A 230686-nucleotide genomic window follows, 5' to 3' on the forward strand; every position below is an offset into this window, starting at 1 on the left:
AAGTCCATCAAGATATTCCTGTGAAACTTTCGCACGGAACTCAGTAGTGTGTGGTGATTTGGACATAAAAATACCTCCTAAGTAGATTTTGGTTATTTCCCTTGTCTACTTAAGAGGTATCTTATCACCTAAGGATGTGCTGTTTTTGATTGACATAGCAAGGAGACCAAGTAGAAAACTACATATAAAACTAAGTAAAAATGCGGGTATTGCAACAGCTACAAACCGAAGTAGAGATATAGGAGTAAGAAATGTAGGGAATATAATCAGGCTATAGATCACCATTCCCGGTAACAAGTCCATCATCATAGCTATCACCCTGGAGGAAAAACAAAAAGCAAGCTCACTCTTAAAAATTGAGATAGGTCGAAGCAAATCTCCAGTTAAATCCCCGGTAATAATCTTTCTTGACATATCTTGTACGGTTGAATTCCAAACAAAACAATTTATGATCATTATCCCGGTAAAAAACCATACCATCTGTGGAAGCTCATAACCCTTTATGGTCGAAGTTTCGTTATATGCATAGATACTTTTAAACAAGGTATAGTTAATTAACACTAAAATAGGCTGCGACAATAGTGTAATCGCAAATGTCCATTTATATTGAATAAGTACTTTAAAAGATGTCTTTACTATTTCCCAAAAGACTTTCATGCTACCTCCTGATCCACCTGGCATAAGACTGCTAAAAGTTATTAACAAGCAACTCCCATGTAAATATAAGGTTATGTTTACTTAAATATTGTAAATATTAACATATATTTCTGCTCATTACAACATGATTATGACTTATTGCAAAAGCTTATCAAAATATATGTAAATATATTACCTCTAATTGCTCTAATCATAGATAGCCTGCCACACACGTGACAGGCTATTACTTTAATTTATAGTAACATGACTATTTGCTATGTACCGGCTTACTAATCTCCTTGCACCTTTTAGATCTTAAAAAGTACAGGTACCATACAATACTAAATACCAGAACATAAGAAAGCGGTATTATCAGTTCTCCCATCAGCATTTCGCCGTTGGTTTGATACTGATCAACGCCCCCGCCGATTAAGTTTTCATTGTTAATCCTGTGTATATATATTATCAATACGCTGATTGTTGAAAAAACCGCCCGAACGATTAGATAGTTCTTAGAGATGATAACCATATTCCTTCTTAACATAAAACAGGTCGCCGCAGTAAATACAGTAAAAAGAATGAATAGGATACCCATTACCATAAAACCAATAGCGAGGACAGGGACACTCTTAAAAATTTCGTAAATTTGCGAATTAAAGGATAGGATCTGTAAAATATCAATTAATAAAATCATGATAACAAATAATAGAATAAATCCTCTTTTTTCTTCGTTATATTCATATGGCTTTCTAAATTCCTCATCCATAAAAAAGTTCCCCCTTATGTAATAAACATAATTATAGACTATGCTAGTTTTTCTTATCGCCAACATAATATGCGAATGTATCATTTGAGCTATATTATATAACATCATCCATTTAATGGCAATTAATCTTTCGTAATAAATTCATAGATAGATTATTAATCTTTTCAGGATTACCTTATTTGGGATTTAAATTTAATAAAATATTAAACAGTAGATAAAAATAGGTCTGTTGAATCATAGATATGACGGCATACTCCCGTAATATTTGTTTCAACAGACCCTATTTTTATCGATAATTGAATTATATTTTCTTATCCTTAGCCCAGACTCCCTCTGATACTACCCATCTCTTTCAACCAGTGTTGGAGTAGTTCAATCTCATGAGGGCGGGAGATATCAGCTGCTTTTTCCAGATGACTGAATATTCCAAGGGAGGAATCCATCAGAATATGATAAATATCGGTATGCTTCTCTTTCTCAGAAAGAAGTGAAAGTCCAAAAATATCACAACAATAATAGATATCTTCCTCGATTAACCTAACAGCCTCATCATCAAATACTCTTCTAATATTATTTAGATTGATAAATCTGATATCATATTCAAGGTCTGCTTTTAAGGTCGGACAATTTTTTAAGAAATCATCCAGTGCCTTCTGTCCCCACAATCGGCGGATACGATTTAATCCCCTTCCTGTTCCAATAAAGGATGGTGGCAAACCTACCGAATATAAAGTTGCCGTAAAGGTGATTGCTCTGGGTAGAGCGATTTGTACATCTGTATCATACTTATAAAGCTCTTCTCGTATTTTATCTTCGCTAACAAACTCTGCTATTTCTCTTGGCTTAGCTACATCTCTTGCATAACCCACACCGCTGTTACGGGATAAGCGATCTCTTTGTTTTGGCATATAATCCGAAAACTTAGCAACTAATGGCATTATCTTTAAAAACACATCTAAATAAGTACAAGTGAAGATACCGATACAGTTATATAAATTCTTTAACTCTTCTTCTGCATATATATGGGGCATACTCTTAGGTAGTTCTTCCCTAAGAATTTCAGAGAGTTTTTGTGTTTTATCCCGAGATTGATCGTACCTGATACCTGATTGTATCGTAATTGTTCTTAACCCCGGATATGTTTTTAACACATTATGAATATTATCAAGAGTAATGTGTCCCCGAAACGGAAGTGCTCCACCTCCAAAAATCGGGTAAACATCAATACCCAGGCTATTTCCCGCTTCATAAGCTTTTGATATAGCAATCCGATTGGCTAACATAGCACTTACATTACCATAGGAAAGTGCGGAATCGGATCTACCTAACATGAACCGTAAATATTCAGTTTTGTTGCTTTCGCTATTTAAATTAGTAACAAAATCCTTAATAATTTGATCTATCTTTAGTAATTCCGGGACTTCTTCAAACAAAGGTATGATCTGAAGTGTATCTATCTTTCCTTGCGTAATAAATTCCTGATGAGTCAATGCTATGACAGACTCAATTCGTTTCTTGACTTCAATTAATTCCTTTGAAGAGCTGGCCATTGGCAGAATTATTTCAATTACAGCTTGTATATTGGATAATTCTTTTGAGCTTACGATTGTCTCCATAATTGATAAGAAGGCCATAATTTGTCTAAATGCTGTTTCTTTTCTCGCGTTGGCTACCCTAGGAGTAACATATACATCTTTTCCCGGAATGATATTTCTTTGCAACAGCTCCATTACTACTTGTGCTGTTTGATGGTACGGAGTTAGCTTCCCTTCAAAATCAATCATAACCTCTTCAAGTCCAAGACCTTCCGGTACTGCCCTCAAAGCATCCAAAGCTTCCGCCGGCTCTTCTTGTACGGATATATATCTGGTGGCAGAGTCCGGATGCTGTGTCATCATAGTTGTAGGTATTCTTCTTTTCATGTTATTATCCTTTCTATATCATAAAATCTACTTTTTTCTTTAATATGCCATTTTACTACTATTATTAATCGCTTCGTCTTAGCGTAAATAAAAAAGCCAATACCTTATACGCATTAACTGCATACAGGGTATTGACTTACTTTAGACTGATAATTAATATCTTTCTTCCGTCTGTCATTTATTAATATTAGATCTGGTTTTAAATAAATTACTTTCACTTTAACAAGTTATGTTGAGTATTATATACTGTTAGCTAACAATATGCAATATTTTTTACTAATAACGTGAAACCTACTATTCTCTACGAATAATGGAAAACCTTATTCGTAGAGAGTGATTTTGAATGCTACCACGGATATTCATTTCCTTCATAATCAATAAAAATAGGTTGATCATGGTCATTTCTGTCCTTAAATAACTCAATCAATCTGCACGCTGTCTCATATGGATCGAACCGTGCATTACTACCTCCCATATCCGTTCTCATCCATCCCGGATGAACAGCCAGAACAATAATGTTATCTTTTTTAAGATAATTTGCCAGAATTTTTGTCCCCATATTAAGTGCAGCTTTTGACATGCAGTAATCATATTCTTTCTCTCTTTTACATTCTGTTATACTTCCGCTCTCAGAAGAAATATTGATAATTTTAGCAGAAATACTTTTCCTAATAAAGTGTATGAATGCCTTTACCACTCTGATTGCTCCCAGACAATTTACATTATATACGTCCATACAATCATCTATATCTGCCTTTTCAAGTATTTCAAAAGATGAGCTATTATGAATTGCAGCATTGTTGATTAATATATCCAACTTATCGGTATAGTTAGATATCGAATTTACTGCCCGATTAACTGAATTCGTTTCTGACACATCCAACTCTACTGGTATCAAGGTATCCGGATATTCTTTTTTGAGTTTAATTATGTTAGGATCTGTCATATCTCTTACCCCTGCGAACACAACATCTCCATCTTTCAAATATTTATTTGTCAAGCAATAACCCAGGCCTCTGGATGCTCCTGTAATCAATATAGTGTTTTTCATTTTTATCTCCTTACTTTATATTTTTATTATCCACTCATAAGTTAACAGTATTATATAAGAATTCATATATAATTAAAACATAAATGCATGTTATACCAATGATTACCTTATATGTAAAAAACTTATATTGCATAATTTAACGAAATATGAATTAAAACCAGATTAGCTTAAAGCCATACCTCATCTAATCTATATCTTTCATCAAGTTACAATATCCGCAATGCGGGTTTTCATTACTCACGTTTTACTTCGCGCAATTTAAATGGGGTTGTTCACCAAAATAAAATTCTTCTGCCGGTATTCATTCTAACGCTAATGAGTCAGGAGGAGAATCTACCTGATTATAATTTAGTTCTTTATGACCATTTATCGCCTCCGCACTATAGCCAGACAAAAGGATAATGACTCCAAGGATAAAAGTAACTGTTTTTTTTATATTTATTCATATATACTACTACCATTTTCATCTTTATTGTTTCGTAAATATTATAGTCGTATCATACTATATGAAATATAATATAACAATAGGAACATACAATTATTACCTGATGTTATAAGCCTGTCTCTGATCCAGTTCAAAATGTTTTAAAGTCCAAACTAATTTCGTAATCAAGTTTTGTACATTGTTTTATGATAGGTTTCATATTATAATACCTTTATCCATATTTTTCTTTTATTAATGGGACAAATATGATCAATTCTAAGGAGCATACTGCCATGAGAAAAATGAAGATATTCTTTCTATTAATGACCCTCATTATAGTCCTAACTTCCTGTGCAAAGACAGGCACCACTATAACCAATACAAAAGATGTTGACTCCGGGGCATTGACAGTTCCTACCTCGAATAAACCAAGTGAGCATACTATGTCTGAAGAAGTTATTAACCCTTCCGATGAATACAATATTCTTGGTAATAAAAACACATCGAAGGAGGATCAATTCACAGTCTTAATTAATGAGGTCTGTTCTAAAAATTCCGGCAGTATCGCTGCCAAAGATGGTGAATATTATGATTGGGTTGAATTATATAATCCTACTGACAAAGCAATAAATCTTGAGGGTTACGGTCTATCCGATAAGGCTTCACAGCTTTTTCGTTATACCTTTCCAAAGGTAACAATTCCTGCCGGTGGCTATCTTCTTGTTTATGCTAACGGTAGTGCAGACCCAAACAATAATAATGATAGAAATATAGAACTACTCACCGACTTTGGCATATCAGCAGAGGGAGAGACCCTTATGCTCAGCACTTCAGATGGTACTCTAATGGACACAGTAACTGTTCCTGCAATTACCGAAGGTTCTACTTACGGCAGACAGCCGGATGGCAGCCAGAATTACATAAGCCTTAAACCAACTCCAAATACATCGAATCATGAAGCCTCTACCCTATCATCTCATAAGGAGCCCTTTTTTTCTGTTGAAAGTGGTTTTTATAAGGAGCCCTTTGAATTAACCATAACAGCCGCGGAAGATCAGCGTATTTACTATACCACTGACGGAACAATTCCTACCAATAAGTCAGACGAATTACAAGCAAGCAATTCATTAACGGTTTCTGACCGGTCTAAGAATGAGAATCTATATGCTTCACTAAGTGGGACAACAACCGGTAAGTTTTTTGCACCGTCTATTCTAATCAATAAAGCAACGATTATCCGGGCAGTAGCTTATGATGAAGAAGGAAATAGCAGTAAAGTAATAACAAAAACTTATTTCGTAGGTTTTGAGGATAAAGCTGATTATTATAAGGAGGTAGCAATTATATCCCTGGTAACAGAACCGGAACATTTATTTGATTATAATACCGGTATATATGTAACCGGTGCCGTTCATGATAGCTGGCTGAACGGCCCTGAATATAATGCTAACACCAGATACTGGCACCAGCCTGCGAATTATAAACAAAGCGGTAGAGAATGGGAACGACCTGCCCATATGGAGTATTTTGACGATTACGGGCAGATGAAAATATCACAGGAAGTTGGCATTCGCATGCGTGGAGGGGCCTCCAGGGCTTTCCTACAAAAAAGCTTTAATATCTATGCAAGAAGTGAGTATGGAAATAATCGCTTTACTTATGAATTATTTCCCGGACTTTCTTCTGAATACGATGGCAGTGTAATAAATACCTTTAAATCTATCATGCTTCGTAATGGCGGTAATGATACGGAACTAACAAAAATTAGGGAAGTAATGATCCATCGTCTTTCTTCAGAGCTTAAATTTAGTACGCAGGCATCGAAACCAGCAATTGTGTTTTTAAACGGTGAGTTCTGGGGACTATATAACTTACAGGAAAGATACAGTGAAGAATATATAGAAAGTCACTACGGAGTGGATAAGGATAATGTTATTATTGTTAAAAAGGATAAAATTGATGAGGGTGAAGAGGCAGATATTGAACTATATCAAGCCATGCTGCAATATCTAGCTTCTAATGACCTAACAATTTCTAAGAATTATGAAACATTTAGCACAATGATGGACATAGAAAGCTTTATCGATTATATCAGCGTAGAGATTTTGGTAGCCAATAAGGACTGGGGTAGCAATAATGTTATGTTATGGCGTTCGAGAACAGTGGAGGAAAACAATCCCTACGGAGACGGCAGATGGCGGTGGATGCTTTATGATACGGAATACTCAACCGGATTAACCTATGAAAATTCTCTGGCCTATGATGCTAAATATAATCCTTCCTCCTATCGTGATAATACGTTTCATACCGTATTTAACCCCTCCTGTACCATAGGATATATATTTACGAATCTAATAAAAAACAACACCTTTGAACAACAGTTTAAGGCCAGATTTTTGGAAATAGCTGAGAAAGACTTTAAACAGGATACCGTCCTGAAACTATTGGATGCATATAAGGAAGCATACCGCCCGATGATGGTGGATACTACAATTCGTTACAGTCCCCTATCAGAAGAGGAAGCAATCAAGCAATTTGATTATGAGGTGAGCAAAATAAGCTACTTCTTTGAAAAACGCTACAATTATATAATAGGGATACTTGGTAATATTTTTCACTAGTGTTTATCACCTTTAGCATCATATTTATTAGAGAAGCTTTTATTATTATAAAAACAGAAGGAACACTCGTTTATCGATTGTTCCTTCTGTTTAACCTTTATTTTTTCCATCTGTTACAGGAAGTTTATGACACTACAGATAGTACTGGACTTTTTATTATAATCAGTATTTATTTTTCATAAATGATATCACCCTCACAGTGAACGTCGCCTTTAATTTCTTTACAACGTATCGTACCTTTACATTCTACGCCGCTTTCAATAATTCCGCAAAGGATGTCGCCGGTGCAATTAACATTGCCGCTAATTTCTCCACAATTAATGTTTCCTTCGCATTTAACACTACCTTCAATATCTCCACAATTTATTTTATCGGAGCAGGTCGCATTACCGCCGATGTTACCGCTATTAATTCCCTCGTTGCATTCTGCATTACCGCCGATATTGCCACAATTTATTTTCTCTTGGCATATAGCATTGCCGCCAATATTACCGCAGTTTATTTTACCACCGCAATTAACGTTGCCGCTAATATTACCTTCGATATTTGCATTGCCCCAGATCTCTGTATGTAATTCAATTTTGGATTCACCATTGATGATATCCTCCGGTATTTTTAAACTTATGTTCTTATCCTTTTCCCAGGTTTCCGCTCCAAGCATCTTTTTGCCTCTAAACTGTACAATCCTTAAGGTGTCATCATCCGGAAGTTCTCCATAGATTACAACCTCTTCCTTACCTTCATTATAAAACAGATAATCAATGGTAACGCCAAAGAATTTAGCTATTCTGGGAATTTGCATAATATCAGGTAGCGATGAGCCGGTCTCCCATTTTGAAACTGCTTGTATACTGATATCAAGCGCAGCAGCCAGAACATCCTGTGTAACATTTCTTTCTTTACGTAATCTTTGTATATTATTTTTTATATTTTCGTTCAAATCCATAAATCCTCCTATCCTACGGTTTCCTAAGATCGTATTTCTATATTCTAATTTATATAGTATTATCGAAGCTTCTGCTGTCAGTATAACTTCTTCCATAAAATGTTACAATAACTTGTTGGTTTAACAATTCAACTAACGGTTGATTATTAGCTACGGGTGGCACTACTGATTACTTATTTCTATGCTACCAGATATGAAACTTGCTTTTTAGCTAAGGATTCTTTATAATGTGAATAAATAGAGTATTGATTGATTATTATTTTAGAAGAAAGGATAATCTTATGAATAAAGTAAAGCGTATCGCCGCTATCGTTGGTATCGTTTTAATTCTAACCTTAATCATAGTGACCTTTATATCCGCATTTATTGCTCCTGAGCTCTTCCTAGCCGGTATATTCAGTATCATTGTAGTCCCTATGATGATATATGCATTTATTGCAGTGTATCGCTATGTTCATCGAAATGATGAACCAATGAATAACGATATCGCCGACAATGAGGAAGACAACCTGGAAATAAAAGATGAAGATGTAAGTGAAGAAGAAGGTACAAAATAGTAAACACCATATCAATGAGGTTGTCGCATATATATAACTGTTAAAATTAAAGTGGGCTATGGAACTTCCCTTCATGCACTATTTGGAGAATAGCTTTGATGTTTGTTTGTACTCCAACTAGTGTAGGGGAACTCCATAACCCGTTTTGTTTTTCTTCTCTTCTCGTGTGACAGCTCTATGCTTTACACAGTACCTTTTCTTCTATTTTTCTCATTTCATATCTTTCCCTTTAATTTTCTTAAAATATTCCTGGATTTCCACCTCATATCCGTTATCGGAAGGTACATAAAAAACCCTGTCTTTTAATTCATCGGGAAGATACTGCTGCTCTACATAGTGATTTTCATAGTCATGGGCGTATTTGTAACCGATTCCATGACCTAATTTTGAAGCACTTTTATAATGGGCATCCATAAGATAAGATGGAATTGTAGCTGTCTTCTCATTCTCTACTACTTTCATGGCCGCTCCGATAGCACTAACCGCAGAGTTACTTTTCGGCGCACAGGCTATATAAGCTGCTGCCTGGGCAAGTACAATCTGAGCCTCCGGCATTCCAAGCCTCTCAGCTGCTAAAGCTGCAGACGTTGCTACTACCAGTGCATTAGGATCTGCATTGGATACATCCTCAGAAGCACAGATCATAATTCGTCTGGCTATGAAGGCTACCTCCTCACCCGCATAAAGCATCCGAGCAAGATAATAGATAGCAGCATCCGGATCCGATCCTCTCATACTTTTGATGAACGCTGAGATCGTATCATAATGGTTGTCCCCATTTTTATCATACTTTAATACTCTCTTCTGTATACACTCGGAAGCTACTGACAACGTAATATGGATGAAACCGTCCTCCGAGCGTTCTGTCGTGAGGACCCCCAACTCAATGGCATTCAAAGCAGCTCTGGCATCTCCGTTGGAAATGTCAGCTAAAAACTCAAGAGCATCTTCGTGAAGGATAGCTTTATAAACACCAAGTCCCCTCTCCTCATCTTTAACAGCCCTCATAAGCAATGTCTTAATATCTTCCTTATCTAAAGGCTTTAATTCAAATATAATAGACCTCGAAATCAAAGCGGAATTCACTTCAAAGTACGGATTCTCTGTTGTTGCACCGATTAACACCACAGTTCCATCTTCAACAAAGGGAAGTAGATAATCCTGCTGCCCTTTATTAAAACGATGAATCTCATCAATGAATAAGATGGTTTTCTTACCATACATGCCGAGATTATTCTTCGCTTCTTCAATGACAGCCTCCATATCCTTCTTGCCGGAGGACGTTGCATTAATCTGGGTAAACAAAGAACTGGTTGTATTGGCTATCACTTTAGCCAACGTCGTCTTTCCGGTTCCCGGAGGACCATAAAAAAGAATTGAGCTTATCTTATCCGCCTTGATTGCCCGGTACAAAAGCTTATCCTTACCAATGATATGACTTTGACCCACCACCTCATCCAGAGTTTTAGGACGAAGCCTGGAGGCCAGAGGCGCTTCTTTTTTCATTGTATCTTTTCTCATATAATCAAATAAATCCATGACAACCACCTTTCCGGACGCCATATTCTATGTATAATGACATATTTTTCTCATCATAAATAATATATTTTTTTATTCTTTCTATCGAATGTTACATCAGTGATTTAGTATTCATCACATTTATAATTATTCTATTACTATAAAAAAGTTGTTTGATTAACTCCTACCTATCTAAACATAAAGTTTTATAAATTAAACTCTTTATAGAATTAGCTATTATCTATTACTGATTAAACCATCTATAACCCTCTCTCAGGACTATTGCTTTAAAAATAACTCTTGAATTTTATAAAAAGTCATGCATAATAAAGGTTATACTACATTTTAAAGGAGTCCCGTTTATGACTTTACCAAAAGATCCAATTATATTATTAAGCTATATTAATACAAAGTTGCGGGATGAATTTTCCTCTTTAGATGAGCTTTGTAAAAGTCTTGATATTGATCGCTCTAAGCTGGAGAAAATTCTATCCTCTATTCATTACACCTATAACGAAAAACGTAACCAATTTAATCCTCAGATATAATAACCCGCCTACGTTTTCTATGGATATAACATAATGTAACAATATAATATAGGCAAGCTCCAACCGTTGCTCCCGCAGTATCTATAATTACATCACTGATTTCACCACTCCTTCCGGGAACAAAAAGCTGATGTATTTCATCAGAAGCAGCATACATAGCTGTGAAAAATATAGTAAAAAGAATGAGCCGATAACCTCTATTTTTTCTTTTCCATAATGGAAAGGCAATGGTGATTGCAAGAAGCATATACTCCGTAAAATGTGCTCCCTTCCTTATGAAATGTTCAATTGTTCCCAACTTTTCAAGTCTTATATCCCCTTCCAGCGGCTTCTCTACTATTGTTTCATATACATTTAAAATACTGTTGGCAATGTTCATACTGTCCTCAGATGAAACCTGTGCCGGTTTCGATGAGAAATAAAATATTATGCCCATTAGAATAATAGCAGGTAGCCATGTTATTAAACCTGACTTCATATCTTCCTCCATTCAACAGAATCCATGCCGAATTAATGCTGTCTTACTAATATTATACAACGCATATCTCGCTTATGCAAACAAATGTTTGTACAAGTTCTTTTTAAAGTTCTTATATCTCTACGTTTATTCTATTCATAATATCATATTATGTTTATCAATTACAACCAAAGAAACAGTTCACTCGTAAAGTAAAATAATTGAATGCTAACTCACCTGTTGCAGACTGTTAATAAGCTTGCTATAATTTAATAAACACAATCAGCAGAGGTGAAGTTATGATAACGGATGTTAGTAAGTATAAAACCATATATGAGGGTGGAATCGGAGAATTTATCATGAAAAAGTCCCGATTTATAGCTACGGTACATCCAGTTGAAGCAGAAGAAGCAGCAATTGAATTCATTGACGAAATGAACAAGAAATATTGGGATGCATCACATAATTGTTATGCTTACGTGATTGGTACGATTAATCCTATCATGCGCTGCTCGGATGATGGGGAGCCAAGTCAAACAGCGGGTAAACCTATGCTTGATGTCTTATTATCCCATGAATTAACCAATCTTTTGGTTGTGGTAACCCGCTATTTTGGTGGAACACTTCTTGGTACCGGTGGATTAGTAAAGGCATATCAGTCTGCCGTTATTGAAGGACTTAACAACAGCCGAATTATCACAAAAGAACTGGGAATACGCTTACAGATGCTTACAGATTACAGCCATATTGGGAAAATACAATATTATATCGGGCAGGAAACATTGCCTGTACTATCATCAGAATATACGGATAGTGTAAAGCTTGAACTAATGATTCCTTTTAATCAATATAACAGCTTCGTAAAAAAAATCACAGACCTCACCAGTGGTTCGGTAAATCTGCAAAAAAAAGAACAGGCATACTTCACAATGATTGATGATGAAGTATACCTCTTTTAAAATATGTATCAGCTATATTGCGTTACCAAATCATCCAGAATTTCAACCATTGAAATTGGAGTCACTTCATGTTGGAATAACTTCTTTAACATGGATAGGACTGTATCCTTCGAATATGATATTCCACATACCTCTTCTGTTTCTACTTGATTATCCATATGTTTTGTAATACGGATTCCATAATATGATGTTGTTGGATTGCTCTCTAATTCCTTCTCCGTGAGACAATAATCAAGTTTCATGCTTCTTTTGTCCTCCAAAACCACCTCATTACTAAACACTACCTGCGCTTTTATCATAATAACACCCCCATAATAAGAAATAATAACAGAAAATAACTGACGAAATCTATTATACACAGAAAATATCTTTTTTAAAAGCAAAAAGCAACGCACTATTTTATCGTATTCGTTATGTTTCGACATATTCACATGTTTCGTGTATATAACTATATCGTTCTGTCATGTCGATTGTGTTTTCATGTATTTTTATGAAGTAAATTCTCCTATTATTTTCTTGTATTTTTCTTTTTCTGTATATAAATACCATTTTCTGGTTATTACTTAGCTGTAATACATATTTAACTTTATTTCATCGCTTGAATTTGCTATAATATATAAGCATGAAATATGCGAACGGAGGTAATTATGGATTATAGTAAAAAAGGCATTCAAAATAAACAACAGTATATAAAATCTACTTCCAGGCGTTTAGTATCTAAAACCAGAATTACATTATTTCGTTTCTGTATTGTATTCTTTGTGTTTCTTGTTATCGTAGGTGCATATGCCGGTTTTGGCTTTATCAAAGGCTTGGCGGACAGCGCTCCTGATATGTCACAAATCGATGTGGTACCAAGGGGCTTTACGACAAAAGTTTTCGATAAAGAAGGAAATCAAATAGAAAATTTAGTAGGCGCTCAATCTAACCGTGATTATGTTAGTATTGATGAAATTCCTTATGTTATAGAAAAAGCTTTTATTGCAATTGAAGATGAACGATTTTATGAACACGACGGTATTGATGTGCAAGGTCTCTTTCGGGTTTTCTTTCAAGCACTAACCGGCGGAGATTTTGTAGGCGCTAGTACAATTACACAGCAGCTTCTTAAAAATCAGGTATTTGAAGGCGGACGGGAACCTGAGTTTATCGGGAAGGTAGAAAGAAAAATACAGGAACAATATCTGGCTATACAATTGGAAAATATATATGAAAAGGATAAAATACTGGAGTATTATCTTAATACCATCAATTTAGGTTCCGGAACCTATGGTGTTCAGACCGCTTCCAAACGATATTTTAATAAGGATGTACAAGATATTACTCTGTCGGAGGCCGCAGTTATTGCTGCAATCACTCAGCTTCCCGTATATTTAAATCCAATCACATATCCGGAAAACAATGCCCAGCGTCGAGCTGCAATTCTAGGAAATATGCTGGAGCAGGGCTATTGTACACAGGAAGAATATGATGAGGCAATGGCAGATGACGTATATGCCCGTATTCAATCTGTAAATGAAGAATTAGATTCGAAATCATTTTATAGCTATTTCACCGATGAATTAATTGAACAGGTTATGGAAGATTTACAATCCGAACTTGGTTATACCCAGACACAGGCATCTAATTTATTATATAGTGGTGGTTTATCCATCTATACAACACAAGACCCGGTAATACAGCAAATTGCTGATGAGATCTATGCGGATGAAGAAAATTTCCCGGAAATGGGTGTGTCCTTTTGGGAACTTACTTATGCCCTTTCAATCCAAAAAAATGACGATGAAAAAACGCCAATACATTATCACAGTGAGGATTTGTTAGAATTTTACAAAGATTATGATGATCCTGATAAATTATATGTTGATGATGGGAACAGTAAATTCTCCTTATTATTTCTAGATAAAGAAGATATGCAGGAAAAAATTAATGCATTTAAAGATGCAATGCTTGAGGATGGAGATACGGTTTTAGGTGAAAAAATTACCATGACAATTCAACCTCAATCTTCCTTTGTTGTAATGGATCAATATACCGGACATGTGGTTGCCATCATCGGTGGCCGTGGTGAAAAAACCGGTAACCGAACCTTAAATAGAGCGACCAATACAACAAGGCAACCCGGTTCTACTTTTAAGGTACTTTCCACATATCTTCCTGCACTGGATACAGCAGGTTTAACCCTAGCCAGCGTTCAGGATGATGCAGGACCTTATTATTATCCAGGTACAGAGAAAGAAGTTAGTAACTGGACAGAAAAGAAGGAATATGAAGGCCTAAGCACCTTAAGAAGAGGTATTTATCACTCCATGAATATTGTTACAGTAAAAACACTGGAGCAGGTTACGCCTCAAGTTGGATATGATTATCTTCTCGATTTAGGTTTCACAACTTTGGTCGATACGCGAAAAGAACCGGATGGGCGAGTGGTATCCGACATTCATTATCCTATGGCACTGGGAGGATTAACAGACGGTGTTACCAATCTTGAACTGACTGCCGCTTACGGCGCCATTGCCAATGGCGGAGTTTATATTGAACCTATTCTATATACAAAGATACTTGATCATAACGGTAAAGTACTTTTAGAAAAGACCCCTGAAAGAAATCAGGTTATGAAGGAATCCACCGCGTGGCTTCTTACCAATGCAATGGAGGACGTAGTTACAGTAGGTACCGGTAAAACTTTAAAGCTGAAAGAGGTCAACATGCCGGTGGCAGGTAAAACTGGATCTACCTCTGACTATAATGATTTATGGTTCTCCGGATATTCACCCTATTATACCGCTACGGTATGGTCCGGCTTTGACCATAACCGTCCACAGACAGATAAGAGCTACCAAAGACATATCTGGCGTAAAATTATGGAACAGATCCATATAAGGCTTGGATTAGAGACAAAAACATTCACCATGCCGGGGTCTATCGTTACTGCTAAAGTATGTACCAAATCTGGTAAGCTGGCAGTGGAAGGATTATGCGATCAGTATGAAGGCGGAGACAGTACACGAATTGAGTATTTTGCCAAAGGTACTGAGCCTACTGAAAAGTGCGATATTCATATAAAAGCTAAGATATGTACCGAATCCAATTCTCTGGCAACGGATAATTGTCCATTAAGCGATATAAGAGAAACCGTATTATTAAAGAAAGCTGAAACAGCAGTTACTTATGATACTCCTTATGTATTACCAACAAAGAACTGTAATGTTCATACCGGTTTCTATTATGAAGATGAAGAACCCTTCGAACCGGAATATGAAGATGAATTTTTAAATAATATCTTCTTTTATAATAGAAACAGATCAGATAATGAAGAAGAATAAAACTAAAACGAAATAAATAAAGATAAACGGGATATAGGATTTGCCTTATTTCACCCCTGGAGAACATCTTCATTGAAATCCAAACAAGTGTTATAGGTTATCCTATATCCCGTCTTATTCTATATGAGTGAAAATAATTGATTATTTTATATCATACAGGTATCTGAAAAGAAAGAAATCCAGACAGTTTCTTATTTTCATTTCACGTACGTTTCATAGTTTAAAGAATGATAGAAATCAGAAAGTATACTCACACTTTAGGATTTCATCTTAGGATTAAAGAACCATGATGCTATATAAGCAAAGATTAAGGCTGCTGAAATACCCACAGCCGAAGAGGTGAAGCCTCCTTTAAAGATCCCAATGAACCCTTCTTTATCAACCGCATCCTTAACACCCTTAAATAAGACGCTTCCAAAACCTGTTAAAGGTACTCCGGCTCCGGCTCCAGCCCATTTTGCAAAAGGCTCATAAATTCCTACTGCTCCTAACAAAGCCCCAAGGCAAACCAGTATTACCATAACTCTTCCGGGCATCAGTTTCGTGTTGTCCAGTAAAATCTGGGTAGCTGCACATATTGCGCCTCCTACCAAAAATGCTTTCAAATAATCCATACAATTCATCTCCTTTAAGTATTCATCCATAACAGCCACATCCCGATTCTCTTATACGAGCTAAACAGCTTCTACGATCACTGCATGGGCGATACCGGGAACTGTATTTCCTTCATTAAAGCTCACCTGCGACAGTAAGGCTCCGGTAGGAACAAACAATACTCTGGTCCAATTTCTTTCTCTTAACTGTTTCATAATATAACAAGTAAAGGTTAACGCTGAGCATCCACATCCACTGCCTCCTGCGTGGGTGTCCTGTGAATCCTTATCATATATCTCAATTCCACAATCCATATGATTACTGCTAATGTCGTATCCTTTTTCCTTTAATAAGTCGATTAATATGTTTTTCCCTATATATCCCAAGTCACCGGTAATAATCTTATCGTAATAATCCGGTTTTACATCCAAATCCTCAAAGTTTTGCTTAATGGTATCAAAAGCTGCAGGAGCCATGGCTGCACCCATATTCATGGAATCTTTAATACCGTAATCTACAATTTTACCGGTTGTAAGCCCTGCTATTACAATGTCCGCTTCATTGTTTCCTGCCTTTTTATGATTATCTTTTGCAATAATGACTGCTCCGCTTCCTGTAACAGTCCAGGTTGCTGAATAGGGTCTTTGATTACCATAATCAAGAGGCATGCGAAATTGTTTTTCTGCCCCTGCAAAATGACTTGAGGTTAAAGACATTACCTTCTCCGCATAACCTCCATCAACGAGCATAGCTCCAAGGGACATGGCCTCACCCATAGTTGAGCAGGCTCCGTAGATTCCAAACATTGGTATATTAAGCTCTGCTATACCAAAAGAGGTTGCTATCAGCTGTCCTAATAAGTCTCCACCAACCAGATAACGAATACTATCACTTTTCATCCCTGCTTTCTTAAGCACCTCTTGTGCAGCTTCTTTCATTAATTCACTTTCAGCATCTTCCCAGTTTTTCTTTCCGAACATGGGGTCCTCTTTGACTATATCAAAAAGAGAACCTAAAGGTCCTTCACCCTCTTTTTTACCGGCAACCCCGGCACCCGCAATGATATATGGTGGGTTCGTAAATAATACACTTTGCTTTCCTGCAATCTTGGATTTTCTTTTTGCCTTTTCAGTCATTCATACAACTCCTTATCTATGTCGGTTAATTGAGTACTGTACATTAAACAATCCCCACTTGCTTTAAAATATAATAGAATAAGCCTAGTACCCAGGTAGAAAAAATACCATATAAGATAACCGGACCGGCAACTGTAAATATTTTGGCACCTACACCAAATACTTGTCCTTCTTTTTTATATTCCACTGCCGGTGCTGCAACTGAATTAGCAAACCCGGTAATTGGCACCAAAGTTCCCGCTCCGCCAAACTTAGCCAGTTTCTGATAGAGTCCCAAGCCAGTCAGTAAGATAGCTAAGAACACCAATGTAATCGTATTATAAGATTTCGCCAGTTCCTTATCAGCCCCTAAGGATTCATAATATTTAATAAAGCCCTGACCGATTACACATATAATACCTCCTATTACAAAGGCTTTGACACAATTTTTAAAACAACTGAATTTTGGTGTGACCTGTTTTACATACTGATTGTAATTCTCATTTCTGGTCGTTTTATTTTTTTCTTTTACAACACCCGAAACAGAAGGTTTATTTTGCTTTGCCATAGTTACACTCCTTTTTTATTAAATACGCTGTATGAAATTGTTAGCATTAACCAAAGTACCGTCAAACTCATTGGGAGAACGTCCGGTAAAATAACTTACACATAAAACAACTGCTACTGCAGCAATAATAAGAAAGGTAGCAATCAACAATAACCTCTTTTTATTTATCATCCTTATAACCTCCAAATAAAATCTTTATCCTACAGTTATCATAAAAAGCTTCTTACTCCTCGTGAATGAAATTACTCTCGATATTCACATATCAGTTTTATCATACTTATATTATGTCACACTAATTTATTGTTAAAATAATATAAGTCAGAAAAAAGCATCAGTATTTTCTACTGATGCTTATGATACACTATAAATATTGATATTATTATATGATTTACAGACTTTACTATACTGGAAATTAATAGGTAATTAGGCTCCAAGCCTTTCTCTCATAATCTTAAGTATTCTTTTTTCCATCCTGGAAACCTGAACCTGTGAAATTCCCAGTTCTTTTGCAATATCTGTCTGTGTTCTATCTTTAAAGTATCTAAGCTTGATTATCTCCTGTTCTTTTTCGTCTAATGAAGCAATGATTTCCCTTAATGCAAGCTTATCAATCAAATTTTCACTCTCATCCTTTGTTTCTGCTAATTTATCAATCAGATAGATAGGGCTTCCGTCCCCTTGGTAAATAGTTTTATAAAGTGATTCAACTTCGGCACCGGTTTCCAATGCCATAACGATTTCATCTCTTGCTATATTCAAATCTTCCTCTATTTCTTCAATCGTAGGTTCTCTTCCATATAAATTCCCGTATTTTTCTCTTACCGATCTTATTTTGGTTGCTGTTTCTTTCAAAGAACGGCTTACTTTTATCATACCGTCGTCTCTTAAAAATCTTTTTATTTCTCCTGTTATCATAGGTACTGCATAGGTTGAAAATTTCACCTCATAGGAGGAATCAAATTTATCAATTGCCTTTATCAGACCAATACTGCCGATTTGAAACAAATCTTCCATTTCATGTCCCCTGTTGGCAAATCTACGGACAATGCTCCATACCAAGCCTACATTTTCAGAAACAACCCGATCTCTGGCTTCTTTATCGCCTTCCTTAGATAATTTGATCAGCTCAAGCGTATCCACATTAAACCTCTCTCCCTTCTTCCATATACTTCGAGATTACACAATTTTTTGTTTGGCTTCCTGCGCATACCCTTTTATTCTTTCTGCCTTCCCCACTTTCTTTTTCATCCTCACTATTGTTCCTCTTCCAACAACAGATTCAACCTCTAGTTCATCCATAAATGCTTCCATAAAAGAAAATCCCATACCGGACCGTTCCAGTTCCGGCCTTGTGGTATATAACGGTTCCATTGCCTTACTAATGTTCTCTATACCAACTCCGTCATCTTCTATCTCTACGGTTAGCTCATTGCCTCTTATGGAGCATTTCATACGTATTGTTCCAACACAATTTCCATATCCATGAATGATTGAATTCGTTACGGCCTCGGAAACAGCCGTTTTTATATCTGCCAATTCCTCTATCGTCGGATCAAGCCCGGCAGCAAAAGCTGCAACAACAGTACGTGCAAAACTTTCATTTTGAGATCTACTTTCAAACTCCAATAACATTTCGTTCGTATCGTTCATAATGTTTTCTTATCCCCTTTCCTCTTCATAAATCGGTATAACCGATTACTTCTAAACATTTTGAAGTCTGTTTAATGCGGCTTCTACTGTATCATACTTATCAATGATTTTATATAGACCCGATAGCCGGAATACTCTGTCGACGGTTGAATTAACACTTGCTACAGCTGTTTTTCCTCCGATAAATATTACTTTTTTATATCTACCCATGATTACGCCTATTCCGGCACTATCCATGAACCCTGCACCGGAAAAATCGAAAATAATATGTTTTATATGATTTCGCTCTATCAGCTTATCTGCTTTTTCCCGTATACGAATCGCATTATGATGATCCAAATCTTCCATTAATCGGATCACAAGGCATCTTTGATATATGTCATATATGGTACCCTCCTCTCTAGCCTTTTGGCGATTACTACCTTGCTTTTTCAAGTCGTGCATGTGATGGTCTCCCTCCTTACATAAGAATTTTACTGCAAATTAATTGTTAGCTTATATTGCATATGAAAAAAAAGACCTTTAATGGGATGATTTAAATCATCCTGCATGAAATGTCTTTTTCTTCATATCTTTATCATTTGAAATTTATAGTTTTTATCCGGTTATGGTTGTACGTCCTCTAAAAAGTCTTTTGCATTTTTATATCGATTGGAATCAGGAAAATCCTTTACTACAATGTCATAGTAGATCGCCGCATTTTCATAATCTTCAAGTCGATGATAAGCTCTTGCGGTAAAATAAATTGCGTCTACATGGGCTGGATTTAAGGTTACTGATTTATTTAATTCTACGATAGCCTCCTCATATTTACGATCACCATATAAATCATGTCCGATATCATAGTAGATATCAGCTACCGTCGGATATAGTTCATTTTTTAATCGATTTAGCAAACCTACAGCTGCCTCAGATTCATACTGCGCTTCGTCAATTGTAACCAGAGCATCTGCAATTGCAGTTAAATCTCTATCATCCTCCGGCTTGTTTAATTCATTCATATATAATTGAAACGCTTGAAACAACGGGTCATAAAGCTTCGGATTATCCTCAGGAATAACGAAACTTTCTATCTGATCTTTAAGTTGTTCATTTTCCTGTTCTAAATCTGCCAGTTCCTGCTGTAATGCAAGAATGGTTTCTTCCTGTTCCTGCTGCCTCTCAATCCCTGCACTAAAATCAATATAATCCTCATTCTCTGCTGTCGTCTGATTTTTTTTAATGGTAGGTATCATAAGGAAAGCCATCAATGCGATACCAAGAACAACACCTATCACTAAATTAACAAATGCCATAATATTGGGCTTGTCCTCTCTATAGGTTGAAACAGGCATAATTGTATTCGTTAGGCTTGTTGTGCCATCGCTGTTTCCCTCATTATCCTTAGATAAAGGATTAATCGGTTCCAACTCTCTCATATAACGTAAAGTCGTAGTATTCGAAACATCGATTTTACCGGCTTTAATCAAGTATTTCTTTGCTCTTTCTGTGTCACCATTCTTCATATACAGTAAAGCCAGCAGATGATACGCTCTTATAAAATGTGGATTTAAGGCCGTTACCTTCTTTAGCTGTATAATTGCAAGATCGTCACTCCCCTGTTTCGCAAAGGATAATGCATTGTTATATCTCTTAATAGCCTGATTAAAATTATCCAATTTGGTGGGATTTGATTGAACAGAATTAATGTAATCATCGGCATCATTGTCCTCCGGCTTAAAGTGCTTACTGATTACCCATTCGCTCAAAGCAGCTACTGTTTCACCCATTTCAAAATAGATAAGTCCCAATAAATTTCTGGCATTTATATTCGTTTTATTCAGTTCAAGGCTATTCTTTAAAGCAATAATTGCTCCTGATAAATCCCTGACTCTGGCTCTTGATAATCCGTTATTATAATATAAATTGGAAGCCCTAAGTATCTTTTTATATAATGTTAAGTCTTCACCGCAACGTTCACAGCGCTTCCTTTTCTCTGACATATTACTTCCACAATTCGGGCAAATCATATCATCCCCACCTAACTGTTTTAATCTGATGCTTAATTCTCTTTATTCCCCTTTAGTAGTTCTTTTAAAATATCAGTTATATCGGTCAAGTCATTATTATATATGACATCTTCTGCTTGTTCGATTTCTAAGCTTGGTTGGAATTTCTCAATCTCTTCATCAAAATTGATCATATTCTTTTCTCCTATTCTTATTTTAGAGGTTATCCTCCCTATCTATTTAGGAGCATTTTCCTCCTAATCAATAAATTAACAAAATCTACATTCACTTATCATCATAACCATAAAACCAATAAAAATCAAGTATCTATCCACTAAAATATGTTGTAAAGTGATACATTTATTATAACTTAATTACCATATTTTATCAATTGCTACTTAACCTTTACATTCGACACATATTTCAGCAAAATAATATTCGTTAAATCTTATTTTTCGGCAGTATTATACTTATAAATAATGTTTCTTTTAACATCTGCTTTCGTTTTTTAACTTGACTATCATAATCAATACGGTACAATAAAAGTACTTATAGATAGATTCATAATTTTCGGAGGCACTATTATGAAGATAAAACACCTAGTAAATAAGATACAAATAATTTCACTGATTTTAATGCTATCTTTGTTCGGAGGCTGCAGCAAAGGAGAGAATGAAATTATTATTTCTTTAGATAATATTAATCTCACCCTGGATGATTTCAGATATGATATTTATCTTATTGAAACAGAAGGTAATTCCTATGACGAATATTATCGTAATCAGATGGACATTAGTTACTGGGATTACCAATATAATGGTGTCACCATGCGAGAAACAGCGAAAAACTCCATTATAACCCGGGTGGTTATGTATGAGATCTTAGCCGATCAGGCGAAGAAAGCCGGTATTATCTTAACTAATCAGGAAAAAAATGATGATGAAAAAGCAGTCAATGATTTACTTAATTCTTTATCTGAGACAGAGCGAAATAGTACCGGTTTAAATAAGGATATCTTAACGAAAACTTTTCACAAATTATCTCTCGGTGATAAATATTATATGGAGTTGTCCAAACGCTTTGTCATCGATGAAACTTCTATTCGAAATAGTATTTCTATTGATGAATATCGAGAATATATAACAGAATGTATTTATACTGCTACCGTTTCCTCTAAAAACAAGGAGATAAAACCACTTGATGAGGCTAAGCAAAAAAAAGCCTATGAAAGGATTTCGACAGCGTTAAAACAAATTCATAGCGGAACTGATTTTCAGACTATAATCAAGCAGGATGACACTATATCTTACTATACCCGTAGTTTTATATATCGTGACAGTACACCGGAACAGATCTATCGTGATAAAGCTATTCTACTTAGTAACGGTGAATACAGCGATATCGTGACAACAGAATTTGGTCATTATATCATTCATATGGTGAACAACAACTCCTCTGCCCGTTACGAAGAAGCGGTAAAAGAAGCGGTGAAAGCCGAGGAAAACAGACAGTTTGAGATGATTTATAATCAAATAAAAGCAGAATATAGTATTGTTTTAAATGACGAATATTGGGATTCAATTGTAATTGGAGATAAAATAGACAATGAATAAATCACATCTTAGCATAAAATTCACATGGATAGTCTAAAATTGCCTCACATATAATATAATGAAGAGCAGCTTACTATTCAAAGAAATCTTATATTTTGTCGACTAGTCTTCCTTAGTACTTTATTTGACGCAAATTTCTATTTATGAAATAATGTAAGTATTACAATACATTTTTAGTTAGGGGCAACGATATGATAAAATCAACATTAAAACTTATCGGCTTATTAGGAAGAAAAATTAGAGACGATCATGTGGCTGCATTTTCAGCTCAGGCGGCTTTCTTTATCATTATTTCTTTTTTTCCTTTTATTATGTTGCTACTGAGTATCGTAAGGTACTTTCCTTTCGAAGAAAGCACTATGCTAAAGGTTTTTACACAGGTATTTCCAACAGCAATTAACTCTCTTATTGTATCGGTAATTTCAGAGATATATGATACAACTTCGTCAGGAACATTAATTTCTGTCACTGCTATCACAGCCCTATGGTCTGCCGGTAAAGGTTTTTTAGCTATTCTAAAGGGTCTAAATTCCGTATATGAGATTAAAGAAACCAGAAAATATATTTTACTTAGAATATCCTCTGCAGTCTATACTTTGGTTTTTGCTGTTATGTTGATTGCCAGTATGGTACTCTTTGTCTTTGGTAACCGTTTGTATCTTTGGATTGAGCAAAAGTTTCCAGTATTAAGGGATTTAGCGTTGCTAATTATCAGCCTTAGAACAATCGTAGGTTTGGTCACTCTATTGATTTTTTTCCTAATCATCTATATTGCTATTCCCAATAGGAAAACTAAATTTATGAATGAACTACCTGGGGCCATGGTCTGTGCTGCAGGATGGATGGGCTTTTCTTATGCATATTCCTTCTATATCGATAATTTTGCAAATTATGCATCTATGTACGGAAGCCTAACGGCTATTGTACTTTTTATGCTCTGGATGTATTTTTGTATGTATATCCTCTTTATTGGGGCTGAAATAAATCTATTATTTGAAAACAAAGCGTTAATGCAAAAAATAAAACAACTATATAAAAAGCCTTCCGAAGCATCCATTATCCGTAGAGACTAATCCTGTAAAATATAATCGGGGCTGTTAAAAAATAATTAAACAAGGAATATGATTTTACCGTAATGCACTGTTTGACGGACATGTTGCTGATTTTGTATGCCAAGTACGAACAGAAGTGTTCGAACCAGGCATACAAAATCGAAAATATGTCCTTCAATCTATGTGTGAGGTAAATTATATTCCCATTGTTTATTTTACAACAGCCCTTAATCTTGTAATGTATATGAGTTTACACCCCTTAATCGAATTTAATTCATCTAATACATCCTATTCTATCATTCATAGATAAAGCCCATCTCAGTACCTTCATAAAAATAGGTTAAGATCTCATCGTATTTTCTTCCTGCATCCGACAATGCCTTTACTCCGTTCTGGCTCATTCCTACTCCATGGCCATAACCGCCACCGGTAATCGTAACATTTTCAAGTCTGTTATCCTCTTGGGTTTTATCTATTATAAAAAATGCACTGGGTAGCAGATTGAGATTATCTACCCCACTCTCATCCAAACGATAGACCGTATCATTAACAGGAGAAATCAGAGCTCTGATGTTATACTCCGTACGAACCTTTATCGTGTTTTTCGTTCCGGTGATTAAAAGTTCATGAACAATACCACCGGTTTTTCTTGATAATACAGATATATCCACAATATCTCCTAAGGTATCCACCGGAAGACTCTCGAACACAGCATTACCTTCTTCTACGGAACCGCTTACTAAGGTCTGTATTAATCTGGGATTAGCATTATACCTAGCAGCAAGTTTTTTATCAATGGTGCTTTTAATATCTTCCACATCTATGGTTACATGCCATCGATACCAGTTAAACCCACTGTCAAAGGTAGTAAAGTTCTTATCTGCAATAAAGCTTCTGAAGTTATCTTCTTTGGATAAATCCTGATATATTTTTTCTTCCTCTGCCAGGGATATCACCCCTTCACTGTCCTCTTCCACCGCCATTAATCTTCCACGTAAATAAGGAGTTTCTACACCATCTGCCCATACATATTCGATACCGGTAGTGTGACCGCAGGAGGTTGAAAAATAATACGCTGTGATAATATCCCCCTTATATTCAATTACCTTTCCATAGGTATCTTTCACGGCTAAGATAGAATCTTCATTTTCAGCTATATTATTATATACTTGAAAATCAACACTATCATCTGCATGAGCACCATAACTGCTTAAGCTATTGGCCAGCAGATGTTTATACGCATAGCTTCTGGCGCACACGGCCTGAACCTTTAATGGCTCCAGCCCATAATAAGTAGGCATCTCACTGGGAACAACCGCATACAGATATTCCTCAAGCGGTAATTCATTGACGACTAATAAGCCGTTATCCCCTTTGGCAATCTCAATTCTACCCCGATATTTTGGTATCCCAGAAGACCGTTCGATGGACAGTATCTGAATTTTTCCGCTCTCTAAAGTCGGCTCTATCATAATTCTTCCATCCGCCAACAACTCATTATCCGGTTCAATTTTTACTGTTTCTCCAGCCTCATATATCTTTTCTTCTTCATTGTTGCTAACTTGAAATTCCGTATTTGATGTAAATTCCACGCTCTCATGATAGATATCGTTAAAACCGGTTGTATGTAGAAGTATCCTGATGTTTTCCGCCTTGATACTTTCTCTGATTAATGCTGCACTGATTTTTCCTCCTGAAACAACAAAATCAGTCGTTTCATAACCTACCAGTATGCTACTGGTCGGCTCCATGGAAAGCTCACCGTATAACTTATATATTCTAAAATGCTCATCCAGAGGAACCCTTCCGTAACCCTCCACTTCAATAAAGTCATCCTCTGTCATTAAAACCTTACCCTTTATAAGATCCGGTTTGACGCTAATTTGAACAATCTTCTTATTTTCTATTGTGATATCTCCCACTGTCTTTTCAATATCGGTAGACAAACGGGATTTTGCTTCAAAACTTTTATCAAATCCATGAATGTAAGTTTCAACATTTTTATCTTTGCCTTGTTTAATCCATACATTATGTATTACATGTTTTTCCATAGAAACTGCACTGATATATACGATTTCCGGTCCACAAGTTAATACATGAATTCCTTTATCAATATATTCATTTAAATGATCCGATACCTGCTTTACCAGCAATTTATCCGAAACCCTAGGGGTTATACTGGCTTCTTGGTTAACAGAATTCTCATCATTTGTATTCATTTGATTCATCTGTGTAAAAAACACTTCATAATCCTTTGAATTCTGATAAAAATACAAGCCCAGGTCTGTTACAATCCGATCCCTATTATCATCTGAAATGTCTCTACCGAGAACAAAAAGAAGCTCTTCTTCCACAAGCTTTTTTTCAGGAGCAGTTGCAAGGAGGATTGCCTGATATAATTCTAAGAATTCCGGAATTCGCATCTCCTCCTCTGCTTGCATAAAATCAAAGGATAAGCCGGTATAGATGTTTTGATAGGAGGGATTTTTCATAATCAGTCCATCTACCAACGCCTTACATGCCCCGTAAGTCAAAGCCTCCTTCGGTGTAATAGTTATATTACCCTCAATGAGGCCCATCTTCCATACTGCATTCACATAGGTATCATACCAGCCGGACATATGCTTATCCGCATAAGAGATTCCAAGGGATAAGGTTTCTCTGTCTGACCTATCATATTCTAGATAACTGAGCAAACGATACGCCTCTGCCCGGGATATGACATTCTCCTTTACAACAATGTCTTCCACATCCTGTTCACTTTTTAACCTGCGAAAAACATTGGCCGTAAATACCAGTATGATGATTGCAATACAAACTCCGATTAATATAAGCTTTCTTTTTATACTCATAGTCACTCCTACTCTGGGAACCCAAAAGTTCCCTTAGCAAGCGCCCTTCTAACATCAAATGGCTACATAATACGTGTTATATTTGATTTCTGTCCTAAAGCTTTCATGACAAGCCGGCAAAATTACCTTACTGTAGACTCTTCCATTGAAAGCAATGATGTATCGATGCAATTAGCTATGTATTATGTGGTTTTTATGCGTTATCAGGTACTAGCTTGATTATCCCATATGCTAATATATTATGTCAATGTCATTAATATTCGTACAAGTTTATAAGAAATTTACTATAGCATTATTAGCTCTCATAATCAAAGATAGCAGGCTTGTTGTAATATGGATATAGGCATGTGTTTTTGAAGCTTTCAAAACCGCTTAATACTTTACGTTAAACGAAAAACATTGCCAATACCCATACTCCATTGTAAATCACTTATAATAAATATCTCTTTATATCTCTCATACCCTTCATTATAACAGGTTGATATGTCCGATACTATGACCACAATTATGCTTTTTTGGATAAACTAACCTATAAAGAAAGCTGTGCCAAGTTGTCTGGATGAAACATAATAAGATGTAATATATTATGCATGTATAAAGAAGGGTATCAAATAAGAAGACAAATAATAGGCTGATGCAAAAAGGAATACAGGGGCAAACCCCTTAATATCCTTTTGTATCAGCCTGTTCCATAACACTAAACTTCTTAAAATTTTAGATTCTATTAACTATTATCCGCAGATTTTTATACATATCACAGTATCCAATATTTATCACTTACTTAATGAGCTAAGCTAAAACATTACCTAATACTTAATTTTCAATGGCTTTAAATTCCTTAATCGCGTTAGCGATTTTATCAATCTTTCGTTTATCTGCAAAGAAATGAAGGATACTATCTTCCTCCCCTTTACGAATTAAGTAAAAGCTGTCATCATAAGGCAGATAGGAAGCAGTAAGTACTTTAGCTTCTCCGTTATTTCCTACTATATGATAACTGATGGTAAGGAACGGTTTTATACCTTCGGCATTAATCTCTTCTTTCATCTCAGCATCATATGCCGCAGCAATCATAACCTGATAAACATCCTTGAAGATGTCTTCCTCTACTTCCCTGCCATTATAATAGTAGATGGATTTTGTCTCCTCTTCACCATCCTCATTCTTCTCCTTGATCCGTTCGATTTCCATAGTATATGGTATTCCATCGATTTCAATGTCTATCCTGTTAACAGTTTCAATATTAGGTAATATGATGAAGGAGCTCATGATGGAAAAAGCATCCACATGAAGCATCTTATCCACTTCAGTTGCCTTCATGGTATAAACAGCGTTAGATCCTTCTTTTCTCACGTAGTAATTGCCGTTTCCATCGGAATTACCAACATATATTTTATATTCCTTTGTATCATAATAGGTCTTTTCTGTAATTTCTTCACCTGTTTTTTCATCTGTCTCCGGCTTATCCAGGGTCTGGGTATAATATTCATAATACCCAACATATAAGGAGGCCACAGGATCTTCCAGTCCATATTTACCTAATTCTTCACTTTGATAGTCCACGCAGGTATTGTATTGAAAGCTTCCATAGTTACCTAATAATTCTGATACCTTAGAACCATCTGCCAGATATCCTTCCTCATAAGGCTTTAGTATAACCCAGGAGAACATATCGGATGGGGTATAATCTAATTTATTCTCAGGGTCATAAAGCAGCTCAAAATCATTACCATCACGATTTTCAATTACGATATGGTGGATATGTTCTGTATTAATGGTAGGTCCTGGTTCTACTGCTGTCATTTCTATATCACTATAATTAAAACCTACTCCATAGGATGTATTAAGTAAATATACTTTATTATCCTGATTTACAAGTGCATAATATCCTTTTCCACCGATTGCTTCTATACCGAATTGCAGGGTTAGACTTTTACCGTCTGCTTGTTCGGCACTAACATAGATGTCTGGATCTTTTAATCCATACTCCTCTAAGTTTTCCACACTTTCATTAATGATACGCTCAGCCTTTATTTCGTCGATTAGGTTTATCATATTGTTTACATAAGTCTGATTAATTGGTCGGTTAGGATCCGTTTCCGATTTCCAGGTATCACCGTCTTTTACTAATTGTAAATCCGCCTCTGCATTTACCATATGCAGGGAGGTCAGTTTATCCGGATCCATGGTAGTTAAAACAAGTTCCTTCTCCTCTTGCTCAGTTTCTTTCGCATTCTTTGTATGATCCGATGCCTTGTCTTTGTTAACATACCATAGATAAAAGCCAATTAGTACGACTAATGTCAGCAAAAGGGAGATTAAGGTTATAGCATTTTTCCTTTTCCTTTTTGACATTACCTCCTCCTCCTTTTAATACTGATAAAAACACCTACACCTAAAATCAGTAAAGGAATAACTATTACGGTTATTGCACCCCAGAAAAGTGCCTCACTCTGGGTAAGATGTAAAAATTCCCGCAATACGCTTCTATGCTTAATCGAGATAGAGCTCACTTTTCCGGACAGAGAACTAACTGTCCCGAGCAATAAATCCTCATTTCCAAACATCTGTAAAGCAGTTTCATCAAATATTATCGGTGATGTATAAACTACTAATTTTGAGTTTGTATTTTCATAGGTATCGGTTGAAATGAGTCCTAAGTAAAACGGTCCGTCAATATCTCCCTGCTCTTTTTCAAGCGTCGTTGCATGCATATCTACTTTGGAATATGCTGCATCCGATGTAACAAGCAGTGGTTCAACAGTAAGAGATTTTCTCTTCGTATCATTCTCTGCAAGTCCGATTGAAAAAGGAGATATAATCGGTTTTTTGCTGTTTATGGCGGTGTTTGTAATTGCATGATTTAAAATCTGGGGTATTAGATAGTGAGCACCGTTTGTAGCATGCATATTAGGATTACCTTCCACTACGAAGCCCTTTACGATTGAGATCCCGTAATGATCCAATAGGGACGCAATATTAACCGCTCCTTCTGCCTCATAATTTAAAACAAGGTTAACGTTACCACCTGCTGCCATATATTCTTTTATCATAGCAACTTCATCTTCCGTGAAATCCGTCTTCGGAGCATTGATAAACAGGATATCACAATCTTCAGGGATACGATCCACTGTTAAGGTTGAAAGTTCATTCACTGTAACGTTCTGCTTATTGAGTAATGAGTGAAATAACTCCCCTTCTTCCCATTCCCCATGTCCGGTTGTCATATATATTACCGGTAAATCCGGATCTGTAACATATTGAATTGCTGAGGTGATTTTACCCTCTACATCAATACCTTCTGTGGGAAAGTCCATAATTTCATAGTTAAATTCTTTCCCTTTGACAATCATTTCTTCGCTATCGATGTATTTTGCCCGATTAGTTTTATTATTTACCACAAGAAAGCTGTTGGGATTGACTTGAACATCCTCACCTACATATTGGTATGCAAACCTTGGATAGAGAACAGGATCTTTTTGTACCAGTTCAATCTTATCGGACATATTATCATATTTTTCTGCTAATTTTTGAAAAAACGGAGTTTCCTTTCCCGCTTCTATTAAATAATATATGGTAACATCGTCTTCCAGATCATTTACTAATTCTTTCGTCTTATCCGTTAATGTAAAAAACTCCTGGGTCGATAGGTCAACCTTTAAGTCAAATTCTGATATGATAAAATTCACAACCATGATCAGTACTACCACTATGGTTGATATCAGAGAAACATATGCCCCGCTTCGAAACTTTCTTCCTGAAAAGGATTCTTTCAATTTTCCGGCCAAGCTTTCTGTTTTCTTATCGTCCATTTTATTAAAATCGTCCACCGTAAAATCCTCCTTTCCCTAACTCCATCTCTTCTTCTTTAAAACTTGTATTGTCAAAAACAGAAATAAAACGATTATACTGATATAATATACGATGGATGAAAGATCCAGTATTGAATATTGGAAGGAATCGAATCTGGAGATAACGGATATCCAGTTGAATACCTTTATAATCAATCCATCAAACAGAGTTGGCTTCACATAATAAATCACTGCCAATCCAATTTCCCCTATTAATCCAATCGTTACAGAGATAATCAGATTATGCATCATAAAATATAAAATCAAACAAATAATAATTAGTATAACCGAGAAAAATATAAAGGCAGTTTTGTTGTTAGACGGTATTACATTCGCGATACCATCCATAAAAGCAGTAAACAGAAAAGTAAAGAAGGTTATGACTGCCGCTACCATCTGACTCTCTGTCAAAGAAGAAATAAAAAGCCCAATTGCCAGATAAGCACCTCCCAGCATGGAAAAGCCTAAAAGGCTTGCATAAGCTCCCGGCATCGGAACATTACCAAACTGCTTTAAAATAAGCGGATAGGTTAAGGTTACGGCTACCACTAGAAAAAATATTGTGAATACAGCTAAAAACTTACCGACCACAATAGCTCCTGCTGATAAGGGAGACGTAAGTAATAACTGGTCTGTCTTTTGTTTATTCTCTTCTGCCATAAGTCTCATGGTTAAAATCGGTACCAGCAATACAAAGATAAATGTAACATTCGTAATCGTATATTCAAAGTTAGCATATCCATTAACAAGGTTCTCGTAAAAGAAATTAATGCCTATGATGATTAAAAAGAAGGCGATGAAAACATACCCTAGCATGGATGTAAAATAAGATCGTAATTCTTTTTTATAAATCGCCAGCATTCGAATTATCCTCCTCTTCTACAAGATTTTCTTCCGATTTGTTCTGTACATCCTCCGCATGATTTTCATCGATTGCTTCCGAAACTTCTTTCTTATCCTGAAAACCATCCAGGTTTAAATCTCCAATTCCATCTCCGGCAGTTACTTTTAGGAAGATATCCTCCAAGCTTAGATGAATGGATTGCATCTCTAAAATAGGTGCCTTTGCATCACACATAGCATAGAAAACTTCTTCGCGGATATCTTCGTTTTCGTCGCAGTTCACTGTCAAGTTCATAATCCCCTCTGTAGTCGGTTCATGCTCTACGATATTGGTGATCCTCTCAATTCGTTCTAATGCATCCAATATAATGTTCCTGTCACCTTTGACACACAGCTTCATTCCTCCGGTGTTACCAAGATTCGTACTTAAATCAATCGGTCTTTCATTGAGGACCAGCTTACCCTTATCGATAATCATAACCGTATCACATACCGCACTTACTTCTTGCATAATATGTGAACTTAGGATAACGGTATGATTTTTACTTAGCTCTTTGATCAACTCTCTAATTTCTATAATCTGCTTTGGATCGAGTCCAACCGTTGGCTCATCCAGAATAATAAGTTCCGGATATCCCATAATTGCCTGTGCCAGCCCAACTCTTTGCTTATAGCCCTTGGAAAGGTGCTTAATCAAGCGATTTGATACCGGTGTAATCCTGGTGGATTCCATGATGTCTGCTATCATTTGCTTCTTCCCGGCTTTATTAACCTTTTTAATATCAGCCACAAAATTTAGATACTCTGTTACCGTCATATCCGGATATAAGGGAGGAAATTCCGGAAGGTAACCTATCATCTTTTTCACTTCCTCCGGTTCCTCATATACATCCACACCATTTACCGTAACGGTCCCCCCTGTTGCGGAAATATAACCGGTTATGATATTCATGGTCGTAGACTTACCTGCACCGTTGGGTCCCAAAAATCCCAGAACCTGACCTTTGTCAACGGTAAAAGATAGATTATCCACTGCGGTATGGTTACCATAACGCTTCACTAAGTTTTTTACCTCAATCAAGATTGTCTCCTCCTTATAAATTTTCATATTCAGTCATGAACATACTTAAAGTACTTTATAGCATTTCGTTAAATATCTGTGACTATTCAATCACAACGGCTCTAGCGAGCTGCCTCGTAATTTAGTAAATTTCTCGAGGTAACTCAGTTACAAATATCTTACTATATGAATACGAAAATTTTGTGAACAAAAATAATATTTTCCATAACCCATAGTAAAAATTATATCAATTCTTAGGACGCTTGTACACAAATATTATATAGAAGAGCAAACTACGGTCTTCATTCAAGCGAGATTGTGTTGCGACATAAAAAAGTATCCGAATCAAAGCTATACTACTGAATTAGCACTGCCTGATCCGAATACCCAATAAAAGTCTTTTAACGATAGTTTATTTATGTTGCATTTTTTAGATGTTTTAATATGATAAAATGTCGGGACGTTTGCCTGTTACTTTAACCTATTACATCACTCATCTGATACATACCGGCCGTCTTACCCGGCAGGAATTTTGCAGCCTGTACAGCTCCTTTAGCAAATATAGCTTTTGAATATGCTGTATGCTTAATCTCTATTACTTCATCTGTACCTGCGAATATAACCTCATGTTCTCCGACAATCGTACCTCCACGAACAGCCGAAATTCCGATTTGCTTTTTTTCTCTTTCTTTTCTGTCTAAAGAGCGGTCGTATTTATAACCATACTCATTGTTTAAAACTTCATTCATCGCATCGGCTAAGGCAAGGGCTGTGCCGGAAGGTGCATCCAGTTTTTTATTGTGATGTTTCTCAACGATCTCGATGTCAAACCCTGCTTCTGAAAGAAGGATTGCTGCTTCCTGTACCAGCTTTAATATCAGGTTAATACCCATAGACATATTAGCGGATCTTAAGATAGGAATAACAGTTGATGCTCTGTCAATCATCTCCAGATCTTCCTTGGAAAAGCCTGTTGTACATAACACGATGCCAATCCTCTTCTGCATAGCAAATTCAAGCATCTCACCGATATTTTTCGGTGAAGAAAAATCAATAATTACATCCGCCTTAACATTACATTGAAAAAAACTATGATAGACAGGATACTTATTCATCCTGTTAGCTGATAAATCTATGCCTGCAACTATGACGGTGTTCTCATCCTCTTCCACCATCTGGGTAATTACCTGACCCATTTTACCGTTACACCCTCTTAAAATGATATTCGTCATATGCTTCCTCCTATTAAAAAGAGATTTTACTTTTGTTACATCTTAATCCAGATTTTATCCTGTATCAAACTTCTTCTGTATATATTATATGTTAATCTAATGTATTACATATAATACAATTTTTTTATTCATATCTATTATTCCACTACCTTGATCCCTAACTCTTTTAATGCCTGTACTAACGCGGCCGAGTTCGCCGGTTCCATTTCGGTAAGGGGAAGCCTTAGAGGACCTACTTCAAATCCCATTAAATTCATTGCTTTCTTGATCGGAATCGGGTTGACCTCACAGAACAATGCTTTAATTAACGGGAAGTATTTTAATTGAAGCTCCAGGCTGCCCCCTATATCTCCCTCCAGGAATTTTGCTGCTATTTCATGGGTATCCTTTGGCACTATATTAGATAAAACCGATATTACACCACAGCCTCCCAAGGACATCACCGGTACGATCATATCATCATTACCGGAGTACAAATCGATATTTCCTTCGCATAATTGCATCAGTTCTGCTACCTGTGCAATATTTCCACTGGCTTCCTTCATTCCTACGATATTATCCACAGTCTTTACTAGGGTTGCTGCTGTCTGAGGAAGGATATTTAAGCCGGTCCTGCCCGGAACATTGTACATAATAATGGGTATTTTTACGGAATTAGCAACTTCAGTAAAATGTTCGATTAAGCCCTTTTGTGTTGCTTTATTATAGTATGGCGTTACCACAAGCAATGCATCTGCGCCGAATTTTTCTGCCTCCTGAGACAGATAAATTGCTTCCAGCGTACTGTTAGATCCCGTACCTGCGATTACCGGTACTCTCTTATTTACTTTTTCTACTGTATAACGGATACATTCCAGATGCTCTTCATGAGATAATGTAGATGCCTCACCGGTTGTGCCACAGATAATAATACTGTCCGTACCTTCTTTTATCTGATACTCGATAAGTTCTCCCAGCTTAACATAATCAACTTCATAGTTTTGTGTAAATGGTGTAACAATCGCTACTCCTGCACCTTTAAAAATTGCCATGCTTCATTCCTCCTGACTTTTGAAGTATTACCTTTTTCATAAAAGAATAATACTTTCCACTGATTTATTAATAAGTTACCTCCGAATACCTTGTGGTTATCCATCAAACATGTTTTACAAAATTTTGTAACTGCTTTTGAAAACCTGCTGCCGCAGCCATTCGAAACTTCGTTTCTCAGGCTCGTACGCTCGCTCGCAGCCTTTCAAGCAAGCTTGTTGTTATATCCTATACCGGCTAATGAAAGTAAACTTTCTAAGCCGGTATAGGATATAACAATCTTTAAGTCTGCTCGCTTCGCTTTTACGCAAAAAAAAGTCGACCCCGGAGTCGACACTAAAGAATAACTGAATGGTTCATCAAGGTATACTCCTTCATGTTCCTACAGTATAAAATATTCTTTAGGCAGCGCTCCATCAATTTTGATGACAGTCATATGACTATTCGCCATATGCCCAGCAGTAACAAATCAGGTTATTACCACTTCGGCACCGTTTCCTTTCAACTGCGATCTTCTATGCCTGACATATCCTGCAGTTTACTTTTAAACAATGCACCTCTACCATAAGTAATATGTGTTTTTCACAATATTCGTATCTTCATATTAACATTGACGCAAACTAAAGTCAATGATTATTTCCAAATATTCGGTAGCAATACTGTGTATCAGCATAATTAATAGCGAAAATAAGAATAGACCGTCATATATTACCTACATGTATCATAGAACAAAGAATATTCTTTGGCAAACTCTCGCGTCTGGCGCAGTCGGTATACTATCAAAATTTATTATGCGCCAGTGTACATCCTGCCTGGAGGTCTTTTATGATATAGGAAATCGTAGAATTTTCTATATCATAAAAAGAAAGCCGACAATAAAGACGGCTTTCCATTATTATATAGAAAAGGGGTTCTCTTTCTTAATATTCTTCCAGATACTCCAGCTTGCTTACAGATACTTCATACGCAATTCGTTTCTCAAATTCGGTCTCGCTGATTTTCTTCTGATATTCACGACTTTGAATTCTTCCCCATATCTGTACATGGCCTCCTACAGTGAATGACTCTGCAAATCTGGCGTTTCTTCCCCAGCATATACATGGAATATAATCAGATTTCCCGTATGGTCGGTTTACTGCGAGTAATACATCCGCTATTTCCCTACCAAGCGGTGTCTTACGATAGATTGGTGGCTTACATACAAAACCATCCAGAAAAATATGATTCGGTTTTGCATTTTCTGATAATTCATCCATAATCTTAACCTCACGGGCAAATACGGATAATACTAACTTATTTTTATTTTCTTCATGACGATTATAAGATCTGAATTGACCTAAAACCTCTACATACTTACCCTTATAATCTTGTTTTACATCAATGAGCCGTTCGGAAACCATGATTGGAATCATATCATAGGAATTACTTAGCCTGCTTACAACTACCTCCAGGATATAAAATCCTTCTCCAAATACATCATGGCTAAACGTAAAGTCACTGACTACCTCTCCTGCAATACTTACTTGATTGTTATCAAATACTTTATCTGTCATATCGTACCTCTCCCTTCTCTCCTGGCGTACCTTTTTACGCCATTCTGCTCTAAAATGTGGGGTAAATTCCTCTGTTTAGTCAAAAACAGCTTTCATTCACCTATGATAATATATATGCGGATTTCCATATTTTAGAAGTAAAAAATGATATATATTATAAAAATAACCAATTTCTGTTATTTTATACAAATATAATGAAAAAAATTATTTATTTTTCATGAAAGGGACGTTGATTTTCTTTTCTTGCCTATGCTACAATGTAAAGGTTGTTAAGGTAGCAGTTATGCTAGTAGAAAGAAGGTAAATTTTTATGATAAGAGAGGATATTCGAAACATTGCTATCATTGCTCATGTTGACCACGGTAAAACAACCTTGGTAGATGAGTTATTAAAACAAAGCGGCGTGTTTCGATCCAACCAAACAGTAGCAGAAAGAGTCATGGACTCCAATGCATTGGAAAGAGAGCGAGGTATTACGATTCTATCGAAAAATACAGCTGTCTCTTATAACGGAGTCAAGATTAATATCATAGATACGCCCGGTCATGCCGACTTTGGTGGCGAGGTTGAACGTGTTCTTAAAATGGTAAATGGTGTTATACTGGTGGTAGATGCGTTTGAAGGTCCCATGCCACAAACAAAATTTGTACTAAAAAAAGCTTTAGAGCTTTCTTTACCGGTCATTGTATGCATTAATAAAATGGACCGTCCGGAAGCCAGACCGGTCGAAGTTGTTGATGAGGTTTTAGAATTGTTATTGGAACTGGATGCCGATGAAACCCAACTGGATTGTCCGTTTGTCTTTGCATCGGCAAAAGCAGGGGTTGCTTCCCTCTCTATAGAGGAAGAAGCCAATAATATGCATCCTCTGTTTGAAACTATTATTAATTATATTCCAGCCCCTGAAGGTGATCCGGACAAAAGCACTCAGGTTTTAATCAGTACTATTGATTATAATGAATATGTAGGTCGAATCGGTATCGGTAAGGTGGACAACGGTACTATAAAAGTAAATCAGGAAGCCGTTATGGTTAATGCCCATGATCCTAATAAATATATGAAAGTAAAAATCAGCAAACTCTATGAGTTTGACGGTTTAAAAAGAGTTGAGGTTTCAGAAGCTACGATTGGAGCAATTGTAGCCATTTCAGGAATAGCTGATATCCATATTGGTGATACCATCTGCTCTCCTGAAAACCCGAAACCTATTCCATTTCAGAAAATTTCAGAACCGACAATTGCTATGTACTTTAATGTAAATGACAGTCCCTTAGCGGGAACCGAAGGAAAGTTCGTAACCTCGAGACATTTAAGAGAGCGTCTGATGCGGGAATTAAATACCGATGTCAGCCTTCGGGTAGAAGAAACAGATACAACCGAAAGCTTTAAAGTATCCGGTAGAGGAGAACTTCACCTGTCTGTTTTAATTGAGAACATGAGACGAGAAGGCTATGAATTCTCTGTAAGTAAAGCTGAGGTATTATTTAAAACAGATGAGAACGGCAAAAAATTGGAACCAATGGAACATGCAATGATTGATGTCCCGGATGAATTTGCAGGATCTGTTATCGAAAAGATGGGCCAGCGAAAAGGAGAAATGATCAACATGCACACTTCCGGCAGCGGTCACACCCGTATCGAGTTCTCTGTTCCAGCTAGAGGACTGATAGGTTATCGTGGAGAATTCCTGACTGATACCAAGGGTAACGGAATCATCAATACCCTGTTTGATGGTTACGGTCCATATAAGGGTGATATACAATATCGCAAATCCGGAAGCCTAATTGCCTATGAAACCGGTGAAAGCATAACTTATGGACTTTATAATGCACAGGAGCGTGGTGTTTTGTTCATTGGACCAGGAGTCCGAGTTTACTCCGGTATGGTTGTAGGTCAAAACGCTAAAGCTGAGGATATTGAAGTAAATGTCTGCAAACGTAAGCAACTTACCAATACAAGGTCCTCCGGCGCTGACGATGCCCTAAAACTATCTCCTCCAAAAGTATTAAGTCTGGAACAAGCCTTGGAGTTTATCGAAACTGACGAGCTTTTAGAAGTAACTCCACTGAATCTACGTATTAGAAAGAAAACCCTTGATCCAACCATAAGGGCCAGAGAAAAGAGAAATAAACAAAGTAGCTAAATAAACACCTAGAAATTATGCAATATGATTTTTAAGGATAGAAGGAAAGGAACCTATACCGAGATGTGTTTTCGATACCACCAACATCTTCGGCATAGGTCCCTTTCCTTCTTCCCTTTCAACATTCGTATAAGACCTGGGTGGTAAGAATTATTTCATTCTTCTTGTTTCAAGTTCTTATGCAAAAAATTTATACACAACCTATTTTCTAGACTTTTCTTTACATATTTTTTTATTTGCGAAAAGCTTCGATGTTTCTTAACATATAAAAACCTACTTTACAGTAGGTTTTTGAAAGTTTGATATTAATTTAACATTTTGCTTCAAAAAAATTATACCATGTATTAGATATTTAATTCCCTAATATCCTGAACTCTTTTATCTGGATAATTACCTATCTCTTTTAAGGATGTAATGTGATACTGAGTAAGTATTTCTTTAAAGTAGGTTTTTAATGTATCCTTAGAAATGATTTTATTATTGTATTTATCCCTTGAAATCTTTATCATAGATTTTTCAAATGCCGATATAGCACGTAGTGCTTTCGGTCCATACCACGTAAAACTATCATATACAGCATCAATTAATTCTTTTTCCTCTTCTGTTAGAAATTCTTCATTTACTTCCAGTGTACGAATTCCATTCTTTTTCATAGCCTCATAAAGTTTATGATAAGGCATTTGATTACTACTGATGCCGCATTCCTCCTGAAACATCTCCTTATCCTTTATAGCCAGTGAAAATGCCTGAATATAATAAAGAAGATACTGGATATAACTTGCGCAAATTTCTGCACTACTCTTATTAACGATATAATAAGCGGCCGCATAGATTTTTGAAGCCATAATTTTTGACAGAACTGCTTTTTTACTTTTCTTATAAGCGACATTTGTTAAACACTCTTTCCGCTTATTTAAGAGATCATAATAAAATTCCGGATCGTTTAATATCGTTTTTAGCTTATTCGAATACTCGTTCGTTGGAATGTCCCCTTCCATATAACGAATTATCGTTGTTTCCCCCCATCCAAGTAGCTTAGCTAATGGTTTTTTACCGATACGATAACGTTCCAATATTAATCTGATCTCTTCAGCTGTTATAATAGCTTCATTGTCCATTTCAATTCTAATACTGTTCATATACTTACTCCTCAGCTTAAATACGAATCCTTTGTATAGTTACTTTTTTCCGATTATATAATACCACTGATTTATTCAGTTGTATATGGAACTTTAGGATTATTTTGTCACTGCTTTCTAAAACTTTCTAAACTCATTAATATCATGTGTGATTATCTTCAAACCCTTGATAAAACGGTCAAACACACCCACCCGGTAAAGGTTAACCAATACCATTCCTATGGGTATTCCAAGAATCATTCCAAGGACTCCATAAAACCGATATCCGGTAAACATAAAAAATAGAGTTGCTAAAGGGCTGATACCTACACTATCCCCTACCATTTTGGGCTGTAATACCTGCTTAATAACTTGGCAGATCAGATAAATTACTATCAGACCGATTGCCCTCATATAATTACCTGTTAACATATCAATAATTGCCCATGGCCATAAAACAGCCCCTGTTCCGAAAACTGGCAAAAAATCCAAGAACGCTATTCCTAAAGCAAGTAAAAACGAGTAACCAACCGTTAGAACTTCAAAACCCACAAACATAATCACAGTTATGATTAACATGATTTTAAATTGGGCTTTAAAATAGCCTCCTACAGCAGTCTTAAAGTTATCATTAATAATGTACCATCCATTGTTTATTGAGTTTGGCATTATTTTCTTTATGCCGTCTATCAGTTCGTCTCTTTTGGCAATAAAGAAATATGCAGATAATATGGATATAATAGTCATAAGAAATACTTCCGCTATGTTCTTAGCAAAAGTTCCCGCGGTATCTATGGTAACTTCTTTGGATAGATAATCACCCATATTCTTAAACATATCATCGATACCTGTACGAATACTCTTCGGTAAAGATCTAGAGGCCAGGCTTAACCGATTGGAAAGAGCCTCAAACTGTAAGCTGATACGGTCAATGATTTCCGGAAGATCATCGGTCAAAGAGCTTATCTCCTTTACCAAAAACGCAATCAGAAGATACAGTGTTCCGACAATGGCTGCAATGACAATAATGATAATCAATGCCGAACTATGTTTTCTTAATAGTTTCACTCTCTTCTCTAAAAATTTAACTAACGGATTAGCGATCATTGACACAATCCACCCAATAACAAAAGGAATGAAAAATCCAATGATTTTAGGAAGAATAAAAATCAGAAATAAAACTGTCAAGATTAGTAATATAAAATTAATTACGATTTTGACATAGATTATGGGTTCTCTCATAGCATCCTCCGACCGTGTCACTTTCTTACCCAATTATAATACAAATTAAGGAAATATGTAAACCTGTTTATTCTATTTATCTATTATTTTTCCTTATGATACGTATTATTTTTTCTCATGTTAAGGTTTCATAAGTACTTATTTTATTGCTTATAAATTATGTTTGTGTATTGGTAATCTATATATATTTACTAGTTTTATTTTAAGTTTAATTTCCAGTAACATATAGTTTACGTTATGATTTTATTTACTTGTTACTGTTATTTTCAGGTTCTCTTTTTTACCAACCTGATATAAAGTGTCAAAAAGAAGATTACAGCAGATATGATAACAATTGTAGGGCCGGTGGCCGTGCCACTATAATAGGAGACAATTAATCCAAGAATGCCGGAGAACATTGAGATCATTACAGAAAACAGATGGTATTCTCTCATATTACCCGCAATATTACGACTGGCTGCTGCCGGTAATATTAATAAGGCATTAATAATTAGAATACCCACCCATTTAATCGAAAACATAACTATGACAGCAATTAATACACTGAATAGATCCTCCATAAGATTTGTATTAATTTTTTTACTTTTTGCTAAGGTTTCATTTACACCAACTGCATGTAACTTATTAAACCCTACAATCCAGAACACTATTGTTATAACAAAGATAATTAACAAAGATAACAATTCTCTATCGGTTATACTTAGGATATCGCCTACCAACAGACCTGAGTACCTGGCAAAATTACCGCCCTTTGACAATATTACAAGCCCGATTGACATACTAAGGGAAGCAAACACAGATATAACCGTATCCGTGGATACCGTCTTTCTTCGTTTGATCTTATTTAATAAAAGGGCAAACACAACTGCAAATACAGGCATAGTAATATTCGTGTTGGTAACTCCGAATACAGTTCCGATTGCTATACCGGTTAAGGCTGAGTGTCCTAATGCATCTGAAAAAAATGCCATGCGGTTATTAACAATCATCGTGCCTAATACACCAAATAAGGGTGTAATAATCAAAATAGCCAACAATGCATTTTTCATAAATAGATATTCCATCCATGAAAAGGGTAAAAGCATTTCCATTATCTTATATATTGTTTCCATATTAGTATGTGTATGATATTTTCGACAAACCCAATCATACTTATCCTTCCTAAATTACTAAGAACATTGATCTCACCCTGGTAAAACCAATTAACCATTCCATGTTATAGAGTATTTGCTTATTCATAGACATTTTATATGTCTGAAACTATTAGTTCTATGATATAGATTATAACTATTCAATGTTTTTCATTAAATCTATCATGCTACTAAAGAAAGCATTATCTGGCTTATGATAATCTCTGCAAGAAATACCTATAACGCTAAGTAAAATTGTTACTTTCACTGTAGAATTTTTATATCCACCACCAATGAAAGTGAATAGATTTATCTGAAAACGCTTTTAGATTGTTACTATCACCGAAAGAACTTTTACATCCATCAAGGAAGATGCATAGATTTATCTGAAAACTCTCTTAAATTCTTCACTTTCCAACACCTCTTGCGGTGTTCCTTCGACAAGAATTTTCCTGTCCATAAGTATTACGTAATCAGCATATTTTTGGACAAATTCAAAATCGTGGGCTACAATTATCATAGCTAAATCATAGTTTTTTCTTAGCATATCGATGTTTTTGTAAAATAACTGCATACCATTTTTATCAATTCCTGACACCGGTTCATCCAACAGCAACAGATTCGGAACCGGTGTTATTGCAATTGATAATAATACTCTTTGTAACTCTCCCCCGGATAAATCACAAGCCCGCTTATCAATCAAATCCTGTGCTTCGAAGATACTTAGTTGCTCTTTTACTTTGGCATATACCTTTGGATTTTTTCTTAAAAAAACCGGAGAATTACTAATATATCCTGCAAAAAGGTCATACACGCTCATCGGTGTATTTTTTTCCATATTAATATACTGTGGAACATATCCAACACTCAGATTTTCCATCATCTGATTTCTGAGATTTGTAAATTCTATTGTTCCTTCATGCTTTATCTCACCTAAAATTGCTTTAATCAACGTGCTTTTCCCGGCACCGTTTTTCCCTATAATTACCGTGATTTTACCGCAGTGGATATGAAGGTTAATGTTTTCTATAATCGTCAGATCTCCATCCCGAACACTAATCCCATTCATTTTAATGCAATGAAGACCACAGGCAGCTTCAGAAGCGCAATCTGTTACTTTATGCTTTTTTATTTTTACAGAATTATTTTTCATTGCTACTCCCTATCGAAAGGCTTCTTGCAGCGTATTCAGATTATTTTGCATTGCATTCAGATAAGAATCTTTCGTTCCGTCTCCGGTAACCCCTGAATCAATTACGTAAACATCTGCATCCGTTTCCTTCTCAATTTGCTGCGTAATATCTGTTCCGTATTGTTCCTCTGTAAACAGATAGGGTATACCCTCCTGTCTGATTAAATCTATAACCTCAGCTATTTCCCCGGCACTTAGAGCTGTATCCTCTTCTACTTCAACGGTATAAGCAACTTCTAGTCCTGCCCGTGCTGCTATATATTCAAAGGAATCATGGAATATAACAACCTTATTATTTTTAGGAGACTGAGACGCATTTTCCTGAACCCGTTTTAAGTTCTCTACATATTCAGAATCCAGATCCGTTACTTTTCGAATATATTCCCGTGCATTTGATTCGATTTTTTGCACTAATTCGTTTAATATTTCGTCACTGATTGTCTCATCTATGCTTGCCCGTTCTTGTATGTATGATACAAGTCCGTTTCTGGCATTTATGATTTGGGTAATATAAAGCTGTGGGTCCAACCATACGTGAGGATTTGGTCCATGCTCATGTTCCTCTTCTTCCTCTTCCTCCTCACCTTCCTCGTCATGTTCCTCTTCTTCACCGGATAACATAGGAATGCCTTTACTACTATTAATTAGACCTAAATCAGGATAATTATTTATAACATCCTCAATATATGTTTCCATTCCTCCACCATTCATGATTAAAACATCAGCCTCTGATAAAATTTTCATATCTTCTGTTGTAAGTTGATAATCATGTAGACATCCGGCGCTAAAATCCGTTAAGCTTCTAACTTCAATCTCGTCAATTTGATCAACTAAATTTAAAGTCATGATATAGGTTGGATAGAAGGATGTAGCAACTTGGATTTTTGCTTTCTCTCTTTCATTATTGTTATTCTGATTTATCATAATAAAAAGTATTGTACCTACTAAAAGTATTGCCATAATACTAATCAGCATAAATAATTTCTTTTTCATAACTTATATTCTCCTTTATCTAATTGCAACTCATTTGCATTTACATATTATATTATAAGTATTACCCTATGTCAACCTGTTTAGACTATTAGAGATAAATGCAAGGTAAAAGTTAAATGCTATCTTGTAATGTGATTTTTTTTATGATATGATTTCAGATAATAATTTTAGATTAAGATAGAAATAAGACATTATTTAAGGAGGCAAATTTTTATGAATTCCAGTAAAATCACCAAACTGGTTACAGCTGCTTTAATGGCTGCTTTAACCTGCGTTGCTACAGCTATTCTTCCCATAAAGGTTCCCTTTGTTGAGAGCGCTTATATTCACCCCGGAGATACCTTTGTTATTCTATCCGGTATTGTATTAGGTCCGGTATACGGAGGTTTAGCAGCCGGTATCGGCTCAATGTTTGCTGACTTGTATGTTAGTTACCCCTTTTTCTGGGTTACGCTAATTGTTAAAATGGTCGCGGCTATTGTCGGATATTTCGCTTATAAGTATATTAGACATTATTCCTTATTTTTTGCATGTCTTTTTGGTGGAGTAGCCGTTACACTGGGTTACTTTATCTTAGAGTCATATCTCTATGGAATTGCAAAAGGAATTATTGGTGCACCTTTTAATATCATTCAGACAATCTTTAGTATAATCTTAACCTCTTTGTTATTACCTTTATTACGAAAAGTACCACAAATCAGGGAATTAATAAGAAGATAATATTATAGCGATCAGTTATATTCTTACTATTATACTAACATCAATTATTACTTCTAATAATATATTACATTAGAATATATCAATGTCTTAACTATTGACGAACTAAGTTTTTTAGGCATATAATAAATATGATCGGAACTGGCGGATAAGTGGAAAACCACGGGGGACCGATCATTGAGCTTTTTTGTATTAACTGGAAGCTAAAAATAAATGTCGACCGCCTGGGCGAAAGCTCGGGCGGTTTTTTGATTCTTAACAAATTTAAATAGTCAATATATGCTTCTCTATGTTTTAAAGCAAAGGGTAGCAACCCTTAATCCCTTAATTAACTCGCAAAAATATAAGTGTATGTTACTACCTCTCTAACATAGATCTATCTTTAATTTTTTAACAAATTGATTTATATAATGAGTCACTTATCCCCCGGTTATTTATCACTGTTTTTCATTTTTATTATTATTGTTTTATCATAATTTGTTTTAGATTAGTTGGTTATGACCGTTTCGGCCAACTCGTGTCATAGCCTCTACCAAGATATCAGAAAACTGTTTCTAAGTTATTACGCGAAAATATCTGCAAAAAAATTGAACTGGTACTGGTTCAGATATAAACATCCATTAATTTTACTATAAATAACACTATATGGGAGATGGAAAAATGAATGCATGGTATGATTTTAAACCTGGTAAATGGCAAAATGAAATTAATGTAAGAGATTTTATCTTAACAAATTATAAGCCGTATGATGGCGATGATTCTTTTCTTACTACGGCTACAGATAAAACTCTGGAGCTGAATGAAAAATATCTAGAATTAGCAAAAATAGAGCACGAAAAAGGAGTCTATGCCATCAATACAGACCGTGTTTCCTCCCTTCTCACCTATGACCCAGCTTATTTAGACAAAGAGAATGAAATTATATTTGGATTTCAAACGGATTCTCCTTTAAAGCGGGGCGTTAATCCTTTTGGTGGAATCCGAATGGCAAGGCAATCCTGTGAAGCTTATGGATATTCTCTTTCAGAGGAGGTGGAAGCGCATTTTAGGTACCGTACAACACACAATGACGGCGTGTTTCGTGTCTATACACCGGAGATGAAAAAAGCCAGAAAAAGCGGGGTCATAACCGGTCTACCGGATGCCTACGGAAGAGGTCGAATTATCGGTGATTACCGTCGCGTACCATTATACGGAGTAGATTATCTGATAAAACAGAAGGAACAGGATAAGCTTTCGCTAGGGCATCGTCCAATGGATGAGGAAACAATCCGTACCTTGGAGGAATTATTCCGACAGATTGATTTTCTAAAACAATTAAAAGAAATGGCTGCCGGATATGGCTTTGATATATCGGTACCGGCTTCTACGGCTAAGGAAGCCGTACAATGGCTATACTTTGCATATTTGGGCGCTATTAAGGAACAGAATGGGGCTGCCATGTCCCTTGGTCGTACTTCAACCTTCCTTGATATCTATTTTGAACGGGATTTAAGAAGTGGTTTATTGAGTGAAACGCAGGCACAGGAGATAATAGATCAATTTGTCTTAAAGCTACGTATGGCAAGGCAGCTTCGTACACCAGAATACAATGAATTATTTGCCGGTGACCCTCTATGGATTACAGAAGCCATCGGAGGCATTACAGAAGAAGGGAATAGCCTAGTTACCAAAAACAGTTATCGTTTTCTTCATACCTTAAGCAATCTCTCACCTGCTCCCGAACCAAACTTAACCGTATTATGGTCGGAAAACCTGCCAAGCAACTTCAAAAACTATTGTGCCAAAATGTCAATCGAAACCGACTCTATCCAATATGAAAATGATGATTTAATGCGAGCCCGCTACGGTGATGATTATGGAATTGCTTGCTGCGTAAGCGCAATGAGAATCGGAAAACAGATGCAATACTTCGGTGCCCGCTGCAATTTAGCTAAAGTACTACTCATGAGCTTAAACGGAGGAAAAGATGAAATTAGCGGAGAACAGATTGGTCCGATAATGAACCCTTTTCCCGTTGGAAAAGTTCTTAACTACGATGAAGTTAGAGAAAGATTTTTATCTATGATGGATTGGCTGTGTGATCTTTATGTAAATACAATGAACATTATTCATTACATGCATGATAAATATGCATATGAGAAGCTTCAGATGGCCTTACATGATACAGCTGTGGAAAGATTCATGGCCTTTGGTATCGCTGGACTATCGGTTGTCACTGATTCCTTAAGTGCGATTAAATATGCAAAAGTCACGCCAAAAGTGGATGCTCGTGGAGTTATTACAGATTTTGAGATCGAGGGAACCTATCCTTCCTTTGGTAATAACGATGAAAGGGTCGATCTGATTGCTTCTAATCTGGTTGAAGAATTTATAAAGAGACTTCGTAAACATCCAACTTATCGAAATGCAATCCATACCCTGTCCATCTTAACTATAACCAGTAATGTTGTATATGGTAAGAAAACCGGATCAACACCTGATGGTAGAAAATATGGTGAGCCCTTTGCTCCCGGGGCTAATCCTATGCACGGAAGAGACCAAAAAGGAGCCTTAGCTTCTCTCTTATCCGTGTCTAAACTAGATTATGACGATTGTAGAGACGGTATCTCCTATACCTTTACCGTAACACCTGAAACTCTGGGTAAAAGTGAACCTGTTCGCATACAAAACCTGACGGCTTTATTGGATGGTTATTTTTCATCTGCAGGACACCACATAAACGTCAATGTACTAAACCGAGACTTGTTAATTGATGCTAAAAATCATCCTGAAAAATACCCCAATCTGACGATCCGGGTTTCAGGTTATGCGGTGAGATTTAACTCTTTGAATGAAAAACAAAAGGATGAGGTCATTGCAAGGACGTTTCATGAGAAATTATAAATAAACTTTAATATAAAATCCAAACTTGATCTCATAGATAAGAATTTTCAGGACTGTATACTTTTTATAGATAAGACTTTACATCAATATATGCATCCATATCCTATGGATATTAACAGCAAACAAGGCATTAAATACTAGGAGTTAATTTTTCAATAATATGCATTGATTTAGGCATTATATATAACATCCTTTTGTTGAACAAACCCTATTCCTGATGTATAATAAAAACAATGAAACGAAAAGGAGTATAATGTACTATGTCTAATAAAACATATAGGCGTGATCATAAAGATAAAAAACGACAAATGTATCAGAAGAAGTCTGGCAAAGTTGAAGTGGCTCAGGCCACAAATAAATGGTTGCTACTTCCCATAGTATTTATCATATCTATTCTTCCCTTTATTGTTAGAATGCACGAGTATGAAACTCGTCTTTCTGAATTTCCTTTTTTTACAGTAAATAATCAGTATGTTGATTTCTTCCTGTATTATAAACAATGGCTTTTTGTAAGTATTTCATTTATAATGCTTCTAGTCATTGTTATTAAAGCGTATGTAAGTAAAACAAGCTTAGCGTATTCACCTATTTTCATACCTCTATCTGTATATGCTGCTTTATCACTTTTATCCTCAGTTTTATCTAGATATAGAAGTTTCAGTTTCAGTGGTATTCATGAACACTTTGAATCAGTCTTGGTAATCCTTGGTTATTGCCTAACGGTTTACTATATCTACTTAATTATAGAAACTGAACAGGATGTTAAATTTATCATAAACTCTTTTATCATAAGTGTGATTATTATGAGTGTTCTAGGTCTTACACAGTATCTTGGACATGACTTCTTGGCTACAGAACTAGGTTTAAAATTAATGCTTCCAAGAGCATACTGGGGAGAGTTAGATCAAATCCAGTTTAACATTCAAGCAAATCGAGTCTACCTAACATTATACAATCCCAATTACGTAGGTATTTATGCCGGTTTGATTGCTCCGATACTTTTTATATTAGCACTGTTATCAAAAAAGATTATTATGATCCCTGTTTATTTACTTGCTTTAGTCGGCGTTCTTGTAAGCTTAATTGGTTCACAATCTAAGACAGGAATTATTGGACTAGCTGTAGCTGGAATATTTACATTTTTCGTTCTTTTAAAACATATAATAAAATATTTCTATATTACTATTCCGTTGGTGATATTAATAATAACAGTTGTAGGTATCTATAATGCAAAGAATAATAATATATTAGTTAATCAAATAAAAATAGCAGCTAAATTCACCAAGCAAGAACAACCTTTAACTGAAATTCAAACGAATCCTGATGAAGTTGTTATCACCTATAACAAAAATCAGATGCACATACGTTATAATATTGTAGATGGTTATGGTGATTTTATAATCCTGGATCAAAATTATAATGAAATAAAAACAACCTTTGATAATGAACAGTTATTTTTCACAGTTCAAGATGAACGTTTTCCGGGATTTCAGATTGGTCCGGCAAATTATAATAATGTACCTAGTTTTTTTGTCAATATAAGAGGATACAAATGGTTTTTTACAAACCAAACACAAGATGGCACCTACTATTATATTAATCGATATGGTAAACTTGATAAGATAATTAATGCACCTTCGGCTATCTTTACAGGTTATGAAAGATATGCATCAAGTCGAGGTTACATCTGGTCTAGAACCATACCATTATTAAAAGAACATATTTTGTTAGGTTCAGGAGCTGATACATTTGCAATTGCATTTCCTCAACAAGATTACGTAAACTTATATAATTATGGATTTTCACAACTCTTCCTTACAAAGCCCCATAATTTATATCTGCAAATAGGCGTACAAACAGGAGTATTATCTTTAATCGCTTTCCTAGCCTTCTATATCATGTATTTTCTATCTAGCGTTCGCCTATATATTAAAGGCTTCTATAAAAGCTACTATGCTCAGGTAGGTGTGGCTATTCTTATAGGAACGATTAGTTATATGGTTATTGGTTTTTCTAATGACTCAACTATTACAGTAGCGCCAATCTTCTGGGGATTAATAGGACTGGGTATTGCAGTTAACAGAAAAGCAAAGCCCCTTATAGAAGAAGAGGTTTTCTTAGCTAAAGCAAAGAAGATGGAAAAGAACAATAATAAAAATGACAGCAATATGGGCTCCTCTTAAGGGTTTAAGGTATGATTCGATTGAATGATATGCCCCTATCAATTAGACAGTTTAAGTATCTTAAACGAAGTGCAGAAGATCGACCACAACAAATTATGTGGTCGTTTTTTCTATGCACACCATTTCTCTTTATATTTCACAATCAGTTTGTTTTTTGGAATGGGATACTCTGTAGGATTAACGGCAGCTAATACTTCAGTTCGTACTTTTAAAGGTGTTTTACACTTGTATCTATCCTGTGAACGTACTTCGTTATAGAATCTTATATAATCTTAAATTGCATATTTTTATGATGCTTTATCTGTAATCTCATATAGTTGATACATTTCCGTTTTAATAATTCCCCAAAAACCTTCCGTGGGACCATTATCAATACAATGTCCAACTCTAGACATAGATTGTGCCATTTCCTGTTTCTTCAGTTTCTTTTGGAAAACTATATTTGTATATTGAAAACCTCTATCACTGTGAAAAATAGGCTTTTCATCCGGATTAGAGGTGATTGCTTTATCAAATGTTCTAATTACCAAATTATTATCATTTCTGCGACTAATCACAAATGAAACTGGGTATCTGTCATACAAATCCAAGATGGCGCTTAAATACAGTTTTTTCTTCTCACCCTGAACCTTAAATTCTGTAACATCCGTAGACCATTTCTGATTTGGCTTGGTTTCATAAAAATCTCTTCGTAACTTATTTTCAGTAGTCGTTTCAGGCGAGCTAGATTTATATTTCTTCTTTACTTTCGAATTACAGCACGAGTATTTAACTTCTTCATAATTCGTAAGCTCTTTTCTTGCTATAAGTTGTGTGATTGAAATGGTTAATCCACGTTGTCATTCTATGGTAACCTAACATACGACAAAAGATCTCATCATGCTCTTCAATTAGTTCCGCCAACTTAAGATGCTCTAATACCTGTTCCGGAATTTTACGGTGTAACCACTTATAATAAGCTATTCTGGAAATACCAAGTCTCTTACACATCCAATTTTTACATTCATATCCAGATTTTCTTGCATTCATCAGTGATTTTCCCCAAAAAGGTATTCCTAGTCAACTTTAATTAATATGTGTGTGAGTATTTAATTTTATACATGAAAATATCTCCTAAGTAGATTTTGGTTATTTACCTTGTCTACTTAGGAGAGGTATATCAGAATCTCACTCCAACTATTGACGTAAAACCAACACACAACATACTGTAGTCAAAAAGGGTATGGTCCATAAGAACCATACCCTTGAGTTTATTTAGTATTTAGCTTTAATATGAATTATTTCTTCTTCATGTTTAAGCCAACGTTTACCTTGTAATCAAGATATACATCCTGAGTATCATCGGCATTATCTTTGATTAACTTTCTAACAGTTACAGTCTTAACAGCGATCGCTTCAGGAGTACCTACAGCTTCTACTGCTACGATGTTAACGCTAGCTCCATCAACCTTGAACTTAAGACCATTGTTATCATCAACACCACCAACAGCGGTAATTAATGCTGCAGTACCATTATCGATATCAGCTTGACTCAGAGTAATAGTATAAGTCTGGCTCTTGATATCAGAAAGAACTGCTGGACTCTGTGTATCAACTGTTGAGAAGTATACAGTATCAACTGCTGTTGATCCGTTGTAAGCGGTAACCTTATAGGATCCTACAGGAGCCTTACGGATAACACTTCCGGTTACGCCTGCAACAGCAACTGTGTTAACTACTTCATAACCTGTTGCAGTAAGATTAGCGGTATCTAAGAATTTCTGTCCATCAGGGTTAACGCTATCCCAAGGAGCATCTACTTCAACACGGAATGCATCAGTTGTATTAGTTAAATCAACTTTAACTAATTTAACACCATTGGATGAATATCCGAATAAGTCAATGCTTACAGATTGAGGTAATGAAGTCCAAGAAGCAATCTTCATATCCTTGGATGTTGTACCTAAAGCAAGTCTATAGTAGGATACAGTGGAGTTATTAGCTTCCTGTACATTTACTGTTACAACTCTGGAGATATCCTTAGCTGTAATCTTGTATACATATACACCCTTGTCAATCGGATTAGCAGAGGCACCACTGTCACCGTTAAAGGTTATAGTGATCTCGCCGTCAGCGTTAGATGTTGTACTTGTATCAGTAACAGGTGTAATTACATTATCTGTTGTCATAGTAACACCATCACTTTGAAGAGGTGCAGATAATCTTTCAACCTTATAACCAGTGAATACAAACGGTCTACCTAACTGATCCTTCATAGTCATCTTAACATTCTTACTATCACCAAGACCTACAGTATTGGATAATGAGAACTCATAAGCGTCTAAAGTGAAGTTTGTTGCAGCTTTCTTAGCGCTTACAGTGATTGCTACAGTAGCAACAGGAACCTTAGTTCCGGATGTAGCATACTTAACAACTACTGTTGCAACACCTTCTTTAACAGGATATAAGCTACCATTGCTACCAACAATTAAGATAGACTCGTCTGAAGATGTAAAGTCAAAGTCTCCAGAATTAGCATCACTGTTAACAGAACCAGTGGTATTACCTGTCTTGTTGTTTAACTTAACGAATAATCTCTTACCATAATCATCTGCTGCAAGCATCTGCTTAACATCATTGAAATCAGGTCCGCTAGTAACGATAGTCCAAGCTGCTAATCCAGTGATATTAGTTGCATCAGCATCAACACCAGTGATAATGCCAGCTGCTGTTACATTTCCTTCTTCAGCACCTGTTGTTGAATTATACTTATAGGTGTGATAGGTTGCAGTAATTGTTGTGGTCTTACCTGTTTCGAAAATCAGGACTCTCTTGGTTGCTTCATTGAAGAAAGTACCTTGTTCGCCGGAAGACTTCATGGTTACTCTTGTTAACAGAGTATCAGTAGTAATATCAACGCCTTCTGCGTTAAATAATTTAACTTCAACAGCCTTCTCTACGTTTTTAACTGCAGTAGTTGTATGAACCTTCATGGAAGTTACATCTTCAGCATTAGTAGTAGCTGCCTTAAAGGATACTGCATCCATATTAGGATACTCGATTGAGAATGTTGATCCTTTAGCGAAAGGAATGTAAAGGGATACAGAAGCTACTTTCTTAGCATCATCCATCTCTACCTTAGAAATGATTTGTTTAACCTTTGTATCGCCTACTAACTGATAAACAGCAATGTTTTTGTCAACATCTGTCATAGCAGAGTCAAAAGTAACATTAACTGTATCTAAGTCAACCTGTTTAGCACTTACCATAGAAGGTGCTACAGTAAACTCATAGCTTGCAGTTGCAGTTACATCTTCATGAGTTAAGGACATATCAGTCTTTAACCAAGCAGTGTATCTCGGCTTAGATTGGAAAGATACAGCAGTGATTTTATAATCGCCAGCCTTAGTAGCTACGAATACACCCTTATCACTGATGGTTGCGCCGTCAGAAGGCTCAACAACCCATCTTGTGATTGCCTGAGAACCTTTAGTAAGGTTAGCGTTTGTTACATAGTCTCTGTTGAAATCATTTTCAACACCAACTGCTAACTTGTCGCCTTCAGGCTTGTTAGTAATTGTAAGTTCTTTGATGTTATCTCTAACAGTTACAGTAGCCTTTAATTCAGCTTGCTCTTCGCCGTCTTTATCAGTGATAACTACGGAAACTTTAGCTGTACCAGCGCCTGTAGCAGTGGTAACACCGTTCTTTTCGTTAACTACTACTACGTTCTCGTCAGAGGATTCCCAGAAATATTTCCAGCCTGACTTTTTGTTGCTAATGTTGAAGTTAAACTCGTCTTTACCGTCTACAGCAAGGTGTAAATACTTTCTTGTAGAGTTAAGCTTCGGTGCAGCAGCAGCGAAAGCTCCGGCAGCAGGAGCGACAACTGAAATGATCATCGCTAATGCAAGAACGAAGGACAACTTCTTAAAGAATTTCTTCTTCATATTCTTACTTCCTCCTTAAAATATATGGTTTGGTATTATACTTTGCGTTCTCTGGCTATTTTACATGGTTTCTTCCTGTAAAATGCACAAGCGAAAAACGCAGCAATATAATCGTTCCAACAACAAGATGATTATAACAATAAAGGAAAAAAAGGTCAAGTCTTTTTCTTACTCCATTTGGATTTTTTACCAGTTTGACTTACTTTCCTCACCATCGTAATTATCAGGGCCGGACTAGATTATATTTAGTCAAAAAAGCTTGTAGGGATAACCCCTTACTCCTCACATTCCTCAACCAATCTTTCACAGCTATAACAGATGTTGAATAGGATGTGACATCATCTGTTACTTCTGTATCTGTCGGTTGGCTCCTGTCTCATTGCTTTGACTATGGTTATATATTGCACCTTGTATGTGTCAAATTTATGTCATGCTTTTGTCATAGTTAGATTATTTTAAGATTGTTTTCTACCATTTCCTGCATTTTTCCGCTTTCACAGACAGAATTATGCAGTACCGGAGCCTCAAAAAGATCGTTGACCGCCCCAGGTATCTCTACCCCTGATACCTGGTTTAAAGCCTTGGCCTGATCATAATCCTCCTTAGGAATTGGTTTCACTCCCACTGCTTCCAATACATTTTCCGCAAATTTATAGGGACTGGCAGTTGACACAATAACTGTTTTTGTTCTATCCTCGGTCTGTTTTACATAGTTATCATAAACACTTGCAGCAACTGCGGTATGAGTATCCAGGACATATCCATGCTCAGAATATACTTTTTTAATCGAAGTCTTAGTCTCCTCTGTAGATGCCCAGCCTCCGATAAACCCTTCCAAATTTTTCTTCATACCTTCCGTGATTTCATAGGAACCTTTGGTAGATAGTGAATGCATGAGTTCCTCTGTCTTTTTTACATCACCATCGGCTATATGATAAATCAATCTCTCCAGATTACTGGAAACCAGAATATCCATGGACGGTGAAGTCGTTAATATGAACTCCCTATTTTTATCATAGATACCGGTTGCAAAGAAATCAAATAACACTTTATTCTCATTGGAAGCACAGATTAATTTATTAATCGGTACTCCCATGTGCTTTGCGTAATAAGCCGCTAGAATGTTGCCGAAATTTCCCGTCGGAACAACCACATTGATTTTTTCTCCCTGCTCTACCTGTTTCTTCCTATATAAATCAGCATAAGAGTAGACATAATATACAATTTGAGGTACCAGTCTACCGATATTAATGGAATTGGCAGAGGAAAAACGATATCCTGCTTTTTTCATTCTTTCTGCCAGCTCTTTATTATTAAAGATATTCTTTACACCGGTCTGGGCATCATCAAAGTTCCCTTTAATGCCAATTACCGATGTATTGTCCCCTTTTTGTGTTACCATCTGCTTCTCCTGAACAGAGCTAACGCCATCTTTCGGATAGAAAACAATAATTTTGGTACCTTCCACATCTGCAAAGCCTGCCAATGCAGCTTTACCGGTATCACCGGAGGTGGCCGTAAGGATTACGATTTCTTCCTTTACATTGTTTTTCTTAGCTGCCTTAGTGAGTAAATGCGGCAGAATGGATAATGCCATATCTTTAAATGCTATGGTAGCACCATGAAACAGTTCCAGATAGTATGCCTCTCCGACTTTTTTTAGTGGAGCAATCTCCGGTGTGTCGAATTTAGAATCATATGCTTTTTCAATACAATCCTTTAATTCCTCCTGTGTATAATCCGTCAGAAAATGCTTCATTACCTCATAGGCAACTTCCCGGTAATTCATTGACGATAGTTCTGCCATGGTTTTCGTTAAAACCGGTATTGTCTCCGGAACATATAATCCTCCATCCGGGGATAATCCCTGAAGGACAGCTTGAGATGCCGTTACTTTGTTATCCTGGTTTCTAGTACTCTGATACATCAGGTTCATATCACATCGTTTCCCTTCTTAAATATATTTTTATGCACCTGAATTTCAGGCCATTTTTAACTGACTAAACCATATTTTATTGTGATTAATTATAAGCGAATTATATTAAGACCGTCTGTACTTACAACTCCCGTACTGCTTGAGTAATAATATCTGCTACGTCTTTCTTTTATGATAGATTAAACGATGCTAAAAAGTGCCATACCTAAAACAAAATGCGTTTACGGTACGGCACCTTTATCACAGCACTTCGCTTATTGCGAATAAGTATACCACGCATATTCGGCGGTTACAATACTGTTTTACTATTATTTGTTCTTATAAAATTCATGACCGCCATGCTTAAACAGCCAATCTAGATTATTATCAAACCATCTTGCACTGCTCTTTCTGGTTCTCTTTCTGGCCATGAAATAAAGCGCTCCCTTGGAATAATCTTCTCCTTCCAATGCCCTCTGTACTGCTTCTTTCGTTTCGTCGGATATGCTTATATTCCAATACCTCTTATCTGATACAGGTGAGAATTGATATTCCCCACCCACTTTGTGGAATATGACGCCTTTGATGGTTTTAGGAAATTCCTCATCATGCAATCGGTTAAACACAACATTGGCAATCAATATTTTCCCAATCATATCTTCTCCGGTTGCTTCGGCTTCCACAATTCTCTCTAACATAGTTAGCTCTTCCTTTGTGACTGAGTATAAAGGCTGGGTTTTATTTTGTGTAGAGAAGCTTTCTATGGTCCCCTCGGCTGTATCTGTTTGCTTATGTTCAGTTTGTTCTGCTACTGAATCAGATATTTTATCCATTAACATATCGTACTCAACAGAATCCATTGCATAACCCAGAACCCAGTTTGTAGCATCTAAATCCTCCGACTGTTTTTGGATCGGAATTTGTGCCTTATAAATTTGATTATTCTTAACCTCTAACATCCCATTAGGGTTAATCGATTTTGACTGTAACAGGAGCGCTTGGGGTTCACTCTCTTTGTGTGTCGTAATATTTCCCGACAGCATTTTTGTTGCTTCATTCGTATTCATGCTTATTCCTTCTGCTCCGGTGTTGATGTTATACAAAGCATCTGAACCAAATACCAGTAGCAAAAAAGAAAGTACGTAAGCCAATATTACCATATGAAAACCATGGCGACTTTCGTGCATTTTCCTCTTCTGAAGAAACGAATTTATTATAACCATAACTATTTCCTCTTTTCTTAAAGCATAGTGCTTCATTTTGTGTGCTTCCAATTTATGGATTTTCTAGTAACACTATCATGCATTATAGGCATCCACCTTTTTTGTGTCAATAACAAAGCTTTAATTTCGTTATTTGCACCGATTTATAACTTACTATATTTTACATCAATGGTAATTTATAACAACCTAAACTCTATTACAGCTGAATAATTTATATATTATCAACAAGATATTTTTAACAAATTGTTAAGCATATATTAATTATTTTACTCGTGTTCTATTTTATTTATGCATTTTCTACTACAATAGTAAGCAATATAAGGAAATTAAGCCTCATACTACAGCAATATTATTTAATATTTTGTTAATATTTTATGTATTAGAGGGTTAATACGCAGTGAATAGAATCAGACAAACACATTTTTCTTCCATTTACTGGATTTCGTTTTAGTAAATAAAAGTATTATTACGGAATAATTGGCGAAAGTATCAGATGGCCAAAAGTTTTACTATATAGTTACCTAAAGATGTCAAAAGCACCTTTGGTTCTTTCCTGATGATATACATTGCTATGTAAGCAGTCTTACAAATAGCAATGTATATCATCAGGAAAAGTGCGTAGTACTTTTTGATACATTAATCATATTTGAACTTTAAACTTAGGAAGACTTATTTATACGTTTAATACTTTCATCACCCGAATCATGATTGCAGAGTCCATATGAATTTGATATAGTAAGTAGGAGGAGGTGTTTACGATTGTTACCCGGAGTTTATCTTGCACGTAAAAAAAGTGGGGAGATCTATTATAGAGCCTCCATTACTTATAAAGGAAAGCATATCAGTCTTGGAAGTTATCCAAAGGAAGAGGACGCTAACAAAGCCTATGATCTGGCCGGAGATATTCTTTTAGAATCTTCTCCTTACAGGATAGATAATTATCCCTCTGACTGCATTATTGAATTTCATAAATGGGTCGTATTAATCAATTTTAGAGATAACCATATCTATTTTAAAAATCCTATTTATATTAAGAAACGCTTTTTTCTATATTATATAGATATAAATACACCTCTTAAATTCGATGTGGACGATCTGTTTTATTATGCTCATCATAAGATACTAAAACGGGGTGGTCATCTATTCGTTAGTGATTACGGAATGCAGGTAAACATTCTGGCACGGTATGGTATTAAAAACTATGCAGTTCCCGGAAGGGACTATCTATTTATCAATGGGGATGATACCGATTACCGTTATGGTAATATTGAAATTATCAACCGATATCACGGTGTAACAAAAACCTTTCATAAAGGATTACCGGTTTATACGGCAAAAATACATATTAACGGAGATTTTTTAATTGGACGATATTCTACAGATAATGAGGCTGCAATCGCTTATAATAAAGCAGCACTTATTTTAAATGAGAAAGGATTAAATAAGAACTTTCCTCAGAATTATATAGAAGGAATGGATGAGATTACGTATGCTTCTACCTATCAGAAACTTCGGATATCTAAGAAACTCTTATCCTATGCAGATACACTCGATCAAAAAAATTATATTAATAGGAACTGATAATTCAAAAGCTTACATATGATCATATAAAACTTAGAGTAAGATCCTCAATATACGATCTAAAAATACAAAGTATAACTCGCGATTAGTATTTTAATGTATAAGTATTGAATATGTATTGCTTTATATATAGGTCTGTTTTAGAAATTACGATCTTAGTATTTACGGTCTTAGAAATTACGATTTGGAAATTATAGCTTTATAACAGATATTAGATAAATTAAAACAAATATTTTAATCAGGTAAAACTGTGTTTCATTTCATTTTTATGGAATAATCTTGTCAAATATATGTTTTGTGAAGTGTTATGAAGAATATAACAGATTATGAATAATTAGACAAATATGTTAACTTTGTTTTAAATTTTAAAAAAGGACTACCTTAATTTAAATTTTGTGTTATAATATGGTTATATATTTTTTCTTCTTCCGTTTTCATAGTTTCTCAAGTTGAAAGCCACAGAATAAATCTTACAAGTGTTACGGTACATTCGGATTGTACTGACTTGGTATGGTTATCCTGTGGCTCAATTTGTTTTTGGTTCATAATTTAATCTAACTGTAAATACAGTACCCTTGGAACCACTTTCTGCTTTTATATCACCACCATGCATCTTAATGATACTACGGGCAATCGCAAGACCCAGCCCACTTCCGCCGGTTTCACTGGATCTAGAGGATTCCACTCGGTAAAACCGCTGAAAAATCTGCTCTAAATCCTTCACAGGAATTATTTCGCCATAGTTGGTAATTGTTACAGTCACTCCCTCTTCTTCTTTACTCAGATTTAACAAAATGTTCTTACCATCCCTACCATATTTAATTGCATTACTGATTAGATTTGCAAAAGCTCTTGCTAGGAGATCACCATCGGCATGTATAACTAAGCTATTTTGAATTGTTTTAAATTCATACTCTAGCTCATTTTCTTTAAAACTAGGATAAAACTCATCCAGAAGCTGATCGATTAATTTCACCATATCCACTTCTGTATAATTCGCTTTTACTTCTCCAAAGTTAAATTTTGTATAGGTAAACAGATCTTCTATCAGCTTTTCCAATCGTTTTGATTTATTATATGCTATTTCTACATAATTCTTTTGGGTTTGAATTGAAAGTTTCTTAGATGATACCAGATCTAAATAACCGATAATCGAAGTCAATGGAGTACGAAGATCATGAGCCACACTGGTTATCAGTTCGTTTTTAGCGTATTCACTTCTTCGCTCGTTCTCCATGATTTTTTTGATATCATCGGCCATCTGGTTTAATTTATCAGCAATTAAAGCAAACTCATCTTCATTTTTAATAACAATACGATTGTCTAAATTACCAAGGGATATCTCGTTAATTCCATTCGCTATTACTTTAATATAATTAACAAATTTCTGTGTCAGTATTAAAAAATAAGTAATGAACAGTATAATCCCTACCGCTATCGTAAGAACGGACACCAGTACCGCCGGTGGCCCGGATAAATTCCAGGACCCCTCTTGAAACACCAGATAAATTCCAATATTAATGATCGCCAGTGTTAGCATTGTATACAATAAACTAAGTAAGCTATACAATACAATCTCGAATCGAAAACTTTTAAATATACTATTGTTCAATTTTGTAACCCACTCCCCAAACGGTTTTAATAATCTTAGAATTTTGTGAATCCATCTCTATCTTCTCTCTAATTCTGCGGATATGTACCATTACCGTATTATTCGCTTCATACATCTTCTCATTCCAAACTCTTTCAAAGATTTCATCGGTTGAAAATACCCTTCCGACATTACTTGCTAACAGATATAAAATATCGAATTCAATTGGCGTTAGCTTTACATCTTTGCCGTATGCATTTACTTTATGATTATCTTTGTTAATAATAAGATGATCCAGAACAATCTCTTTACCCTGTTTTTCATCGTGAGCACCGGGATTAAACTTTGTATATCTTCGTAATTGAGATTTCACACGGGCAGTTAGTTCTAAGGGATTAAATGGTTTTGTGACATAATCATCTGCACCGGTTCCCAGCCCGATAATTTTATCGAGATCCGTACTTCTGGCACTTAACATAATGATCGGTATGGTACTTGTTTCCCGTATCTCTTTACAAAAGGTCAGTCCATCCGTGCCGGGCATCATAATATCTAATATGACTAGTTTAATATCCTCGTTTTCCAGAAGTTGCTGCCCATCTTTTGCGCTATTTGCTTTCCAGACCTGATACCCCTCACTTACCAGATGTATTTCTACCAGATCAGCTATCTCTTTATCATCATCAATGACTAAAATACCCGTCTTTTTCATTCATGTTTTCCTCCATATAAAACCATAACATGCATTAACTCATGGTAATTACCATATTACCATAGAAATTCCCTTCAATCTTTAATTTTTTCTTAAAATTACACCTGTAGAATAGTCCTGAATCTCATTAATAAATCAATATGGTGTGATTTTAATAAAGATAAAACTCTGCTTTTACATTATTTGTTGTTTGATTGGTAATGGTTCCTCATTTACTTTTTGAACGGTACATGATAGAATACTTACTGTGAGTAGCACAGATGGTCGCGCCTTTTGTAAGGTGAGGAAAGTCCGGGCTTCATAGGGCAGGGTGCCGGATAACGTCCGGTGGAGGCGACTCCCAGGCTAGTGCAACAGAAATAAACCGCCTAACCGTTAGGTTAGGTAAGGATGGAAAGGTGGCTTAAGAGACCACCGCCCTTCTGGTAACAGAAGGGGCAGATGTAAACCCCACCCGAAGCAAGACCGAACATGAAGCGATACGGTTGCCCGCCGTGCTTCAGGGTAGGTCGCGTAGCATCGGCGAAAGCTGGTGCTTGAGCCGTATGGTAACATACGGTCAAGATAGATGACCATTCAAGACAGAACCCGGCTTATCGTGCTGCTCATACCTTAAAGCAACTTCCTCCGATAAATTCTTTTAATATCGAATTCTTTGGTACTGCCTCAGCAGGAGTTCCTATAAAGTAATCTAAAAATTTCAATAAGCGTTTCGCTTCTACATATTCTTCACAATTCCGATCAATTCCGAATAAAATTGGTTCAGCATACTGCTTTAAGATAGCCAGTTCATAAATCAAGGCTGAATTAAACATAACATCTGCATCTTCCTGAAAAGGGAATATATTTTCTTCTTCTCCCCTTCTTACGGAGGGCCACATCGCTATCGTAGTCTTAGCGGAAGCACCTCTGGTTCTGGCATCCCGCACCATTCTTCTTATTAATCTTCCGTCCGTAGTGGGTATTCTGTTATGCTCATCAATATTTAGCTGTGTCAAAGCACTAATATATATCTTATACTTACTTTCTCTTGGCAAGGAATAGGACAGCGCATCATTTAAACCATGAATTCCTTCGATCACCAATATATCCTCATCACCAAGGGTTGTATAGTTGCCCTTATATTCTCTTTGGCCGGTTATAAAATTAAAAACAGGTATATCAACTGTTTCTCCGTTCAATAAGTTCGTCATATCTTGGTTAAATTGTTCCAAATCAATTGCATATAGACTTTCAAAATTATAATTTCCCTTTTCATCTCTGGGCGTTTTTTCACGATCTACAAAGTAATTATCCACAGCAATTGGATGTGGCTTCATACCATGAGCCTTTAGTTGAATTGACAAACGATGGGAAAATGTGGTTTTACCGGAGGAGGAGGGACCTGCGATCATAATAAACTTTTTCCCTCCAGCTTTTTTAATTGCCTCAGCTATCTCACTGATCTTTTTCTCCTGAAGAGCTTCCTGCACCAATATTAGATCGCCAAATCTACCCTGCGAAATAATATCATTAAGCGCACCAACATTCTCAATATCCATCATTTTTGCCCATTGATTGGATTCCTTCATGGTATGAAACAACTTTACCTGGGGAACAAAAGGTTTCACTACAGTAGGATCCTTCTCGTTAGGCATTAATAATAAGAACCCTTCATCGTACTGGGTCAAGTCAAAATATTTTAACATTCCTGAACTTGGAGGCATGTACCCATAATAATAATCCTCAAATCCGTCAAGATTATAAATATTCGCTTTTGAAACTCGGCGATATCGGAATAGTTTTTCTTTGTCATGCATACGATAAAGACGAAAAAGTTCCATCGCATCATCCGTTCCGATGCTTCTTTTGATAAACGGTATATCCTTACTTATAATCTCTTCCATACGCTTCTTTACTGCCTGAATTCGTTCCTTTGTTAACGGAAGCTTTCCGGTGTAATGGCAATAAAGTCCGTTTCCGATAGAGTATTCCACTTCCACCTTGTCTACATTATCCGAACCAATCTCGGAATAAAATGCTTTCAGCATTACTAAAATCAAACCCCGCATATATGTTTTATGACCTGCGTCATCCCTGGTAGTAACAAAGCGAATCTCACAGTCTTTTGTTACAGTTTTAAATAACTCGCGGAGTTTATTATTCACATATGCCAAGATAATATCATCCTTATAATCCTTTTTATATTCTTTCGCAATTTCCAGTAAACTTGTATTAATGGGATATTCTTTTTCGATTCCGTTAATCTGAACTATTACATTCGTCTTCATATTAAAATTTCTCCTCTTTATGAATAATATTTCAAACCTTTATCAATAAGCTCAGTCATAGATAAGATTTCCTTCTGTCTGATTATTGATTTATCCGTAGGCCATTGTAATAACGCCTCATAAATTTCTTCATATTGATTTCGTTCCTTTAAAAGAAACTCCCTCAGCACAGGATTTTGATGTTCCAGTAATAGTCTCCCATAGTAATAATGTTCCTCTAAAGTAATCCTGTAAGGTTCTTTATTTTTTACATAAAACTCAGGTTCTGCTTTCATCATAACATAATATTGACCGTCTTCTTTTATCATATTCTCAGCCGTGATTAAAAATCCGATATTCATTAAATGCTCACGTACTTGATGAACCTCTGACTGTGGCTGTAATACCAATTCCCGTACCCTTCCTACCACATCCGGTCTTGCTGAGAGGATTTGATTCATTAAGTTGCCTCCCATACCGGCTATTAATATGCTATCCGCTTCCCCTTGTGAAAGTTGCTCTAATCCATCGGATTTTCGAACAATAATTTTACTTTCGTATCCGTATTTTTTAATATTTTCTAATGCCCTTTCCATCGGGCCTTGATTAACATCCATCGCTATAGCCTTCGGGGATATGTTATTTTCGATCAGATAGATAGAGGTATAGGCATGGTCACAGCCTATATCCGCTACACGATTACCTCTTGTTACCATACCTGCTACTGCCTGTAAACGTTTTGATATCTGCATAATCATCTCCATAATATATTCAAATAAACATTTTTATTATTTTACCATATTTTTATACATTTTACCACACTTAGTACTTATAAGTTTGGGTCAAGTACTTATTGGGAAAGTTCTATTCAACTTTTCTTCTAAGTTTTTTTGTACTACGGACGGATAAGAGGTCCATTTTCATAGGGGATGAGGTCAGCGCCTTAAAACAAACTCAATTTTCAGGTATTTCTGCATGCGTTTATTACGCTTTGCTCCTCCCTGATAGATGCGTCGGTCGCTCGAAAAACGAACTGACATGCAGAAATTCGCTCGAAAAATGCCTAATCATTTTCCGGCATCTGACCTCATCTCTCTATGTATGGGCGCACTTATCCTGTCTATGGCTGGCTAACCACAGAATGCTTTTCTGAATATCTTCCTTGCATTTGTCTGTAATGCATCAAATATCGGCATATGAATGTGGTACAAACTTCTGACTGTCGATTAAGACCTGACTTCACTTATCCATACGAAACAAAAAAGTGCCGATAAACGGCACTCATTTTATATGATTCTATATATCCGAGTTTTTTATACTTTATACATTTTCTAAATAATATCGTTTCCAAAACTAACGATACATGAAAGAACTAAATGTTAATCCGCAAATCACGATTTTTACTCTAAATAATCCTTTAACTTTCTGCTTCTGCTGGGATGTCTTAACTTACGCAGAGCCTTGGCTTCAATCTGGCGGATACGTTCTCTGGTAACGTTGAACTCTTTACCCACTTCTTCCAAAGTACGGGCTCGTCCATCATCCAAACCAAAACGTAGTCTTAATACCTTCTGTTCCCGCTCTGTTAGGGTACCAAGAACTTCAACCAGCTGTTCTTTTAATAAAGTAAATGCAGCTGCATCTGCAGGTACCGGCACGTTATCGTCTTGAATAAAGTCACCAAGGTGGCTATCTTCTTCTTCACCAATGGGCGTTTCTAATGAAACAGGCTCCTGAGATATCTTTTGGATTTCTCGTACCCTATCTACAGGCATATTCATCACTTCTGAGATTTCTTCCGGGGAAGGCTCCCGACCCAGTTCCTGTAAGAGCTGCCTTTGAACACGGGTTAATTTATTGATTGTTTCAACCATATGAACCGGAATACGTATTGTTCTAGCCTGGTCAGCAATCGCTCTTGTTATCGCCTGTCTAATCCACCAGGTAGCATAAGTACTAAACTTGTAGCCCTTACGATAATCAAACTTCTCAACAGCTTTAATAAGTCCAAGATTACCCTCCTGTATTAAATCCAGGAAAAGCATACCTCGTCCCACATAGCGCTTAGCAATACTAACGACCAGACGAAGATTTGCTTCTGCTAAACGTTTCTTCGCATAATCATCGCCCTCCTCCATTTTTCTTGCCAATTCAATTTCCTCATCAGCATTAAGGAGCGGAACCTTACCGATTTCCTTCAAATACATTCTGACGGGATCCTCAATGTTAATACCCTCCGGAATCGTTAAATCTATGGGCTCAATTTCTTCCTCATCATCAAGTATGATATCCTCTTCTTCGTCATCCTCTTCTGAAATACGCAACACATCAACATTATGCTTTTCAAGGTAATCATATATCTTCTCGATACGGGTAGGATCCAGTTCCATATCTGCAAAAAAATCATTTACTTCCTGAAATTCCAAGACATTTTTCTTCTTTTCGGCAAAAGCCAATAGCTCCTTTAGCCTTTCTGTAAATTTAACTATATTCTCGTCCATAGATAATCCTTCCTTCTTAAACTCTTTTTATATTCTAACCATCATTTGATTAAATATGCAATATTAAGTAACCGTAACCATAAGCCGGTCTCTACGGATTACATTAGTTATCGAATGATATGGTATGTTTCTTAAGTTCGGCCTTTTGTGCAATAATCTTTTGCAACAGCACGGTATCATTAACTTCAATTGCTTTTTGGCTTTGTTTATCCAAACTGCTTTCCTTTAAACGCATTATCGTATCGGATAGTGCTTTATTCCATGCAGATGGATTCATTTCACCCTGAATTCCTGCAGAAAATAAAGCTGCTACCTCTGTCTGTTCTTCTATACTTTCAAAACAATTAATAATCTTGGCCGGGACAACTGTCTTATCCTTTTCATATTGCTCGAATACCAATCTTGCTACTTTAGTATAAATCCCTTCGGTAAAATCCTCCGGGCCTAAAATTCCGTTGATTTTCTCAAATAATGTTGGATTCTCGATCAACCAAGTCAGCATAAGTTTTTGAGATTTTGATAAACCATCATCGGTTTTCTTCTTATACCGATTTAAATCATTCGGATAGTCTTTCGTATCGTTCACACCTACAACAATCTGAGAACCAAACCGGTTCACCAGTCTCTTTAATTGCTCCACATCGATACGATAGGCTTTCGCTACCGCATCCGTATAAAAATTCCTCTCCAGCTCTTCCGAAAAGTGTAATAATTTTTTAGCCGTCTCATGAAAGAACTTTGTCTTTTGCTCCGGGTCATTCAGATTATAATTCTTCTGAAGTACATCTATCTCAAAAAAGAAGCTATTCTTTGCCGAAGCGATTCTTTCTCTGAATTCATCTGCCCCAAGGGCCTTAATAAATTCATCCGGATCCTTATAGGGTTTCATATCAATGACTTTTACGGTTAATCCGGCTTCCTTTAATAAAGGAATCGCACGAAGGGCTGCCTGTATACCCGCTGTGTCACTATCAAAGGTTAAAAGCACTTCATTCGTATATCTTTTTAATAGATTTGCATGAAATACAGTAAATGCTGTTCCCAAAGAAGCAACCGCATTATTAAACCCTGCCTGATGTAGTGCTATGGTATCCATATAACCTTCACATATCAGAATATTCGTTAACCGTGAAGTCCTGGCAAAATTTAATCCATATAGATTTCTGCTTTTATCAAATATCTTCGTCTCCGGTGAGTTTAAATACTTTGGAACTTCATTACCGACCTTGCCCATCACTCTGCCGCCAAAGCCGATTACCCTATGGTTGGCATCCATGATCGGAAATATAACCCGATCCCAGAATTTATCATGTCCCCCTCTTTTTTCATCTATGGAGACCAAGCCGGACTGCTTTAAAAATTCATCCTCATAGCCTAAGCTTTTTAAATACTTATATAAATCATCACTGTAACGGTTCGCATAACCCAGCCCAAACTGTTTTATGGTGTCTTCGTTAAGTCCTCTGTCTAATAAATATTGATGCGCAGCTTGTCCTCTGTTAGATTTTAATTGAACATAAAAATATTTTGCTGCCTCCTTATTCACTTCCAATAGCCGGCTTTTTAAATCTGACAGTTTTTTTGCTTCTTCCGAATATTCCTGCTCCGGAAGCGCTATTCCCACCCTTTCTGCAAGGAACTTTAACGCTTCCACAAAGGTAAAGTTTTCATACTCCATAATAAAGGTAAATACATTTCCACCTACACCGCAGCCAAAACAGTGATACATCTGCTTTCCTGCACTTACGGAAAAAGAGGGTGTTTTCTCATTATGAAATGGGCACAGCCCCATATGATTACTTCCTTTTTTTTGCAGCCTTATGTAGGAGCTTATAACACTAACGATATCATTTTTGCTTCTGATTTCTTCCACTAGTTCATCCGGATAATACAACGTGCATTCCTCCCACAATTTCTATGTTTAAAAAACGCTCCACGCAGATGGAATCATCAACTCCTTAAACTTTGCTACTGCGTAACGATCCGTCATTCCTGCAATATAATCACTGACCGCAAGATAAGGAGGTTCTTCTTTTTCTTTTATACGAAGAAGATATTCCTCCGGAAGCCGCTCCAAGTGCTTTTCATAGTAATCAAATAATTGCTTTACCAGTTGTTCCGCCTGCTCTTCCTGACTCTTAGCCCTTTTATTCATATAGACACTGGAAAACATGTATTTACGTAATTGTTTCATTGCAATTTCAATATCCGGTGACATAATAATATCGTTTTTATTCTCACTGTTTGATACGATGTCATGAATTAAGGTATTTAGTCTTTCCTCCAGACTATGGCCTAAGATATCCGTGTATTCCTTCGGTATTTCATCTTCTGTGATTATTTTTCCCCGAATCGCGTCATCAATATCATGATTAATATAGGCAATTTTATCACACAGCCTAACAACCTTACCCTCTAGGGTAGAAGGCTTTCCTGCTGTCTGATGATTACGGATTCCGTCCCTCACTTCCTTTGTGAGATTAAGACCTCTACCATGCTTTTCTAACAGTTCAACCACCCGAATGCTTTGCAGATGATGTTCAAATCCACCTGGACATATGTCATTTAGAGCTCTCTCTCCTGCATGTCCAAAGGGAGTATGTCCCAGGTCATGCCCCAGAGCAATCGCTTCCGTTAGTTCTTCATTCAACCTGAGTGCTTTGGCTATTGTTCTGGCTATCTGCGATACCTCCAGGGTATGGGTAAGTCTTGTTCTGTAGTGGTCACCCTCTGGGGCAAGAAATACCTGTGTTTTATGCTTAAGTCTGCGAAATGCTTTACAATGAAGTATCCTGTCTCTATCTCTTTGATAAATTGGTCTAATGTCACAAGGATCTTCATAGAGATCCCTTCCTGAGGAACAGTCAGAAAAAGAAGCATATGGGCTTAAAATCTCATGCTCCCTTTGCTCTAACTTCTGTCTTATGTTAAATTTTTGTTCCATACCAATCCCTTCTTTCTACTGAGAAGTTTACGGAAACCTTACAATTATTCGTGATAAACACAATTATATGCAATCCTATAAGGGAAATATTCATCAGACGAATATACACCTATACTACTAATATTCTACAAGGTCTTCCTATTTCCTTTTTTATTTTTATAAGTTTTTATTTAAGTTTAAAAGTTCTTTAAATACGCATGCTTTGCTGCATCTTTCTTACGTATTAAAGAACTTTTTATGAAACATTAGATGAATTTGGTTTCTTCGTACTGTTTGTAAGTTTATGTGATTCATATTTATTGTAATAAGAATAACCCTATGATCCCTAATAAAATATATGAACCGGATAATATTTAATCTTAACTCAATGATTAAGGCTTTCTATTCTTATTTACATTCCCCTTTGGAGGAGCAGGATGAGCATCCCCCGCAACAGGATTTTCCTTCTTTCAAATCTTTCGTTTTTTTATAAATGATAAAACCGGTATAACTTAAAATGAGAGCTATCAAAATAATAGCCGGCATAAAACCACTCCTTTCTGCCTCCTAAGCTCAGGTCATTGAATACATGCTTAAGCAAGAAACAAGGACCCTATCTGATATACTAAGGTAGAAACCAGCCACGCAACACCCAACTGGAACAAAATGGTGAACACGGTCCATTTCGCAGATCGCATCTCCCTTTGTATTACACCGATGGTTGCCGCACAGGGAATATATAATAAACAAAATACCATTAAAGAATATGCATTCAAAGCACCAAAACCATAATCAGCCAGAACCTGTGTTAAACCGGCCATCCCCTCAACCGAGTTAATATTAGCAATTCCAAATAATACACTGAAGCTGGAAACCACAATTTCCTTTGCTGCAATACCGGATATTAATGCTACCACAACCTGCCACATACCAAGTCCTGCTGGAGCTAATAACGGTGATACCGTCTTACCTAGCATTGCACCGTAGCTTTGTGACATATCTGAAACCATTCCACCGGGCCCGAAGTTTAAGACAAACCAGATGAGAACCGATGCTGCAAAGATGGTAGTACCTGCTTTTGTAAGATATTCTTTAACTTTTTCCCATACATAGATAAGAATGGTTCTTAGGTTCGGCGCTTTATACTCGGGAAGTTCGATAAGCAAGGTGTTTTGTGTGCTTTTTTCACTATTCTTATTCATAACATAGGCAACGATAATCGCAACAGCTATTCCGATTAGATACATGGAATATGCTGCTAGCATCGCATTCTTTCCAAAAAACATCTGTGAAAATAAAACATAGATGGGGAGCCTTGCACTACAGGACATAAACGGAGTAACTAAAATCGTTTTTCTACGGTCCTGCATGTTTTCTAAGGATCTGGAAGCCATAATTGCCGGTACGGTACATCCAAAGCCAAGTAACATAGGAATAAAAGCTCTGCCGGAAAGTCCCAGTTTACCCATAATGCCATCCATAACATAGGCGACTCTTGACATATATCCGCTGTCTTCCAGATATGCAAGAGCGAGAAACAGTATAAAAATATTTGGTAAGAACGTCAGAATTCCTCCCACACCGGCTACAATACCATCCACTACTAAAGAGGTAACAAAATCTCCGGCACCGATCACAGTTAGCAGATTGAACACGGAATTGGAAAACGCATCCAGTCCGCCTTCAAATCCCCCTTTAATAAAATCACCTATCTGAAAGGTCAGGAAAAATACGAAAGCCATAATTCCAAGAAAAATCGGAAGTCCTAGGTAGCTATTCGTAAGTACCTTATCTACTTTATCTGTCACAGCAGCTTTTTTGGCTTTATTAACCAATACCTCTTCAATGATCTCCTCAATAAAGTCATATTTCTGATTGATGATTTCTTCCTCATAGCTATTATGTACGATTCCATTGGAATCAATTGGATATTTTGCCTGTGCCATCTCATCCATCTCGATATGCTTAATCGCATACCAACGTAGATTATCTATATTTCCATGATTTTCTCTGATTCGTTCACTTACTTCATCTATCTTGTCTTCCAACAGATCACTGTAAACCACAGGATACTCCTCATGATGTTCATGTCTATGCTTACTGTATTCCTTTGTGTATTTTCCATGATGATGCTCCAGATTCGGGTCAATATATTTATCCTTATGATGAGCTACCGTATGCATGAGGATGTCAAGTCCTGTCTTCTTTCTGGCAGATACCGGAATCACCGGAACTCCCAGCATCTCCGGCAATCTGTGAAGGTCAATTTCCATTCCTCGCTCTTCCACAATATCCATCATGTTAAGCGCTACAACAACTGGCTTTCCCATCTCGATTAATTGCAGAGTTAGATAAAGATTCCTCTCAAGACTAGAGGCATCAACGATATTTACAATAACATCGACATCAGAATTCATGATAAATTCTCTTGTAAGCCTCTCTTCCATTGTATAGGAGGTGAGACTGTAAATTCCCGGCAGATCCACCAGCTTAAATTTATAATCATGATATTTAAAGGCTCCTTCCTTCTTTTCAACCGTAACACCCGGCCAATTGGCTACCTTTAAATTAGCACCGGTATAAGCATTAAACAATGTGGTTTTACCACAGTTCGGATTTCCAACGAAGCCAACTTGTAATACTTTTTTCATATTAAGCCTCCCTCATTTGTATGGAATCCGCTATTTTTTTGCCCACAGCTAATCTGCTTCCCCGTACCATAAAAATAACAGAGCCGCCACGGTTTCGATTTAAAAGTTTTATTTTAGTACCTCTGGTTAAGCCCAGAGCTTCTAACCTTCGAACCGTAACCTTATCAAGCTCCAATGAATTTACCATATAGGTATAACCTATTGTTGCATTCAATAATGTCATCTAATATTCCTCACGTTCCATAAGTAGTTTTAATTCAACATTAGTTAATTGATAATAATTATCATTTGCTATACCATTATAATCATATTGATTTCTTTTGTCAACTATGCATTCTATTAAATATATATTAATCTTTTATTCCAATTACTTATAAAATGAAAACATTAGCCCTTCTCCTAAGAGTGTGCGAGAAGGGCCAATGTTTCTCTTTTCTAAAATCTTTATTTGTAAAACTCTATTTTTATTAATATATATCTCTTGATCTCTCTAATTTCATCATTCTAATTCGTTTCAGTTTCATCCTGCTTTTGCTGCCTTTGGGAATAGATACATCCGCAATAATCCTGCCGATAAAGGCCATAATCCTTGGATAGTTCAATCGACCGCTTATATCCATTCTTTTTCTTAAAATCAGAAGGAAGATATTCTACCCCATATTCTGCTGCAACCTTTTTACCAATCTCATTTAATTTTTCTGCATTTTTATGAGGGCTGATGGATAAGGTTGTAGTGAAATAATCATATCTACCTTCCTTAGCCATTTCACCGGCTTCCCTAAGTCTCATCTCATAACATAAAAAACAACGCTTTCCACCCTCCGGTTCTCTTTCATAGCCTTTGATGAATTGATAATACTCCTTAGGGTTATATACCCCTTGTTCAAATCTCACAGGATATTTATACTTCATCGCGTTAATCAGATTCTTCTGTTCTTCTACCCTTCTCGAATATTCTTTCTCCGGGTAGATATTAGGATTATAGTAAAAAACTGTGATTGCAAAATAATTAGAAAGGTACTCTAAAACATAGCTACTGCAGGGAGCGCAACAACTATGAATCAGAAGTTTTAAAGGACCCTTTGAAGGGTCCATATTTTCAATTATCTGATCCAATTCTTTTTGATAATTCATAGTAACTCTCCATGGCGTCGTTTTGGTTTTTTCATATCCATTAGAAACACAAATCATGAAAGATTTCCTTAGATTAATTCAAGCTTTCGTAGAACATTTTCAAATTTCTCTTGGTCAATAGGCTTTCCTGCATAAGCCGTACAGCCAAGTTCGAATGCCTTCGTTACATTACGGCCTTCATTCAGGGCAGTTGTCATAATGATTTTTGCTCTTCTATCCTCCGATATACCCTTAGAAAATTCGATTTCACGTATAGCTTTTAAGGCCTGATACCCATCCAAAACAGGCATCATAATATCCAAGCAAATCAGATCATATCCTTCATTGGCTTCCAAAGCCATAGTAAATGCCTCAACCGCTTCCGCCCCATCTACTGTAACGTCGCATTCTCCATGTTTTGACAAAAACCTCAACATGAATTTTCTGCTAGCAAAATCATCCTCAGCTATTAAAATTCTCATATCCAAGTGCCCTCCCAGCCTTTTATCAATTTCTGTCGTCAATTTAATAATAAAACAATTACTGCGCAATAGATAGGGGGAAATTTGTATCATTTACTACATAATGCAATAATTTGTCATTTTGCACTATCTATAAATAATTCTTTTAAGCATTCTATTAGTTGTTTCATTTCTTCATTCGTTCCGATGGATATTCGTAGATAATTATCAATTCTCGGAAGATTAAAATATCGAACATAGATATGCTTTTCCCTAAGGGCATTTAATATCTCCTTTGCAGGCATATTAGGATGGGATGCAAATATAAAATTCGCTCCTGACTTAGGAAAATGAAATCCCATGGATATTAAAGCCTCTTCGGTTTTTTCTCTGGTACTTATTATTTTTGTAATACACTCTCGAAAATATTCGTCGTCTTTCACAGCTTCCACTCCGGCGATAATGGATGTCGTGTTCATTGTATAGGAGTTAAATGAGTATTTCACATCATTTAATGCTTTTATCAGCTTTGGATTACCCATCGCATAACCAATACGCATTCCGGCCATTGATCGAGATTTGGAAAAGGTCTGCACCACAATAAGATTATCATAGTGATTAATTAATTCTAAGGCTGACCTTCCTGCAAAATCTATATAAGCTTCATCGATAATAACAATAACATCCTGGTTATGTCTTAGTATATCCTCAAGGGTAGTAAGATTCTCATAAATTCCGGTAGGTGCATTGGGATTCGCAATTATGATACCACCGTTTTCTTTATAGTAATCTTCCTTCTGAATGCGAAAATCATCGGTTAAGCCTATTGTTTCATAGGGTATATGAAACAGATCACACCATACAGGGTAGAAGGAATATGTGATATCCGGAAATAAAACTGGTTTTTTCGAATTAAAAAAGGCCATAAATGCCATAGCTAAAACATCGTCCGAGCCTACACCAACAAAAACCTGATCCTTCTCCAGCTGATAAAACCTTGCCAACTCCTCCACCAATAAGCCTATGGTAGGGTCAGGATAAAGTCTGAGTCTGTCAAAATCCAGGTTTTGAAGCGCCCTTTTAACTCCCGGTGCTGGTGGGTAGGGATTTTCATTTGTATTTAATTTGATCATATCTTTATGATTAGGTTGTTCACCCGGTACATAAGGAACAACTCTTTTGATATTCTTTTCCCAAGGTTTCATATTGATTTCTTATACAACGCTATAAGGTTATATATTCCTTTCTATATTATAATGGATATAATGCATAAAAAAACTTTAACCTCGTCACTGTACTTATTTTTAAGATAGTTTACTTCTACTTTAGTCTGTATAAACATATAAAAGCTTCACTTAAATATAGCGTCCTTACTAATATGCTTTTATATGTGCACTATGTATGATAGGAAAAACCAATCTTAATTAAAATATGTAGGAATGATACCGGTGATACACAACTATTTCATAATCCCATATTCCTGTGCCAGCTTCTTAAAGCCGGGAAGCGCCCGCTCGATCATGGAATAATCTACACAGTACGCAATTCTGCAATAACCGGGGCATCCAAAGGAGGAACCGGGTACAATTAATATATTATGCTTCTTTGCTGCCTGAGCAAATGCTTTTTCATCCTCTTCTAAGGCTTTTACAAAAAGATAGAAAGCCCCTTGAGGCTTAACACATTGATAGCCATAGGAAATCAGACTGTTATAAATCAGTTCTCGATTTCGATTGTAAATTTCTAAATCCACACTTGAATCCAGACATTTTGCCACTGCTCTTTGAATTAAAGATGGTGCGTTAACATATCCTAAGATACGATTTGCGACGTTGGCAGCACCTATTACATTCTCATAATCATCCACTTCATTCGGAATAACCAGATATCCAATGCGTTCTCCTGGTAGAGATAAGGATTTACTGAATGAATAACCTACAATTGTATTCCTGTAATATTTTGTCAGATAGGGAACATCGATTCCGTCATAAGCTAATTCACGGTAAGGTTCATCCGATATCAGATAAATTGAGATACCAAATTCTTTTTGCTTTTTATTTAAAATCTCGGCCAGTTTCAATATGGTTTGTTCTGAATAAACCACACCGGTCGGATTATTTGGTGAATTAATGATCACTGCCTTGGTTTTCTTTGATATCAGTTGTTCAAACTCATCCAAGTTCGGTTGAAAATCAACGGTGTTTGGAGGTACAACCGTCAATTTCCCGTCAAAATTACTTACATAATTACGATATTCTCCAAAAAACGGAGCAAATGTCAATACTTCTTCATTTGGATTTAATAGAGTTTTTAATATCACATTCAAACCACCGGCTGCACCAACCGTCATAATAATATTGTCTTTATTAAAATCAGTTTCAAATCTTTTATTAAGATTTTCTGATACTTTTTCTCTAACATCCTCATAACCGGAATTGTTCATGTATCCGTGGACCATACTGGGACTTTCTTCATTAAGCACCTGTAACAATGCTTCTTTAATCTCAACCGGCGGCTCAACACTTGGATTACCCAGACTAAAATCATATACATTCTCGGCACCATATATACCTGCCAGACGTTTTCCCTCTTCAAACATTGATCGAATAACTGAACTATTCTTAACCAAATCTACCATCTTTTCTGATATCATCGTATACCTCTTTCCCGGATATTCCCGTATCACCTAATTTTTGGAGTAAAGTATAGCATACAATTTTAGGGGAAGCAATAGGGAATGCGAAATTTTATGTAGTAACGTGACAAAGTGGCTAGGGGACGGAATCCAGGCAGCGGCTTCCTAGTTGAATTTACAATATCTCTTTTCTAGCAACACTATACTTCAATTTTTCACTCGGATCTGTCTGGCGCTGTGTATTGGCCTCCTTGCCAAACACACCTGAAATGTCCATCCATGGACATTTCCCAGACATGACCGTTCAAAATCTTAGTAAGTGTTACTATAAAAAGAATATATGAATTCAAATATGTAAGTCATACCCGGGTACCTGTCTTCAAAAATCTATCATTTATAAAAGTAATAAAAAGTTTTGTACTATATTTAGATTGATACTTTATTTATAAAATAAAAATCCTTACAACTAGGTATCCATTAATAATGTCTTTCCTCATCCATTACTATTATGCTACCTTGTGACGTAAAAAAGGCTGTCACAGGGTGTAGGTTAACGTTGATGTCGGCGGTATTGAGTTTATATACCGTTATCAGCGTGAACCGTACCTGTGGCAGCCCTATCTTTATACAGAATTATCGAAACCGAATATCCAGATAGGATTTTACAATTTCCACACACTTTTGAAAGCCCAGTTGGCTGCTGTTCAGACATAAATCATAATTTTTTGCATCCTCCCAGTTTCTTCCAGTGTAATATTTATAGTATTCTGCCCGATGCTTATCAATCGATGCAATTTGCTTTTCAATGTCCTTTTCTGGTTTTCCTGTCATTTCCTTCAAGGTCTTAATGCAATCCGTAAGAGGTGCATGAACAAATACCTTGATAACATTATCGTAATCCTTAAGAACAAAATCCGCACAACGACCAACAATAACACAGGACTCTGTCTCTGCCAGCTCCTTAATGATTTTTGCCTGATAATTAAATAAATTATCATTTGATACAAAATCATCACTGTCCGGAGGTATCAGTTCCCCTTTATAGACATTGCTTGCAATACGAAACAAAAGACTTTTCTTCAGCTTTTCATCTGCTTTCGCAAACAGCTGCTCATTGATACCACTGTCATCCGAAGCCAATCTAAGTAGTTCCCTATCATAATAGTGGACACCCAGTTCTTCCGAAAGCATCTTACCGATGGTCCTACCACCACTTCCATAGCCTCTTGCAATTGTAATAACATATTTTTTCATAAAAACCAACCTCCCTGATCTAATTCAAGAGTTTTAGTCTTAAACAAATGAAGCCAACTAACCTGTATGTCATATCTGCATTATTCGAAGGTTCTTATTCGATACAGTTTCCACTGCTCTATAAATCACTCACCTAAATATGCTTTCTTTACGGATTCATCATTCATAAGTTCTTTCGCATCACCCTCTAATACAATATTACCTGTTTCTAATACATATGCTCGGTTAGCAATCGATAATGCTTTTTTCGCATTCTGTTCCACTAATAATACAGTGGTGCCACTCTTGCTAATCTCTTTTATAATATCGAATATTTCCTCAACCAATATAGGGGAAAGTCCCATGGAAGGCTCATCCATCAGAATTATTCTCGGATGAGACATCAAAGCTCTTCCCATAGCCAGCATTTGTTGCTCTCCGCCGCTTAAGGTACCTGCCACTTGGTTTTTTCTCTCTTCCAGACGGGGAAAACGTTTATATACCTTTTTTAGGGTCTGTTCCATCTCTTCTTTATCATTTCTGGTATAGGCACCCATCTTCAGATTTTCCAGTACTGTTAATTGTGAAAATATTCTTCTTCCTTCCGGAACATGTGCCATCCCTAAAGATACAATCTTATGGGCAGGGGTTTTTCTTAAATTAACGGTTTCTGTTACAATATCTTTATCGTTCATACCAGTTTTCGGTACTTCAAATTCTATACTGCCGCTCTTTACCGGTACCAAACCGGTAATCGCATGAAGTATTGTTGTTTTACCGGCTCCGTTCGCTCCAATTAAAGCTATAACCTCACCAGCATTTACTTCAAAGCTGATTCCTTTAATGGCTTGAATAACTCCATAATAAACCTGTAAATCAGTTACCTTTAACAAAGCCATAATAATCCTCCTAACCTATTTACCTGTACTTTTGTCAGCCAGGCTTACTATCTTTGTGTTATTCGCCAAGATAAGCAGTGATTACCGCCGGGTCATTTAATACCTCTTCCGGGGTTCCATTCGCCAATTCCGTACCAAAGTTTAATACTAATATCTGTTCACATATCCCAGATACCAGCTTCATATCATGTTCAATCAAAAGAATTGTAATATCGAATTTATCACGAATTAATCGGATTGTATCCATCAGTTCTGCTGTTTCATTGGGGTTCATTCCTGCAGCCGGTTCATCCAATAATAACAGTTTAGGTCTTGTTGCAAGAGCCCTTGCTATCTCCAGCTTACGTTGCTTACCATAGGGTAAATTGGATGCCAGATAGTTTTCTTCTTTATCCAGATCAAACACCTTTAGTATTTCTCTAGCGGTTTTATTCATCTGCCTTTCTTTACTGTAGTATAACGGTAATCTCATAATTCCTGCTAATAAAGAATATTTTTCATGATTATGGAGTGCTGCTTTTACATTATCAAGCACACTCATGTTTTTAAACAATCGAATATTTTGAAATGTTCTTCCAATTCCGGCCATACTTATCTCAGCCGTACTTTTTCCAACGATACTTACACCATCCAGTAATATTGTTCCGTCCGTTGGCTGATATACGCCGGTCAGAAGATTAAATATGGTTGTTTTTCCTGCACCGTTAGGACCGATCAAGCCAAAGAGCTGGCCTTTTTTTATGCTTAAATTAACTTCATCAACAGCCCGTAATCCACCAAACGATATACCTAAATTTTTAACTTCCAACAAAGCCATAACCGATCCTCCTAGCTTTTTATGTGAAATCCATTTTCCTTTATTGATACTACTCACTTACTTGTTCTTTTTTAAATATCTTGGATAATAAATTATTCCCCTGTAAACGTGACTTCCATGTAGAATGATTAATTAACATAATTGCGATAAGTACTATTGCGTACATTAACATTCTGTAATTACGAATAGGACGTAAAACTTCAGGTAGTAATGTAAGAATGGTAGCGGCTATGATAGAACCTTTAATGCTTCCCATTCCTCCCAGTACAACAAAAACCAATATATTAATGGATCTGTTATAATCATAATCCACAGGCTTAATGCTGGATAAATTATGTCCGTTAATTACTCCGGCCACTCCGGCGAAAAATGCACCAATAACAAAGGCCATGGTTTTATATCTGCTCACCTTGATACCGATGGATTCTGCCGCAATATGATTATCACGGATGGAAGTTATAATTCTTCCTTGTCTGGAATTAACCAAATTCACAACAACTATAATTGAAATCACAGCTGCGATATAAATCCAGGTATAATTTGCATAGGTCTCAATTCCCGACAGACCCATGGCACCTTTTTTGACAATTAATTCTCCGGCTTTATCCTTACCGGCCGGCAGGGATAAGGTATTAATGATAGAACGGATAATTTCGGTAAAGGCCAAGGTAACGATAGCCAGATAATCTCCCCGCAACCGAAGTACCGGGATACCAATCAGAAAACCAAAAACTGCTGCCATAATACCACCAACAATAATAGCCAAGAAAAACTCGATATTCCCCGGCAAGTTCATATTTAAGGTGAAAATTGCTCCGGTAAATGCACCGATTGACATAAAGCCTGCATGACCCAAACTTAATTCACCAAGAAAGCCGACTACCAGATTAAGGGATACCGCTAGAATTATATTGGCTCCAATCGGTACGATCAGCGATTTAAACTGCCTGTTTAATCTATACTCTACCAAATAAGCCAGAAGGAAATAGCCTGCAATAATGCACAACAAAATAACTAAATTTTTTATGTTAAAGGCACTTTTTGCTTCGGCTTTCTTTTCCTTTTGGATTGCATTCAAATTAACTTTTTCATTTTTTACAGAAATATTATGATTTATTTTTTGATTTGTATTATTTTTCTTCATGGCACACCTACACTTTCTCAATCCGTTTCTTACCGAGCAAACCGGATGGTTTCAGTAAGAGCACCAAAATCAGCACACCAAAAACAATTGCATCTGAAACCTCTGTTGAGATATAGGCTTTCGCAGTGTTTTCGATAATTCCAAGTAACATTCCACCGAGCATGGCACCAGGTACATTACCGATCCCTCCAAGTACTGCAGCTACAAATGCCTTAATTCCTGGCAACGCACCCATAGTCGGTTTTAGGGACGGGTATTGGCTTAAGAATAAAATACCTGCAATTGCGGCTAAAGCAGATCCTATTGCAAAGGTTAAGGATATTGTTCTATTCACATTGATACCCATTAACTGAGCTGCACCTTTATCCTCTGATACAGCACGCATTGCACTTCCGGCTTTCGTTTTATTAATAAATAGGGTTAAAATCGCCATACAAATAAATGTAACCACTAACGTTACAATCGTCAAACCTGATATTGATATGTTTCCAATATTAACTGCATCTACTTTGATGATGGTTCCAAAGGGAATTGGATTTGCCTTAAAAATCAATAATGATGCATTCTGTAAGAAAAAGCTTACACCAATCGCTGTAATTAACACCGCAAGAGGCGGAGCCTTCCTAAGAGGCTTGTATGCAATTCGCTCAATCGTAATACCCAGTATTGCACAAAACCCGATGGTAAGTAAGATTGCCACTATAACCGGCATTTTCATAAGGACAATAAAAACATATAAAGCATAGGAACCTACCATGATAATATCACCATGAGCAAAATTTATCATTTTTGCAATACCATATACCATGGAATATCCCAATGCAATTAATGCATAAATACTACCTGCATTAAGTCCATTGATAAGTTGTCCAATAATATATTCCACAAGTTTCACCTCTTTTTCCTTCTGTCTGTAAAGCAAAATCCAACTTTTTTATATCTAATAAATTGATATCTCTATTATAAATTAATTTTTTGATTAATACAAAACATTTTCTTTGTTGTTAAAAATCCTATTTATATTCGTATTCTGCTCATAAATCAACTAAGTTATATGCGTATCATAATATATAATTTTATTATTTTAATATGCAATATATAAGAACGAAAAGGAGGCTTACGTCTCCCTTTCGTTCTTTTACTATATGAATAAATAATATTTCAATTTAACCTTCCAGACAGTAATTAATTCGCGGTATACTGACCATCCTTAATCACTACAAAGTTCGCACCCTTGTTCGGCTCACCATCAGCGTTAAATGTCATATTACCGGTTAAACCATCTACTTCGATTTGAGTCATCGCAGCAATCAAATCAGCGCTTTCAATACTTCCTGCCTTCTCCATCGCAGCAGCGATAACATAAATACTGTCATAACCGTCAGCTGCAAACTGATCGGGAGTAGCACCGAATTTATCTTCATACTTAGTTACAAAGGATTTAACTGCTTCTTTTTCATCTGTAGCAAGGAAAGGTGTTAAGAAGATGGCTCCTTCTAATACAGCCGGATCAACAGTTTGAGCGATAACACCATCCCAACCATCTCCGCCAAGGAACGGAAGTTCCATACCAAGTGCTGCGGCTTGGGTTGTAATATATGCTGCATCATTATAATATGCAGGAACAAAGATTGCTTGTGCATCCGTTGCTTTGATAGATGTTAACTGCGTATTAAAGTCTACATCGTTGGTAACAAAGGATTCGCTGGCAACGATTTCGCCGCCATTGGATTTCACCTGCTCAACAAATGCTTCCATCATACCGGTACTATATTCATCGGAGTTATTATAAATAACCGCAAGTTTCGTATAGCCCTGATCTTTAGCAAAATTAGCCATAGTGATACCCTGAAGAGGATCAGTAAAGCATAAACGGAATGCGTTGTCAGGCTCAGTTAAGCCGGCAGCTGAACCGGAAGGAGTTAACATTAGAATTCCTTCTTCTTTCACTAAGTCTAAGATACCTAAACCTGCACCGGAGGTTACAGTTCCCATAAGAGCATTCATTCCATCATCCATAAGTGCATTGAAGGCTGTAACAGCTTTCTCTGCTGCTGCTTCATCATCCATAAAATTAAGTACTAATTCATATTTCTTATCACCAACGGTTACACCGCCTGCTGCATTAATTTCTTCCACAGCAATTTCAGCACCCTGCTTAACGGAAACGCCGTAAGAAGCAGCTGCTCCGGTAAGAGGACCAATACCGCCAATAATAAATTGTTCCATATCTCCGGTTTCACTGTTGTCACCTGTTTGGTTATCTTCTGTCTTATCGCTCTGATTATCTTCCTTCGCATCCTCTTTTGTTCCACAAGCTGCTAAAGATACTACGATAAGTGAAAGAGCCAAGAATAAACCTAATAATTTCTTTAAATTTTTCATAAAAATTCCTCCCTTAAATCTAAGCTTTTGAATAATATATCGCTTTAACGTATTAATTCATTGGCTTGTTAATGTTACAAATAAGACGTTCCAGATACAACAGAACTTTTCATCTGTCAGCATTTCGAACGCCTTTATTCTGCATTTATAATAACCTTGAATAAATAGTTTGTCAATATAATTATTTAGTCAAATACTACAGCTCCCCTCCGCATTTGTCACAAAATTCCAAGCCCTCGAGTGTAATTCCTCCACAATCCGGGCAGATGATCTTAGCCGGAAGTATCTCCCTTTCCACAATTTCATACTCTCGATCATCCTCGATGTCCATATTGTCCTCTTTAAGTACAGAAGCTTTCCCTCGATTCTCAAGGCTTTCATCCTCCTCCAGAGAGAATTCGTCATCCGTTTCTAAAAAATTGGAGGATGTCTTTTCATCTATATACGAAACCTTTTTCTTCCTATTAAATATATGTCTAATTATTAACATATTCTTCACCCCTTGTTTGGACCTTTCGCCAGTTCCAAAAATTACACCTTATAATTTCTTAAAGCCATACACATCCTTGGGCTTATGTAGAACGTTCTTCCCAAACAATATGTTTTATGTTGTTAATTATTGGCGGCAATTACCTTATGCTTACCTATTCCTCTCATTTCAATCACAGGGCCTCCTTTACCCTCAATATAATCCCTTGTGATAATTACTCTTCCGATGTTATCATCTTTCGGAATTTCATACATGATGTCCAGCATGATATCCTCTAAGATGGCACGAAGAGCCCTTGCGCCGGTCTTTTTCTCCAATGCTTTTTCCGCAATTGCTTCCAACGCCTCCGGATCAAAAACCAGTTCCACTTCATCCATAGCAAGTAAGCTCTGATATTGTTTTAAGATTGCATTCTTAGGTTCCATAAGAACCTTAACTAACATCTCCTTCGTGAGCATCTCCAAGGAATATAGAATCGGTAATCTTCCTAAAAATTCAGGTATCATACCATACTCTCTTAAGTCATCCACAGTAACCTTCTGTAGTAAATTCATATCTTCATCATATTTATCCTTTAGGTCTGCCTTAAAACCAATGGAAGATTGCTTGTTCAATCTGGATTTTATAATCTTATCCAAATCCGGAAATGCTCCTCCGCAGATAAACAATATGTTTTTTGTATTCACTGTAGTCATAGGTACCATTGCATTCTTAGAAGATGCCCCAACCGGTACCTCAACATCGCTTCCTTCCAGAAGCTGAAGCAATCCCTGTTGAACGGATTCTCCGCTTACATCCCTGCTGTTGGTATTGCGTTTTTTTGCAATCTTATCTATTTCATCGATAAATACTATCCCTCTCTCTGCTTTTTTTACATCATTACCGGCCGCTTGTAAAAGTTTTGAAATCACACTTTCCACATCATCACCGATATAACCTGCTTCTGTGAGGGAGGTTGCATCTGTTATGGCTAAAGGTACGTTTAGAAGCCTCGCCAATGTTTTTACCAGATAGGTTTTACCGCTTCCGGTCGGTCCAATCATAAGCATATTGGATTTTTCTATCTCTACATCCTTAACCGGATCTGCACCAATTCTCTTGTAATGATTATAAACCGCTACGGAGATTACTTTTTTCGCATGTTCCTGCCCAATAATAAATTCATCCAGACTTGCTTTTATAATATGAGGCGAGGGTAATTTTTTTCTGTCAAACTCCTCCTTCTCCTCCGTCACTTTCTCCTCACTTTTTTTCTTTACCTTCTGCATACCCGGTATTTCGTTGGATAAATGAAACATATTCGGCGGAAACCCCATCATCTTCATATACGGATTATCACCTTTATTAATAGTATCAAATGTTTTCTGCATACAATCGGAGCAAATCGTAATATTGTTTGGTATGTGTATCATTTTTCCAACCTTACTTTCCGATCTTCTGCAAAGATAACATACTTCTTCAAAATCATCCTGTGAATTTTTGTTCTCCTTATGATTCTTGTATTCTTTATCATCAAAATCATCTATATTCATATCATCAAAATTATCATCTTTTTTACTCAAATTTTTTCCTCCTTAAATGTAATACTCATATATCAATTATTGTATCATTATATCTTATCTGACCGTATCATACAATAGCCCAAAATTAAGCTTTTGAGAAAGAAAATACTTTCCGAAAAAGAGACATTGTGTTATCTGTCTGTTTCCGGAAAGTATTTATTTTTATTATCTATTTATTAATGTAATTGAAGAAAGTTACTTAAGCTCCATAAAAAGATAAGTCATCGTAAAAGATAGTTAAATTTCTATCAAACACCTTACAATATTACCTGATTTCAACCGGTCTGGCTCCAAGTTTTACTGTAACGGTGTGTTCCTTGTAAGTACCGTTCTCACTTCGCATAAAGGTAACTTCTATTTCTGTGCCGGCCCTGATACTTGATACCTTCTCTCTAAGCTGTACGCCCGATGTGATCTCAATATCATTAATTGATGTTATGATATCTCCCTGCAATAGTCCTGCCTTCTGTGCAGCACTGTCCTTCATCACATCGGATAGATATACACCAATCGGCATATTCCAAGTTTCCGATATCTCCTCCGTTACATCCGTTGGAGTAACACCTAAAAAACCCTGTTCTTCTGTTTTTAATATCTCCCGATTCATTAATTCATTAATAATTGGCATCGCTTTCGAGATTGGAATTGCATAACCCATTCCTTCCACATCATGGGAGGCATATTTTATAGTATTAATTCCAATCACCTCTCCGTCAACATTCATCAAAGCTCCACCACTGTTGCCAGGATTGATGGCCGCATCCGTCTGTAACAAAATCATTTTTTTATAGCTATAATTATCGGATACTTCTACTTCCCTGTCCTTTGCACTGACATATCCAACGGTAACCGATTGACCATAGCCTAACGCATTCCCAATAGCAACCGCCATTTCACCGACCTTAACTTTATCCGAGTCTCCCAATTGAGCAACTTCGATAATCTCACGGGTATCCTCTTCTATATTATTAATATCTACCGTAATAACTGCAAGGTCAGCACTAGCATCCGTACCCTTGATAACAGCTTCTGCCTGATTTCCGTCGATAAAAGTTACTGTGATTTTATTGGTACCGGCAACCACATGGTTATTGGTAGCGATTAAAAGCTCTTCCTCATTCTTTCCTACAATAATACCTGAACCGCTGCCTTCCACATCATATTCCTGACCAAACCAAATATTTGACTGCGTTGATACGCTACTGATTGATACAATAGAGGGCATTGTCATATCAATCATATCACTGATCGCTGATTTGGAAGTCAGATTAACAGAACCAGATTCTGTAACTCCTACCTTCAATTTTGTCTTAACTGTCTGATTCGTATCCGAAGCTCCTAAGATATAACTACTTTCCTCCCTTGTTGTATCAGGAAACACTCTATCATAAATACTTTGGACTCCAAAGAAGCCTGCCCCTGCCAGAATTCCAAAGCATGCTGCTTTCAAGATAAATTTCACTACCCGATGCTTCTTTTTCACTTCATTACTGTTATCTATGTTATGTTGTTCTTTGTCTTGAATTACATAGTTATACTGCCATGAAGGATTACTATCGTTTTGCTTAGGTTCAGTCGTCATTTGTTCTGCCCAGAAGCTATATTCCGGTATCCTTCTTTTCTGCTCTTGACTATTCTCGATACCATTATCCCGGCTATCCTGATTCATGTCTTTGTTATAGTCATCCATATGAAATCTCCTTTCTGTTAAAATTTTATTGTTCCATGTTATATTAAGAGTGTAACAATAGTTTGTGTATGAATTGTGAAAAAAAATTAAAAAATGTATGGTTTTGTGTAAGAAAACTTTAATAATAAATTTGTTGTTGAAAATGATATAATCATGTATTATAGTAGAGAAGTTTCTTATAATTAAGATGAACCGTTCACCGCAATGAATTTTATTAATTTATTGCACTAACACATATCAAAGTAGGGGTCAATATGATTAAAGATAATCAAAAAATGTTAAATAGAATCCATGTTTTATTGGATGTATGTGTCATCGTTATTGCCTTTTTATTAACGTATTATTTAAGATTTTACTCTCCATTGGCAAACTTACCATTATTAAAAGCTGAAAAAGGTACGTTCTATGCCCTTGATGTATATGTTAGACGTTCCATTATATTAATACCTCTTTTCTTATTTATGTATTACTATGCCAAACTATATACTCCAAAGAGGGGAAAACGTAAATGGCTTGAGATATTTCACATTATATTAGCCAATACCATCGTAATTGCATTCTTCTCCGCAACCCTGTATATTCAAAAGGAATTTCATATTTCCCGTGGTTTCCTTGGTGTTTTTTATATAACAAATATAATTTTATGTACTACAGCTCGAATGACAGTTACTTATATATTACGAGCCGCCCGTAAAAGGGGATACAATCTTAAGCATGTACTCATGGTTGGCTATAGCCGTGCTGCCGAGGCTTATATTGATCGTATCTTTGCAAATCCTCAATGGGGTTATTATATTCATGGAATTCTAGATGATTCTATGGAGGTAGGCACCATATATAAGAAAGTACCTGTAATCGGAACCATATCAGGATTGGATGCATTCCTTTCCAAGATGACATTGGATGAAATCACAATAACAATCAGTATTAACGAATACGAGAAGCTGGAGAACATTGTCGCCATCTGTGAAAAATCCGGTGTGCATACAAAATTTATTCCGGACTATCATAATTTTATTCCTACCAAACCCTATACAGAGGATATCTATGGGCTTCCTGTAATCAACATCAGAAATGTTCCGTTAAGCAACACCTATAACCGGTTACTAAAGCGTTCTGTAGACATATTCGGAGCCTTATTCGCTTTAGTTTTATTCTCGGTTCCGATGCTTCTGGTGGCATTTTTAATAAAGCTAACCTCAAAAGGGCCTATTATTTTTTCTCAGATTCGTATCGGGAAAAATAACAAGGAATTTAAAATGTATAAGTTTAGATCCATGGAATTGCAGCCGGAAAATGATGAGAAAAAGGCTTGGACAACCAGCGGTGATCCCCGGGTAACCGGTATCGGTAAATTCATTCGAAAGACAAGCATTGACGAACTTCCTCAATTGTTTAATGTATTAAAAGGGGATATGAGCCTTGTGGGTCCCAGACCGGAAAGACCATTTTTTGTTGAAAAATTTAAAGAAGAAATCCCAAGGTATATGATTAAGCATCAGGTTTCTCCGGGGCTTACCGGATGGGCACAGATTAACGGATATCGTGGTGATACCTCCATTCGCAAAAGAATTGATCATGACATTTATTATATAGAGAATTGGACACTGAGCCTAGATATTAAAATATTGTTTTTAACTATTTTTAAAGGATTTATTAATAAGAACGCATATTAGGCATACACTAAAACTTAAGGAAAGAAATTGATTTACAGAAAGGTTAGGTTCTAAAAGTACCATGGCATCAAAAAAGGTGAAAAGACGTAAAAACCTGACAAAAATAATCCTCATAGAAGCTTGTATTGCAATCTTATTATTAATTGCAGTTATGATTTATAATAACATCAATAAGACTCTCGATAAAATTCCCCGAGAGAACAGCGAAGATAAATATATAGAGCAAAACGAAGGGATCGGTATTGACGGTTTTCGCAATATCGTCATCTTCGGAGTTGATACAAGAGATAATTCATTGAAAAAAGGTAATACCGATACCATAATGGTTGTAAGTATTAACAAAAAAAACAAAAATGTTAAATTAGTTTCTATTTATCGTGACACTTTTTCTCATATTAGGAATATAGGTTATAGTAAAATTAATGCTGCCTATGCCAAGGGTGGCTATTCCACTGCAATTAATACCATTAACCTTAATTATGATCTGGATATCAAGGAATATGTTACAGTGAATTTTAAAGCCTTGGTCGATATCATCGATCTTCTAGGAGGTATCACTCTTGATATAGAAAAAGAAGAATTAAAATATCTGAACGGATATGTAAGGGAATTAAACAAGATCAACGGCACCGATGTGGCAGGTTTAGAAACAGCCGGAACCCAGACAGTGAACGGAACGCAAGCTACCGCTTATGCGAGAATAAGGTACACCACAGGCGGAGATTTTAAACGTACAGAGCGTCAACGAATTGTACTATCTCAAATTTTTGATAAAGTGAAATCATCCGATTTATCAACAATTAACAATTTGATTGATAAGGTATTTCCACAAATTTATACCAACCTAAGTAATAGCGAGATCTTAAGCCTGGCAAAGGATATTATATCTTATGATATTGTAGACCAAACCGGTTTTCCCTTTGAAAAGGATGCCCATACCTATAAAGAAGTTTCCTATGTCTTTCCGATTGATTTAGAGGATAATGTAGTCCGACTGCATCAGTATCTGTTCGAAAAAGAGGGTTATGTACCAAGCAAAACCGTACAGGAATATTCGGCTTATATAGAGAATGTACGGGTACAGTAAGGATGGTTGCGTAAAATGTTGTTCTAGAAACGGTACCCTTGGTAAGTATTATATTTATATTCCGAATATCATTTTATAGTTGTACTTAAAACTTCGATTTTTCACTAAGAAATGTCTGACGGCGCGTATCGACTTCCTTGTCGAACGCGCCTTAAATGTCCCTCCATGGGACATTTACAGACATATCCGTTCAAAATCTCAGTTAATACAACTTTATAAAATAATATAGTCATATAAATATAACACCTACTAGGGGTACCTGTGTTTAATAAATATTAATTTAATGGTTTAATATCTGTTGATATTATTATATATTCTGTTCGCAGAGAATGAAAAAGAATAATAAGATTAATCCCATTCATTCTTATCTCATATTATCTTCTTCTATCAACTCCAGCAAGCGTTCGGTTGCTTTTCCGTCCAGATAAGGGAAGTTTTTTTGTTTGAATGATTTAATACGTTCGATATCAAATTGATTGCTTCGAATAATCTCGCCTACTTCGTTCGCCGTATAGACAACCGGACCGGGCACATAGCTTTCATATTCATAGTAAAAGCCCCTTCCATTATCTGAAAACTCCTTTAGGTCATAGGCGTAGAATAGGATCGGACGTTCCATCAGACAATATTCGAATATGACAGAGGAATAATCCGTTATGAGTATATCTGCTGCCAACAAAAGTGCCGACATATCCTCTTCAAAGGAAAGCTGGCATATCCTTTCTTCTATCTGACTATCCGTAAAAAACATCGTTTCTGCAGCTTTAGCAATGAACGGATGCAGCCTTATACCAAGATGATAATCTGAAGGAAGAGTTTTTATCAGCTCTTCCAGTTTATGTAATGACGAGGGTTTATTCGCTTCGTCATCACGAAATGTAGGGGCATATAAAATTAATTTCCTATCCGACGGTATTGCATATTTATTATAAATATATGCTTTGTCCCTATTAAAGTGTTGTTGTATATAGTTTAATTGTAGGTTACGAAGTAACTCATCGGTTTTGGGCAGTCCAATTGGATAAATCTTATCTTCCTTTATTCCAAATGCCCCTGCATAAAGCTTCTTCATCTCATAGGAGTTAACGATCAGATGTGTAATCCGTTGATTCGCTCTTTTCTCTAATTCTTTTAAAGTACCGGTATTTACATCCTGACCAAACTTTTTTATGGTACCGGTTCCATGCCATAACTGAATTACCTTGACTCCCTTTTTAAGATGCAGATAAGCAAATGGCAAAAATATATTGTCCTGTAAGATTATTCTGGCTCTGGCTAATTGATATGGCTTTATAACGAAAAAGGATAATAAAGATCTAATATCCTTAAAACCCTTTACCGCCAGTGTATCGCTTTTTCGAATGTAGGAAAATGTATATCCGGTGTTTTTTTCCATCAAGGCTTGCTCTACTATACTGACATTACTACCCTTTCCTTCTTCATGGGTCTTTATACAAAGAACCCTCTTATCTCCAGCGGGAAACAGTCTGCATATGTAGTATATCAAAGCAAACATACGATATCCGATTATTTTCAACATAGATTTTTCCCTGCCCTTCCATGAAGGCTTTATAAATATATCATGCATCTACTTCTATCAAACTTAACCCATTTCATAACTTCTATTACAAAGGAAAAGAATAAGTAAGTAAATCTACCCTGATAGTATCTTCTGTCAATGGGTCGTTATATTATTTATCAGTTCAACCACTCTTTCCGAGGAATGTCCATCATCTAAGTGATTATATTTCGCATTAAATGCCTCATACTTATCCTTATATTGTGTACCATCATATTCTTTCAGAGCAATAACAAGCTCTTCGGTTGTTTTTAGAACCGGTCCCGGTGCTTCTTCAAGGAAGTCAAAATAGAATCCCCTCAAGGTGTCCTTATACTCCTCCAAGTCATAGCAGAAGAATAACATCGGTCTCTTTAATATACTATAATCAAACATGACAGAAGAATAATCCGTAATTAACATATCAGACACCAAATATAACAATGATATATCATAATTTAACTCAAACGCATAGATAAAGTCCTTATATGGACTCCAATCGATCTGGTCCATAATAAGATAATGATACTTCACTATCATGATTGTATCTTCACCCAGTTCCTTCTGTAAAAGGGAAAAGTCCATTGCTGACTTAAACTTATATTTTCCCTTACCATAAAACTCGTTATCCCGCCAGGTTGGTGCATACAATACAATCTTTTTATCTTTGGGAAGTCCCAGCTCTTCCTTGATTTTATTAATAGCATCTGTCTGATTACATTTTAACAATACATCGTTTCTTGGATATCCGATTTCTAGCATCTCTTTATCAAAGGCAAAGGCTCTTCGAAATATTTCTGAAGAAAAATGATTCTGTGCGATTAGATAGTCCCATGTTTTCGCACTATTATAAAAATTCTTTTTATAATTATCAATCCCTTTTTCTCCTGCCATAAACACATTATCCATATCGAGAGCCAGTTTCTTAAGCGGAGTTCCATGCCAAGTCTGTATAAAGGTACAATCCGGTCTCTTAAGGATATACTTCGGTAATCTGGAATCACAAACCCAGACTCCTGCTACCGCGAACAGATAAAAGTAGCGCAATCTGGTTCTTTTTATTTTCTTAGCCAATCCGGGAATTGGTGTATTAACATTCTCCAGAATAAAATAGCATCTGTATTTTTGGTCAAGCCCTTGTTTTACCATCTCTTCATAGATTGCTCTAGGGTTACCGGTATAATTTCTTCCAAGATTACTTTCAAACAATATAATCTGTTTGTTCACCGGCAGTATGATTGTGCAGAGCTTATAGACCCTTAATACTTGCTTTTTAATGAATTTTCTAAATTTCTTTTTTGCTTTCTTAATCAGATTTCCCATGGTTCCTCGCTTTTGGATATCACATAAATTTGATATTTCAGAATAATATTTCTCTGCTTAATTTATATTGTCAATCTTGTATTCTCTTTTTACTTCTTTTTTTATTTTCATTATTTTACTTATTCTTATTTATATATTGCTTATTTGCATATTTTTCTATTTACTTATTATCTTTCCCAAGATTTAAGTCATTCTTTATCTTAGATGTAGATATTCCTTCTGTTCTGGGAAGATAGACAACTTCACAATAATCCTGTAAAAAGTCAAACTGCCCTTTCCAATCATCTCCCATTACAAATACATCTATGTTATTATCCACTACATCTTTAATCTTCTGTTCCCAAGTATATTCTGGAATTACCTCATCTACATATTTAATAGATTCTAATATAATCTTTCTATCTTCATAACAATGATATGCGGTCTTATGCTTGATCGCATTAAACTCATCGGAGGATAATACTACAACTAAATAATCGCCCAGTTCTTTTGCTCTTCTGAGCAAATTAATATGTCCTACATGTAATAAATCATAAGTACCATAAGTAATAACCTTTTTCATTTTCTTGGCCTCCTTATACTATTATCTTCCGGAAAGTATAACAAACTCCTTCATCCCAGATAATCCCTTTAAGACGTTAAAATTATTTTTAATAAAACTATGTTATCTTTCACTTGATATTATATTACAACAATCTTAATTAACTTAGTTGCTGTCTCCATCAGTAATCCTTGTTTCATATATCTCACTTATCTCATCAACACCACCTTGAGCGATCAGTTGGCCTTTATCAAGTAAAATAGCACGGTTACAAATCCGTTTTACCTGATCAATGGAATGAGAAACAAACAATACCGTTACACCACTATCAAACATGGATTTAATCTTTTTCTCGCTTTTTTTTCGAAACTTGGCATCCCCCACAGCCAGTACCTCATCTAATATAAGGATTTCCGGCTCCACTATGGTAGCAATGGAAAAACCAAGCCTAGCTTTCATACCGGATGAATAATTCTTCACCGGTACATTGATAAACTCACCTAATTCTGAAAATTCTATAATCTCATCATATTTTTCTTTTATAAAGTCCTTGGGATAACCTAATACTGCTCCATAGAGAAAAATATTCTCAGCACCTGTATACTGAGCATCAAAGCCGGCACCCAGTTCCAATAAGGGTACAATCTTACCCTTGGTTGTAACGGACCCTTGCGTTGCCTTTAAAACACCGGCTATGATTTTTAACAAGGTACTTTTACCCGCACCGTTTAAACCAAGAATTCCTAGTCGATCCCCCTTATTTAAGGTAAAGGATACGTCCTTAAGTGCCCAGAACTCCTGATATCTTATCTCATTCTTGATAAATTTAATTACATATTCTTTTAAATTATCTACTTTCTTTTCCATAAGGTTGAATTTCATACTAACCTGGTCAACCTTCAATACTTCATTATCCACAAAATCCTCCTATTAGTCCGATGTAATGTATCAATATATATCGATCAATAATCCTCCCCGGATACATTATCACACATATGTTACATGCAGCTATCATTGGTGTATCTACACTATATGTTTAGAATAAATTTATCCTGTTTCTTATAGAACAGGAAGATACCGAATAACAAAGATCCAAAACTATAAACGATGGAAAGTAACAGCGCCTCCATATCCATTGCATTACCAAAAACGGCATTTCTAAAATTAACAATAACTACATAAAGAGGATTTAAATTAAAAATCCAAATTTTATCACCCAGTTTTAGTGTCTCCGGTATATAGAAGATTGCAGAAGTATACATAACAATCATTAGTACAACTCCCCAGAGATACTCCAAATCCCGAAAAAACACCGCCATTGTGGATAATATCATGCCAACCCCCAATGAGAGCACTAATAAAAGAGCCAAGGGTATCACTGCTTCGAAAAGATGCAGGGTCGGTGTTACCCTAAATACGACCATGGCAACAACCAAAATAATCAGAGATATCATAAAAATCAAATAGCTTGATAATACGGAGGAAAAAGGATATATATATTTAGGTACATATACCTTTTTAATCATTGCACTGTTGCTGCGAATTGCCTTCATGGCAGTTTTTGTGGAATTCGAGAAAAAGGTATATAAAAGTCGACCGGTCAAAATATACACCGGAAAGGTATTATCACCTCTTCCCAACAAGTTTGAAAATACTACCGTCAGTACAATCGTAGTCAATAAGGGCTCTAAAAGTGTCCATAAAATACCCAGATAGGAACGACGGTATTTTAGCTTAATCTCTTTTTTTACCAGCTCTGCTAATAAAAAACGATATTTCTTAAAATTATTATATACTCTGCTCACACTTATCTCCATTCTAATTTAAATATGCCTCGGCATACTTTTACCCTAATTTCACTTCATACAAAGCGCGTTTAATAGTACTCCGAAATCTGATCAACCTCCACCCGTGGTTTCCATCCGGAGGTTTTTTGTTTAACCGTAGACAAACCACCTTAATATGGCAAAAATTCTATATTAACTCTCTTTACTTACCAAAAACTGATTTTACCACTTTTTCAGATGCATGTCCATCCTCCCATGCACAAAATCTCTGGTAAAACTTCTCATATCTATCATGATATCTATCCTGTATTTCATCGATATGATGAATAGCATTTATAACATCCTCGGATGTAAAGAGTAAGGGGCCTGGAACCTCTCTCTCGATATCAATATAAAAGCCTCTTAAAACATCCCTATATTTATCAAGATCATAGGTAAAGAAAAGCATTGGTCTTTTTAATCCTGCATAGTCAAAGAATACAGAGGAATAGTCCGTAATCAAGATATCCGAAATCAAGTATAGCTCTGATATATCATCATATTTACTTACATTATAAGCAAATCCTTTCAAGGCACTGACATCCAAGGAATCTGCAATGAAATAATGCGTCCGGATTAATATTACATAGTCCTCTCCCAGCTCTTGCTTTAGCAGATCCAGATTTAAATGTAGCTCAAATTTATACTTACCTTTTGCATAAAACTCATCGTCTCTCCAGGTTGGAGCATACAAAATTACTTTTTTACCCTTTGGAATGCTCAGTTTCTTTCTTATCTTTCCGGCTAATAGATTCTTATCGGGGGAATGCAAAATATCATTTCTGGGATAACCGGTCTCTAACATCTTTTTTTCAAACATAAAGCATCTACGGAAGGTTTCACTACAAAAGGCATTAGGAGCTATCAGATAGTCCCAGGCTCTGGATTGCTTATAAACCTGCTGTTTATACTTTGGAGTTGCACTGCTTACATCTTCAATATCAAATACCAACTTTTTAAGGGGTGTTCCATGCCAGGTTTGAAGGAATACACTCCCTGGACGTTTTTTTACCCATTCCGGCTGTCTGCCATTGAATACAAAATACTTACATCTGGCTAGGTAATAAGAATATCTTATACCGAAACGCTTGATTTTCTTATGTTTATAGGGTATTTTTGTGTTTCTTTTATTGATTACCCAGATAAATTTATACTGACCCGGATAATTTTTTGCCAGATACTCATACACATACTTTGGACTGTCAGAATAACTCTTACCAAAGAAGCTCTCGAATATAACCCAGTTATCCTTTAAAGGTTTCTTAATAAAATAATGAACATAGAGAAACTTAGCGAATGCTTTCTTATTTTTCAGTATCCGTTTTATTTTCTTTCTGGCTAGATTCATTTTAACTATTTTGATAGACTTATTCACATCTTTTTTAATCAAAGCTTTAATGAGACGTTTTTTATATCCTTTTAAACTATTAATTACTTCAGGATTCATTCCTTTCATGATATCACTCATGAGAACAAAATTATCCGTACGCCATGCATCGTTTTTACTTCGCTTCAATCTTGGTGCATAATTTTTGGCATAGTAGGAGATATATTTTCTATCCAGTCTGTTCCGTAAATCCGAATCTCTTGGTATCCTCTTAATGGCTTCGTAGTATGCATCCAAGAATTCATAGAATCGGTTGGGGTCTTTTATTTGTGACAGAGAAGGATTATTAATCGTATCATTATGCTTTCTTTTAATATACTTAGCCGATAATCGCTTTTTAAAACGATCGGTATTTGCTAATGCTTCTATTAAGAATGGCATATCCGAAAAATAAACTAGGTGTTCCGGAAAACGAAGTTTATTATCTTCAATAAAGCTTCGTTTAAATAATATATTTAAAACAGATATATTTCTGACACCTTTTCTTTTAGATACCAAAATCCGATACGCCTGTCTTGTGCGCTTTTCTCTTAAAAGCTGTAATTCGTTCTCGGACAAAATGATATCTTTCTCATCCTCGTCGTCTTCTGATCTTGAATCGTTCTTTTGACCTTTACTTTCATCTTTGTATTGTTTGTCATCATTATCATCAGAATCGTCGCTATCATCCTTGTAATCATTATCGTCCTGATCATCCTCCGGATCATCCTCATCTGTTGAATCCTTGTATGAGCCTTTCCCGTCTTCACCATTTTCCATATTTAACTCTGCTGAATTAAAAGAGCTGTCATCATCCTCTTCTTCAATATCCTCTGAATCATTTTCCTGATTCATCGCCAGATAAACACTTCTCTGAAACCAGGTAGGTTTTTTCTTACCATATATAATATCATCATCTCTATCCTGTGCTGCAACCACCAGATTCTCGAGAGTATCTCCATAAAGATAATCATCGCTATCCATAAAATACACATATTCTCCGTTTGCCATATCTAGTCCTAAATTTCTTGCAGCAGCAACGCCTTTTTTGTCCTTCAGATGATGAACCTTAATATCGAGTTTTGCCTGATAATCTGATAGTACGGTCAGAGCATTCTCTCTTACACGATCACAAATAAGTAAAATCTCTATATCACGATAAGATTGCTCTACCAAACTATCAAGGCAATCCCTCAAATACGCTTCTTCTTCATGGTAAGGAACAATTACACTTACTTTCATTTTTAGCCCTCCATGTGAGTCTTAGAATTTGTTTTTATGTTTTCTACAGCAATGGAATTATAGCATTTTTAGGAAATTTAGTCAAGGACAGCCCCTTTGTACTGCAATACCAAAACTATTGTTCATCATTAGTTTTACCAGTTTCCATATGTTCTATCATTGAATTGTATCTATTGTATTTTCGGTATTTCATAGCGATCATTTTCATAAGAATTGTGCATAATATAAGTATTGCCCAATTATAGGAACATAGATTAGTAAACTTTAAGAATTGAGTGCTTTTATATAAACCACGAAGCGTCACGCTTCGCGAGACTGCTCGGGTTCGCGGGCGTGTTCAAGTGTTTCTAAGCAAGCTTAGAGCACTCTCACTTTGCCTTCACATAAATATAACTGCCTGCCAACTATGGATCTGAACTTTCCTAGCCGGCCGGCAGTTATCTATGTTTCACTAAGTATATTTCAATTTATTCAATAAACAATTTGTTTGTTAATTATGATATCTTAATTCATATATAGACGGTTTAGGGCGCTGAACATAGCCCGTATGGAAGCCCTTGTAATGTTCGAGCTTACTCCAACTCCAAACGTGGTTTTACCCGTCTCTATATCCAATAATTGAATATATGCTGCCGCTTGTGCATTACCGCCGCCACTAAGGGCATGCTCTGAATAATCCAGTACCTTAAAACTGATACCAAGTTGTTTTTGTAGTCCCTTTTGTACGGCATCAATGGGTCCATTTCCTGTAGCATCAAAAACTTTCGTTACACCATGATCTGTATACTCAACAGCTGCTCGGGTATATCCGGCTTCATCACCATCCGTCATATCTTCGAATTTACATTTTCTAAAATGCAATGGCTCTTTTTTATCTAAATAGCTTACTTTAAATTCATTCATTATTTGATCAGGCGCAACTTCACCTTGTTTCTCAGAAAGATCTTGAATCACCTGTGCAAATTCCTTATGCATTCCCTTAGGAAGCTTGAATCCAAAATAGGTTTCCATGATAAAGGCAACTCCGCCTTTACCGGACTGACTGTTTATTCTAACGATCGGCTCATATTGACGTCCGATATCAGAAGGGTCAATCGGGAGATAGGGTACAGCCCAGATGGTACTGTTCCGTTCCTTCATGGCTTTAATACCCTTATTAATCGCATCTTGATGCGATCCTGAGAAAGCTGTAAATACCAGTTTACCTGCATAGGGATGTCTTTCATGTACCTTCATTTTACATAAGCGCTCATATGCTTCTATAATTTCATTAATATTCGTTATATTTAATTCCGGATTGATCCCCTGTGAGAACATATTATAAGCCAGAGTGAGAATATCCACATTACCGGTTCTTTCACCATTACCGAACAAGGTGCCTTCCACTCTATCAGCTCCTGCCATCAATGCCAATTCAGCAATCGCCACTCCGGTTCCACGGTCATTATGGGGATGAACGCTTAATATGATCGAATCCCGATTGTTTAAATTACGGCTCATCCATTCAATCTGATCCGCATACACATTGGGTGTATTCATCTCAACGGTTGCAGGCAGATTCATTATCATCTTCTTATTTGGCGTTGGTTCCCATACATCCCCAACTGCATTGCATACTTCCAGAGCATACTCCACTTCGGTTCCCGTAAAACTCTCCGGTGAATATTCCAGGATAATTTCACCTGAAAAATCCTTTGCATATTCTTTCACCAGTTTTGTTCCTTCAATTGCAATCTGTTTGATTTCTTCTTTGCTTTTATGAAATACCACGTCCCTTTGCAATGTTGAGGTTGAGTTATAGATGTGGACAATTGCCCTTTTCACTCCCTCCAGGGATTCAAAGGTCCTTTTCAGAAGATGTTCTCTACACTGAACCAGTACCTGAATGGTTACATCCTCCGGAATCAACTTACGCTCGACCAGCTGTCTGAGAAAGTCAAATTCGATCTGAGAAGCAGAAGGAAATCCAACTTCGATTTCTTTGAAGCCAAGATTAACTAAAAGTTGAAAAAACTCAACCTTCTCTTCCACAACCATAGGCTCAATCAAAGCCTGGTTACCGTCTCTTAAGTCCACACTGCACCAAATTGGCGCCTTCTCTATCTCTTTGTTTGGCCACCTTCGATCAGGCAGATTAATAATAGGACTTCTTTGATACCTTTTATAATTTAACATAATACTTACCTCCAATTAATATGATTTACTTTTTGTTTTCAACAGAAAAACTTTACATTCTTGCTTCATTATCATCACATTAACTATGGAGTCGATAAATCACACTGTATTTCTTAATAATGAATAATTTTGCATTGTCTACTCGAGTCCCAATCAAATCATATCCTTTCATTTTATAATTTATTATGATTAGGGCGTCAAAAGCCCAGAAATAAAATATCATACGTAAATTCGCACCAACGACTTCATACTGTTGCTCACTAAACTATGTTTGCATCACTCTGAATAAAGAAAGTGTATGTGCAAATTGACGAGTTCGAGTTTGAAGAGAGGCTTATGACACCCTGATCTTTATTATTTAAAAACCTCTTCTTCATTTTATATATTTACGATAGTAACCGAAAAGCCCTTTCGGGCTTTATAACAATTTCGTTTACCATGATCTTAAGTTATTATTCCATATTATGTTGCTGTTCTTTAAAGTATGTTATGATTTGAATCTGTCATATTATATGTCTTTGTATAACAGTAAGAATACTGTTAACATATACATCTATATGCATAAATATATGTATACATAGCAAAGCGTTTCTTATTATGAATACAATTTCTATCTATATTCTTGGTATAGGAAATTCATAGAGATTTCAAATATTATAAAAAAGGCCACTACCAAATATAGTGACCTAAATTATAACATCATGCCTTTTCTTTGGCAACTATTTTTTTATGAATTCATCCCCCAGACCTTTTTGTATCATATCGCTTAAAACCTCTAGTGCTTCTTCCTCATCAGGACCTTCACAGATGAGTTCTATTTCATCCTCATACTTAACACAAGCAGATAATACGCCTAGAACACTTTTAGCATTTACTGTCTTTTCCTCAAGCTTTATCGATATATTTGATTTGTAATCGATGGCTCTGTTGCATAAAACACTAATTGGCCTAAGATGAAGTCCTGCCGGTATCCTTATGACTATTTTTTTACTTACCAATCGCCAACCTCCTATCTGCTACCAGGTCAATTACCGTTCCACATTTACTCTGACCTTAGGCGTATCATATATAACACTATTGGGTAGGTCTGTTTTAATTTCCATGGTATATGTACCGGAAGAATATCCAGCCATATTAATATAAGGATTTAAATTTTGTCTCGTCAATTCTGTTATTAAATCCTTAGGTCCCATTACTTTTACCCTTATGGGACCGGTAGTAATAAAGTCTAAGTCTAATGAACTTGACAGGTTCTTAATATCAATATCCCTTGGCCATATGGAAACTTCCGTAGATTCCATCTTTTCTATTGTAATGCTGATTGCCACTGTCTTATCCTCATCAACGATAATTATATTTTCACCCTCCGGTAAGGCATCTAATAGATTTATTTGCTTTTCGATACTACTTGATGCACCGGTGATATCCTCTGTAATGGGTAGATATTTTATATCTGCAAGGATACTTTCCTCTGCCGCTATGGTGATAACCTCCGGTTCATACTTCTGCTCTGTTTGCACATAACCTTCGGCTGGTTCTCCTGTAATGTTTAATAAAACATTAATCATTTTCTTTCTGTATAAATCAATGCTTACAAAGAGATTCTTTTCACTATAATCCAGTTTTGATTCAATCGGGTTACCTTCTTCATCCAAAGCTATGGGTTCTGATATCCTGGTAAATGTTCGGGATGCACCTGTTACATCTGCTTCAGCAACCACTTTTGATATTCGGTCTACTCTTGCTTTCGGTCCGGTTACAGTGATAAAAATTGGACTTACGCTTGTCTCACCAACAACATAGCCTTCTGCCGGCTCACCCTTTGCTATTACATCGACTTTCACTGTTTTATCTACTAATTCCTCACGGCTGATTTTCATATGCTTAGGCAAGCCTTCCGTAATCTCCACTTCACCCTTATATTTCGGACAGGTAATACTAATGGGAACCGAATCAACAACCGATAAATTTTCAAAATCAGCTGTTACCACAAAATCATCTTCTGTCAATTCATCCCGTATGGAGCGCCTTGCCCTTACAGTAAAGTCAATTGTATCGCCTTCAATAACTTCATATTCCTCGTTAAGTGCATGTATCGCATCTTCATTTATAATTTCAACCTCAACATTACGAAACTCTTTGGGAACCACAGGATCATCCACATTCGTAATAACTAACCATAAGACGGAGGCAAGAAGGATGGATAGGATTTTTAAACCAATATTCCTAGTCAACTTGTCTTTCATTCTTGATTCTTCCCTTCCATAATTTTATTTTCTTAGCCTCAGTGGTTTTCTTCTGTGCATCGGTTAGCTTCGATCTTAGATAATCTCCGTCTATGTTCCGAATTAATTTCCCTCCCTTGGCAAGTGATACTTTTCCGGTTTCTTCTGATATAATAATTGTCAAACTGTCTGAAACCTCACTAATACCTATGCCGGCCCGATGCCTTGTTCCCAAGTCTTTACTCAGTTGCATATTATCTGATAAGGGTAAATAACAGGTAGCTGCAACAATCCGATTGCCCCTAAGAATAACTGCACCGTCATGAAGCGGGGTGTTATGTTCAAATATATTAATCAATAACTCACTACTGGTTATACTGTCCAGATAAATTCCTGTGCTCTCAAAATCATTGAGAGGTGTATCTTCCTCAATCACAATTAAAGCACCTGTTTTTGTCCTTGCCAGCTCAAAGGTAGCTCTTACAATTTCATTCAAGGTATGGTCTGAAAATTTCTCATTTTTTTCCTTGGTGTCGTCAAAGGTAATAATGGATCTTACGATATTTCGCTGTCCCAACTGTTCCAATGCTTTTCTAAATTCTGGCTGAAATACAACGATGAGCGCTATAATTCCGACACTTATGGTATTCGTAATGATCCATATAACTACATTCAATTCAAATATCACTGCGATTAACCAGAACGCCATTACAACAACCAAGCCCTTTACCAGAGACCATGCTCTGGTCGTCTTAACCCATTTTACCAAATGGTAAATCAGAAAAGCTAAGATCATTATTTCTATTACATCTGTTACAGTAATATCAGGAATCGATAGCCATATCAAATAGTTGTAGATAAAATTGCTGATTGAATCCATACCTTCTCACTCCCACCTTTTTACTTTGCTACTCTACTCTATCCGTTCCTGTTATATCATATTATTTATAATCCTGCGATTTATCCACAGTAATATCATCATCCTCGTCATAATCCTCTTCCATATCAAGCTCCTGTCTCCTAACAGTGCCTTTGGAGCCTCTGTCTGCAGTCTTAACATTGATATGTTTCACATTCACCTGGGGTGTTGTTACGGTAATCTTAGGAACAGCTTTTACATAATAATAATATACATCATCCTCAAATTGTGCATGTTCAACGCCTGAATAATCCAAGGTTAATTTGAAGAAATGAATACCATAAACAATTACTGCAGAAACTATCGTACCCAAAATCATACTTAATATCTGATTCGAATTGTCCATAATCAGATCACTTACTAAAAACCCCAGAATACTGGTTAATGCACCTGCTACAATCGAGATTTCAAATGCATAATCAAACTTCATCTTTCGAACAAAGTAGGTTACCATCAATATGAGTGCAAAAACAACCATTGTCATAATCATCATTCGGTTTTTAATCAGGCTGTCAATTACATATTTATAAAGCTGCATAATTTCTTCTGCTGTTATATTCACCTGCATCGTTACAGCAGATTTTATTATTTGAAATAAAAAATAAATAATCACACCACAGCTGGTAGGGATAATGGCAACCGGAGTTGAAATAAGTCCCAATAAAATCGGTATCATATATGGTATCTTAAGAAAATATAGAATCGGTACTGCCAACATAACATATCCAAACCTAGGTGTATATCGAGCAAACAAGAAATATAGGATTAACAATATCAATACGATAATAATTGATAGAATAGGTGAAATAGAGTATACATGTAAAGTTGATAATAAAGCTGCCAGGAGTACCATAATAGCAGAGGGAGTAAACGCGCTTAATAGGGAAAGCAAAAGTACTACCGGCAAAGCTTGCAATCTCGCATCATACCCGATTTCATTATTAATGGTTCGAAATGCGATAAATGCAAATAAAAACTTAACAGCCGGTGTTATATATATATCATATCTTTGATAAAAATTTTTTACACGTTCTCTAAAAACAAGTAATGGCATCATTATGATTCATCCTCCCAAAATTAAGACTCCGGAGTCTCTTCGTTATATAGCTTATTTAAGCGTTTTAACAATTTATAGTATTTTGCTAACTTTTTTCTTGAAGCATCATATTTCATAGAATAGCCTATGGCGGAACCCAATCCATATACTGCTACAAATATAATATAAATACCAAGAATATACGTTCCCAGTGTTTTATAATCCAAATCAACTGCATGACGTATCAGATATTCCATTTCATAAAGAAAAATCATAAACAGGATAAGCGCATAGCCTATCGTTGCACTGATAATGGATTTTAGTATCTGATATCTAACATAATCTGTTTTATAATACTTACTTAAACGGATATCTTCTTTACCTTCTTTATTTTCATATACAGCTAATTTCGTCATTAATCTGATTTTTTTATTATTTAACATGTTCTCCTCCTGAACCGTGAACTCCTATTTCAAGCTTTCACAGGATTTTCCAGAAATATACATGGCAATGAATCTATATGCAAATCCATACTCTAGTATATCATATATAAAATTGAATTTCGAGACATTTTTTTATTTTCGTTGTTGCTTCCCTTAGATGATTGAAAGGATACAATTTTCTATACAAGAGCAAAAATTTTCTTGGCAACTCTCGCGCCAAGCGCGGTCGGTATAACCGACAACAATCCTTACGCGCGAGTGCGCATCCTGCCCGGAAGGCTTTTTATGATATAGGAAATTCGGAGTAATTACCTATATCATAAAACAAGATCTGCTGCAAAATGAAACTTCAGGGAATATGACTTCCCTGACTGATCCATTTTGCAGCAGACCCAATGTCTCTAACTTATTTATACAACATATATATATGTAATTCTGAAATGTATTATGTTTCAATCCTCTTTTAAGCTGAAACAACGATAATTTAAATCATTAATTCTAATATCATTTTTGCCGGCGCTGATACCATCTAAAGTATCTTTTGATGAGGAACAAAAAACCATAGGCTATCAACTCGATAGCCTATGGTTTCTTAAAACTTTATTTCTTACACTACATCAAAGCAAAACGGATGTCCCTCAGGATCGAGCATTACAGCCCATTCCCCATATTGTATATCTGCTTGTCTTGCTCCAAGTTCTAAAGCATAATTAATCCATTCCTGAAGCTTTGCTTTCTCCATACTAAAATCAAGGTGTAGCATTTGCTGTTGCTTGTTAACCTCTTCAGGCCATACTGGAGCAACATATAATTCATTTCTTTGGAACCCTATGTTTACGTTACACTTTTCTGATCCTATAATAATGAAATCATCCGTTTCATAACCTTTATGCCAGCCCAGTAACTTAACATAAAAATCAGAAAGCATTACAGGATTTTTACAATCCAAAACCACTTTGTCAAGGTTTATTTCGCCAATATTTTCCATTCATTTCTCCTTATCATATTACCCGCATTTGATAATTCAAGAAGAAATACAAATGTGGGTGTTTAGTTAATAATCACCTGTCCTATGTGCGCAATACTTTTCATAAAATCACTCCCCTTCTGATAAGATGAGTATATTATAGTTCAGTAGAGTAAAATAATCAAGATATTTGAACACTAATTTCCATTATGTGGGGTTGACACACCTCGCTTCTGAAACAACTATGATTTTCTATACAAATATCCTTGGTAATATTATTATTTATAACAAACACCCAATTATTATTATATTTGACATTGCCTTGATTACAGCTTTTTTATCGATAATACGCTGCTTTTTTATAAGAAAAGAGGATGAAAGTATGTCTTTCATCCTCCAGTAATAGTATTTTTAGTTGATCTTATGCTTTGATCGTGTTCTCATTAATTGATCGTAAAATCGGTCGTAAGTTTCGCCCTTACCAGCACGAACTTTTTACTCTTTGGTCTTCATCGTCGGGAATAATAATACATCCCTGATTGCCATGGAATCGGTTAATAACATAATAAAGCGATCAATACCAATTCCTATACCACCGGTAGGGGGCATACCATATTCTAGCGCTGTAAGGAAATCCTCATCTAACTCATTCGCTTCCTCATCACCAGCCGCACGAAGTGCCTCTTGCGCTTCAAAACGTCCTCTTTGATCAATTGGATCATTTAATTCCGAGAAGGCATTGGCCATCTCACGCTTCGTAATAAACAACTCGAACCGCTCTGTATAATCAGGATTTTCCGGTTTTCTACTGGCTAACGGTGAGATTTCAACCGGATGATCCATAATAAAGGTAGGCTGTACCAGATGCTCTTCTACATATTCTTCAAAGAACAGATTGATAATGTCTCCTCTCTTATGTCTCTCTTCATATGCGATATGATGTTCCTTCGCCAGAGCCTTCGCTGCCGTCTCATCAGGAATCTGATCAAAATCTATATTTGCATATTTTTTAATAGCATCTACCATAGTTAACCGTTCGAAGGGTTTTGAAAGGTCAATCTCAACGCCGTCATAAGTAATTTGCGTTGTACCCAAAACCTTCATTGCAACATTTCTAAATAAATCTTCCACAAGATCCATCATTCCGTAATAATCCGTATACGCCTGATATAATTCCAGCAAAGTAAATTCCGGATTATGTCTTACCGATAAACCTTCATTTCGAAATACTCTTCCTATCTCATATACCCGCTCAAGTCCGCCTACAATAAGTCTCTTAAGATATAGCTCCAAGGAGATTCTTAAATGAATATCCTGATCCAGGGCATTATGATGGGTATTAAACGGTCTTGCAGCCGCACCACCGGGGGTTGAAACCAAAACCGGAGTTTCTACTTCAAGAAAATCCTTACTATCCAAATAATTACGTATTTCTCTTATAATAAGAGAACGCTTAATAAATGTATCACGAACTTCAGGATTTACAATTAAATCCACATACCTTTGCCTATATCTGGTGTCAGTATCCTTAAGACCATGAAATTTCTCAGGAAGTATCTGAAGACTCTTAGATAAAAGTACCACTTTTACAGCTTTAATAGAAATCTCACCGGTATGTGTTTTAAACACTTCACCGTTGATACCTACAATATCACCGATATCGAATTTCTTAAAATCAGCATAGGGTTCTTCTCCGATCTCATCTCTCTTAACGTAAGCCTGAATATCTCCGCTTAAGTCTCTGATATTACAAAACGATGCTTTACCCATAACTCTTTTAGACATAATTCGACCTGCTAAAGCAACAATTTTCCCTTCGAAGTTCTCAAAATCGTTCAGGATGTCCTTAGCGTGATTGGTAACATCGAATTTCATAATTTGAAAAGGATCTTTCCCGTTATTTTGAAGTTCCGCAAGTTTTGTTCTTCTAACCTTGAGTAATTCATTGATATCCTGTTCCGGTTGTGTCTGTAATCTTTCGTCAGCCATGACTCTTCACCTCTTATCACTGTAAACTGATACACCTTTATCTAATGTTATTATTTATATAACTTCTTAACTGTATCGTCTAATTTGATTTTTGAATCTCTAATATTTTGTACTGTATTGTTCCCGTGTGGGTAGCCACATCAACCACATCACCTACGCGCTTACCAAGTAACGCCATGCCTAGCGGTGATTCATTGGAGATTTTACCTTTTAAACTGTTTGCCTCTGTTGACCCAACAATTTTATATTCCAATTCTTCGTTAAATTCCATATCAAAAATTCTTACTTTACATCCGATGTTTATCATATCCAGATCTACTTCATCTTCTACGACAACCTCGGCATTTTTTAGAATCTTATCGATTTCTTCAATTCTTGCTTCAATATCTCTTTGCTCATCCTTAGCAGCATCATACTCAGCATTTTCAGAAAGGTCCCCCTGTTCTCTCGCTTCCTTGATTTTCTGAGCCACTTCTTTTCTTTTGTTCACTTTTAAATCATGAAGTTCTTCCTCTAGCTGTTTTAATCCCTCATAAGTCAATATGTTTTTCTTCTCTACCATAAAAACACCCTTCCTCCATATTGCTTTCTATAAAACATACAATACATTCAAAGTATTATATCGTATCGATTGTTTCTTGTCAACATTATAAAAATCCTTGATTTTATGAATCATTTTATCAGCAGGTGACGACTTTTAGATTATTGTGACCCTTAGATATATCTTATATGGCTCACTTACCAAATTGTTATCTCTCAAAAGTATCCGATTGTTCTGAATTCATCCATTAATAAATAATAACATTTTGTCACAATATATAAATGGATGCATACAGAACATACTTATCTTTTTTTAGCAGGCTGACTAGTATCTTTACGAAGTTTATAAAATTGTTGTGACAATCTTAACTTTTGTTACCTCGAAAGTTACATTATATCTTATCTTCAAACCATATAAAATATTCTATTCTTTTGTGAATATTCCTTCCAACAGACTGATTAAGGTTCCTGTTTTTCTTCGAAAAACCGCATAGTTCATATTGTTATTAGAAATTATAAATTATTAATAATCTTTTAAAATATCGCAGAAATCAAAGGTTGCAAAATAGTCCTTAGGCGTTTCTGCTCTTCTAATCAACTGTATAGAATGATCTTCCTTTAATAAAAGCTCAGCCGATCTAAGCTTACCGTTATAATTATATCCCATAGCATAACCATGAGCTCCGGTATCGTGTATCACAATCAGATCACCGATATCAATCTTAGGAAGCATACGGTCAATAGCGAATTTATCGTTATTCTCACATAGTGAACCGGTTACATCATACTTATAGTCACAAGGGGCATCCTCTTTACCCATAACTGTAATATGATGATAGGAACCATACATAGCAGGTCTCATCAGATTAACCGCACAGGCATCCAGACCAATATACTCCTTATAAATGTGCTTTTCATGAACTGCAGTAGCAACCAGATGTCCATAAGGAGCCAGCATAAAACGACCAAGCTCTGTAAAAATCGCCACATCCGTCAAACCGGCCGGTACAAGAATATCCTCGTATGCCTTTCTTACACCTTCCCCGATCACCATGATATCATTCGACTGTTCCTCCGGCTTATAGGCGATACCAACGCCACCGGATAAATTGATGAATTTAATCTCTACTCCGGTTTTTTCCTTTACTTCGACAGCCAACTCGAATAAGATGCTCGCCAAGGTAGGATAATATTCATTTGAAACCGTATTGCTTGCAAGGAAAGAATGGATACCAAAATATTTTGCTCCCTTTTCCTTTAACCTTTTAAATCCATCAATTAATTGTTCTTTTGTCAGCCCATATTTTGCATCGCCCGGATTATCCATAATGCCGTTGGCTGTCTTAAATACTCCACCGGGATTATAACGACAGCAAATCGTCTCCGGAATACCTGCTACTTTTTCTAAGAAGTCAATATGTGTATAATCATCCAGATTGATATATGCATTCAATTCTCTTGCCTTAACGAATTCCCCTGCCGGCGTTGCGTTGGAGGAAAACATGATTTCATCTCCTGAAAATCCCAATGCTTCAGCCATCATAAGCTCCGTCATAGAGGAACAGTCCACACCACATCCCTCCTCCTTAAGTATATTGATGATGAACGGATTTGGTGTCGCTTTTACTGCAAAATATTCTTTAAATCCTTTATTCCAAGCGAAAGCTTCTTTTAATCTTCTGGCATTTTCACGAATTCCCTTTTCATCATAGATATGAAAGGGGGTAGGATAACTTTTTGTTATTTCCTTTAGTTGTTCTAGCGTTACAAATGGTTTTTTCATAATCTTAACCTCCTGTTGTTTCTTATTTTATCGTTACAGGCATTCGTAAAAAATAAAACGTTCGAGTTTCTTCGAAGCCGGTAAAATAATCTTATTTACTGTAATTTTAGTTACCTGATTTAGGTTTCATAAGTTAGATCCTTATCAACTTATATCTGCCTGCTTTAATACTTTCTATAAAATCCTGACTGTCCTTAATTTTATGCTCAAAATCAATTCCTGCAAGGGCACTTTCGTAGCCATGGGCGTCTGTTCCGGCTGTGACCGGCAAATTTAAACTTTTTGCATATGCAAGGGCCTTATGGTCAAACTCCGGATCATGATTACCACAATTAATTACCTCCACTGCATCAATGGTATCAGGAAACAATCTTACTTCTTTGATATAAGGACGTATTCGAAACGGATGAGCATGGATAACGAATCCTCCGTCTTCATGGACCCTCCTATGGTACTCTTCAACAGACCAGGTTAACATATCAGGATGTTCTAACAGCCATTTTTTATCCAGACCATAGATTAAAAATTCGGTGGCTTGAAAATAAGCTTCCCAACCGAAAAACACTGAAAGTCCGATCCGGTCTCCCTCTTCCTTAGCATTTTCATACCCTTTACAAAACAACTCAATCTGCTTCTCCCAGGGTAAATTCTTCGGTATGCAACTGTTACCGTTTAAAAAGTGATCGGTTACTACAATTCCGCTATAACCTGCTTCTTTATAGTTTCTTACATGCTCCGCACCGCTAATGATAGAACACGCACTGGCTTCTTTGGTATGTAGATGGGTTTCATATCGATATAATGCCATAACTGCACCTTAACCTTTCACTGAGACATATTAATAAAATGCCTTAGGTAATCCCGTAAAATAATGTTTTCAGGAAGGATTTTCATATTAACAATTAAGAATTGTTCCTATTATACATCATTTTATTTTTTTTTCAAATATTTTTTAAGAAACTAGTGTAATTAACTGAACGGGACTGTAAGATAAAGATTCTTAAAAAGGAGTGAGGGGTAGATGAGTCCCACACACACAAGTTGGATTACACATTCGTTGATTTGTATGCCTGCTTACGTACATAAAGGTTCGTATCAGGCATACAAATCAACAAATCTGTTCTCCAAATAGTGTATTAAGGGATTCCTCTACCCCTCACTCCTTTCATACAACATTTACTGAAAGCCCCTAATTTTTATTTATCATAATAATATATAATATAAAGTTTTACACCTGAAATTTCGATGTATTTTACGGTGACATAATTACCATTATACCCAACATCCTGTAACTGCATGCTTAAAAACCACAACCTGTCGTACACATGATTGACATATTACTGGAAATCTTTTTTTTGGTATGTTATAATGTTTCAGAATAATATAGCATCATCTGTATCATCCTATGTTTTATGCCTATGCCGCTAGATATTAATGTTGTGTCTATGTGGTATATGCTTACGTTCGGATTTATATCAAAATGGAGAAATAAATGTAAATAAAAACTTGAGAAGAAGGGGTTTAACATCATGGAACAATATAGCGGAAGTCAGATAGTTGTTTTAGAAGGACTTGAGGCAGTAAGAAAACGTCCCGGTATGTATATCGGTAGCACCGGTCCCAGAGGCTTGCACCATCTTATATGGGAAATTCTCGACAACGGTATTGATGAACATTTGGCGGGTTATTGCTCAAAAATTGATATTACTCTATTAAAGGACGGCGGAATTGAAATCTGTGACAACGGCCGAGGCGTACCTGTTGACATCCATCCTACAAAGAAAATACCAACCGTCCGGGTTGTATATACCATCCTTCATGCCGGAGGTAAATTCGGCAACTCCGTATATAAGGTGTCCGGCGGCTTACATGGCGTTGGAGCATCGGTCGTAAACGCGCTATCAAAGCGCATGGTTGTCGAAGTAAGAAGAGACGGAAAAATATATCGTGATGAATATACTAACGGCGGCCACCCAATTGTTGATCTGGAAGGTGGTTTGCTTCCGGTGGTTGGAAAATGCAATAAGTCCGATACCGGCACTAAGGTTACCTTCTATCCGGATGACAGCATCTTTGAAACCGTGGATTTTAAAGCTGATATGATACATAAGAAATTAAAGGAAATTGCCTTCCTCAATAAGGGTCTGCTCATTAATTTCATAGATCAACACACGAATACAACGAAAAGCTATCAAGAAGAGTTCGGTATAAAGAGCTTTGTATCCTACTTAACCCGGGATATGACTTCATTACACGAAGAACCGATTTATCTGGAAGGAAAAAGTGGTGATATTGAAGTTGAAATAGCACTTCAATATACGGATAGCTACACAGAACAGATCAATGCTTATTGTAATCGAATTAATGTGGTAGATGGCGGAACTTTGGTAACGGGTTTTAAAACCGGTTTAACCCGGGTTCTTAACCAATATGCCAGAGAACTTAATGTCCTGAAAGAAAAGGATGAGAACTTTGACGGTAAAGATATCCGTAATGGCATTGTAGCCATCATTTCCATTAAGCATCCTGACCCTCAATTTGAAGGACAGACAAAAACAAAGCTTGGTAATACCGATGCAAAAAGTGCAGTTGATGAAGTATTCTCCACTGAATCCCAACGGTGGTTTGATAAAAATGTAGAAGTATTAAAGAGTATCTTAGATAATACCATGAAATCCTTTAATGCAAGACGTGCCAGTGATAAGGCAAGAACAGCAGTTTTAAAGCAGCTTAACGATGTTGATACAAGAAGCAAACTCGCTTCCTGTTCTTCAAAGAAACCAGAGGAATGTGAATTGTATATTGTTGAGGGTGATTCCGCCGGTGGTACGGTAAAGACGGCTAGAAACAGAAAGACTCAAGCTGTTCTTCCATTACGGGGTAAGATATTAAATGTAGAAAAAGCGACTCTGGAAAAAATACTTTTAAATAATGAAATTAAATCTATGATAGCAACCTTTGGCTGCGGAATAGGTGATGAATTTGATATAACGAAGCTACGTTATGATAAGATAATCATCCTTACCGATGCCGATGTCGATGGAGCCCATATCAGTACTTTGTTACTTACCTTCTTCTATCGCTTTATGCCGGAGCTTATCTTGGAAGGCAAAATTTATAAAGGTCTCCCTCCTCTTTATAAGGTGGAATTCGAGACAAGTGTGAAAGGCAAGAAATCAAAACAATCCCAGTACCTATTTAATGACTTTGAGCTGGAGAAATTCCGTAAAATTGAAGGTAATAAAATAATTAATATCCAACGTTATAAAGGTCTTGGAGAAATGGATGCTCACCAGCTATGGGAAACCACCCTTGATCCGGAGACCAGAATTCTGGCCAGAATATCCATCAGTGATACGGTGGAAGCTGATGAAATTACTACTACCCTTATGAGTAGTAATGTTCCCCCACGAAGAACTTTCATCATGGAAGAAGCAAGATATGCCAAGGTTGACATTTAGCGATTACAAAAAGCGTACTAAGCGAATGTGTTCGCAAAGCGAATTCTTCGCTATGCAGATATTGTACTGACGCCCAAATTCACGGTGTAGGGCAGAATGGAGGATATTAATGAAGAAAAATACTGATCAAATTATACAATTGGATTTTTCCGAGGAGATGAAGAACAGCTATCGGGATTATGCCATGAGTGTTATCATAGCAAGAGCTTTACCGGATGTCAGAGATGGCCTAAAGCCGGTTCAAAGAAGAATCTTATATTCCATGGTGGAGCTGGGGCTGGACCCGACAAAGCCTCACAGAAAGAGTGCCCGTATTGTCGGTGATACCATGGGTAAATATCATCCCCACGGCGACAGTTCCATCTATGAAGCACTGGTTCATATGTCAGAGGACTATTCTTTAATGCTTCCCTTAGTGGATGGCCACGGTAACTTTGGATCCATCGATGGAGACGGAGCTGCAGCGATGCGTTATACAGAGGCAAGACTGTCTCCAGGAGCTATGGCATTACTGGATCATCTGGAGAAGGGATTAATTCCTTTTGAACCCAACTTTGATAATAGCGAAAAAGAACCAACTGTATTACCGGCTATGATTCCAAATCTACTGATTAACGGAACTACCGGTATTGCCGTAGGTATGGCTACCAACATACCTCCCCACAATCCCGACGAAGTAATCGATGGTGTTATTGCATATATGGATAACCCAAATATAACAGTGCAGAAATTAATGGAATATATTCCGGCTCCTGATTTTCCTACTGGTGGTATTATTATTAATAAAGATGATATGGTCAATATCTACGAAACCGGTGAAGGAAAAATCAGAATAAGAGCAAAGGTCGAAATAGAAAACGGTGATAACGGAAGAAAGAATATTGTCATTACTGAAATCCCCTATTCCGTCGCAGGCAATAAAACCAAGTTAGTAGAGGGTCTTGCTTCCTTGATGAAGGATAAGGTATTTGATGAAATCTATGATATCCGGGATGAATCCTCCAAGGAAGGAATTCGAATTGTTGTTGAAGTTAAGAAGGACCGAGATCTGGAGAATCTATTAAACGGTCTTTATAAAAAGACTGCTTTAGAAGATACCTATTCCGTGAATCTGCTTGCGGTAAAAGAACAACAGCCCTTTGTCTTTAATCTTAAAAATATGATCAGTGAATTCGTAGATTTTCAAGTAGATCTTTATACGAAGGAATATGATTATCTTTTGGATAAAGCACAAAAGCGACTAGAAATTGTGGATGGTTTAATCAAAGCAACCGATGTAATTGACTTAATTATAGAAATTCTTCGAGGCAGCAGTTCGATCAAACAGGCAAAAAGTTGTCTTATAGAAGGAATAATTGAAGGTATACGCTTTAAGTCAAAGCAGTCCGAGAAAGAGGCCTCCACCTTAAACTTTACTGAGCGACAGGCAGATGCTATTTTATCCATGCAGCTTTCCAAATTAATTGGATTGGAAATATTAAAATTGCATGATGAAAATACGTCTTTGAAGGATTCTATTGAAGAATACAAAAAAATACTTGGAAGCAACAAGGAATTATATAAAGTAATTAAAGGACGCTTACGGGAATATAAAAAGATTTTCCATACCCCTCGTAGGACACAGCTTATGAATGCTAGCATCACCGAATATGTGGAAGAAGTTAAAATTGAGGACATCTATATCTTGATCGATCGCTTTGGTTATACGAAATCCATAGATATTGCCAGCTATACACGGGCCTCTGAAGATAGCTTAAAGGAATATGTTCATATTATCCTAATGAAAAATACGGACAAGCTATGCTGCTTCACTGCCGAGGGCAATATGTATCAGATAAAGGCAGAAAGCATTCCGAAATGTAAGATGAAGGATAAAGGCACCTTAATTCATAATCTATGTAAGTTGGATAAAGAGACTGTAATACAATATACCTCCTTTGAGCAACTGTTTGAATCCCAATTATTATTCGTATCGAAAAAAGGATATATCAAACAGGTATCCGGTGCTGAATTTGAAACAAACCGCTCTCAGATTAACTCAACAAAACTAGAAGACAAAGATCAGCTTGTGTCTGTTACCTTATTATCTGCTAGTGAAATTCTGGCCGGTAATATGAAAGTGATTTTGCTTACGGATAAAGGCCTGTCTTTAGGATTTTCACTAACCGAGGTATCCGAGCTTAAAAAAACAAGTCGAGGTGTAAAAGGCATTACCCTCGAGAAAAATGATTTTGTATGTTATGCATCGGCTGTAGGACCTAACGAAGAAACTTTTACTTACGATGATAAAGTATTAAATGCAAGAAAGGTCCGAAACCGTAAACGGGGTGACAAAGGACAGAAAGCACAACTTGAGATATAATACTTATAGTTACTAAACTTTTTACTGTTAATAATATTCATACTAAGATTAACTCTTTCGTAACAGTTATATATAAGAACACACCGGTACTACCCTTACGATTAAACGTAGTTGGTAATACCGGTGTTTTTATCTAAATTCCTCACTTATATATCTCCAATATTTCTGTCGAAACGCTAGTTTAAATAAAACATTAATCGTTCTATATAAGTTATATAAGCCCTATCTTCCGTCAGTCAAAGAAGATAGGGCTTAATTTGGGGGGTAATAAAAAGCAACTAAATAATTTTACGCTCGAGTAATCCTGCAGATAGTTTTATGCTTTCCTTTGTTTTTGTAAAATCATAATTCAAGAAGGATGCCTGGTCCTCCGAATTCCTACTGTTATTATTAATATCTAATTTTTTTAGAAGAATTTCTAACTTCTCAGAAAACTCATACAAGCAATCAATATAATCACTAAGCTGCAAACCTAATACAGTGTTCTCTTGATTTAATATTGACATTTCAATCTGATATGCCATATCAGCTATACCGTGGGCTCCTATATTACTCATCATTCTTCTTAATGTCTGAGCAATCATCCGTAACCCCTCATACTCTTCAGTTCTTGCCATTGTCTTTAGGATTGGTAGCTTCGCTTTCACACTTTTTAATATGGATAGTAAGGCACGAGAATAGTTTTCTATATTCCCGAGGAAATAACGGTATCCTGAGTTAAAATCAATCTCTGGAATACAATCGAATATTTTTTTTTCAGTTACTTCCTTCATAGCGGATAACCTCCATACTTATGTCATTTATCCTGCTGTCTCTACCATATATTGTAATAACACAGATAAATAATACCATGATATAGTGTGTTTGTAAAGAAAAAGTATCAATTTTTTCTTATTTATGAGAATAATTTACTATTTTTTTATGACATAATACACGAAAAATTGATATTTTTTTCACTAATATTTTATATATCGGTTACTATATAAAATAAATTAACTGACGGAAATTAAGATATAGTAGGCATTTTAATAAAACTTATTAGAAATATGAATACTCTTCTTTCTAAAGGAGGGTTGTCTTTTAAATCAAAGTATTGTATTATAAATCTGCATTTAAGACTGTTCAGTCACTGGTCTTGTGAACCAGCGTATTGTATTTTTCGCTTTGGTACTTCAAAACATACCAAAAGATACAGATAGCAAGATGCTTTTATGCTTTGTGTTGGCTGATACAAAATCCTTTGGATTTCTGGGAGCATCTGAATGGTTACCTACATTTATAAAGGTCGTATATTACCTATTTAAGTTATCAGGAGGTTAAAACGTGGAAAAAGAAATGGTTATCGTGCTTGACTTTGGTGGGCAGTACAATCAGCTGATTGCTAGACGGGTCAGAGAATGTAATGTTTATTGTGAGGTATTACCTTACTATACGAGTCTTGATCGAATTAAGGAAATAGCTCCAAAGGGTATTATTTTTACAGGAGGACCGGCCAGTGTTTATGAACCGGGTGCACCATCCTGTGATCCCGAACTCTTTTCTTTGGGAATTCCGATTTTAGGTATCTGCTATGGATGCCAATTAATGACATATTTGCTTGGTGGTAAAGTATCAAAAGCACCTTTACGTGAATATGGCAGGACAACAATAAATGTTAATAATTCTTCAAAATTGTTTTATGATGTATCTCCTGAAACAATTTGCTGGATGAGCCACACAGACTACATTGAGTCACCCGCAGCCGGCTTCACTACGGTTGCAAAATCAGATTCCTGTCCGATAGCAGCAATCGAAGAAGCCTCAAGAAACCTTTATGGAGTGCAGTTCCACCCTGAGGTTGTTCATACCCAGGAGGGTACGAAGATGCTTCACAACTTCCTGTATGAAGTATGTGAATGTTCCGGTGACTGGAGAATGGACTCCTTTACCGAAGAAATGATCAAAACCTTAAAAGAAAAAATCGGAGACAAACAGGTTCTCTGCGCCTTATCCGGTGGCGTTGATTCTTCTGTGGCTGCTGTTATGATCAGTAAAGCAGTGGGTAAACAATTAACCTGTATCTTTGTTGACCATGGCCTTCTCAGAAAGAATGAGGGAGATGAGGTAGAAGAGATCTTTACGAAGCAGTTTGATGTGAACTTCGTTCGTGTGAACGCACAGGAACGTTTCTATAAAAGACTTACCGGTATCTCTGAACCGGAGGAAAAACGTAAAATAATCGGTGAGGAATTTATCCGTGTCTTTGAAGAGGAAGCTAAGAAGATTGGTACCGTTGATTTTCTTGTTCAAGGGACGATATATCCGGACGTAATTGAAAGCGGTCTGGGTAAATCCGCAGTAATCAAGAGCCACCACAATGTTGGCGGCCTACCCGATTATGTGGACTTTAAAGAGATTATAGAGCCCCTTAGAGACCTATTTAAGGATGAAGTTAGAAAAGCTGGATTGGAACTAGGTATACCCGAAAAACTGGTATTCAGACAACCCTTCCCAGGACCGGGACTAGCTATTCGTATTATAGGGGATATTACTCCTGAGAAGATTGCTATCCTACAGGATGCCGATTATATCTACCGAGAAGAAATTGCTAAGGCAGGCCTTGATCGAAGTATTGGTCAGTACTTTGCAGTTCTTACTAACCTACGTTCTGTTGGTGTTATGGGCGATGAAAGAACTTATGATTATACTGTAGCTCTTCGTGCTGTAACCACCACAGACTTTATGACTGCAGAATTTGCTGAAATCCCTTGGGACATCCTTGGTAAGATTTCGAATAGAATTGTAAATGAAGTAAAACATGTCAACCGTATCTGCTACGACATTACAGGCAAGCCACCGGCAACGATTGAATGGGAATAGTCAGGAAAGCTACAAGCCATACGACGATAAACAAAAAAAGTTCAACACGAATTTATTCGTAATTGAACTTTTTTTATTTATCGGCATAGGGCACCAGTCCGTGCACAGTTCGTATGGCGTAGCTTCTGTTTTTTCAGTATACGAATGAATACACTGCTACTTTTCAACCAAAGTAAAGCTTACGGGTGTATGGGAGCTATATGCCCAGCCTATTTCTACGGTAATTCCAGCTTCCGTAAGCTCATCACCTGTTATATAAGCCTTATCCGCAATAACGAAAAGATCGCCTGCCTTCTCTAAGGAGCGCAGTTTTTTGGCTAACTCATCCCTACCCCAAAGCTCAAGAACGTCCGCAAGTTCTTCAATACCAAAGTATATCGAAGAAAAGTCCGCATCAACCATATACATAAAGGATGTAGAAGGGTAGAATTCTTCGTTATCGAAGGTGAATTTATGACAATGGTGCAATATTGGGAAATACCCTCCCTTTGGGTTATCCATCGGTTCCATAAAGACATTGTAGAGACCGTTTCCCACCAAATCTTCTATCACGGTGCGGCGCTCTTTAAGCGCCTGCTTGAGTGGAAGCCGGTCGCCATTCTCCAAGGTGATAACTACTTGATCGGCGCTGATACTGTTTAAATAATAACGGTAACCTTCAAATTCGTATATGAGCTCTCTTTCTCCCGCTCCCTCACCGTTGTTGAAACCCTCAATCTTTAGCTTTACCAGTGAATGCAGTGGATCAAGATATGCTGCTACCGCTTCTGTCCCGTTACGAATATCAACGGTCAGTGATTCGTCATATGGATCGTAACCTCGCTTAGATAGTCGAGCATAATTAATAACCTCATCCGGTGTGTCTGAATGCACAATTAGCACACAACCGCCCTTGATATCATAACGCATAATTGTAAATCCTGAACCGACAGATTTGCTACGAAACATATCAAAATCGAGGGTTGTCAGGTTTTTTCCCTTTCTTGCTAACTCGTATACATCACGCAAGGTCATCTGTAATTTATCTTCGTTTTCCTTATTTCCAAGCTCGTATGTGTCCCTCAAATCGGAGAAATTAAAATCGTTCGTTCGCTTTAGGCGATATATACTCCATATCCCGGAATCTCTCTGGCTTAGCTTTATTAGCCAAATTTCATGATCCATCTGGTAAAGCCGGTATTGTTGACCATCTTCATCGGTTAACATGGCATGAAGCCACCTTTCGTTGTAGTCAGATATATCCGGTATAGTAAAATATGGAAAGTCATTTTTCGATAAAAACTCGTCTTTGGCAATAGCCCTTTTTTCATATTGTACCGATAATCGTTTTATATCTCCGGTTTCAGTATTGGCAATAATCATAGAATCTTCACCCAGGCCATAAACATACGGGAAGAATTCTTTCACTGCAATGAATGAGCTTAGAGGATTCATATACAGACAATCGTCAAACTCATAGCACCCAAGTATATCCTTCTTCGCGCCTTTGACCTGTTGCATTGAAACAGCAATGGTAACGCAGGAGATTAAAATGTATAGGAATACAATAATCATCACAGTTCTATAACTTCTTAAAAACTTCATAATCATAATTCACCCCCTAAGAGACGGATTTGTAACTAAAAGTAGAGCTATGACCAATAAAATCACTACCGATGTGACTGTGCCTATTACTGTTAAGCGTTTATAATTTAATACATTAAGTATACGAGCCTTAATCCCTAAGTGTCCAAAAGCTGAGGTGCTAAACAACCTTTTATCCTTAGCAAAATGCAACAATAACGAGGCATAATCTTTACGTTCTTCCACACTATACTTTCCCTTACGAAAAACCGTTTCATCGCAGGAAAGTTCCATGTCTTCATAAAACAATTTGATCATTACCCATACAAGTGGGTTAAACCAATGGAGGCAGACGATTATAATCGCTAATATCCGCCATAGATTATCAAGTCGTATACGATGGACATTTTCATGGGCCAGAATCATCGAACCTTCTACACTGTTCGGATCGATTCCAGTCGGGAGTATGATTCTCGGATGTAACACACCCATCAGTACCGGTGATAGCAGTATATCCGAGCAGTATATATTGTCTTTTAAAAAGACCGCCTTTTTAAGTTCTCTGCGTGCTAATATCAATGAGATAGCAGCCAAAATTAGAGTCGCGACTACTATAACTGCCCATACTTTAGAACTGATGATAAAGATTTCTCTCAGATTTTTTGTGTGATATTCAAGTGGAATATAACTTTTTGCTGCTCCAATCGTATTCATTATCGCCAAATCATCAGCCCCAGGAATAGATACAGTATCATGGGTAATTGTCTCTATGGAGATCACACGCTTGACAAGTCCTCCTGTAAAGTTAAATAGACTCCAATCGGTTGTTATTGTAAATGGTATCATCAATCTATAAAAAGCCAACGCCCACAATGGATAGATCATGCGTCTTGGCAGTGATTTAAAAAGCCGTACAATCCATAGCGCTACAATGACAAAACAAGAGGCAATACTCATGTTCAGTATAAGATAGAAAATCTCATCTATCATTAACGACTCCCCTTCCGTCCATGTTCATCAATCAGTTTCTTAAGTTCATCTGCTTCTTTATCGGAAAGTATACCGTCAGACATAAAAGAAGAAAATAACGCTTTTGCTGATCCACCAAAGAAGGAACGGAGTACTTTTTTCGCTTCCTCCCGTCCAACATCTTCGCGTGCTATTAGGCTATGGCAAATAAATCCCGGCTCCGAGCGCTGTATTGCTCCTTTAGCAACTAACTTCTTAATAACGGTATATGTCGTATTCTTGTTCCATCCAATTTTATCCATAGCAATCAGAGACAGTTCTTTCGCTGTCGCACCTTCATTTTCCCACAATAGCTCCATTAGCTTTAGTTCACCGTCAAATAACTTAATCTTTTCCATGGATTCCTCCTTAGACTATCACAGTAGTTTATTCAATCAGACTATCATTATAGTCTGGCATTGTCAAGAAATTTATTATTTATATATACTTGCTGTCGCATTGTAAGAATGTTAAATCCTAAAGCAATGAAACACGAACTTACTCTTGAAACTCTTTGACAATTTTTTATAATAATTCTATACTTTTATTAATACTACAAAAAACATCAGATTATAAGGAGTAAAATAAATGGATCATATTATCGTTTTATACAAATCAAACACCGGCTTCACGAAGAAATATGCGGAGTGGATTGCGGAAGAATTAGATTGTAAAGCTGTCTCAATCAAAGATATTCATGATAATGATATAAAAAACTATAAAACCATAATATTCGGGGGCGGAATACACGCCGGTCGTATTAGTGGTTTACATACATTTAAAAAAATTACTTTAAATCAAAAAGATATCAACACTATTATATTTGCCACCGGAGCTGCACCGAAAGAAGCTACTAATATCGATCATCTTATACGCACTAATTTAAATCAGGATGAGGCCTCTTCTATACCGCTCTTCTATTTTCATAGCGGTATAAACTACGAAAATATGGGCTTGGGAAGCAAAGGTCTAATGAAAATGTTCAAAGCTATGTTAAAAAATAATAAGAATAAAACACCGGAAGAACAAGGTATGTATGAAACAATTTCTAAATCACATGATTATTCTAAAAAAGAATATATTACTCCGCTTGTTAAATACGTAAAAGAGCAGTAATTCAAAAGACGATACATTTAAACTTTAAAAAGGAGGGTGTTCCCTGTGACACATGTTTATTTTGTAAGACACGCACTACCTGATAATAGAAATAATAATGACCGATATCGTCCGTTAACAGAGGAAGGTCATCAGGATAGTTACAAGGTGACCGCGCATTTTAAGGATAAACCCATTGATTTCATTATGTCCAGCCCCTATAAAAGAAGTGTTGATACAATTAAGGATTTAGCGAATGCTCTACATATGGAGATACATACCGATGAAGATTTTAGAGAAAGGGAGAAAGGCATTGGATATGGCCATGATGCTACCTTATATGTAAAAAACATGTGGAATGACTTCCAGTACAAGACGGAAGGTGCCGAATGTCTGGCGGAGGTACAAAAAAGAAATATCCGTGCTCTGAAAAAGCTTCTGACAGAACATAAGAATGAAAATATCATCGTAGCTACTCATGGTACTGCTTTAAGTACTATCTTAAATTATTATGATGCAACCTTTCATTATGATGATTTTATGAGAATAATAAACTTTATGCCCTACATTATCCGATTAGATTTTGATAACGAAACATATCTAAGTCGGTTTGAAGAGCTTATCATTAAGAAAGAAGCATAAATTTCATAACAATTGATTATAGATTAAAGTTGGACTCATAATATATACGTACATAAAACACCATACTTAATAAACATTTAACCATATATCCTAAAGTATATTAAGGAGGCAACAGAATGTATCAAAACATCATATGGGACTTTGACGGAACCCTATTCGATACCTACCCAAGTATGACTAAGACATTCCTAAGAGTATTGAAAGATAACGGTATTAATGAAAGCTATGAGAACATTCTAAGACTTATGAAGATTTCAGCTAGCCATGCATTTCGTTATTGTACCGAAAACTATCAGATTAGTGAAGATAGATTATACCATTTTTATACCATAGATAAGAAAACAAACCCGGAAGATTTTCTTCCTTTTCCTGATTGTAAAGATATATGTAAAAGGATTTATGAATCCGGCAAGAAGAATTATCTATTCACCCATCGTGGTAAGGATGCCATAGCACATATCAAGCATTATGGATTAGACCAATACTTTGAAGAATACGTTATCGGAGGTAGCGGTTTTAAGCGTAAACCGGATCCCGAAGGTATTCTCTATCTAATGGATAAATACAATATGAAACCCGAGGATACTTTAATGATCGGAGATCGGGATATCGATATCATTGCGGCAAAGAATGCCTCCATCAAGGCATGTTATTTCTGGCAGCATCCGAATGCTGTTGTTAAGGAAGCTGATCATATTATAGCTTCCATTCAAGAGCTTGAAGCAATCATCGGCTTGTAGCTTCTAAATATCAGTGCGATAGGGATGTAACTACAAACTCCTTAAAGGTAGATGCAGGAATCACCTGCTTCGTATTCGGATCTGTAGTACTTTTTAGACGTACCAGTATCTTATCTCCAATGGAGGCTTTCTTTATAATGACAGGTTTAGACGCTGTTACTTTAGACCATCTGGCTGTTTTTAAATCAATCGTTTTTGTCAAATCTACGATCGTATATTCATATGCCCTCTTTATGTCCGGATCAGATATTGTTAAAGTAGTTCCATTTAAATTGATTCGGTCAGGAACAGTAGGTTGTGTCGGAACTTCAATGGTTTTAACATAGGATGCCACTTTTTTATTAGATCCAATTGTTTGGAATTCAATCACGCCTCCGGGAATCGCTACATTAAATGGATAATTTGGTGCCAACAGACTTCTCAAATCTAAGATTTTATCTTTTGAGTCTGAGGGATTAAATGGTATCCAGGTTGTACTATCCCCAACACGGTACAGGGTCTGTTGACTCCTTAATCCAGTAAAGCATAATTTACTACCATCCAGCTTTACTGACGGTGCAGAAGGCTTCTTCGGTATCTTAACAGTCACTATTTTTCCCGCTCTTTTATCCTGCGTAGCTATTGTTCTAAATTCAAAGGATGCTCCCTGCATCTCATAGATCGAAGTGGAGGTAATCATATCACTCGTTACCGGTCTCCAGTGGCTATTTTTACTTTTACGATATTCCACAAGATTAATCGGTCTATTTAATACGACCCTTCCTTTTCCACCACTAACTTCATATTCTGCACTGAAACCGGAATCCTCTCCCTGTAAGGATACCTTTAAAGGGTTTGTATCCTTATTGCCTTTCAGATAAATAATTACTTCCTTCCTCTTTAGTAAGGTAGATAAGTCCAGATATCCAAAGGGCTCCACCAGCTCCCATGATTTCATATTGTCCGTACTGAGATAGATCTTACTACTGTTTTGACTTCCCGAATTGATATATGCCAATTCCTCCAGATAATCGATTCTTACCGAAACTTGACTACCGGAATATGTAACCGAGCTTGCCTTTGTGATAGAATATCCACTGATAATCATACATAATAGTAGCATGAGATAAAAAATCTTCTTAATGCTATTCCTTTTATTTTTATTCAAATGTTCCTCCCGATACTGTTTTATATTGATTAATTTCATGTTATATCCCCCTAAACTCATGCTTACTATATCTACACATATTTGCCTCAATTCGTTTCTGTGCTATTACATTATATAAGCCTGTACATATTTTTCTTTTTTGTATATATATGAGAATTATATCCTTATTTCTACATAAAGGCAACATAAAATATATATAACCATACAAAATCTGTATCCAATGACAAGAAACATGATAATGAAAATCCCTGATTTCAGCACAAAAATAACAGCATGGAGTTACTTTCGTAATCCCATGCTGTTATTTCTTTAGGGGGAAAAGCTCTATTATTGTTGCGTGCAATAATAGTCTTTGTGATACAAGAATATTCTATCAAAAAATAAAAAATTAATAAATGTAGTGAATTAACCTAAATAATGTAGTATTTTAATAGATTACCTACAACTTGTTCCATTGGTTTGAAATTATGTCTTCTATGAGATAGTCTGATACATCTTATCGATTCTAATCACAGTTTAACTCATCTAGAGTCTTTTGATAGGATGGAAGGAACTCTTCCATGAAGATATCCACTTCCTTAAGTTCCATCTGCTTTAGAATGCCTCCGATTGACTTTTCAGCGCTGATAAATTCTGTATTACCGGCCTTACGTTCTTCTAAGCACTTTATGAGAGCAGAGAGCTTATCTGCTGCCTTCACCAGCTTCCATAGATAAGCCTCCTCCTGCTTCGGAAAGAAAATGTCTTTATAGCTCTTTTGCATATCCTCCGGTAGCATCTTTAGGAGTCTGTCTGCTGCCGCATCCTCTACAGCCTTAAAAGCACCTTGTATACTCTCGTTAAAATATTTGATTGGTGTCGGCATATCACCGGTAATAATCTCAGTCGCATCGTGATATATACCGATGAGAGCCGCTTTTTCCGCATTCAATTGATTCCCTAGTCGTTCATTACTGATAATTGCCAATGCATGGGCTAAGATACTGACCTCTAAGGAATGCTCGCTGATATTTTCGGTTCTGGAATTTCTCATCAGCGCCCAACGCTCTATAAACTTCATTCTTGAAACCATTGCATAAAAGTTATATTCCATAAAATACTCTCCTAATTAAATTACTCTCTTGTAGTACAGCTTACGTATTTATTCCAGATACTTTTTCACATACTGTCCTGTATAGGAATTCTCATTGGCTGCTACCTCTTCGGGAGTACCCTTGGCTACAACCATACCACCCTTGTCGCCACCCTCAGGACCGATATCAATGATATAATCTGCTGTTTTAATCACGTCCAGATTATGTTCAATTACAACCACAGTATTACCGCTATCAGAAAATCTCTTTAAGATTTCAATGAGCTTATGAACATCCGCAAAATGTAAACCTGTTGTAGGTTCATCCAGAATATAAATCGTCTTACCGGTACTGCGTTTACTCAGTTCTGTTGCCAGTTTAATTCTCTGGGCTTCACCACCGGACAGGGAGGTGGAGGGATGTCCTAATCTTAGATAGGATAACCCAACATCGCAGAGAGTTTCCATCTTTCTTTTTATGGAAGGTACATTTTCAAAAAACCTTGTTGCTTCTTCAATGGTCATATTAAGAACATCATAGATATTCTTACCCTTATAGCGGACCTCTAAAGTCTCCCGATTATATCTTTTACCGTTACATACTTCACAGGGAACATAGATATCCGGCAGGAAATTCATCTCGATTTTAATGATACCATCACCGCTGCAGGCTTCACAACGTCCGCCTTTTACATTAAAGCTGAAACGTCCCTTCGCATATCCTCTCATCTTCGCATCCTGGGTTGAAGCAAATAAGTCCCTGATTTGATCAAATACACCGGTATAAGTTGCCGGGTTTGATCTGGGTGTTCTTCCGATTGGAGACTGGTCAATATTAATAACCTTGTCCAATTGATCCATACCCAATATTCTCTTATGCTTACCGGCAATACAGCGGGCACGATTAAGCTCTTTCGCCAGTTTTTTATATAAAATCTCTGTTACCAAGGAACTTTTACCGGATCCGGATACACCGGTAACACAGGTTAAAACCCCTAATGGAATATCCACATCGATGTTTCTAAGGTTATTCTCTGAGGCTCCTTCAATCGTAAGATATCCACTCGGCTTCCTTCTCTCCTTAGGTAGCGGTATCTTAATTTTACCGGACAAATAAGCTCCGGTGATGGACTCTTCCACCTTCATAATTTCCTCTGCATTACCCTCGGCAACAACTTCACCGCCATGCTCCCCTGCTCCGGGGCCAATGTCTATGATATAGTCCGCGGCAAACATGGTATCTTCATCGTGTTCTACTACAATTAAGGTGTTTCCCAGATCCTTCAGGTTCTGGAGGGTTTTTAATAATTTGTCGTTATCTCTCTGATGAAGTCCGATACTGGGTTCATCCAGAATGTATGCCACACCAACCAGGCCGGACCCGATCTGTGTCGCCAAACGAATTCTTTGGGATTCTCCTCCGGACAAACTACCGGTAGCTCTGGCAAGGGTTAGATAATCAAGACCGACATCCATTAGAAACTTAATCCTTGCCTTAATTTCCTTTAATACCAGTTCACCGATTTTTAACTGCATAGAGGTTAACTGTAAGTCGTTCATAAAAACAGCCAGATCACGAATCGAATACTCCGTTACATCTGCTATATTTTTATCGCCTACGGTAACTGCCAAGGCTTCCTTCTTAAGTCGTTTGCCTCCACATTCCTTACAAGGCGTGGTTCTCATAAAACTCTCGTATTCCTGTTTTACATTATCCGAGCCGGTCTCTCGATAACGCCTTTCCATATTTCTAATTAAACCTTCATAGGCAACATCATATACCCCTTCTCCCCGTTGTCCACGGTAATGTACCTTAACCGATTTTCCTCCGGTCCCGTTGATAAACATATCTCGAACCTTTTCCGGCAGGTCTTTATAGGGTGTATTTAAATCAAACTTATATTCTTTTGCTAAAGCCTCCATAATACATCTGGAATAACTCCCTTTATCTACAACTGACTGCCAGCCCGGAGCCGCTACCGCTCCATCAATCAAGCTTTTACCCTGATCGGGAATTAACAGATCCACATCAAACTCCATCTTTATCCCGATACCATGACAATCGGGACATGCACCAAAAGGATTGTTAAAGGAGAAAACTCTCGGTTCCATCTCCTCTATACTAATACCGCAATCGGGACAGGAGAAGTTCTGACTGAAATTTAATGTTTCACCGTCAATCACATCCACTGTCATCAGACCTTCTGCCAGCTTTAATACGCTCTCAACCGAATCAGACAGTCTTTTTTCAATACCTTCCTTAACCACCAAGCGGTCTACAATAATTTCAATATTATGCTTTATGTTTTTCTCTAGTTTTATCTCCTCTGATAATTCATAAAGGTTTCCATCCACTCTTACTCTGACATAACCGCTGCGTTTTGCCTGTTCAAACAATTTGAGATGTTCACCCTTACGTCCACGCACAACCGGTGCCATTAGTTGAATCTTCGTTCCGACAGGAAGATTCATTATTTCATCTACCATCTGATCCACAGACTGCTTTTTGATTTCCTTTCCACAGTTAGGGCAATGGGGAATCCCAATCCTTGCATATAACAGACGAAAATAATCATAGATTTCCGTTACGGTACCTACGGTTGACCTAGGATTACGATTTGTAGATTTTTGATCGATTGAAATCGCCGGCGGTAAGCCTTCAATACTCTCCACATTTGGTTTTTCCATCTGTCCTAAGAACTGCCTTGCATAGGAGGATAAAGACTCCATATAACGTCTTTGTCCCTCTGCATAAATCGTATCGAATGCCAACGATGATTTACCGGACCCACTAAGTCCGGTAAGTACAACAAATTGATCTCTAGGAATATCGACACTCAAATTCTTTAAGTTGTTTTCTTTTGCACCTCTAATTCTGATATAATTCTTTTTATCCGACATAACTCCACCTGTTCTATTCTGTTAATATTTCGATTTATTTTTATTATCTTTGTATCTTTGTAACGCTTATAAAAAGCTTATGAAACCAACCTTCGACTCATCCAAAGTGCAAGACATCATGATCATAATTCCTTCTATCATGACCACTCCTATACCGGTTTTATGAATTGCCTCATCTTATCCTAGTGTAATTCTCAATTTGTCAGGTATAAAACTTACTCTTCACATGGTATCACTTTATGATAAATCTTTGATCTGCTTCTTTAATTCCACCATCTTATCCCTAAGCTCTGCTGCCAATTCAAAATTCAGCTCTGCTGCAGCCGTATGCATCTGTTTCGTAATCTTCTTTACCAGCTCGTCCAGTTCAGCACGGGACATTGATTCCATATCCTTTTCCATGTCATATAGACTCTTATCCGCCTTCTTTGAAATGCTGATTAAATCCCGTACCTTTTTCTGTATCGTTGTAGGTGTTATACCATGGGCCTCATTGTATGCATGCTGTATCTGCCTTCTGCGGTTGGTTTCAGAAATCGCCTTTTTCATAGAATCTGTCATACGATCGGCATACATAATAACACGACCACCGGCATTACGAGCCGCCCTACCTATGGTTTGAATTAGGGAGGTTTCGGACCGTAGAAAACCCTCTTTATCCGCATCCAGAATTGCAACCAAACCAACCTCCGGAATATCCAGTCCCTCTCTTAATAGATTAATACCTACCAGCACATCAAAAACATCCATTCGCATATCCCGAATAATTTCTGAACGTTCTAAGGTGTCAATATCAGAATGCAGATACTTTACCCGAATTCCAACTTCCCTAAGATAATTTGTTAGATCTTCTGCCATTCGTTTTGTTAAGGTTGTTACCAATACCTTGTTCTTCTTTTCCAGTTCCTTATTAATTTCACCTAAAAGATCATCAATCTGTCCCTCCACCGGTTTAACTGTAACCTCCGGATCTAAGAGGCCGGTAGGACGGATTACCTGTTCCACCCTCAATAGCTCATGATCATTCTCATAAACGGACGGGGTAGCTGAAACGAATAATATCTGACTTATCTTACTTTCAAACTCTTCAAAATTAAGAGGACGGTTATCCAGTGCGGATGGCAACCGAAACCCAAAGTCTACCAGCGTCATTTTTCTCGATCTGTCACCGGCATACATACCTCTGATCTGAGGAATTGTAATATGGGATTCATCAATAATCATTAAGAAGTCCTCGGGAAAATAATCCATCAGAGTGTATGGAGGACTTCCCGGTTCCTGTCCTGTCAGATGTCTGGAGTAATTCTCCACACCGGAACAAAATCCGGTCTCCCGAAGCATCTCGATATCAAAATTAGTTCTCTCCGATATTCTTTGCGCTTCTAAAAGCTTGTCTTCACTTTTAAAATACTGTATCCGTTCTTCCAGCTCACTCTCGATATTTTGAATTGCAGCCTCCAACTTATCCGGCGCCACCACATAATGGGATGCCGGGAACACAACCATATGCTCAAGAGTTGCCTTAATCTCTCCGGTCAGTACATCTATTTCCAGAATCCTTTCCACTTCATCACCGAAAAATTCAATTCGGATGGCAGTATCCGCTGAGGATGCCGGAAACACTTCTACAACATCCCCGCGAACACGAAAGGTTCCTCTTTTAAAATCCATATCATTTCTTGTATATTGAATATCGATTAATATCCTTAAAACCTCATCTCGGTCTCTCAACATCCCAGGTCTTAAGGAAAGCACCATGTCCTGGTAATCAATCGGACTACCAAGTCCATAGATACAGGATACACTGGCAACAATGATAACATCCTTTCGTTCCGTTAGCGATGCTGTTGCGGAATGTCTCAATTTGTCAATCTCTTCGTTGATAGAGGAATCCTTCTCAATATAGGTATCTGTTGACGGAACATATGCTTCCGGCTGATAGTAATCATAGTAACTTACAAAGTACTCCACCGCATTCTCCGGAAAAAATTCCTTAAATTCACCGTATAATTGGGCTGCCAGAGTCTTATTATGTGCTATGATAAGTGTTGGTTTATTAATCTCTTTAATCACATTTGCCATGGTAAAGGTTTTACCGGATCCGGTAACACCCAATAATGTCTCGCATTGGTTTCCTTCTTTGAAGCCTTGCACAAGGGATTTAATTGCTTCCGGTTGATCCCCGGTTGGTGCAAAGTCTGATACCAGTTTAAACTCCATAACACATATTCCTCCTGACTATGACACAACGAACTATAACTTAAGTCTTACCGTCTTTTCGTTAATGCTATACCTTAATCAACTACTGGTCATTCCACCCATATCTCATATATTGTAATCTGCATTATAAGAATATGAATCGATTTCTACCTATTTAATGTTTGTTATTATACCATAGGAAAAAAGTAAAATCAATACAATTTTCGAATGTTTGTTCTAGTATTGATTTACTAAATGACTAATAATTTTCGCGATAGATTTCATAAAAAGCCCTACTGCAACCACACACCGGGCATAAACACGGAGCACTTAGATCGTATTGTACATTTCCACAGTTATGACAAACCCATAGATTGGTATTCTTCTTACAAAATGTAATATCATGTTCTATATTAAAGGCAAGCTTTCGCATTCGTGAATCATGATGTCTCTCAACCGCTGCAACTTGTTCAAACCTTTCCGCTATATGGGGATAACCTTCTCTTCTTGCTTCAAGGGCATATTCTAAATATTTGATACTCCATTCATGGTTTTCGATTGTATATGCTGTTCTGAGGTTTTCATAGGTGGAGGGAGTTTCATTTCCTTCCAGTAGTTTAAGCCATATGCTGGCATGGACTTTTTCATTCCTGGCCGTTTCATCCATAATATCGCCTATCTGCATAAACCCCTCTTCTCTAGCCCTCATGGCATATATCTTATATCGTGTATATGCAGATGCTTCTTCCTGAAAAGCATCCTTTATATTAGCATAAGTATTACTGTTATAGAATTCATTATCATACATCTGATCCATAGAGAATACCTCCAAGTATACCTCTCTCTATTATCTTATGTACATTACTTATTACTGTTAAATTCCTATATCACAAAAAAGCCTACGCTTTAAGAATACATACGGACAAACAAACCATCCGTTAATCTTAATCACGCAGGCATATCTTTATGAATATCCATCACTATATGGACCATTCCATGTCCCATGATATAATTGTTGCTAAATAAAATTAATTATTTCTTTTTAACCATCTATCAATTATGATATTTAGTCCATCATGACAACGAATACGGTATAATCCCCCTTGCGCCAAGGTTCGTAATAGGTATAGGTAATGTATTCATCGTCTGTATCTTGAAACAGATAATCATATTTACCAAGAAAATTCATATCCGGAATTCCTTCCTCCGGATAGAGTAATGTTATTGTCCTTTTTCCGCTATTGTATTGCTCCATAAATTCTTCTTCCACATCATCTATAGATTCTACAATATAATCTTCATAGATATAATAAAGGTAAGTCTCGCTATTGCATTTAGGATAATTTTTCTTATTCCAGCTATGATCTGCCGCCATCACCTCATCCGTGACAAGAAAGTATTGATACTGTACAATGCCTTCCTGATCCGGTACAGGATCATCCCAGGTAACATCAATTTGATACCACTGACCATCCAATTCTACCATGTTCCAGGCATGACCTACTCCATTTTTTAAATCTTTACCAACAACTACTTTGGACTCAATCTCAAGTAACTCCATAAATAATTGAAATGTATCTGCATAGCCTTGACAAACTGCTGTATTATGAAATAAAACTCCTTCAATCTTGTAGCTTTCCTCCGGAATTGTATTGGCCTTCAAATTATCATAATCATATGCTGTATTTCGTACAATATAATCATGAACTGCCTTTACCTTTTCTACTTCTTTCATATCCTCCGTTATAATCGCTTGTAGGATAATCTCAGCATATTCCTTCACATCTTTGGTTCCTTTGGATGGTAGTTCTCTCACAGGCTTTGGTGTAGGGATGGCAGAGGGTGTAACCGAAGGTTTCGATATAGGTACCGGGGTTGGCTTTATTGTGGGTTTTGGTGTCGGTATCGGCGATGGCGGTATCGTAGGTTTTGGCGTCGGTGTCACAGTTGGTTTTATTGATGGTTCCGGTGTTGGAATTGTTACAGCATTGGGCCTCTCAGTTGGTTCCGGTATCGGCGAAGGTTCTTGTATTTTTATCAGCGCGGGAGACGGTTGATTATCAGCTTGGTTTTCCGGCTCAGTATCCGCTATTTTATCTTTTGAAGCATCCAATATCGTATTATCCTTACCCAAAGTATCATCTGTCTGATTTATTACCATTACTGTATCTGCTGTAATTTCAGTTTGTGCAGTATCAGAATCGTCTGTTAGTTTCGTATTTATTCTTGAACAGGAGGATAGAGCTATAAGAATTAAAAAAATAATTATGAATACATAGCCTTTATTATGACTTCTATTTCCTAAATGGTTTTTATACCTCATAGTTCACCTCATCCTGATACTTCTTTCGTTGTAATTGCAATATCAATATATCAATCATTATTATTTTCCTTTACATTTTCACATAAACGATAGAAGGAAAGAGCAAAGTTTTGATCTTGTTCAGTAGTCCGCTTTTTTTGGTGATTACCGACCCTCTCCCCTGACCGACGCGCATTTTTTGCTATATGACGTTCCATCAACATACGGTCAATATTCTTATCCGTATAAATTTTGCCATTATAATGTATTGCATATGCTCCTTTTCCAAGGGCCATTGCTGCAACTCCATAATCCTGTGTCACTACAATATCCCCTTTGGCAACGCGGTTTATCAATGCGAAATCAACAGCATCCGGTGCTTTACTTACCATAATCACCTCACTGTAGGAAGAGAATAGAATATGGCTGGTATCAATAAACATTAATACCGGAAGCTGAAATTCCCCAGCAATGCTTTCGATGATTTCTTTCACGGGACAGGCATCAGCATCCACTAAAATTTTCATCCGTATCTCCCTTCCATTCCCTTAATCCTTGATCCTTACCTAACATGCAATATAATGTTAATTTATTATAACCTCTTCTTCTATTCATCCTATCATAACATTATTTTCACATCAATGCCATTTATCTATATTTATAATTATTTCAGGCCTACCTGGAATATTTCAGTATAAACCAACTTTCCTTGAATTCTTTCCGACTTCATCAGACTGATTTTATCAACCTTTATACGCATGGAACTGATTGCTTTCTCTATCAGACTTTTATCATAGAAATCACCCACCTTGACTCGTCTCGCCAGTGTTAAATGAGGTTTATATTCTCTGGCATCAATATCATAGAAACCGGCCTCCTTTAATCTAATCGTCAGCTCCTTTTGTAGTTTCCATAAGGTATTCTCCTTCTCTACTCCGATCCAGTAGATATCTCCTTCTCTTCGTTTGAACCGGCCTATCCCTCCGATTGATAAATAAAAGCTTTCTGCCTTCGTGCTCTCCACTGCTTCCTGCATCGCTTCTTGAATTAGTTCTATTCGTTTCGTCTCACCGATAAAATTCAAAGTAAGATGAAGGTTGTCTTTCGCTGTAAAACTTCCACCAGTTGTCATTTTCTTTAAAAGTTCAACTACTTGATATAAGTTATCTTTCCTATCCTGATGAAAATTTATTGCTGTAAACAATCTCATAATTTCGGTCTCCTTCTTAATTTAAAGTTAGTCTACCTATCTTGACTTCAATCGAGTTTATACAAGTAAAATATTCCATGTAATAAAATAAATATATTTAATTGTAATATTCTACTTTTGCCGATATAATAAATAGGGTACAAAAGAATATTTATTATAATACTATTATCCCAAATTATGTTGGTCTTTTCAGATTTTATTTTAACTCACATTGGTGACAGGAGGATGCTACATGAAAAAATTAATTATAGATCGGTTTGAAGATAATTATGCTATCTGCTTAGATGAAGATAAAACAATGATCAGAATCCCTAAGTATAAGTTACCGCTTGGCCCAAAAGAAGGTGATACCCTTTTACAGGATTCAGATGGAATGTATCGTATCCATGCGGAAACCAAAACCCCCAATCAAAACCGAAAAAAGGGTAGGATGGGACGTTTCTTTAAATAGTATGGCCTTTCCTACAATTGATTAAGAAAACTTTTTACATAAGGAGAATTAAATGCAAGAATTAAATTTTATATATCCCGAGAACAAAAAAGAATGCTATCAATTAGTACAAGCTCAACTAACAGCATTGTTGGAAAATGAAACAAATTTGATTCCAAACCTAAGTAATGCTTCAGCCCTATTAAATCTGGCCCTAAAGGACATCAACTGGGTAGGGTTTTATCTTGTAAAAAATAATAAATTGCTCTTAGGACCGTTCCAAGGAAAACCGGCATGTATTCATATCCCTATCGGTAGAGGTGTATGCGGTACCGCCGTATCAGAGGAGCAAACTCAATTAGTAATTGATGTTCATCAATTTCCCGGACATATCGCATGTGACTGCGCTTCCCGCTCTGAGATAGTAATCCCAATCCGAAATAGAGGTAAAGTTGTAGGCGTATTAGATATCGATAGTCCTTTGATTGCTAGGTTTGATGCCATTGACCGTGAAGGTCTTGAAAAAGTTGTTCAGATTCTTGAACAGGGTTGTATCTGGGAATAATCCCGCTTATATAAGGTTTTATTTTACCTTAAAACCGCAGTTAGAGCAATATATTGTATCATCTGTAGTCCCTACTCCGCAATTGGGGCAGAAACTGTCTGTAGCAACTGCCGTATATGTGACATTAACAATCACATTTTTTGTTCCACAGGCTGGGCAAAAAGCCGAATCTCCTGGAATTTCTGTTCCGCATTTGATACATACACGCGTTCCTTTTATCGAATGAATTTCTTCCCTGTAGTTATCTATCGTTGCTTGTATATTAATAATGTTTTGAAAAAGCTCCATATACTCTACAGGGGGATTATTCTTATTCGTTTCAAAGAATTTTTTACCAATCTGTAGCTGAAGCTCTTTCAATTTTCCCTCGTTATCCCGTATTTTTGAATTAAGCTTAGCTATTTCTGTCATATCTTTCGCCTTTTTCGCAACATCTTTTCCTCTTGTTGAGATTTTTTCACCGATTTTCTCAAAAAACTCCATATAATTGCCTCCTTTTATTCAATTTCAAATTATATATCATGCTTTCTTTTTTTGTATTATAGCACACCTTATTTTAATTTTCATCAGTTTATCCATGGTGTATGAAATTTAAAAGGCCTGATATAAAACGAATTACTTCACTTTACTCAGACCTGAATATCAACACATTATTATTGTATAACTTCTATAGTTCTCTAACCTTAAGAGCAATCTTCTCCATAATCTCTTCCATTCCCATACCTTCGCTGTCAATAGTGATGTGAGCATATTGTTCATAGAGAGGACATCTTTCATCATATAAAGATTTTAATGTCTGCCCTTTCTTTAACACAACTCCCCTTTGCTTAAAATTACCAAGACGATGTAATATGGTTTTATAGCTCAGTTTAATATAAATCACATGGGAAGTCCTTTTAAAATGCTCCATAGCTTCTTGACAATAAACTACACTTCCGCCGGTCGCTATCACGGTACTTTCTGCCGATATATCTTTATTCACTTGATTTTCGATGGCTAAATATCCTTCGAGTCCCACTTTTGCTATAATATCCTTTAATAGCTTACCTTCCTGTTCCTGTATCAGTATATCTGAATCAATGAAGTTTAAACCTAATACTTTCGCAAGAATTACTCCTACCGTACTTTTTCCCGCTCCCGGCATCCCTATTAACACTATGTTTTTCATATTAAATTGTCCTTTCCTTAGAAGTCAGTAAACAAAATACTTTGTTAAATTATAGCATCCCAACTCTATCCGGTTCAAGTAAAAATCCATCCTTTAAAAAAATATTTATTGCTTAATCTTTTTCGTAATGTGACTTAAATCAAATATAATAATAACAGGATATTGTACAATTAATATGAACTACAGTAATTACATTTTAAAATAAGGAGGAATTCATATGTTTAAATTTACTTCAACCGTAGATGCACGCCAATATGAGCCTAAGGATAAACATCCTGTTATCTTAAATACTTTCCATGCTTTAAAACCCGGTGAAACCATGGAATTGCTTAATGATCACGATCCGAAACCTCTTCATTATCAGTTTATTATAGAAATGCCGGATCAATTTGAATGGGAGTATTTAGAAAATGGACCTGAGGTTTGGCGGGTTGCAATCAGCAAAAAGTAAAGAAATTAGAATTAAATATAAGTGTATTACTTATTATATTATGGAGACAATATAGTAACATAAATATACAAATCTATTAATATAAGGAGAATACCATATGAGAATAAAACTAACTATAATGACAATAATTCTGATTACAGCTTTCTTATCCGGTTGTGCAAACAATGACAATAATAATGCAACCCCTACACCGACATTACCGCCGGATATTACAGATGATATTACAGATGGAGATACGAACAAAGAGGTAGATGCAGTTACTTCAGCTTCTATCGTAGACACGGAAGAAGATTTTCTCTATGCCATAAGCGCCAATGGTACTTGGATTATCTGTGCATTAAAGGATTTTACCTTTGATGAAGAAATCGTTTTGGATGGCGAGTTCATGAACGGTAAACAAGATGATGACGGCAAAGATATTGTACAGAGGAAAATAGCTCTTTATACACAGGATGAAAACCGTAATGTAACAAATAAATTCACGCTGACCGCACCGTTACTTAAAGTTAACAGTCCGAATGCCAGTCTACAACGTGGAACTTTTAAAGGCGATATTTTGGTTACTGCATGGAATTTCGAATTAGTGGATATGGTAGTAGAAGGCAATATTTATTTTACAACAGAGGATGCAATCAACACCTTTACCATGGATGAAACCAGTTCGGTAACGGGGGTACAGGAACTTCAAAAGGATCAATAATCACTTTCTATATTTGCTTATGAAATATCACATTCATATCATTTGACTTCGTTAAGAATATGCATGTATTGATATTAAAACTAAATTTTCAAAAATTAGATGAAAAAACTGTGTGTATGCCTTATCAAAATATGGAAATAATATAGTTAACATTAACCCCGACTATTCATAAAGCTAAGGCATGTTCTATGAATAATCCGGAATTAAGATACAATTTTAAAAATAAGGAGAATACACTATGAAAGTTAAACTTACTTTGTTAACAATTATTCTGATAGCAGTCTTTGTATCCGGATGTGCCAATAACGATGACAATAACGGAGATCAGATAACTCCTACCCCGGCACAGGCCACCCCAACAACAGCTGCAGATAATACAGATGATAACAATGAGGACAATGAAGATGATACAATGGATGCAGTTACTACCGCATCCATTGTAAATGACGATGAAGCTTTCCTAAATGCAATTAGTGCCAATGGCACTTGGATTATCTGTGCTTTAAGAGATTTTTCCTTTGAGGAGCCCTTAGTCTTAGAAGGTGAATTTACAAACGGTAAAAAAGATGATGCCGGTAATGATATCGTTCAGAGAAAAATAGCTCTTTATACACAGGATGAAAATCGTAATGTTACAAATAAATTTACATTAACTGCACCTCAGCTTACGATCAGCAGTCCAACTGCCAGTCTTCAACGGGGAACCTTTGTTGGAGATATCTATGTTTCGGCACCGAATTTTGAACTGGTAGATATGAAAGTAGAAGGTAATTTATACTTTACCACAGCGGAGGCACAAGATACTTTCACCATGGATGAAACCAGTACTGTTACCGGTGAGCAATCAATGCAGGAACAGTAAGAATTAGAAAAATTAGATCATTTTTATTATTAGTTTAAATACTCAAAGACTAGATAACGCTGTTGCATAGTTGTAGTTTAATTAAGAAGGTAGGACATGGGAGAGTCCCTTAATACACTATTTGGAGAACACTTTTGGTGATTTGTATGACTGATACGAACTTTAATGTACGTAATCAGGCATACAAATCAACGAATGTGTACTCCAACTTGTGTGTGTGGGACCTCCCATGTCCTACCTTCTTATAGAATCAGCATAAAATGCAACAGCGTCTATATTTAAATCTCTCTTTATTCTTACTGTTCCTGCTTAATACTTTGTTTTCACATAAGTCTCAAATCCGGAACTCTGTTTCATTTTACCATCTTTATAAATCCACAATGCCTCGGTATCAGGAATACTCTCAATAAGTTTTAATCCTTCTTCGTATGGCATGTTATAAACTGCGGTAGATAATGCATCTGCCATACCGGAATCTTCACACACGATTGAGATTGCTGCAAAATAATCCGCCGGCATGAGTGTATTAGGGTCTATAATATGGTGATAGCGCTGTCCGTCCACTGTATAGTATCTTTCGTAGTCACCGCTGGAGACTAGAGAAAAATCAATTAGGTTTAATATATATAGATTAGGGATATCACTTTCTAAGTCTGGGTTTTGTATTCCTACATTCCAGGGATCTTTTTCCTTTATTTTTCCTCCAATTGCCCGAACATTACCACCAACGCTAAGTAACATTCCGGTATATCCCTTCTCTGTGACGATTTCCATAACTCTCTCCGTTGCATACCCCTTCGCTATTGCACCAACGTCCAGACGCATATCAGGATCACTTAAATAAACGGTCGATTCCTCTTCGTTTATGATGATATTATTGATATCTGTATGCTTGGATTTCTCCAGCAAGAGATCCATGGGTGGTAGCTTAGCATTCATAGGATCATCAATACCTTCACTTCTATAATCATGCCAGATTTCCAAAACTGCTCCAAAGGCTATATTGACTTTTCCATTAGTAAACTCATAGGCTTCCTTTGAGTAATTTAAAAGATCAATGATCCTTTGGTCAACCTTAATTGGCTTTATTCCTGCATTATCATTAATTGTTTTTATATTATTAATACCTTCATACTCATTATATTTATCATAAAGTTCATGATATTCTTTCAAATTATCATAAACTAATTGTGCAAATTCGGAGAACTCCTCTTTTTTTTCAGAATACCCAACTATCTTCGTAACAGTATTAAACAACTCCAAGAATTCGGCTGAATAACGTTTCTTCTCCACAGTCTTACATGCAGTAAGACTCAATACAACAACGGTCATTATAAAACATAGAATTAATTTCTTTCTCATATTGTCACCTCAAATAGAAAAGGGCTGTTGTAAACATCTATATTTCCCTATATCCGGGGAGTATATCCCTGCCCTATACGAATTCATAATAATTCTATATTGCAGGGAGTTATCCCATGGAAGTTAAAATAATAGTGTTTACAACTGCCCCAATGTAATACTGATAATTACAATTTATTTTACTGCATTTGCAGCAGCTTTTTCAATCGTTGAAATAAAGGAACTAATTGTTACAGAAACAGAAGATGCTAATTCTGCATCGCTAGGTTTACCATCAGTCACAGCAATACCCTTAACTTCTTCTACTGTTTTACCGGTTACGTAAGTAGCAAATGCATTTGCCTGCTCATACCACTCTTTACCGATAGCTGAGTTTTTAAGCATACCATAAGCTTCTTTTAATTCCTGCTTGGTCTGAGGTGCTACAGTTAAATCAGTAGTAACCACTCCGGCTGCAGAGAAATTTACATTACCCTGAGAAGAATCAATAACTGCACTTGTGATTTTACCGCTAGCATCAGTTGTTAAAGCTGTGTAAGTGGAATATGCCTGAGCTAAACCGTCAGCTTCCGCTGTTGCATCTTTGGATTTTTTAATGTTAGTTTCAATTGCAAGGCCTAATTTATCGCCAGCTTTTGCACCTAAATCCTGTGCATTCGCAACTGCTTTTTCAATTGCTGCAATATAAGTATCAACACCCATAGTAACAGAAGCAACCAAATCAGCATCAGTTACAACGCCTTCTTCATCTAAAGCGATACCAGTAACTTCTTCTACCGTTTTACCAACTACATAAGCTGCGAAAGCATCTGCCTGCTCATTCCACTCTTTACCAATGGAAGAAGCTTTTCTCATACCATACTCATCGCCAAGTTCCTGCTTAGATTTGTATGTAGTGTTAACATCAGTTACTAATTTACCTTCTGCAGAAAAGTTAACCTTAGTCTGTGCTGTATCGATATCAACGTCTAAAATCTTACCGTCTGCTCCAACTAATACTGCTACTACAGTAGAATCAATCTGAGCTAGACCGTCTTTTTCACCAGCATCTTTTGATTTTCCAAGAGATGTAATAACTGCAAGACCGGTTTTTGCAGCTTCATCCGTTGCTGCAGGTGCATCTGTTTCATCAGCCGCAGGTGTATCTGTATCTTCAGCTGCAGGTGCTGTTGTAGGTGTGTTTGTTGTTGCATCTTCTTCTTTCTTGCCGCATGCTGCGAACAAGGACATTACAAGAGTAATACTTACTAAAAGCGTGAGGATTTTTTTCATAATTCATGTCTCCCTTTTCTGTGATTTTATTTTTGTTTTTTATTTATTTATTTCAACCTGCTTAAGAGCAGGAAAATAAAACGAGTTTGATCGGATGGTTCTACTCATCCCTAGTAATTCTATGGTTTTAATATGATTTTAAAATAAAATAATTCATTCACAATTAATTTTAGCCTTAATTTATCGTTAAATATATGACAATTTAAAGCAACAAAAATCTTAAATGATAGCGCTGATAAATATAAGTACGCTATTAACAACCATAATGATAATGAAGTTTTTTATTGCTGAAAGAAACGTTGTTGCCTTTTCCTGTTTTTTAAACAATGCATTTATATTCTTTTGAACAAGGAATATCGTTAAGAAGAATATTAAGCTAATTGGTGAAAGAATTTTTAATATTACCATCGCTATAACCGCTGCATAGGTTATATAATATAGCCCTGCAAACAGGTAAAGTGATCTTTTTACTCCAATATAATAAGGTAAGGTATGTCTTTTTACAGCAATGTCTTTATCCAAATCACATATATTATTTGCTAACATAATATTCGCCGTTACACTAAACGGTATAATCGAAAAAAGAAGTAATGTTGCAAAAGGCTTTAACATAATATCGAAAGATATCATATCCCAATTATAATTCAATGTCAAGAAGGTTCCTTTTGGCATATTAATATACATTAGTATAAATGGAATTAACAACCCATAAAACATTCCTGACATAACCTCTCCCAAAGGCTGCCTGGAGATTGGAACCGGACCATATGTGTAAAACACCCCGGCAAAAAAGCAGATAGCACCAACAATCAATATTACAATATCCGTAAGATAAGCCAGATATAGTCCCAGTCCGGCGCTTACGACAAATAAAATATAGATTATCACAAGTGCTGTTTTTCTATTAAATTGTAAGGTCTGATGGTTATTTTTCGTGTCAATATAGTTATTAATCGCTGTTGTTGTTAAATCAAACACAAACATTGCTGCAAAAAATATCAGGGTCAATTTCCAATCTATCGTGTAATTCTTATAAAGAAGATACGCAATTGTCAACAAAAAAGTTAATGTACTGGTTATCTTCGTCATAATTTCAACATAGCTCAAAAATCTTTTTAACACACTACTCACCAATTCCAATCTTAGGCTTTTTATTTATATAATAATTTAATTCAGGATAGTCGGGATGCCTTATTAAGCAATAAAGTCAATCTTTCCTTTTTACTATCCGATAAATCTAATCTGTCAATCACACCCATGGATTTATTGTAATATTTCTTTACAACCATACGGGTAAACTCCAGTCCTCCGGTTTTTTCAACTGCATCATTAATTTCGGATCTGGTTATTCCTTTGTCCAGAGCTTTTGCTTTTAAATCACCCATTTTTTGCAATGCATTAATTAAGGGTAACGTAATCACTCCATGTTCGTAGTCCGATTGGACCGGCTTATTCGCCGTTTCAACGGTATTTTCAAAATCAATACAATCATCTGTCAGTTGAAAAATCATACCGATGTAAAAACCTAATTGCTTATAGCGATTCCTCTCTGCCTCTGTTGCTTTGGAGAAAATTGCTCCGGCAAGGAAAGAAGCTTCAAAAAGGGCCGCCGTTTTACCTGATATTATTTTCAGATACTGGTATATGGACAAATTAACATTAGAGCTGTTTATATGTTGATTTAATTCACCTAAGCATACCCTTCCAACATAATCATGAATTTCAAGGTCTAAGTACTCCTTCTTATTCGATATAGAAGCAACCATCCGTAGTGATACACTCAAAAGATAATCACCACAGATTACAGCTGTTCTCTTGCCATACTTTTTTTGTAAGGTGGCTTGTCCCCTTCTAAGGTCAGCATCATCTATTATATCATCATGTACCAAAGTTGCAAGATGTAAAATTTCAATCGCTGCGGCAATTTTTACCGCATTGGGATGAACCATACCATCTTTATCTTCGGCACACATGATTACGGAATACGCCCGAATGAACTTACCCTTAGATAGTGCCAGGTGTTTCGTAAACTCACGAATGATGAGCGGTGATTTGTTTAAAGTCTTATCTACCGTGAGCTTCACCTGCCTGATGGCCTCATCAATCGTGATCATTTCAGTATTCAAATCTTGTTTCGAATTATTATTAATCATTATAAATATACAACTTTCTCACAAATGGTAGTTTCTTCCATGCTTTTTTCAATTTTGGCATAGCGTAATAATCTAGTCCTAATGTTCTACCTGCTCCAATTAATACAGCGATTCCGGCAAAGATCATCCAGAAGGTTCCCAGATATAAACCGGTTGTAGCCACAAACATAAATTGTAATACCAGTGACAATGCTGCTGCCGGTGTTGTAAATAATCCACCAATCAGGGCAAGACCGATTAAAATCTCTGCAAATACGATAAAGATCTGCATGGAAATCTGTATTCCATCATACGGTAAAATTGCATTCTTTATAAACCAATTCATAACTGGAATATCTAACTTAAATGCATAGTCCATCAATGTGGAATGAGCGACTTCTTTACCTGTAACGAAGATTACTTTAAATAATCCTAAAAAGTTGAAGTTTATAAGAACTTCACCGATTTTATCAATTACATCTCCGGCTCCACCGGTTACAACATCCGTAGCTGCTGATACCGCATCTGCTGCTGCCGCGGTTGCTGCTGCTACTGCATCTGCTGCAGGTGCCGCTGCTTCTACTGCTCCTGTTGCCGCTGCTACTGCATCTGTTGCCGCTGCTACTGCATCTGCTGCAGGTGCTGCTGCTTCTACTGCTCCTGATGCTGCACTCACCGCTTCCGCTGCTCCTGTTGCTGCAGAGGCTGCATCCGTAGTTCCTGATGTGCTAGCAACGCCAAGAATCTTATCATACCAAGCATTGGCACCGCCAAAGAAACCGGTTAATTTCGGATCCTTAAGCCAACCTTCAAATACCTTAATAACACCTTCAAACAACCAAACTGCACCAAGCCATACCCTTATAGCAACTAATAAAAAGCTGGGTGTCTTATTGGAAAAATGTCCTCCGACAAAACTTCTGTTATTTCTGATCGTAAAGAATTCATGTTTCGCATAACTGAATACTTTATTCCATCCAAGTACCTGTATAAAATAAATTATGTTAATAAAATGTTTTGCAAACATAGCCAAGAAGGATGGCAAGCTAAACATATGATTGGGTAAACCAACATGGGCAACACCATAACGTCCCCCGATACATACCATAACTCCGTGGAAAGATGGTTTATATACTTCCATTTTACCCTTACCTAAAACTTCCGATACAATATTATGAGCAATCACATCAGCACATTGTTCACAGTTTTCAACCATCTGAGGAACCGGTCTTTCTTCCCCTTCCGGAATATAGAACATATTATCACCTGCGATATATACGCTTTCATCTTTTGTGGAACGAAGATAAGAATCCACCTGCACACGGCCACCGCGGGTTAGCTCAAGATTTTTACCGGTCTCCTGGGTAATATCTGCACTTTGAATACCGGCAGCCCAGATTACGGTTCCTGCTTGATAACGAGTTACTTTATCGTTCTTCTTCAGCTCGATAAAATCACTTCCAATGGCGGATACTGCTGAGCTAAGCATAAGCTTAATACCCATCTTTTCCATCCGTCTTGTAACCTTAGCAGAAAGCTTCTCCGGTAAATTCGGAATCGGTCTGTCTAAAAAGTCTATATCAAATAATGAAACTTCACTTCTGTCAATACCATGCTTTTCGCAAAGTATTGGTACATACTCAGCTAACTCACCGATCATTTCTACACCGGTAAAACCTGCCCCTACCACATAGAAGGAAAGTAATCTCTTTCTTTCTTCTGCATCCGGTTCGCAAGCAGCAACTCTAAAGGTATTATGGATATGTTCTCTTAAATTAACAGCATCCTCATAGGACCATAATTTCCATGAGAATTCCTCTGCTCCGGGAACCCCGTAAAAAGTAGGTTTGGATCCTGCAGATAAAACTAAATAATCATAAGTATAGGACTCATTGGCTCCAACCACAGTTTTACTATCTAAGTCTATAGAAGTAACAGTGTCAAGCTTTACATCTACCCGACGCTTTGCAAAAACTTTTTTCAGGCTGATTTTGATACTGTCCTCATCTACACGGTTTGCAGCCACTTCATGAAGCTCAGTCAGCATAGTATGGAATGGATTTTTATCAATAATGGTTATGCTGATATCTGAATGCTTCTTAAATTTCTTAGCTAATTTTTTTGCTGTCAAAATTCCGGAATATCCGGCACCGACAATCACAATTTTCTTTCCCATATCTTCTCCTTACTAATCTTAATCTTAAGATATTTTCGACATTTCCTCAAATAAATTGTTAAAATTCTAACACTTTATTTCAAGAAATAATGATGGTAACAATAAAAATGCAAATTACCTCAATCCTTATATAGTATAGCATAACAATTCCTATTTGAAAACTGGAAAATAGAAAAATAGTAAAAATGCCTACTAAAAATTCTATAATACTACATTTAACAACATTTCTACCAAAATCATCACTTCATCTCAATAAAATATTATTTCCACTTTGTAAAAACTTATTGATTATATACCAAAACATCAAAAGAAGGAGCTATATCACAAACAGGAGAAGGTTTGTTCTGATATAGCTCCTAAATCTATAGTATTTTTCTATACTATCTAACTCTAGGCGAAGTGTTCCTAAGTTTCTTATTCGTCTAACGTTATTTTATTTTTATCTTTATTATTCTTCGAACTCCAAATTTTCAGTAAAATATGGAACAAAATATGTTCTTATAAAATTACTGGGAATGGTATGACCGGCACTTAACTGTGTCAACGTATGCTCTACACCTTTTTTTGTTAATATTTCAGAGAAGTTTTCACAGCCTTCAGGAATCCATTTATAATAATCAAAGGTTCCATATATCACATGGATTGCCTTTAAGGGTATCTTTTTCTCTAAATAAGCATCTATTTTTTCTTCCAAATTACTAAATCCGGTTTCCCATTTTTCAATAATTGCGTTATCTGCTTCAGTACCATCCATCTTCGGAATGTCACATAGGTTCTCATTATCTTCATTCGGGGCAAAGGTCTGGCCATAGCATTGTTTGAAGGTAGAGTCACCTGTCCAAGAATCCATCGCGATATCCATAGACCCCTCTTTTAATAAACCCGGCGTAACTGAAAGCACGGAAGAAAAGATATCAGGATTTCGCAGTGCGAGATTAATACTTGCGAATCCACCCATGGAATATCCAACAGTTGCTCTGGACTCCGATTTTGGTATAGTTTTATAATTTTCATCAATATATGGAACGATTTCTTTAATAATATAGTCTTCCCACATACCGCTTACTGGAGAGTTCACCCAGAAAGATCCTTGAGATTTATTTTTTCTGCTGCCATCTACTTCAACGACTATAAATTCCTTGTTCTCAGGTAAGGCCATATTCATATCTAAGCTACTTTGATAAGTACTTAAAAAACGCATATGATCCCCAAAGCCATGGAAATAGTATACCACAGGATATCTTTTATCAGACTGATAGTAACTTGGAGGCAGATAGATATTTAGATCCTTCGTTCCATCGCAGGGATCCAATGCTTGTGTGATTGCCTCTGATGTAAACGTGGTTCTAATATAATGCTCTCCTTCTACTACATCTGCATCCTCTTCTTCCCTAACCGCCGAAGTATCGGAAGTCTCTATTGGTTCATCTGCTATGTCTATGGAAGTAGCTTCATCGGGCTCATTCTTAGATCCGGATGTCTCTTCAACATCCGTTTCAGCCTCTGCCCCTGTTGTCCCTTCCTCAGCATTCTGCTCCTCTATTACTGCATTCGTATCATTTTTATTGGTTTCTACATCATCTTTCTTACAGGCACCAAAGCTAAAAATCATGATAAGGCAACCTATTATAATGAAATATTTCTTATTCATATAGTCCTCCTTTTTTTGTTTTACAACAATACACACGGTATTATATAATAGACACAAAAGAAAAAATTAACATTTCGTGCTATATGAGCAGAAAAACACCTTGAAAATTATAGCAAAAACAGTAAAAAATCTATAACGAAACAATCGATCGAATTACAATCTGTGTTCCAAAAATGAGATTAAAAGAGTTCACTACGGATTATTTTATTTATTCAAGTTTTGTTCATATTGAAAAACAAATGGAGGCTAGGGTTATGAATTCCAACCAGATATCCAAATTAGAATATACCATTGAGACAATTGAAAAGCACATGGATCAACCGCTTAATTTGAATGATTTGTCAAAAAAAGTTGGTCTCTCCAAGTTTCATTTGCAAAGACTATTTAAGGCTCTTGTAGACAAGTCCCTAATGGCATATATCAGAGGAAGAAGATTAAGCAACAGTCTTCATGATTTATTACATACCAATATGAACATTCTTGATATTGCTGTAAAATATCAATTTGATTATGAACAATCCTTTATTAGAGCATTCCAAAATCGATTTCACATAACACCGGCAAAATACCGAAAACTGCGACACGAGTTACCAATTGAACAAAAGATAGACATAACAACCTTAACCGGTATAGAACAAGGGTTTATAATACAACCCCGCATGGTTATCAAGCCCGGCTTTTATATTCAAGGTATTATGGATGAGATCTTTCACGAACAAAATATGATTGAGTTAACAACGAATCGACTAGCTATGTTGTTTCATAAAGAGTATTTGCCGATTGTCCCAAATAAAGTTCATGAGCATGTCTATCTGGCTATCGTTGAATACCGCCCCGTATCTACCATAAGTAATGATTATATTCCATGTGTGGAAACCTCAATAATCAACACAGTAAATCCTCCTTTTGTTACTAGAACGATACCTTCTCAGGAATATGCCGTATTTCGTTATGTAGGCTTTCATTCACCCTATGAATTAACCTATAAAACCATGAAAGAATTCTATGATTATACAGACTACTGGGTCATGTCAACAAAGCTAAAACAAGCCCAAAATTATCATTTTGAAAGAATGGATCTATCCATATGCAGAGAGGATTACTGTGAGATGGATATCTATATACCAATAAGAACTGAGAATGACACAACATATCTATAGAAAACGTAAAAATAGGGCTGTTGTAGAATGGAGTTTCGGGAGTATACTTGCCGTAATACACTGTTTGACGGACACATCGTTGATATGTCTGCCAATTCAGCGATCAAATATGTTCGATTATGGCAGACATAATTGATGGTGTGTCCGTCAAACGTGTGTGAGGTAAGTCATACTCCCAAAATACCCATTCTACAACAGCCCTTCGGTTTCTTATCTTTTTAGATGGCAACTTTCTCTTCTGCTTCCAAAATCCCATCCTCTTTTTCATTCTTATGAAAATGTATGATTTTCCTTCTCCAACGTCCAGAAAAATAAAACCATAGATTTAATATGATAGAACTGGTAGTAGCTAGAGGTATGGCTAAGCCGATACCATAAAGACCAAAACCAAAGAAATCTCCAAGTAAATAGGCCATTGGCGCTCTTACAATAATACCTGCTAATATATTACTGAATAAGGAATAGGTCGTATGTCCCGCTCCGATAAACAAGCCGTTCAAACTAAAGGCAATTGGCACCAACAGATAGTCGATACTGAAGGCATCCAGATATGGAAGCCCTGCTTGGATTAATTCTTCCTCGTTACCAAAAATACTGATAATCTGCGCAGGAAACATTCTTGTTAGAACGAAAATAATGTAAGAGATGATACCTGACATTATCATACCGGTGATAAATGTTTTCTTTGCCCTGTCTTCCCTGTTGGCTCCAAGATTCTGCGCACACATAGTAGAAATCGCTGCATTCATTGCAATTGCAGGCAGAATGGCAAACCCATTGTATTTATTAATTGCTCCTACTGCAGCTGATGCCGTAACGCTAATGGAATTCACCAAAGTTGTCATAACCAAAAACGAAAAGTTAGATATCAGGTATTGAAACGAAATTGGTATCCCAAGCTTAAGTATCATTGCCAGCTGTGTCCTATCAATACGATAAGACTTTATATGAAAGTCAAATACAAACTTTCTCTTAATCAAATATAAAGCACATAAAAGCATGCTGATGCCTTGAGAAAATACAGTAGCAATCCCGGCTCCCGTTGCCCCCATAGAAAATATTCCAACCAGTATTAAATCCAATACCACATTTGTCGCACATGCAATTGAGATAAAGTATAAAGGACTTCGGCTGTCTCCCATACCTCTCATGATTGCACTTAAAGCATTGTAGCCAAATATAAATAACGTCCCAAAGGAAGTAACCGTCAGGTATCTTCCGGCTTCAGGAAAGGATTCTCCCGGGGTTTTAATTAATCTCAAGATTGGGCCATACAGCATCAACATTGTTACCGTCATCACAACAGCTAATATCATTAAGGAAGTTAATAGAGTTCCTATCACCTTCTTAAGTTTTTCAGTCTTTTGTGCTCCAACCGATTGTGCAATCAAGACGGTTGCGCCCGCACTTAAACCCACTGCCAGATTGGTCATCAGCATCGTAACCTGGCCTCCGATATTCACTCCTGACATACTGACCGTACCACTGAATTGTCCGACAATAATCATATCGGCTACACTGTATAAAGTCTGTATCATATTAGATATGATGAAGGGAAGGGCAAAGAGAAACAACTGTTTTACTACATTGCCCTGGGATAAATTATTCTGTTTATATTCTGTCTTTTCCACTGTATTATCCTTATACTTTCTATGTATTATAAAATGTTCACGCAATATCATAGCACATAATGCCCCAGATTACTATAACAAATAATACTAAGTTAACATAAGAAAATGCAATGCGATATATTATTTTAAATACGGCCTTCTATATAAATCCCTTTTCTTTAACCCATTTTTCTTAGCAGCGCTAATCCACTCTCTGTCTGCGGCAAAAAGATAAAGTTTTCTGGGGAAATTTGGCTTGATAAATCGATTTTCCATTGGTGACAGTTCCATCTTTATTATCATCTCAGACATTTGATCAAAAGCATTATATAATTCTGCTTTCGTCTTTTTCATAAAAGGTGCATCAATCGTTCCAAGAAACATACCCCCTCCTCCAATCATTACACCAAATCCAAACAATGCACCTATCTGTCTGCTAAAGCTTTTGATTACACGAACCGCTTCCTCGTTAATATCAGGTTCTGGAAAACCGCAATTCACCACAGCAAAGATCTTTTGCTCCTTTTCTATCGTAAGGTTCTGTTTCATTAGGAACTGCTGATAATCCTGTAAAAATCTCATAAGAATCCCCGGAAGACAGAAGATATATAACGGAAAGGTAAAGATAATAGCATCTGCCTGACTCATTTCCAAATAATCTTCTTGCGTTTTTCCTAACGTGATACTGTCCCTTACATTTATTCTGCCAACATCAATACCGGCTTCCTTCATACTGTTTTCCTGTAAATTAACAAATAATTCCGAAACGCTTTGATTACTCTTTATCTTAGGACTCCCATTTACCAAAATGACTCTTCTACTTACGATACTCACAGCTCATCACCCACTCTCATCATATCAATGTTATTTAAACTTTCTAATAGTTTAGCTTGTGAATTCTTATATACAATCACATCCATAGATCTACGATGTTTTTTTACAATATCAACAACAAGTTCGGCATCCTCATCCTTTATATCCTCTGCATATGCTATGACAATCTGTCTTGGATATGATTTGTACCGAGAGGGATGCATGGTGGAACCATCCGGTCTGGTTATGAAGAAAGGAAGTACATTAGGCAACCAGCGGTCCAGAGCATTTTTTATATTAGCACTGAATTGACCGAATACTAATGGACTTAAACAAATCACAACATCACTGTTAATAAACTTATGATTGATCTGTGACATCGTATCATCAATGACACATTCTCCGGGTTTTTTTACCCAACATCCAAAACAACCCATACAAAAGGCGAGATCTTCCTTCCCTATCTTTATTTCATCTAATTCAAACTTCTTTTGTTCGAAATAATCTTTGATTGTATTATGTAGTTGTTCATAAATATCTGTCTGATACTCCTTATCAATTAATATTAATGCCTTCATAGCATATCCCCCCTTTTTTAATGTTAACACTGTCAACTTCAATATAGCACCCAATGTTTACTTTGTCAACATTAAATGTTATAATAAAGTAAGATAATTTAGAAATACACCAGATTAATCTTAAGAGGAGAGTTAAAATGCCAAACAAAAGCTATCATCATGGAGATCTAAAAGCTGAACTAATACGGACAGGACTTAAATTATTGGATCAGGAAGGCTATGAAGCATTTTCCTTACGCAAGGTGGCAAAGGCCTGTAATGTCAGTCAAACTGCTCCCTATCGACATTTTAAGAATAAAGATGAACTAATTATTGCAATTGCTATGGAAGCAATGGGTGCCTTTAATGAGTGCCTTCAAAAAGCAGTGGATCAGCACCCTGACAATCCGAAGAAACAATTAACCGAAATGGGTATCGCTTATATACATTTTTTTGTGGAAAACCCGGAATATCTTCGTTTACTATTTTTAAGTGATATGAGATATAAGATGAATGAGTATTTTTGTGCTCATCCTGAGTATTTTCAAAATGATCATCCTTTTCAAACTTTTTTTCAAACAATAGAACGTTATAAGGCAGCAGTCCCTTCATCAAATCAATCATTAGGCAAGGCGGAGTTGATGCTCTTTAGCTGGGGTTTGGTACATGGAATTTCCATTCTGATTGCCAATAAGGAGATTCCTTTGGAAGGAGATTATCTGTCAATGGTCAGAAAGATTGTAGAGAGCGAGAAGTTTTTGGATTAAGAGAATATACTTTGTTTTATTAGAACCGTTTTGATTGTTCTGATATATAAATCAAACCTAATGATATAACATCGTATCATTAATGAGGATGATGCGATAATATAACAACAAATGGGGGTACTTAAGATGAAACAGAATAAGAAGCTGTTAGAAATTATTCTCTCAATCCTATTGTTTTGCATCAGTCTAACCGGCTGTGATAGTAACATTAATGTTATTTCGTCAGATCAGGATACTGTTCATAATAAGAAGCATCTTGATTCTACTGATGCTTACCCGGACCAGGATACTCCGCCGGCAGAAGTTTCATCAGAAACTGAAGAAGATACAGTCAACGCTTTGGAACCGACGGGCAATCCAAATACTGAAATCAATGATGTAACAAATATAGATATAGCCCAAAATAACGAAGACATCAACTTAATACAGAAGACAGAGATAGAATTTGAAGAGACTTCCGAGATTGTTTATGCAACAGCTAATGTGAATATACGAAGCGGATGTACAACTAAGGAAGATAATATCGTAGCTCTTTTAAAGAAAGGGGAATCCTTAAATCGTGTTGGTTTTCATGAAGAGTGGAGTAAAGTTATATATCAGGATAAAACCTATTATATCAGTTCAGACTATCTGTCTTTGGAAAAACCTATGTCGACAGAAGTTGTGATTGATGTTCCTTCCTCTATGTTTCCTGAAACAAGTGAAACCACACAAAGTGTTATTGGCAATGAAAATTCTGCACACGAGGAAGGATCTGATACGGATAATCCCAAGAATGCTTCTGCCGATAGCTCCAGTGAAATCACTTCAAACAATGACTTTGTATCAAAGCTTAACCTAGCTTCTGAAGTTACTCAAATAATCACTGTAATAGGAAACGGCGCTTCCGATTGTACGGTTTATTTCCACAAGAAAGACAAAAACGGCGTTTGGAAAAATGAATTTACAGTGGATGGAGATATCGGCTCTATGGGTATCACCTATGATAAAAGAGAAGGAGATAAGAAAACTCCCGCCGGGTTATATTCCTTTACCCTTGCATTTGGGCTTAAAAAAGATCCCGGAGCTTATCTTCCCTACCGCCAGATAACTGAATATGACTATTGGATAGATGATGTAAACAGCCCATATTACAATACCTGGGTAAACTCACAGGAAATGCCGGGAGAATATATCTCTGAACATCTGATTGAGCATGACCCTTCTTATACGTATGCCTTAAATATCAATTATAATTCAGACTGTACTCCGGGTCTGGGAAGCGCCATGTTTTTACATTGTTATAACGGAAAAGGACGTACTACCGGTTGTATAGCTATTTCTGAAGAATACATGAAACGCTTAATACAGCAGGTGGATGAGCAAACCAGGATATTGATTGTACCGGATTTTGAAGATCTAAAAAAATATTAGCATGGAGAGTCTTAACAAATTCCTAAATTCTTATTACCTATCTCTAATATTTATCATGATCTTTAGATGCGGAAAATACAAACCTATATGTAATTGACAATTAAAAATTATCACTAACTAACTACCTTCAGCCTACTTCCCTCCATGCTCTTCTCGATTAGGATCTTCTTATCAATCCTTTCTTTCAACTCACTTACGTGGGATATAATACCTACTAGCCTATTACCGTTTGTGAGCGCATTCAAGGTTTCAATCGCCTGTTCCAAAGAATCACTATCTAAGGAGCCAAAGCCCTCATCCACGAACATAGCGTCCATCTCAATTCCACCAGCAAAGCTTTGAATTACATCGGACAGGCCAAGCGCCAAGGATAATGCCGCCTTAAATGATTCCCCTCCGGACAGAGATTTGATTGATCTTGCTTTTCCGGTATAATAATCCATAACCTCCAACTCAAGACCGGAAGAACTCCTAAGGTTAGTCGCGTCTTCCTTTCTCATCAAAGCATATTGATGGTTAGACATTGTATAAAAGCGCTTATTGGCTTCCTGTATAACCTTTTCGAAATAAAAGGCCTGCACATATTGCTCAAAAGCAATTTTAGTTTTACCTGCTAATTCCCCGTTTGCTGTTTTCGACAACTCATTGAGGGTCAGATACTCTTGACGAACTTTTTGCTGTTTGTTGTTTTCCTCTTTCACCTTTTTAAGGATATCTTCATTTTTATTTAGACGGCTATAGATTTTATTAATCTGCTCTTCACATTCTTCCTTTTGTCTGTCCAGTTTTTTTTGCTCCTGAGCTAATACTTCCAGATCTTTTAATTCTTGATGATTAATTTCCTTTTTTAGCTGATCAATTCGATTTATCAGAGTTTCTCTACTTTTTTTGTAGGCATCTATGGTATATCTTATCGTATTTAACTGATCTTCAGTCATTAAAACATCATGATAGATAGCTTCTTCAACATTATCTTGATTCGAGAAACCACTGATTCTAAGCTTACTCAGATATTGCTCCTTAGCCTCTTTAAAATCTGTTAACTTATTGTTATGCTTCTTTTCATTATCCTTAAGAACAGCTTCGGTATTCGTAAGTTTCAGCTCACATCGGCGATAAGCCGCTTCTGCAACAGTTAGCTCTTCCTGCATACGATTGTATTCATTTATTATCGCATTCAAATCTTGCTTCGCTTCTTCCTTTGTAGTATATTTTAAATCTTTCTTTAAATTAGAGATTGTATTGATAACTACATTTAAGTCAGTGGCTACTCTTGTTCGTTCTTCCTTGTAATCGAATAGTTTCACTTCCATTTTTTGAAGCTCTTTTACAACTTGTACTAGTCTTTCTGATAACTGCTTTTTCTGGAGGATATCCTTTTGAAGCTTTTCTTGCAACTGAGTCAGTCTATTCTGTTCTTCTTCCATTTCAAGTAACTTTTCTTTTGCTATAAGACGAATTTCATCCTCATAGGCTAGGGTTTCTGCTGCCATATCCCTTGTATCGAATAAGTCTGACATGTTATTATCCAATTCATTGATAATCTCACCTAACAGAATTGTTGCATTCTCCTTAAGGCCTGTCATTAACAGCTTTACCTTCGTATTCTGGTTTTCACATCTGTTGCTTACTGCAAGCATCTCCTGATGTACTTTTTCTTTCTGGATTTTCTCTCTGTTTAGTTCCTCCTTGTCGGGAGCTCCTTCGGTGAGATTCGCTTTCTTTGGATGATCTAAGGATCCGCATACCGGGCAGGGATTGCCCCTTTCCAACGTTAATGCAATAATGCCTGCCTGCTCTCTAAGATACTTTTCTTCCATCTCCTGATAAATAGTATTTCGCTCTTTATAAGCAGCCTCAGACTTAATAAACTCTTTCTGGCATTCTAAAAGGACATCTTTTTCCTTCTTTAAGTTTAAGATGTTCTCTAATAACTTATTTAATTGTCCTATGTTATTCCTATTGTTCTCTAATCGATTTTCACAAATCAAAAGCTCCTTATCTGCATCTAAATACTTTTCCAAAATCTCCTGTTTTGTTAATTGCTCTTTCGTTAAAGCATCCCGATGGCTGGTTTGAAGCTCAATCTGCTTTTCCAACTCTTTTATCCGAAGCTCTAGCTGATTACTTATCTTCTCCTGCTCAGTAATAATATCATACTTCTTAAGTTCTTCTTCCTGTCGAGTTCTTTCTTTTTTTAGTTCATCTATTTTGGGTTTGTTTTCTTCCATGGTCTTAAGATCAATGGAAAGCTGTTTAAATTCCTGCTCCAGCTTTTGTTTTTCCTCTTTTCCATTATGTATATCTGTCTCCAGTTCAGTCAATTCCTTTTTTAGCCTCAGATAGAAATCCTCAGCTGGCTTTACAATATGTAATGCCTTTTCGGCCAGAGCAAACCTTACCTCTTCTTTATTTATCTCCTCTGCTGCTAATTCCACCTTCTGATACTCTTCCTGAGCCTGTCTCAGATCTTCTATCATTTTATTCAGTCGTTTAGCTAGGGTATATTCTACCGCTTTTGCTTCGCTTTTTTCCTTAAGAAGCTTATTTTCCTTGCTTTTTTCCTTGTAGGCATTCCGATCTAACTCTAGGATTATCTCCATTAACTCCATCAACTTGGATACCTGATGGATGTCATTTTGTTTAATGCACTCTTCGATAGCCTCCCTATGTACACTATCTTCACTGCAGGAAATACCGCTTAAAAACTGTAGGATTCTTTTATCCATGTCTTCACACTGATACTTTAATTTAATTGCCATATCCTTTAACTTTCTCTGGATTGAATCATACATCTGTGTATTGAAGACTTTTCGGAATATATTACCCCGTTCATCACTCCCTGCTGTAAGCATCTGCAGAAACTCTCCCTGCGCAATCATGGCAATTTGCTTATATTGTTTCCAGTCAATTCCCAGAAGCTCTGTTACTGCTTGAGTTACAGGTACATATCCCGTAATCACTCTTCCATCCGGCATAGTTAGGCTTGCATTGCTTTTCTGCTCCGTAAACCCATCTCCCCGCTTCTTACTGCGCTTATAACTGGGGTTTCTCCTTATCATATATTCATTATTACGGTGCCTGAAAGTAAGTTCCACATAAGTTTCATCCTCCTCTCCGGCATAATCACTCCGAAAAGAGTCCGGGGTACGATTTTCGCCGCTGGCATTCCCATATAGGGCAAACGAAATAGCATCAAATATAGTTGTTTTACCTGCCCCGGTATCTCCATTGATTAAGAATATTCCACTGGAACCAAGATCAGCAAATGGTACCTCTGTTACTCCATGGAAGGGCCCGAAAGCACTCATTATTAATTTTAACGGTTTCATGATAAGTCACCTTCCATTTCTTCCAGTAAGTTTTGCATTATTTCTTTTTGCTCTACGGACATAGGAACATTGTTCTGCACTTCAAAAAATTCCTCGAATAATTCCATATCATTTTTCTGTTCCAGATCTGTAGCTGCCATTTTTGCATCCACATTCCATAAGGTTTTTCTATTCTCAAAATCCAATCTCATAATATTCGGATAAACACTACGAAGCTTTCCGATTGGGTCATAGATATCCTCTTCGTCCGTTAACGTAGCATGGATATAATCTAAGGTATTAGCCTGACTGTATATCTTTGGATCTGTTAATGCTTCCATCGGCCCCTTTATTTCCCGCATATCCCGTAAGGGAACCAGGGGCAGCTTCTCATAAGTCACCTCAGTCTTTTGGGCGATTGTAACCAGGGTTACAGACTTGATCTGTTGGGCTTCGGAAAAAGAGTATTTTAATGGAGAACCTGCATACCGTATCGTATCCCTTCCAATCCTTTGGGGCCCATGCAGATGTCCTAAAGCAACATAATCAAATGCCTCAAAAACTGATGCATCAATATTATCAAGTCCTCCTATGGATATATTTTCAGAATCACATTGCTCCGGCCTGGTTTCTCCACTGGTAATAAACTGATGTGCTATCAGTATATTTCGTTTGGAGTTATCTATCTCCTCATGGTTTAGGATGGCTTCCACTGCCTCCTGATAAGTTTCCACCTCCGGATAATAGCGTCTCACGATCGCCGGCTTCACAAAAGGCATCAGATAGATATATAACAGTCCGTATTCGTCCGATAGAGTAACTCGATCAAGCTTACCCTGATAGGTTCCTGCTATATGTATCCTGTTTTCTTCCATAATCCTTCCTCCAAAGTCAATCCGTTCCGAGGAATCATGATTACCGCTCACCATAAAGACAGCAAGTCCTTTTTTATGTAACCTGGTCAAAAACCGGTCAAATAATGTAACTGCTTCGACACCGGGGATCCCTTTGTCATAGATGTCTCCGGCAATCAAGATACCCTCCGGCTTATGCTCGTCCACTATATTTAAGATCTGTTCCAGGATATATTCCTGATCCTCAAGCATGGAAAATTCGTTCACTCTTTTCCCAATATGTAAATCCGATGTATGTAAAAACTTCATAATCGTCTCCTATTCTTTATTAAAATAATCTTTTTTCTATTGCATCATTTATAATAGCGTTTACTGCATGTTATTGAGTATTCTACTTAGAGTAATACTTTTTATTACATGATACCAGTAATACTTGAATTATTATTCTATATGTTTTAAGCCAATCTATCACGCTACAAATTATACCATAAAAATGCAGTTATATCCAATCTTTTTCCATGGGTACACAATAACATCTCCATACAAACGATTACCCACATGATTATATTTGTGTAGTAACGCCGAGTGCGGGGGTAAAACCGGCAAATTTCCTTACACATGAATGTATCCTGCCTGGTAAGTTTTTATGATACGAGGATAAAAAAATCGGGTCGGAATGACCCAACCCGATTTACTCACCAATTATATCCTTACAGAATTCACATTCTGCATAAGACCCTTTGATTATTTTATTTTTTCCTCCACAGTTTTTACATTTTACCGTACGATATCTGATTTTCACATCATCAATCAGACTGTTCGTCTTAACATCAAAACATACTGATGAAATATATCTCTTTTGAATCATTTTTATTATATTACTTCTTACAACAGGAACTGGGCACACTAATAATTCGGCTAATTGTTCAATAGAAGCGGAAGGAGTTACCGATAGTAAACGCATGTAATGCTTGCATAGAGTTATCAATCTAACCCGTCGTATTCCATGCATAAGAATAACCAAGGAGCCCCCGGCAAATACGAAATGCACAATTACAGTAATTGCTTCTTCTGTATAAGTTCCCATGATTATACTCCAAATCACATCCAAAAAAGTTAATCCAAAAATAAAAAACGATACTCCTCCTGACACAATCTGAAGTACTCCATAGATAAAGCTTACTATAACTTTATTTTTAATTAAATTATCTTGGAACAAATATATAGTCCTCCGATTTCCTCTAATTTATTGATTATATAATTTCCACCAGATTATACCATATCTTCACTCAAAAAAGAAGATACCTATAATAATTTATATAAAGTAAAGGTATAATCATTATTTTATCTATTAAGAAAATGCTATCGTTAAAATATAAAACTCATTCAAAATCTGAAAATATTGTAAGGACCGCGAAATAGGTTGAATAAATATAAACCTTTTCCTTTATCAAAAATAGACTTATAATAAATACACATACAATGTAAATTGAAAATCTATGACTTATTATCATGATACATCTAAATATAAATCAAATGATGCTATTAGGTTTCTTATAAACAACTTAAGAAAGGACATAACATGAGACTAATAAAACAATTTGGCATAATTCTCGCCGTTACCTTTATTGGAGAGCTTCTACATTATATTATTCCCTTACCGATACCGGCAAGTATCTATGGTTTGGTCCTTATGCTGATTGCTCTAAAATCACGACTAATTCCTCTTCATAAGGTAAAAGACGCAGGAAGCTTTCTATTAGAAATTATGCCTATGATGTTTATTCCTGCTACGGTCGGATTAATGGTTTCCTGGAATTCCCTTCGCAGTATATTGTTTCCTGTCCTGATCATTACCTTTATAACCACAATTGTTGTCATGGCCGTGACCGGATGCATCACTCAACTCATTATTCGACTTGAAAAGAGGAACTCAAAATGAAAGATTTAATCAGCAATTCAATATACTTTGGTTTTCTGATCAGTATCATAGGCTATGAAATCGGGTTATTACTAAAAAAGAAATTCAAGAAGGCTTTTTTTAATCCTCTGTTGGTATCCATTATTTTCATAATCTCGTTTTTATTAATCTTTCAAATCGATTATGAAAGCTATTATAACGGTGCAAAATACTTAAGCTATCTTTTGACACCGGCAACGGTATGCCTATCCATACCCTTGTATCAGCAACTTACCTTATTAAAGAATAATTACAAAGCTATTCTTGGTGGTATTTTTTCCGGGGTATTAACCAGCCTTACCTCTATCCTTATCTTATCCAAAATGTTTGCTCTAACCCAGGAGCAGTATATAACCTTACTACCAAAATCCATTACAACTGCAATTGGAATTGGAGTGTCAGAGGAATTGGGCGGAATCGTTACCCTAACGGTCGCTACCATTATCCTTACCGGGATTTTGGGTAATATACTGGCCGAAACTATATGTAAGATTTTTAGAATTCAAGAACCGGTTGCTAAAGGAGTAGCCATAGGAACCTCTTCTCATGCCATAGGAACCGCAAAGGCAATGGAAATAGGGGAAATTGAAGGAGCCATGAGCAGCCTTGCCATTGCAGTAGCCGGATTAATTACGGTCGTTGCGGCATCCATATATGCTAATTTTATATAACAATATATTATTTTGTTTTACTCACAAGCCTTAAGAAAAGAACGTAATAGTAATTTTAGTTATGTTTTCTACCTGTCATAATAAATAGAGAATATGAAATGGTTTGACCGTCGATCTCCTTATGATCATAAAAGAAGGTTCTTGATTTGATTTCTTGAAACCCGTTATGCTCTAGAATTTTCTTTAAACTGTCTTGATGAAATCCGTTATGTCCGTCAAATCCACTTTCTTTTCTATGAAAACTACCATCCTCTTCATCCAAATCAACGATGCACAGGCACCCACTATCATTTAATAAATCATAAAAGCTCTTAATAATAAAATTCGTATCTTTAATGTGATGCAGTACCATTGAATGATAAATCACATCTAATTTCATTCCGTTCAAACTTTCCTTGGTTATGTCAGTACAATAAGCTTTCATATTCTTTATATTGGATTCTATGATTTTTGAGTTTAATTGATCAATCATTCCCTGAGAGGAATCGACTAAATAAATCATTTCAAATCTCTCATACATATTAAAACTTATAAGTCCCGTTCCACATCCAAATTCCATAGCAGTTAGGTTATCTCTCGGCTCTATCGCTCTGATAATTTCTTTTGCTATGATTTTCGCTCTCTTTATTCTTTTCTCCGTGTCCCAATTGAGGGCTGATTCGTTGAAGCTCATTCCTGTACCTCTTATGTTTATATGTTTTATATTTTATGTCTTATACTATATGTCTTATATTTTATATTTTATGTTTTTATATCTTTACATTTCTATATTTTCATTTTATACTTCCGGGAACACCTTATCCTATCATTGCTTTAGCCTCTCAAAAATATTGCATATTTAGCATAACTAGATTATTGTGATTACATTTATGACGCTTTTCCTCTTAGCGAACTATGTTGCTACACTTAATTTATCTAGTAGGATGATAAACTTAATCTAAAAATATGGTTTATTCTACCATTATTTATCATAAATATTCAATACATATTTTCTACTTATTCTGCTCATTTAAGATTTCGTTCTTAAATATCTAACAAGCTAGAAAATACAATCTAAATGCTACCATTTAATAATATTCAATACGAAAAATCAATTAAATTCTTAAGATTATCTTAAGAGGAATATACTGCCATAATGCTGACAAATATTTGTAATAAACCAGATTTAAACCAAATGATTGTATCTAGGATGGGAGTTGCCGTATGAAAACCAAAAGACATGCTTTTTTCACTTTATCACTATTTATTATAATGCTTTTTTTAACAGCATCTTTATGGGGCCAATCAATTAAAGCAGCTGTTATATCAAATCAGGTTTCCTACGCCTTTACTGTCAGAGACCTGAAATATGAAATTACCAAGGCTGCCTCTTCAAAAAATTATGGAGAGGTTACTCTTCAGGGTTCAACGAATAAGAAATTGTCCGGTTTAGCCATACCAAAAACTGTTGCTAACTCCGGTTATACTTATACTGTCACAAAGATTGGGAATGATGCCTTTCGGGAACAAGCTAATCTAATCACGGTCAGTGTTCCTTCTACCATAAAGTATATTGGTGATCATGCTTTTTGGAATTGTTCCGGACTAAAGCAAGTCTTGCTGCCTAACTCAATCACCGAACTGGGTACCGGTGTGTTCTGGTACTGCATTAATTTGGAACAGGTTAACATCCCCTCGAAGTTATCCCACTTACCGCCTACTACTTTCTCCGGTTGTTCCAGCCTTAAGAAAATAACCATTCCTGAGAGCATTATATCAATCGGTTATTCCGCATTCAATGACTGCAGATCTCTCACGGAGATCGTTATTTCCTCCGGTGTTCATACCATAGAGGCAAGAGCTTTTCAAAATTGCTCTTCTTTAAAGTTAGTAACACTCCCTGAACAACTGACTGAAATATCAAATTCTTTGTTTGAAGATTGCACTTCCTTAAGTACGGTTGTCTTACCGAATAATATCACCACCATAGGTGAAGCCGCCTTCTCAGGCTGTACGAAGCTTACCGACCTTGATTTACCGAGCAAGGTTACATCTATCGGTAAGCAGGCTTTTATGGATTGTTCCAAGTTAAAACAGATAACCTTACCCGAATCTGTCACCAATGTCGGTGAAAGCAGCTTCTGGGGCTGCACCTCCTTAGCTAAAATCAAAATTCCTTCCAAGGTAACTCTGATACCTGCTTTTACGTTTTCCGGCTGTAAAGAGTTAACGAATATAGAGCTACCCAAAAGACTCACCCATATATATCACTCTGCGTTTTCAGGCTGCTCCTCCCTTAAAAAGATTGTAATACCTGAGAGTGTAACCAAGTTAGGAAACAAGACTTTCTCCGGTTGCTCCTCTTTAGAAGAAGTTACTTTACCAAGCCAAATAGATTATCTTTCGAATTCACTTTTTGAAGGTTGCACTTCCTTAAAAAGCATAGAGCTTCCGAAACATCTTACTGTTATCGGTAAAGGCGCCTTCGCTTTTTGTAAGCGCTTAAAGGAAATCATTCTCCCCGACTCAGTTACTACAATAGAAGAGGGTGCCTTTGAAGGCTGTATTGCATTAAATAAAGTTAACTTTAATAACGGTCTTACCTTAATTAGTGACCGTGCATTTAAGGATTGTAATAAGATAACCGCTCTAACTCTTCCAGACACCATATCAGTGATTGGTGCAAGCAGCTTTGAAAACTGCACTTCACTGGATCAGGTTACGCTAGGTGAAGCACTTACAACGATACAGGATAAAGCATTCAAAAATTGCAGTAATTTGAAGACTTTAAATCTTCCGGATGCTTTAACAACTATAGGTGAAGAAGCCTTTAAAGATTGTAGTAAACTGTCCGAGCTGGCTCTTCCTGAGGAACTTATACAGATCAGTTCAAACGCCTTGGATAACACTCCATTAACTGCTGCCCCGGGCGACGAGCTATTCATATATGAGGATTATCTTCTTAATGGTAATAATGCCAATGGTATTGTACAGATACCGGATAACGTTCGTGTTATCGCCGATGGAGCATTTAAGGGTAATACATCAATAACTAAGGTGATAATACCAAAATCAGTTTCCATAATTGGTTCAGACGCATTTGCCGGGTGTACCTCTTTGAAAACAGTACTCCTACCTGATACATTGGAAACAATATCCGAGGCAGCTTTCAGTGACTGTAGAAGCCTGACCTCAATCGACCTTCCAGCATCACTGGTTAAACTTGCACCGAAGACTTTTTATAACTGTAAAGCTTTAGAAACCATAACATTGCCAAAGGGATTGACCGTTATTGGTTATAGTAGTCTACAAAACTGTATCAGTTTGGTGACAATCAACATACCGGAAAGTGTTCTATTAATTGAAGATTATGCATTTCAAAATTGCGGTAGCCTTATAGAGGTAACGATCCCTGCTACAGTAAAAGAAGTAGGTAATTTTGCTTTCGCCTTCTGTGACACTCTTACCAAGGTAAATATAGCTTCGGAATATATTAGTAACTACGCCTTCTATTCCTGCCAGGAGCTTACCACAGTAATCATGTCAAATGATGTTTTAAATGTAGGTGCTTATGCTTTTAAGAAATGCCAATCCTTATCCGAGGTTACTCTTTCAAAAAGATTAACTACTGTGGAATACGAACTATTTGCTGACTGTACTAATTTGCAGTCGATTGTAATACCTAACAGTGTTGAATATATCCTCGGGCGCGCATTCCTTAATTGCAGCGGTTTAAAACGTATCACAATGCCAAGCAGTGAATGCTTTATTGATCCTACTGCCTTTGAAGGGTGTAATAAAATCCATAAAACAACCGCCAAACCCAGCTCCCGTTATGGAACTCTATTTGATGAAAGCGCACCTGAACCCTCAGCATATTTAACTAAAGCAAAACAAACAGAGGAAGGTATCTACTTCCTCTCTGGTTCGTCCTCTTATTTTAATCATTATTCATTATTTAAACAATATCCTTATATCAGTATTAAGGTAGCTGATTTGGATGCATTTAACGGTTTTCTGCTTTATAAGGATACTATTTATTATTTAAGTAAAAATTTCTCAATCTGTCGGATATCAGCAGACGGAAAAGAAAAAGATATTATTGTGAAAGACGCTACGAGACTCCTAGGTATTCAAGAGGGTGATATCTTTTATATCAGTAAAAACCACTTATACCGCTCCAATCCGGATGGCAGTAACCCTAAACGGATTTTAAAACTAACATCGGCTAATCCCCTGCTATATTATAACTTTAATCTGACAGAAGATAAATTATATTACAGTAGAACCGACAATAGCAATGATAGCATCGAAAGTATCAGCCTTGATGGTAAGAAACATCAGATATTATTGCAAAATGTTACTTTTCTCTCATATAACAGAAGCATTCATGTTGCGAAAGATATCGTGTATTTCGTATCCGAAGATTTTATTATTACAAGTGTTGATAACCGAGGTAATGTAAAAACCTACGGGCCGGGTACCATCGTTAGCGTAAAAAATGATGATCTATATTATACAAATAACAACGGACTGTATAAAATAACCTCTGGTGGGAATACCGAGTTAATCCTTCCGAAAGAAACCTTACCGCAGTTTACTCAACTTGTAGATATCTCAACCGACGGCAGATGGATTGTCTGTATCTATCCCGGGGATGACGATAGCGAAAATGGGTATCTCTATGTAATCGATATTGTGAACAAAAAGGTGAAGACAATATGTGAAGCAGACACCATTTTTACTGCAAAACTCATTGGTGACTATGTATATTATGAAAAGGAATATGATTATGAAAACGGTCCGCAGTATAGTATAAGAACAAGATATAAATAACTTTATTTGATACAAATCAGGGGTTGTTGCAAAATGAAACTTTTGGGTAAATATCATACCTCCCAATATATCCATTCTGCAGCACCCCCTCCTAGATAAGAACTCTACGGTAATCATTCTAATATTATTAAACTATCAAACAGACTATATCAATATAATAGGAAATTCAACTTCAGTGAATAATTCTTTGAAATCTCGTTCTCATCATACCATTTTTATATACTTCAATTTCCGAATCAGCCTATTTAAAGCTTTGTATACACATTTAATATCTGCTCATCATCTCAAGATTATTTATGAAATAAGTTCAAGGTGTTTCGACAACATGTTCCATGCTATAGTTATAATTGAGGCTAATAAAATCGTTCAAACTACATCGGACTTTTCGCTTAGGTCTGGGTTAAACGAGGCTTTTGAGACTGCGCATAATATTTTATGTAATATTAATTTCGCACTAGCCGAAGTAACTGCTTTTTATATACTGTACTAATGAGCACCTAACAAATGTAGTTTAGCCAGTAATAAGTTATGAGAGAAGGAATAATAATGTCAGAGATAGCGTTAGATGGCGTAAAAAAATACATGGATACAACCCTTGTACTTAAGAATATTACATTTTTAATTACGGAAGGAGAAAAGGTTGGTATCGTTGGGGGAAACGGATGTGGTAAAACGACAATTCTTAAATTAATTGCCGGATTACTTAAACTAAATCATTGCGCCGGGTACCCTTATGCTCCCGTCCCTCCGGGATACGATGAGGGCTGGGTGAAGATATCCAAGGATACTACCGTTGCGTATCTGGAACAGATTCCCCAGTATGCGGATAACATGAAGGTTATTGATGTATTAAATCAAAGCTTTGAAGAAATTCACATGGTCGAAAAGGAAATGCATCTGCTGGAAAAAAGCATGCAGGAATTAGAAGGTAAAGAACTTGAAAAAACCTTAAATCGATACAGCGAACTACTGCAATTATATGAATTCAAGGGCGGATATGAGATTGACGAAAAATTGAATAAGATATGTACGGGACTTAAATTTGATGAGAACTTCTTAAATCAGGATTTTAATCTATTAAGCGGTGGAGAGAAGACCACCGTAATCCTTGGTAAACATCTTATCGACACTCCCGATGTATTATTACTGGATGAGCCGACGAATCATTTAGATATGGATTCTGTTGAATGGCTGGAGGGTTATATTAAAAATTATAAAGGGATTGTTATTGTAGTATCCCATGATCGGTATTTTCTTGATCATGCTGTTACAAAAATCATAGAGGTTGAAAATAAAGTTTGTGAGACCTACTTCGGCAACTATTCTGACTTTGTAAGACAAAAGGAAGAGAACTTACAGATTCAGTTTAATAATTATAAAGAACAGAGTAAGAAGATAAACCATATGGAACAGTCCATTAAAGAGTTACGAGAATGGGCCATGAAGGCGGATAACAAAAAATTCTTTAAAAGAGCTGCCAGCATGCAGATTAAACTGGATAAATTGGAACGGATAGAAAAACCTGTTGCTCAACACCAGAGTATGAGGCTAAATCTGAAAACGAGTGAACGCTCTGGTAAGATTGTCATAAAGGCCACCGGATTATCAAAAAGCTTTGAGAAAAAGAATATCCTACACAATGCTGAGCTGTTAATACAATACGGTGAAAGGGTCGCACTGATCGGACCGAACGGCTGTGGCAAAACTACATTTCTTAAGATGCTTTTAGGAGAGCTTACATCCGATCGTGGTGAAGTGAGCTTAGGGGCTAATGTGAGGATGGCATATCTTCCACAGAACCTAACCTTTGAAGACGAAGAACTTACTGTTCTTGATTACTTTAGAGAGGACATCTCCATCCTGGAAGGAAAGGCCAGAGAACATCTCGCAAAATTCATGTTCTATGGCGGCAACGTCTTCAAGAAGATTAAGCTTTTATCCGGCGGAGAGAAAGTCCGTCTTAAGCTGAGTAAATTGCTTTATCATGATGTTAATTTGTTGATCCTCGATGAACCGACTAACCATCTTGATACTGCTTCCATAGAAAGTATCGAGGAGGCTCTCTATGGTTTTAAAGGTACCATCTTCTTTATCTCCCATGATCGATATTTTATTAATAAAATCAGCGAACGGGTGATTGTAATTGAAGATTGTGGTTTTAAAAGCTATCTTGGTAATTATGATTATTATAAAAACGAGAAGGAGAAGTTGGCGAATTTAATAGATTCTGAAAGCCAAAGTGAAAGTTTTCTAAAGAAAAGTAATAAGAATGAAGTAAAGGGAAAGAAAAATACTTCAACAACAGAAAATGTGACGCAAAAGGATAAGAAACCGAAGTCTCATCATTCAGCCTCAAACCAGACAAATAAATCTGAGAAGAAAGCCTTCCAGCAAGCAAAAGTCGAAGAAAGAGTAAAAGCTATTGAAAGTGAAATAAGAGAGCTGGAAGCTTGTATGGAGGTATCTGGGACGGATTATGAGGAATTAAACAGACTGTTTTCAAGAAAAGAAGCCTTAAGTAAGGAGCTGGATCAATTATTGGAAGAATGGGTAACTACTTAACAACAATTAAATTGTACTGCTCTATGTTGGTTATCTTTATATTACTTACTAATAAATTAGTCATGCAATATGAAGCATAATATAGGTGAAAGGACTAACGTAAATTGCATGTTGGTATCCTACTACAAAATATAAACGGCGTATGATTTTTAACATTGAATCTAACGCCGTTTTCTTATATTAATCTATTCTTTTTTATGCGTATGCCAGATATTCTTTCATAATCAGGCTGATATCTTCATGTTCATGGACGATACGTTTGATGTTGTTAAGAAGTAAACTATAGTTACTGGATTGAAAAATGTTCCTACCTATGGATATCCCTTTTGCTCCTGATTTCATAGCAGTATCTACCATCCGAAGAAGCGAGATATAATCCTTTTGTTGCCCACCGGCAATTACCACCGGTATCTGGCAGCTGTTAACTACTTCTGAGAAGTTCTCTCCCTCCATACATAGGTTAACTTTTACGATATCTGCACCGATTTCATCCGCTAAACGTACCGCCCTTTTTAGATAAGGCAGTTTTCTTTCATTCTCTATTTCATCTCCGCGGACATAAACCATCGCGATCAATGGCATCCCCTTTTTGCCACATTCCTCAGCAATTCTGGCCGTATTCTCCAGCATATAGGGCTCATATTCATTACCAAGATTAATATGAACTGATACGCCGTCACACCCCAAGGAAATCGCCTCATCCACCGTACCGGTCTGGATTTTATGTAAGCCGTTACCGTAAAGACTGGTACTTCCGGATAAATGCATAATTAACCCAAGGTTCTGTTTGCTTAATATACTGTAATTATGAATAATGGCACCCCGATGCAATATAACACTATCAACCACATTATATCGCACAATGTCTGATAATGCTTGACCCATGTTCTCAATTCCATCAATCGGACCTTCGGTAAACCCATGATCAAGGGGTAAAATAATAATTCTGTCATGACCATTATACAACCGGTTAAGTCTTTTTTCTTTTCCAATTATCATCTAATCTCCTCCCTAAACTCAACTAACATCGTACTTACAAATACGCCCATGGTACAACGGATATTGGCTATGTAATATGATTTTAACCTTAATCAACCTATTGTATAGAAATTTTTTTCATTTTGATTAGAATTATACATATTCGTATCATCGTAATAAAGTTATCAAAATCCTCTCAATTATCATTTTACATTTAATAGATATTGAATATTCTTATACAGAATATTATCGAAATCACTTTCTTTACAATTTAACTCCCGGATTGTCATAAGGCTGCTAATTGGTTTATATAGCGGAAATTCACTGCCAAAAATCAACTTTGAGCTTCCACAGGTTTCCAGTGCTGTCTTAATACCGGCAAAACTTCCCTGGGAGGTCTCCAGATATAAGTTATCATACATAGCTGCATATTCCATGGCATCCACATCAGCCGGCCCAAACCCCATATGTCCGATAATAAAATTGGTATTCGGGAATTCCTTCGCCAAAGCCGCCATCTTCTTCGTAGAAGCCCCGGGCGAAAAGAGTACATGGCTATAGAACGGTACATTATACTGTCCACACAGATCAGCCAGCTCCATTACTGTTTTGGAAGCCAAGGAAAAACCATGAACAATGGGTGCCAACTTAAGTCCTTTAAATCCTTTCTGAATCCCATTTTCCAGGTCAATTACCGCTTCCCTTCTCTTATGAGGATTCACACAATAAAATCCATAGAACTTATCCGGTTCTGAATGAATGATATGTTCAATCACATCATTTGGTATATCATCTCCCTTCGGCTTCTCTACCCCTGTAATATATCTGGTCATTCTCCTTACATCGATCATACCACCCGGAACCAGGACAGCTTTATCAATACCGGCTTTTTGCATGTCCTGTTTTAATTCGTCCAAAGTACCAAAATCACCTTTTCCCATATGTACGTGTCCATCAATGATCATATTCCATCCTCCTAATATACATAATTCACTCTTTTCATCTTCTTACCGGAATAGGGAATCTCATCAACTACTACGATATTGTTTGGAATACCGCAGGAGAATTCCAACTTACTGGAGATAATCTCTTCTATTCCTTCATAATATTTTGTTTCTGCAGATAATTCAATTACAACCTCCACATGATCTTCGTGGACATTCATGTAATAATTTTCACCGACTTCTTCAATCCGCATCAGCATTTCTTCTACATAAAAAGGTGCATATTCTTCTCCGGCAATATAGATCTGATCTGCCCTTCGCCCCCGCAGGTATAGCTTGGGAAGCTCAATCCCACATTCACATTCCATTCGTTCCATATAACCCAAGTCCTGCGTACGGTAGCGAATTAATGGCGTCCCTTCTTTTAAAAGGGTCGTTACTACAATTTCACCAATTTCACCGTCCTCTAATTTCTCTTTTGTATCCGGATCAATAATTTCCACATATACATGGGAAATTGGAATATGATATCCACATCCGGCTTCACACTCGATCCCCAAAGCCCCGCATTCCAAAGATCCATAATAAAACCTGGCATCACAGCCCCACATTTTCTTAATCTTTTTACGAAACGCATCGGAACAGCCTTCTCCCGTAAGCCAGATCATATCTAAATGGATTTTTTCTGTAATGTCTATCCCATCCCGCTTTGCCACTTTCATTAATTCCACTATATAAGACGGTGAAGTAAAAATTACATTACAACCCAGATCACACATCATCTTTATCGTCTTACACGGCTCTGAGTAAGCGCCTCCTTTTCCTACCGGCAGTACCGCTGCTCCAAAACAGAGCTGTGCCACCCGCTGGAAGGCCTGTCCGGCTGAGCTCATTTCATAGGGAAGAGCTATTGCAACGACATCCGTACTTTTCATCTCAAATAATCTTCCGATCTCCGGAACCAGATGCTACCGTATAAATCTCCCATTGTATACATTACATAGATATTTTCACCGCCCAGGGTTCCGGTTGATGTATGGATATGTACAATATCTTTCTTCGGAACACAAAGAACAATATCTTTATCCTCCCGTAGGGTATCCTTAGATAAGGTCTCAATCTTTTCAAAGATTTCTCTTGAGAATTCTTCCTCCGGTGAATATCCGATGCTGTTAAGCTTTTCTCTGTAATAAGCATTATTCTCATAAACATATTGAAGTAATTCATCTAGGGATGTATCGATATAATTGTCCACCTCCAAAAGACTCATATTCGATATATTCTGTAACTTATCACTGTATTTTTCTATTGCATGATAATTACGATATGCATTGGAACAGATATATTTTGTTAATGCGCTCATACAACTACCCCTTCCTTATTTTTCAATAATTGTTTCATCAATCGCAACTCCCAGATGTCTTCCTTCTTTCATGGTATAACCAAGTACGGTATCACCCGGTTCTAATAATACACTGCACTTTACCTCTTCCTTCCCGGATTGAATACGAATATGCCAGTCATCCTGAACTATAACATTTACTTTGGAGCCGTTTACGGCTACACTTTTGATCAAGAGCAAAGGTCTTCTCTCCATCTTAATTCGGCCCACACTTACCGCCCTTGCCTCACCGCTTGCGTTCACAGCCAATACCTCATCCCCTGCCCTTAATTCCGATAGATATTTTGTCTGGTTATTCGGACATAATACATAGGAATGAATCGCTCCGGCATTTACCCGGAAGGGTCTTAGCTCCATATAAGGGAGGAAATGATTTTCCGAACTGACTAAAATACCGCCCGCTGAGGTAGATCCTAAGATCATTCCCTCATCCTCCCCTAATTTACTCGTTGTATCAATACAAACTCTGTCACCCATCCCAATATGTTGGATGCTCTCAACTTTTAATTCTTCAATCGATAACTTGGTACCTGTCAAACTTTCCACCTTATCCTTTAAGGCTTTTATCTCTTCTGGGTTCGTGCTTTTTAGTAGCACCGCCTGACTTCCCATCTCCATAGTCATGGAAGCGACCCACCCGTCTTCACCGGTAGTGATTAATTTGCAGATTGTATTATTGTATTGTTGGGAATATGCGAGAACTAACTCGAGAGGAATATTGGTCACAGACTCAAAATGAATTACAATTGTCTTATAGGATTTGCTTAATTGAATTGCTTTTTCCATGCTCTCTTTATCATTGATTGTAATGAAAACCCCCAGTTCATTCTCCTCGAAGACGGTTTTTATCTTCTTGTCTGAACCATCGAATAAAACAATAACCCTTTGATCCTTATGTTCCGTAATAAATTTCTTAATTATATCCTTATTGTCATAATCTGTTTTTATTAACAGCTTGTTATTCTTAGGGATCTTGTCCACTAGCCCGAATTGCTTCTGATCCAGACAAACTCCTGTATATCCTGTGTTTAAGGCATAGCTAACCACCTCATAGGCTTTCTTCTCAGAAAGACCGGTTACATCAATCCATAATTCTTTATCCATACATGATACGCGCATAATAAAGTAAGCATATATTATGCATCTCCTTTCCACAGTTTTAATTTATATGGGGATTTTGCTTTTGATGAGATATTATTTTAAATTTAATTGTACTTGAATTATAAGAACTGCTTTATTATTGATCCGATGATATAAGCATATCTTTGCTTGTGATCTTTTTGAACCTACGGGAACCAATAGAACATAAAAACCGGGTAAAATCTTATATAAAATAACTGGCTTTTCTTAATTCTGTCATTTCTAACAGCTTATCGATGTTTTGAATTTCTTGAGGTTCCACGAATATTACCTTATTGGGAAATGGAAGATTTAGCTTGATATCGGTTGTAGAACCCTTCGGTTCTCCTTCGATATAGATGAATAACTGATCTTTTTGATTATGCATTTTCCAAAAAATGATTTCATTCATATTCTCACAGGTAAATAATGCTTCCTGAAGTTCATACATAGTACAGCTTTGGCTTCCCACCTGAATCAGATCATTGTACCGCCCATGATGGATCATGATATCCTCATCGTTTCCACAGGGACAATCGCTTCTTTTGATTTCCACGATATCCCCTGTGTGATATCTGATTAATGGAAAGGCCTCATTGTTCAACTGGGTTACTACTAAAAAGCCCTTCCCTTCCTTACTCACTGTCTTACCATCTTTGATATCCAACACCTCTAAGTAATAGTCCTTTGAACAGTGTAAATTACCATTCCCACAGGACACTGCAATATTAGCAGTTTCTGTAGATCCGAAATAATCGTAGACTTTTGCCTTCCATAATTCTTCTATTATTTTTCTTCTTAGAGGATGAAGCATCTCTCCCCCAACACAGATTGCCCTTATTTTAAAGTCCTGTGATACATCATAACCCAGCCTAACTGCTGTTTTAGCCAGTAATATAGCTTCCGAGGGATTGCATGCAAGGATGGTAGTCTTTAATCTTTTCATAATCTCAAGTACTCTGGGATATGGAGTTACTGTAGAACCTCTGCTGACCGGAATGATCGTTGCCCCCTGTTCAATAAACATCCTTGAAAATATATGAGCCGGCACCGATATCGCATAGGGAAAACGAATTAGACTAATGTCTTCTTTGGTGATATTAAGGTCTTTGTTATAAAGCTGCTTAGCCGAAACTTGCATATCCTTCCTTGAGTACCATACAGGTACGGGCTTACCGGTGGTACCAAAGGATTCATGATACTCTTGTATCTCACTCATCGGGACGGACAGCACTTCAAAGGGACTACTGTTTCTCAATTCATCTTTTCGGGTTAATGGGATTTTTTCAAAATCTGATATAGAATTGATCTGTTTTGGAATTGCTTTGTTTTGATAAAACGAACTTTTACAGGCGTGACTTAAAGAATGATTTATTCTGTGTAACAACTCATCACACATGATCCACCTTCTTTCTACATATTTAGGTTTGTCATGACAGGCTTTGTATTTGTTTTACATTATATGTTAATATTTTACATATGTCAAGAGATTTTTTGGGCAGTATTTAAAGTTATAAATCTTAGAACAACTCCTAGAGCAAAAAAGAACCAAACCCGAAGGTTTGATCCTCTTGATTCATAAACTGTGAATTTCCATATCTAAGTATACGGTTCTACCGGAATATAATGATGTATCTAGATAAATGACTTTTTAATTATTCTTGTATAAATGTAGGTAGCCAAAGCTACTGCAATCAAAAACAATATAGCGCATACCACAAACTGCGGAATCATTAAATACTTCAGGTAATTCAAAACAAGTGTAGTTCTTATGTTATAAAGAATTATAAGTATAATTGCAATAGAGAACATAGCTGCAAAAGATAACAAAGCAAGTTTGGTAAAAGTTATCAACTGAAACAAGTATGGTTTCATACCAAGCTTGTTTAAGATAAGATACTCCTTTTTCCTAATCATGTAAATCATGCAGACGACGAAGACGATTGCCCCAGCTGTAATAAGCAATACAAATAATGACATAGCGATCAACCTTTCCCGATTTACATTTAAATCATCTGAGAAATATTTAGCTGACATACGATACGTACTTGCTGCTATATAATCACCGGATTCATTAATTTTTTTAAGTACTCTGTCAAGATAGGCGTAATCTTCGACGTATATACTCATCTGTCTGCTTCCGGTATCATAAATTGAATAAAATAACTCTTCCGATACATCAATAAAAGGGAAACTGCTTTCATTGATAAAAACTCTTTCTAAAGTAGCTCCATTGGGAATTACATGGGTAAACACCTCAATGTCCTCATTCGAATTGGTATAATCCTTTTCAATTACATTGATATCTATAACTTTACGATCTGAAATCAAATTGCCTAGATCACTATAATATCGGCAAACAAACTGACATTCTCCTTTTGGTATGGCATTTCGAAACATAGATAAATATGCCTTTCTGGTAACAACTGTATTCCCGTTTAAATTTCTATCAATTTGCGGGAGTGCACTTGCTATCTGCCCAAAAGTCTGCGTGCTTTCGTTCCAAAAAAAATGTATCTTGCAATTGGGGCCTTCATAATAAGCGTTCAGCATATCGCAAAAAGCATTGGAAAAGAAAGCCTGACCACTGTTACCTTTAAGTAATCCTGTTACCTTAAATTTCTGATAATAAAATGTGTCACTACTATCAATGACCAATTTTAAGTAGGAACCATATTCTTTTCCAAGGAGTGTTTCGTCCTCCGAACAGATTACTATTTCATTTTCTTTCTCGGGCATTTGACCTGCGTATATATCTTCTTCTGACAATGAGGAAGCAGACCTGACATAATTTGTTTCATCTAATGGTTTGATTAATCTGCCTGATAAATAATCATATTCATAATCTTCACCTTCTTCCAGATAGTACCTAATGTCTGCTACTGTGTCATACAGGTCGGTCGTTTCTACATACTTTAAACTTTTAGCCCATTCCAGATCCCGGGAAGATATCTTCTCACCATCCAAGCGGACAACTGCAATACGTTCCATGCTGCTATTCTGATAAGCAGATGCCTGAAAGATTTTTGCCGGTGTCTCATCCGAGTTTATGTAATATGTACTATAGAAAAAAATCATAATCAGTCCAGCCATAGCCAGAAAGAGCAATACTAATATATTCTGGATTGCAGAGGATTTCATATCCCACTTTAATAATGGTAACAACGGTATTTTAAGGCGGTTGGTTGTTATCAAATTCTTTGGTAAGGTATGAATTCTTATCAACTCCAACAAACATGGTGCAGAATCTTCCTCGACCCTGCCTTTTCTCATCTTAATAATACGAGTAGCATAATCTTTTGCTTGATCTAAATTATGAGTCACTAGTATAATCAAATGATCGTTAGCGCACTCCCTTAAAAGTTCCATGATTTGCTTACCGTTTTCTGCATCTAGGTTAGCCGTAGGCTCATCTGCAAGTATTATCTTCGTATCTCTTGCAAGAACCCTTGCGATCCCTACCCGTTGTCTTTGTCCGGCAGAAAGCTTACATACCTTAATGTCAGCATGACCTTTCAGTCCAACTTTATGTAAGACTTCTTCTGTTTTTACTTTCGCAGTTTCCAGTTTCTCTCCACTAAGTAATAAGGCACTCATTATATTTTCTCTGGCTGTATAGTGTCCTATTAGTTCAAAGTCTTGATAGATAAATCCAATTTGTTTTTTCCTATAATCTTCTCGGTTAGCATCATCTAATTCTGCAATTTTTTTATTTCCAAAGTAGACAAAACCACTATCCGGGTTCAAATTTCCGCCAATTAAGTTAAGAAGTGTTGTTTTTCCTGATCCACTCTCACCTATTATTGCCACCAGTCCGGTAGATGCAAATGTAAGGTCTGTTTTTTCTAAAGCAGGTACTACTTTACCTTCTGCAATATAATATTTTGATACATTTTCTAATCTTATTATTGATCCGTTTGTCATAATCGTCCTTCAACCTCCATCACTCTACTGTGCCTAGGTCTGTTGGCTTCTTTGAAAGCATTCTCAAAACCGGTACAACAGCAGGAAGAAAAGCTGTTAAAAATACCAGTACAAGAACACCGAAAGCAACCCACCACGGATAATTGATCGTATCTTTTATTACGTTAAGTCGTGAAGCAATGTTTTCTCCAAATATAAAAATAATCCATGTAGGCAAAACTACACCGGTTGCTGTTTGAAGGATTGACCACAGATATGCAAAAAGAATCTGCTTCCTAAGTATCCCCTGTGTAATATGTATCAGAATAACCCGTTTCCTATTTTCTAAAAAAGCCCCCATCGTAAAGTAAAATAGTAAAATGGATAATATCATGATAAAGAAAAATGATATAGCTACATTAATTACAATGGTTTTAAACTTAGCATCATGGGATCTAAGTTGATCTGCTGCCGTAGAGTAAGCTTTTATTCTTATATCCTCTGATTGACTTTCTTCTTTGAATGTATTAACCAGAGATATTACTGCATCCGGATCCTCTGTATAAACCAAAAAACGCCCCACTTCAGAGAGACAATTGTTAAGTACTTCTTCATAATCCTCTTCGAACGTTTCTTTCATGTCATTATTTCCATGAATGATCTGTCCCAGAGCTTCTCTCAAGGTACCGTCATTATAGGAAAATCTTGTTGTCCATTGTACCAGATATAAGAGCATATATCGGTCCATATAGACAGAGGGTTCACCGGTATCACAGATCCCTGTAATAACCAAAGGTGTATCAAGATCTTGGGCAGCTACATTACACCCAATAAGATCATCGTAGGAATGGTAAGTACCCCATACTACATCGTTTGCTTCAATAATCCGATCAGCCAGCCATTTGTCTACGACAATATCATATGCACTATTGGGGCTACTCCCATATAGAATAGCTTCTTCCTCCAACAACTCGGAAGGAACAATGGAATAATCCTTTAAAGCATTACTATAGGATCTTACCTGAGTGAAATACTTACCACTGAAGGAAAGTTCGATCTGTGGATACAGACGAGGAGGAATAATGAATGGATATCTTCCATCCGGAACAATCGTATATTCGTTAGCTCTTAATACCTTTAATAATTCTGATGCTTGTTCCTGCATATATACTACCGCATTCGGTTGGCCCCACTCCAAAGTAACCGTTACATAATGACTATCCTCTGTAATAAAAGTGGTTTTATCTGCCCTGTAAACAGTAAAAAAAACACAGGCTGTCACCGAAATAATAAGAGTAACCACAATAAATACTAACTTCAGATAGAAATACCGTTTTGATAATCCGGCAAACATTTTATTTGCAAGCTTCTTCACCTTTTGGATATTCGTCCTTTGGCTGACAGTTAACGGTGGATAATTTACTAGCTCCTTCGCTTCTTCCTCTTCAGGTTTCGGCATCTGTTCTACCAGACGTAATTCTGAATCTTTAGATAACAAAACTGCCTGAGTATCTGCAGAAAGTAATTCAATATAATACCGACTTCCGGTCCATACAATACGCATCTGTACCTCATGCTCCGGTGTCCCATAAAAACTTAAATCTATCCCCGACCCTTTCAAGGTCTGTTTCTCATAATTTTCGAGGCAAATAAAAGAATCCTCAAGATAGCTACTGTAATTGGTAGACTCATTTGCTATGTCACTTATAACATTGCCTTTCTCAATTGTTATGATTCGATCAGCGTAACAGGACGCTGCTCTTTGATCATGGGTAACCATTAAAATCAGATGCTCCTTGGAAAGTTCCTTTAGGAGGTTTAGTACATTTATGGTATTAGCCTCATCAAGATTACCTGTCGGTTCATCAGCAACAATTATCTTCGGACCTTTTACAATTACTCGAGCTATAGCAACACGCTGTTTCTGCCCTCCGGAAAGCTGCGAGACAAGCCTGCTTCTTAGGTGCAGGATACCAAGCTTATCCATGACAGAGGAACAACGCTCTTTCATTTCGGCTTCAGAAATCTCAAATGGTTTTAAAGCCAATTTAATATTATCTTCAACCGTATTCTCTTCAAGCAACAAATAATTCTGAAAAATAAAACCAAAATGACTGGCTCTCAGCAATTCGTACTTTGTGGGTGAATATTTATCTAACTGATAATCATCAATAACAATCTGTCCACTATCAAAGTCATCCATACCACTAATTACATTCAGTAGTGTTGTCTTTCCTGATCCACTTGCTCCAAGAATACAAACCAATCCCGAATCGCCAAAAGATATCGTGGTTTTGTTAATTGCCTTGATTTCTTTCATTTTACTATTTTTTTTATTAAATGTTTTTTGAAGGTGCTTTACATGAATCATTTTGTTTTTCTCCGTGTTTTTAGATTTGAAAGAAATAATGGTATCTCAATAATAATTCATTCTTAAATCCTGATTATGTCACGCAACATACCAATATATTCCATTATATGCTATTATTTATTAATTAACAATATAATTTTTCTATAGTTTTATATATTTAATACTAAAAATATTGAAAAAGTTACTTAATAGGAAAGTCAATTTTACATAAAAAATGAGCTGAGTAAAAGCCCATTTTTAAGCCGGTATATTAGCATATAACCACAAAAAAATGAAGTCTTACGACTTCATTTTCTTAGCTGGATAAGCCCAGTTGCAAGCAAAAACCCTGATCATCATTGGATAATCAGGGTTTTACAACTGGGCTACTAGGATTCGAACCTAGAGATGCTGGAGTCAGAGTCCAGTGCCTTACCGTTTGGCGATAGCCCAATCTATAACAATTGATTCTGCTTGTCAAATCAACTGTTTTTTTTTGTAGCGCTTTCAGTCGCCACGAATGATATTATACCCCATAGGGATTCATTTTTCAAGAACTAATTTTATTTTTTTTCATCCATTTTTTTACTTTGTTTTATGCTATTCCTCAGCAATAAAACTATTCTCCATAGTAATAATACACTGGTGTTTTGGATCTCTTTTTCTTACTTCCTCCACAATGGTCTGAAGCAGCTGGTGCTCCTGTTCCTTCGTATAAGAATAAGGTACTACCAAATCAAAGATTAAATTAATCTGTCGTTCACCGTTCACAATGCGAAAATCATGGATACTTGCTTTCGGTTCTAGGCTCTCTACAATCAAAGTAACCATCTCCCGTTTTGTTATGACCATAGTGTTATTAACTTCAATAGGATCCATATGAATCACTAGAAAGATATCCAGTTTCTTAAGTACATCCCTCTCAATACGATCTATGGTTTCATGGGCTTTCTCAAAATCAATATCATTGGGTACCTCCGCATGGATGGTAGCCATTCGATGGGTCGGACCATAACTGTGGATAATCAGATCATGGGTCCCTACAATACCCTCATAGCTTTCCACCAAGTCAGAAATCTTTTTGTATATTTCCCGATCAATCGCCTGTCCAAGTAATGGCTCCAGGGTTTCCTTCGCTATTCGAAAACCGGCTATCATAACAAATACGGATACTACAACACCCATATATCCGTCAATCTGCCAACCTACGGTTCCTGCCAGGACGGCTGAGGCTATGGTCGCCGATGTTACCATCACATCTCCCAGTGAATCTGCTGCTGTTGCCTTCATCACAGAGGAATTTATCCGGTTACCAAGCTTTCGATTGAACAACATCAACCATAGCTTGATCAATACCGATAAACAAAGTATCCCAACCAGAATAGGATTGAATTTCACATCTTCAGGGTTTAATATCTTGGAAAAAGAGCTTTGAAACAATGATAATCCAACCTGCAATATTAAAAATGCTACTGCAAGGGCAGCGATATATTCAAATCTTCCATGGCCGAAAGGATGCTCCTTATCTGCAGGCCTACTCGCCAGTTTTACTCCTATATAGCTGATTACCGAGGAGGCAGCATCGGATAGATTATTAAAGGCATCTGCCATAACGGAGATACTATTGATAATCATACCAACTGTGATTTTTACACCAAATAATATGACGTTACAAATAATTCCTAAGATACTGGCCAGTATGCCATAGGATGTCCGTACTGCCTGGTCCTCCACCCGATCTTTATTTTTAATAAATAACTTCACTAAGATTTCAGTTAACATTGCAAACTCCTTTCATAATCCAAATCACCTCTGGTAGATATCGGAATTAAAATAATTTTATCATACGAGAATGAAAAATCAAGGATATATAGGATATCTATCGTAATTCACTTCCTACTTGCATAAAACATAATATATGACTATAATAAGCATCATGATAATCAGAAAGGAAGGTGACTCTATGAAATTTTTTCCAATCAAATACAGAAAGCTTATGAAAGCCCGTAACAGGAATCTTCTTTTGCTTGAAATCACCTTCAATATACTATTCGTGGTTTTCATGATACCCCTCATTAATATTGCATTTAAGTATGTTATGAAACTGTGGGGGCACAGTTATGTAACTCAGAAAAATCTACCTGTCTTTTTAACACATCCACCGGCAATCTTATTTTTATTGGGTATCTTTATCATAGTTCCAATTCTCGTGTTATGGAAAATGTCTTCGATAATTCACCATTGTCGCATTGCAAGCATTAACCCCGGCCCAAATATCCTTAGTAATCTAGCCATCGGATTTTTTAAAACTCTACGATCAATTTTTACAGGCAATATAGCCTTACCCTTTTATGCCCTAATTATTTATCTGTTTACCAACATACCATTATTAATCGGGATATCTATAAAGATGAGATTTCCTATTACCTTTACTGATGGAGCTTCCGATGTTTTATTTCTTCGCGGATTATTTACCTTGTTTTTAGTGTTTATCACTTTTATAGCCTATCGGGGTTTATTTACTGTGCACTTTTGTATCAATGAAAATCAAAAATTTCTTGATGGCTTGGAACATTCCAAGCAGCTCATGATGGGACGCCATCCGAAAACTGCTACCACCTTACTGTTATATAATGTATTTCTGACCGTAGGTTTTTACCTGATTTATAATATTATACTTTTTATCATGGCTGTTTTAATCTATTTCTCTGTTGAGAAAAACATGGTAATCACTATTTTTCTTTCTTACTATCCAATGGTAAATTTATATATAGCTTTATTGTTTAGTATGATTTCATTTATTACCAATCTAAACCTGATTTCTTCTTTATATCGAACTTATCGGGAAGAAGAAGGAAGAGATTATGACGGTTCCATTCTAAACTATCAGGAAGAGGAAACAACATTTCTTCCCATGAAGGGCCACCGCCAACTTTTGATTGCTATATTAGTTATGTTTCTTTCGGCAGGATTGATTAATTTTTACATCGCCGTACGAAATGATTCCTTTCATCTTCAAGAAGCTCTATCCGGTATCCAGATAGCTTCCCATAGAGGTAGTTCCTTTAACGCTCCCGAGAATACTCTGCCTGCCATTGAACAGGCCATTGCAGCTCACTCCGATTATGCGGAAATTGATGTCCAACAAACCAAGGACGGTGTCCTGATCTTGTTACATGATAAAAATCTATGGCGTACTACAGGTTTAAATAAGTATATCTGGACCCAGACCTACGACGATATCAAGGACTTGGATGCCGGCTCCTGGTTCGGGGATGAATATGCCGGTACACCCATTCCCACATTGGAAGAAGCATTGGAACTTAGTAAAGGTCGTATTAAACTAAATATAGATGTTAAGATCCATGGTCATGAGCAGGAAATAGAACAAAAGCTGGTTGCACTGATTGAAGAGTATGATTTTGAACACCAATGTATTGTATCCTCCTGGAGTTATGACACTGTTGCCAGGGTCAAACAATTAAATACAGATATAAAAACCGGCTATATCTTATCAGCGGCTTACGGTAATTTCTATGATAAAGAATTCATTGATTTTCTAAGCATCCGCTCCGCCTTTATTACAAAATCTGTTGTGGAGAATACTCACCTAGCCGGTAAAGAGATTCATGCTTGGACTGTCAATGCAAAAAGTGAATTGGAACGGATGAAGTCCCTGGGCGTAAATAGCATTATTACTGACAATCCTATACTGGCAAAGGAAATTCTGTTACGGGATGATACCAATGATACTATAGTTGAACTATTACATAAGATGCTGTTAAACCGCTCCTTCTATCAGATTGTTCGAAAGTAAGCTTTATATAAGTAAATATATGAGAAGTAAATATCCACAGTAAATGTAATAATAATGGCATGAGCTTTTGAAAAAACTCATGCCATTATTATCTATCCGACTAATTCATCTTTCATATTACTTTTATTCGAGTATCGATAAGATAACTATTAACTATGATATAACTCATCTACAGAATTTAGTATTGTCTTAACATTTTAACACTATCCTACAATACAGCCAGACGATAAATCGCTTCCATGTCTTTCTTAGTCAGAGGAACAAAGCTTCCTCTAGTTTCATTCTCCCCAAGGCCCATGGTTTCCACCATATAAGGGATATCCTCTTCCTTCGCCCCCAGTTGTTCAAAATTGATGGGCATACCGATAGAGGTATAGAACTCTTTCAATCTCTTAATACCTTCCCTAGCCGTCTCTTCCGGGTTAGCAAAATTCATCTCACAGCCCCATATCCTGACAGCAAACTGTGCAAAATGGTTAATATCATGATGCATGACATAAGTCATCCATGCAGGAATAATTACCGCCAGTCCTGCTCCATGGGCTACATCATAGAGCCCGGAAAGTTCCAGTTCTATCTTATGGCTTGCCCAGTCTTGATCCCTGCCCACACCGACTATATTATTATGAGCCAGCATTCCCGCCCACATAATATTGGCTCTAGCTTCGTAGTTATCCGGATCTTCCATAACTCTTGGGGCTTCCTTAATCATCGTCAAAAGAATTGCCTCACTCAGGCGGTCGGTTATCTCCACCTCCTTGGTATTGGTAAAATACCTTTCAAATACATGAGCCATAATATCCGTTATACCACAGGCTGTCTGATAGGGAGGGAGTGTTTGGGTCAGTTCAGGATTGAGAATTGAGAATATCGGCCGTATTAATTCTGAATTTGTACCTCTTTTCAGCATACCCTCTTCCTTCGTAATGACCGAACTATTACTGCCCTCACTTCCCGCTGCTGCAATTGTTACAACCGTACCTACTTTCAATGCTTTCTCTATCTGTCCTTTACCGTTGTAAAAGTCCCAGAAGTCTCCTTCATATAAAACACCTGCCGCAATTGCCTTAGCGGAATCAATTACACTTCCACCACCAATTGCCAGAATAAAATCCACATCTTCCTTACGGCATAGTTCAATCCCTTTATAAACCAGTCCATCTCTTGGGTTCGGCAATACGCCACCCAGTTCTGCAAACTCTATATTCACTTGTTTTAAAGATTCCTTAACTCGGTCAAGAAGTCCGGATCGAATGATAGAACCTCCTCCGTAATGGATTAATACCTTTCTTCCTCCAAAACGTCTCACATAGTGACCTGCTTCTTTTTCCGTATTCCTTCCAAAAGCAAAATAGGTCGGACTGTAGAATGTAAAATTATTCATTGATGCTCTCCTTTCAAGTCAAAATAAATCATTAAATCTATCCTAATCATATAGGAAGAAGTGTTGAATTTCCATGTAATATGTCATATAAACCATGTAGATACATTTCGTAATTGTGCCTTCTATCTGGATATTATATCTGTAATTTAATAATAAATATTCGATACTATTACTTTTTAAATAGAGCAAACTAAAAGTGATATATCTCTTTCATTACTATAGTAATCTCATGGATAGGGATATCCCTTTGTGTATATTCGATTATCTGCATAACTTAGTATCTACTCTAAGTAAAAAAATAAAACCATATATAAATCTTTATATAAAAACGGCAAGAGATCGCGCTCTTACCGTTTTATAATATCGTATTCTGTAATTAATCGTTTTACTTTAATTCTAACGTTATAGTTGTTTTTACAATGCGAGACGATAAATTGCTTCTATATCCTTATTTTTAAGCGGAACAAAGCTTCCTATGGTTCCGTTCTCACCAAGACCCATCTTCTCAACCATTTGAGGGATATCCTCTTCTTTCGCACCCAGTTGTTCAAAATTAATCGGCATACCGATTGAGGTTAAGAATTTCTTTAATCTCTCGATACCTTCCTTCGCTGTCTCCTCAGGATTAGCAAAGTTCATCTGGCATCCCCATACTCTAACAGCAATCTGAGCAAAGCGATTAATATCATGTTTCATAACATAAGTCATCCAAGCAGGGAAAACAACCGCAAGACCGGCACCATGGGCTACATCATAGAGTGCAGATAGTTCATGTTCAATTCCGTGGCTTGCCCAGTCCTGTTCCCGTCCGACTCCCACAAGGTTATTGTGCGCAACCATTCCCGCCCACATAATATTGGCTCTTGCCTCGTAATTATTCGGATCCTTTATTACTCTGGGAACCTCTTTAATCATTGTCATAAGTACTGCTTCGCATAAACGGTCAGTAACCTCTACTTCCTTGGTATTTGTAAAATATCGTTCAAATACATGGGCCATAATATCTGTCGCACCACAAGCTGTTTGATACGCAGGCAAAGTCTGGGTAAGTTCAGGATTAAGGATGGAAAATACAGGCCGAAGGGCCTCTCCCCCGGCTCCTCTTTTTAACATACCCTCTTCCTTGGTAATAACGGTATCACCGCTGCCTTCACTTCCGGCTGCGGCTATGGTTAACACAGTACCAACCTTAAGTGCTTTTGTTACCGGTTTTCCCTCGTAGAAATCCCAGAAATCACCTTCATAAACCACACCGGCTGCGATCGCTTTCGCTGAATCGATAGCACTACCGCCTCCGACTGCAAGAATAAAATCTACGCCTTCCTTACGGCATAATTCAATTCCTTCATAAACCAGCCCGCTCCTAGGGTTGGGCTTAACACCTCCCAGCTCTACAAACTTAATATTTTCCTTATTTAAAGAAGCCTTTACCCTGTCAAGAAGTCCGGAACGAACTACGGAACCACCGCCATAGTGGATCAGCACCTTGTTTCCACCAAATCGTTTCACATAATGACCAGCTTCATTCTCTGTATTCTTACCAAATACAAAGTAGGTTGGGCTATAAAATGTAAAATTATTCATACAAATTCTCCTTTCATCATATAGATTCCCTTTTATCATATACGATTGATACATGATTTTCCATGTATTATATCATATTTTTTATAACATAGCTTACGCTTTTATATTTGCTACATTCATAATTTTTTAATATTACTAAATAAACCACTTCCCATATTATATACCATTGTTAATAAACTATGCTAAGCAAAAATTTAACTTAGATTAGAAGTTAATTAAAACCTCTAAATAAGGGCTTAGATTGCTTGACATCAGCTTGCTAACAGTTATAATATGGTAAAAGAAAAGAGATATTGTGGGAGGGAGCTTATGAAAAGTAACTTAAAAAAGATATTTATATTATTAACCATTACGATGCTATCTATATTCATTTTTACAGGCTGTGATATGTCCTTTGCTTTTAATGGTGGTTCCAATGAGCTAAGAAGAGCCGATGCCATGGAATTCGAAGTGGAGAAATCCAAGGTTGAAGAAATTACTCGAATTGATATCAATACCCGTGTGGGAGAAATAGAGATCATTGAATCGGATGATTACTATGTGGAAATTGATTATCTGTTTTGGGAGGATGAACCGGTATACAATATTGAGGATGGCAAACTGTTCTTTGATGATTCTGATACCTTACCTAATTCCTATTCCATAAGATTTAACCTGGATAATATTATAAAGGTATATGTACCGGAAGGTAGTGTCTTTTCACAGGTTGATTTAGATACCTCCTCCGGTGATGTTGAGATTGAGGGTTTTATAACAGACAAATTAGAAGTTGATGTAGCTTACGGTGATTTGACCGTTAAAAATATAGCTGCAAATAAATCTGACTTTCAATTATCTTCCGGTTCCAGTAATATAGAAAATTTCGATACCGGAGAACTAAGGTTTAAGAATTCCTACGGTAATTCAAAATTTAAGAATATCAATACGGGAGAGCTTCTTCTTTCTGATATTTCCTATGAAAGTTTCGATGTTACTATGTCCAGCGGAAACTGTACGATTAAAGGTTTAAACACCGGTTCTGTGAATATCACCAACTCTTATGGGAATATTACCTGTGAGGAGATCACCGCAGAAGAAGTCGATATGGATTTGAGTAGCGGCGATCTGGAGATATCGAAATCTGACATTATGGAAATTGATATTAGTAACAGCTATGGTGATGTTACCCTATCCTTGCTAGGAAAAAAAGAGGATTATAATCTTGATTTGGAAACCTCCTATGGAGAAATTGAAGTAGAGAATCAATCCTATGAGGATCATCTGCAAAGAGATAATGATGGAGCCAGATCAATTAATGCCTCCTTAAGCAGCGGCGATATAGAAATTACATTTAAAGAATGAATCAAAGAACGGAGGATGTAGTAAATGATAGTAACAACAACCCCTTCCATTGAAGGAAAAGAAATTGTTGAATATTTGGGAATCGTATTCGGTGAAGTGATCTCCGGTGTTGACTTCGTCAAGGATCTAGCTGCCGGTTTATCTAATTTCTTTGGCGGCAGATCCGGCACTTATGAAGAAGAACTCATACGTGCCAGAGAGCAAGCCATAAGGGAATTGGAACAAAGAGCCTATGGTTTGGGTGCCGATGCAGTTGTGGGCGTAGACATCGATTATGAAGTATTAGGAAGCAATAACGGAATGCTGATGGTAACCGCATCCGGAACCGCAGTCCGTTACCGTTAATACAGCGACTTCTCGTCTCTAAAAATAGTTCGTACCAGGCAGACATAAGCTTTTTTATGTCTGATCTGATGCGAACTATTTTATGATACGATTATAAAAGTTCTCAAAAATATCCTATGCCTAGGTAGGGATCGGCCTGTGAGTTTCGTTCACGTCTAAATATGATATCAATCCCTCCTAAGGTACCAACAACATCAATCCTATCCAGAATACACACAATGCTATGAATAATACCGTACCTACATTAATTACGTATAAGATTTTATTCTCAACCTCTATTTCACCCTTTTCAAACACCAGTTCCTTTGCTTTACGGAAAAATAAAATCATTCCTGTAATAATAGCAAGGATCACCCAGAGACCAAACACTGCTAGGATACTCTCGTTATTGGTAAAGGGTGCCACCATAAATCCAATGAAATTCACCATAATGTGCAATATAATAGCATAGCGTACTGTATTCGTCCTTATGGTAACATATGCGAATACAAATCCTAGAACGGTTGCATAGAAAAACTGTTGTAGGTTCATATGAAAAAGTCCAAAAGCAAACCCTGTAAGCAAAATCGCAGGTAAATCTCCAAAACTTCTTAATTTATCTAAAAGTAATTTACGAAAAATTATTTCCTCAAGTATGGGCCCAATAATTGAACCATAAAGAAAGAGAATAAAAAGATTGCTTCTTTCAATAACCTCCTCAAGTGGGTTAACCAGCGTTTCTTTGCCTAATAGTGATGCAATTTGCATATTTATCATAGTACCCAAAATATTAGCGATATACATAAACGCTGTACACACCAGAAAATAACCCAAAAACTGTTTTACGGTTAATCTAACTTCCTCTCCCCGTTTTGAAGATGGAACTCCTTTTATCACTGCAGATAGAACCGGAATTCCTATGCCTAACATGATAATTCCAGTAACTGAAAATGCATACCAGCCAGATTTACTAACTTCAGGAAAAAAACTTATAATCAAACTATCGATAGCAATCTGTGATCCCAGTATTGCTAATGTCATTAAAAACAATCCTAAGCCAATACGGCTAAGTAGCTTATCCGGTCTATCCTCATAATGTTGATCCAAAAATATCAGCTCCTATTAATATTTTTAAGTTAATCATTTGTATTACCTATATTTTTAGATGAGATTATATATTATTGTAATCCAAAGTCTAATAATTTAGTAGCATCCTGATATCTTCCGGTGGAGGTTGAATTCATAATAACAGCTACAACCGTCTTATCACCCTTTCGTGCAGCTGCAACCAGACACCTTCCTGCCATTGTTGTCGTTCCAGTTTTTAATCCCAATGCATAGGGATAATATCTGCTGCTACCTTTATTGACTAAAGAATTCGAATTCTTCCACCGGATCATCTCTCCGCTGGCAAATATATTCTTTGACGTACTTTTCTTACTGATATTGGTAATGATCTCATTCTTTGCCGCAGCTATGCCAATCATCCCCATATCATATGCTGTAGTGTATTGACCGATTGCATCATATCCATCGGGAGTTTTAAAGCAAGAGTTGGTTGCACCGAGACTAATGGCCTTTTCATTCATCAACCTCATAAATTCCTTAATTGCTTCCTCACCGGTAGCATCCTCATTCTTTAGAGATTTCCTGCCCACATATGCCGCAGCTACATAAGCTGCATCGTTACCTGAAGGAAGAAGCATTCCCTCCAGAAGATTTTTAATCGTAACGACGTGTCCACGAACCAATAAAGCCTTGGAGGAATCCGATGCAATGTATTTTACTTCTTCACCAACCGTTACCTCCTCATCCAGTTTACACCAATCTAGTGTAACAAGAACATTCAGAAGTTTCGCTGTACTGGCCGGAAACACAGGAGTAACTGCATCCTTATGATATAATACATCCATTGTATCTGCATCTATTAAAATGGCCGCTTTGGCTGTAATTTTAAGACTTGGATTAGAAATATCAAGGGCCGTTTCAATTGCACTGTCATATACCAATTCTTTCGGTATGTATGATAAATAATCTATAGTTGAACAATCATAGATTAATCCCAGATCCGGCTTTATAATCTCAACAATAGCTTCCTTAACTTCCTCACTATTGTTGTTAGTTGATACTTCTATATCTTGGTTCCCTTTAACAGAGTCCTCGCTAGAATTAGCTTCTTCTTCGCTTGATGATAAATTGGAAGTCTCACCGCCAACACCATCAGAAACCTTCTCCACTGTGTTATCAGTTGATGCAGAAGCTTCATTATTAACATTATCTGAATTCTCTTCAACTATGTTCTGTGAGGTATGATCAGGCGAATTATCTTGTGTTACATCCATAATACCTGTAGCCTCTTGTGTATTCAGGTCGGTATCTGAGATCCTCTCATCAACGATGGTACTCTCAAGTGAAGATTCTTTATCACTGGGATTAGCTGAAAGCCATGGCTCTTCCTTCGCCAGGTCTATGGTTTCATCCGTAAGTGAGTTAACCTTAGTCTCCTCTGCTATCTCTTCACTGACATCCACCTGTTGGCTATCATTTTCAGTCAGCTCTATCTGTTGTTTGTTATCATTCGCAGTACTACCTTCCCTTGTCATCAGATTGACTCCGGCAAATAAACCGGTCATAACTAGACAAGCGAATAAGATTAGTCCAAATTGTTTTTTCTTACTCATGTTTTCTCCCTCAGCACACTTTTTTAATTTGCGAAAATGTTGTTACATTTCCTTTCGAAAATGTCTGCCGGTAAATGGCGGACTATATTAAGCTAAAATTTCTGTCAGCAAGATAGAGTTTCGCTAGGGAAACTCTCGCGTCTGGCGCGGTCGGTAAAACGGTAAAACTCCTTACGAACGAGTGCACGTCCTGCCTGGAAGGCTATTTCATACTATTGGAAGTTCGCTAAAATTTCCTATAGCATAAAACAGGGACGTTATCTTACCATATTAACGTCCCCGATTTTATTCTATTCTATTTTAATATTTGTTAGCCAATAATGCAAGATTTTTCCGCTTTTTTATAAGTTTATCTAAGTGATTATTGATAATATATTTTATGTCGCAAATCGACTATTCAAAAAAGTCAATTCTTATTCCACCTATTCCTCCGTTTACTTTCACTGTATGCTCTGAATTTACATTGGTTATGATACCGGATATTTTCTTATCGTTTACCCTGACGGATCCAATTCCGGAATCCACGTTAAAATCATAATCATCGGGATGACCCTTTATTTTAATATTGATTTCTCCGATACCACTATCAAAAGCATTATATCCATATAACTCACCGATTAATTCTACATCGCCGATGCCACTGTCGATATTAACATCTTCAAAAATAACATTTGATAATTTCAGATCCCCAATGCCTCCGTCAATCTTTACTTTATCGGCTTTTACATTGGTTCCGTCAATATCACCAATTCCTGCATTAATGCTTAACTCTTCTGTATACAGCGCATCTATTTGGACATCACCGACCCCACAGTCAAGTTTGACATTGTCGGCCGTAAAATCCTCCGGAAGATATATCGTAACCTTTGATTTACCTTGACTAAAAATGAAGAAAGGAAATTTAAATTTTTCCTCCGATATCATTAACCTGCCGGTACTTGATACCCGCGCTTTAAAATCATTCGTGACATTCTCTGCTTCTACCCGGAAGGTCTCTCCGGTTTTTATATATACATCACCAAAGGAACCATCGATATCCAGACTTTCAACCTCTTTAAAACTCTCGTTAAAATCAACCCGATTTTTTCCTCCATCAAAGAAGGTCTCTCCGGTTACTACTGATACAATTGCAATTGCTGTCGAGGTTATTCCCCAGATAATACAGACTGCCAAAAACACGGCAAATCCCATGGCAAAGTATTTTATTACTTTTTGAAGGTTACTCATTTGATATCAATCCCCCCAAACATACAGGTTGAATTAAGATAAATCGTAGGAGCACCCGGGTCATGGGAAGACATTGATTTATTACTTACGCCACCAAAGATAGGTACATTATTTGTCTTAATTTGAACCCCTCTCGGAATATAGATATCAATTCCGGCAAAGACACAAGACGCATTGATTTCCACATCATGATTGATGATTGCATCCCTAAGATCCAATGTGATGGCACCAAACACTGCATTTAAGCTCGTTCCGTTGAACTCATTGTCCACACGAATTCTTTGATGTGAGAAAACAGTACTGTGTTCTGTTTTGTCTCCGGATGAATACTGCTGACCTTCTACATGAATACTTTTTTCAATATGAATCGGTTTTCTGAATGCGCTCTGGAATATAAACCTTAAACCGATGTAGATTAAAATTGCAGGTACAATTAACTGCCAAACACTAAAATTAAGATCCACACGATAAGATAAAAACAGTAATACACCAATTAAAAAGCCGACCGTTGAACCTACGCCAAATCCACTTTGGATCATACTAATAAAACAAGGAATTATGATAAGAAGTGTCCACCAACCCTCGAAGAATACTTCAAATTCCCATAAATTCATAACTCTTCCTGCAATACCGATTCCAATAACAATAAAAAATAATCCCCATAACGTATTCGATAATTTATTTCTCATAATAACCTCCCACTTTTCTACTATATAATGGTATATCCTATGTCTTTATATTACTTTAATCCTATCTATTTTGCAACAGCATTCTTCTATCTCTAATATTTCTAATTCACTTTTAATTAAGCCTATATTGAGAGAAACTTAAGACTGTTTCACTTCTTATATATATAAATCCTCTATGGCAAAAACATTTTCGCCATAAAGGATTCATACTATTGATGTTTCAATCTTCATCATGATGTTTCTTTCTTATCATAATCTTTCTTATCATCATATTTCTTAACATAATGTCTCTTATCATAATGTTTCTTTTCATAATACTTCTCTTCATAATGTTCTTATTCTAATTCCAGCGGATATAGGTACTGTCTATATAATACCGGTCCGTATTATAGTCGAACACATTATAGCTTTTATTCATTCTGATAAAAGGCTCAGTTACACGCTGTACATAATTCTTTTGCATCAGCCGGATATTATCCGAACTGATTTCATTATAGGTTACTGCGTATTGGCTGCCCTCTTCATTATTCTTCCAAGGCATAATCTGTATTGGTCTGGCTACATCGCTGAATAGATTTTCCGTAATCACAGGGTCTTTTAAACCACTTGCTAATATTGCCCGGTCATTCCCTACACCATTCGCTACCATGGTTATTTCATTTTCTTTTATTACCGGACGGTCCCAGTTAATAATTCGGATTGCATCCGATACAGTATTGGTTATAACATTATGAAGTATCTGAACATTTTCATGGTATTTTCCTTCGGAATACTTGTGGGTTCCAATAGCTCTCTCCAAATCTTCAAAATAATTATCTTTTATCACAATATCTTTATTCGGCGTGCGATCATAATTGGACCAAACCGCATTAAACCCAGCTGTATTCTTATCAGGGGTATCGATATTAATCGCTTCCTTAATACCAGTACCTGATGGTTTGTGATACTTAAAACGGTTGTCTTCAATGGTTACATTACTGGAAGCATCCACCTCGATAAAATGTCCGCTCTGCATATTCTGAAAGGTTATACCGGTAATAGACACATTTTGGTTATGTCCCAGGACGATACCAATTGCATCACGAATAAAGTTTAGATCGATGATTACCGTTCCTTTACCGATAAAGTGAATGTTAGATTCCCCTTCATATCCTCCGTAGGCACCCTCCGTTTTTGATTTTGAGGGGGCCGCTAACTGAAAGATAGACAAGGAGCTCTCCAGTTCATCAATACCGGTTTCCTCTGTCTTCTTTATAATTACTCCATCCTCAAAATTAATGGTGACATCGGAAGGTACATAAAGTACATTACAGATTAAGTAAGTTCCTGCATTTAAGGTTAGGGTTCCGCCACCAATCCGCTCTAACTGCTCCAGATAGGATCTGATTACATAATACTGTTTTGTATTTTTATTATATGTACTGTAATTTGTAAAATAATTCTGAAATGGCTCTGATGAAGGCTCAATCACAAAATCCTTCACAGCATTATCAATAATTGCCCATTTTTCTGTGTTTTTAGAAAACTCATTGTAGGTTTTATTATAGCGTATCAGGTATTCACCCATATCGGTCAAGGTATTGAGAAGCATTGCTGCTTTATCTTCTTCACTGATTTGGTTATAAGTAACGGCATAGCTGCTTCCCTTATTATTATTCTTCCATGGCATGATCTGGATTGCACGGTCACAATTGATAAATTCATTCTGTGTGATTGTCGGATTTTTCACCCCGCTAAGCAAAACAGCTTTTAGAGAGCCAGTTTTATTCTTAATATCAGTAAAAGTATTATTCTTTATCTCACATTCTTCCCAATTCATAATACGGATTGCATGAGAATCGGTCTCTGCTATGGAATTACCGGTAATAATAATTTTCTTATGGTATTTATCCTCGCTATATTTGGAGCTTCCTATAGCTCTCTCTAATTGATAGAAGGTGTTCTTCTCAATGAATATATCTTTACTTATGGTCTTGTCCTTCTTACTCCAAGAGTAGGAGAAACTTCCGGTTTTTGTATCAGGCGTTTCAATCACTATTGCTTCTTTACTCTTAACAGCAGAATTCTTATGGTATCGGAATACATTATTTTGAATGGTTACATCTATGGATGCACCGATTTTGATAAAATTGCCGCCATACATCTCTTGGAAGGTAACTCCTTCTATTGTTATGTTCTTGTTATTACCCATAACAATACCTACCGTGTCTTTGACATAATTTAAATCTATAACTGCTGTTCCTTCTCCCCGAATTAAAATGTTCTTTTCCCCGTCGTATTTGGAAGCAGCACCTGATTTTTTTGCTTTACTGGGTGCTACTAGTTGAAACAGGGATTTTGATGGAGGTAGCTTCGCTATACCGGTTTTTGATCCCTTTATAATCTTTACTCCGTCCTTTAAAACAATTGTGACATTGGAGGGAATATAGAGGGTATTGGTTATTGTATAAGTCCCCTGATCTAAAATAAGAGTACCTCCTCCAACCCTTTCTAATTGCTCCAAGTAGGAACGAAGCATATAATATTGTCTGGTATATTCGTTATATGTACTGTAATTCGTATAAGTTTTTTTGTATGGCTGTCCGGTTGCCTTCAAAGTATAGGTTTTCGAACCTGCTTCAGCCTTAGGAGCCGGAGATAATGGAATGAATAATACGATTGTTAATAATAAAAAACAAAGAAGCCAATTATTACGTTTACGGCAAGTTATCTTATGTCTATTCATGATGAATACCTCCTCTTATCTTTATTGTATATGAACTCAGAATATCCGTCCAGATAAAACCCTATATTTCTGTTCTTAATTGATTAAATACGTTAAAAATATCGATTGCCCCATATCCCCAATCTCTATTTGGATACTGAATCCTTTCATTTCTGAAAGCACCCCTTATTAAAAATGATTTTACCTCAGCTGTAGTAATATTGGGATAAAATTCTCTTAAAATTCCCCATTCTAATATCATGGCTGTAATACCGGCACAATGAGCCGTCGCAGCTCCGGTACCTGTAACGATATCAAATCCCTGTTGCAAGGTTGGACTTATGATATTAACTCCCGGTGCAGCCAGTTCCGGCTTTATATCATCCGTCCTGGTATAACCTCTACTGGCTCCTAAATAAATGGTACCGGTTTCCGAATTATAAGCTGTTACCGTAATAGGGAGGGGAGAATTACCGGGAGCTGTTACTGTGGTATATGGATTCGATTGTAAAAAATAGGTAGTAGGTTCAATAAATTCATCTGCCGGTAGCCAACAATGGAAGGCTCCTTGCAGATCCCCTCTGCTATATACCTGAAAAGTCCAGACCCCAGTGGTCGGAGCCTCAAATCTGAGAAGAATCAGCTGGTCTCCCGACTGTGCCTCCACCATACGATAATCGACATTAATTCTGGTAGTCTCAAATAAGAAGGATATTTCCCTGTTTACAACAAGGCTTTCGACAATTCTTGGTACATACTCACCGGTCGGGGACAAGATATCAATCGAATAGGTATTAGGTCCGGCTCCCCATAACTCCATAGAAAAGCCCTCCTCATCCTCACTGACATTCAGCTCCATGGTAACACTGCCAATTGCAGGATCTACGGTAGAAAAAAAATGTCTCCTTTTGTTTCCTTCATTACCGGCCGCAATCGATATGGCAATTCCCGGAAAATTAGCTGCTACAGATAATAAGGCACTTAGATATCCTCTCCCGTTATGACTTCCTTGGGAGCTCCCCAGTCCGATGCATATAGCCATTGGCCGATCAAGCAATCTGGCAACACTAATCAGATATTGTACACCCCAAATAATATCATTTTCCTGGTAACAGGGGACATCAAGAGGAATACCAAAGAACTCTCTTATGATTGGCTTAGCCTGTTTTAATTTTACAACTACCAGCTCAGATTCCGGTACAACACCGCTAAAATCCCTATCAGGTACCTCATTCCCAGCTGCGATCCCTGCCATCATAGTACCATGCCCTATTTCATCCATGCTTGGTACTATAACAAGAGGATTTTCACTGTTTAGCGCCTCATTAATCTGGTCTCTGGAGTATTCTGTTCCATAAAAGGTACCTTCCGGATATTCATCTAAACTCTCGATGGTCTGGTCCCAGATGGATACTATCCTCGTGGTACCATCCTCATTCCGAAAAATAGGATTCGTATAATCAATACCGGTATCGACAACGCCGATCAAGACACCTGCACCTCTTAAATCAAAGGCCGGAAAACGACGGATTCTGGTAACGCCAGAGGCTTCAAGGCTCCTCTCACTGGCAAGTCCAAAGCTGGAGGGAAATGCAGCATATCCAAACTGCACTAAAGTTCTTTCTGTTATTAAAGTACTTGGCAGATATATAACAGCAAACCGGTCATTCATAATATGAGGTGAATACTCCTGATATATCTCAAGAATGGATTCATTTCCACCATAATCAATAATTAAATCCATATATTCATTACTGGTTATCTTAAAGCTTTCCTCCGGAGTCATGGTCTCCCCTCCAATAACTGTATCGTCTTATTGATATAAACGGATTGGATTGATTTTAAAGCGGTGGTAATTCACTTCTAATCCGTTCAAATATATTAAACACATCCAGTATTCCATATCCCCAGTCACGGTTAGGATACCGAATATCCATATTTCTTCTTGCACCCCGTATCATGAACATTCTCAAATCAACCGTGCTCATTCTGGGATATGCACCTCTTACGATCCCCCATTCTAAAAGCATGGCGGCCACACCGGTTGTATGGGCAGCGCTTACACTGGTTCCTGTCACGGGAGCAAAGCCTTGTTCTAAAGTTGGCGCCAGAATATCAACTCCGGGAGCTGCAATATCAGGCTTAATAATTTCTGTCCTGGTGTAACCTCTGCTGGCATCCTGATATAAACTATCATCTGCTATGTTATAAGCCGTGGTTGTAATAGGAACGATTGCATTCCCTAAAGATAGAATTGTAGTATAAGGATTAGATCTTATAAAATAGGTATCACCTGAGATAAAGTTACCCATAGGTAACCAGATATGAAAACTAGGATCGATATCTCCTCTTCCATATACATTAAATCGCCATATACCAGGATCAGGCTTACTAAATCTTAGTAAAATAAGCTGATTTCCGCTTTGTGATTCAATCATCTGATAATCAACATATATGATAGTTCGTTCAAAGATAAAGGATACTTCCCTGTTTTCATCCAATCTGGCGGCTATTCTGGGGACATATTCCCCGGAAGGAGTCGTAATATCAATGGAAAAAATACCAGGAGAATTACCCCATAATTCCATAGAAAAACCTTCTTCATTCTCTCCTATATTCAACTCCACTGTATCATAACCAATGCTTTCATCTATTTCACCAAAATAATGCCTTCTGTCATTTCCTTCATTCCCAGCAGCCACAACGATTCCAACTCCAGGAACCTCTGCCCGTAGAGAAAGAAAACCACTCAAGATTCCTCTACCATCATGAGCACCCTGGGAAGTACCAAGAGCAATGCATATGGCAATCGGACGATTTAACCTAAATGCAACATTACGGATATATTCTATTGCAAACAAAATATCATTTTCTTGATAGGCAACCGCCTCCTCAGGAATACGAAAAAACCTCTTCAGATACTGTTTCGCCGGTTTTAATTTCACCACAACAATCTCTGCATCCGGCACAACTCCTGTAAAATCACTTTCTGGTACTTCATTACCTGCAGCAATCCCGGCTAACATAGTACCATGTCCGATTTCATCCATCGATGGTACAATCTCAAGAGGATTTTCACTTTGCAATGCCTCATTAATCTGCTCTGCGAAAAATTCTGTACCATAATATAAACCTTCAGGCGGGTTTTCACTCTCTATTGTCTGATCCCATATGGATACTATTCTTGTCGTATTATCGGCATACTGAAAAATAGGATTCGTATAATCAATTCCCGTATCCAGTATTCCTACTAAAACGCCCTGCCCTCTCAGATCAAAATTGGGAATGTTCCGCAATCTTATAATTCCGGATTCCTCCAAGCTGGCTTCACTTATAATACCTAATAAGGATGGCATAACAGAATAACCTCTCTCAAGAATTATATTTTCCGTAATCTGTTCCACAGGCACATGAACTACTGCATAGAAAAAATTTACAATATGAACGGTAGCATCTTCAAAATCTTCAAAGACAGATAAATCTCCACTATATGATATTAATAAATCAGCATATTCCTCACTGACGATTCTTTGCCTCTCTTCAAAAGTCAAAAAAATCCCTACTTTTCATATCCTTACTCTATTATATAAGTAAAATCCGGAATATATAATACAATTCTATGAACTCCACTGTCTTTCGTAGAAATAGTACGTGTTTTTCTATCCACTTAAAAGATTATATGTTAATCCCACCATCTTCCAGATATGTTACAAAACTTCCGTTCGTGTTAAATCAACACAATCATTGACAAAACATGAGGACTTCATAAACAATAATATCGTAATATAACAACCCTATATAAAAATACTTTCATTCCTTAATTTTACAACTACGTATAAAATGCTATATATTACCTATGACCTTTCGTAACCCCTATTAATTTCAAACTTATTCCTTCATTTACTTTTCTTAATCTTTGCCATAACAGCAAAGGGCTGTCGCAGGTTTACGTGTGTATGTACCGAAAGTGTTTTTCATTATCGTTCAGATGGGGGTATTTTGTTCGAATCAGATTGACATATGCTTTCTATGTCATTTCTGAGACGGACAAAATACCCCCATCTGTAAACGATACGGAAATACACTCGGTACTGCATACATAACACCTGTGGCAGCCCTCATATATATTTCATTGGTTCTTTTTATTTACGCAAGCTTTGATTTTGCAACCTCAGCCAGAGAAGCGAATCCCTGAGCATCATTGATTGCCATATCAGAAAGCATTTTTCTGTTAATTTCAACGTCAGCTAACTTCAAACCATGCATTAATTTGCTGTAAGATAAACCATTCATTCTTGCAGCAGCATTAATTCTTGCAATCCATAACTGTCTGAATTGTCTCTTTCTTTCTTTTCTACCTGCAAAGGATGTGTTTAAAGCTCTCATAACTGATTGCTTTGCTACTCTATATTGTTTTGATCTGGCTCCTCTATAACCCTTAGCCAGTTTTAATACTTTATTATGTCTCTTCTTAGCGTTCAATCCGCCTTTAACTCTTGCCATCTTCTATTCCTCCTTATCACCTATCTCTTAAAGATATGGTAAGATTTTCTTCATGTTTTTTACATTAGTAGCATCTGTGATCGTTGCTTTTCTAAGATTTCTTTTTCTCTTAGCGGATTTTTTTGTTAAGATATGACTTTTATAAGCCTTCATTCTTTTTAATTTTCCGGTACCTGTTTTCTTGAAACGCTTCGCTGCTGCGCTGCTTGTTTTTAATTTTGGCATGATGCTTCCTCCTTAATATTAATACAGCTTCGTGAACACTTTACCCTAGGTAAGCAACCTTCAGTCTTGCTGTTTATTCGTATTTTAACGTTTCTCTGATAAGAACATAATCATATTTCTGCCTTCTAGCTTAGCCGGTTTTTCAACGACAGCGATATCTTCCAGCTTAGTATAGAAAGTATCCAGGATTACTTTAGAGGATGATGTATGAGCCATCTCACGGCCTCTAAAACGCAGAGTCACCTTAACTTTATCACCTTTGGTAATAAATTTTCTGGCCATGTTCGCCTTCGTGTTCAAATCATTATCATCAATGTTTGGTGATAAACGAATCTCTTTCACTTCGGTAATCTTCTGCTTTTTCTTAGCTTCTTTTTCTTTTCTGGACAACTCATATCTATACTTACCGTAATCGATAATTTTACATACCGGCGGTTTTGCTGTCGGAGCAATTTTTACCAGGTCCAGATTTGCATCTTTTGCAAGCTTCATTGCATCCTTAGCAGACATGATACCCAACTGCTCTCCGTTCTCACCAATCAGGCGAATCTCTTTATCCCTGATTTGTTCATTAATCATTAAATCGCTAATAGTACTACACCTCCATAGGTTATTCATTGCATTATACAGTTTCTACTGCGGGTTATCCCCCACAGTTATTTTCATCTTTATTTGCTTCGCAAAAAAAAGATGGATAACAAAGATTATCCATCTGTAAGTACAAATACACATTAATTCCGTCAAAGGAACCTATATTATTCGTTCTTATTACATTAACCCGTTCACTGTAAAATGTAATAACTTTTACGCTATGGGTGAGAGATGGATACTCTTCTTTTCTCTTACTATATGAATGATAAACATTCACAGTGAACCAAGTATAACATACCGATCAATATATGTCAAGCAAAAACACAAAAACATCGAAGTTCTTATAAATTCAAGTTTCATTTATAACTTTGCATAGGAAATCTACTGCTTGTGTAATTATCTTATCTATCAATTCTTGATTTTCTGTAAAAAATATCAATTGCTTTGGAAGTTGCCGTTCCAAGAATCAAACACGCCACTGCTTCCACCAGGATATTTCCTCCCACCAATGCAATGATAAATGCAAATACGTTATTTGTTCCTAAACCTTCTGCAATTCCTTGAATATATTCCGTATTATAGAAAAATAATACCAATGCACCCATAAAGAAAATTGTATTTAACAATGGACTCGCTATACTTGCCACTGCATAGGATATACTCTTTGTTTTTTCATTTTTTCTTAAAGCAACAAAAATTAATCCGGTTATCCATCCCATAAGGATTCTGGGAATTATGGTGACAATAAAGGTTCCCACCGGATTGATTGCTAACAGGGCTACTCCAAAGGGGCTCAAACCAAAGCATTGTATAAAGCTGGTAATACCAAATACACCACCTAAGATAGCGCCGCTTACCGGACCCATCACGATTGCTCCTACGGCAACTGGAACTGCAATTAATGCAATCTCTAATCCCAGTGTTTTAATATAACCAATCGGTGTAAATGCCATTAATACAATGATGGAAGTAAATAACCCTAGCTGTACCATTTTTAATGTACGATTGTTTGTTATTGTTTTCATAATATCCTCCTTCTTGTCTGTAAGATCATGATTTGTTATTAGTATGAAACATTTCATACTTTCCAATTACGAACCATAGGAAGAATTCCTTATTCATTGAGATAGCATACCATATATCAGACAAGAATAATGCATTACTCACATTTACTTTCGTGCAAATAAAAAACGACATTGCTGACCAATGTAAAATTTGGTTTAAGCATGTCGGCACACTAAAATTCCATTCGAAATAAGCATTATACGCTTTTATTCTGAACAAAACCTTTTTAGTTCCTGCCGCTTCCATTGCTTGGGTCAAGACTATCTTATTATTCAGGTTATTCCTCTATGATATGAAAGATTAATCTGTAGTATTAGGATCTTTCATGCTACATTTATAATCTTCTCGCCTCACTATCGAGTGCGTTAGACCGTATCGCAATCATGAAACACTCTAACATAATTAATCTTTCAATTTATTGTATCTATTATCATAAAGGAAGAATAAAAAAATTGCAAGTGAATTTTATCAATCAATTTTATCTTCCTTTAATCTATATAAGCCAAATGAGATAGTGATCCCTCCGATCACTCCTAAGCCCAAATACATATTGATAGGCATATCACCGGGATATAGTATATAGATATAGGCTGCTGCATTTATAACCATATGTAAGAATATGGACGCAAGAATCGATTGGAACTTATAACAAATATACCCCAGTAAAATACCGTTAGCAAAAGCATAGATACCCTGTATGATATTTGTATGATAAACCCCAAAAATTATCGCCTGTAATATATTCGCTCCGATAAACGGAAAGGATTGGCGCAGCTTATTTAACATGACTCCCCTAAAAATCATCTCCTCAACAATCGGAGCAATGATCACAGAGTATATAACAATCATAATAGGATGGCCGACAAAGATTGAGTTCATAATCTCGCTATATTCTTCAAATAACTTAGTAAAAAATGGTAGCAGTACATTCAACAATGCTGAAATGAAAAACTGACAACCCAATCCTATAAGAATTAGGTTACCGGTGTTGCTAAATGAAAAAATACTTCCGATTCTTCTCTTGGGGTTATTTATATTAATCCTACGATACCATTGGACAAATATAATTCCACAGAATATCATGATAAAGATGCCAAACAAATTTTTAAGTTCCGGACTTATCATGGCTCTGTTTTCCACTCTCATTCGTATCAAATCAGAATCCGTAATCCCCTGTCCTTTCAGCTCGGCTTCAACGGTTAATCGAATATAAAATTGATAGATTGCCGTAAGGACCTGATATGCTAATCCCTGCAATCCCAGAGCAGCGAAAAATGGTGTAATACCCTCGAATACCTTAATAAAATATCTCATGTGATAGTACCTCTTCTAATACATTATATTATTGCACTGTGGCATCCTTAATAAAAGTGGACTGTTACAAAATGAAGCATCTGAGAATATAACTTACTCCAATACACTATTGATAGATAAGTTATATTCCCTTCATCTTCATCTTGAACAGCCCAAAGTTTTTATTATCCCAGTATAACCTCAGCTACATGTTTTTTCTTATCACCAAAGATCGGTAAGATATTACCTTCCACTTCTTTACCATCTACGGTAAGTTTTACCACTCCTGAAGATACATGGTTCGGATTCTTTATCGTAATCTCATAAATATCTCCTCTGAATTCTCTGGTAATCTTATATCCATCCCAGCTCTTAGGAATGGAGGGGTCAATCTGCAAACCGTCATATTCCGGTTTTATTCCCAGTATATATTGGGAAATAGCAATGAAATTCCAAGAGGCTGTTCCTGTCAACCAAGAGTTCTTCGCTTCTCCATGACGTTTCGCGTCCTTTCCCGCTACCATCTGTGAATATACATACGGCTCCATCCTATGAATTTCCGAATATTCCTCTGTATAAGCAGGCGCGATTCTTGTATAGTAATCAAATGCCTTGTCACCTCTTCCGACCAAAGCCTCTGCCGCCATGATCCATGCATTATTATGACAGAATATTCCGGCATTTTCTTTATAACCCGCAGGATAGGTTGAGATTTCACCATATTCCACATAATATTTTGTAAAGGCAGGATTTTGCAATACCAGACCGTATTTGGTAGCCAGCCTCTCTTCTACGGCATCCAAAGCCTTAATTGCCTTACCATCCTCCATACCACAGTTACCCATGATACATAAGCCCTGTGATTCAATAAAGATTTTACCTTCCTCATTATCGTCACTTCCGACTTTTCTGCCAAAATCATCATAAGCACGAACAAACCAGGAACCATCCCAACCATGCTCCATTATGGTTTTTCGCATCTTGTCAACTTCTAAGTACGCCCTGTCAGCTTCGCTATCATTACCGGTCTTCTTCATCAGTTTGGCATACTCTTCTCCTATATAGCAGAACATACCGGCTATCATAACGGATTCAGCCACCTTACCATCCTTGCTGGTTGTCGTCTGGAAGGATTCACCCGGTTCCATGGAGAAGCAGTTTAAGTTAAGGCAGTCATTCCAATCGGCACGACCGATTAATGGAAGCCCGTGAGGTCCAAGATTATGAATTACATGGTCAAAGGAACGCTTTAAGTGATCGGATAAAGGCGTACTCTTTGTTTCATCATTATCAAATGGAGTCATAACATCTAAGATGCTAAAATCTCCGGTTTCCTTAATATAGGCAACTACAGCCAAAATCAGCCATAATGGATCATCATTAAAGTTACCCCCGATTTCATCATTACCCTTTTTCGTCAATGGCTGGTACTGGTGATAAGCACCACCATCCTCTAATTGTGTGCTAGCCAGATCAATGATACGTTCTCTGGCACGATCCGGAATCTGATGTACAAAGCCAAGTAAATCCTGGTTTGAATCCCGAAAGCCCATTCCTCTACCGATACCGGACTCAAAATAAGAAGCACTTCTGGAAAGATTAAAGGTAACCATACACTGATATTGATTCCATATATTTACCATCCGATTTAACTTATCATCCGCTGAGTCAATTCTGTATTTTGAGAGGAGTTGATCCCAATATTCAGACAGCTCCTTCAGAGCCTTATCAACCGCATCTACTGTTTTGAAAGCCTCTATCATTGCTTCTGCTTTCTTCTTATTAATAATGTTCTTACTTTCCCATTTATCCTCCAGGTCATTTTCTACATATCCCAGCAGGAAGATGTATTCCTTAGTTTCACCCGGCTCAAGATCCACTTCAACACAGTGGGAAGCGATTGGATGCCATCCATCTGCGACTGAATTATTTGATTGACCTGCATATACCGCCTGAGGATTTTCAAAGCCGTTATAAGTTCCAATAAAGCTCTCCCGATCAGAATCAAAACCACAAATCGGAGCATTTACTGAGAAGAACGCATAATGATTGCGTCTTTCCTTATATTCTGTCTTATGATATATTACAGATCCCTTTACTTCCACCTCACCGGTATTGTAATTTCTCTGAAAATTAGTCATATCGTCAAGGGCATTCCATAAGCACCATTCCACGAAAGAAAACAATTTAACCTTCTTATTATCATTCGTTTTGTTTTTTACGATTACCTTGTGTACCTCAGCGTTGGTATTCAAAGGTACAAAAAAAGTAATATTGGTTTCTACTCCTCCCCGCTCCCCAGAGATTTTCGTATAACCCATACCATGTCTGCACTCGTAGTTTTCTAACTCTTTCTTTGCAGGTGCCCATCCGGGAGACCATACATCACCGCCGTCATTGATATAGTAATAACGGCCACCACCCAGATCCAGAGGAACATTGTTATAACGAAAACGGGTGATCCTCCTAAGTTTTGCATCCTTATAAAAACTATAACCTCCGGCAGTATTTGATATTAATGAGAAATACTCCTGAGATCCAAGGTAGTTAATCCAAGGATATGGTGTTGTTGGTGTCGTAATTACATATTCTCTGTTCAAGTCATCAAAAAATCCGTATTGCATGTAAATTTCCTCCTTAAAATTATTTGTACTCTCCAACATTTCCATTATAGTATACCTTATTAACCATTTCAATTCAAAATAATCCAAAATTGCTATAAAATATTAGAGTTAAATTAGAAAAAATTACTTCCAGTTGACAAATAAATACTATTTCAATATACTATGAATAGCTTTCAAGCTAATAACAGATAATTTTAATAAAATGACAGGGGGCAATCATATGGATGATATGAATAAAGGTACTTCGGACCAGAACCAAAATCCTGAGAATACCAATCAAAATTCTAACGATTATAAAAACGAAAGTGGCAACACTTATTGGGAAACTCAAAATCAGGATCAAGCGATAGAGGGTTCCCAGACACCGGGTGCTTCTAATGAGGACACACCGGCTCAATTTTATCAAAACTATCAACAACAGATGAGTGGGCAAACAAAACAAGATACTGTGTCACAGCAGACTATGGTAGAAGCACCTAAGAAAAAATCCCGTGGTAAACTGATTGCATCCGTAATTATTATTGTGCTTTTAGTATCCGGAGCTGTTACTGCATTTGCAATGCAGGGAAAACTCAAAAACACTCTTGCATTAAATACAAAAAGTCCTGAAGAGTATTATACTTTTGTTGAAAAGCAATTTATTAAAGATTCCGTTGATAAGATGATGGCAAATAGTGCCTCCTATGATTTTAACGATGATATTGCTTATGACATCTCTATGGATTTATCCTATGATAAAACTACCGTAAGCTCTTTATTACAAAGCTCTATGGGAATGACCGTGGAAGATGTTGAGAGCATGATCGGAATGCCCCTTGACAGCATCGGTATGGATATGATTGTAGCTCTTACGGATAAAACTTTATATGAAGAATTAGGTGTTAGGTTAAACCAGGTTGAAATAATTACACTTGAATTATTCATGGATATGGTAAAAGAAGAAATGCTGATGCGCTTACCTGAACTTAGTGAAGCTTATCTAAAAACCTCTCTTAACACTGATGAGCTCGGAGTAGGAACCAGTGTAGATATGAGCTCATATTTTTCACAACTGGAAGTATTAACAAATGATAACACCGCAGATTTTTTGAAGCGTTATGGCAATATTATAGCTGAACAGATCGATGACGTTGAACTTACTAAAAACGAAGAAGTTGAAGTTGGCGATATTAAAGTTGACAGCAATTTGTTAACGGTAACAATCGATAACGAAGATTTGAACAAAATCGCTTCTGAGATCCTAAAAGAAGCTAAGAACGATGAGTTTATTCTAGCCCTTCTTCCTATGATGGATGTAACGGAAGAAGAGTTCCAACAAGGTATTGAACAGGCTATGGCTCAGTTAAGCTCTTCTGAGGACGGCAATGACTCTATGGAAATGAAGGTCTTTGTGGATGGTAGCGGTAAGATTATCGGCCGTGATATCAGTATCATAGACAATGAAGAGACCTTATCCTCCTTCGGTTATTATTTTGTTAACAAAGGAAAAGAAGCAGAATATGAATTCTTTATTGATGATGCCGAAGGTAATACCATGATTGGTGCAGTCGGCAACCATACAAAAAATAATGATGCTTATGACGGTGAAGTAGTATTAGAATTTAATGACCCCAGCGCTATGGGCCCCTTATCCAATGTCAGCGTTACCATTAAATATGAAGATGTTAAGACCGAAATGAAAGATAAAAACATGTTTCAATATGGTAAGTTTACTCTTTCTTCTCCACAGATGTTAGGCATGGAGCTTGATCTGGAATATGATGTGAAAGATGAAGTGCAATTAGGTTCTTTAGCATTACGAATGGGAAGTGCTAAGCTTGTAACCCTTGATGTTACAGCCAAATACCTGAAGGATTACGATATTCCTGCTCTTTCAGAATCCGCTGAAGTTTATGATACAATTGAAGCAGATCGTTGGGCTGCAACCTTTGATACTGAAAAGTTCATCACAGACTTATCGTCTAAACTAGGTGTAGACCTTGAAACTCTAATGGAGACCTTACCTTACTATTTCTATTAATTAATATTATTAAGGCTATGTAAATCTTACAACTATATGCTCCCCTTGTGGCAAACAACAAAATGAAAACTGTTGACTGCAAGGTGGAGCATTTTTTAAGTCTTTTTCCGATTTCATCATGTATTAACTTATCCTTGAGATAAAAGTTATTTATTAGGAAACAACTACTTGTCTTTTTATATATTTATTTTAACTTTTTTTAATAAGATTTTTCTTTTTTTATCTTAGTTTCTATGATAAACTAGTACAAACGATGAGAAGAGAGGAATGCATATGCCAAAACAAACACGACTTAGCGAAGATGCTGAAATCTATCAAATAAATAAAGATAAAAATGAAAAAGAAAGATTTCGGGATCTATCCTTTAAAAAGAAAATCTCATACCTGTGGGAATATTATAGATTACATGCATTGTTTACAATTATTATTTTTGGTTTTTTAGGTTATACCATATATACGATTTCAAAACCGAATATTGAGGCTAAGCTTTATACAGCAATTATAAATAATACAATTGATGATGTAATACTGGATGAATATAAGGCTGAATTTACAGACTTACTGCAATTAGATCCAGAAAAAGAAGAGGTTATTATTAATTCCAAATTCTATTTTAACGGTTCCTATGACTATGCCATGAATATGAGACAGATATTAGTTACTTATACCCATGCCCAGGAGATTGATATTATCATAGCTCCAAAATCAGAATTTGAAGGCTATGCCTATAATGGATTCTTTTATAAGCTATCCGACCAGCTTCCAACTGATTTATATAGTATGTTAACCGATCAATTTTATCTATCTGATATGGAAGATGACCCCCAGGAAAATGTATATGGCATCTATTTAACAGAAAGTGATTTATTTCAGAACCATGCTGTAAACAATGATCCTTATATTCTAGGTATTGTAGGTAACTCTAAAAATAGAGAAAATGCAATTGAATTTATCCGTTTCCTTTTTGAGGCTAATTAGAACCGAATTTAATGGGGCTATTTCCGAGCCTCTTTCTAATGATAAGACGGAATACAGGGGGCACCACACACACTCGTTGGAGTACACATCCCCAACTATGTTTGCCTATACTACGGACATAAATGTACGTAATAGGCAAAGCAAAGTAGGGAATATGTTCTCCAAATAGTGCATTAAGGTGCCCCCTATATTCCGTCTTATCATTTCAGCTATGTTATGAAATAGCCCCGTATATCGCATGATTAACTTTCACAGATAAGTCAATACATATATTAAAATAACATACAATATCTGCGATATATAAACTATTATTTATTTCTTAGTAATATAACCCTGTGCCTTTAAAAGTTCCGCTATTAACACGGCTCCACCTGCAGCACCACGGACGGTATTATGTGACAGACCAATGAATTTATAATCATATACGCTATCTTCCCTTAGTCTTCCTAAGCATACGCCCATACCGTTTTCATAATCCCTATCAAGTTTCGTTTGGGGACGGTTTTCTTCTTCGAAATATTTAATAAACTGCTTCGGAGCACTGGGTAAATTAAGCTCCTGTGGGACTCCTTTATATTCATTCCACGCTTTGATCATCTCTTCCTTAGAAGGCTTCTTATCAAAACTTACGAATACTGCTGCCGTATGACCGTCTGTAACCGGTACACGGATACACTGGGTCGTAATAAGAGGACCATCTGCTTTCTTAATCTGTCCGTCCTCTACTTTACCCCAGATACGAAGAGGTTCCTGCTCACTCTTCTCTTCCTCACCACCGATGTATGGAATTACGTTATCTACCATCTCCGGCCAATCAGCAAAGTTCTTTCCTGCACCGGAAATCGCCTGGTATGTGGTTGCTACCACTACCTTGGGTCCATATTCCTTTAATGCGTGAAGCGCCGGCGTATAGCTTTGTATGGAACAGTTTGGTTTTACAACAATAAAACCACGATCTGTTCCAAGGCGTTCTCTCTGAGCTTTGATTGCTTCCAGATGCTCCGGGTTAATTTCGGGCACCACCATCGGAACGTCCGGTGTCCATCTGTGCGCGCTGTTGTTGGAAACTACCGGTGTTCCGGTCTTAGCATAAGCTTCCTCAATCGCCTTTATCTCATCCTTGGTCATATCCACTGCGCTGAATACAAAATCAACGCTTTCACTGACTTCGGTTACCTCATTTACATTCTTCACAACTAGCTTCTTAACACTCTCAGGCATCGGTGTATTCATCTTCCAACGGTCACCGACAGCTTCCTCATAGGTTTTCCCTGCGCTTCTCGGACTTGCTGCTACAGTAACCACCTCAAACCAAGGATGGTTATCAAGCAGTGATATAAAACGTTGGCCAACCATACCGGTACCGCCCAGGATACCTACTCTTAATTTCTCCATTTCTATTCCTCCTAATGATGTTCCCCTGTGGCAAACATTTGTCTTTCCAGTAAGTATACTATACTATGTTTTTTGAAAAAATCAATGTTTTTTTGTCAAATATCTCAGATTTGGTGATTATAGTTAAGATAACTTATTCATAATACATTTCTTTGGTTAATTTTCTACTACATTTTGATATTCTTCCAAAAGTATTCTTAAATCATCCATATTCTCTATTTCATTCACACGACTTCTAAATCTAGCAGAACCGGGATACCCTACGGTATACCATGCTACATGTTTTCTCATTTCTCGTATTCCGGTAAATTCACCCTTGTATTCTACTGCTAGACCGGCATGACGAAGAATCATATTCTTTACCTCTTCAAAGTCCGGCTTTTTAGACAGTATACCGGTTTCAAGATACGTTTTAATCTGTCCAAAAAGCCACGGATTACCCCGGGCTCCTCGGGCAATCATAATTCCATCACATCCGGTTTCTTTTATCATTCTTAAAGCATCCTCCGGTGTAAATACATCCCCACTTCCAATCACGGGTATAGAAACACTCTCCTTTACCCTCCGTATCGTTTCCCAATCGGCTTTGCCGCTATAATATTGATCTCTGGTTCTTGCATGAACGGTGATGGCCGCCGCACCGTTTTCCTCGGCTATTTTAGCTACCTCCACGGCATTTGATTCATGAGCATAGAAGCCCTTTCTGATTTTAACCGTCAAAGGCTTTTCAATGCTTTTCGATACCTTATTTACGATTTCCCCAATTAACTTCGGATTTTTCATGAGAGCAGAGCCTTCTCCATTGTTAACCACCTTGGGAACCGGACATCCCATATTAATATCCAGAATATCAAAATTTCTATGCTCAATCCGTTTTGCCGTCTCACTTAAAATAGAAGGGTCAGAGCCAAACAATTGAACCGCAATCGGTCGTTCTTCTTCTGAGACTGTCAGAAGACTTTCTGTATTCTTATTATTATATTGAATCCCTTTAGCACTTACCATCTCCGTTACAACCAAGTCCGCTCCCTTTTCCTTGCAGAGTAAACGAAATGGCAGGTCGGTTACTCCTGCCATGGGTCCCAATATAAGCTTTCCATTTATCCTCGTATTTCCTATATTAAAGCTCATTTTATCTGTCATCTCCCGCTTTTGTTCTTATCGCTTATGATCTTTAATCCCTTTAAGGTCAGGTTTGGATCATATACTTCTATCACATCGGTTGCATCTGAGATTATCTTTCCCAAGCCTCCGGTAGCTATAACGCGGCAATTCTGAATCCCCGATTCCTCTAGCATACGTTTCACAATGTACTCCGTCTGTCCGATACATCCAAAGACTAAGCCCGCCTGCATACTGGTTACCGTTTCTTTGGCAAGTATGGTCTCCGGCATAGCAATCTCAATCTCCGGTAGCTTCGCTGTTTCATTCCATAGGGCATTGGCTGAAATTCTCAAGCCCGGGCTGGTCACTCCAGCAATAAAGGAACCATCCTCTGTTATTAAATCATATGTGATGGCTGTTCCGAAGTCTATGACAAGAACAGGCCCACCATATAATTCATATGCCGCTACTGCATCCACAACACGGTCCGCTCCAATCTCTTTTGGATTCGATGCTGCTATTTTTATACCTGTTTTTGTACCTGCTCCCACGATAAGAGGAGTAATTTTAAGATATTTTATTATACCGGAGGTAAAGGAATGCATAATCTTTGGTACAACGGATGCTACAATAACAGAATCTATCTCCTCCACCTGAATATTTTTAACTCTCAATAAATCACTTAATATGATCCCATACTCATCTGAGGTTCTGGCTATCTGTGTGGTCATTCGAAACGTAGCTTTCAGCTCTTCCCGGTCAAATACCCCAAGTGTAATGTTAGTATTTCCTACATCGATGACTAATAACATTAGTATTCCTCCCAAATTATTAATTATTAAAAATGTTGTATCTCTATCTGATAGACGTTTTCCGGATAACAACAAAATACAGTTTACATATCTAATTCATTGCATTTTTTATGACCTGTTGCTATAAAAGATCCGATACATTCTCGTTTAGAAAAAACACCTTATAATATAACTCAAGTGCCTCTAACAGTTCTGCTTTGGTCCTTTGCAGCTCTTTTATCTTTAATACACTACCGATTTCATCGAATAAATAATCATTTTCATCTGAATTCACCCTAAAGATAAGCGCCCCTTCTTCATCAAATTCTAAGGATAGAATTCCACCTACATCCTCAGTGAAAAGGACGCACATAATCTGTAGCTCCTGCTTTATCTGTTCAGGCAATGCTTTAAAATCTTCATTTATATAAAATTTCTTTTCATAGGCGCTGCTTGCACATAGTACTACCTTATCCTGATACATCTTGTAATCCTCATCTTTCTAACATTTATCGGTATACTGTCTCATTCCTCTATAAGCTAAACCGTACTGTGTATTTTAACTTTACAAGGAAGCTATAACATTATAGCATGATAAATCCTAAGAAACCAATGATAATTCCAAACAGTATGAACGTCATTCCCATACTTTTTCTCTTAGGGTCCTTCGTAAGCTTTAACCCGTTCATAACATTCATAAATCCTCCGGTGATAAATGCCCCCAGGAAAGCATGTTTATTATTTGGGTTAAGAAATACTAGGATAAGTAGGATCATTAACATTATTCCTGCTATTACAATGATAAAATCATAAAGCAGATATAATTCTTTAACATTTATCTTTTTAAGTTCTATTCTTTTAAGATGTATATTATTTCTATGATGTATATCTTTACGACTTCCTTCTTTTTTATTCCCATCTTTATGATTTACATCCTTTTGTTTCCCATCTTTATGCTTTACATCTTTCATAAGTTTAAACTTTTTATCCATGTATAACTCCCTGATTTATTGGTTTCCTAAGGTTGCTACCATAACCGCCTTAATGGTATGCATTCGGTTTTCAGCCTGATCAAAAACCACATCAGCAAAACGCTCAAAAATCTCTTCGGTAACTTCATTACCCTTAACCGCCGGTAGACAATGTAAAAATATGGTATTGTCTTTTTCTGTCTTGGCCAGAAGCGCTTCATTTACCTGATACGGTTTTAATATCTTAATCCGCTCCGCAGCTAGATCTTCTTCTCCCATGGAACACCATACATCTGTATAAACTGCATCAGCACCCTCCAAAGCATCATAAGCATCCGATATCTCAATTAAACTGCCGGAATCTTGTGTATAAAGGGTACAGGTTTCTACAAGAGACTGTTCCGGCCACAGAGATTTTGGTGCAAGGATAGTAAAATGTATTCCTAGTTTCGCTGCTCCTATCATCAGACTGTTTGCCATGTTGTTTCGCCCGTCTCCGACATATACCAATTTCAACCCTTTCAGCTTACCAAACTGCTCCTTTAAAGTCAAGAAGTCTGCCAGAATCTGAGTAGGATGATACGTATCTGTTAAACCGTTCCACACTGGTACCCCACTGTATTTCGCCAGCTTCTCCACAGTATCCTGTGAAAAACCTCGGAATTCAATTCCATCGAACATCCTTCCTAAAACCCTTGCTGTATCCTCTACACTTTCTTTATGACCTAATTGGATATCATCCCTACTTAAGTATTCCGGATGCCCCCCTTCATCAACGCAGCCTATGGTAAATGCGCATCTTGTTCTGGTAGAAGGTTTTTCAAAAATTAAGGCAATGTTCTTTCCTTTCAGACTTTCCCCCGTAATTCCCTGTTTCTTCTTTTCTTTCAGTTCCGCCGCTAAATCAACTAAATATTCAATTTCAGAAGCCGAGTAATCCTTTAATGTTAAAAATGAGCGTCCTTTCAAATTCATAAATATTCCTCCTATCCTTATAATAACTCTACGTACCCTGTTGTCAATACTGAGTTGTTAAATTAAAAATTATGGTGTTTCTTATTATATCCAATGGTTATTTATACCTGTATAAACATTTATATTTATGCTGCCATATGTGTATTTATACATTATTCCAAAATTTATATGTTGTCAAGTTAAATTTATGATTTGAATTTTCTACATTGATTTAATTATACTCACTAAGCTAATAGATGATACCCTTGTATTATCTGAAGTAAATTTAACAAATATCTTCTTTTAATAATTTATATTACATGAATCTTTTGGGAGTAGTGCCTCTGCCATGTTTTCCATGTAATACAGAGATACTACTCCCACTAGTTTGTATAAAGGTTTTTGAATCCTTTCACCTTTATCCATCCTTTTACTTTGCCTATCACTAATATAATGCTCGGATTTATTCTTCTTTCCCAATCTCTGTTAAGGATTTTACCATGCCGGCTAATCCTTGAATCTCAGATGGAATAATAATCTTTGTTGCTTTTCCGTCAGCTGCTTTTGCAAATGCTTCCAAGCTCTTTAATTGAATCACCGCACTTTGAGGATCAGATTCATTCAAGAAACGAATACCGTCAGCGTTAGCTTTCTGAACCACCAATATTGCCTCTGCCTGACCTTCAGCTTCTCTGATGGTTGCTTCTTTCTTCGCTTCCGCACGAAGAATTGCAGCCTTTTTCTCACCCTCAGCATCTAGAATAGCGGATTCCTTCTTACCTTCAGCAACTAAGATAGCTGATCTCTTCTCGCCTTCTGCAATTAAGATAGACTCTCTTCTTTCTCTTTCTGCCTTCATCTGTTTTTCCATTGCATCTTGTATAGCCGCCGGCGGAATAATATTCTTCAATTCTACACGGGTCACTTTAATTCCCCATGGGTCCGTAGCAACATCTAAGGTCACTCTCATCTTCGTATTAATTATTTCTCTGGAAGTTAGGGTCTCATCCAACTCTAAATCACCAATGATATTTCTCAAGGTTGTTGCAGTTAAATTCTCAATTGCCAAAAGAGGATTTTCAACTCCGTAAGCAAAAAGCTTCGGATCGGTTATCGCAAAGAATACTACCGTATCAATTTTCATGGTAACATTATCCTTTGTTATTACCGGCTGTGGCGGAAAATCCACAACCTGTTCCTTTAATAATACTCTCTTTGCAATTCGATCGATGATGGGCATCTTTATGTGAATACCTACATCCCAGGTTGACTGATATCCACCAAGTCGTTCAACAACATAGGCATGTGCCTGTGGAACAATTTTAACGCAGGATGCCAAAATCAATAAAACAAAAATACCAAATACTATAAGGCCAATTTCTAAATAACCCATTAATATATCCTCCTTTTATGATACAATTAATTTAACACCTGAAACGTTTTGAACTGTAACTTTAGTACCCTTTTCAATCATGTTACCGGTTGCAGATCTTGCTGACCATTCTTGACCATCCACAATAACTTGACCAACTGCATTGATATTGTCAATTGTTACTATTACCAAAGCTTCTTTTCCTATTATACCCTCATAATTTGTTTTTGTGCGTTTGGGGTTAAAATACTTAACTACCAACGGTCTCGTGAAGTAAAGTAATAATAAGGAAACCACTAGGAATAATACAATTTCGATCAATAAATTGTCAAAGAATAGCGAGAAAACAAAAGCCACCAAAGCTCCTCCGGCAAACCATATAGTTGTAAGACCCAGAGTGATAATCTCTATAAATATCAATACTGCCAATATTATAAGCCACATAATTGGATTCACCACCTTTTATCCCCCTTTCTCTTTATGAGTTATAAGTATAATAATAACTCATCTATTATCTACATTTTAATTGATTATACTCTATATTACAATAGTTCCTACCCTTTTCTAATTTTCTTTTAATCTATGATACTTTTACCCACTAACCTGTATTTTATATCATTCATACACATTTCATGTAATCTTAAATTCTCTATGCATAATATTATGGCTAATATCCAAATCATTCATACAATACGAATAGGATGATATTGTTAGACCACCGAGTATCTCTACCCTTTGGTTCTATCTACATCATCCCATTAATGTTTTATAATATTTCATAATCTTGCATGCTTTCTGAGCCATACTTAGATTTTTTATACCAATTCTCAGTAAACTAAAACTGTTGAGAATTGGTTTCCATCATACTTAACATAATATTCAAATTACCGTTTCTGCATCTAAGCTCATCAATGAACTCTTTTTCGGATACCTTCTCTTTTAATATGATGTGATATGTAATTTCATATAAGGTTCCAAGATTAGATGTTCTTACCTTTTGCATGGACCAACCGTTTGTATATTTTTCGAAAAGATCATCAAAGGCTCCTTCAAAATTCATATCCTCTGGTATGGTAATCCTTAACCTCTTTTCTTTCTGTTTCATAACACCAAACCCAATCTTATGAAAGACTACGAATACGAAGCACAAAAGAATTGTGATTGCCGCTCCAAGTGTGAGATAACCCATACCTGACGTAAGTCCGGCTGCCATAGCAAAAAAAACAAAAGTAATATCTTTGGAATCCCCCGGAACACTTCGGAAACGAACAAGGGTAAATACACCGGCCAAAGAAAAAGCTCTTGCCAGGTTTCCTCCTACCAGTAGGATGATTACGGTCACAATGGCGGGTAGTACTACTAAGCTGACTGCAAAATTTGGCGAACGGTCATTACGGGGTGTAATAAGCAGATATACTATACTGATGATGAGACCTAAGAACAGGCCAACTATGATACTAAGTAAGGTAGAGCTGATATTAAGTGATATTCCTACTGTCATATCCTGAAAAATAGAATCAAACACGTTAGTTCCTCCTTCGAATAACTTCGTTGTTATCTTTATATAAAAGTATCTATTTATGTAATATGGTCCTCTTATATTCAGTACCATATTTTGAAAAGGATGAAGGATAAAGCTTATAGCTTGCTAAAAGCTTTGCAAACCATACCGGCGCGGCTTTCTCCATCTTAGCCTCCATTATCCATACGCCCGGTGATAGCAGGAGATCTCCATAATTTCCTTTGTCCAGACCTACTTCCTCACGACGGGTTCTGATATTAGTATCAAAGGTGATTCTAAATCCGTGGTCTTCCTTTCCAAACAAAGCATATCTGTCATAAGATAAATAGAGTGTTGGACCAAGGGGAAATTTTCTAATAAAGTAATCAATCTCGTTTAAAACCTGGCCGTTCATGTAATCCTTTAAATCAGGCTTGTCTTTTGATGCAATATAATTTACTGCCTCTTCATGTAAAATAGAAGTTCTTCGTTTATTCACAAAGCCATTATGTTTCTTCTTTATCTCCAGATAAACCTTATCCCTATCCCCAACCACGCCATAACTTCTCAGCCTTAACTTTTCTTTATAGCTTGGCTTATCGATGGACCTTCGAATGATCGTATGATCCGGAGTATCATAATATACATTACATATACTGTAAAATTCCCCGTTTTTACTGTGGGAATCTACCTCCATATAATCCTCTAAGTCGGTTCGCAGGCTGTGAAATAATTCGTCTGTTATCATATATTTTATTTCATGTCGGTTGAAAACTTCAATAGCCATAGGTACAGTCCTTCCAATTACTTTTCGAAACGAAATCAACAACTTATTCTACATCATAACAGAACTTATCGTATGTCATTTTCCGTCAAGTTTCCTGTTCTTCTCTGCCTTGCCGCCTCATACATAAGAATTGCCGCTGCCACCGCAGCATTTAGGGATTCTACTCTACCCTCCATTGGGATTTTTATCTGAAAATCAGCCATCGAGGAGACCTCCTCGGTCAGGCCGTTTGCTTCATTACCAATGATAAATGCACAATCTCTGATGAAACTTCCCTCGCTGTCATATGGTTTACCATCTAGATGTGCTGCAAATAAGGCAATCTTTTTATTTTTTAAAGCATATAAAGTATCTATAAAATCCTCTGCCTGATAAACCGGTACGCGAAAGACGGATCCCATGGTGGATCGAATCACCTTAGGATTATACAAATCTACACAGGAAGAACTCATGATAATTCCGGTCATACCTGCTCCCTCAGCAGTTCTTATCATGGTTCCGAGATTCCCCGGATCTCTGATATCCTCTAACACCAGTAAGCAGGTATTGGGAATAGCCAATATCTGCTCCAGGGAATCCTTCCTCCACTTTACGGTGCCCATAATACCTTGTGGTGTTTTTGTATCGGATACTTCCTTAAATAATGTATCAGTTAAAATCTCGTAATCAAGGTGATTAAAGTACTGTGGATTTTGAGATGTTATCTCGTTAAAAAAACTTTCTGATGCATATGCCTTAACAAGAAGTTTCTCTTCCTTTGCTTCCTCAAACATCTTAGGCCCTTCAATTACAAAAAGACCCTGCTCCTCTCTGGCTTTTGCCTTCTTGAGCAACAGAGTCAAATTCTTGATTTGCTGATTACTTAAGCTGCTGATTATGCTTTTGGATTTCATGATTTATGCTTCCTCTTGCATTTTACTTAATTTTGCTGCTTGATCTGCCGCAGTAAGGCTGTCGATAATCTCCTGAAGATCCCCATCCATCACAGCATCCAATTGATGTATTGTTAATTTTATACGATGATCAGTTACACGTCCTTGTGGAAAGTTATAAGTTCTAATCTTTTCGGAACGGTCTCCGGTGCCAATCTGACTTTTTCTTGCCTGAGCTTCCGCACTCTGAGCCTTCTCCATCTCCAGCTCATATAATCTGGAACGTAAAATCTTGATCGCCTTTTCTTTATTTTTTAACTGTGATTTCTCATCCTGACAGGAAATCACGATACCCGTAGGGATATGAGTAAGTCTTACTGCAGAGTCTGTTGTATTAACGCATTGTCCACCGTTACCGGATGCCCGGAAAACATCAAACTTACATTCACTTAAGTCGAGTTCTACATCCACTTCCTCCGCCTCCGGCATAATAGCTACCGTCGCAGTTGAAGTGTGAATTCTGCCTCCGGATTCAGTAACAGGTATTCTCTGAACACGATGCACACCGCTCTCATATTTCAATTTGGAATAAGCACCTTTCCCGTTGATCATAAAGATCACTTCCTTAAAACCACCGATACCATTTTCATTCAAATTCATCATATCGATCTTCCAGCGCTTTCTTTCCGCATATCTTACATACATTCGGTACAGTTCAGCTGCAAATAAAGCTGCCTCGTCTCCACCGGCACCGCCCCTAATTTCAACAATAACGTTCTTATCATCATTCGGATCCTTTGGAAGTAATAATATCTTCAGATCTTCTTCAATCTTTACAATCTGCTGCTTACTCATCGTAAGCTCTTCTTTAGCCAACTCACGGATTTCTTCATCACTTTCTTCTTCCAACATGGCCAGGCTTTCCTCTATATTCGTTTGCGTTGCTTTATATTCTCTGTATTTTTCCACAATGTCCGTAAGATCCGCATGTTCTTTTCTAAGCTTTGTATATCTGTTCTGATCATTCATGATACCGGGATTTAACATCTCATCTTCAATTTCTTTATATTTGATCAGAAGATCTTCTAATTTATCAAACATATCTCATTTCCTCCATATATCTAAGGTCTTTTCCCGGAAACAATCCGGTCCAAACCACTCAAATCTTTCTTTACGCTAACCTCTATAAATCCTTCCTTTAATAGAAGGTTACTTACATCCATGCCTTGATTATGACCGATCTCAAAAAAAATATAACCGCCTTTTTTTAGATATCTGTTTAAAGAAGCTATAATATTTCGATAAAATAATAATCCGTCCGAACTACCATCCAATGCCGTAATCGGTTCAAAATCCCTAACCTCAGGCATAAGCTCTTTGATTTCTTTCGTTGGAATGTAAGGAGGGTTGGATACGATTATATCATACACACCTTCTATATTATCAAAAAGGTCACTGTGTAGGAATTCTACCTCCGTATTTAATCGGTTCGCATTTCTTTTCGCTGTTATCAAAGCTTTATCAGAAATATCTGATCCGGTTGCACTTTTAAGACTTCCCAATTTTGTTAGACTAATAATAATACATCCCGAACCGGTACACAGATCCAAAACAGATTTATTGTGGCAAATTTTTAAAACCTCTTCCACCAGACATTCCGTATCCTGCCTAGGTATAAGAACATGTTCATTCACCTCAAAGGTAAAGCCCATAAACTCCTGACATCCTATTATATGCTGCAGTGGAATATGCATCACTCTCTTTTTTAACAGGTTATCCAATATCTGTAATTTATCCTCAGGAAATAGTGTTTCCCTTAGCATAAAAAAATCAGCTCTATTTATCCCTAAAACATGGGCAAGCAGATACCATGCATCCACATCGGCATCTGCTATATTGTGTATCCTTAAAAACTTACGTGCGCGCTGTAACTCTTCATAATAAGTGCCCAAATTAACAACCTCATTTATCAAACGGCGAATTATCTGATTATTTCCTGCGTATCATCACCAACATCCAGATATTTGTCGAGTGCTCTTAAAATATCATCATCTTCCTCATCTTTATCCTTCGGACCGGCAATTCTAATCTCTGCCGCTGTCATTTGGCCCTGTTTCTTGCCATCTATCTTCTCATATCTTTTCTTACTCACTTTTTCAAAACTTGCCGGTGACGGTTTCTGTTTCGTTTTTCTTCCTTTTACAACAACTTTTTCATCCGTTGCTGCAGTTTCTAAGAAGCTTCTCCAGTCAAATACAGTTTCAACCGATTGGATCGCAACTTCAATCATGGAATCATCCGGCTCTTTGGTTGTAAATCCCTGCATCCAAAGTCCTGGCTTACTTAGGATATTAACAACCTTATTATCACTTTTTCCTGCCAACCGAATAAACTCATAAGATATCCCGGCAATAAACGGAACCAGTAATACTCTGGACAAAACTTTCATAACCAGTTCCATAGGAGGAAGGAATATAAAAACAGCCACACTAATTAGCATAACTAACAGCATAAAACTGGTACCGCATCTTTTATGCAACTTTGACTGCCACTTAACATTCTCCACTGTAAGTTCTATACCATTCTCTAAACAATTGATTGTCTTATGCTCAGCTCCGTGATACATAAATAACCTTTTAATCTCAGGCATTCTCGTGGCTAGTAAAATATAGCCTATAAAGATAGTCAGACGAATGAAACCCTCCAATAGAGATAACCAAAAATGACTCGTAATAAATCCCGCTAATAAATTAGATACCAATACCGGAAGTACCATAAATAAGGAAATTGAGAGAATTAAAGAAACGAATACAGCCGCAATCATAAGTAATACATTACTGTCTTCCTCTTGCTCCTTTTTTTCTTTCTGCACAGTTTCACTTATGCTTTTCGTATCGTCTGTAGCTGACATCTCCTCAGCCGCCAAATCCGAAAGCTTTTTATCAGATCTACGTTTTTTCTTGTTTTTCTTCTCCGCTTTTTTCTCTTTCTTCTTTGCTTCTTCCAGTTCCTCTTCTTCCTCTAAAAAGCTGGAAGAGAAGCTTAAAGCTTTCATAGAAATTACAAGGGAATCCACAAATGCCAGCATTCCTCGAAAGATAGGTAACTTAAATAGTTTCACTTTTTCTGAAAAATCCTTATGGGTTTTCTTTTCAATTACAATTTCATTATTCGGCTTACGGACTGCTATGGCGTACTGATCCTTATTCTTCATCATAACGCCTTCCATGACAGCCGCGCCCCCAATACCAGATGGTTTCATCTATGCACCCGAACCTTTCTTCTGCTTGTCTGCCCAAAGCAGAGTTATACTGTGAATTAAACTTTTATCTTATTTAAAAATAGGTTGAGGAAAGTGAACCTCAACCCGTTTTTAGCGCTTTATTGTTTTCTACTTATTCATACCATATTTGCGGTTGAACTTCTCAATTGCACCGCGGGCTGCAGCAGCTTTTTGCTGACCTGTATAGAATGAATGACATTTAGAACAGATTTCAACATGAATATCTTCCTTAGTTGAACCGGTCACAAATTCATTTCCACAGTTACATACAACCTTCGCCTGAAAATACTTGGGTTGGATTGCTTCTTTCATAATTTCACCTCTTTACAATAAATAGTATCCTATATTGTTTATATAATTATTCCAATCTAATAAACAGCTTTTTTATTATAGCATAGGTTACTTTTCTTTGCAAGACCTAAAAGACAATTTTAGTCTTTTTGATAATCTCAACAAATTCTGTATTTGTCTTCGTACGAATAAACATATCTATAATTCTTTCCAGAGCTTCCTCTGACTTCATACCACCAAGTGCCTTTCTCATCAGAAACGTTGCTTCAAGTTCCGGCTGCGTTAAAAGCAGATCTTCTCTTCTGGTACTGGATCTAGGAAGGTCAATTGCAGGAAATATCCGCTTCTCAGATAAGCTCCGATCAAGTACCAATTCCATATTACCGGTTCCCTTAAACTCTTCGAAAACCACATCATCCATTCGGCTGCCGGTGTCTACTAAGGCGGTTGCCAATATGGTCAGACTTCCGCCCTCCCGCATATTTCGTGCTGCACCAAAAAACTTCTTTGGCATATGAAGGGCCGCTGGATCTAAGCCGCCGGAAAGGGTCCTTCCGCTGGGTTGAACCGTCAGGTTATAGGCTCTTGCAAGTCTCGTTATACTATCTAATAGGATGATAACATCCTGTTTATGCTCTACAAGACGTTTTGCTCTTTCAATTACCATTTCCGATACTCTTTTATGGTTATCCGGAAGTTCATCAAAGGTCGAGTAAATAACCTCCACATTCTTTCCTTCAATGGATTCTTTGATATCCGTAACTTCTTCCGGACGCTCATCAATTAACAGAATAATCAATTTCATATCAGGATGATTTCTGGTAACTGCTTTTGCAATCTGTTTTAGTAATGTCGTCTTACCGGTTTTAGGTTGGGATACAATCATTCCTCTCTGTCCCTTACCGATGGGTGAAATCAAATCCACCATTCTCATGGATACCCCTGCTCCAGGTGTCTCCAGATGGATTCTACTATTGGGGAAAACAGGTGTAAGATCTTCGAATTTCTTACGCCTTTGAGCTTCATTGGGATGAAAACCATTCACCGCTTTGATATACAAAAGTGCACTAAACTTTTCATTCTGGTTCCGTATTCTGGTATTTCCTGCAACAATATCACCGGTTTTAAGATTAAACCTTCGTATCTGTGCCGGAGAAACATAAACGTCATTTTCACCGGGAAGATAATTGTCACATCGTATAAATCCATACCCATCCGGCAGTACTTCCAGAATACCTTCTTTGGTCTCACCACTGTCTAATTGCTCCATTTCAGAGTGACTTGATTGTGGTCTCCTATCTTCTTTGGATGCAGGAGTCTGTTCCATATGGCTATGCTCTGCTTGTTGTGTTACTTCCTGTATCTGTTCTTGTATCTGTCCTTCTTTTTCCTGTCTTGGTCTTGTGTGTCTTGCCTGTATTTTCGCCTTTGGCGGTTCTACCTGCTCTGTATTCTGTTTCTCTTCGGTCTTATCATTTGAGTCATAACTCTTTAGTGCTGCCACCAAATCACTCTTTTTTAAGGTAGTAATATTTCTAAGACCCTTTTCTTTAGCAAGCTCCCTTAAATTAGCAAGCGTCATTTTGTCATACTGCATTTCCATTTATTCAGCTCCTTTAACCACTTATTGGATTCTCTTACGGAATTCGTTTAGACATGAAATAGATATATGTGAGGATGAATAATATTAAAATATCCAAATTGTTCTTTCATTCATTATACACCTTGTCCGTCAGAAAGAAAAGGATTAATTTTATTGCAGTAACTGTAGTTTATGAATCTACTTGATTTACATTTTCTTAAGTGATATGATAGCTTTAAAATTATTTCGGACCGGAAATAATGTTTGATACATTACATATGATTAGATAAGAATATAAGGTGGAGCTTAAAATGAACATAAACGAAAAGGCTTTATACATGCATGAGAAATGGAAAGGAAAGTTGGAAGTAAATTCAAAATGTGAAGTAAATTCCAGGGAGGATTTAGCCATTGCTTATACTCCGGGAGTTGCTGAACCTTGTAAGGTAATTGCTAAGGATAAGTCCGCTGCTTATCAGTATACAATAAAATCCAATACAATCGCCGTTGTTTCAGACGGAAGTGCGGTTCTTGGTCTTGGTAATATCGGACCTTATGCCGCTATGCCCGTCATGGAAGGAAAGGCTGTTTTGTTCAAGGAGTTCGGCGGAATTAACGCCGTACCTATCTGTCTGGATACTCAGGATACCGAGGAAATCATAAAAACGGTAGTTAACATCGCGCCTGCTTTCGGTGGCATAAATCTTGAGGATATCTCCGCACCAAGATGCTTTGAAATAGAAGAACGTTTAACTGAATTATTAGATATTCCCATATTCCACGATGATCAACACGGTACCGCTATCGTGGTTTTAGCCGGAGCCATAAATGCCTTAAAGGTGGTCAATAAAACAAAAGAAGCTTGTAAAGTAGTAGTTAACGGTGCCGGATCTGCTGGGATCGCAATCACCCGGCTATTATTATCCTATGGTTTTACTGATATTACTCTCTGTGATATAGACGGTATACTTAAGGAGGATAGCAAAAATTTAAACTGGATGCAGAAGCAGATGCTTATTAATACGAACCCGGATAAGAGGCAGGGCAGTCTGGCTGACGCCCTTAAAGGAGCAGACATGTTTATCGGTGTTTCTGCTCCGGGTATACTCACGAAAGAAATGGTAGCCTCTATGAATAAGGACTCCATTCTTTTTGCTATGGCAAATCCAATTCCTGAGATTATGCCTGACCTTGCAAAAGAGGCCGGCGCCCGTGTGGTAGCTACCGGTCGTTCCGATTTTCCAAACCAGGTGAACAACGTAGTTGCATTTCCGGGTATTTTCAAAGGAGCCTTAAAGGGTCGTGCCAGCCGGATTACAAATGAGATGAAATTGGCTGCTGCCGTTGCTATCGCAGGACTGGTAGAAGACAAAGATTTATGTGAAGATAATATAATGCCGCAACCCTTTGATCCGAGAGTCAGTGATGTGGTAAGTAATGCGGTATTGAAATACATCCCGAATAAATAAATGCTGATTTTTAAAGCAGGAGAACCTAAATGAATGATGCATTCTTTAATGAAAAATCAATATGGAATCATAAGCGTTATCATTCTCTGGATTATGAGCTTAAGAAAATATATGGCAGAAAAATATATAAACTATCCTTAAATGGTGGCATGAATTGCCCAAATCGTGACGGAACCATAGATAACCGAGGTTGTATCTTCTGTAGCGAGGGAGGTTCCGGAGATTATGCAGCTTTACCTTCCTTATCCATAACCGACCAGATAGAACAAGCAAAACAATTGGTAGCTCCTAAGATTACCAATCATAACAACATCCGATATATTGCGTATTTTCAAGCTTATACGAATACCCATGCGCCAGTTTCATACTTACGAAAAATTTTTATGGAAGCACTTATGCATCCGGACATTGTAATTCTCTCCATTGCTACTAGACCAGACTGCTTAAATGAGGATGTACTTTCTTTGTTAAGCGAGTTAAACCTATTAAAACCCATATGGATTGAACTGGGATTACAAACAATACACGAGGTATCTGCTGACTTTATCCGACGAGGCTACCCGTTATCTGTTTTTGAAACTGCAGTGAAACGTTTACATGAACAAAACATAGAGATTATTGTTCATACGATACTAGGCTTGCCAAATGAAACAAAACATGATATGTTAAACACCATGGAATATTTAGGTAGTCTCCCAATACAGGGAGTAAAGTTGCAATTGTTGCACATATTAAAAGGAACGGATCTGGGCCGGCTATATGAACAAGGCAAAATAACCAATGTATTAACTATGGAGCAATACATCGATATCTTAATATCCTGTTTAGAAAGACTTCCAAAGGATATAGTGATTCATCGAATTACCGGTGACGGTCCTAAAAAACTATTATTAGCCCCCTTATGGAGCAGTAATAAAAAGCATGTTTTAAACAATATTGAAAAACAATTAAAGAACAAGGATACCTGGCAGGGCAGATTTGTCCATCAATAGATCTCTGCTACGTTCATCTTTTAGTAAGATAGACTTATGTTGTAAGTTTTATACAATGATTTTATAAAATGATTATTATAGAATGATTATTTATTACGAATAACAATAATGAGGAGGAAATGATATGCAGTCTGACACCTTTATGCTATATAAACTGATGATTTTATATATTCTTAGCAGGGTAAACTTCCCTTTAACGAATGCACAATTGACTGCATTTATACTAGAAAAAGAGTATACAAATTATTTTAATATTCAAAGAGCTATCTCGGAATTAATTGACGATGCTTTTATATCTGCCAAAACCATCCGTAATAGTTCTCTCTACCGGATTACCGAAAGCGGTATGGAAACTCTGCTCTTCTTTGATAATATGATATCCTCGGGAATTAAAGAAGATATTGAAAAATATCTGTTAGAAAATAAATATGAGCTTCAAGAGGAAGTATCCACCTCTGCTGACTTTTATCAGGTAAAAAAAGGGGAGTTTGCGGCTCATATGAGTGTAATAGAACGGGAAACTCCAATCATCGATTTAACCTTAATTGTTCCTACAGAGGAGGAGGCCGAAAGGCTTTGTAATAACTGGAGGGATAAGAGTTCTGATGTATATGCCTACCTAATGTCATCCTTACTGGATTATACCGATCACGAATAATATTTTGTCTTATCCACAAGTAATTTTATATGCTGTTATGTTATCCACGACCATCTTTGTCTTATCCGATTAAGCTTTTTAGCCGTCTCTACTGCTTTATATAGTTCTGGTTATTATTCTAGTTATATAATATCTTCTATTACTGATTTATAATTTCTATTCTGATTTGATTGGTTTTTCCTCAGTGAAATCACATATCTCCTCAATACATTCCCATATTTCATCTCTTCCCTGTTTTGACAAAGAAGAAAAGGGATAAATACGTGTTCCCGGAACGACCGAGAGACCTTCTTTAATCATTTTTATATGCTTGTCTCTTTGACTTCGGTTAATTTTATCTAATTTTGTTGCAATGATGATAGGTTGAAATCCATTATATAAAATCCAGTCATACATGCTTTTATCATTGGCTGAGGGTTCATGCCGGATATCCACTAATAGAAAAACAACCTTCAGCTGCGTTGATTTCTTAAGATACTTTTCAATCATTTTACCCCATTTTTCTTTTACAGCCACGGATACCTTCGCATATCCATATCCCGGAAGGTCAACGAAATACAGCTCATCATTAATATTATAGAAATTAATAGTCTGCGTCTTACCAGGCTGGGAGGAGGTTCTGGCCAAGGATTTTCTGTTCATAAGAGCATTAATCAAAGATGATTTACCGACATTGGATTTTCCGGCAAATGCAATCTCCGGTTTGTCATTCTCGGGCAATACACTGGTAATTCCACATACTGTCTCTAGGTTTGCACTTTTTATAATCATCTCATTTACCTCTCTTATCGCTTTGTTTTTTCTTTTTTATTGAGGGATCCATTTGTTAATATTCCAGATATAGGATAAGACAGAACATAGGGTTCCACACACACTCGTTGGAGTACACATCCTCAACTTTATTTGCCTGTTTCGTACATAAATGTTCGTATCAGACAAAACAAAGCTGGAATATGTTCTCCAAATAGCGCATTAAGGGAAATCCTTCATCCCGTCTTATCATAAATTCCACTTTATGAAGCAGCTCCATCGATGAGCATATTTTCCATTTAGTGTGTATGGGAAACCAATGTTTTGCCATTTGTTAAACAGCTATCTCTATGCAATATCCCCTTATATTCACACTTTTATAACTTGAAAGCCATATTAGGTTTCTTTTTTATGCTATTTCGTCTTTACTTTTCTTTGATGATCGTTTAGTAATTGGTTTTCTGGCTATATTCTCTTCCGAAACTTCCACCTGGGGTTTTTCACTTCCTAATACAGCTTCTTTGGTTATGATACATTTGACAGCCTTCGTATCGGAAGGGATGCTATACATGGAATCCATCATAACAGATTCCATAATAGCTCGGAGTCCTCTGGCACCAATCTTTCTCTCAAAGCTTTGTTTTGCAATCTCATTAAGAGCTGCTTCTTCAAAGACCAGTTCAACTCCATCCAGTTCAAACAGTTTTTTATATTGTTTGGTAATTGCGTTCTTAGGCTCAGTAAGAATTCTTACTAACGCTTCTTCATCTAGCATATCCAATGCAACACAAACCGGTACACGTCCGACAAATTCAGGAATCATTCCAAACTTAATTAAGTCCTGTGGCATCACCTGTCGAAACAGTTCACCAATGTTAATTTTATTCTTATCGCTGATTTGAGCATTAAAACCAATTGATTTTTGACCGGTACGGGCTTCGATAATTTTCTCAAGGCCGTCAAAAGCTCCACCGCAGATAAACAGGATATTGGTAGTATCTATCTGTATAAATTCCTGATGAGGATGCTTTCTTCCACCCTGAGGCGGAACGGAAGCTACCGTACCCTCCAATATTTTTAACAATGCCTGTTGTACACCTTCACCGGATACATCTCTGGTAATGGAGGTGTTTTCTGATTTTCTTGTTATCTTATCAATTTCATCAATGTAGATAATACCATACTCTGCCCGTTCAATATCAAAATCAGCTGCCTGAATGATCTTAAGCAGGATATTTTCCACATCCTCGCCTACATAACCAGCTTCTGTTAATGCCGTTGCATCTGCAATAGCAAACGGAACATTTAACAACTTAGCTAAGGTCTGAGCAAGATATGTCTTACCCGAACCCGTAGGTCCTATCATTAAAAGGTTACTTTTTTGTAATTCTACATCCAGATCCTTATCAGCAAGTACTCTTTTATAATGATTATATACCGAGACTGCTAAGACCTTCTTCGCTTCATCCTGACCAACTACATGCTGGTCTAAAAAGCTTTTAATTTCTGCAGGCTTTAACAGGTTGATATCGGTATTGATTACCGGATCTCCGTCAAACTCTTCTTCGATTATTTCACTGCATATTTCGATGCATTCATCGCAGATATATACTCCCGGCCCGGCAATCAATTTTCTTACCTGATCCTGTGTTTTATTACAGAAGGAACATCTAAGCTGTTTTCTATCATCTACTTTTCCTGCCATTAGCCTTCTCACCTCATTCTCTCTAATGTGCATGTCATGAAAATTAAGAGGTAATTCCCATGTCACGAATACCAATCGGGATTATCTGCTGGTTAATATACCGTCCACAATACCATATTCACGAGCTTCTTCTGCACTCATATAAAAATCTCTTTCAGTGTCAACCTCTATAACGCTAAGAGGTTTTCCTGTGTTCTTAGCCAATATTTCATTTAATCTTCTTCGTATCTTAATAATATTGTCTGCAACAATCTTTATATCTGTTGCCTGACCCTTAGCACCCCCTGAGGGTTGATGAATCATTACTTCTGCATTCGGAAGAATAAATCTCTTTCCTTTCGTTCCACCGGAAAGTAAAAATGCACCCATACTTGCTGCTAAGCCGATACAGATTGTGGAAACATCACTTTTAATATAGTTCATTGTATCATAAATTGCCATACCTGCTGTTACGGAACCTCCCGGAGAATTAATATAAAAATTAATATCCTTTCCGGGATCCTCTGCTTCTAAAAACAGCATCTGTGCTACAATTAAGTTAGCGGTCACATCATTTACTTCTTCTCCAAGGAAAATAATTCTATCCTTTAATAATCTGGAATATATATCGTAGCTTCTCTCTCCACGACTGGTTTGCTCTATGACATAAGGTACTAAACTCATTTCGATATCCTCCTTTATATTATAATTCTTGGACAATTATCTTAAGTTCTCTTTTACATAAGGTTCCTATGTTTTTTAGTTTCACATTATGCCTCTTTTGATTCAGCCAATACAAAATCCACTGCCTTTTGAACAGCGATATCTTCTTTAATTTGTTCTTTTTCTTTTTCTCCGATCAGTTCTTTTAGCTTATCTGCCTCCATCTTATACATGGAAGCCATTTGTGTCAGTTCTTTCTCGATATCTTCTTCGGAAACTTCAATATTCTCAGCCTTAGCAATTGCTTCAAGAACTAATCTGCTTTGAATTCTTTTCACAGCCTGCGGTCTTAAGCTTTCGAAGAACTTCTTAGAATCCATACCGGTAAACTGGAAGTACTGTTCGATTGTGAGACCCTGATATTTCATTCTCTGAGCAAAATCTTCTGCCATCTGATTAACTTGAGCACTAATCATAGGCTCAGGAATATCCATTGTTGAACCTTCTATGATTTTATCAACAATTTCATTTTCCTTCGCAGTTTTATTTTCCTTCTCTTTATTTTCCATTATTGTAGCCTTGATACTTTCCTTGTATTCATCCAGGGTATCAAATTCTGATACATCCTGCGCAAAATCATCATCAAGTTCAGGAAGCTCTTTTACCTTGATCTCTTTAACCGTTACTTTAAAGAGTGCCGGCTTACCTGCCAACTCCTTAGCCTGATATTCTTCTGGGAAAGTTACATTTACTTCTACTTCTTCACCGATCGATTTACCAATTAACTGTTCTTCAAAATTATCGATAAAGGAATGGGAACCGATGGTCAGAGAATAATCCTCGCCTTTCCCTCCTTCAAAAGCAACCCCGTCAACGAAGCCTTCGAAATCAATGACTGTGATATCTCCGTCCTTCACCGGTCTGTCATCTACGGTAACCATTCTGGAGTTCTGATCCAGCTCTTTATTAATCTGTGCCATGATTTCATCTTCCGTCACAGTTATAGCTTTCTTCTCAACTTTGATTCCTTTATATTTACCTAAGCTTACTTCCGGCTTAACAGCTACCTCTGCAGTAAAAATAAAAGGTTTTCCTTTTTCAATCTGGACTACATCGATTTCCGGTCTGGATACGATATCAAGTCCGCTTTCAATTGCAGCTTTTTCATAAGCATCCGGGATGATCTCATTAGCAGCATCCTCATAAAAAATACTTGCACCATACATCTTCTCAATCATAGCTCGAGGAGCTTTCCCTTTACGGAAGCCTTGAACATTAATCTTACTCCTATTCTTAAGATACGCTTTTTCCATAGCCTTCTCAAATTCCTCAGCGGAAGCCTCTATTGTAAGCTTTGCCATATTCTTTTCCAGTTTTTCAACCTGTAAACTCATTTTAATTTCCTCCTTGTATTATGTACTGTCCTTTTATAAGATCTGAAGTACATTATATTTCATTAATGTAGACCTTAGGATCCGACAGATTATCTGGTCATTTTAGCATAGAGTCATAATAACATGCAAAAGCAGCAAAATAAACAGTTTGTCTTTCTACGGATTTCACAGACATTTTGACATTAGTATATTATAACATATCATTTCTGTAAATACCATTTTTATTTTTTCGCGGATCCTACAGGTTTATGTTTAAGATACACTAAGATGATTCCTATCTCTAAAAGCTCCAACAATACGATCGACGCTTTCCTTGCACAGTTTTTCTGATTTTGCCTCTGCCATAACTCTTATTACTTCCTCTGTACCACTTTCTCTAACAAGAACCCTGCCGTCCTTACCAAGTTCTTCACCGACTGTTTTTATGATATCCGATAATGTTTGGTCATCTCTTACAGCTTGCTTATCCCGAACTTTTAGATTTACCAGTTTTTGGGGGAATATGGTAACTTCCTTATGAAGCTCTGATAAATTCGCTTTGCTTTCTAACATAACTTCCATTAATTTAAGTGAGGTTAAGATGCCGTCTCCTGTCGTTGCATGCTTACTGAAAATGATATGTCCGGAACTCTCTCCTCCGATGGAATGTCCGTTTGCCATCATATTGGCATACACATATTTGTCTCCGACTGCTGTTTTTTCATAATTGATACCTTTTTTCTCAAAGGCCTCATAAAGTCCCATATTTGACATAACTGTGGTTACCACTGTATTATTTGCCAGGTCATTATGCTTCTTCATATATACACCACATAAATAAAGAATTAAATCTCCATCTATAATATTACCCTTTTCATCGATTGCCAAACATCTATCTGCATCTCCGTCATAAGCAAAACCTACATCCAGTTTATTATCTACTACGAATTTTTGTAAAACGCTCATATGGGTAGAACCACAATTAGTGTTAATATTAATTCCGTTTGGTTCTCCGTTAATTACATATGTTTTCGCACCCAGGGCATCAAAAACTCCCTTTGCAACGGTTGTAGCAGCTCCGTTGGCCAGGTCAAGCCCCACCCTTTTACCTTGAAAGGACCTGGTTGCCAATGAGATTAAATATCCAATATATCGGTTTCTTCCGATGGCATAGTCAATGGTTTTTCCGATATTTTCCCTTGTTGCTAAAGGAATTGTATCCACCTCACTGTCTATGTACTCTTCGATTAAAGCTTCCGTCTCTGCCTCCAATTTATATCCATTACCATTCATAATTTTAATACCGTTATCATAATAGGGATTGTGACTGGCCGATATCATGATACCACAATCAAAACCCTCACTTCTTACCACATAAGAAATGCTTGGTGTTGGAGTAACATGTAGAAGATAAACATCTGCTCCGCTGGCTGTAAGTCCTGCCACCAATGAATATTCAAACATATAGCTGGACCTTCTGGTGTCTTTACCTATCACTATATTTGCTTTATGTTCCTTTCCATAATAATGTCCAAGAAATCTACCTACTTTATACGCATGTGTTACCGTAAGATTTACATTAGCTTCTCCACGGAATCCATCTGTTCCAAAATATTTACCCATTTTATTAGTCCTTTCTTCAATATATAAAAGTATATGCTAAAGTATTTTACAAATTACATTGGTCCACTCTCAATTGAGTGTTTTCGTAATTCATTACAAGAACGCACAATAATGCACTCTACGATAATAATAATTCTAACACATTATAAATTGATTTGGAAAGATAAAAATTTTACATAAAGAGGATCGCCATCGGTTTAAACCGATGGCGATCCTCTTTAATACCTTATAAACTACTTATTAAATTCAATTACTGACCGGATTGAC

The 230686-nt window shown here is 36.7% G+C and carries 189 protein-coding genes, 1 tRNA gene, 1 other RNA gene and 2 riboswitches (1 of these 193 cut by a window edge); of the genes, 42 read left to right on the plus strand and 149 right to left on the minus strand.

Features of this window, described 5'->3' with window-relative positions:
- Nucleotides 1-105 precede the first annotated feature (105 nt).
- From I5677_RS05200 to I5677_RS05215, 4 genes are all read right to left on the minus strand, one after another.
- Nucleotides 106-657 carry an ABC-2 family transporter protein gene (locus I5677_RS05200; protein ID WP_197660522.1) on the minus strand — a complete coding sequence of 184 codons (552 nt, stop codon included), beginning with the start codon at nt 655-657 and terminating at the stop codon, nt 106-108.
- 247 nt (nt 658-904) lie between these two features.
- Nucleotides 905-1402, minus strand: coding sequence for a hypothetical protein (locus I5677_RS05205; RefSeq protein ID WP_197660523.1), 498 nt, complete (start codon nt 1400-1402; stop codon nt 905-907).
- Nucleotides 1403-1719: 317 nt separating this feature from the next.
- A complete protein-coding gene (gene ppcA / locus I5677_RS05210) occupies nt 1720-3324 on the minus strand; it encodes a phosphoenolpyruvate carboxylase (protein ID WP_197660524.1) in 1605 nt (534 codons plus the stop codon).
- A 346-nt stretch (nt 3325-3670) separates the two neighbouring features.
- Nucleotides 3671-4375, minus strand: a complete 705-nt coding sequence (locus I5677_RS05215) for an SDR family oxidoreductase (RefSeq protein ID WP_197660525.1) — start codon at nt 4373-4375, stop codon at nt 3671-3673.
- A gap of 717 nt (nt 4376-5092) precedes the next feature.
- Between I5677_RS05215 and I5677_RS05220 the strand changes: the two genes are divergently transcribed.
- The gene (locus I5677_RS05220) at nt 5093-7420 is read left to right on the plus strand and encodes a CotH kinase family protein (RefSeq protein WP_197660526.1); all 2328 of its coding nucleotides are present in this window, start codon (nt 5093-5095) and stop codon (nt 7418-7420) included.
- Nucleotides 7421-7589: 169 nt separating this feature from the next.
- On the opposite strand, the gene I5677_RS05225 is transcribed toward I5677_RS05220, so the two are convergent.
- Nucleotides 7590-8366: a helix-turn-helix domain-containing protein gene (locus I5677_RS05225; RefSeq protein WP_197660527.1), complete on the minus strand. Its 777-nt coding sequence runs from the start codon at nt 8364-8366 to the stop codon at nt 7590-7592.
- Nucleotides 8367-8647: 281 nt separating this feature from the next.
- Between I5677_RS05225 and I5677_RS05230 the strand changes: the two genes are divergently transcribed.
- Nucleotides 8648-8923, plus strand: coding sequence for a hypothetical protein (locus tag I5677_RS05230; RefSeq protein ID WP_197660528.1), 276 nt, complete (start codon nt 8648-8650; stop codon nt 8921-8923).
- A gap of 210 nt (nt 8924-9133) precedes the next feature.
- Here the strand turns inward: I5677_RS05230 and I5677_RS05235 are convergent, their stop codons facing one another.
- The gene (locus I5677_RS05235) at nt 9134-10462 is read right to left on the minus strand and encodes a replication-associated recombination protein A (protein ID WP_197660529.1); all 1329 of its coding nucleotides are present in this window, start codon (nt 10460-10462) and stop codon (nt 9134-9136) included.
- Between the two features lie 341 nt (nt 10463-10803).
- On the opposite strand from I5677_RS05235, the gene I5677_RS05240 reads away from it, so the two are divergent.
- Entirely contained in the window at nt 10804-10989 is a 186-nt protein-coding gene (locus I5677_RS05240; RefSeq protein WP_197660530.1) for a DUF4250 domain-containing protein, read from the plus strand.
- On the opposite strand, the gene I5677_RS05245 is transcribed toward I5677_RS05240, so the two are convergent.
- Nucleotides 10973-11467, minus strand: a complete 495-nt coding sequence (locus tag I5677_RS05245) for a VanZ family protein (RefSeq protein WP_197660531.1) — start codon at nt 11465-11467, stop codon at nt 10973-10975. The two genes, I5677_RS05240 and I5677_RS05245, sit on opposite strands and share 17 nt — an antisense overlap.
- Before the next feature lie 278 nt (nt 11468-11745).
- On the opposite strand from I5677_RS05245, the gene I5677_RS05250 reads away from it, so the two are divergent.
- Nucleotides 11746-12405 carry a YigZ family protein gene (locus I5677_RS05250; RefSeq protein WP_197660532.1) on the plus strand — a complete coding sequence of 220 codons (660 nt, stop codon included), beginning with the start codon at nt 11746-11748 and terminating at the stop codon, nt 12403-12405.
- An 8-nt stretch (nt 12406-12413) separates the two neighbouring features.
- Here I5677_RS05250 and I5677_RS05255 read toward each other — a convergent pair whose 3' ends face one another.
- The gene (locus I5677_RS05255) at nt 12414-12704 is read right to left on the minus strand and encodes a DUF6514 family protein (protein ID WP_197660533.1); all 291 of its coding nucleotides are present in this window, start codon (nt 12702-12704) and stop codon (nt 12414-12416) included.
- A 348-nt stretch (nt 12705-13052) separates the two neighbouring features.
- Between I5677_RS05255 and I5677_RS05260 the strand changes: the two genes are divergently transcribed.
- On the plus strand, nt 13053-15731 hold the full coding sequence (locus I5677_RS05260) for a transglycosylase domain-containing protein (protein WP_197660534.1): 2679 nt from the start codon (nt 13053-13055) through the stop codon (nt 15729-15731).
- A gap of 257 nt (nt 15732-15988) precedes the next feature.
- Here the strand turns inward: I5677_RS05260 and I5677_RS05265 are convergent, their stop codons facing one another.
- The 9 genes from I5677_RS05265 to I5677_RS05305 form a co-directional block, all read right to left on the minus strand.
- Entirely contained in the window at nt 15989-16345 is a 357-nt protein-coding gene (locus I5677_RS05265) for a SpoVA/SpoVAEb family sporulation membrane protein (RefSeq protein WP_197660535.1), read from the minus strand.
- Nucleotides 16346-16405: 60 nt separating this feature from the next.
- Nucleotides 16406-17461 carry a stage V sporulation protein AD gene (spoVAD, locus tag I5677_RS05270; RefSeq protein ID WP_197660536.1) on the minus strand — a complete coding sequence of 352 codons (1056 nt, stop codon included), beginning with the start codon at nt 17459-17461 and terminating at the stop codon, nt 16406-16408.
- Between the two features lie 43 nt (nt 17462-17504).
- Nucleotides 17505-18008, minus strand: a complete 504-nt coding sequence (gene spoVAC, locus I5677_RS05275) for a stage V sporulation protein AC (RefSeq protein ID WP_197660537.1) — start codon at nt 18006-18008, stop codon at nt 17505-17507.
- 18 nt (nt 18009-18026) lie between these two features.
- On the minus strand, nt 18027-18179 hold the full coding sequence (locus tag I5677_RS05280) for a hypothetical protein (RefSeq protein ID WP_197660538.1): 153 nt from the start codon (nt 18177-18179) through the stop codon (nt 18027-18029).
- Nucleotides 18180-18431: 252 nt separating this feature from the next.
- Nucleotides 18432-19148 (minus strand): RNA polymerase sporulation sigma factor SigF, encoded by a 717-nt coding sequence (gene sigF, locus I5677_RS05285; RefSeq protein ID WP_197660539.1) that lies wholly within the window; start codon nt 19146-19148, stop codon nt 18432-18434.
- Between the two features lie 36 nt (nt 19149-19184).
- Entirely contained in the window at nt 19185-19658 is a 474-nt protein-coding gene (spoIIAB, locus tag I5677_RS05290) for an anti-sigma F factor (RefSeq protein WP_197660540.1), read from the minus strand.
- Nucleotides 19659-19709: 51 nt separating this feature from the next.
- Nucleotides 19710-20102, minus strand: coding sequence for an STAS domain-containing protein (locus I5677_RS05295; protein WP_197660541.1), 393 nt, complete (start codon nt 20100-20102; stop codon nt 19710-19712).
- A 161-nt stretch (nt 20103-20263) separates the two neighbouring features.
- Nucleotides 20264-21640, minus strand: a complete 1377-nt coding sequence (locus tag I5677_RS05300; protein ID WP_197660542.1) for a tetratricopeptide repeat protein — start codon at nt 21638-21640, stop codon at nt 20264-20266.
- Between the two features lie 59 nt (nt 21641-21699).
- Nucleotides 21700-21840, minus strand: a complete 141-nt coding sequence (locus tag I5677_RS05305) for a hypothetical protein (protein ID WP_197660543.1) — start codon at nt 21838-21840, stop codon at nt 21700-21702.
- Nucleotides 21841-22230: 390 nt separating this feature from the next.
- On the opposite strand from I5677_RS05305, the gene I5677_RS05310 reads away from it, so the two are divergent.
- Nucleotides 22231-23259, plus strand: coding sequence for a peptidylprolyl isomerase (locus tag I5677_RS05310; RefSeq protein WP_197660544.1), 1029 nt, complete (start codon nt 22231-22233; stop codon nt 23257-23259).
- Between the two features lie 191 nt (nt 23260-23450).
- Nucleotides 23451-24332: a YihY/virulence factor BrkB family protein gene (locus tag I5677_RS05315; RefSeq protein ID WP_197660545.1), complete on the plus strand. Its 882-nt coding sequence runs from the start codon at nt 23451-23453 to the stop codon at nt 24330-24332.
- Nucleotides 24333-24607: 275 nt separating this feature from the next.
- On the opposite strand, the gene I5677_RS05320 is transcribed toward I5677_RS05315, so the two are convergent.
- The 8 genes from I5677_RS05320 to I5677_RS05355 form a co-directional block, all read right to left on the minus strand.
- Nucleotides 24608-27163, minus strand: a complete 2556-nt coding sequence (locus I5677_RS05320) for a SpoIID/LytB domain-containing protein (RefSeq protein WP_197660546.1) — start codon at nt 27161-27163, stop codon at nt 24608-24610.
- A gap of 813 nt (nt 27164-27976) precedes the next feature.
- Complete coding sequence (locus tag I5677_RS05325; protein ID WP_197660547.1) at nt 27977-29518, minus strand: DUF4340 domain-containing protein; 1542 nt, start codon at nt 29516-29518, stop codon at nt 27977-27979.
- Nucleotides 29518-30993, minus strand: coding sequence for a Gldg family protein (locus I5677_RS05330; protein WP_197660548.1), 1476 nt, complete (start codon nt 30991-30993; stop codon nt 29518-29520). Before I5677_RS05330 ends, I5677_RS05325 begins: the two co-directional genes overlap by 1 nt.
- A gap of 18 nt (nt 30994-31011) precedes the next feature.
- Nucleotides 31012-31875, minus strand: coding sequence for an ABC transporter permease (locus I5677_RS05335; protein ID WP_197660549.1), 864 nt, complete (start codon nt 31873-31875; stop codon nt 31012-31014).
- A complete protein-coding gene (locus I5677_RS05340) occupies nt 31859-32938 on the minus strand; it encodes an ABC transporter ATP-binding protein (RefSeq protein ID WP_197660550.1) in 1080 nt (359 codons plus the stop codon). The genes I5677_RS05335 and I5677_RS05340 overlap by 17 nt, the downstream gene beginning before the upstream one ends.
- 455 nt (nt 32939-33393) lie before the next feature.
- Nucleotides 33394-34149 (minus strand): 4-hydroxy-tetrahydrodipicolinate reductase, encoded by a 756-nt coding sequence (gene dapB / locus I5677_RS05345; protein ID WP_197660551.1) that lies wholly within the window; start codon nt 34147-34149, stop codon nt 33394-33396.
- Between the two features lie 137 nt (nt 34150-34286).
- Nucleotides 34287-35180, minus strand: coding sequence for a 4-hydroxy-tetrahydrodipicolinate synthase (dapA, locus tag I5677_RS05350; protein WP_197660552.1), 894 nt, complete (start codon nt 35178-35180; stop codon nt 34287-34289).
- 396 nt (nt 35181-35576) lie between these two features.
- Nucleotides 35577-35748: riboswitch (Lysine riboswitch) on the minus strand.
- 350 nt (nt 35749-36098) lie between these two features.
- Nucleotides 36099-36731: a single-stranded DNA-binding protein gene (locus tag I5677_RS05355; protein WP_197660553.1), complete on the minus strand. Its 633-nt coding sequence runs from the start codon at nt 36729-36731 to the stop codon at nt 36099-36101.
- 310 nt (nt 36732-37041) lie between these two features.
- Between I5677_RS05355 and typA the strand changes: the two genes are divergently transcribed.
- Nucleotides 37042-38874, plus strand: a complete 1833-nt coding sequence (typA, locus tag I5677_RS05360; protein ID WP_206762672.1) for a translational GTPase TypA — start codon at nt 37042-37044, stop codon at nt 38872-38874.
- 344 nt (nt 38875-39218) lie between these two features.
- On the opposite strand, the gene I5677_RS05365 is transcribed toward typA, so the two are convergent.
- The 5 genes from I5677_RS05365 to I5677_RS05385 form a co-directional block, all read right to left on the minus strand.
- On the minus strand, nt 39219-40013 hold the full coding sequence (locus tag I5677_RS05365) for a hypothetical protein (RefSeq protein WP_197660554.1): 795 nt from the start codon (nt 40011-40013) through the stop codon (nt 39219-39221).
- 117 nt (nt 40014-40130) lie between these two features.
- Nucleotides 40131-41234: a sporulation integral membrane protein YtvI gene (ytvI, locus tag I5677_RS05370; RefSeq protein WP_197660555.1), complete on the minus strand. Its 1104-nt coding sequence runs from the start codon at nt 41232-41234 to the stop codon at nt 40131-40133.
- 266 nt (nt 41235-41500) lie between these two features.
- Nucleotides 41501-42346: a metal ABC transporter permease gene (locus tag I5677_RS05375; RefSeq protein WP_197660556.1), complete on the minus strand. Its 846-nt coding sequence runs from the start codon at nt 42344-42346 to the stop codon at nt 41501-41503.
- Nucleotides 42347-42746: 400 nt separating this feature from the next.
- Nucleotides 42747-43517, minus strand: a complete 771-nt coding sequence (locus tag I5677_RS05380; protein ID WP_197660557.1) for a metal ABC transporter ATP-binding protein — start codon at nt 43515-43517, stop codon at nt 42747-42749.
- A gap of 9 nt (nt 43518-43526) precedes the next feature.
- Nucleotides 43527-44549, minus strand: a complete 1023-nt coding sequence (locus I5677_RS05385) for a metal ABC transporter substrate-binding protein (protein ID WP_197660558.1) — start codon at nt 44547-44549, stop codon at nt 43527-43529.
- A gap of 213 nt (nt 44550-44762) precedes the next feature.
- Between I5677_RS05385 and I5677_RS05390 the strand changes: the two genes are divergently transcribed.
- From I5677_RS05390 to I5677_RS05400, 3 genes are all read left to right on the plus strand, one after another.
- Nucleotides 44763-45269, plus strand: coding sequence for an ECF transporter S component (locus I5677_RS05390; RefSeq protein ID WP_197660559.1), 507 nt, complete (start codon nt 44763-44765; stop codon nt 45267-45269).
- Nucleotides 45270-45393: 124 nt separating this feature from the next.
- Nucleotides 45394-45503, plus strand: a riboswitch (ZMP/ZTP riboswitch).
- A 423-nt stretch (nt 45504-45926) separates the two neighbouring features.
- Nucleotides 45927-48152 (plus strand): formate C-acetyltransferase, encoded by a 2226-nt coding sequence (gene pflB, locus I5677_RS05395; protein WP_197660560.1) that lies wholly within the window; start codon nt 45927-45929, stop codon nt 48150-48152.
- Between the two features lie 260 nt (nt 48153-48412).
- On the plus strand, nt 48413-50335 hold the full coding sequence (locus tag I5677_RS05400) for an O-antigen ligase family protein (protein ID WP_197660561.1): 1923 nt from the start codon (nt 48413-48415) through the stop codon (nt 50333-50335).
- Between the two features lie 287 nt (nt 50336-50622).
- On the opposite strand, the gene I5677_RS05405 is transcribed toward I5677_RS05400, so the two are convergent.
- The 5 genes from I5677_RS05405 to I5677_RS05425 all read right to left on the minus strand — a co-directional run bounded on the left by I5677_RS05405 (nt 50623) and on the right by I5677_RS05425 (nt 57402).
- Nucleotides 50623-51159: a DDE-type integrase/transposase/recombinase gene (locus tag I5677_RS05405; RefSeq protein ID WP_197660721.1), complete on the minus strand. Its 537-nt coding sequence runs from the start codon at nt 51157-51159 to the stop codon at nt 50623-50625.
- Nucleotides 51113-51364, minus strand: a complete 252-nt coding sequence (locus I5677_RS05410) for a hypothetical protein (protein ID WP_197660562.1) — start codon at nt 51362-51364, stop codon at nt 51113-51115. The genes I5677_RS05405 and I5677_RS05410 overlap by 47 nt, the downstream gene beginning before the upstream one ends.
- Before the next feature lie 248 nt (nt 51365-51612).
- Nucleotides 51613-54264 carry a hypothetical protein gene (locus I5677_RS05415; RefSeq protein ID WP_197660563.1) on the minus strand — a complete coding sequence of 884 codons (2652 nt, stop codon included), beginning with the start codon at nt 54262-54264 and terminating at the stop codon, nt 51613-51615.
- 445 nt (nt 54265-54709) lie between these two features.
- Entirely contained in the window at nt 54710-56200 is a 1491-nt protein-coding gene (gene thrC / locus I5677_RS05420; RefSeq protein ID WP_197660564.1) for a threonine synthase, read from the minus strand.
- Between the two features lie 308 nt (nt 56201-56508).
- Nucleotides 56509-57402 (minus strand): cell wall hydrolase, encoded by an 894-nt coding sequence (locus I5677_RS05425; protein WP_197660565.1) that lies wholly within the window; start codon nt 57400-57402, stop codon nt 56509-56511.
- Between the two features lie 759 nt (nt 57403-58161).
- Between I5677_RS05425 and I5677_RS05430 the strand changes: the two genes are divergently transcribed.
- Nucleotides 58162-58983 carry a hypothetical protein gene (locus I5677_RS05430; RefSeq protein ID WP_197660566.1) on the plus strand — a complete coding sequence of 274 codons (822 nt, stop codon included), beginning with the start codon at nt 58162-58164 and terminating at the stop codon, nt 58981-58983.
- A gap of 526 nt (nt 58984-59509) precedes the next feature.
- Here I5677_RS05430 and I5677_RS05435 read toward each other — a convergent pair.
- Together I5677_RS05435 and I5677_RS05440 are read right to left on the minus strand one after the other, a co-directional pair.
- Nucleotides 59510-60595 carry a sensor histidine kinase gene (locus I5677_RS05435; RefSeq protein WP_243456506.1) on the minus strand — a complete coding sequence of 362 codons (1086 nt, stop codon included), beginning with the start codon at nt 60593-60595 and terminating at the stop codon, nt 59510-59512.
- The gene (locus tag I5677_RS05440; RefSeq protein WP_197660567.1) at nt 60585-61286 is read right to left on the minus strand and encodes a response regulator transcription factor; all 702 of its coding nucleotides are present in this window, start codon (nt 61284-61286) and stop codon (nt 60585-60587) included. Before I5677_RS05440 ends, I5677_RS05435 begins: the two co-directional genes overlap by 11 nt.
- Before the next feature lie 248 nt (nt 61287-61534).
- Between I5677_RS05440 and rnpB the strand changes: the two genes are divergently transcribed.
- Nucleotides 61535-61898: RNase P RNA component class A (gene rnpB / locus I5677_RS05445), an RNA gene on the plus strand.
- Here rnpB and I5677_RS05450 read toward each other — a convergent pair.
- The 21 genes from I5677_RS05450 to I5677_RS05550 form a co-directional block, all read right to left on the minus strand.
- A complete protein-coding gene (locus tag I5677_RS05450) occupies nt 61892-63556 on the minus strand; it encodes a nucleoside kinase (RefSeq protein ID WP_197660568.1) in 1665 nt (554 codons plus the stop codon). The genes rnpB and I5677_RS05450 overlap by 7 nt on opposite strands.
- 17 nt (nt 63557-63573) lie before the next feature.
- On the minus strand, nt 63574-64287 hold the full coding sequence (locus tag I5677_RS05455) for a tRNA (adenine(22)-N(1))-methyltransferase (protein ID WP_197660569.1): 714 nt from the start codon (nt 64285-64287) through the stop codon (nt 63574-63576).
- Between the two features lie 648 nt (nt 64288-64935).
- Nucleotides 64936-66036: an RNA polymerase sigma factor RpoD gene (rpoD, locus tag I5677_RS05460; protein WP_197660570.1), complete on the minus strand. Its 1101-nt coding sequence runs from the start codon at nt 66034-66036 to the stop codon at nt 64936-64938.
- Nucleotides 66037-66139: 103 nt separating this feature from the next.
- Nucleotides 66140-67930: a DNA primase gene (gene dnaG, locus I5677_RS05465; RefSeq protein WP_197660571.1), complete on the minus strand. Its 1791-nt coding sequence runs from the start codon at nt 67928-67930 to the stop codon at nt 66140-66142.
- Nucleotides 67931-67957: 27 nt separating this feature from the next.
- Nucleotides 67958-68980, minus strand: a complete 1023-nt coding sequence (locus I5677_RS05470) for a deoxyguanosinetriphosphate triphosphohydrolase (protein ID WP_197660572.1) — start codon at nt 68978-68980, stop codon at nt 67958-67960.
- 387 nt (nt 68981-69367) lie between these two features.
- Nucleotides 69368-69505 (minus strand): FeoB-associated Cys-rich membrane protein, encoded by a 138-nt coding sequence (locus I5677_RS05475; RefSeq protein ID WP_197660573.1) that lies wholly within the window; start codon nt 69503-69505, stop codon nt 69368-69370.
- A 47-nt stretch (nt 69506-69552) separates the two neighbouring features.
- Nucleotides 69553-71610 (minus strand): ferrous iron transport protein B, encoded by a 2058-nt coding sequence (gene feoB / locus I5677_RS05480; protein ID WP_197660574.1) that lies wholly within the window; start codon nt 71608-71610, stop codon nt 69553-69555.
- A 1-nt stretch (nt 71611) separates the two neighbouring features.
- A complete protein-coding gene (locus I5677_RS05485; protein ID WP_197660575.1) occupies nt 71612-71833 on the minus strand; it encodes a FeoA family protein in 222 nt (73 codons plus the stop codon).
- A 281-nt stretch (nt 71834-72114) separates the two neighbouring features.
- Nucleotides 72115-72744 (minus strand): epoxyqueuosine reductase QueH, encoded by a 630-nt coding sequence (locus tag I5677_RS05490; protein ID WP_197660576.1) that lies wholly within the window; start codon nt 72742-72744, stop codon nt 72115-72117.
- Nucleotides 72745-72812: 68 nt separating this feature from the next.
- Entirely contained in the window at nt 72813-73205 is a 393-nt protein-coding gene (locus I5677_RS05495; RefSeq protein ID WP_197660577.1) for a response regulator, read from the minus strand.
- A gap of 116 nt (nt 73206-73321) precedes the next feature.
- On the minus strand, nt 73322-74389 hold the full coding sequence (hisC, locus tag I5677_RS05500) for a histidinol-phosphate transaminase (RefSeq protein WP_197660578.1): 1068 nt from the start codon (nt 74387-74389) through the stop codon (nt 73322-73324).
- Nucleotides 74390-74643: 254 nt separating this feature from the next.
- Nucleotides 74644-75837 (minus strand): pyridoxal phosphate-dependent aminotransferase, encoded by a 1194-nt coding sequence (locus I5677_RS05505; protein WP_197660579.1) that lies wholly within the window; start codon nt 75835-75837, stop codon nt 74644-74646.
- Nucleotides 75838-76452: 615 nt separating this feature from the next.
- Nucleotides 76453-77073, minus strand: a complete 621-nt coding sequence (locus I5677_RS05510; protein WP_197660580.1) for a cytidylate kinase-like family protein — start codon at nt 77071-77073, stop codon at nt 76453-76455.
- Nucleotides 77074-77198: 125 nt separating this feature from the next.
- Nucleotides 77199-77951 carry an ABC transporter ATP-binding protein gene (locus I5677_RS05515; RefSeq protein ID WP_197660581.1) on the minus strand — a complete coding sequence of 251 codons (753 nt, stop codon included), beginning with the start codon at nt 77949-77951 and terminating at the stop codon, nt 77199-77201.
- A gap of 58 nt (nt 77952-78009) precedes the next feature.
- Nucleotides 78010-78768: an ABC transporter ATP-binding protein gene (locus tag I5677_RS05520; protein WP_197660582.1), complete on the minus strand. Its 759-nt coding sequence runs from the start codon at nt 78766-78768 to the stop codon at nt 78010-78012.
- 49 nt (nt 78769-78817) lie between these two features.
- Nucleotides 78818-79912, minus strand: a complete 1095-nt coding sequence (locus tag I5677_RS05525) for a branched-chain amino acid ABC transporter permease (protein ID WP_197660583.1) — start codon at nt 79910-79912, stop codon at nt 78818-78820.
- A gap of 7 nt (nt 79913-79919) precedes the next feature.
- Nucleotides 79920-80798, minus strand: a complete 879-nt coding sequence (locus I5677_RS05530) for a branched-chain amino acid ABC transporter permease (RefSeq protein ID WP_197660584.1) — start codon at nt 80796-80798, stop codon at nt 79920-79922.
- Nucleotides 80799-81097: 299 nt separating this feature from the next.
- Entirely contained in the window at nt 81098-82297 is a 1200-nt protein-coding gene (locus tag I5677_RS05535; RefSeq protein WP_197660585.1) for an ABC transporter substrate-binding protein, read from the minus strand.
- Nucleotides 82298-82493: 196 nt separating this feature from the next.
- Entirely contained in the window at nt 82494-82787 is a 294-nt protein-coding gene (locus I5677_RS05540) for a hypothetical protein (protein WP_197660586.1), read from the minus strand.
- Between the two features lie 122 nt (nt 82788-82909).
- Complete coding sequence (gene clpX, locus I5677_RS05545; protein ID WP_330617850.1) at nt 82910-84349, minus strand: ATP-dependent Clp protease ATP-binding subunit ClpX; 1440 nt, start codon at nt 84347-84349, stop codon at nt 82910-82912.
- Between the two features lie 265 nt (nt 84350-84614).
- Entirely contained in the window at nt 84615-86039 is a 1425-nt protein-coding gene (locus I5677_RS05550; RefSeq protein WP_197660587.1) for a S1C family serine protease, read from the minus strand.
- 254 nt (nt 86040-86293) lie between these two features.
- Between I5677_RS05550 and I5677_RS05555 the strand changes: the two genes are divergently transcribed.
- Nucleotides 86294-87715: an undecaprenyl-phosphate glucose phosphotransferase gene (locus I5677_RS05555; RefSeq protein ID WP_197660588.1), complete on the plus strand. Its 1422-nt coding sequence runs from the start codon at nt 86294-86296 to the stop codon at nt 87713-87715.
- Between the two features lie 61 nt (nt 87716-87776).
- Nucleotides 87777-88802: an LCP family protein gene (locus I5677_RS05560; RefSeq protein ID WP_197660589.1), complete on the plus strand. Its 1026-nt coding sequence runs from the start codon at nt 87777-87779 to the stop codon at nt 88800-88802.
- Nucleotides 88803-89166: 364 nt separating this feature from the next.
- On the opposite strand, the gene I5677_RS05565 is transcribed toward I5677_RS05560, so the two are convergent.
- From I5677_RS05565 to I5677_RS05645, 17 genes are all read right to left on the minus strand, one after another.
- The gene (locus tag I5677_RS05565) at nt 89167-90342 is read right to left on the minus strand and encodes a CDP-glycerol glycerophosphotransferase family protein (protein WP_197660590.1); all 1176 of its coding nucleotides are present in this window, start codon (nt 90340-90342) and stop codon (nt 89167-89169) included.
- A 135-nt stretch (nt 90343-90477) separates the two neighbouring features.
- Nucleotides 90478-91683, minus strand: a complete 1206-nt coding sequence (locus I5677_RS05570; protein ID WP_197660591.1) for a CDP-glycerol glycerophosphotransferase family protein — start codon at nt 91681-91683, stop codon at nt 90478-90480.
- 160 nt (nt 91684-91843) lie between these two features.
- The gene (gene tagD, locus I5677_RS05575) at nt 91844-92245 is read right to left on the minus strand and encodes a glycerol-3-phosphate cytidylyltransferase (RefSeq protein ID WP_197660592.1); all 402 of its coding nucleotides are present in this window, start codon (nt 92243-92245) and stop codon (nt 91844-91846) included.
- A gap of 144 nt (nt 92246-92389) precedes the next feature.
- On the minus strand, nt 92390-93106 hold the full coding sequence (locus I5677_RS05580; RefSeq protein ID WP_197660724.1) for an ABC transporter ATP-binding protein: 717 nt from the start codon (nt 93104-93106) through the stop codon (nt 92390-92392).
- Between the two features lie 146 nt (nt 93107-93252).
- Nucleotides 93253-94029, minus strand: coding sequence for an ABC transporter permease (locus tag I5677_RS05585; RefSeq protein ID WP_330617854.1), 777 nt, complete (start codon nt 94027-94029; stop codon nt 93253-93255).
- A gap of 184 nt (nt 94030-94213) precedes the next feature.
- The gene (locus I5677_RS05590; protein ID WP_197660594.1) at nt 94214-96658 is read right to left on the minus strand and encodes a bifunctional glycosyltransferase/CDP-glycerol:glycerophosphate glycerophosphotransferase; all 2445 of its coding nucleotides are present in this window, start codon (nt 96656-96658) and stop codon (nt 94214-94216) included.
- A gap of 504 nt (nt 96659-97162) precedes the next feature.
- Complete coding sequence (leuA, locus tag I5677_RS05595; RefSeq protein WP_197660595.1) at nt 97163-98833, minus strand: 2-isopropylmalate synthase; 1671 nt, start codon at nt 98831-98833, stop codon at nt 97163-97165.
- 719 nt (nt 98834-99552) lie between these two features.
- The gene (locus I5677_RS05600; protein WP_197660596.1) at nt 99553-99831 is read right to left on the minus strand and encodes an HPr family phosphocarrier protein; all 279 of its coding nucleotides are present in this window, start codon (nt 99829-99831) and stop codon (nt 99553-99555) included.
- A 30-nt stretch (nt 99832-99861) separates the two neighbouring features.
- Nucleotides 99862-101079: a CdaR family protein gene (locus I5677_RS05605; RefSeq protein WP_197660597.1), complete on the minus strand. Its 1218-nt coding sequence runs from the start codon at nt 101077-101079 to the stop codon at nt 99862-99864.
- Entirely contained in the window at nt 101060-101938 is an 879-nt protein-coding gene (gene cdaA / locus I5677_RS05610) for a diadenylate cyclase CdaA (protein ID WP_197660598.1), read from the minus strand. The genes I5677_RS05605 and cdaA overlap by 20 nt, the downstream gene beginning before the upstream one ends.
- A 61-nt stretch (nt 101939-101999) precedes the next feature.
- Nucleotides 102000-103034: a hypothetical protein gene (locus I5677_RS05615; RefSeq protein ID WP_197660599.1), complete on the minus strand. Its 1035-nt coding sequence runs from the start codon at nt 103032-103034 to the stop codon at nt 102000-102002.
- A 20-nt stretch (nt 103035-103054) separates the two neighbouring features.
- Nucleotides 103055-103456, minus strand: a complete 402-nt coding sequence (locus tag I5677_RS05620; RefSeq protein ID WP_197660600.1) for a hypothetical protein — start codon at nt 103454-103456, stop codon at nt 103055-103057.
- Between the two features lie 607 nt (nt 103457-104063).
- Nucleotides 104064-104444 (minus strand): VOC family protein, encoded by a 381-nt coding sequence (locus tag I5677_RS05625; protein ID WP_197660601.1) that lies wholly within the window; start codon nt 104442-104444, stop codon nt 104064-104066.
- 474 nt (nt 104445-104918) lie between these two features.
- Nucleotides 104919-106412 carry a lysine--tRNA ligase gene (lysS, locus tag I5677_RS05630; protein ID WP_197660602.1) on the minus strand — a complete coding sequence of 498 codons (1494 nt, stop codon included), beginning with the start codon at nt 106410-106412 and terminating at the stop codon, nt 104919-104921.
- Between the two features lie 79 nt (nt 106413-106491).
- Nucleotides 106492-106974, minus strand: a complete 483-nt coding sequence (gene greA / locus I5677_RS05635) for a transcription elongation factor GreA (RefSeq protein WP_197660603.1) — start codon at nt 106972-106974, stop codon at nt 106492-106494.
- 501 nt (nt 106975-107475) lie between these two features.
- Nucleotides 107476-108738 carry a diaminopimelate decarboxylase gene (locus I5677_RS05640; RefSeq protein ID WP_334298786.1) on the minus strand — a complete coding sequence of 421 codons (1263 nt, stop codon included), beginning with the start codon at nt 108736-108738 and terminating at the stop codon, nt 107476-107478.
- Nucleotides 108739-108868: 130 nt separating this feature from the next.
- Complete coding sequence (locus tag I5677_RS05645) at nt 108869-109543, minus strand: PHP domain-containing protein (RefSeq protein WP_197660605.1); 675 nt, start codon at nt 109541-109543, stop codon at nt 108869-108871.
- Between the two features lie 721 nt (nt 109544-110264).
- On the opposite strand from I5677_RS05645, the gene I5677_RS05650 reads away from it, so the two are divergent.
- A complete protein-coding gene (locus I5677_RS05650; protein ID WP_197660606.1) occupies nt 110265-112196 on the plus strand; it encodes a DNA gyrase/topoisomerase IV subunit B in 1932 nt (643 codons plus the stop codon).
- A gap of 109 nt (nt 112197-112305) precedes the next feature.
- The gene (locus I5677_RS05655; RefSeq protein WP_197660607.1) at nt 112306-114558 is read left to right on the plus strand and encodes a DNA gyrase/topoisomerase IV subunit A; all 2253 of its coding nucleotides are present in this window, start codon (nt 112306-112308) and stop codon (nt 114556-114558) included.
- A 278-nt stretch (nt 114559-114836) separates the two neighbouring features.
- On the opposite strand, the gene I5677_RS05660 is transcribed toward I5677_RS05655, so the two are convergent.
- Nucleotides 114837-115331 carry a hypothetical protein gene (locus I5677_RS05660; protein ID WP_197660608.1) on the minus strand — a complete coding sequence of 165 codons (495 nt, stop codon included), beginning with the start codon at nt 115329-115331 and terminating at the stop codon, nt 114837-114839.
- Nucleotides 115332-115695: 364 nt separating this feature from the next.
- On the opposite strand from I5677_RS05660, the gene I5677_RS05665 reads away from it, so the two are divergent.
- The gene (locus I5677_RS05665; protein WP_197660609.1) at nt 115696-115878 is read left to right on the plus strand and encodes a hypothetical protein; all 183 of its coding nucleotides are present in this window, start codon (nt 115696-115698) and stop codon (nt 115876-115878) included.
- A gap of 3 nt (nt 115879-115881) precedes the next feature.
- Nucleotides 115882-117417: a glutamine-hydrolyzing GMP synthase gene (guaA, locus tag I5677_RS05670; RefSeq protein ID WP_334298784.1), complete on the plus strand. Its 1536-nt coding sequence runs from the start codon at nt 115882-115884 to the stop codon at nt 117415-117417.
- Nucleotides 117418-117573: 156 nt separating this feature from the next.
- On the opposite strand, the gene I5677_RS05675 is transcribed toward guaA, so the two are convergent.
- The 3 genes from I5677_RS05675 to I5677_RS05685 are packed head-to-tail and all read right to left on the minus strand — an operon-like array spanning nt 117574 to nt 120347.
- Nucleotides 117574-119007, minus strand: a complete 1434-nt coding sequence (locus I5677_RS05675) for a hypothetical protein (protein ID WP_197660610.1) — start codon at nt 119005-119007, stop codon at nt 117574-117576.
- Between the two features lie 3 nt (nt 119008-119010).
- Complete coding sequence (locus tag I5677_RS05680; protein ID WP_330617857.1) at nt 119011-119970, minus strand: M56 family metallopeptidase; 960 nt, start codon at nt 119968-119970, stop codon at nt 119011-119013.
- Nucleotides 119970-120347: a BlaI/MecI/CopY family transcriptional regulator gene (locus I5677_RS05685; protein ID WP_197660612.1), complete on the minus strand. Its 378-nt coding sequence runs from the start codon at nt 120345-120347 to the stop codon at nt 119970-119972. Before I5677_RS05685 ends, I5677_RS05680 begins: the two co-directional genes overlap by 1 nt.
- Nucleotides 120348-120576: 229 nt before the next feature.
- On the opposite strand from I5677_RS05685, the gene I5677_RS05690 reads away from it, so the two are divergent.
- The 3 genes from I5677_RS05690 (at nt 120577) to I5677_RS05700 (ending at nt 122465) form a co-directional block, all read left to right on the plus strand.
- Nucleotides 120577-121104 (plus strand): flavodoxin domain-containing protein, encoded by a 528-nt coding sequence (locus tag I5677_RS05690; RefSeq protein WP_197660613.1) that lies wholly within the window; start codon nt 120577-120579, stop codon nt 121102-121104.
- A gap of 45 nt (nt 121105-121149) precedes the next feature.
- A complete protein-coding gene (locus tag I5677_RS05695) occupies nt 121150-121725 on the plus strand; it encodes a histidine phosphatase family protein (RefSeq protein ID WP_197660614.1) in 576 nt (191 codons plus the stop codon).
- Nucleotides 121726-121841: 116 nt separating this feature from the next.
- Entirely contained in the window at nt 121842-122465 is a 624-nt protein-coding gene (locus I5677_RS05700; protein WP_197660615.1) for an HAD-IA family hydrolase, read from the plus strand.
- Nucleotides 122466-122475: 10 nt separating this feature from the next.
- Here I5677_RS05700 and I5677_RS05705 read toward each other — a convergent pair whose 3' ends face one another.
- From I5677_RS05705 to thpR, 8 genes are all read right to left on the minus strand, one after another.
- Entirely contained in the window at nt 122476-123651 is a 1176-nt protein-coding gene (locus I5677_RS05705) for a hypothetical protein (RefSeq protein ID WP_197660616.1), read from the minus strand.
- Between the two features lie 466 nt (nt 123652-124117).
- Entirely contained in the window at nt 124118-124705 is a 588-nt protein-coding gene (yfbR, locus tag I5677_RS05710) for a 5'-deoxynucleotidase (RefSeq protein WP_197660617.1), read from the minus strand.
- Between the two features lie 48 nt (nt 124706-124753).
- Nucleotides 124754-127585 carry an excinuclease ABC subunit UvrA gene (gene uvrA / locus I5677_RS05715; protein ID WP_197660618.1) on the minus strand — a complete coding sequence of 944 codons (2832 nt, stop codon included), beginning with the start codon at nt 127583-127585 and terminating at the stop codon, nt 124754-124756.
- Nucleotides 127586-127822: 237 nt separating this feature from the next.
- Nucleotides 127823-129805 carry an excinuclease ABC subunit UvrB gene (gene uvrB, locus I5677_RS05720; protein WP_197660619.1) on the minus strand — a complete coding sequence of 661 codons (1983 nt, stop codon included), beginning with the start codon at nt 129803-129805 and terminating at the stop codon, nt 127823-127825.
- A gap of 238 nt (nt 129806-130043) precedes the next feature.
- Nucleotides 130044-130601, minus strand: coding sequence for a rubrerythrin family protein (locus I5677_RS05725; protein ID WP_197660620.1), 558 nt, complete (start codon nt 130599-130601; stop codon nt 130044-130046).
- A 249-nt stretch (nt 130602-130850) separates the two neighbouring features.
- Complete coding sequence (locus tag I5677_RS05730) at nt 130851-132107, minus strand: transglutaminase domain-containing protein (RefSeq protein WP_197660621.1); 1257 nt, start codon at nt 132105-132107, stop codon at nt 130851-130853.
- 50 nt (nt 132108-132157) lie between these two features.
- Nucleotides 132158-132613: a YaiI/YqxD family protein gene (locus I5677_RS05735; protein ID WP_197660622.1), complete on the minus strand. Its 456-nt coding sequence runs from the start codon at nt 132611-132613 to the stop codon at nt 132158-132160.
- A gap of 137 nt (nt 132614-132750) precedes the next feature.
- Nucleotides 132751-133296: an RNA 2',3'-cyclic phosphodiesterase gene (gene thpR / locus I5677_RS05740; protein WP_197660623.1), complete on the minus strand. Its 546-nt coding sequence runs from the start codon at nt 133294-133296 to the stop codon at nt 132751-132753.
- A gap of 232 nt (nt 133297-133528) precedes the next feature.
- Here thpR and I5677_RS05745 point away from each other — a divergent pair, with 232 nt between their 5' ends.
- The gene (locus I5677_RS05745) at nt 133529-133747 is read left to right on the plus strand and encodes a DUF3006 domain-containing protein (protein WP_197660624.1); all 219 of its coding nucleotides are present in this window, start codon (nt 133529-133531) and stop codon (nt 133745-133747) included.
- Nucleotides 133748-133799: 52 nt separating this feature from the next.
- The gene (locus tag I5677_RS05750; RefSeq protein ID WP_197660625.1) at nt 133800-134291 is read left to right on the plus strand and encodes a GAF domain-containing protein; all 492 of its coding nucleotides are present in this window, start codon (nt 133800-133802) and stop codon (nt 134289-134291) included.
- Nucleotides 134292-134309: 18 nt separating this feature from the next.
- Here I5677_RS05750 and I5677_RS05755 read toward each other — a convergent pair whose 3' ends face one another.
- Nucleotides 134310-134774, minus strand: coding sequence for a zinc ribbon domain-containing protein (locus I5677_RS05755; protein ID WP_197660626.1), 465 nt, complete (start codon nt 134772-134774; stop codon nt 134310-134312).
- Between the two features lie 184 nt (nt 134775-134958).
- A complete protein-coding gene (locus I5677_RS05760) occupies nt 134959-135459 on the minus strand; it encodes a shikimate kinase (RefSeq protein WP_197660627.1) in 501 nt (166 codons plus the stop codon).
- A gap of 217 nt (nt 135460-135676) precedes the next feature.
- Between I5677_RS05760 and I5677_RS05765 the strand changes: the two genes are divergently transcribed.
- The 3 genes from I5677_RS05765 to I5677_RS05775 all read left to right on the plus strand — a co-directional run bounded on the left by I5677_RS05765 (nt 135677) and on the right by I5677_RS05775 (nt 137472).
- On the plus strand, nt 135677-135910 hold the full coding sequence (locus I5677_RS05765; protein WP_197660628.1) for a DUF2249 domain-containing protein: 234 nt from the start codon (nt 135677-135679) through the stop codon (nt 135908-135910).
- 97 nt (nt 135911-136007) lie between these two features.
- Nucleotides 136008-136610: a hypothetical protein gene (locus I5677_RS05770; protein ID WP_197660629.1), complete on the plus strand. Its 603-nt coding sequence runs from the start codon at nt 136008-136010 to the stop codon at nt 136608-136610.
- Nucleotides 136611-136848: 238 nt separating this feature from the next.
- Complete coding sequence (locus I5677_RS05775; protein WP_197660630.1) at nt 136849-137472, plus strand: hypothetical protein; 624 nt, start codon at nt 136849-136851, stop codon at nt 137470-137472.
- Between the two features lie 309 nt (nt 137473-137781).
- Here I5677_RS05775 and I5677_RS05780 read toward each other — a convergent pair whose 3' ends face one another.
- The 6 genes from I5677_RS05780 to I5677_RS05805 all read right to left on the minus strand — a co-directional run bounded on the left by I5677_RS05780 (nt 137782) and on the right by I5677_RS05805 (nt 146065).
- Nucleotides 137782-138834, minus strand: a complete 1053-nt coding sequence (locus I5677_RS05780) for an FAD:protein FMN transferase (RefSeq protein ID WP_197660631.1) — start codon at nt 138832-138834, stop codon at nt 137782-137784.
- A 174-nt stretch (nt 138835-139008) separates the two neighbouring features.
- Entirely contained in the window at nt 139009-140106 is a 1098-nt protein-coding gene (locus tag I5677_RS05785; protein WP_197660632.1) for a hypothetical protein, read from the minus strand.
- Nucleotides 140107-140325: 219 nt separating this feature from the next.
- On the minus strand, nt 140326-141213 hold the full coding sequence (locus I5677_RS05790) for a UbiA family prenyltransferase (protein WP_243456507.1): 888 nt from the start codon (nt 141211-141213) through the stop codon (nt 140326-140328).
- Between the two features lie 65 nt (nt 141214-141278).
- Complete coding sequence (locus tag I5677_RS05795) at nt 141279-142259, minus strand: polyprenyl synthetase family protein (RefSeq protein ID WP_197660634.1); 981 nt, start codon at nt 142257-142259, stop codon at nt 141279-141281.
- A complete protein-coding gene (locus I5677_RS05800) occupies nt 142252-144414 on the minus strand; it encodes an NAD(P)/FAD-dependent oxidoreductase (protein WP_197660635.1) in 2163 nt (720 codons plus the stop codon). Before I5677_RS05800 ends, I5677_RS05795 begins: the two co-directional genes overlap by 8 nt.
- Nucleotides 144415-144862: 448 nt before the next feature.
- Complete coding sequence (locus tag I5677_RS05805; RefSeq protein WP_197660636.1) at nt 144863-146065, minus strand: alpha/beta hydrolase; 1203 nt, start codon at nt 146063-146065, stop codon at nt 144863-144865.
- Nucleotides 146066-146238: 173 nt separating this feature from the next.
- Between I5677_RS05805 and I5677_RS05810 the strand changes: the two genes are divergently transcribed.
- Nucleotides 146239-147225 carry a helix-turn-helix domain-containing protein gene (locus I5677_RS05810; protein WP_197660637.1) on the plus strand — a complete coding sequence of 329 codons (987 nt, stop codon included), beginning with the start codon at nt 146239-146241 and terminating at the stop codon, nt 147223-147225.
- A 218-nt stretch (nt 147226-147443) separates the two neighbouring features.
- Here the strand turns inward: I5677_RS05810 and I5677_RS05815 are convergent, their stop codons facing one another.
- The 3 genes from I5677_RS05815 to I5677_RS05825 all read right to left on the minus strand — a co-directional run bounded on the left by I5677_RS05815 (nt 147444) and on the right by I5677_RS05825 (nt 150226).
- A complete protein-coding gene (locus I5677_RS05815) occupies nt 147444-148907 on the minus strand; it encodes an MATE family efflux transporter (protein ID WP_197660638.1) in 1464 nt (487 codons plus the stop codon).
- A gap of 69 nt (nt 148908-148976) precedes the next feature.
- Nucleotides 148977-149669 carry an NAD(P)H-dependent oxidoreductase gene (locus I5677_RS05820; RefSeq protein WP_197660639.1) on the minus strand — a complete coding sequence of 231 codons (693 nt, stop codon included), beginning with the start codon at nt 149667-149669 and terminating at the stop codon, nt 148977-148979.
- Entirely contained in the window at nt 149666-150226 is a 561-nt protein-coding gene (locus I5677_RS05825) for an NAD(P)H-dependent oxidoreductase (protein ID WP_197660640.1), read from the minus strand. Before I5677_RS05825 ends, I5677_RS05820 begins: the two co-directional genes overlap by 4 nt.
- A 137-nt stretch (nt 150227-150363) precedes the next feature.
- Between I5677_RS05825 and I5677_RS05830 the strand changes: the two genes are divergently transcribed.
- Together I5677_RS05830 and I5677_RS05835 are read left to right on the plus strand one after the other, a co-directional pair.
- Entirely contained in the window at nt 150364-150972 is a 609-nt protein-coding gene (locus tag I5677_RS05830; protein ID WP_197660641.1) for a TetR/AcrR family transcriptional regulator, read from the plus strand.
- A gap of 126 nt (nt 150973-151098) precedes the next feature.
- Complete coding sequence (locus tag I5677_RS05835; protein ID WP_197660642.1) at nt 151099-152385, plus strand: L,D-transpeptidase family protein; 1287 nt, start codon at nt 151099-151101, stop codon at nt 152383-152385.
- Nucleotides 152386-152498: 113 nt separating this feature from the next.
- Here I5677_RS05835 and I5677_RS05840 read toward each other — a convergent pair whose 3' ends face one another.
- The 3 genes from I5677_RS05840 to I5677_RS05850 form a co-directional block, all read right to left on the minus strand.
- Nucleotides 152499-155717: an SbcC/MukB-like Walker B domain-containing protein gene (locus I5677_RS05840; RefSeq protein ID WP_197660643.1), complete on the minus strand. Its 3219-nt coding sequence runs from the start codon at nt 155715-155717 to the stop codon at nt 152499-152501.
- On the minus strand, nt 155714-156859 hold the full coding sequence (locus I5677_RS05845; protein WP_197660644.1) for an exonuclease SbcCD subunit D: 1146 nt from the start codon (nt 156857-156859) through the stop codon (nt 155714-155716). The genes I5677_RS05840 and I5677_RS05845 overlap by 4 nt, the downstream gene beginning before the upstream one ends.
- A 382-nt stretch (nt 156860-157241) precedes the next feature.
- A complete protein-coding gene (locus tag I5677_RS05850; RefSeq protein ID WP_197660645.1) occupies nt 157242-157769 on the minus strand; it encodes a hypothetical protein in 528 nt (175 codons plus the stop codon).
- A 363-nt stretch (nt 157770-158132) separates the two neighbouring features.
- On the opposite strand from I5677_RS05850, the gene I5677_RS05855 reads away from it, so the two are divergent.
- Both I5677_RS05855 and I5677_RS05860 read left to right on the plus strand, forming a co-directional pair.
- On the plus strand, nt 158133-158492 hold the full coding sequence (locus I5677_RS05855) for a CidA/LrgA family protein (protein WP_197660646.1): 360 nt from the start codon (nt 158133-158135) through the stop codon (nt 158490-158492).
- Nucleotides 158489-159181, plus strand: coding sequence for an LrgB family protein (locus tag I5677_RS05860; protein ID WP_197660647.1), 693 nt, complete (start codon nt 158489-158491; stop codon nt 159179-159181). The genes I5677_RS05855 and I5677_RS05860 overlap by 4 nt, the downstream gene beginning before the upstream one ends.
- 55 nt (nt 159182-159236) lie before the next feature.
- Here I5677_RS05860 and I5677_RS05865 read toward each other — a convergent pair whose 3' ends face one another.
- Nucleotides 159237-159854, minus strand: coding sequence for a class I SAM-dependent methyltransferase (locus I5677_RS05865; RefSeq protein ID WP_197660648.1), 618 nt, complete (start codon nt 159852-159854; stop codon nt 159237-159239).
- A 530-nt stretch (nt 159855-160384) separates the two neighbouring features.
- Here I5677_RS05865 and I5677_RS05870 point away from each other — a divergent pair.
- Both I5677_RS05870 and abc-f read left to right on the plus strand, forming a co-directional pair.
- Nucleotides 160385-163996 (plus strand): leucine-rich repeat protein, encoded by a 3612-nt coding sequence (locus I5677_RS05870; RefSeq protein ID WP_197660649.1) that lies wholly within the window; start codon nt 160385-160387, stop codon nt 163994-163996.
- A gap of 546 nt (nt 163997-164542) precedes the next feature.
- Nucleotides 164543-166558: a ribosomal protection-like ABC-F family protein gene (gene abc-f, locus I5677_RS05875; RefSeq protein WP_197660650.1), complete on the plus strand. Its 2016-nt coding sequence runs from the start codon at nt 164543-164545 to the stop codon at nt 166556-166558.
- 195 nt (nt 166559-166753) lie between these two features.
- Here the strand turns inward: abc-f and I5677_RS05880 are convergent, their stop codons facing one another.
- The 10 genes from I5677_RS05880 to I5677_RS05925 form a co-directional block, all read right to left on the minus strand.
- The gene (locus I5677_RS05880) at nt 166754-167557 is read right to left on the minus strand and encodes a 2-amino-3,7-dideoxy-D-threo-hept-6-ulosonate synthase (RefSeq protein WP_197660651.1); all 804 of its coding nucleotides are present in this window, start codon (nt 167555-167557) and stop codon (nt 166754-166756) included.
- Nucleotides 167558-167739: 182 nt separating this feature from the next.
- Nucleotides 167740-168501: an amidohydrolase family protein gene (locus I5677_RS05885; protein WP_197660652.1), complete on the minus strand. Its 762-nt coding sequence runs from the start codon at nt 168499-168501 to the stop codon at nt 167740-167742.
- An 11-nt stretch (nt 168502-168512) separates the two neighbouring features.
- On the minus strand, nt 168513-169415 hold the full coding sequence (locus I5677_RS05890; protein WP_197660653.1) for a phenylacetate--CoA ligase family protein: 903 nt from the start codon (nt 169413-169415) through the stop codon (nt 168513-168515).
- Nucleotides 169412-169843 (minus strand): phenylacetate--CoA ligase family protein, encoded by a 432-nt coding sequence (locus I5677_RS05895; RefSeq protein WP_197660654.1) that lies wholly within the window; start codon nt 169841-169843, stop codon nt 169412-169414. The genes I5677_RS05890 and I5677_RS05895 overlap by 4 nt, the downstream gene beginning before the upstream one ends.
- 15 nt (nt 169844-169858) lie before the next feature.
- Entirely contained in the window at nt 169859-171001 is a 1143-nt protein-coding gene (locus tag I5677_RS05900) for a 3-dehydroquinate synthase II (RefSeq protein WP_197660655.1), read from the minus strand.
- A 205-nt stretch (nt 171002-171206) separates the two neighbouring features.
- Nucleotides 171207-172400: a phenylacetate--CoA ligase family protein gene (locus I5677_RS05905; RefSeq protein ID WP_197660656.1), complete on the minus strand. Its 1194-nt coding sequence runs from the start codon at nt 172398-172400 to the stop codon at nt 171207-171209.
- 236 nt (nt 172401-172636) lie between these two features.
- Nucleotides 172637-174925, minus strand: a complete 2289-nt coding sequence (locus I5677_RS05910) for an ABC transporter ATP-binding protein/permease (protein ID WP_197660657.1) — start codon at nt 174923-174925, stop codon at nt 172637-172639.
- Between the two features lie 19 nt (nt 174926-174944).
- Entirely contained in the window at nt 174945-177275 is a 2331-nt protein-coding gene (locus tag I5677_RS05915) for an ABC transporter ATP-binding protein (protein WP_197660658.1), read from the minus strand.
- 360 nt (nt 177276-177635) lie between these two features.
- Nucleotides 177636-177707, minus strand: a tRNA-Gln gene (locus tag I5677_RS05920).
- 147 nt (nt 177708-177854) lie between these two features.
- Entirely contained in the window at nt 177855-179036 is a 1182-nt protein-coding gene (locus tag I5677_RS05925) for a cation diffusion facilitator family transporter (protein WP_197660659.1), read from the minus strand.
- Nucleotides 179037-179217: 181 nt separating this feature from the next.
- Here I5677_RS05925 and I5677_RS05930 point away from each other — a divergent pair, with 181 nt between their 5' ends.
- Nucleotides 179218-181071 (plus strand): glycerophosphodiester phosphodiesterase, encoded by a 1854-nt coding sequence (locus I5677_RS05930; RefSeq protein ID WP_197660660.1) that lies wholly within the window; start codon nt 179218-179220, stop codon nt 181069-181071.
- A 208-nt stretch (nt 181072-181279) separates the two neighbouring features.
- Here the strand turns inward: I5677_RS05930 and I5677_RS05935 are convergent, their stop codons facing one another.
- Together I5677_RS05935 and I5677_RS05940 are read right to left on the minus strand one after the other, a co-directional pair.
- Complete coding sequence (locus I5677_RS05935; RefSeq protein ID WP_197660661.1) at nt 181280-182455, minus strand: iron-containing alcohol dehydrogenase; 1176 nt, start codon at nt 182453-182455, stop codon at nt 181280-181282.
- A gap of 414 nt (nt 182456-182869) precedes the next feature.
- Nucleotides 182870-184039, minus strand: coding sequence for an iron-containing alcohol dehydrogenase (locus I5677_RS05940; RefSeq protein WP_197660662.1), 1170 nt, complete (start codon nt 184037-184039; stop codon nt 182870-182872).
- Nucleotides 184040-184348: 309 nt separating this feature from the next.
- Between I5677_RS05940 and I5677_RS05945 the strand changes: the two genes are divergently transcribed.
- The gene (locus I5677_RS05945) at nt 184349-185380 is read left to right on the plus strand and encodes a DUF4097 family beta strand repeat-containing protein (RefSeq protein ID WP_197660663.1); all 1032 of its coding nucleotides are present in this window, start codon (nt 184349-184351) and stop codon (nt 185378-185380) included.
- A 24-nt stretch (nt 185381-185404) separates the two neighbouring features.
- Nucleotides 185405-185725, plus strand: a complete 321-nt coding sequence (locus I5677_RS05950; protein ID WP_197660664.1) for a putative heavy metal-binding protein — start codon at nt 185405-185407, stop codon at nt 185723-185725.
- 177 nt (nt 185726-185902) lie between these two features.
- On the opposite strand, the gene I5677_RS05955 is transcribed toward I5677_RS05950, so the two are convergent.
- The 13 genes from I5677_RS05955 to I5677_RS06015 all read right to left on the minus strand — a co-directional run bounded on the left by I5677_RS05955 (nt 185903) and on the right by I5677_RS06015 (nt 203306).
- A complete protein-coding gene (locus I5677_RS05955; protein ID WP_197660665.1) occupies nt 185903-186811 on the minus strand; it encodes a CPBP family intramembrane glutamic endopeptidase in 909 nt (302 codons plus the stop codon).
- A gap of 71 nt (nt 186812-186882) precedes the next feature.
- Nucleotides 186883-188385, minus strand: coding sequence for a D-alanyl-D-alanine carboxypeptidase family protein (locus I5677_RS05960; protein WP_197660666.1), 1503 nt, complete (start codon nt 188383-188385; stop codon nt 186883-186885).
- Nucleotides 188386-188778: 393 nt separating this feature from the next.
- Nucleotides 188779-189612: a DUF4097 family beta strand repeat-containing protein gene (locus tag I5677_RS05965; protein ID WP_197660667.1), complete on the minus strand. Its 834-nt coding sequence runs from the start codon at nt 189610-189612 to the stop codon at nt 188779-188781.
- Nucleotides 189609-190301, minus strand: a complete 693-nt coding sequence (locus tag I5677_RS05970; protein ID WP_197660668.1) for a LiaF transmembrane domain-containing protein — start codon at nt 190299-190301, stop codon at nt 189609-189611. The genes I5677_RS05965 and I5677_RS05970 overlap by 4 nt, the downstream gene beginning before the upstream one ends.
- A gap of 340 nt (nt 190302-190641) precedes the next feature.
- Nucleotides 190642-193026 carry a right-handed parallel beta-helix repeat-containing protein gene (locus I5677_RS05975; RefSeq protein ID WP_197660669.1) on the minus strand — a complete coding sequence of 795 codons (2385 nt, stop codon included), beginning with the start codon at nt 193024-193026 and terminating at the stop codon, nt 190642-190644.
- A gap of 61 nt (nt 193027-193087) precedes the next feature.
- On the minus strand, nt 193088-194791 hold the full coding sequence (locus I5677_RS05980) for a S8 family peptidase (protein WP_197660670.1): 1704 nt from the start codon (nt 194789-194791) through the stop codon (nt 193088-193090).
- Between the two features lie 55 nt (nt 194792-194846).
- On the minus strand, nt 194847-196556 hold the full coding sequence (locus I5677_RS05985) for a S8 family peptidase (RefSeq protein ID WP_197660671.1): 1710 nt from the start codon (nt 196554-196556) through the stop codon (nt 194847-194849).
- 595 nt (nt 196557-197151) lie between these two features.
- Entirely contained in the window at nt 197152-197508 is a 357-nt protein-coding gene (rplT, locus tag I5677_RS05990; RefSeq protein ID WP_197660672.1) for a 50S ribosomal protein L20, read from the minus strand.
- A gap of 27 nt (nt 197509-197535) precedes the next feature.
- Nucleotides 197536-197733 (minus strand): 50S ribosomal protein L35, encoded by a 198-nt coding sequence (gene rpmI, locus I5677_RS05995; protein WP_197660673.1) that lies wholly within the window; start codon nt 197731-197733, stop codon nt 197536-197538.
- Between the two features lie 84 nt (nt 197734-197817).
- A complete protein-coding gene (gene infC, locus I5677_RS06000) occupies nt 197818-198312 on the minus strand; it encodes a translation initiation factor IF-3 (protein WP_197660674.1) in 495 nt (164 codons plus the stop codon).
- A 413-nt stretch (nt 198313-198725) separates the two neighbouring features.
- Nucleotides 198726-199349: an ECF transporter S component gene (locus I5677_RS06005; RefSeq protein ID WP_197660675.1), complete on the minus strand. Its 624-nt coding sequence runs from the start codon at nt 199347-199349 to the stop codon at nt 198726-198728.
- A 508-nt stretch (nt 199350-199857) separates the two neighbouring features.
- Nucleotides 199858-200703, minus strand: coding sequence for a CPBP family intramembrane glutamic endopeptidase (locus I5677_RS06010; RefSeq protein WP_197660676.1), 846 nt, complete (start codon nt 200701-200703; stop codon nt 199858-199860).
- A 164-nt stretch (nt 200704-200867) separates the two neighbouring features.
- On the minus strand, nt 200868-203306 hold the full coding sequence (locus tag I5677_RS06015) for a GH36-type glycosyl hydrolase domain-containing protein (RefSeq protein ID WP_197660677.1): 2439 nt from the start codon (nt 203304-203306) through the stop codon (nt 200868-200870).
- Between the two features lie 220 nt (nt 203307-203526).
- Between I5677_RS06015 and I5677_RS06020 the strand changes: the two genes are divergently transcribed.
- Both I5677_RS06020 and I5677_RS06025 read left to right on the plus strand, forming a co-directional pair.
- Nucleotides 203527-205326 carry a DUF6583 family protein gene (locus tag I5677_RS06020; RefSeq protein WP_197660678.1) on the plus strand — a complete coding sequence of 600 codons (1800 nt, stop codon included), beginning with the start codon at nt 203527-203529 and terminating at the stop codon, nt 205324-205326.
- Nucleotides 205327-205599: 273 nt separating this feature from the next.
- On the plus strand, nt 205600-206304 hold the full coding sequence (locus I5677_RS06025) for a hypothetical protein (protein ID WP_197660679.1): 705 nt from the start codon (nt 205600-205602) through the stop codon (nt 206302-206304).
- A 312-nt stretch (nt 206305-206616) separates the two neighbouring features.
- Here I5677_RS06025 and asd read toward each other — a convergent pair whose 3' ends face one another.
- The 16 genes from asd to rho form a co-directional block, all read right to left on the minus strand.
- Nucleotides 206617-207699 (minus strand): aspartate-semialdehyde dehydrogenase, encoded by a 1083-nt coding sequence (asd, locus tag I5677_RS06030; RefSeq protein ID WP_197660680.1) that lies wholly within the window; start codon nt 207697-207699, stop codon nt 206617-206619.
- Between the two features lie 156 nt (nt 207700-207855).
- The gene (gene dusB, locus I5677_RS06035) at nt 207856-208830 is read right to left on the minus strand and encodes a tRNA dihydrouridine synthase DusB (protein WP_197660681.1); all 975 of its coding nucleotides are present in this window, start codon (nt 208828-208830) and stop codon (nt 207856-207858) included.
- An 8-nt stretch (nt 208831-208838) separates the two neighbouring features.
- Nucleotides 208839-209615 carry a type III pantothenate kinase gene (locus tag I5677_RS06040; RefSeq protein ID WP_197660682.1) on the minus strand — a complete coding sequence of 259 codons (777 nt, stop codon included), beginning with the start codon at nt 209613-209615 and terminating at the stop codon, nt 208839-208841.
- A 121-nt stretch (nt 209616-209736) separates the two neighbouring features.
- Nucleotides 209737-210078, minus strand: coding sequence for a DUF6145 family protein (locus I5677_RS06045; protein ID WP_197660683.1), 342 nt, complete (start codon nt 210076-210078; stop codon nt 209737-209739).
- Between the two features lie 100 nt (nt 210079-210178).
- The gene (locus I5677_RS06050) at nt 210179-210586 is read right to left on the minus strand and encodes a hypothetical protein (protein WP_197660684.1); all 408 of its coding nucleotides are present in this window, start codon (nt 210584-210586) and stop codon (nt 210179-210181) included.
- Between the two features lie 15 nt (nt 210587-210601).
- Nucleotides 210602-211540: an ornithine carbamoyltransferase gene (argF, locus tag I5677_RS06055; RefSeq protein ID WP_197660685.1), complete on the minus strand. Its 939-nt coding sequence runs from the start codon at nt 211538-211540 to the stop codon at nt 210602-210604.
- Between the two features lie 442 nt (nt 211541-211982).
- Nucleotides 211983-212912 (minus strand): SPFH domain-containing protein, encoded by a 930-nt coding sequence (locus I5677_RS06060; RefSeq protein ID WP_197660686.1) that lies wholly within the window; start codon nt 212910-212912, stop codon nt 211983-211985.
- A 15-nt stretch (nt 212913-212927) separates the two neighbouring features.
- Nucleotides 212928-213350 carry an NfeD family protein gene (locus I5677_RS06065; protein WP_330617860.1) on the minus strand — a complete coding sequence of 141 codons (423 nt, stop codon included), beginning with the start codon at nt 213348-213350 and terminating at the stop codon, nt 212928-212930.
- A gap of 376 nt (nt 213351-213726) precedes the next feature.
- Complete coding sequence (locus I5677_RS06070; RefSeq protein WP_330617861.1) at nt 213727-214416, minus strand: DUF4956 domain-containing protein; 690 nt, start codon at nt 214414-214416, stop codon at nt 213727-213729.
- 49 nt (nt 214417-214465) lie between these two features.
- Complete coding sequence (locus tag I5677_RS06075) at nt 214466-215179, minus strand: polyphosphate polymerase domain-containing protein (RefSeq protein ID WP_197660687.1); 714 nt, start codon at nt 215177-215179, stop codon at nt 214466-214468.
- Between the two features lie 65 nt (nt 215180-215244).
- Entirely contained in the window at nt 215245-216072 is an 828-nt protein-coding gene (locus tag I5677_RS06080; RefSeq protein WP_206762674.1) for a TrmH family RNA methyltransferase, read from the minus strand.
- A 3-nt stretch (nt 216073-216075) separates the two neighbouring features.
- A complete protein-coding gene (prfA, locus tag I5677_RS06085) occupies nt 216076-217152 on the minus strand; it encodes a peptide chain release factor 1 (RefSeq protein WP_197660688.1) in 1077 nt (358 codons plus the stop codon).
- A 20-nt stretch (nt 217153-217172) separates the two neighbouring features.
- Entirely contained in the window at nt 217173-218003 is an 831-nt protein-coding gene (gene prmC / locus I5677_RS06090; RefSeq protein ID WP_197660689.1) for a peptide chain release factor N(5)-glutamine methyltransferase, read from the minus strand.
- 29 nt (nt 218004-218032) lie between these two features.
- Nucleotides 218033-219313 (minus strand): DUF1385 domain-containing protein, encoded by a 1281-nt coding sequence (locus I5677_RS06095; RefSeq protein ID WP_197660690.1) that lies wholly within the window; start codon nt 219311-219313, stop codon nt 218033-218035.
- A gap of 129 nt (nt 219314-219442) precedes the next feature.
- A complete protein-coding gene (gene rpmE / locus I5677_RS06100) occupies nt 219443-219646 on the minus strand; it encodes a 50S ribosomal protein L31 (RefSeq protein WP_197660691.1) in 204 nt (67 codons plus the stop codon).
- 106 nt (nt 219647-219752) lie between these two features.
- Nucleotides 219753-221228, minus strand: a complete 1476-nt coding sequence (gene rho, locus I5677_RS06105; protein ID WP_197660692.1) for a transcription termination factor Rho — start codon at nt 221226-221228, stop codon at nt 219753-219755.
- Nucleotides 221229-221518: 290 nt separating this feature from the next.
- Between rho and I5677_RS06110 the strand changes: the two genes are divergently transcribed.
- The 3 genes from I5677_RS06110 (at nt 221519) to I5677_RS06120 (ending at nt 224326) form a co-directional block, all read left to right on the plus strand.
- The gene (locus I5677_RS06110; RefSeq protein WP_197660693.1) at nt 221519-222676 is read left to right on the plus strand and encodes an NAD(P)-dependent malic enzyme; all 1158 of its coding nucleotides are present in this window, start codon (nt 221519-221521) and stop codon (nt 222674-222676) included.
- 29 nt (nt 222677-222705) lie between these two features.
- Nucleotides 222706-223668, plus strand: a complete 963-nt coding sequence (locus tag I5677_RS06115) for a TIGR01212 family radical SAM protein (RefSeq protein ID WP_197660694.1) — start codon at nt 222706-222708, stop codon at nt 223666-223668.
- Nucleotides 223669-223792: 124 nt separating this feature from the next.
- Nucleotides 223793-224326, plus strand: coding sequence for a DUF4364 family protein (locus I5677_RS06120; protein ID WP_197660695.1), 534 nt, complete (start codon nt 223793-223795; stop codon nt 224324-224326).
- A 156-nt stretch (nt 224327-224482) separates the two neighbouring features.
- Here I5677_RS06120 and yihA read toward each other — a convergent pair whose 3' ends face one another.
- The 6 genes from yihA to I5677_RS06150 all read right to left on the minus strand — a co-directional run.
- A complete protein-coding gene (gene yihA / locus I5677_RS06125) occupies nt 224483-225097 on the minus strand; it encodes a ribosome biogenesis GTP-binding protein YihA/YsxC (RefSeq protein WP_197660696.1) in 615 nt (204 codons plus the stop codon).
- 388 nt (nt 225098-225485) lie between these two features.
- Complete coding sequence (gene clpX / locus I5677_RS06130; protein ID WP_197660697.1) at nt 225486-226781, minus strand: ATP-dependent Clp protease ATP-binding subunit ClpX; 1296 nt, start codon at nt 226779-226781, stop codon at nt 225486-225488.
- 81 nt (nt 226782-226862) lie between these two features.
- On the minus strand, nt 226863-227444 hold the full coding sequence (gene clpP, locus I5677_RS06135; RefSeq protein WP_197660698.1) for an ATP-dependent Clp endopeptidase proteolytic subunit ClpP: 582 nt from the start codon (nt 227442-227444) through the stop codon (nt 226863-226865).
- A gap of 86 nt (nt 227445-227530) precedes the next feature.
- A complete protein-coding gene (tig, locus tag I5677_RS06140; protein ID WP_197660699.1) occupies nt 227531-228817 on the minus strand; it encodes a trigger factor in 1287 nt (428 codons plus the stop codon).
- 252 nt (nt 228818-229069) lie between these two features.
- Nucleotides 229070-230419, minus strand: a complete 1350-nt coding sequence (glmM, locus tag I5677_RS06145; protein WP_197660700.1) for a phosphoglucosamine mutase — start codon at nt 230417-230419, stop codon at nt 229070-229072.
- A 250-nt stretch (nt 230420-230669) separates the two neighbouring features.
- Nucleotides 230670-230686: the 3' end of an alpha/beta-type small acid-soluble spore protein gene (locus tag I5677_RS06150; RefSeq protein WP_197660701.1), read on the minus strand. The gene runs 214 nt beyond the window's last position; 17 of the gene's 231 nt are visible here — the last part of the coding sequence; its start codon lies beyond the right edge, outside the window — the gene reads right to left on this strand; it ends in the stop codon at nt 230670-230672.

This window comes from Mobilitalea sibirica, assembly GCF_015999265.1.
GTDB lineage: Bacteria > Bacillota > Clostridia > Lachnospirales > Lachnospiraceae > Mobilitalea > Mobilitalea sibirica.

Bases quoted from the DNA above. Each gene is read 5' to 3' on its own strand.
- feoB (WP_197660574.1), bottom strand. From the start codon at position 71,610: ATGAAAAAAGTATTACAAGTTGGCTTCGTTGGAAATCCGAACTGTGGT.
- I5677_RS05805 (WP_197660636.1), bottom strand. From the start codon at position 146,065: ATGAATAAGAAATATTTCATTATAATAGGTTGCCTTATCATGATTTTT.
- I5677_RS05785 (WP_197660632.1), bottom strand. From the start codon at position 140,106: ATGAAAAAAATCCTCACGCTTTTAGTAAGTATTACTCTTGTAATGTCC.
- I5677_RS05380 (WP_197660557.1), bottom strand. From the start codon at position 43,517: ATGAAAAATAATTCTGTAAAAATAAAAAAGCATAAAGTAACAGATTGC.
- I5677_RS05580 (WP_197660724.1), bottom strand. From the start codon at position 93,106: ATGAAATTCAACCTTATGGAAAAGAAAGTAGATAATTTAAAAGAATAT.
- I5677_RS05760 (WP_197660627.1), bottom strand. From the start codon at position 135,459: ATGAAAAACATAGTGTTAATAGGGATGCCGGGAGCGGGAAAAAGTACG.
- I5677_RS05310 (WP_197660544.1), top strand. From the start codon at position 22,231: ATGAAGATAAAACACCTAGTAAATAAGATACAAATAATTTCACTGATT.
- I5677_RS06080 (WP_206762674.1), bottom strand. From the start codon at position 216,072: ATGAAATCCAAAAGCATAATCAGCAGCTTAAGTAATCAGCAAATCAAG.
- I5677_RS05840 (WP_197660643.1), bottom strand. From the start codon at position 155,717: ATGAAACCGTTAAAATTAATAATGAGTGCTTTCGGGCCCTTCCATGGA.
- I5677_RS05240 (WP_197660530.1), top strand. From the start codon at position 10,804: ATGACTTTACCAAAAGATCCAATTATATTATTAAGCTATATTAATACA.
- I5677_RS06005 (WP_197660675.1), bottom strand. From the start codon at position 199,349: ATGAAAACAATAACAAACAATCGTACATTAAAAATGGTACAGCTAGGG.
- I5677_RS06050 (WP_197660684.1), bottom strand. From the start codon at position 210,586: ATGGATAAAAAGTTTAAACTTATGAAAGATGTAAAGCATAAAGATGGG.
- I5677_RS05950 (WP_197660664.1), top strand. From the start codon at position 185,405: ATGATAGTAACAACAACCCCTTCCATTGAAGGAAAAGAAATTGTTGAA.
- I5677_RS05250 (WP_197660532.1), top strand. From the start codon at position 11,746: ATGATAACGGATGTTAGTAAGTATAAAACCATATATGAGGGTGGAATC.
- ppcA (WP_197660524.1), bottom strand. From the start codon at position 3,324: ATGAAAAGAAGAATACCTACAACTATGATGACACAGCATCCGGACTCT.
- I5677_RS05895 (WP_197660654.1), bottom strand. From the start codon at position 169,843: ATGAGCGCATTAACAAAATATATCTGTTCCAATGCATATCGTAATTAT.
- I5677_RS05320 (WP_197660546.1), bottom strand. From the start codon at position 27,163: ATGAGTATAAAAAGAAAGCTTATATTAATCGGAGTTTGTATTGCAATC.
- I5677_RS05780 (WP_197660631.1), bottom strand. From the start codon at position 138,834: ATGAGAAAGAAATTAATTCTATGTTTTATAATGACCGTTGTTGTATTG.
- thpR (WP_197660623.1), bottom strand. From the start codon at position 133,296: ATGAGATTGTTTACAGCAATAAATTTTCATCAGGATAGGAAAGATAAC.
- I5677_RS06060 (WP_197660686.1), bottom strand. From the start codon at position 212,912: ATGGGTTATTTAGAAATTGGCCTTATAGTATTTGGTATTTTTGTTTTA.
- I5677_RS05570 (WP_197660591.1), bottom strand. From the start codon at position 91,683: ATGGGAAATCTGATTAAGAAAGCAAAAAAGAAATTTAGAAAATTCATT.
- rho (WP_197660692.1), bottom strand. From the start codon at position 221,228: ATGGAAATGCAGTATGACAAAATGACGCTTGCTAATTTAAGGGAGCTT.
- I5677_RS05915 (WP_197660658.1), bottom strand. From the start codon at position 177,275: ATGATTCATGTAAAGCACCTTCAAAAAACATTTAATAAAAAAAATAGT.
- argF (WP_197660685.1), bottom strand. From the start codon at position 211,540: ATGAATTTGAAAGGACGCTCATTTTTAACATTAAAGGATTACTCGGCT.
- I5677_RS05655 (WP_197660607.1), top strand. From the start codon at position 112,306: ATGAAGAAAAATACTGATCAAATTATACAATTGGATTTTTCCGAGGAG.
- I5677_RS06110 (WP_197660693.1), top strand. From the start codon at position 221,519: ATGAACATAAACGAAAAGGCTTTATACATGCATGAGAAATGGAAAGGA.
- I5677_RS05225 (WP_197660527.1), bottom strand. From the start codon at position 8,366: ATGGATTTGAACGAAAATATAAAAAATAATATACAAAGATTACGTAAA.
- hisC (WP_197660578.1), bottom strand. From the start codon at position 74,389: ATGAAACCTTGGGAAAAGAATATCAAAAGAGTTGTTCCTTATGTACCG.
- I5677_RS06025 (WP_197660679.1), top strand. From the start codon at position 205,600: ATGCCAAAACAAACACGACTTAGCGAAGATGCTGAAATCTATCAAATA.
- I5677_RS05825 (WP_197660640.1), bottom strand. From the start codon at position 150,226: ATGAAGGCATTAATATTAATTGATAAGGAGTATCAGACAGATATTTAT.
- I5677_RS05980 (WP_197660670.1), bottom strand. From the start codon at position 194,791: ATGACTCCGGAGGAAAGCTTTAAGATAACCAGTAATGAATATATGGAT.
- I5677_RS05900 (WP_197660655.1), bottom strand. From the start codon at position 171,001: ATGCGCGTATCATGTATGGATAAAGAATTATGGATTGATGTAACCGGT.
- I5677_RS05495 (WP_197660577.1), bottom strand. From the start codon at position 73,205: ATGAGAATTTTAATAGCTGAGGATGATTTTGCTAGCAGAAAATTCATG.
- I5677_RS05625 (WP_197660601.1), bottom strand. From the start codon at position 104,444: ATGGAAAATATTGGCGAAATAAACCTTGACAAAGTGGTTTTGGATTGT.
- I5677_RS05975 (WP_197660669.1), bottom strand. From the start codon at position 193,026: ATGAATAGACATAAGATAACTTGCCGTAAACGTAATAATTGGCTTCTT.
- infC (WP_197660674.1), bottom strand. From the start codon at position 198,312: ATGATTAATGAACAAATCAGGGATAAAGAGATTCGCCTGATTGGTGAG.
- I5677_RS06115 (WP_197660694.1), top strand. From the start codon at position 222,706: ATGAATGATGCATTCTTTAATGAAAAATCAATATGGAATCATAAGCGT.
- I5677_RS05280 (WP_197660538.1), bottom strand. From the start codon at position 18,179: ATGATAAATAAAAAGAGGTTATTGTTGATTGCTACCTTTCTTATTATT.
- I5677_RS05200 (WP_197660522.1), bottom strand. From the start codon at position 657: ATGAAAGTCTTTTGGGAAATAGTAAAGACATCTTTTAAAGTACTTATT.
- I5677_RS05510 (WP_197660580.1), bottom strand. From the start codon at position 77,073: ATGAAAAAATATGTTATTACAATTGCAAGAGGCTATGGAAGTGGTGGT.
- I5677_RS05845 (WP_197660644.1), bottom strand. From the start codon at position 156,859: ATGAAGTTTTTACATACATCGGATTTACATATTGGGAAAAGAGTGAAC.
- I5677_RS05470 (WP_197660572.1), bottom strand. From the start codon at position 68,980: ATGGAACAAAAATTTAACATAAGACAGAAGTTAGAGCAAAGGGAGCAT.
- I5677_RS05815 (WP_197660638.1), bottom strand. From the start codon at position 148,907: ATGATATTGCGTGAACATTTTATAATACATAGAAAGTATAAGGATAAT.
- I5677_RS05220 (WP_197660526.1), top strand. From the start codon at position 5,093: ATGAGAAAAATGAAGATATTCTTTCTATTAATGACCCTCATTATAGTC.
- clpX (WP_197660697.1), bottom strand. From the start codon at position 226,781: ATGGCAGGAAAAGTAGATGATAGAAAACAGCTTAGATGTTCCTTCTGT.
- I5677_RS05205 (WP_197660523.1), bottom strand. From the start codon at position 1,402: ATGGATGAGGAATTTAGAAAGCCATATGAATATAACGAAGAAAAAAGA.
- I5677_RS05870 (WP_197660649.1), top strand. From the start codon at position 160,385: ATGAAAACCAAAAGACATGCTTTTTTCACTTTATCACTATTTATTATA.
- I5677_RS05755 (WP_197660626.1), bottom strand. From the start codon at position 134,774: ATGGAGTTTTTTGAGAAAATCGGTGAAAAAATCTCAACAAGAGGAAAA.
- I5677_RS05440 (WP_197660567.1), bottom strand. From the start codon at position 61,286: ATGAAAAAGACGGGTATTTTAGTCATTGATGATGATAAAGAGATAGCT.
- I5677_RS05675 (WP_197660610.1), bottom strand. From the start codon at position 119,007: ATGATTATGAAGTTTTTAAGAAGTTATAGAACTGTGATGATTATTGTA.
- I5677_RS05265 (WP_197660535.1), bottom strand. From the start codon at position 16,345: ATGGATTATTTGAAAGCATTTTTGGTAGGAGGCGCAATATGTGCAGCT.
- I5677_RS05910 (WP_197660657.1), bottom strand. From the start codon at position 174,925: ATGACAAACGGATCAATAATAAGATTAGAAAATGTATCAAAATATTAT.
- I5677_RS05700 (WP_197660615.1), top strand. From the start codon at position 121,842: ATGTATCAAAACATCATATGGGACTTTGACGGAACCCTATTCGATACC.
- I5677_RS05645 (WP_197660605.1), bottom strand. From the start codon at position 109,543: ATGGCATTATATCGATATGAAACCCATCTACATACCAAAGAAGCCAGT.
- I5677_RS06075 (WP_197660687.1), bottom strand. From the start codon at position 215,179: ATGGCTATTGAAGTTTTCAACCGACATGAAATAAAATATATGATAACA.
- I5677_RS05415 (WP_197660563.1), bottom strand. From the start codon at position 54,264: ATGAAGAAGAAATTCTTTAAGAAGTTGTCCTTCGTTCTTGCATTAGCG.
- I5677_RS05215 (WP_197660525.1), bottom strand. From the start codon at position 4,375: ATGAAAAACACTATATTGATTACAGGAGCATCCAGAGGCCTGGGTTAT.
- I5677_RS05660 (WP_197660608.1), bottom strand. From the start codon at position 115,331: ATGAAGGAAGTAACTGAAAAAAAAATATTCGATTGTATTCCAGAGATT.
- I5677_RS05860 (WP_197660647.1), top strand. From the start codon at position 158,489: ATGAAAGATTTAATCAGCAATTCAATATACTTTGGTTTTCTGATCAGT.
- I5677_RS06095 (WP_197660690.1), bottom strand. From the start codon at position 219,313: ATGAAACCATCTGGTATTGGGGGCGCGGCTGTCATGGAAGGCGTTATG.
- I5677_RS05355 (WP_197660553.1), bottom strand. From the start codon at position 36,731: ATGACAGATAAAGTATTTGATAACAATCAAGTAAGTATTGCAGGAGAG.
- I5677_RS05890 (WP_197660653.1), bottom strand. From the start codon at position 169,415: ATGAAAAGTACGGATGTCGTTGCAATAGCTCTTCCCTATGAAATGAGC.
- pflB (WP_197660560.1), top strand. From the start codon at position 45,927: ATGAATGCATGGTATGATTTTAAACCTGGTAAATGGCAAAATGAAATT.
- dapA (WP_197660552.1), bottom strand. From the start codon at position 35,180: ATGGCAATTTTTAAAGGTGCAGGAGTAGCGATTGTTACACCATTTACA.
- I5677_RS05965 (WP_197660667.1), bottom strand. From the start codon at position 189,612: ATGAGTAACCTTCAAAAAGTAATAAAATACTTTGCCATGGGATTTGCC.
- I5677_RS05375 (WP_197660556.1), bottom strand. From the start codon at position 42,346: ATGGAAACAATATATAAGATAATGGAAATGCTTTTACCCTTTTCATGG.
- I5677_RS05335 (WP_197660549.1), bottom strand. From the start codon at position 31,875: ATGCTGGCGATTTATAAAAAAGAATTACGATCTTATTTTACATCCATG.
- I5677_RS05865 (WP_197660648.1), bottom strand. From the start codon at position 159,854: ATGAGCTTCAACGAATCAGCCCTCAATTGGGACACGGAGAAAAGAATA.
- ytvI (WP_197660555.1), bottom strand. From the start codon at position 41,234: ATGAGAGAACCCATAATCTATGTCAAAATCGTAATTAATTTTATATTA.
- I5677_RS05795 (WP_197660634.1), bottom strand. From the start codon at position 142,259: ATGATTAATAATAATTCGAAACAAGATTTGAATACTGAAATGATCACG.
- I5677_RS05520 (WP_197660582.1), bottom strand. From the start codon at position 78,768: ATGGCTTTGTTGGAAGTTAAAAATTTAGGTATATCGTTTGGTGGATTA.
- I5677_RS05260 (WP_197660534.1), top strand. From the start codon at position 13,053: ATGGATTATAGTAAAAAAGGCATTCAAAATAAACAACAGTATATAAAA.
- I5677_RS05255 (WP_197660533.1), bottom strand. From the start codon at position 12,704: ATGATAAAAGCGCAGGTAGTGTTTAGTAATGAGGTGGTTTTGGAGGAC.
- I5677_RS05245 (WP_197660531.1), bottom strand. From the start codon at position 11,467: ATGAAGTCAGGTTTAATAACATGGCTACCTGCTATTATTCTAATGGGC.
- clpP (WP_197660698.1), bottom strand. From the start codon at position 227,444: ATGAGTTTAGTACCTTATGTCATAGAGCAAACCAGTCGTGGAGAGAGA.
- I5677_RS06120 (WP_197660695.1), top strand. From the start codon at position 223,793: ATGCAGTCTGACACCTTTATGCTATATAAACTGATGATTTTATATATT.
- uvrA (WP_197660618.1), bottom strand. From the start codon at position 127,585: ATGTCGGATAAAAAGAATTATATCAGAATTAGAGGTGCAAAAGAAAAC.
- dapB (WP_197660551.1), bottom strand. From the start codon at position 34,149: ATGACGAATATCATTTTAAGAGGGTGTAACGGTAAAATGGGTCAGGTA.
- spoVAD (WP_197660536.1), bottom strand. From the start codon at position 17,461: ATGACTGAAAAGGCAAAAAGAAAATCCAAGATTGCAGGAAAGCAAAGT.
- I5677_RS05390 (WP_197660559.1), top strand. From the start codon at position 44,763: ATGAATTCCAGTAAAATCACCAAACTGGTTACAGCTGCTTTAATGGCT.
- I5677_RS05725 (WP_197660620.1), bottom strand. From the start codon at position 130,601: ATGGATCAGATGTATGATAATGAATTCTATAACAGTAATACTTATGCT.
- I5677_RS06045 (WP_197660683.1), bottom strand. From the start codon at position 210,078: ATGTATCAGGATAAGGTAGTACTATGTGCAAGCAGCGCCTATGAAAAG.
- yihA (WP_197660696.1), bottom strand. From the start codon at position 225,097: ATGATTATAAAAAGTGCAAACCTAGAGACAGTATGTGGAATTACCAGT.
- I5677_RS05615 (WP_197660599.1), bottom strand. From the start codon at position 103,034: ATGATGCCATTACTTGTTTTTAGAGAACGTGTAAAAAATTTTTATCAA.
- I5677_RS05940 (WP_197660662.1), bottom strand. From the start codon at position 184,039: ATGAATAATTTTACATTTTATAGCCCAACCTACTTTGTATTTGGTAAG.
- I5677_RS05930 (WP_197660660.1), top strand. From the start codon at position 179,218: ATGAAATTTTTTCCAATCAAATACAGAAAGCTTATGAAAGCCCGTAAC.
- I5677_RS05880 (WP_197660651.1), bottom strand. From the start codon at position 167,557: ATGATAATTGGAAAAGAAAAAAGACTTAACCGGTTGTATAATGGTCAT.
- I5677_RS05365 (WP_197660554.1), bottom strand. From the start codon at position 40,013: ATGAACAGTATTAGAATTGAAATGGACAATGAAGCTATTATAACAGCT.
- spoIIAB (WP_197660540.1), bottom strand. From the start codon at position 19,658: ATGAACGATACGAACGAAATGTTATTGGAGTTTGAAAGTAGATCTCAA.
- I5677_RS05935 (WP_197660661.1), bottom strand. From the start codon at position 182,455: ATGAATAATTTTACATTCTACAGTCCGACCTATTTTGCTTTTGGAAGG.
- lysS (WP_197660602.1), bottom strand. From the start codon at position 106,412: ATGGCTGACGAAAGATTACAGACACAACCGGAACAGGATATCAATGAA.
- cdaA (WP_197660598.1), bottom strand. From the start codon at position 101,938: ATGGATTCAATCAGCAATTTTATCTACAACTATTTGATATGGCTATCG.
- greA (WP_197660603.1), bottom strand. From the start codon at position 106,974: ATGGTAGAGAAGAAAAACATATTGACTTATGAGGGATTAAAACAGCTA.
- spoVAC (WP_197660537.1), bottom strand. From the start codon at position 18,008: ATGGCAAAGCAAAATAAACCTTCTGTTTCGGGTGTTGTAAAAGAAAAA.
- I5677_RS05325 (WP_197660547.1), bottom strand. From the start codon at position 29,518: ATGTCAAAAAGGAAAAGGAAAAATGCTATAACCTTAATCTCCCTTTTG.
- I5677_RS05305 (WP_197660543.1), bottom strand. From the start codon at position 21,840: ATGATCAATTTTGATGAAGAGATTGAGAAATTCCAACCAAGCTTAGAA.
- tig (WP_197660699.1), bottom strand. From the start codon at position 228,817: ATGAGTTTACAGGTTGAAAAACTGGAAAAGAATATGGCAAAGCTTACA.
- I5677_RS05775 (WP_197660630.1), top strand. From the start codon at position 136,849: ATGAAAGTTAAACTTACTTTGTTAACAATTATTCTGATAGCAGTCTTT.
- rpmI (WP_197660673.1), bottom strand. From the start codon at position 197,733: ATGCCAAAATTAAAAACAAGCAGCGCAGCAGCGAAGCGTTTCAAGAAA.
- I5677_RS05505 (WP_197660579.1), bottom strand. From the start codon at position 75,837: ATGATATCAGAAAAGATGGTAGATTTGGTTAAGAATAGTTCAGTTATT.
- I5677_RS05400 (WP_197660561.1), top strand. From the start codon at position 48,413: ATGTCTAATAAAACATATAGGCGTGATCATAAAGATAAAAAACGACAA.
- I5677_RS05475 (WP_197660573.1), bottom strand. From the start codon at position 69,505: ATGCCGGCTATTATTTTGATAGCTCTCATTTTAAGTTATACCGGTTTT.
- I5677_RS05705 (WP_197660616.1), bottom strand. From the start codon at position 123,651: ATGAAATTAATCAATATAAAACAGTATCGGGAGGAACATTTGAATAAA.
- I5677_RS05680 (WP_330617857.1), bottom strand. From the start codon at position 119,970: ATGATAGATGAGATTTTCTATCTTATACTGAACATGAGTATTGCCTCT.
- I5677_RS05945 (WP_197660663.1), top strand. From the start codon at position 184,349: ATGAAAAGTAACTTAAAAAAGATATTTATATTATTAACCATTACGATG.
- I5677_RS05515 (WP_197660581.1), bottom strand. From the start codon at position 77,951: ATGGCTTTGTTAAAGGTAACTGATTTACAGGTTTATTATGGAGTTATT.
- I5677_RS05555 (WP_197660588.1), top strand. From the start codon at position 86,294: ATGATTAAAGATAATCAAAAAATGTTAAATAGAATCCATGTTTTATTG.
- I5677_RS05455 (WP_197660569.1), bottom strand. From the start codon at position 64,287: ATGCAGATATCAAAACGTTTACAGGCAGTAGCAGGTATGGTAACAAGA.
- I5677_RS05835 (WP_197660642.1), top strand. From the start codon at position 151,099: ATGAAACAGAATAAGAAGCTGTTAGAAATTATTCTCTCAATCCTATTG.
- I5677_RS05885 (WP_197660652.1), bottom strand. From the start codon at position 168,501: ATGATCATTGATGGACACGTACATATGGGAAAAGGTGATTTTGGTACT.
- I5677_RS05855 (WP_197660646.1), top strand. From the start codon at position 158,133: ATGAGACTAATAAAACAATTTGGCATAATTCTCGCCGTTACCTTTATT.
- I5677_RS05425 (WP_197660565.1), bottom strand. From the start codon at position 57,402: ATGGTTATAATAAATTCGTTTCTTCAGAAGAGGAAAATGCACGAAAGT.
- I5677_RS05800 (WP_197660635.1), bottom strand. From the start codon at position 144,414: ATGGGAAAGAAAATTGTGATTGTCGGTGCCGGATATTCCGGAATTTTG.
- dusB (WP_197660681.1), bottom strand. From the start codon at position 208,830: ATGAGCTTTAATATAGGAAATACGAGGATAAATGGAAAGCTTATATTG.
- I5677_RS05730 (WP_197660621.1), bottom strand. From the start codon at position 132,107: ATGAGGTATAAAAACCATTTAGGAAATAGAAGTCATAATAAAGGCTAT.
- I5677_RS06010 (WP_197660676.1), bottom strand. From the start codon at position 200,703: ATGAGATATTTTATTAAGGTATTCGAGGGTATTACACCATTTTTCGCT.
- I5677_RS05685 (WP_197660612.1), bottom strand. From the start codon at position 120,347: ATGGAAAAGATTAAGTTATTTGACGGTGAACTAAAGCTAATGGAGCTA.
- I5677_RS05590 (WP_197660594.1), bottom strand. From the start codon at position 96,658: ATGAAAGTAAGTGTAATTGTTCCTTACCATGAAGAAGAAGCGTATTTG.
- I5677_RS05925 (WP_197660659.1), bottom strand. From the start codon at position 179,036: ATGTTAACTGAAATCTTAGTGAAGTTATTTATTAAAAATAAAGATCGG.
- I5677_RS05385 (WP_197660558.1), bottom strand. From the start codon at position 44,549: ATGAAAAAGAAATTATTTATGCTGATTAGTATTATGGCAATACTTTTA.
- I5677_RS05690 (WP_197660613.1), top strand. From the start codon at position 120,577: ATGGATCATATTATCGTTTTATACAAATCAAACACCGGCTTCACGAAG.
- I5677_RS05960 (WP_197660666.1), bottom strand. From the start codon at position 188,385: ATGAGTAAGAAAAAACAATTTGGACTAATCTTATTCGCTTGTCTAGTT.
- rpmE (WP_197660691.1), bottom strand. From the start codon at position 219,646: ATGAAAGAAGCAATCCAACCCAAGTATTTTCAGGCGAAGGTTGTATGT.
- glmM (WP_197660700.1), bottom strand. From the start codon at position 230,419: ATGGGTAAATATTTTGGAACAGATGGATTCCGTGGAGAAGCTAATGTA.
- uvrB (WP_197660619.1), bottom strand. From the start codon at position 129,805: ATGGAGTTTAAACTGGTATCAGACTTTGCACCAACCGGGGATCAACCG.
- I5677_RS05300 (WP_197660542.1), bottom strand. From the start codon at position 21,640: ATGTCAGAGAAAAGGAAGCGCTGTGAACGTTGCGGTGAAGACTTAACA.
- yfbR (WP_197660617.1), bottom strand. From the start codon at position 124,705: ATGGAATATAACTTTTATGCAATGGTTTCAAGAATGAAGTTTATAGAG.
- I5677_RS05410 (WP_197660562.1), bottom strand. From the start codon at position 51,364: ATGAATGCAAGAAAATCTGGATATGAATGTAAAAATTGGATGTGTAAG.
- I5677_RS05450 (WP_197660568.1), bottom strand. From the start codon at position 63,556: ATGAAGACGAATGTAATAGTTCAGATTAACGGAATCGAAAAAGAATAT.
- I5677_RS05230 (WP_197660528.1), top strand. From the start codon at position 8,648: ATGAATAAAGTAAAGCGTATCGCCGCTATCGTTGGTATCGTTTTAATT.
- I5677_RS05605 (WP_197660597.1), bottom strand. From the start codon at position 101,079: ATGAAAGACAAGTTGACTAGGAATATTGGTTTAAAAATCCTATCCATC.
- I5677_RS05235 (WP_197660529.1), bottom strand. From the start codon at position 10,462: ATGGATTTATTTGATTATATGAGAAAAGATACAATGAAAAAAGAAGCG.
- I5677_RS05810 (WP_197660637.1), top strand. From the start codon at position 146,239: ATGAGATTAAAAGAGTTCACTACGGATTATTTTATTTATTCAAGTTTT.
- asd (WP_197660680.1), bottom strand. From the start codon at position 207,699: ATGGAGAAATTAAGAGTAGGTATCCTGGGCGGTACCGGTATGGTTGGC.
- rplT (WP_197660672.1), bottom strand. From the start codon at position 197,508: ATGGCAAGAGTTAAAGGCGGATTGAACGCTAAGAAGAGACATAATAAA.
- I5677_RS05905 (WP_197660656.1), bottom strand. From the start codon at position 172,400: ATGTGTGATGAGTTGTTACACAGAATAAATCATTCTTTAAGTCACGCC.
- I5677_RS05565 (WP_197660590.1), bottom strand. From the start codon at position 90,342: ATGTTGAAAATAATCGGATATCGTATGTTTGCTTTGATATACTACATA.
- I5677_RS05770 (WP_197660629.1), top strand. From the start codon at position 136,008: ATGAGAATAAAACTAACTATAATGACAATAATTCTGATTACAGCTTTC.
- I5677_RS05765 (WP_197660628.1), top strand. From the start codon at position 135,677: ATGTTTAAATTTACTTCAACCGTAGATGCACGCCAATATGAGCCTAAG.
- abc-f (WP_197660650.1), top strand. From the start codon at position 164,543: ATGTCAGAGATAGCGTTAGATGGCGTAAAAAAATACATGGATACAACC.
- I5677_RS05315 (WP_197660545.1), top strand. From the start codon at position 23,451: ATGATAAAATCAACATTAAAACTTATCGGCTTATTAGGAAGAAAAATT.
- I5677_RS05830 (WP_197660641.1), top strand. From the start codon at position 150,364: ATGCCAAACAAAAGCTATCATCATGGAGATCTAAAAGCTGAACTAATA.
- I5677_RS06040 (WP_197660682.1), bottom strand. From the start codon at position 209,615: ATGTTATTAGTCATCGATGTAGGAAATACTAACATTACACTTGGGGTA.
- I5677_RS05650 (WP_197660606.1), top strand. From the start codon at position 110,265: ATGGAACAATATAGCGGAAGTCAGATAGTTGTTTTAGAAGGACTTGAG.
- I5677_RS05295 (WP_197660541.1), bottom strand. From the start codon at position 20,102: ATGCACGACTTGAAAAAGCAAGGTAGTAATCGCCAAAAGGCTAGAGAG.
- I5677_RS05620 (WP_197660600.1), bottom strand. From the start codon at position 103,456: ATGTTAAATAATAAAAAAATCAGATTAATGACGAAATTAGCTGTATAT.
- I5677_RS05560 (WP_197660589.1), top strand. From the start codon at position 87,777: ATGGCATCAAAAAAGGTGAAAAGACGTAAAAACCTGACAAAAATAATC.
- typA (WP_206762672.1), top strand. From the start codon at position 37,042: ATGATAAGAGAGGATATTCGAAACATTGCTATCATTGCTCATGTTGAC.
- I5677_RS06020 (WP_197660678.1), top strand. From the start codon at position 203,527: ATGGATGATATGAATAAAGGTACTTCGGACCAGAACCAAAATCCTGAG.
- I5677_RS05535 (WP_197660585.1), bottom strand. From the start codon at position 82,297: ATGAAAAATTTAAAGAAATTATTAGGTTTATTCTTGGCTCTTTCACTT.
- leuA (WP_197660595.1), bottom strand. From the start codon at position 98,833: ATGTTAAATTATAAAAGGTATCAAAGAAGTCCTATTATTAATCTGCCT.
- I5677_RS06015 (WP_197660677.1), bottom strand. From the start codon at position 203,306: ATGCAATACGGATTTTTTGATGACTTGAACAGAGAATATGTAATTACG.
- thrC (WP_197660564.1), bottom strand. From the start codon at position 56,200: ATGAACCTGATGTATCAGAGTACTAGAAACCAGGATAACAAAGTAACG.
- rpoD (WP_197660570.1), bottom strand. From the start codon at position 66,036: ATGGACGAGAATATAGTTAAATTTACAGAAAGGCTAAAGGAGCTATTG.
- I5677_RS05970 (WP_197660668.1), bottom strand. From the start codon at position 190,301: ATGAGAAATAAATTATCGAATACGTTATGGGGATTATTTTTTATTGTT.
- I5677_RS05540 (WP_197660586.1), bottom strand. From the start codon at position 82,787: ATGTTAATAATTAGACATATATTTAATAGGAAGAAAAAGGTTTCGTAT.
- I5677_RS05525 (WP_197660583.1), bottom strand. From the start codon at position 79,912: ATGAAGAAAAATAATACAAATCAAAAAATAAATCATAATATTTCTGTA.
- I5677_RS05745 (WP_197660624.1), top strand. From the start codon at position 133,529: ATGAAAAAATTAATTATAGATCGGTTTGAAGATAATTATGCTATCTGC.
- I5677_RS05750 (WP_197660625.1), top strand. From the start codon at position 133,800: ATGCAAGAATTAAATTTTATATATCCCGAGAACAAAAAAGAATGCTAT.
- tagD (WP_197660592.1), bottom strand. From the start codon at position 92,245: ATGAAAAAGGTTATTACTTATGGTACTTATGATTTATTACATGTAGGA.
- I5677_RS05490 (WP_197660576.1), bottom strand. From the start codon at position 72,744: ATGAATTATCAAAAAGAATTGGATCAGATAATTGAAAATATGGACCCT.
- I5677_RS05735 (WP_197660622.1), bottom strand. From the start codon at position 132,613: ATGAAAATTTTAGTGGATGCTGATGCCTGTCCCGTGAAAGAAATCATC.
- I5677_RS05550 (WP_197660587.1), bottom strand. From the start codon at position 86,039: ATGGATGACTATAACAAAGACATGAATCAGGATAGCCGGGATAATGGT.
- prfA (WP_197660688.1), bottom strand. From the start codon at position 217,152: ATGTTTGATAAATTAGAAGATCTTCTGATCAAATATAAAGAAATTGAA.
- I5677_RS05485 (WP_197660575.1), bottom strand. From the start codon at position 71,833: ATGACATTATTGAATGCAACAATAGGTTATACCTATATGGTAAATTCA.